This is a genomic window from Bradyrhizobium ottawaense (genome assembly GCF_900099825.1).
Taxonomy (GTDB): Bacteria; Pseudomonadota; Alphaproteobacteria; order Rhizobiales; family Xanthobacteraceae; genus Bradyrhizobium; species Bradyrhizobium ottawaense_A.
Map to the genome: position 1 here is coordinate 1,477,229 of NZ_LT629693.1, position 230,686 is coordinate 1,707,914.

The following is a 230,686-nucleotide window of genomic DNA, read 5'->3' on the forward strand; positions in this document are numbered from 1 at the left end:
GCGACGCCAAGGCGGCGATTGCGGGTGCCGCCAAGAAGGTCGAGGCGGTTTACAACTACCCCTACCAGAACCACGCCGCGATGGAGCCGCTCAACGCCACCGCGCTGTGGACTGCCGATAAGTGCGAGGTTTGGTGCGGCACCCAGAACGGCGAAGCCGCCTTTGCGGCGACGCTGGAGGCCTCCGGGCTTTCGGCCGACAAATGCGACGTACACAAGCAGATGCTTGGCGGCGGCTTCGGCCGTCGCGGCCAGACCGACTATGTCCGGCAGGCGGTCCTGATCGCCAAGCAGATGCCGGGGACGCCGGTCAAGTTGCTGTGGTCGCGCGAGGAAGACATGCAGCACGGCATGTATCATCCGATCACGCAGTGCAAATTGACCGGGGCCTTCGATGCCGACAACAACCTGACGGCGTTGCATGTCAGGCTGTCCGGCCAATCCATCCTGTTTACTTTGCGCCCGGCGGCGCTGGAGAACGGCAAGGATCCGGTGGCCTTCCAGGGCCTCAACGCGTCCGGCGAGGCCGCGATCGGTTACAGCGTGCCGAATTTGCTGGTCGAGCATTCCATGCGCAATCCGCATGTCCCGCCCGGCTTCTGGCGCGGCGTCAACGTCAATCACAACGCGATCTATCTGGAATGCTTCATGGATGAGCTGGCGCTGTCGGTGGGCCAGGATCCGCTCGCGTTCCGCCGCAAGCTGATGGCGACACATCCGAAGCATCTGGCCGTGCTCAACGCGGTGGCCGAGAAAATCGGCTGGGGCACGCCGGCGCCGCAAGGCGTCTATCGCGGCATCGCCCAGCATATGGGCTATGGCAGCTACGTCGCCGGTGCCGCGGAGATCTCCGTGACCGACGGCAGCAAGATCAAGGTGCACCGCATCATCGCCGCCACCGATCCCGGCTATGCCGTCAATCCGGCGCAGATCGAACGGCAGATTGCGGGCTCCTTCGTCTACGGCCTGTCCGGCCTGTTCTACGGCGGCTGTACCGTGAAGAACGGCGCCATCGAGCAGACCAACTTCGACACCTACAACTCGATGCGGATCGCCGAGATGCCGAAGGTGGAATCGATCGTGATGCCGAGCGGCGGCTTCTGGGGCGGTGTCGGCGAACCCACCATCTGCGTGGCCGGACCGGCGGTGCTCAACGCCTACTTCGCGGCGACCGGCAAACGCATTCGTTCGGTGCCATTGCGGGACCAGAATATCAGCTTCGCCTGACAACAGGAGCGGCGGCCCACCCGGCCGCCGCTCGCTCCTTTTCGGATTTAACGCATGGACGTCACGCGCCGGCTGTCGCGCCGAGATGTCGCTCGCGGCATTGCTTCGGTTGCCGCAGCATCGGCGTTGCCGTGTCCTTCGTTTGCGCAAGGCGTGCCGCGTATTGTCGTGATCGGCGGCGGCTTCGGCGGCGCGAGTTGCGCGCGGGCGCTGCGCCAGCTTGATCCAAAACTGCGGGTGACGCTGGTCGAACCAAATCAAGTGTTTACCGCCTGCCCCTTCAGTAACGAAGTGATCGCGGGTTTGCGGGAACTGCCGATGCAGCAGTTCACCTATGACAGGATTGCCGCCGCGGGCGTGACCGTCGTTCCGCAAGCCGCGACAAAGGTCGATCCGCAGGCGCGCAGTGTCACCTTGGCAGACGGCACTTCGCTCGCCTACGACCGGCTGGTGCTGGCGCCCGGCATCGACCTGCGCTTCGACGCCTTGCCCGGCTACGGCGAAGCCGCCGCCGCCAAAATGCCGCATGCCTGGAAGGCCGGCGAACAGACGATACTTCTTCGCAAGCAGATCGAAGCCATGGCGGATGGCGGCACGGTCGTGCTGGCGGTGCCCGCGGCTCCCCTGCGCTGTCCGCCGGCGCCTTACGAGCGCGCCAGCCTGATTGCCCATTACCTGAAGAACCGGAAGCCGCGTTCGAAGGTCCTGATCCTCGACGCCAAGGATGGCTTCTCGCAGCAAAAACTGTTCGAGGCGGCCTGGAAGGAATTGTACCCCGGCATGATCGAACGGATCGCGCTGTCGCAAGGTGGCCGGGTAACGTCGGTCGATGCCGCGACCAACACCATTGTCACCGACTTCGGTAATTACACCGCCGATGTCGCGAGCGTGATCCCGCCGCAGAAGGCCGGGCGTATCGCCGAAATCGCAGGCGCCGCCGACAACACCGGCTGGTGCCCGATCGATCCGGTCAGCTTTGGCTCAAAACTCGTGCCCAACATTCATGTCATCGGCGACGCCTGCATCGCCGGACAACTGCCGAAATCGGCCTCCGCCGCGCACGCACAGGGCAAGGCCTGCGCCGCTGTTATCGTGAATATGATGTCCGGCAAGCCGCCGGAGCCGCCGCGGCTGACCGGGGCCTGCTACAATACGGTCGAACCCGGCTACGCGTTCTCGCTGTCGGGCGTCTATCAGCCGAAGGACGGGCAGTTCGCCGAGGTCGAGGGCGCGACAAGCCCGGTCAATGCGCCGCGCGAAGAGCGCCGGCGCGAAGCGGAGCGTGCGGACAACTGGTTCAAGACGATCACGGTGGACATCTTTGGCTAGGGCAATCCAGATCGCGGGAGCGTGGCTCGGGGCAGCATGGCTGGCGCTGCCGTTGCCGGCCGGTGCGCAGGCCCTGCGTTCCTACGCCATCGTCGGCGACGCCATTCCGGATCGACTCACGACCACGCCGGGCGACGCGGTGCGCGGGCGCGCGCTGGTGGTCGAACGGTCGAGCACGTGCATCCTTTGCCACAACGGCCCGTTTCCGGAAGTGAGGTTCCAGGGCGACCTCGCCCCCAACCTCGCCGGTTCCGGCAGCCGCTGGTCGGAGGGACAGCTTCGGCTCCGGCTGGTCGACGCCGCGCATCTCAATGCCGCGACCATCATGCCGTCCTATTATCGCGTCGACGGGCTCGACCGTGTCGGGCCATCTTGGCGCGGCAAACCGATCCTGTCGGCCGAACAGATCGAGGATATCGTGGCGTATCTGGCAAGCCTGCGCGATTAGGAAATGACGATGCACCGACTGCCCCATTCGACCCGTCGCCAGTTCCTCGGCCTCGCCGGCGGCGCCGCCGTGGCCGGCGCGGTACCCGTCGTCACGCTGCGCCCCGCCGAAGCCACGCCGGCAATGCTGGCTTCCGCGATACGCCAGGTGGCGGGCGATGCCGTGGTGCGCACCGGCAAGGTCAAGCTCGACGTGCCGCCACTGGTCGAGAACGGCAACACCGTGCCGCTGACGGTCAGCGTCGACAACCCGATGACTTCAGAGAACCACGTCAAAAGCATCCACGTCTTCAACGAGAAGAACCCGCAACCCAATGTCGGCAATTTCTATCTTGGCCCGAATGCCGGCCGGGCGCAGGTGTCGACCCGGATCAGGCTCGCCGACAGCCAGAAGATTACAGCGATCGCAAAGCTTTCGGACGGCTCGTTCTGGTCGGCCAGCGTCGACATCATCGTGACGCTGGCGGCCTGCACCGAGGAGGTAATCTGATGGCCGCGGCCTTAATCAACATTCCCAAGAAAGCGAAGCGCGGCGATATCATCGAGATCAAGACGCTGATGTCGCACATCATGGAGACCGGCTATCGCCATATGGCTTCAGGCGAAATCGTGCCTCGCGATATCATCACCAGCTTCACGTGCCGCTATAACGGCAGCGAGATTTTCCGCGCCGACCTGTTTCCCGCGATCGCCGCCAATCCGTTCATGACATTCTTCACCACGGCGACCGAGAGCGGCAAGTTCGAATTCGAATGGATCGGCGACAACGGCTTTTCCGAAACCGCCTCCGCTTCGATCACCGTCGAATGAGACTGGCCGGCGCCATATTCGCCGCGCTGCTGGTGGCGGGTTCCGTCGGCGCCGCCGAAATCCCGCAGGCCGAACGCCGCTCCGGTTACAGCTTCATGACGCCGGACACCAGGGCGATGCAGGACGACGACACTGCCAATCCCGGCATGCTCTGGGGGCTCGACGGCGAAGCGTTGTGGAAGCGCAAAGTTGGTTCCGCGAACAAGGCCTGCGCCGATTGCCACACCGACGCCAGCGCCAGCATGAAGGGCGTCGCCGCGCATTATCCCGCCTTCGACAAGGCGCTCGGCCGTCCCGTCGATCTGGAACAGCGCATCAACCTGTGCCGTACCAACCATCAGCAGGCGTCGCCGCTGGCCTATGAGAGCCGCGACCTGCTGGCACTGACCGCCTTCGTCGCCCGGCAGTCGCAGGGCAAAGCGATCGAAACCGGCAGCGATCCGCAGCTCGAACCATTCATCGCCAAGGGACGCCAGCTGTTCATGCAGCGGCAGGGCCAGCTCAATCTCGGCTGCGCCAATTGCCATGACGACAATTGGGACAAGCGGCTGGCCGGATCGGCGATCACGCAAGCGCACCCGACGGGATATCCGCTCTACCGGCTGGAATGGCAATCGCTGGGGTCGCTGCAGCGACGCCTGCGCGCCTGCATCACCGGCATCCGCGCCCAGGCCTATGACTACGGCGCGCCGGAACTGGTGGAACTCGAGCTGTACCTGATGTCGCGGGCGCGCGGCATGCCGATGGAAGCGCCGGCGGTGCGGCCGTAGGTACGCCGGCCGCCTGGAGGGGCCAAACACAAAAATCGCGAAAACAACCCCATGCAAAGTAGAAATGGCACGCCGCTGGAGGCGCCCGCGGTCAGACCTTGACCTATCCCCTCATGGTGAGGAGCGCGAAGCGCGTCTCCGGACGATGCGCTGCATCGCCGGGCGAACCATGAGAGCCAGACTGTAGCCCATCCTTCGAGACGCCGCGGAGCCTGTCATCGGGCGCGCATTCGCGCGACCCGTTGGCGGCTCCTCAGGATGAGGAAGACTGAGTGTGCTGCTAGCGCTCCGCGAATGCCTTCTCGACCACGAACTGCGCCGGCTCGCCGTGATTGCCTTCGACAAAACCCTTGCCGTTGAGCAAGGTGCGCGTGTCCGCTACCAGCGCCGGGCTGCCGCAGATCATGACGCGGTCGTGCACGGGATCGAGCGTGGCAAGGCCAATATCGCCGAACAGTTTTCCCGAATTGATCAGGTCAGTGATCCGGCCGCGGTTGCGGAAGGGATCGCGGGTCACGGTCGGATAATAGATCAGCTGGTTGCGAATGTAGTCGCCGATCAGCTCGTCGTTCGGCAGTTTCTCGGTGATCATCTCGCCATAAGCGAGTTCGGCGACGCGGCGGCAGCCGTGCAGCAGCACCACCTTCTCGAACCGCTCATAGGTCTCGGGATCCTTGATCACGCTCAGGAACGGCGCCAGGCCGGTGCCGGTGCCGATCAGGTACAGATTGCGGCCGTCTTCGAGGTTGTCGATGACGAGCGTGCCGGTGGCCTTGCGGCTGACGATGATCTCGTCGCCCTGCTTCAGGTGCTGCAGGCGCGAGGTCAGCGGACCATCGGGCACCTTGATCGAGAAGAATTCCAGCCGGTCTTCATAGTTGGCGCTGGCCACGCTGTAGGCGCGCAGCAGCGGCTTCTCGCCGACCTTCAGCCCGATCATGGTGAACTCGCCGTTTCTAAAACGAAACGAGGGATCGCGCGTGGTGGTGAAGGAGAACAGCGTGTCGGTCCAGTGATGGACGCTCAAAACGCTTTCCTGGTTGAAATTGCTCATCTTGCCGATCCCGTCTCTCGAAGGCCGATTGCGATGCTCAAATCATTTGTATACGATCATTCGTACACGAATGAATAATCCTTCTTGATCCCGGCGTCAAGCCGCGGGCAAGATGGCGTCCAGCGCCCCGAAGGCATTGAACAACAAGGACAAAACCATGGCCCATGACGCACCCTCGGCAACCGGCCCGAGCAAGCTGGTGATCCGCAATATCGGGTTGCTGCTGTCAGGGGCGCTGGAGAAGCCGATCCTGGATGCCGACACCATCGTGGCCGAGAACGGCAAGATCACCGCGATCGGCCGGCTGAAGGATGTCGATACCGAGGGTGCCACCACCGTCGTCAATGCCAACGGCACCACCGTCGCGCCCGGCCTGATCGACAGCCACGTCCATCCGGTGGCGGGCGACTGGACGCCGCGGCAGAACCAGACCAACTGGATCGACAGCTACCTCCATGGCGGCGTCACCACCATGATCTCGGCCGGCGAAGTCCACATGCCCGGCCGTCCGCGCGACGTCGTCGGCCTCAAGGCGATGGCGATCTTCGCGCAACGCTCGTTCTGGACGCTGCGCCCCGGCGGCGTGAAGGTGCATGCCGGCGCGCCGGTGATCGAATGCGAGATGGTCGAGGACGATTTCAAGGAATTGGCCGCGGCCGGCGTCAAGCTGCTCGGCGAAGTCGGTCTCGGCGGCGTCAAGGACGGCCCGACCGCGCGCAAGATGGTGGGCTGGGCGCGCAAATACGGCATCCAGAGCACCATCCACACCGGCGGGCCTTCGATCCCCGGCTCCGGCCTGATCGACAAGGACGTGGTGCTCGAAGCCGACACCGACGTGGTCGGCCACATCAATGGCGGCCACACCGCCCTGCCCGACGACCAGATCCGCTGCATCTGCGAGGGCTGCAAGCGCGGGCTGGAACTGGTTCACAACGGCAACGAACGCTCGGCACTGTTCACCCTGCGGATCGCGCGCGAGATGGGCGATCTGCATCGCGTCATTCTTGGCACCGATGCTCCGGCCGGGTCCGGCGTGCAGCCGCTCGGCATCCTGCGCATGGTGTCGCTGTTGTCATCGCTCGGCGAACTGCCGGCGGAAATCGCCTTCTGCCTCGCCACCGGCAACACCGCCCGGATGCGGGAGCTGGATTGCGGGATCATCGAGGTCGGCCGCTCCGCCGATTTCGTCATCATGGACATGGCGCAGCATTCGCCCGGCCGGAATATCCTGCACAGCGTGCAACTCGGCGACCTGCCCGGCATCGGCATGACCATTATCGACGGCATTGTCCGCACCCAGCGCAGCCGCAACACCCCGCCGGCGGGAAGAGTGCCGGAGATCGTTTCAGGGCATTAGGTGGAAGACCTCATCCTGAGGAGCCGCGAAGCGGCGTCTCGAAGGATGAATGGCACGAGCTGGGCCTCATGGTTCGAGACGGCGCGGAGCCTGTCATCGGGCGCGCATTCGCGCGACCCGTTGGCGCCTCCTCACCATGAGGAACAGATCACCTTCCCCTTCGAGACGGTCGCTCCGCGACCTCCTGCGACAACGGCATAGCCGTTACGCGGAGGTGACGGGATCGAGGTCAGCGTTTTCTCGGAAGTTCGCAACGCAGCAGTTCGTCGGGATGCAGCCACGCAGTAACAGCGAGCGCATCGGCCACCGGTGCGTTCCCGAAGCTGCTCTTCACGGCAAACTTAATGGCGACCTTGCCGCTGTTCGAGGCTTGGCGGCGGGCCCGCCGACAAATAGCGATGTCCGCTTGTGGAGGTATCTTGGACGTCAGCCCCAGATCCCGCGGCGTCCGTTAAGTGCCATGTGTGGACGGCTCCGTGTTGGCAAGAGATTTTTCACGTTTTGCAGCATTGGTCGGTGCAGCCATGTGTTCGGCCTTTAGACGCGGTTCACATGACCGCTGGCCATAATGCCCTCCGCGGATCAGGTCCCGACCAACAACTCGCATTCAAGAATGCCTTGGCACATGTGGGTTGTCCTGATCGCCGGATCGACCGGCTCTGCATTACGTGCTGTTCGCCCTCCCAACCTTCACATCACGCCAGTTGCCCGGCGCGATCTCGTTCATCGCGCAAGCGCGACGGGTTCGTTGTATCGCTCGCCCCTGGCCATCATGACCCAGACCATCCGCGCGATCTTGTTGGCGAGCGCGATAGCCGCAACCTTGGTCGGCCGCCTGGCCAGCAAGGCCGTGAGCCAGGGCCGGTGTTTGGCGCCGTGGATCTTGGCGTAACGGATGACAGAAAGCGCGCCGGCCACAAACAGGCCGCGCAAATAGCGGTCACCTTGCTTGCTTATATTGCCGAGCCTGTTCTTGCCTCCACTGGAGTGCTGTTTCGGTACCATACCTATCCAGGCCGAGAAGTTGCGCCCTGATCGGAAGGACTTTGGATCAGCAACGGCAGCGACCAAAGCAGTGGCCAGCACTGGACCGACGCCGGGGGCTTCTTCGAGCCGCATGCTCATTTCGTTGGACCGATGCCATGCCCTGATCAACCGGTCGAACTCCAGGATCTGCTCCTTCATCCTGCGCAGTTGAGCCCCGAGTGCCGCAAGACACGCACGAGCGATCTCCGGAACCCTTCTGTCGTTCGGATCGGCGACGACAGTGAGCAGTTCTACGACACCTTGACGCCCGACCGGCGCAACTATCCCGTACTCGGCAAGATGAGCCCGGATCGCATTGATTACGGAGGTCTGCTGACGGATGAACAGATGACGCGTGCGGTGCAATACCAAGCCGCTTTGCTGCTCGGGAGTCTTGGTCGGCACGAACCGCATGTTGGCCCTGGTGACTGCCTCACAAATAGCCTCTGCGTCAGTCGCGTCATTCTTCTGCCGCTTGACGTAGGGTTTCACGTAGGCCGGCGGCATTAGCCGGACGGTGTGACCAAGTGCCTGGAGTTCGCGTGACCAATGGTGCGCCGAGCCGCAGGCTTCAATACCGACCAGACACGGCGACAGCTTCCGGAAGAACGTCAAGACATAGCGACGCTTCAATTGCTGGCGAACAATTACTTGGCCGCCAGCGTCAACGCCGTGAACCTGGAAAACCGACTTGGCGATGTCTAAACCGATTGTCGTAACCGTCTGCATGGCTCGCTCCTCTGAATCGTGGGAGCCTTAACAGCCCCCACATCCGTGGCACTCTCGTGCCGGTGGAGGAGCCGTCCACAGCATCAACAACGGAAGTAGTCAACATCCATCTTGCCTCGGATACCACGGACAGTTCCGACTATCTTCGAGATCGGGCCGAAGATTTGGCTTGCGGCTATTTCAAAAGTCGCAAAAGAGCTTGACCGGCTTTTGTGTTGAATTCCTTGGCATCCAACGTCCCATCATGATCTGAATCTGCGGCAGTGAAACGCTGCTCGACGACCGCGAGATACTCGTCCTTCGTGAGCGTTCCATCGTGGTCAGGATCGGCAGCGGCGAACTCTTTCGGAGTCAATCTGCGAGCCAATTCACGTTTGTCGAGAGTGCCATCATGGTCGCGGTCTAACTTGTCAAACAACGCTGATGCAGCCTTCTTCGCTTCCGCGAGGTCGACCGTGCCATCGTTATCCGTGTCAAACATTCGAATCCAATTCGAATGGCGGGACTTCGCTAAGACCGGCAATACTCCGGCAAGGAAGGTACCGGCGGTAAATGCGAAAACTATGGTGCGGCGCGGTATCATGGGGAGACCTTTCCCGGTTCCGATTTGCAATACGCAACTCCGCCGGCGAAAGCGAGTTCCCTCCCCCGAGTGGTAGATCCTGAGCGATGTTGAATCTTCGCTGTCGGAGCTCCGCTGGGTTCGACATTGGCTATCAACGTGCTTGCAACGTCCGTGTTGGGTCAAACGCGTCATCTGACGGTGTGCGGACTACTTCCGGTCTACTCTGCTAAGCAGATGTTTTCGGAGCCGGTCGACACTTCGCATTTGGGCCAACAACGGACTCGCGCAGACAACGCAATTCGTTTTCACTTTGGCGACGAAGCAACGACAAACTTCGCAGTGAGCGAGACCTTCGATTTTATGGAATTCGAGATGAAGCACTGTGCTTCAACGGTTTCCATGATTTCACGGGCACGTTCGAGTTCGGCTTTGTCTTTGAGGCTTACGCGCGGTCGAACCATGACTTCCGTGATGCGGTACTTGCCTTCGACATTTTCGAGCAGGCCTTCGGCTTCACTTTCATATCGCACCGGAGTCAGACCTTTCGCTTGGGCGAGCGTCAGGAAGGTCAGCATCATGCATGTATTGACTGAGCCGACGAGTAGCTCTTCAGGCGCCCAGATATCTGGTTCACCCTTAAACTCAGGCGGACTGCCAACGACGATGTTTGGTTTCCCCGACGCAGAAAGCGTGCCCCGTCGCGCGGAACTCCAGGCTGTGTTGGCCTTGTAGCGAAAGGATTTGTAGGCTCTCTTTGTCTCCACGCAAACCTCCTAGACCGCTGTCGCCGAAGGCGCTCTCGAGCTTCCGCTTCCGGCGGTTTCTCTCGAACTATATCGCGAGATGGCTAACGTCTGAAGTGGGTCAAACCCAGAAATACTCGCTGCGAGCAAATGTCTTCCGTTGTTCACCTGACAACGGACATGCAGCGACCACGGCGATACTTCCGATTTGTGCCAATAGGCGACAACGCCCTATGCGGCCCCACGACGTCAGTGACGTGCGTTTGTAAGGAGTAGAGTGATGCTAACCACAACTATCGTGAAAGCAAAAAAACCAAGAAGAGACCTCGTCAGCGTGCGTTCCCAGTTCGTCTGAACACGCGCCAACCAGAAAACCGTAATGAGGGATATGCAAACGGCAACGCCGACAGCAGGAGCATGGGCGTCTCGCGAAAGAGCTAAGGGAATTTTTAGTCCGATATAGGCCACGAATGCGCCCATATAGACAAACCAGGCCACCCAGCAGACCTCAAGCGCTTCCTTCAACGAGAGTTTTCGACCGAAGACTGGTAGCGGGCGCACAACCATGAGGACCGACACACCCACCACAGCGAGAGTGCCTAACCAAACCGGATCGCTGACCATCAATGACCCACCTATTCGGACTTTAGTTTGTAAAAGGAACAAATTAAAGCTCAGTAATTACTTGCCTACAATCTTTGCGCGGGAGCGGTCTTTTAGAGCTCAAGCCTCTTTTTGAGGTCTGCTGTGGGTCATTCGCGTCGTTTCCGGCATGCCCGACGATGTCCGGTTAGGGGGCATCTTCGGACTTGCGCCGAGCCATTCGCAGGCTGTAATCGATCCTCTTGAGAGTATACTTCTCAGAAATCTTCGCGCGGTCTGGCCCGCCACGGACTGTACCGGCGGGGAAACTATCTCTGTTGGTTACGTTGTCGGGAACACCGGCCTCTTTAGCGACCAAGCGCCACTTGCGTCGAAACTCGTGGGTCGACCACGGCAACCCGTTTGTGTCGCAAATAACAACAGGGCCGCTACACGGTAACAAGCCAACTAGTTCATCACCTTCGGCCACTAAAGTCTTGAGCTCTTCAAGAACCATTGGCGCAGTTCGTAGGTCTACCTCGATCCCACGACCACCCGATCCGACCGTGTGACGCAAGATCAAATTCTTGTCGATGTCAGACCACCGTAGGCCACGAAGCCACTTTTTGTTCTCCCGAACCACATCGGATTTGCCCAGCTCGCCGATCGGAACCCACTCTCCGATGACGTCCTTCTGTCCCAGCAGTAGCTCGAACTGCAATGCTTGGTCGAGCGCGATCGAAGGCCACCCAAAGTGCTCACGAGCGACCTTGCAAATCGCCCGCGCGTGTTCCGCAGTCATCGCCACCTTGCGCGGGGGCGAACTCACCAATTTAAGTTTACCGAGATCCTTAAACAATCGATCGCACTCACGATCTTCAAGCATCGAGCGGCCGAAACGAAACAGCTCGCGAAGTCGACTTACAAGCGACCGAGCCGTTGCAATCTTGCCATCGGCAAGCCAGCCGCGATACCAAGCCGTGAGTGTCCGAAATCGAATGTCCGGAAGCTTGGCGCCGCCGTGCTTCTCGATCAGACGATTTAGCTCAGCGTCATGGTTCTTGCGAACATGATACTTGAGCTTCAGGAAATCGGACTCCGGATCGGAGCGATAGCAATCGATCAGTTGCTTTAGCACGCGGCCCTTAGCGGAATTGCCTCCCACCTGTCAGCCTCCGAAGTATGTGATCAATATCAAACCGACTAACAATATCGCACCTGCAATGCCGACGATGCCATCGGCACGTATGAGGGTGCCGAGCAATCTTATTTCGAGTCGCTGGGGTTGTGCCACGAGTTGATCTCCATTGAAGAATGCCAAGGTCGAGTCGGCCGTGGCTGTGTTCAACATTGAGTGGCCACGCGCGCTGCCAGGCACAACGGCTTTTCGCGCGCTCTTGGATTGCCCTGCGCTTTCAAATAGATACGAATTTGGCATGGAGTTGCGCACTCCTGTCGAAAGAGCGCGGAGCCCCCGAAATTGCGTGTTTCTGTTTTTGCTATACCGCTAAGGGCATGGCGCTGCTGTCGAATTTCTGTCCGATGTGCGTTGCGTCAGTCATCCGTGAAAATCAAATGACTGACGGGCTCACTCGGGCCAGTCTTATCAATGAGATAAACCACCTCAGCGCTCTTTTGCCGTGAGCGCTGAGGTGCGTCGTTTGCGCGTTAGGCCGCCCGCTGCACATCAAGCATGAAGGTTCGCTTGGCCGCCTTGTAGTCGCGCTTCGCGCACGCTTGCCGAGCGGAGCCGGAGCATGCGAGCGAACAAACTTGTCGGAGAGATTTCTGCGCATCCTCTGTCCCTATCAGCACGACCACCGGGCATGACAGGGGGCAGCAGTAGGATAGGTGCCGAGTGCTGCACCAAGATGCGTCGTGTATTACCGTGCTGCCAGTCCGCCGACGGGGGAGCAAGGGCAATTGGACCGCTGTCCGTTGGGATGCGCTGCTACACGAGAAACCCTGCCCTTGTGCCGTGCATCCACGCCTTGCTTAGAGCAGGCGAGAAAGACGTGGATGGCCGGGACAAGCCCGGCCATGACGAAAATGCGCAATTACGCGCTTTGAAGGATCAACGGCCGTGGCCCTTCGAGACGGTCGCTCCGCAACCCCCTGTTGATAACGGCATGGCCGTTATGCGGGGGTGACGGGATCGAGATCAGCGTTTTCTCGGAAGCTCGCAACGCACGTAGGTCTGGCGCTTGGCCTGCCCGACCGGGCCGTTATCGATCACCAGCCTGCCGTCGGTCGCGATCGAGACCCGCGGGTTGGACTTGAATTTCTCACCCTCGCCTTCGCACGACAGCCGCATCTTCCAGGCGCGATCTCCGTCAGGCTTGATCTCGCCGGCGCGGCATCGCGTCTCGTACCAATAGAGCCGGTTGCCGCCCTCGATGCTCATGCGGTTGGCGCTGTCCCGGTCGGTGCAATCTTTTCTGGTCGATGCCCAAAACCCTTCATAGAGCTGCGCCCCCGATGCCACGCCACACCCGGCAACCATGACCCATCCAGCCGCAACCAGCGACAACGCTCTCATTTGAAAAATCCTGATGAAGTCAGTCTGCCTGAGTTGGTCGCCCACTCAGCGCAATTTGTTCAACGGCACCATCAGCGCCTCGCGCTCTTTGCCGTCGAACGGCGCCAGCGTTTCCTTGGTGATCGCGAGCGCGTTCGGTGCGGCCTTGTCGGCCTCCGCGGGATTGGAGCCCGCATGGTTTCTTTCATCGGACAGCATGGGGGTGTATGGTCACTACAAGCGAACCCAGCCGGCGGCGCTCGCAAGAGGAATCAACGAGCCGGGTTAGTTCTGCTGCATGCCGCTGAGCCAGGTTGGTACACACCAAGGCAAACAGGGAGGCAGTACGATGACGATCAGGCCAGACCCGACGTTTCACGCATCGCCGAAGCTTGCGATGGAAGCTCCGCCAGAGCGTTTCGCCTACACCTTGCTGCTTAGCCCAGACTTTTCAAAGCCCGACGCGCTCGCCGTGATCGACGTCAAGCCTGGCTCTTCGAGCTTCGGTCAGGTCGTCCACACCGTGACAATGCCCAACAAGGGGGACGAGTTTCACCATTTCGGGTGGAACGCCTGCTCGTCGTCTTTGTCACCGCTCACCGCACACACATTCCTGGAACGCCGTTACCTCATCATCCCCGGTATCCGATCCTCCCGGATTTACGTCATCGATACCAAGCCGGATCCCACCCTGGCCAAGATTCACAAAATTATCGAACCCGAGGAAATCTTCAAGAAGACCGGGTACTCGCGGCCGCACACGATCCACTGCGGGCCGGACGGCATTTACGTCAGCACGCTCGGCGGCGGCGGCAAGGATGGCACCGATGGACCGCCCGGCGTCTTCATCATGGACTGCGAGACATTCGATGTCCTCGGACGGTGGGAGATCGATCGCGGTTCTCAAAACCTGCACTATGACTTCTGGTGGAACCTGCCACGCGATTACATGGTGACCAGCGAGTGGGCGTTGCCACCGCAGTTCGAGAACGGAATTGTGCCCGAGGATCTTCTCTCAAACAAATATGGCCATCGGATCCACTTCTGGGATCTGCGGGCGCGGCGGAATGTTCAGACCATCGACCTCGGCGCCAACCATCAAATGGCGCTGGAGGTGCGTCCGGCGCATGATCCCGTTCGCGAGTACGGATTCCTGGGCGTCGTGGTCGACACCACAAACCTCGAAGGCTCGATCTGGACCTGGTGGCGCGAGGGCGGCAGGTTTCACATCGAGAAGACGGCGACGATCCCGCCCGAGCCTGCGTCGAAGGACCAGTTGCCGCCGCTCCTGCAGGGCTTTGGGGCCGTGCCGCCGCTGGTAACGGATATCGACCTGTCCATGGATGACAAGTTTCTCTACGTGTCCTGCTGGGGCACCGGCGAAATGCGTCAATACGACGTCAGCGATCCCAAAAAGCCCAAGCTTGCCGGATCGGTCCACATCGGCGGCATCGCACGCCGTACGCCTCATCCGAACGGCAAGGCCTTTGCAGGCGGTCCGCAGATGGTGGAGATCAGCCGCGACGGCAAACGCGTATACTGGACCAACTCACTCTACTCGACCTGGGACGACCAGTTCTATCCAAGCGGAATACCCGGCGCCGAGGTAATGGCCAATGCCAGTCCGGGCGGTGGCCTCGAGCTGGCAAAGGACTATTGGGTCAGCTTCCCCGACGGCTACCGGGCGCATCAGATCCGGCTCGACGGCGGTGACTGTTCGACCGATTCGTTCTGCTATCCGTCGGTTTGAATGTGAGCGCAGCCGATTGGACACCTGCCTGGCTCTGGCTGGCTGTCGTCGCGAGCGGCCTCTACCACGGCGCAAATCCGGGAATGGGGTGGCCGCTCGCCGTGTCGGCTGGATTGATGGAAAGGAGTTCGCGGGCCATGCCGGCCGCGCTTGGGGCGCTAGCGGCCGGCCATCTGCTCGCGATGCTGCTGGTGATCCTTCCCTTCGCGCTGCTGGTCGCCCTCGTCGAATGGCAGCGCCAGGTACAGATCGGCGCCAGCCTCCTTGTCATCGGATTCGGTATCTTCCGCCTCGTCTACCGGCGCCATCCACGCGCGTTGGCGCGGATACGACCGACACAACTGGGGCTCTGGTCCTTCGCCGTGGCAATCGCCCATGGCGCGGGGCTTATGCTGGTGCCGATCTATCTCGGCCTCTGCCGGGAAGCCGACCTCGACAGAGGCCACATGGCAGCTGGGACCCTGATCAATGCCAATCTCGGTATGGCCGCGCTGGTCTCCGTCGTCCACGCCGCCGCCATGATCGCGGCCGGCGGATGCCTGGCATGGCTGGTCTACCGCTTTTTTGGTCTCAAATTCATATCGCGGAGCTGGTTCAATCTGGATATGTCCTGGGCCATTAGCCTCATTCTGGTGGGGGCCGTCGCACTGGTGCTCGGCCTCACGGAGTAGCGCGAACGCCGCGCGGCACCGCCGTACCACCGCGATCCAACTCAAATTGGGCAAGCGCGCCGAATCACCGCAGCTTGTTCAACAGCCCCATCAGCGTCTCGCGCTCTTTGGCGTCGAGCGGCGCCAGCGTTTCCTTGGTGATCGCCAGCGCATTCGGCGCGGCCTTTTCGGCCAGTTGCTGGCCGGCGCGGGTGAGACTGACCAGCAGGCGGCGACCATCCTCGGGGTCGGGGCTGGTCTCGGTCAGGCCACGTGCGGTGAGGCGATCGATCACGCCCTTGATGGTGGCGACGTCCATCGCGGTCAGCCGCCCCAGCAGGTTCTGCGAGCACGGCCCGGTCTCGGTCAACTTCGCCAGCGCCGCCCACTGCGCCGACGTCAGGTTGATGCCGATTTCGCGGGCGAAGATCGTGGCATGGCGCTGCCAGACCTGGCGCAGGATGAAACCGATCTGCTCGTCGAGAATGTAGGACGGCCGCGACGGCTTGACGCTCCGTTTCGGCAAAACACTCCTTCCCATCTGCGCTCCCCGCCTCCCTATTTTCCGCCGCTCACAATGACAGATGCGCGTCCCGGATATCCGGCCGCGCGTCGAGTTCGGCCATCGTGCCGCCGAAACAGATCTTGCCGCGTTCGATGATGTAGGCGCGATCCGAGATCAACCGCGCGAAATGCAGGTTCTGTTCGGACACCACGATGCTCACGCCCTCTTTCTTCATCGCCAGGATCGCATCGACCATCTGCTCGACGATTTTTGGCGACAGGCCTTCCGAGGGCTCATCGAGTAGCACCAATGATGGATTGCCCATCAGCGTCCGCGCGATCGTCAGCATCTGCTGCTCGCCGCCGCTCATGCGACCGCCCGGGCGGTTGCGCATTTCGCCGAGATTCGGAAACAGCGTGAACAGCTTTTCGCGGGTCCAGTATGGCGCGTTCGGCCGCTTCGGCTGCTTGCCGACTTCGAGATTTTCCTCGACCGTGAGATCCGTGAAGATCCGCCGCTCCTCCGGCACATAGCCGAGCCCGCCGCGCACGATCGCATAGGTCGGCTCGGTCGACACGTCCTTGCCCTCGAACACGATTTTGCCGGAACGGTTTTGGACCAGTCCAACGATGGAGCGGAACGTGGTCGACTTGCCGGCGCCGTTGCGGCCGAGCAGTGCGACCACCTCGCCCTCACCGACTTCGAGCGCGATATCGAACAGGATATGCGCCGGGCCGTAGAAGCTGTTGAGACCCTCGACAGACAGTTTCATGCGCCGGCCCCCTCGCGGTGGCGCGCATCGTAGACCAAGCCCTCGCCGAGATAGATGGCGCGCACCTGCGGATTGCCGCGGACTTCCTCCGGCGAGCCCTCGGCGATCAGCGTGCCGCGGTTCAAGACGAGAATGCGGTCGGCATGCTCGAACACCACGTCCATGTCGTGCTCGGTAAAGAGCACGCCGATCGACTGTTCGCGGGCGATGCGCGCGGTCAGCCGCATCAGTTCGATGCGTTCGCGCGGCGCCATGCCGGCGGTCGGCTCATCCATCAGCAGCAGCTTCGGCTGGTTGGCGAGCGCGATCGCAAGCTCCAGACGCTTGAGATCGCCATAGGCAAGCTCGCCGCAGGGGCGCCCGGCATAGGCGCCCATGCCGACGAGATCGAGCAGCCGGCCGGCCTCCTCGCGCGCGCAAGCCGCAGTCGACGTCCACAGATTGAACAATTGCCGGCCATACGACACCAGCGCAACCTGGACGTTTTCGCGCACCGTCATGGTCGGGAACGTCGCCGTAATCTGGAAGGTGCGGCCGACGCCGAGCCGCCAGATCGCGCGCGGCTTCCGGCCGGCCGTATTCTCACCGAGCAACCTGATTTTGCCGCTGTCCGGAATGTTCTGGCCATTGAGCATATCGAAGCAGGTGCTTTTTCCCGCGCCGTTCGGTCCGATCAGCGCCAGGATTTCGCCGGCGCGCAATTCGAACGACACGCCCCGCACGGCATGAACGCCGCCATAGGACTTGCTCAGGTTCTCGACCGACAGCAGTGTGGGGACCATGCTCATTCGGCGGTCTCGATCCGGGATGTCAGCAACGCCGACTTCGACGCAGAGGATTGCCGGCGGTTTTTGATCGTCTCCAGCATGCCGACGATGCCTTTGGGGAATACGACCACGATCAGCACGATGAAGCCGCCGAGCACCAGCTTGGACAAATCGGTCTGGCTGACCAGCCAGATGTTGAGCGCCTTGTAGACGATGGCGCCGACCACAGCACCGGACACCGTCTCGACGCCGCCGAGCAGCACCATGACAAGCGCATCGACCGACAGCGAAATGCCGAGGCTGTCCGGGAACACGCTGCCCTTGAGATAGGCGAACAGCGCGCCGGCCACGCCGGCGACGGTGCCGGCGATCACGAAGGCGGTCCACTGCACGCGCTTGCCGTTGATGCCGATGGCCTCGCTGCGCAGCGGCGAGTCCCGCGTCGCGCGCAGCGCAAAGCCGAATGGCGAGAACACGATCACCCTGAGCGCCGCGACCGCCAGTGCTGCGATCCCGAGCGACAGCCAGTAGAAACTCGCAGGGCTCGCCGCCCACTTCTCCGGCCAGACACCCAGAATGCCGTTGTCGCCGCCGGTGACCGCAACCCACTGGAACGCGATCGACCACACGATCTGCGCAAAGGCCAATGTCAGCATCGCAAAGTAGACGCCGGACAATTGCACCGCGAAGAAGCCGAACACGGCCGCGCCCAGCAGGCCCAGCAGCGGACCGAGCAGCAGCGAGACGATCATCGGCAGTCCCGCCAGCTTGGCGAGGAACGCGACGCCGTAGGCGCCGAGCCCGAAATAGGCGGCATGACCGAACGAGGCGAGCCCGCCGACCGACATCAGGAAGTGGAGACTGGCGGCGAAGATCACGAAGATCGCGATTTCGCTTCCGACCGTCAGCGCGTAATTGCCGGCCACAAGCGGCAGCGCCGCCGCCACGATCAGCGCGGCGAGCGAAGCCAGCCGTTCGCCCGAGGTCAGCGGCCGCCACGGATTGACCGTCAGACCTGGCGTACGCCGCGCCGCGGCTTCCGGTTTGCCAAACAGGCCCCAGGGCCGCACGATCAGAACCACCGCCATCACCAGAAACACCAGGATGATGGAGATCTTCGGGAAAATCAGGATGCCGAAGGCGTTCAGTTCGGACACCAGCACCGCCGCGACAAAGGCGCCGATGATGCTGCCGAGCCCGCCGATCACGACCACGACGAAGACGTCGACGATGATCCGCAGGTCCAGTGCGTGATGTACGGCATCGCGCGGAATCTGCAGCGCGCCGCCGAGGCTGGCGAGAAAGACGCCGAGCGCGAACACGCTGGTGAACAACCATTTCTGATTGACGCCAAGCGCCGCCACCATGTCGCGGTCCTGCGTCGCCGCGCGCACCAGCACGCCCCAGCGGGTGCGCTGGAACAATAGCCACAGGATACCGAGCACGACCGGACTGATCACGATCAGGAACAGGTCGTAGCTTGGAATGTTCTGGCCGAAGAAATCGATCGCGCCCTTGAAGCCGGGGGCGCGACGGCCGAGCAGATCGTCCGGACCCCAGATCAGCACCACGAGGTCTTCGACCATCAGGGTCAGGCCGAACGTCGCCAGCAACTGGAACAGTTCCGGCGCATGATAGATCCGCCGCAGCAGCACCATCTCGACGAGGACGCCGAGGGCGGCGACGATCAGCGCCGCGGCGACAACGCCGCCCCAGAAGCCGAACGCGCCGGAAAACCGCTCGGTCAGCGTGAACGCGACATAGGCGCCGAGCATATAGAACGCGCCATGGGCGAAGTTGACGATTCGAGTGACGCCAAAAATGATCGACAGCCCCGACGCAACCAGAAACAGCGACGCCGCGCTGGCAAGACCGGTCAGGAACTGAACGACATAAAAGGCCATGGGTGGTCCGCTAGAGCACATTCCAGTGCAGTGGCTTCATCCTTCGAGACGGCGCTTCGCGCCCCCTCAGGATGAGGATGAGGTCTTTCTGACTAACCTCGCCCCGCTTGCGGGGAGAGGTCGAAATTCGAGCGAAGCCTGAATTTCGGGTGAGGGGGACTCTCCGCGTACCCAACTCTCTCCTGCACCCGCGGATAGAGCCCCTCACCGTAGCCGATGCTTTGCATCGGCGTTCTTCTTAAGGACGGCGACCGTAGGTCGCCTATGCCTCTCCCCGCAAGCGCGGGGCGAGGGAGAAGTTCACGACTGCCTCAATCCTTCGGGCGAAGCTTTTCGACTTCGGCGTCACCAGGGAGATAGTCGCCGCCCTTGCGATAGACCGAATCCACCATCACACCCTTGCCGTCCTTCTGCGCGGTCTTGCCGACATAGGCGCCAAGCGTCGACTGGTGGTCGATCTTGCGGAAGGTGATCTCACCGAACGGCGACGGCATCGACAGGCCTTCGGCCGCCGCGATCAGCTTCTCCGGATCGCTCGAGCCGGCCTTGGCGAGAATCGCCGCCGCCGCCTTGATGGTCTGGTAGCCGACGATCGAACCGAGCCGCGGATAGTCGTTGTACTTGGCCTGATAGGCCTTGAGGAATTTGTCGTGATCCGGCGTCTTGATGTCGTACCAGGGATAGCCGGTGACGATCCAGCCTTCCGGCGTCTCGTCCTTCAGCGGATCGAGATATTCCGGCTCGCCGGTCAGGAACGAAACAACCTTGCGGTCCTTGAAGAGACCGCGGGTATTGCCTTCACGCACCAGCTTGACGAGATCGGCGCCGAAGGTGACGTTGAGGATCGCCTCGGGATTGGCGGCGGCAACCGCCTGCACCACCGGGCCCGCATCGATCTTGCCCTGCGGCGGCCACTGCTCGTCGACCCAGACGATATCGGGGCGCTTCTCCGACATCAGCTTCTTGAACACCGCAACGGCGGACTGGCCGTATTCATAGTTCGGCGCGATCGTCGCCCAGCGCTTGGCGGGCAGTTTTGCCGCCTCCTCCACCAGCATCGCCGCCTGCATGTAGTTTGAGGGACGCAGCCGGAACGTATAGCGGTTGCCCTTCGACCAGGTGACGGCGTCGGTCAGCGGCTCCGCCGCCAGGAAGAACACTTTCTTCTGATTTGCAAAATCGCTGACGGCGAGACCGATGTTGGACAGGAAGGTGCCGGTCAGCATCGCGACGTTCTCGCTCGACACCAGTTCGTTGGCTGCGGTCTGGGCGTCGGCCGGCTTGCCGCCGTCATCCTTGGAGACGACGACGAGCTTCTTGCCGCCAATGCCGCCCGCGGCATTGATTTCCTCGACCGCGAGCTGCCAGCCCTTGCGATAGGGCTCGGTGAAGGCGGGCAACAGCGAATAGCTGTTGATTTCGCCGATCTTGATCTCGGCCTGCGCCATCGCGTTGTTCGCAAAGCCTGCGACCGCGATCGCCAATCCCGCGCCGAGCAAATGTCTACGTTGCATCCTCAACCCTCCAAATGTCCGAGAAACTATCTTAGACCGTCTTCGCCTTTGACTTCAGAAACCGTCAAGCCGCCGACCCGCGGCAATGGCCTGCCGCTGTCGGTAACCGCAACCGCGACCATGATCTCGTTGGCGCGCGGCGCGTCGTTGATCTGCACCTCCATGCCGTCGAAATGGCTGCGCACGAAGGCTGCGTCCTTGTGGCCGAGCGGGATATCGAGCGTCGTGCCCGGTCCGCTGCGCTTCTTGGACGACGGGATCAACGCTGCTCCCTTGCCCAACACCTTGCGCACCGGTGCGCCCATCTTGGGATGCAAGATCGCGGCCGCGTGTTCGAGTTCGCCGTTCTCGCCGACGGCGGCGGCCTTGCCGTAGCTGTGCGCCTTGGCGCCGTCGATCCCGAGCGCCGCCACCGCCTTTTTCGACAGCAACTCGCCGAGTTCCTCACCGATCGCGATCAAGGGCGAGAGGTCCTCGACATAGCGGCCGGCAAACGGGTTTTCGATCACGGCGATCGCCGCCGCCCGCCGGGTCGGTGGCGCGACCTTTTGCCCCATCTCCAGATGGGTCTCCTCGACCACCGTGACGATTTTGCGAATGATCGCGCTCATTTATTCGCCTCGCTCCCGATCAGACATGCACCGTACCCTGTATCGCGCGTCCATGAAGCGCCGGCAACGCGCATGTCCCAATTCCCGTCGTTCCCACTACAACCGTCTCGCCCAACAGACGCAAGGCGGCGCTTTCGATCAATCCGGCCGCGAACAACTGCTGCGCCTGGCCGGCCCCTGCCCGCAGCGCCTGCTCGACTTCGTTCTCCCCGAGCGCGCCGAGGTCGCGGGTGACAAGGCGCGCGCCGAGATCGCTGTCCGGCTGCAACTCGTTCGCGGGGCAACGGACAACAGCGGGGTGGCCGGGCAGATCGACGGCGTTGGCGATGATGGTAGCGGCGGCATCGGCCTGCGACGCCGTTCGCGCCAGCACGGTGACGGCGTCGGCGATCCCGAGCGAAAAGCTGCGGCCATGGCGTCCGCTGGTGGCGACGCCGCGCGCCGGATCGTCGGCGTCGATGGTCATCGCGCGCAGCAGGCCATGCCGGTCCGGCCGGTCCATCAGGCCGATCGTGAATTGTTCGCCGTCAGCCAGATGCAGGGCGATATCGCCGCCATTGTTGACATAGGCACGATCGAGCTGCGCCGCGCCGAGCATGGCGCCGAGAATCTCTTCCGCCACCGAACCCGCTACGGCTGCCATCGGCGTGATGAAGTGATCGGCGACAAACGGCGCCACCGCCATGTGCATGCGGCGCGCGACGACGCCTTGCAGTGTGCAACGAACCGGATCGGCCGCCTGGCGCAATTCAGCCAGTTCCGTGCAGAGTTCATCGAGCAGACCGGTGAAGCGATATGCCGCGGCCTGATAGGCCGCGTGCACGTCCGCGTCGCTGCCTTTCGCCTCGATGACCAGATCGATCGGACCATCCTGCAAATGCAGCCGCTTGCCGTCAGGAAGAAGCGCCATTTGCGGGAGGCGTTTCATGCACGCCGTCCTGGAATGTAGGGCATCGGCCGGGTTTCGGTATTGTCCCTCAGCGACGTCAATGGAACCACGTGATCCATATGGCCGCCAAGCGCGGCATAATCGGACAGTTTGAGCGTGAATTCGATCGGCGCGACCAATGCCGGCGTCGGCACATAGCCGAAGGCGCCCGCCGGCATCTGGGTGACATCGACCATGAAGGTGATGCCGCCGCCGGGCCAGACATAAACCGGCGCGCCGCCGCTGGTGACCCGCGTCAACGCGTCCTTGACCGACCGCGTCAACCGCACCGGATTGTCGGTGACGCCGGCCCGCAACGAGCCGCCGGCGCCGCCCATGAACAGCACCGTGCACAGCGCCGGCTCGCAGTTCTCCTGAATGCGTTCGACCGAGAGTTTCAGATCGAGCGGCATCTGCTTCTCGACCGGACGCAACGCCTCGTCGAGTTCGTAATAGGCCGCGTGCTCGCCAGTGGTCGAGACCATCAGCATGGTGAGCCCCGGCCGCGCCTCCTTGGGATCGAACGGCCCCAGCACCGACAGCGGATCGGAGATTTTGGTGCCGCCCCAGCCGGTGCCGGGTTCGGCGACCTGGAAGTAACGGCCCGGCGTCGAGCGCCGGCCCTTCATCTTGATCCCGGTATCGGGAATATCCAGCAGTTTGCCGGCCTGGTGTTCCGAGAGCACGCCGGTGATGTGGTCATCGACGACCACGACCTCATCGACCTTGCCGTGCCATTGCTTGGCGAACATGCCGATCGTCGCCGAGCCGCAGCCGACCCGCATCCGCTCTTCCGGCACGCCGTTCACGATCGGCGGACAGCCCGCCTGCACCACGACCGTGGCGCCGCCATCGACGGTCAGCTCCACCGGCTTGCAATTGGAGAGATCCATCAACGCATCGCAGGTGACGCGGCCTTCCTTCTTGGAGCCGCCGGTCAGATGATGCACGCCGCCGAGCGACAGCATCTGCGAGCCGTATTCGCTTGTCGTGACATGGCCGATCGCCTCGCCCTGGGCGCGCACCGTCGCCGTCTCGGGGCCGAGATAGCGGTCGGTATCGATCTTCACCTTGAGGCCGCAATAGCTGAAAATGCCTTCGGTCACGACCGTGACCATGTCGACGCCGTCGATCTCGGATGAAACGATGAAGGGCGCCGGCTTGTAGTCGGGATAGGTCGTTCCGGCGCCGATCGCGGTCACGAACACGCTGGGTTCGTGAACCAGTTTGCCATCCCAGTCGCCGCCGGCCTGGAACGGCACCAGCCGTCCGCCATGCGACACCGTTCGCTCCAGCACGATGTGCGGATCGACCCGCACCAGTTCGCCGTCGTGATTGGCATAGCGATCGCACGCGCCCGCCGCACCCGGCTTGATGTAGCACATCACCGGACAGGCATCGCAGCGGATCTTGTCGCCGATGGCGGCGGTCGAAACGTCGGTCATGAACAAGCCTGCAGTTCGGGAGGCCGCGATCGCAGCCCGCGGCGTCGCGGATGCGATCATTTGTTCGTACACGAACGATGTTGCGCGTGGACCGAAATCCTGTCAAGCGGCAACAAAAGCGAAAATGCGGGATTGCCGCATAAAAACTCATTTGCCTCGCCCCTTGTTCATAAAGCGGGCAGCGCGCTGCGGCGCGGGAACGCGCGGCTTGCACGTTTGTACACAAACGGTATCTTTCCCTTCGCTTAGGCGCGGGATTTTGCAGCGCAGCAGCGAGGGGCTGGAGGAGCATGACGCAGAGCAAGATGCGCCTGACCGTGAACGGCAAGACCTGCGACGTCGATGCCGCGCCCGACACCGCCTTGCTTTATGTCCTGCGCAACGACCTCGCCTTGAACGGACCGAAATATGGCTGCGGGCTCGGCGAATGCGGCGCCTGCGCCGTGCTGATCGACGGCGTCGCGGCGCGCTCCTGCGTCATCCCGATCGAAGGCTGTGTCGGCCGCGACATCGTGACGCTCGAAGGGCTCGGCTCGCGCGAACATCCCGATCCCGTGCAGCAGGCCTTCATCAGCGAACAGGCCGCGCAATGCGGCTATTGCCTGAACGGCATGATCATCACCATCAGGGCGCTACTCAATCGGAGCGCCCGGCCTTCCGAAGCCGAGGTGATGGAAGCGCTGCGTCATCATCTCTGCCGCTGCGGCGCGCATATCGAAATCAAGCGCGCGGCGATGCGCGCCGCGGGCCATGTCGTCGAGGCGCAGAGCTGATGGCCGCGCCGGACTCTCCCGAACATGGTGAACGGTTGCAGGGAACGCTGACCGTCGTTCGTCCCGCCTCGCCGGTCGAAGCCGTCAGGTTCGAGACCTTCATCAGGATCACATCAGACGGATCGGTCACCGCCTATAACGGCCATGTCGATCTCGGCACCGGCATCCGTACCGCGCTCGGGCAGATCGTCGCCGAAGAACTCGACGTGTCCTTTGCCCGCGTCGTGGTCGTGCTCGGCGATACCTCGCGCGTGCCGAACCAGGGCGCGACGATCGCGAGTGAAACCATTCAGATCACGGCCGTGCCGCTGCGCAAGGCCGCGGCGCAGGCACGGCAGTATCTCGTGGCACGCGCGGCGGAGCGGCTGGAGCTTGCGGTCGAAGATCTCACCATCGAAGACGGATTGGTGCGCGGCAAGGACAACCGCAGCGTCAGCTATGGCGAACTGATCTCGGGCGAAACCATCCGCCTCGAACTATCGGACGAAGTCCCGGTCAAGGACGTCGGCGCCTATTCCATCGTCGGGCAATCGGTGCCGCGCATCGACCTGCCGGCGAAAGCGACCGGCGAACTGGTCTACGTTCACGATGTCCGCGTGCCCGGCATGCTGCATGGCCGCGTCGTGCGCCCGCCTTATGCCGGCGTCGATGCCGGCGATTTCGTCGGCACCAGCCTGATCGCCGTCGACGAAGCTTCGGTACGCGATATTCCGGGACTGGTCGCTGTGGTCAGGATCGGCGATTTCGTCGGCGTCGTCGCCGAGCGCGAGGAGAACGCGATCAAGGCGGCGGCACAGTTGAAGGTTACGTGGAAGCCCACGCCGACGCTGCCTGATCTCGGCGACATCCCGACGGCGCTGCGCGCCAATCCTTCCGAGCCGCGAACGCTGATCGACAAGGGCGACGTCGATGCGGCGATCGCAGGCGCCGCCAAGGCCATGCCGCGGACCTATGTCTGGCCGTACCAGATGCACGCCTCGATCGGACCGTCCTGCGCGGTTGCCAACCATCAGGACGACCAGACGCGGGTCTGGTCCGGCACGCAGAATCCGCACCATCTGCGCACCGAACTGGCGCGACTGATCCACCGGCGCGAAGCCGAGATCGAGGTGATCCGGCTCGAAGCCGCCGGATGCTATGGCCGCAACTGCGCCGACGACGTTTCCGCGGACGCGGTGCTGCTGTCGCGCGCGGTTGGCCGCCCCGTCCGCGTGCAATTGACGCGTGAACAGGAGCACGCCTGGGAGCCCAAGGGCACGGCGCAGTTGATGGATGTCAATGGCGGGATGAACGCCGATGGCAGCGTCGCCGGTTATGACTTTGCGACGCGCTATCCCTCGAATGGCGCGCCGACGCTGGCGTTGCTGCTGACAGGCGAAGTCCCGAATACGCCCGCCGTGTTCGAGATGGGCGATCGCACCGCGATCCCGCCTTACGATTACGACCATCTGCGCGTGGTGGCGCATGACATGCCGCCGATCGTACGCGCCTCGTGGCTGCGCGGCGTCTCGGCGCTGCCAAATACGTTCGCGCATGAATCCTGGATCGACGAGGTCGCGTCCGAGGCCGGTGTCGATCCGATCGAGTATCGCCTGCGCTATCTGAAGGATTCTCGCGCGGTCGATCTCGTCAATGCGGTCGCGGAGCGCGCCGGCTGGAAGCCGCGGCCGGTGCGGCAGGAGCCGGAAGCCGAGGGCGATATCGTGCGCGGGCGCGGCTTCGCCTACGCGCTTTATGTCCACAGCAAGTTTCCAGGCTACGGCGCGGCGTGGTCGGCATGGATTGCGGACGTCGCCGTCAACAAGGCGACCGGCGACGTCAGCGTCACCCGCGTCGTCGCGGGCCAGGATTCCGGCCTGGTGATCAATCCGGACGGCGTTCGTCACCAGATTCATGGCAACGTCATCCAGTCGACCAGCCGCGCGCTGATGGAGGAGGTCTCGTTCGACCGCTCTTCGGTGACGGCGCGGGAATGGGGCGCCTACCCCATCATCAAGTTTCCCGAGGTACCGAAGATCGACGTGCTGATGCTGCCGCGGCAGGACCAGCCGCCGCTCGGCGTCGGCGAGTCCGCGTCCGTCCCCAGCGCCGCCGCTATCGCCAACGCAATCTACGATGCCACCGGCGTGCGGTTTCGCGAACTGCCGTTCACGCCGGAACGTATCCTGAAGGGATTGCACGGTGAAGAGTCCTCGCCATCAGCAGCGTTGCCCGCACCTGCTTCCGCGCCGCCTTCGCGCCTACGGCAAAATCCGTTCGGTGTCCGGCGTGGCGTGCTGGCAACCGCCGCCGCCCTGTGCGCCGCCGTGGTCGGTATCGGTGCCGCGGTGCTGCCGTGGCGATCAATCGCGCCGATCGCGCGGCCGGATGCCTCGGTCTATTCGGCGGCGACGATCGCCCGCGGCCAGCAACTCGCGGCGCTCGGCGATTGCGCCGTGTGCCACACCTCCGTGAACGGCATTCTCAACGTCGGCGGCCGGCCATTGCAGACGCCGTTCGGCACCATCTATTCGACCAACATCACCCCCGATGTCGAAACCGGCATCGGCGCGTGGTCCTATCCTGCCTTCGAACGCGCGATGCGCGAAGGCATCCATCGTGACGGCCGGCATCTCTATCCGGCCTTTCCCTACACGCATTTCGCCAGGACCAGCGACGCCGATCTGCAGGCGCTCTATGCCTATCTGATGGCGCAGTCGCCGGTGCGCGCCGACGCGCGGACAAACGCGCTGGCGTTCCCGTTTAACCTGCGTCCGCTGCTGGCGGGGTGGAACGCGCTGTTCCACAAGCCCGCGGTATTCCAGGCTGATGCGAGCAAATCCGAGACATGGAATCGCGGCGCTTATCTGGTCGAAGGTCTCGGCCATTGCAGCGCCTGCCATTCGCCGCGCAACGCGCTGGGGGCGGAACGGGCGAACGCCTATCTCGCCGGCGGATTTGCCGAAGGCTGGGAAGCGCCGCCGCTGACGTCGCTGTCGCGGTCGCCGATCCCATGGAGCGAGGACGAGCTGTTCGCCTATTTGCGCTCGGGCGAATCCCGCTTTCACGGCGTCGCGGCCGGGCCGATGGCGCCGGTCGTGAAGGAGTTGGGCGCGTTGCCCGACCAAGACATCCGCGCCATGGCGGTCTATCTCGCGTCCTTCAACGAGACTGCCGTCGATCAGCATGCCCTCGCCGCCAAACTCGAAGCCGCGACCGGCACGAGCGCAGCGGCGGCGGCCAGCGTCGGTGCCCGGCTCTACCAGGGCGCCTGCGCGGTATGCCACGAGGTCGGCGGCGCGCCGCTGTTCGGCAGCCGGCCGTCGCTGGCGCTGAACAGCAATCTGCACAGCGCGCATCCGGACAACCTGGTTCAGGTCATTCTCCACGGCATTGCGGCACCGGCCTCGTCCGACCTCGGCTATATGCCCGCCTTCAAGGACAGTTTTACCGACGGCCAGGTCGCCGAACTGGCCTCCTACCTGCGGCGGCAATTTGCCCCGGACAAGCCCGCCTGGACCGATATTAACGCGACGATTGGCCGTATTCGGCAGGAACTTGCGCGCTGAGCTGCCATGCCGCCGCCAAATCCCACTGGTTGGGCGGCTTCCGGCACGATAGAGTTCCCTCATGGCAGTTACCGATATTGCATCCCGGACCTACAACCATGGCTGGCGGCTCGATCCGATCGTGCGCAGCCTGCTCGACACCGACTTTTACAAGCTGCTGATGCAGCAGATGATCCGGGAGTTCTACCCGGAGCAGCAGGTGACCTTCTCGGTCATCAACCGCAGCAAGCACGTGCGGCTCGCCGAGGTGATCGACGAGAGCGAGTTGCGCGCGCAGCTCGACCACGCCCGCACCATCCGCTTCTCCAAGAAGGAGCTGATCTGGCTCGCCGGTAACACGTTCTACGGCAAGACCCAGATGTTCTCGCCGGATTTCATCAACTGGCTCGCCAATTTCCGCCTGCCCGAATACGAACTGCGCAAGGTGGACGGTCAGTACGAATTGCATTTCCACGGGCCGTGGACCCACACCACGATGTGGGAGATCCCGGCGCTCGCGATCATGAACGAGCTGCGTTCGCGGGCTTCGACCAAGGGGCAAGGCCGCTTCGTGCTCGACGTGCTCTATGCCCGCGCCAAGGCCAAGCTGTGGTCCAAGGTCGAGCGGCTGCGCAAGCTGGACGGCCTGCGGCTGTCCGACTTCGGTACCCGCCGCCGCCACGGATTCCTGTGGCAGCGCTGGTGCGTCGAGGCGGTCAAGGAAGGGCTTGGCTCGTCCTTCACCGGCACTTCCAATGTGCTGCTGGCGATGGACAACGATCTCGAAGCGATCGGCACCAACGCACATGAACTGCCGATGGTCGCCGCAGCCCTTGCCAACGACGATACCGAATTGCGCTGGGCGCCCTATCGCATTCTCGATCAGTGGCGCCATACCTATGGCGGCAACCTGCTGATCGCCCTGCCCGACGCCTTCGGCACCAAGCCGTTCCTGCGCGACGCGCCGGACTGGGTCGCCGACTGGACCGGCTTTCGTCCCGACAGCGCACCGCCGATCACGGCCGGCGAGGAGATCATCAAGTGGTGGAAGCAGAAGGGCCGCGATCCCCGCGAGAAGCTGCTGGTGTTCTCCGACGGCATGGATGTCGGCTCAATCGAGGAGACCTACCGCCATTTTGCCGGCCGTGTTCGCATCTCGTTCGGCTGGGGCACCAACCTCACCAATGATTTCGTCGGCTGCGCGCCGGATGGTTCGGCCGACCTCGATCCGATCTCGCTGGTCTGCAAGGTGACGTCGGTCGATGGCCGGCCCGCCGTCAAGCTGTCGGATAATCCCGAGAAGGCCACCGGGTCGGCGTCCGAGGTCGAGCGATACTTACGCGTGTTCGGCAATGCCGGCCGCGTCCGCACCGCCGTGCACGTCTGAACGGCCGCACATCCATTCAAGATCCAACGACCTGACGAGCTCTCCATGCCCGCACCCAAGCCGCCTGCCTTCGAAACGCTGAGCCTGCACGCCGGCCAGCGCCCGGACCCCACGACCGGCGCCCGCGCAGTTCCTATCTATCAGACCACATCCTATGTGTTTCAGGATTCCGACCACGCCGCGGCGCTGTTCAACCTCGAACGCGCAGGCCACATCTACACGCGCATTTCGAATCCGACGACCGCGGTGCTCGAAGAGCGGCTCGCCGCGCTGGAGGCCGGCGTCGGCGCGGTCTGCACCGCCAGCGGCATGGCGGCGCTGCATCTCGCAATCGCGACGCTGCTTAATGCCGGCGACCATATCGTCGCTTCTTCCTCGCTCTATGGCGGTACCATCAACCTCCTGGCGCACACGCTGCCGCGCTTCGGCATCACGACTACTTTCGTCAAGCCCCGCGGGCTCGACGAATTCCGCGCCGCGATCAAGCCGAACACGCGGCTGGTAATCGGCGAGACCATCGGCAATCCCGGGCTGGAAGTGCTGGATATTCCAGCCGTGGCCCAGATCGCACATGACGCCAAGATACCGCTCCTGATCGACAACACTTTCGCGACGCCGTTCCTCAGCCGGCCGATCGAGCTCGGCGCTGATATCGTGATGAACTCCGCGACCAAATGGATCGGCGGCCACGGCATCGCGATCGGCGGCGTCATCGTCGACGGCGGCCGCTTCGACTGGCACGCCAGCGGCAAATTCCCTGTTCTGACCGAGCCCTATGCCGGCTATCACGGTATCGTCTTCGACGAGCAGTTCGGCCAGGCCGCGTTCATCATGCGCGCCCGCACCGAAGGCCTGCGCGACTTCGGCGCCTGTCTGTCGCCGACCAATGCGTTTCAGCTGCTGCAGGGCGTCGAGACGCTGGGCGTGCGGATGGAGCGGCATATGACCAATACGCTGGCAGTGCTCGAATTCCTCACCGCCAACAAGGCGGTCGAGTGGGTGCTGCATCCCGCGCTTGAGAGCCATCCCGATCATGAGCTGGCGAAGCGGCTGCTGCCGCGCGGCGCTGGATCGATCGTCTCGTTCGGCATCAAGGGCGGCCGGCCCGCGGGCAAGAAGTTCATCGAGACGCTGCGCATGATCAGCCACCTCGCCAATGTCGGCGACGCCAAGACGCTGGTGATTCATCCCGCCAGCACCACGCATCAGCAGATGGACGCCGCCCAGCTCAAGGCCTCCGGGATCGGCGAGGAACTGGTACGGCTGTCGGTCGGCATCGAGACGGTGTCCGACATCATCGACGATCTCGGCCAGGCGCTCCGCGCGTCGCAGAAGGTGTGAGCCATGCAGCTTTCCGTCAATGGAATTGACACCTTCGTCGCCACCGGCGGCCGTCCGTTCGATCCGGCGTTGCCCGCGGTCGTGATGCTGCACGGTGCCGGCTTCGATCATTCGACCTGGGCGTTGCACAGCCGCTGGTTCGCGCATCACGGCTATTCGGTATTGGCGCCGGACTTGCCCGCGCATGGCCGTTCGTCCGGTGCGGCGCTTCCGACCATCGCCGAGATGGCCGACTGGACCGCCGCCCTGCTCGACGCCGCCGGCGCGCCGAGGGCCAGGCTGATCGGCCACTCCATGGGCTCGCTGATCGCGCTCGAGACCTCGGCGCGACATCCGGACAAGGTCTCCGGTCTCGGCCTGATCGGCACCGCCGCGACGATGACGGTGGGTCCCGATCTGCTCAAGGCCGCCGAGGCCAACGATCCCGATGCGTTCGACATGGTGTCGATCTGGGGCCTCGGCTTCAAGGCCGAGCTCGGCGGCAGCCTCGCGCCGGGCCTGTGGATGCATCAGGGCGCACAACGCGTGCTGCGGCAGTCGCGCCCCGGCGTGTTGTTCAGCGATCTCAACGCCTGCAATGCCTACCAGAACGCGCTGGCCGCGGCCGCGCAGGTCAAGGTGCCCACGACGTTCGTTCTCGGCGAGCGCGACATGATGACGCCGCCGAAGGCCGGCAAGACACTGGCCGCCGCGACGCCGAACGCCCGCACCGTGGTGCTGCCGGGCGCCGGCCACATGATGATGGTCGAAGCGCCCGACGAATTGCTGGCGGCATTGCGGTAACGGTCTCTCCTCATCCTGAGGAGCGCGGAACGCGCGTCTCGAAGGATGAGAGCCACCAGCCGGGCCTCATGGTTCGAGACGCCGCGGAGCCTGTCATCGGGCGCGCGTTCGCGCGACCCGTTGGCGGCTCCTCACCATGAGGGTCACATCACTGCCGCGCGGCCTTCTTGCGCTCCACGGGGTGAATATCGATCGCGCGCAGGCGGCCCATCCGAAGCACATCCATCGCCAGCGTGCGGTCGATGCGGTCGCGGTCGAGCACGCGGATCAGGTCGTCGACACCGTTGATCCCGACGCCGTCGAGTTTGATCACGACGTCGCCGGGCAACGCGCCGGCTCGCGCCGCCGGACTATCCGGCTCGATCTGCGCCAGCAGCGCGCCCATCGTGTTGTCGACGCCGGCCACCACCGCATGCCGCCGCGGGATCGGCGCGGTCTGGCCGGAGACGCCGATATAGGCGCGCCGGACATAGCCGTGGCGGATGATCTCCGACAGCACGAACTGCGCGGTGTTGCTGGCGACCGCGAAACATATCCCCTGCGCGCCGTTGATGATCGCGGTGTTGATGCCGATCACCTCCGACGACGACGACACCAGCGGTCCGCCGGAATTGCCGGGGTTGAGCGCGGCATCGGTTTGGATCACGTCCTCGATGGTCCGGCCGCTCACCGAACGGATCGAACGGCCGAGCGCCGAGACCACGCCGGCGGTCACCGTCGATTCGAAGCCCAAGGGGTTGCCGATCGCGACCACGAGCTGGCCGCGGCGCAGGCTTTTGGAATTGCCGAGCGAGGCATAATGCAGATCGCGGGCGCCATCGGCCCGCAACAGCGCAAGGTCGGTGTCGGGATCGACGCCGAGCACGTGGGCATCGGTGACAAAACCCTCGGTGTCGCGCAGCCTGATCTCTTTCGATGTGCCGACCACATGGCTGTTGGTCAGCACCAGCCCGTCCGGCGAAATCACGATTCCAGAGCCAAGCCCGCCGCGCTCCCGGCCGGTACGCACCTTCGGCCCGGTCTCGACACGGACGACCGCGGGGCCAACCCGCTCGGTCACGCCGATCACGGCGTTGGAATAGGCGTCCAGCAAGGCCTGGTCGTTGACGGGGGTGGATTCAGGGGTACCCGACGACTGCAGGTCGTCGGCAATATCTGAGGCAATATCCAGCATGGCGAATTCCTTCGGTCACCTCAGATGGTGGCCGGAATTAGCCGCCGCAAGTGCCTCTGCTGCAGGCGCAAGGCTGCTCTGATCCCTATTGCGCCCGCCGCAAGCTCGACGGCCGGGCCTTGACGGGATCGAGCAGTGACCAGTCGCCCTGCTCCAGCGTATAGCCTTGCGGAAACGGTGCCCGCAGCTCCAGCCCGAGCGAGCGCAATACCCGGTCGTCGCGGTAATAGCATTGCAGCACGACGCGGACGAGCGTTGCGGCAGCAGCGCCGCCGGTGGCGCGGAACTCCCTGGTGACCGCATCGCGCCTGACGGCATCGAGATCGGTGAGCGGCTTGCCGGCGAGACGCGCGAGATGGTCGAGTGCGGCAACGACCGGGACGGTATCGCGGCCGAGCGTCTTGAGGATGTCGGCCTGGACCGCCGCATCGTCGGCGCCGGGCACCTTGTATTCCTCGCTCGCGGGAATGATCATGCCGGCGACGGTGCGGAGATCGTCGCGCTGGCGCTGGGTCAGGGTTGGTTCGGACATTATTTCCTCAATCAAACAGATTGGCGAGGCGCTGCTTCATCTGGTCGGCGATGTAGAGCGCAATGGCCTGGATGGTGGAGGTCGGGTTGACGCCTCCAGAGGTGACGAACACGCTGCCGTCGACGATGAACAGGTTCTTCACGTCGTGCGAGCGGCCCCATTCGTTCACCACCGAACGGGCCGGATCGGTGCCCATGCGCGCGGTGCCGAGCAGATGCCAGCCGCCATAGAGGATCGGCGAGTTGACGCAGATGTCGGTGGCGCCGGCCGCGGTGAGCACTTCCCTGGCCCGCGCGATGCCATGCTCCATCATTTTGCGGCTGTTCTCGCTGATGGTGTAGTCGATGCGTGGCGCCGGGATGCCGTGGCTGTCCTTCAGGACTGGATCGAGCGTGACGCGGTTGTGTTCCTCCGGCAGGTCCTCGCAGATCGCCGACGCCGCCAGCCGGTGGCCGTTGAGTTTGCGGAAGACGCGATGATGATCGGCACCCCACGGGAGGAGGCCTTTGGCCTCGCTGGCGACGGCCTCGAACACCGGGCCGGCGCCGCGGCCGAACTGGATGCCGTAGCCGCGCACGAAGTCGCGCGACGGATCGGTCTCGTAGAATTCCTTGCTCCAGAGGCAGGTCGGCGGCGCGCGGTTGCTGTCGGTCGGTGCTTCCACATAGCCGTAGACCTGCGCATAGGGATGGAACATCAGGTTCTTGCCGACCAGGCCTGAGGAATTGGCGAGCCCGTCCGGAAAGCGTTCCGACTTCGAATTCAACAGCAGCCGCGGCGTGCCGACGCCGTTGCAGGCGACGATGACGACTTCGGCGGGTTGAAACTGTTCGACGCCGTCCTTGTCGTAAAAGATCACGCCCGAGGCCATGCCGTCCTCGTTGGTCGTGATCTCGCGCACCCGGCAGTGCGTGCGTAATTCGACCCCGGCGCGCAGCGCCGCCGGCCAGTAGGTGATGTCGGTCGAGGCCTTCGCGCCCTGCGCGCAGGCCGGCGTGCAATGGCCGAGATTGATGCAGCGGGCGCGACCTTCGTAATCCATGGTCGCAACCGTCGTATCCGACGGCCACCAGTGCCAGCCGAGTTTGTTCATGGCCTTGCCGATCATCGCGCCGGATTTGCCGAGCGGCTGCGGCGGCATCGGCGGATCGGTCAGCGGCGACGCGGGATCGCCCGACAGGCCGGAGGTGCCCATCATGCGGTCGTTCTCGGCAAAGAACGGCACCAGCGTGTCGTAGCCGATCGGCCAGTCGTCGGCGACGCCGTCGAGCGTTTTGACGCGGAAGTCGGACGGATGCAGCCGCGGCCAGTGCGCGGTGTACATCACGGTCGAACCGCCGACGCCATTGAAGTTCACCACCTTGATCGGCGAATTGTCCTCGTTGATCGGATAGTCCTCGGGCCGGGCGCGGATGTTCGGGCTCGGCGAATAATCGCCATAGAACCGCGCCTCCCAGTCGCGCCCCGTGCTCGGATATTCCGACGGCTTCATCCAGTCGCCCTGGTCGAGACAGAGGATGTGCATCCTGGTATCGGCGAGACTCCACGCCACCGCCGCGCCGGATGCGCCGGCACCAATGATCAGGACGTCAACGGGTTTATGCTTCATTCCAGTTCCTTAAGCTTTCTCTTTCGTCATTCCGGGGCGGCTCGCAGAGCCGAACCCGGAATCTCGAGATTCTCAGATGCGCAATTGCGCATCGTAGTTCGATGCTTCGCATCGCCCCGGAATGACGGTGGTCTAGTTTACAATCCTCACCGGCAGCGACCTTATCCCGCGGATGAAATTCGAATACAGCCGCTGCGGCGGACCCATGATCTCAAAGCGCAGGTCGCGTTGCAAAATTTCCTCCCAGAGGATGCGGATTTGCTGTTCGGCGAGGCGATCGCCGACGCAGCGGTGGATGCCGGCGCCGAAGGCGAGATGCTGGCGCGGTTTGGCGCGGTCGATGATGAACTGGTCGGCGCGGTCGATCTTGCTCTCGTCGCGGTTGCCGGAGATGTACCACATCACCACCTTGTCGCCCTTGGCGATCCGGCGGCCGGCGAGCTCGACGTCGGCGCGCGCGGTGCGGCGCATGTGCAGCACCGGCGTGTGATGGCGGATGATCTCGGATACGAGATTCGGGACCAGTTCGCGCCGCCCGCGCAGCAATTCGAACTGCTCGGGGTTTTCCACCAGCGCCATCAACCCGCCGGTCATGGAATTGCGGGTGGTGTCGTTGCCGCCGACGATCAGGAGCGCGATGGTGCCGATGAATTCGCGCGCCTGCAGGTTTCGCGTCGCTTCGGAATGCGACAGCATCGAGATCAGGTCGAAAGTGGGCGGCGCCGCCGCGCGGGCGTCCCAGAGTTTTCGGAAATATTCACCCATCCTGGTCAGCTCGGAGACGCGTTCTTCCGACGAATGCACCACCGCATCTGGCGACTCGACATTGGCGATCGCGACGTCGGACCACCAGGTCAGCTTCATGCGGTCTTCCCAGGGAAAATCGAACAGGGTCGCCAGCATCATGTTGGTCAGGTCGGTCGAGACCCGTTCGACCCAGTCGAACGTCTGGTTCCGCGGCAACGCGTCCAGCACGTCGGACGTCCGCTTGCGGATCAGCGGCTCGAAATTGGCGAGATGGGAGGGTGCGACGATTGGCGCGACGGTGCGCCGATGCGCGGTGTGGCCCGGCGGATCCATCCGAATGAAATTGGCGAACTCCTGCCCCAGCGGCTGGTCGGTGATCTGGATACCGCCGAACTCCGAACTCGACGAATAATTGGCGTGATCGAGTTCGACCGCGAAGATGTCGTCGTAGCGCGTCACCGACCAATACGGGCCGAAAGGCGAGGCCTCGCAATAATGCACGGGATCGTCGCGGCGCAGTTGCGAAAACAGCGGCCGCCAGGTGTCGTCCTGATACAGCCGGGGATCGCTGACGTCGATCGAGCTCAGCTTGCGCTGCTGCGCCTGGGCCATCGCTTCGCTCCCCTTGTTCGGTCGCCGCTTCGCGGGCGATCCGGATCCCGACGATAGGGGCAGATGCGGCCCTGAGTAAAGCCGACTTGAGTAAAGCCGGACTGGGCCGGCCGGCGGCAAACCTGCAACCCTGCCACGCGTGACGGCGGGGTTTGTCGGATAGCGCGAGACCGGATAGTTTTGGCGCCAACCACAGCAAAGGGAGTGACGCCAATTCCGGATTACGACGCCATCATCATCGGCGCGGGCATGTCGGGGCTCTACCAGCTTTACCGGCTGCGCGAACAGGGCCTGCGGGTGCGGGTGTTCGAGGCCGGCACCAATGTCGGCGGCACCTGGTACTGGAACCGTTATCCCGGCGCGCGGTTCGATTCGGAAAGCTATTCCTACGGCTACTCGTTTTCGAAGGAATTGCTCGAGGAATGGGACTGGTCCGAGCATTTCGCCGGCCAGCCGGAAACGCTGCGTTATCTCAACCATGTCGCCGACAAGTTCGATCTGCGCCGCGATATCCAGTTCAGCAGCCGGGTTACTGCTGCGACCTTTAATGAGGATTCGCGGGGCTGGACCGTTACGCTCGAGGACGGCAGCAGCTTCGATACGCGGTTCCTGATCACCGCGATCGGCCCGCTGTCGACGCCGACGCTGCCGCGCATCGAGGGGCGCGACGATTTCAAGGGGCAATCGTTCCACACCGCACGATGGCCGCACGAGCCGGTCGACTTCAAGGGCAAGCGCGTCGCCGTGATCGGCACCGGCGCCACCGGCGTGCAGACCATCCAGACCATTGCCGGGCAAGTCGGGCATCTCACCGTATTCCAGCGTACGCCGAACTGGTGCGCGCCGCTGCACAACGGCAAGATCGATGCCGAGACCCAGAAGCAGATCAAGGCCGGCTACCCCGAAATGTTCGCGCGCTGCCAGGAAACCTTCGCCTGTTTCCTGCATACGCCGGATCCGCGCGGCGCCTTCGAGGTTTCCGACAAGGAGCGCGAGGCGTTTTATGAGAAGCTCTATGGCGAACGCGGCTTCGGCATCTGGCAGGGCAATTTCCGCGACATCCTGACCGACCGCAAGGCGAACGCGACGATCTCCGATTTCGTGGCGCGGAAGATCCGCCAGCGGGTGAAGAATCAGGCCGTGGCCGAGAAACTGATTCCCAGGAATCACGGCTTTGGCACCCGCCGGCTGCCGCTGGAGACGTTCTATTACGAAGTCTACAACCGCGACAATGTCGACCTGGTCGACATCACGGAAACGCCGATCGAGCGCATCACGGCCGCGGGTATCAAGACCAGCGCGAGAGAATACGAGTTCGACATCATCATCTATGCCACCGGTTTCGATGCCCTCACCGGCGCTTTCGACAAGATCGACTTCAAGGGCGCCGGCGGCGCGCGGCTGAAGGACAAGTGGAAGAAAGGCCCCGAGACCTATCTCGGCATCATGGTGCACGAATTCCCCAACATGATGATGCTGATGGGGCCGCACACCGCGCTCGGCAATATTCCGCGCAGCATCGAATACAGCGTCGACTGGGTCACCGGGCTGGTGCGGTTTGCGCAAGCCAACCAACTGACACGGCTGGAAGCGACGCCGGAGGGCGTCGAGTCCTGGACCGATCACGTCAAGGCGCTCGGGGTCGGGCTGTTGTCGAATGAGGTCAACTCCTGGATGACCGGCATCAATTCCAACGTCGAGGGCAAGCAGACCCGCATCATCGCCCGCTACAGCGGCAGCGCGCCGGCCTACCGCGCGCGATGCGACGAGGTCGCGGCGAAGGGGTATGCGGAGTTGCGGCTGGGGTAACTTTTTGTCGTCCCGGCGAAGGCCGGGACCCATAACCACCGATCTTGATCGGGAATAACGCTGCCGCTCCATCCTGCTTCATCACGGGCATCGGTGGTTATGGGTCCCGGATCGCGTTCGCTGCGCTCACTTGTCCGGGACGACGAAAATTATTCCCGCGGCGCGATACGCCCGGAGTTTTGCAAGCTGGTAGCCCGGATGAGCGCAGCGACATCCGGGGCGGTGTTGGAGTGGTCCCGGATATCGCTTCGCTCATCCGGGCTACGAAGTCTTCCCGTCATTGCGAGCGAAGCGAAGCAATCCATCTTGCGGCTTGAAGAAAGAATGAATTGCTTCGTCGCTTCGCTCCTCGCAATGACGCAAACTACCACGCGTCAATGCAGGGCCGCTTGCGGTGACTGCGCGGCTCGGGCTTCGGCACCGAGCGCAGGCCGGACATGATCCAGTGCCTGGTATCGGCGGGATCGATCACCTCGTCGATCTCCAGCACCGAAGCGATCGAGACCGCCTTGCCGTTGGCGTACATCTCGGCGACCTTGGCCTTGTACCAGTTCTCGCGTTCGACCGGATCGGCGATCGCTTCCATCTCCTTGCGGAAGCCGAGCCGGACGTAGCCTTCCAGGCCCATGCCGCCGAACTCGCCGGTCGGCCAGGCCACGGTGAAGAACGAGGCGTGAAAGCCGCCGCCGATCATGGATTGCGCGCCGAGCCCATAGCCCTTGCGCAGTACGATGCCGAACAACGGTACGGTGAGGCTGGCGCCGGTCACGAACATGCGCGCGACATGGCGCACGATCGCGGTCTTTTCCGCCTCGGGGCCGACCATGAAGCCCGGCGTGTCGCACAAGGACACGATCGGGATATCGAAGGCGTCGCAAAGCTGCAGGAAGCGCGCGGCCTTGTCGCCGGCCGCCGCATCGATGGCGCCCCCGAGATGCTTCGGGTTGTTGGCGATCAGGCCGAACGGCTTGCCCTCGATGCGGATGAACGCCGTGATCATGCCGACGCCGAAGTCGCGGCGGATTTCCAGCACCGAGCCCTCGTCGGCGACGAGATCGATCACGGTCCTGATGTCGTAGACCCGCAGGCGGTTTTCCGGAATCGCCCGCCGCAACAGGCGCTGGTCCGGCGCTTTCCAGTCGCTGACCGCACCCTGAAAATAAGACAGATATTTCTGTGCGACCGAAGTTGCCTCTTCCTCGTCCTCCACCAGGATATCGATCACGCCATTGGGCGACTGGAACGATACCGGGCCGACTTCGGCCGGGTGGTAGACGCCGAGGCCGCCGCCCTCGATCATCGCCGGGCCGCCCATGCCGATCGACGCATTTTTCGTCGCGATGATGACGTCGCAGCAGCCGAGCATCGCGGCATTGCCTGCAAAGCAATAGCCCGAAACCACGCCGATGACCGGTACCAGCCCCGACAGTTTGGCGAACTGCACGAACGACGGCCCGTCGAGGCCGGTCAGGCCGAGCCGGTCGGTATCGCCGGGGCGGCCGCCGCCGCCTTCGGCATAGAACACCAGCGGCAGCTTCCACTGCTCGGCAAGGCCCAGCATGCGGTCGATCTTCTTGTGGTTCATGTGGCCCTGGGTGCCGGCCAGCACGGTGTAGTCGTAGGAGATCACCATGCAGCGCGCGCCCTCGGCGCCGAATTTGTCCGCATTCACGGTGGCGACGCCGGAGATCAGGCCGTCGGCCGGCGTGTTCATGATGAGATCGTCGACCTTGCGCCGGCGGCGTTGCGCCGCGATCGCCAGCGAACCGTATTCGACGAACGAGCCGTCGTCGACCAGCTGGGCGACGTTCTCGCGCGCCGTGCGCTGGTTGGTCTTGCGGCGGCGCTCGACCGAGGCCGGGCGGTTCTCATCGAGCGTGATGGCGTGGCGCGCGATCAGTTCGGCAAGATCCGGGCGGATGTGATCGAGGTCGACGGTCTCTTCCTCCGCCACGTCGTGGGCATCGATCTCGGCGGGTTCGAGATACAGGATCGCCTCGTCCTGCATCAGGGTGACACCGACACCGGCAATCACCTTGGTCACCTTGCCGCCATGCGGCGCCGTCACCAGATGCTCCATCTTCATGGATTCGAGCACGGCGATCTGCTGGCCGGGACGCACCAGGTCCCCTTCCCGCACCTCGATCGCGACGATGGTGCCCTGCAGCGGCGCGGGCACGGCAACGGAGCCTGCCGGGCCCGTCGTCGATATGTCGGTCTTGGGCACGCCATTCTCCGCCGCGCTGCCGGCATCGGCAAGCAACGTCTCCGCTGTGGTTTCCCTGGCGGCGCCGACCAACTCGGCGGCATGCGCATCGATGAAACCGGTGCTGACATGGTTGGCGGCGAAATCCGGATGCGCCAGGATCGCAGCCAGGAACGGAATATTGGTGGCGACGCCGCCGATCCGGAACTCGCGCAGTGTCCGCTGCGCCTTTTGCACCACGTCGGTCCATTTCCCGCCCGCCGAATGCACGATCACTTTCGCCAGCAGCGAGTCAAAAGCGGCGCTGGTCTTGTAGCCGGAATAGCCGAAGGTATCGACGCGGACGCCGGGGCCGGACGGCAGGTCGAACATCGACAGCGTGCCACCGGTCGGCTTGGTGGCTCCGGTCTCGTCCATCACCTCCATGTTGATGCGAAGCTGCATGGCATAGCCGCGCGGCTTCGGGATATAGGCCTGCGCGAGGCCGAGTGAGCCCAGCGTGGCGCCGGCCGCGACTGCAAGCTGCGCCTGCACCAGATCGACGCCCAGCACCGCCTCGGTGACGGTATGCTCGACCTGAAGCCGCGGATTGGCCTCGATGAAGGCGAACGCCTTGTCGTCGCCCCCAACTTTTCCCTGGGCCTCGTTATCGACCAGGAATTCGAAGGTGCCGAGATTGCCGTAATTCGCGGCCGCCGCCAGCTCCTTGGCGGCATCGATGATGCGCGAACGCAAGGCCTCGGTCAGCGACGGGCTCGGCGCCACCTCGATCAGTTTCTGGTTGCGGCGCTGGATCGTGCATTCGCGTTCCCAGAGATGGCTGATCGCGCCGTGCTGGTCGCAGATGATCTGCACTTCGATGTGGCGGGCGTTGCGGATGAGGCGCTCGACATAGACGCCGTCGCTGCCGAAGGCCGCTTTGGCTTCGGACTGGCAGCGCGCATAGGCCTCTTCCAGTTTTGATGCGTCATCGACGATGCGCATACCGCGGCCGCCGCCACCGGCGATGGCCTTGATCATCACGGCGGCGCCGTCGCCTAACCCGGCGAAGAAGGCCTTGACGTCGTCGAGGCTGGTCGCCCCCTCGGTGCCCTCGATGACGGGCACGCCGCATTGCTTCGCCAGCGCCTTGGCTTGTCCCTTGTCGCCGAACAAATCGAGCGCCTCGGGCGACGGGCCGATGAAGACAATGCCCTCTTCGGCGCAGCGCCGCGCCAGCGCGGAGTTCTCGCTGAGGAAACCGTAGCCGGGATGCAGCGCATCGCAGCCGGTCGCCTTCGCCGCTGATATCACGGCCTCGATATCGAGATAGGCGCGCGCGCCCCGCCCCGGGATTTCATGGGCGGCATCGGCGCTGCGGACATGCAGCGACAGCGCGTCGTCGGCCGGATAGACCGCGACCGTCGCAAGGCCCGCTTCGCCCGCGGCCCGCGCGATCCGAATGGCGATCTCGCCGCGGTTGGCGATCAGCAGTTTCTGAAAGGACATGAATGCTTCCGTTTGGGCTAATTAGCGTAACAACTGGCGATCATGCGAGGTCTGTTCACCTCGCCCCGCTTGCGGGGAGAGGTGAAGGAAGCGCGGCTGCCGACTCGAAAAATCATCACGATACCCTAGCGATCTCTCATGGTCGGATCGAGCACGATGCGCAGGGATTCGCCGAGGGCATTGAATGCCAACGAGACTACCAGAATGGCAAGCCCCGGCGCGTACATTTGCTCGGGCGCGATCTCCATATACTGGTAGGCGCGGGCCAGCATGGCGCCCCAGCTCGGATTCGGTGGCTGGATACCAAGGCCGAGGAAGCTGAGGCTGGCCTCCGCCAGCAGCGCCGCCGCCAGCAGCAGGGTCACCTGCACGATGACCGGCTGCAACGCGTTCGGCAGCACATGCTTCCACAGGATGTGCCAGGCCGGGGCGCCGAAGCACCTGGAGGCATCGACATAAAGCTCCTGCCGCACGATCAGCGTCCGGGCGCGAACGATCCGTGCCAGCGCCGGGAACATCACGATGCCGACCGCGATCATGCCGTTGGTGAGCCCGATGCCGAGCGCGCCGGTGACGGCGATGGCGAGCACGATGGCCGGAAACGAGAGAAAGGTGTCGATGACCCGGCTGATGATGTCGTCGATCCAGCCGCCGAAGAAACCGGCGGCGAGGCCGACCGGCAGGCCGATCGCGACCGCGACCCCGACCGCGAGCAGGCTGGCATAGACGGTCGCGGGCGCACCGTAGATCAGGCGGCTAAAAATATCGCGGCCGAGGTCGTCGGTGCCGAGCAGATGTTGCGGCCCGGGCGCCGCCAGCATGTTGTTGATGTCCTGCGCGGTCGGCGCATAGGGCGCGATCCAGGGCGCGCCGATCGCGACGATGACCAGCGCCAGCAGCACCAGGATCGCCAGCGCCGCGCGCAGGTCACCGGCCAGCCAGCGAAACAGACGCTGCAGCCGGCCCGGTTCGGCCACAGGTTTCGGCGTCGCGAGCGACAGGTCCGTCATTGCTCGATCCTCGGATCGACGGCGGCGCATAAGAGATCGGCGATCAGGTTGACCGCGATGACCACGATGACCATCGCGAACACCACGCCCTGCACGATCGGAAAATCGCGCGCGATGGCGCCGCGCACGATCAGGCTACCAAGGCCGGGAATCGCAAACACCGCCTCGATCACGACCGTGGCCGCCAGCATGCGGTTGACGAGGAGGCTGATGATGGTGAACAGGTTGACGCTGACATTCTTCAGGCCGTGCTGCCAGAGGATGCGCGACATCGACAAGCCCTTGGCGTGCAGGGTGCGGACATATTGCGACGACAGCACTTCCAGCAGCGAGCCGCGCAACTGCCGCGCCACTTCCGCCATGCCATAGGCCGCAATCGCGATGCCGGGCAGCAGCGCGTGGCGGATCGCCTCGAGCGGCGACGCGCTGAACGACTTGGCGCCGGTCGCCGGCAGCCAGTTCAGCTTCAGCGAAATCTCGGCGACCAGGATCATCGCCAGCCAGAAGCCGGGAATGGCGACGCCGAACGAGGCGATCAGGCTGACCGTCTTGTCGATCCAACCGTTCGGCTTGATCGCGGCGATCACGCCCATCGGAATGCCCGTCACCAGCGCCAGCACCAGCGCGATCGCCACGATCAAGAGCGTGTTGGGAAAGGCGCGGCCGATCGAGGTCGCGACCTTCTCGCCGGTCAAGAGCGATTGCGAGAGATCGCCCTGCACGACATGGCCGAGCCAGGTGCCATACTGCACCAGGAACGGCCGGTCGAGGCCGTACAATTTCCGGATCTCGGTAATACGGCTGTCGGTGGCGTTGTCGCCGGCCAGCGTCACCGCGATGTCGCCCGGCACCAATTTGAGCAGCGCGAACACCATGAAGGTCGCGAGCAGGATGACCGGCAACGCCTGCAGCAGGCGGCCGCCGATCACCCTGGCCGGACTTCGTCGCGCCATGAACTAGCTCTCCAGCCAGACGTCGTCGTATTTCGGCTTGCCCAACAGATTGGGCCTGTAGCCTTGCACCTTCTTGTTCATCGCCACCAGCTCGAACTGGAACGCGAGCGGCAGCACGAAGGCATTTTCCATCACCAGCCGCTGCACCGTCGCAAACGCCTTGGCTCGCGTCTCGATGTCTTCCGATGCCCGCGATTCCTTGATCGCGGCTTCGAGTTCCGGCGGCACCGGCGCGCGGCCGCCATTGTAGTAGGCGTCCTTGGTGAACATCAGCGAGTAAGTGAGGCTCGGATCGGGACGGCCGGTCCAGGCCGCGAGCAGGCCCGAGTTGCGCTTCTCGGGGCCGAAGAACGCGGCGGACGCCTCCGCGATCGGCGAGTTGACGAACTTCACGTTCATCCCTGCCTTGCGGAACATCTCGATCAGGATTTCCTGGCGCTGCACTGAATCCTGATCGTTGTAGCCACCGATCTCGATCACGGTGCCTTCCTTGAAGCCGGCCTCGGCGAGCAGCTTGCGCGCTCTGTCGGGATCATAAGGGTAGAGTGCGGCAACCGACTTGTCGTAGGCCCAATGCGCCTTCGGCAGGTTCATGTAAGCGGGCTCGGCAAGACCGGCGAGCGCGGCCTTGACGAAAGCCTCGCGGTCGACGGCGAAATTGAACGCCTGCCGCACCTTGATGTTGTCGAACGGCGGTTTTGCCCAGTTCAGGAAGATCTGGAACACGTAAAGCGTCGGCCCGTTGAAGACCTTGACCGAGGGAACGCGGTCCATGATCGCCTTCTGGCGCGGCGGCAACTGGTAAATCAGGTCGTTCTGGCCGGCGGTGACCGAGCGCGCGCCGGTGGTCAGTTCCGGAATGATCGAGAACTCGATGCCGTCAGGATAGGGACGGTTCGACTTCCAGTATTTCTCGTTGCGCTTGATGACGATCTTTTCGCCGTCGGCCCAACTCACGAAGGCATAGGCGCCGGCGCCGACCGGCGTGCGGTTGAGGGTCCCGGCGGAAGCTGCCTTCACGGCCGTCGGCGATACCATCATGCCGGCACGGTCGGACAGAATGCCGGGCAACGCCGCGTCGGGCGTGCTCAGCTTCAGCGTCACCTGCATCGGGCCGGTCACCTCGGCCGAGGCCATCGAGGCGAGATCGGCCTTGATGTTGGACTTCGCGTCGCTCTTGTTGCGCTCGAGGTTGAACTTGACGGCTTCAGCGTCGAGCGGCGTGCCATCGTGGAAGGTGACGCCGGCGCGGATGTTGAGCACCAGCGTATTCGGGTCGGTGAACTTCCAGCTCTCGGCGAGGCCGGGCTTGGGCTTCAGCGTCTCAAAATCCCATTCGGTCAGCGTGTCGTACATCGTGAACAGGAAGGCGTGATCCGAGCCGGCGCCGCCGGTGGCGGGATCGAGGCTCGACGGATTGGCCGGTGCCGAGATGCGCAAGATGCCGCCACGCTTCGGCGTGGCTTGCGCGAAGGCGTTGCCGCCGAGGGCCGTTCCAGCGAGCGCGCCAGTCATCAGCGCCATCAGCTCGCGTCGGGTGGTGTGGGTCATGAAAATCCTCCGGCAGTTTCTTGAGTTAGTTCGGCGAAAAATTCGGGAGGCCGGCAAAATGGCAGGCGACCCAGTGATCGGGCAACAGCTCGCGCCAGTCCGGCGTCTTCTCGGCGCAAAGATTTTGCGCGTACTGGCAGCGGGTGCGGAACCGGCACCCCGACGGCGGATCGATCGGACTCGGGATTTCACCCTGCAGCATGATCCTGGCAGCGCCCCGCATGGTCGACGGCAACGGCCGCGGTTCGGCCGACAGCAGCGCCTGGGTATAGGGATGCAGCGGCTTCTCCGAGACCTGCTCCGTGGGCCCGAGTTCGACAAACCGTCCGAGATACATCACCGCGATGCGCTCGCTGATATGCGACACCACGGCGAGATCGTGGGTGATGAAGACGTAGGTCAGCCCGAGGTCGCGCTGCAGCTCGGCGAACAAATTGAGCACGTCGCCGCGGATCGACATATCCAGCGCCGCCACCACCTCGTCGCAGACGATCAGCTTCGGCCGCAACGTCAGCGCCCGCGCGATCACCACGCGCTGCTTCTGGCCGCCGGACAACTGATGCGGATAACGCGCGCCGATATCCGGCGGCAGGCCGACGCGGTCGAGCGCCTCGCGGGCCCGCGTCAATCGTTCGGCTTTGGTGCCGGCGCGCGCCAGTTCCAGCGGCTCCAGCACCGAGGACAGGATCGTCATGCGCGGGTTGAGCGCCGCGTTGGGGTCCTGAAAGATGATCTGGTAGTCGCGGCGGTGGCTTTGAAATTGCCTGCGCGGCATTGCCAGCGGATCGACGCCGTTGTGCAGGATGGCACCCGCACTGGGCTTCAGCAGAAACACCAGCGCGCGGCCGATCGTGGTCTTGCCCGATCCGGATTCGCCGATGATGCCGAAGGTCTCGCCGCGGCGGACGTCGAAATCGACGCCGTCAACCGCCTTCACGGTAGAACGGCGGTCGCCGGTCTGGAACTGGACCTGCAGATCGCGCACCGAAACGATGGCGTCGTTGGCGGCCGGCGCGCTCATGGCCGGGCGACCATGGCCGCGATCGGCGCTGTAGCCGCATGCTGCAGCGCGCCGGGCAGATCGAGTTCGGCAAAGCGCCAGCAGCGCACCTTGCGGCCACCGCCCGCATCGCGCAGTTCCTGCTCGGCTTCGCAGCTCTCGACGGCATGCGGACAGCGCGCCTTGAAACGGCAGCCGTTCGGCATGTCCGCAATCGAAGGTACTCTACCCGGGATCGACGGCAGCTTGCCGTGGCGCGGACTCAAATGTGGCAGCGAGCGGAGGAGTCCGGACGTATAGGGATGCAGCGGCCGCACTAGCGCGGCGTCGACGCTGGCGTCCTCGATCACCTCCCCGGCATACATCGTGATCATGCGGGTGCAGGTCTCGGCAACGACGCCGAGGTCGTGCGTGATCAGCATCAGCGCGGTGTTCGAAGTCTCGCTGAGGTCGCGCAGCAGTTCGAGGATCTGCGCCTGCACGGTGACGTCGAGCGCCGTGGTCGGCTCGTCCGCGATCAGCAGTTGCGGACCGCAGATCAACGCGGCCGCGATCATCACCCGCTGGCGCATGCCGCCGGACAATTGATGCGGGTAATCGTCGATGCGCCGCTCTGGCGAGGCAATGCCGACGCGACGCAGCATGTCGAGGATCTTCGCCCTCGCCTCCTCCTTGCTGACGCCGGTATGGATGCGCAGGGTCTCGGCAATCTGGTGGCCGACGGTGAACACCGGATCGAGCGCGCTCATCGGCTCCTGGAAGATCATGGCGATGCGCCGGCCGCGGATCGCGCGCATGGCGCGGTCAGAGCATGTGGCGAGATCGACCCCGTCGAACCAGATCGAACCGTCGAGGCCGGCCATATTGTTCGGCAATAGCCGCAGGATCGAGAGACCGGTGATGGTCTTGCCGCAACCGCTTTCGCCGACGATCCCGACGCGCTCGCCCGGCGCAATGTCAAAATCGATCTTGCGCGTCGCCTGCCAGACGCCTTGCGAGGTCTTGAAGCGGATACCGAGGCCGCGCACCGACATCAGCGCCTGCGGGCTAACCGCAACCGCTTCCGCCTCGCGCTGTGCCGGCCCCGCCGTTGCCATCAGCCTGCCGCCCGCTTTTTCTCTTTCACGAGCTGCTCTTCCATCAGCATCTCGGTGCCGATGATGCCGTCGCGCGTGAGCTTGATAATCTCGGCCTCCGACAACCCGAGCAGGCCGCCGAGGATTTCGCGGTTATGCTCGCCCAGCGTCGGCGGCGCGCTGCGGATAGCGAACGGCGCGTTAGACTCACGAAATGGCATCGACGGCTGCGGATGTTTGCCGATGAAGGCGCGATCGACCTCTTGGATGAACCCGCGCGCATGCAATTGCGGGTCGTCCAGCAGCTCGATCGGCAGCCGTGCCACACCCGCAGCGATACCCGCTGCCTGCAACGCCGTCATCGCCGCTTCCGGATCCCGCGCGGATGTCCAGGCCGCAATCGCGGCCTCGATCTCGCTCTCGATCGCACGCCGCCCGGCGGCGGTTTTCAGCTTCACGTCGGAGGCCCAGTCGGCTCGGCCGAGCAAGGTCGCCAGCTTTGGCCACATCGCGTCGCGGGAAACCGCGACCATGATCCAGTTGTCGGAACCTGAGCAGGGGAAACAGCCATGCGGCACGAAATCCGGATGACGGTTGCCGTATTTCACCGGCGCCCTGCCGTCGATCGAATGCGCGGTGATCCAGGGTGCAGCAAACGGCATCATGCATTCGATCTGCGCGAGATCGATGAACTGGCCCTTGCCGGTCAGTTTGGCGTGGATCAGCGCGGTGAGAACGGCAGCGCAACCGTTGAGGCCACCGACGGCATCGCCGAACGCAGTATGGCTCATGACCGGCGGACCGAGGGGATCGCCGACCACGCTCGGCAGCCCTGAGCCCTGCTCCAAAGTCGAGCCATAAGCGCGACAATCGCGATGCGCGCTGCCGGCGCCGAAGGCCGACATCGACATCATGACGAGCTTTGGATTGAGCTTGCTCAGCACGTCGTAGCCGAGACCCATTTTCGGCAGCACCTCGACCGAATAATTGTCGACCACGAGATCGGCGTCGGCCAAGAGACGCTTGGCGAGCGCCAGGCCCTGCGGCCGGGTCAGGTCGAGCGTGATGCCGCGCTTGTTGCGGTTCATGATGCAGTAGCGGATGGACTTTTCGTACATCTGCTCCTGGACATAGGCCCGGCGGCGGTCGACGCCGCGCCACCAGTCCGGATATTGCGTGGCCTCGATCTTGATGACGTCGGCACCGAGATCGGCCAGCGTGCGCGTGCAGACCGGACCGGCCCAGCCCATCGAGAAATCAACGACACGAATGCCTTCGAGCGGCAGGCGGTTGTGCCCCTGCGACGCGGGCGTCGTTGCATGGGCGGTCTCGGTGACATGGGCGCTGCCCAGCATCTGCTCGCCGATATCGGGAACCGCACCGCCCCTGCGCGGCGGCGTTCCCGTCAGGCGCTGCATCGAACCGGCCGTGAAACCGCCCTCGTCGCCGATCATGACAGGCACAATGGCGCCACGCGCCTTCTTTTCCTCATCGGCGACGAGGTCGGCGATTTCGGGCACCGGCACGATCGGAATCTTGCGGCGCAGGCCTTCCGCGAACCATTCCTGCGCGGTACGCGTCTTCAGCTTCGGGATGAATAGGCTCTCGATGACCTCAACATGCTGCAGGCGGTCGACACCGAGGAACAGCGACGCGTCGTCGCGCAACTCGGGCAATCCCAGCATCTCGCAGAACGAACGCCATTGCGCCGGGGTCACCGTGGTGACGCCGAGCCGGCCTTGTTTGGTCTCGTAGATGCCGACCGGAAAGGTCGGCCAGAACCGGTTGACGCCGATCCGCCGCATGATGTCGCCGCGCGAGAACGCCTCGAACATGATGTATTCGGTGACGGCAATGGAGGATTCAAAGATGCTCAGGCGGCTACTGCGGCCGCGCCCATCCTGCATCCGCCCCAGCACCGACGAAGCGGCGGCGATGAAACCCCAGAGGCCGGCGAAGATGCCGGTCTGGAAATCCGGCGCATGCATGGGCGTCCCCTCGGAGGGGCCGACCAGTTTGACGAGGCCGACCAGCGCACGGATCGTGGAGTCCGTCGCCTCGAATTTGGCGTAGGGCCCCTCGCCGCCGAACCAGCTCGCCTCGAGATGAGTGAGGCCGGGATGACGCCGCTTGAGTTCGGCGAGATCGATCGCGGGACAATCTGCCGCATCGACGTCGCGGCCGTCGAGCAGAATGTCGCAGCCGCGGATCAGCTCGGTCAGGCGCGAAGATGCGTTCCGGTCATTCGGATCGAGCGCGATACTCGACTTGTTGAAATTCAGAAACGCAAACCACGCGCTGTTGCCCTTCGGCGTCAACGGCGCGGCGCGGCGCAGCGGATCCCCCGCCGGCGGTTCGATTTTCTGGACGGTGGCGCCGAAATCGGCGAACAAGCGGGCGCAATAGCTGGTTGCAGCTGCGCTCCCGATCTCGACAATCCGCAGATGCGACAACGCGCCCATTACGCTTCCTCATGGTCGAACGACCGGCACAAACTGACTACCGGTTCAGTTTCTTGTTGCCGACCATGAAACCTCGCCCGCTTGCTGATGCAAGCGGAATTTTGTTCCGCGTAACGGAATTCGCCGATGACACCAACGTGCCGGTATTAGCTGCAATCCAGTTGCTGCTCGAACCAGTTTTGCAAGCCGGCCGAGAGCTGTGGCCACGCACGCTGGAAGCCAGAGAGTTTTCCGGCACTGGCGCGGAAGATTCCGCGCAGTTCCTGCTCGATCGCAGGGAGATCAACACCCAGGCAGCGGCCTTCGCTGACGATCAACCGACCGTCCACGACCACGTCGCGCACCAGCTGTGCATTGCCCCTGGCGAACAGGAGATCGATCGGGTCGACCGGCATGATGGCGTCGCGGTCGAGCCGGTCGAGATCGAGGGTGACAAAGTCGGCTGGCGCGCCGGATACCAACGCCCCGGTTCCGGGCGCGCCGGTCGCCTTGCGGCCGTTGGCGATGGCAAGGCCAAAGAATTCGGCAGGTGTCCAGGTCCGCTTGAAACCGAGACCGCCGTGCATCATCTGCACCAGCCGCATTTCGCGCAGCACGTCGTCGTCCTCGTCCAGCGCCAGGCCGTCGACGCCGACGGCAATGGCGCAGCCGCATTTGTGGGCTGCCGCGATAGGCGCGAGGCCGGAACGCAGATGCATGTTGGAACTGAAATTGGTGACGATACGCGCGCCGGAGGCCGCGATCATTTCGATCTCGTCCGGCCGGGCGTGAATGCCATGTGCCAAGGTCAGCCGTTCCGACAGGAAACCGATGTCGCGGAGATAGCGCACGATGCCGTCAGGAAAATTCGCATCGGCCCAGGCACGCTGATAGATGGTCTCCAGCAAATGCATGTGAATGCGCCGCCCGGTCAGCGCCGAATTCTCCGCCACCGCTTCGAGCAGCGGTTTGGAGCACCACTGCACGCCGGCGGGGCCGAGCTGCACGTCGACGTTCGGCCCGGCGATCGCGGCGGCAATCGCATCCGTGAGTTCGATATAGGCCATGGGCGACATCGGCGCGCGGACGAACAATTCCTCGATCGTCTTGCGGTCGTCGTTCGCGAGCTCCGACAAGACAGGCTCGCCGTCGCCATACACGACCGGATTCTGGTCGCGCACCGCAATCGCAAAGGCGATGCGGATACCGACATCGGACGCCGCGCGCGCGATCGCCCGGGCTTCCTCGACCAGCGGCATGGTGCCGCTCGGCCGCGTGTAATGCACCATCATCGCGGCGCACCCTGCCCGCGCCGAACGCGCCAGCGCGGAGGCCGCCGTCAGATAGGGATCGACGGGCGTGCCGAGCGCCGAGCGCAGGATCCAGCTTTCCAGGGGCATGCCGATCGCCCCGAACGACGATGCGGTCGCCCGCGCGTGGTCGTGGGCATTGACGAAGGCCGGAAGGACGAGGGAGCGCGGCCCGGGCGCTGATGGAGCTCCCTCGGAGATCGAAGTGATGATGCCGTTGTCGTACCGCAGCACGGCATTTTCGAGCAGGCCAAACTCGGGGCCGGAGAAGAGGCTGCTGGCGGTTACTTCTGTGGACATGACCGTGCGCCTTCTCCATCTGTCATTCCGGGGCGATGCGAAGCATCGAACCCGGAATCTCGAGATTCCGGGTTCGCTTCGCGCCCCGGAATGACGGGCTCACATCCCTCAATTCGCCGTATAGGTCAGCTCGCGCTCCGCGCGCGGCGGCAGGAACTCGCGCGAGAAGATTTCGGACGGCGCCGGGGTGCGGGCAAGCTGGTAGCCTTCGACGACGATACCGATGGCACGGGTCATGCGGTCGTCCTTGACGTCGCCGACGCCGATTTCCTTCATCTCGGGCGAGACGATCAGCTTGTCGAAGGAATATTGCAGGCGGCGTTTTTCGACATCGACGTTGATCTGGTTGTCGAAGTTCAGCGCCGCCTTGATCCCGGCGTTCTGATCCTTGGCGACCGCGATCATGCCCTTGTTGATGGCGCGGACCAGACCTGCCACGGCCTTGGGGTTGGACGCTATCAGCTTGCGCGACACCATCACGCCGTTGGAATAGAGATCCATGCCGTAGTCGCCGAACGAGAACCACTTGTAGTCCTTGTCGGGATCCTGGTTGTTCAGGACCAGGTTGAAATAGCTGGTGATGTTGAACACCAAAGCAGCGTCGATATCGCCCTTGATCAGCATCGGCTCCTGCAGGTTCGGCGCCATGTTGGACAACTTGATCTTCTCGCCTTCCAGCTTGTTCTTCTGCACGAACACCGGCAACAACCGCGTGGTCGGCGTGCCCTGTGCGCCGCCGAGCGTATGGCCTTCGAAATCCTTGATGGTGTTGATGCCGCTGCCGTTCTTGGTCACGATCGCGAATGGCGGCTGGTTCCAGACCATGTAGACCATGACCGGCGCATCTTCCGGCTTGGTCGAGGCATTCTGGATGATCGCGTTGACGTCGCCGAAGCCGGCGTCATAGGCACCCGACATGATATGCGTCACGGTCGCACCGGAGCCGTTGCCCTTGTCGATCACGACGTTGAGGCCCTCTTCCTTGAAGTAGCCGTTGTCCTTGGCGTAGAAGAACGCGGCGTCGCTGCCTTGCGTCGTCCACCCCAGCTTGAACTTGATCGTCGTGTCCTCGGCGCTCGCCGTGCCTACGAACAAAGCTACTCCCAACAGCGCGGCGCTTACTCTGGCTAACATGGTGACCTCCTCGACTGGGTTGGATGACGGTTGACGAAATCGTGGTTCAGGTGGCGATCAGATCGTTCTTGCGGGTGGCCCAACCGGTGACGCGCCCTTCGATCAGCGAGAAGATGACGTAGAGCGCGACGCCAAGCGCCGCGAGGACGAACAACGCGGCGAACACCAGCGGCACGTTGAAATTCGAAGACGCGGTCATCAGCACGTTGCCGATGCCGCTGTTCGAGGCGACGGTCTCCGACAGCACCGCGCCGACAAAGGCGTAGCTGACCGCGACCTTCAATGAGGCAAAAAAGAACGGCATGGTTCTGGGCAGACCGACATTCCAGAGGATGTCGAACTTGCTGGCGCCCAGCGCCTTGAGCACGTCCTCGAGTTCGGGTTCGGTGGTCGCGAGCCCGGTCGCGATGTTGACGACGATCGGGAAGAAGCAGATCGACAGCGCCGTCAGTATCGCCGGCACCGAGCCGGAGCCGAACCACAGCACGAAGATCGGCACCACGGCGACCTTCGGAATCGAGGAGAAGCCGACCAGCAGCGGATAGCAGGTGTCATAGGCGGTCTTGGAAACCCCGATCACGGCGCCGAGCAAGACACCGAGGCCGACGCCGAGCACGAATCCGATCATGGTGGTCGCCAGGGTCTGCAAAATGTGCGGCCACAGGATCGGGAATTTCTGGAACAGCGTCACGAACACCTGAGACGGACGCGGCAGCACCAGATCGGACATGTGGGTCACCACGCAGAACAGTTCCCACCCCACGAAAAACAGCACGATCAGCCCCGCCGAAAAGGCTTTTTGGCGATAATCGAGATCGGGCATCAGGCCGCTCCCTGTTTTGCAGCAGTTCTCGCATCGGTAATGAACGCGCGAAGTTTCTGGTTGAGTGCGACAAAATCCGGCTCGAACGTCCTCTCGACCGTGCGCGGCCGCTCGAAGGTGACCTGGCTGTCGTCGACGATGCGGCCAGGCCGCGCGCTCATCACACAGATGCGGCTGCCGAGGAACGCAGCCTCGCGCAGGTCATGGGTCACCAGCAGCACGGTCGGCTTGTGCGCCATCCAGAGGTCCTGAAGAATTGACCACAGTTCCTCGCGGGTGAACTGGTCGAGCGCGCCGAAGGGTTCGTCGAGCAGCAGCATGCGCGGCTCGTGAATCAGCGCCCGGCACAAATTGGCGCGCTGAAGCATGCCGCCGGAGAGTTGCCAGGGATAGCGGCTGCCGAACCCCTTGAGGCCGACCTGCTCCAGCAGCGCATTGGCCTTGTCGCGGAATTCGGTCTTGCGCAATTTTCTGAACTGGGAACGGAACGGCTCGACGATCTTGAGCGGCAGCATGATGTTCCGCTCGATCGTCATCCAGGGCAGCATGGTCGGATTCTGGAACGCCATGCCGACGCGCAGGGCACGCGCCGCGACTTCACGGCCGCCGACGATGACGACGCCTGATGTCGGTTGCACCAGGCCTGAGACCAGCCGCAGGATGGTCGACTTGCCGCAGCCGGACGGCCCGACCAGGGCGACGAACTCGCCATCGGCGATCCGCAGCGTCGTGCTTGAGAGCGCCGGCACCGCACGGTCGCCGCGGCCGAAGGTGACGGAGGCGTCCGACAGCTCGATCGCGATCGGTATGGCGGCAGACGAAACCGGCTCGCCGGAGAATTCCTGGTGTGGTTGCATGCGCATCATGATGAGAAGTGCATGCAAGCCGGATGCCAGCGAAACTTGCCTTGAAATTCAACGGGATCGCAAAAAGTGGCGCAACGCGCCGGATTCGTTTTGGGCAATCCGTGGCTCAAACTGCATGCAATTGAGGCGCTCAATTGTTGGCCAATTGTGATATCAGAGGCCCATTCGAAGCACTTCCTTTCAGGATTCGCCCGATGGCGCCTCGTCCGAGCAGCAAGACTGCGGAATCGTCCGACAAGGTCAGCGTGATCTGCCGTGCGCTTCGCCGCGCCATTATCGAGCAGGCGCTGGCGCCGGGCGCGAAATTGCCGGAGGATTCGCTGGGCGAACGCTTCGGCGTCAGCCGCACCATTGCCCGCCATGCGCTGGGGCAACTCGCGGCAGAGGGCCTGGTCGAGCTTCGCCGTAACCGGATTGCCGTGGTGGCGACGCCGAGCTGGCAGGAAGCCCGCGACGCCTTCGATATCCGCATCGAACTCGAACGCCTGGTGGTACGCCAGCTCGCCGGCAAGCTGACGAAAGCGCAGGTCGCCGAGCTCAATTCCCATGTCGATGCCGAGGATGGCGCCCGCGACGGCACCGATGCGGTTTCGATCCGGCTCGCAACCGAATTCCACATCCTGCTCGCCCATATGACGAACAGCCCCATTCTCGTGCGTTACGTCAGCGAAGTCGCCTATCGCTGCTGTCTCACTCTATCCTTGTACAGCCGCCCGCATTCCTCGGAATGCGCGATCAACGAGCACCGCGCGATCATCGCGGCGCTGGTCAAGGGCGACGAGAGCAAGGTGATGGGCCTGATGCACAGCCATCTGGATTCGGTGGCAACGAGAGCGCTGGTGGCCCCTACCCCACAGCGCGGCAGGGATTTGCTGGATATCCTGGCGCCTTACGCCGAAGACGGCGACAGCGGGCGGGTCGTGAAAATGCCGAAGGTGGTAAGGGCGCGCTAACCGTCATTGCGAGCGAAGCGAAGCAATCCATCTCACGGCGCAAAGAAAGAATGGATTGCTTCGTCGCTTCGCTCCTCGCAATGACGATGAGAGAGGCCTACGCCTCAATCCCCCGCTGCACCAGAATCCGCTCGGCGCTGTCGTTCCAGACATCCATCTTGACGATCTGGCCGCCTTTCACCACGAAGCGATCGACATAACGATTGCCCTCGAACGGCGTGCCGTCGATCCATTCGCCGTAGAGCGTGCCGATGCTGTAGACCACGGTCTCGTCCGCGCCCGGGCAGACGTCGAAGCGGTCCATCTGCTTCTTGACCCAGCGATAGCGCCGCGCATTGAAGCCGGTCGGCCCGCGCGGATGATCAAATTGCCGCCCGCCGGTAAAGGTGATCACGGTGCCCGGCTTCATATACGCCGCCGCCGCATCCGGATCGGGGATCATCGAGGCTGTCAGATAGGCTTCCACCACCTCGGCATCCGACAGGGTTTTGGTCTCGGCTTTAGCGGCAACGGACATGCTGGTTTCTCCCGGCGGCTTCTTCCAAAAGGTACGAAATACTACAATTGGCCCGCCAAATTGCATGCACATTTTTTGAACAGTTTGGCCTCCAAACTGCACACAATCTGGAGCTGCCTGTTCCCTGCCGTTCCGCTAGGCTCCAGCTTCCTCCAGCCCGCCCGAATCCATGAACGCGAAAACGGCCTTCGACCTGATCTTCCGCAATGCCCGGACGCGGACCTCGCCCACCCCGGTCGATATCGGCGTCTCCGGCGGCCGGATCGCGGCCATCGAACCAAAGCTCGCCTGCGAGGCTGTCGAGATCGAGCTCGGCGGCAAACTGGTGCTGCCTGGTTTCGTCGACACCCATATTCATCTGGACAAGGCTTGCCTGCTCGGCCGCTGCGGGCACGACCACTCGACCGTGGCCGAGGCCATCGCCGCGGTCGCGGCGATGAAGCGCGATTTCACCGTGGAAGACGTCTATGCCCGCGGCGCCCGCGTGATCGAGCGCGCCATCGTGCACGGCACCACGCGGATGCGTACCCATGTGGAGATCGACCCGCGCATCGCGCTGCGCGGCTTCGAGGCAGTGAAGGCCCTGAAGCGCGACTATGCCTGGGCCATTGACCTGTCGATCTGCGTGTTTCCGCAGGAAGGCCTGACCAACGATCCCGGCGCCGAGGAACTCTTGATCGCAGCGTTGCGCGACGGCGGCGACGCGATCGGCGGCTGTCCCTATATGGACACCGATCCGAACGCGCAGATCGAAAAACTGTTCGACCTGGCGCAACAGTTCGACGTCGATGTCGACCTGCACCTCGACTTCGACCTCGATCCGTCGTGGTGGCACATGGAAGAGGTCTGCCGGCAGACCGAGCGCCGCAACTATCACGGCCGCGTCGCGATCGGCCACGCCACCAAACTGTCGGCGCTGCCGCCTGAAAGCCTGAAGGCCGCGACGGCGCGGCTGGCGCAATCGGGCGTCGCCGTCACCGTGCTTCCGGCGACCGATCTCTACCTGATGGGACGCGACGCCACCCACAATGCGCCGCGCGGACTGACGGTGGCGCACAAGCTCGTCGAAAACGGCGTGCTGTGTTCAGTCGCGACCAACAACGTGCTCAATCCCTTCACGCCGTTCGGTGACGCGTCGCTGCTGCGGATGGCGAATTTCTACGCCAATGTCGCGCATGCCGGGATCAGCGAGTTCGACGCCTGTCTCGACCTCGTCACGGAGCTGCCCGCGCGCCTGATGAATTTGCGCGACTACGGCATCGCGCCGGGCAACCCGGCCGATCTCATCGTGCTCGATACCGACACTGGCGCCAACGCGATCGCGGAAATGCCTGACATGCTGATGGGCTTCAAGAACGGCCGCCAGGTTTTTGCGCGGCAACAGCCGACGCTGTTTCCGCCGCGGGCGTGATGAGTATTAGAGAGTCGTCATGCCCGGCCTTGTGCCGGGCATCCACGCCTTTCTTGCTGGAGTAAAGCAAGCACGTGGATGCCCGGGTCAAGCCCGGGCATGACGAGAAAGTGCATTGCCCCCGCCCGATTGACGCGCCCGCCGATCCCTGTTTGTTATCTGCCCAACACAACAACAAAATCGGGCAGGAAATCATGGCGAAGGCATCCCAGATAAGAAGCGTTGAAACGCTCGCTTGCGACGCCGGCTGGCGCAACTACCACTTCGTCAAGATCATGACCGAGGACGGCATCGTCGGCTGGAGCGAATATGACGAGGGCTTTGGCGCGCCCGGCGTGACGGCGGCGATCGAACGGCTCGCGGTGCGCGTGGTCGGCAAGAATGCATTCCAGCACGAGCGGATCTACGCGGAACTGTTTTCCGCGACGCGACCGGCCGCCGGCGGCGTGGTGGCGCTGGCGCTCGGCGCCATCGAGAACGCGCTGCTCGACGTCAAGGCCAAGGCGCTCGGCGTGCCCTGCTACGACCTGCTCGGCGGCAAGATCCGCGACAAAGTTCGCGTCTACTGGTCGCACTGCGCAACCTGGCGCATCAATCACCCCGACTGGTTCAAGCCCGCGATCACCGATCTCGACGGCGTCAAGGCAATCGGCCGCGAAGTACGCGAAAAGCGTTTTACCGCGATGAAGACCAACATCTTCGTCTACACCGATGGCAAGCCGCAGGGCTGGCGCCCCGGTTTCGGCGCGCCGTTCGAGCCCGAGATCAATGTCGACCGCGCGGTGCTGCGCAATCTCTGCATGCATCTGGAGGCAATCCGCGACGGTGCCGGCCCCGATGTCGACCTGCTGCTCGACCTCAACTTCAACGCCAAGACCGAGGGCTATCTCAAGATCCTGCGCGCCATCAAGGACATGGACATGTTCTGGGTCGAGATCGACACGTTTAACCCGCAGGCGCTGGGCTACATCCGGCGCCAGAGCCCGCATCCGATTTCATCCTGCGAGACGCTGCTGGGCTTGCGCGAATTCCTGCCCTACTTCAACGAACAGGCGATGGACGTCGCCATCATCGACACGCCGTGGAACGGGGTGTGGCAATCGATGAAGATCGCCGCCGCCGCCGAGCATTTCGAGGTCAACGTCGCGCCGCATAATTTCTACGGTCATCTCTGTACCATGATGAACGCGCATTTCTCCGCCGCGGTGCCGAACCTGCGCATCATGGAAACCGATATCGACCGGCTGGCGTGGGACCATGAATTGTTCACGCATGTGCCCGAAATCGTCGACGGTCACCTCATCATCCCGGACCGGCCGGGCTGGGGCACCGAACCCAACGAGGAAGGCCTGCGCGCCCATCCGCCGAAGAGCAAGGGCGGTCTGTTGAACTACGGGCAGAAGAAGTGATTCAACCTCGCCCCGCTCTTGCGGGGAGAGGGTCGGGGTGAGGGGTACAGGTCTCTCGATGGTCTCTGCTCGCTGAGAGATGCCCCTCACCCCGACCCTCTCCCCGCAAGAGCGGGGCGAGGGGGAAGAAAGAACACCGCCGATCAATTATCCCCGGGACTCGCCGCGAACGCGCTCTCAATTACGTCGCCGATCGGCTGCCAGGCGGTGCCGTCGAACTGCACCAGCCGCATCTGTTCGATGGGACGGAAGTCCGAAGGCCCGGTGTTGATCGCAATGCCCGGCAACGCGACCGGGCTCTGGTAGTTCTTCAGCGACGCCGCCTGCTTCATGATGTTCTCGCGCGACAGGTCGTCGCCGCACTGGGTCAGCACCTGCAACAGGGTTTCGGCCGCCGCATAGCCGAAAATGGCGTAGCCGTCGTCCTTGTCGCCGTCCGGGTAATATTTGTCCATGAAGGCGAGCCAGGTCTTGATGGCGGGGTCTTCCTTCCAGGTGACGTCGCCGATGTCCTTCAGGAACGAGGTCGAGATCACGCCGATGGCGTTCTCCAGTCCGGCCGGCCGCAGCGCGTTGGCGATCGAAGCCGCGGCATTGACCAGCAGCAGGACCGGATGCCAGCCGAGTTCGGCGGCGCGACGGATGGCACGCGCCGAGATCGGCGGCGCGCAGTTGAGCACCAGCACCTCGGCGCCGGACGCCTTGAGAATGTCGACCTGGGTATCGATCGACATGTCGGCCTCGATGGCAATATCCGCGACGATCTTGTTGGCGGTGACACCGAGGCCCTCCTGCAGTCCGCGGAACAGATCGCGGCCGAACTGGTCGTTCTGCCACAGCACGGCGATCTTGCTGTCCGCGTAGGAAGCCTGGATGTAATTGGCGTAGATCCGCCCCTCGGACCGGAACGTCGGCTGCCAGCCCATCGTCCAGGGAAACTTCTTCGGATGTGCCCACTCCTCGTCGCCGGACGCGACAAAGAGCTGAGGGATATTCTTCTCATTGAGATATTTTCGCGTCGCCAGATTGCCCGGCGTGCCGAACGAACCGAACATCAGCAGCACGTTCTGCTCCTCGACCAGGTTCCGTGTCTCTTCGAGTGCCGTCACCGGATTGGAGCTGTCGTCGCGGGAAATGAACGTGATCTTGCGTCCATTGATGCCGCCGCGCTCGTTGATCATGTTGAAATAGGCAGCCTCCGCCCTTCCGATCGCCGCAAACCCAGCCAGCGGCCCGGTATAGGGCATGATGTTGCCGATGCGGATTTCGGTGTCGGTGACACCGGCGGCCGCGGCCGGCGGCATGGCAAGCGCCAGGATCATGGCGACAACGGCAGACGTTCGTCCGGTTTCTCTTGTTATTTGCATCGACATGGCCTCGAACGCCAAGCTAGCAGGAGCTTGCGACGCCTGACCAGCAGGCGCGACGATAGCGCCGAAAATGCGGATGTTGAAATCAAATGTTGGGACTTAGCTACCATCGTAGGATGGTTGGAGCGAAGCGATACCCATCGCCGCGCGAGCGGTATTGATGGGTATCGCTTCGCTCCACCCATCTACATGTCACCGCAACGCAATATCCAGCCACCCCAGCGCATTCACCGTCACGCGGTCGCCGGTGTCGACCAGCACCGTCGTGGTCTCGGCCTCGATGATCGCGGGACCCACCAGAATATGGCCGGGCTTGAGATCGTCGAGCGCATAGACCGGCACCTCGCGCCAGCCGCCGAAGAAGGCCTGCCGTTGGCCACGCGGCGCGCAGACGCCGGACGACGGTGCGGGCCTGGTATCCTGCCCGCGTTGCGCGACTGCGCCGACGGCGGCGACGCGGGCGTTGACGAACACGACTTCCTGGCCGCGCGATGCGTAGGTGTAGAGCTCCTCATGCTTGACGTGAAAGCGGTCCTCGATTTGGTCGACGAGGTTTTCCGCATTCCAGTCCAGTCCATCCAGCGACACGTCGATCTCAAAAATCTGCTCGCCATAGCGCATCTCGGCGGAGCGCTCGATCGCGATCGGTCCATCGAACCATGACCGAAGGCGGCCGGCGGCCTGCTGCTCCAGCTCGGCAAACAGCGCGCGGACTTCGCCCGCGGTGATGCGCGGGCCGGCACCATAATGCGTGCGGCTGACTTCGTAGCGGAGATCGCTGGTCAGCATGCCCCAGGCCGACAGCACCGACGCCACCGTCGGCACGATGATGCGCTTGATCTCGAGTTCGCGCGCCACTTCGGCGGCGTGCAAACCTGCCGCGCCACCAAAGCTGAGCAGCGCGAATTTCCGGGGGTCGACACCGCGGCGCAAGGTCATCAGGCGGATGCCGTCGGCCATCTTCAGGTTGATCATGCGGTAGATGCCGGCGGCGGCTTCCTGCCGCGACAGTTCCAGCGCCGCGGCGACACGATCGATCGCGGCTTCCGACGCCGCGCGATCCAGCGGACGTTTGCCGCCCATGAAGGCGGCGGCATCGAGATAGCCGAGCACGACATTGGCGTCGGTGACGGTGGCAGCCAATCCACCGTTGCCGTAACAGGCCGGGCCCGGCACCGAGCCCGCGCTTTCAGGACCCACGCGCAAGGTGCGGCCGGCATCGACGCTGGCGATCGAGCCGCCGCCGGCCGCGATGCTGGCGATATCGAGGCTGCGCAGCGCGATGCGCTGGCCGGCGAGCATGCCGTCGGCGGACAGCGACGCCTGCCCGCCCGAGATCAGCGAAATGTCGGTGCTGGTGCCGCCCATGTCGAACGGCACCAGATCGGGAATCCCGACCAGCTCCGCACAGCGCCGGCCGCCGGACATGCCGCCGGCCGGTCCCGACAGCACGGTGCCCGCAGCCAGCCGCGAGGCTTCCTCGACCGGCGCCATGCCGCCATGCGACAGCACCACGAACAGCGAGCCCTTGAAGCCGGCTTCGGTCAGGCGCGCTTCGAGATTGGTGAGATAACGTCGCACGATCGGTTCGACGTAGGCGTTCACGATCGTGGTCGAGACGCGCTCATATTCCTTGATCTGCGGCAGCACGTCGCTGGAGCGCGATACACCGATGCCGGGCAGCGCTTGCGCCAGCCGTTTGACCGCGGCGGATTCGTGCTCAGAATTGATGTAGGCGTGCAGAAAACACACCGCGACCGAGGTCACGCCGGATTTTTTGATGCCGGCAATGGCATTGTCGAGCGAGCGCGAGTCCAGCGGAATCGAAACCTCGCCGTTCGCCCTCAGCCGTTCACGAATGCCGAAGCGCAATTCGCGCGGCACCAGCGGCTCCGGCGGCGGCGAACGCAGATCGTAGCGGTCGGGCTTGAGGCCTTCGCGCATTTCGATGACGTCGCGATGGCCTTCGGTGGTGAGCAGCGCGACCCTGGCGCCCTTGCGCTCCAATAGCGCATTGGTCGCCACCGTCGTTCCGTGAACCAGCCGGTCGGTCGCCGCCAGCATGTCCACGCGCGTGACGTTCAGACGCCGCGCCAGTTCTTCCAGCCCCGCCATCACGCCGATCGATTGATCTGATGGTGTGGATGGTGATTTTGCGAATACGGTCCGTCCGGTTTCATCCGTGGCCACCAGATCGGTGTAGGTGCCGCCGACGTCAACGCCAATCCTGTACATGGTTAGCTACGCTGCTCCGCCGGAACGTCAACAAGGCCCTGTTCGCGATCGCGCTGCCGCGCTTCTGCTGACCGCTTCGACGGCGGCCCCCAGCCGCCACCGCCGGAGGAACGGATTTCGAGACAATCGCCCGGACGCAACTCGATGCCGACTTCCTTGGTGCGCAGCACGCGGGGCTCGCGGCCCTCGGACAACAGGCGATAGTGATGCGGCTTGCCGTCCTCGCCGCCGAGCATGCCGCAGGGACCATGGCGCGCGCCGTCGCCGGCGGTGTTGCCCCTCGCCGGCTTTTCGGTCTCCAGCACCAGATCGAGCGACACGCCGAGACCGCCGCGAAACTGGCCGTCGCCGCCGGAGCCGTCGCGGAATTCATGCTGACGGAAATGCAGCGGAAAGCGCGTTTCCGCGACCTCGATGCTGCCGAATTTCAGGCCGCCGACCGAGTGCCACTCGCCGATCGACGACCAGCCATCGCCGCCCGACGACGCGCCGCCGCCGGGGCGGGCCTGGAACAGATGCCAGATGAAGTTCTTGCCGGTGCGCGGGTCCTCGCCCTGGATTGCGATCCGGAACCGGCGGCTCCAGCCCGCCATCGCCCGTTCCGGACAGGACGCCGACATCGCTTTGACGATCGCCTCGACGATCTCGTTGGAGGGATGGCTGGTACACAGCGTCACCGGCCGGCCGGGATCGGCCCAGACGATGGTGCCCTGTTTGGCGATCACCTTGAGCGGACGCAGCGCGCCGGTGTTCTTCGGGATTTCGGCGTCGATCAGATAGGCAAAGGCCATCGCGACCGCGGCCTGCATGTTGGCATGCGAGGAATTGACGAAGCTGGTCGACTGCGGATCGGACTCCGACAGATCGACCTCGATGTCGCTGCCCTTCTTGGTCACTTTCGCCGCGATACGAATATCGCTGCGACCATGGCCGTCATCGTCGAGAAACGCCTCGCCGTGGAATACGCCGTCTTTCCAGGTCGAGACCACGGCGCGGGTCTGCTGCTCGGTCGCATCCAGAATGGATTCGACCGCGGCTTCGACGACCGGCGCACCGAATTCGTTGAACAATTTTGATACACGCCGCTCGCCCAACTGCGCGGCTCCCAGCATCGCCGCGAGGTCGCCGCGAAATTCGCGGGGGTTACGGACGTTGAGCGCGAGCATGTCGAGCAGGTCGTCGCGCGGCTTGCCCGCCTCGTGGAGTTTGATCGGCGGAATGCGCAGGCCTTCCTGAAAGATTTCGGTGGCCGCGGGATTATAGGCGCCGTGGGTGCCGCCGCCGATATCGCTCTGATGCGCGCGCACGATGGTCCAGAGCAACCGCCGGTCGCCGGAGAATACCGGCACGAAGACGGTGAGGTCAGGCAGATGGCTGCCGCCATGATAGGGATCGTTGAGCAGGATGACGTCGCCGGGCTTGACGTCCTTGAATCGTTCCTCGACCGCGATCGTCGCCCACGGCAGCGCGCCGACGTGAACCGGAAGGTGGTCGGCCTGCGCGATCAGGCGGGCTTCGGTGTCGCAGATCGCCAGCGAGAAATCGCGGCTGGAATTCAGGATCTGCGAATAGGAGGTGCGAAGCATCGCCTCGCCCATCTCTTTGACGATCGAACTGAGCCGATGCTGGACGACGGAGCGCGTGATGGGATCGATCTTGGCAGACATTGTACCCGTTTCTTGTTGTCGCTCAGAGTGCTGCAACTTCCTTCAGCGCGCCCGATGCCGCCTCGATGATCGCATGGATATCGCCGTCCGTCATCGGGGTCGACAATGCCATCAATCCATAGCCGGCCGCCAGCACGCCACGATTGAGCAAGCCGCGGTTGAAAACCGCCTGGCGCTTGCCCTCCTCCTCGGTCAGATACGCCGAGCGGTAGTCGCGGATCGGCCGGTCGGCGAAGTGAATCTTCAGGAGCGAACCGAGCCCGACGGTGCGGCCGGGAACGCCGTGGCGGCGAAACGCCGCATCGATGCCGGAGCGAACCGCCTCACCCATCGCGTCGAGCCGCGCGAACGCCGCGTCGTCCAACAGCTCCATCGCGGCGATACCGGCCCGCATCGTCACCGGGTTGGCGGAGAACGTGCCGCCATGCGGCAATGCCGGCTTGCCCTGCCGCGGGTCGAACACCGCCATGAATTCCTTGTGGCCGCCAATCGCGCCGACCGGAAAACCGCCGCCGATGATCTTGCCGAGCGTGGTCAAATCCGGATCGATATTCCACAACCCCTGCGCGCCGCGAAAGCCTAAGCGAAACGTGATGACCTCGTCGAAGATCAGGAGCGCGCCGACCTCGCGCGTGACTTTGCGCAGCGCGTCCAGATAGGCCTGATCGGCCGGCGCCAGACCGGCGCGGTTCGGCATGGGATCGACCAGCACGCAGGCAAGTTCAGGTCCGTGCTCGCGGATCAGGCTGACGGCCGCTTCCGCGTCGTTGAAGGGAATGGTGATGACGTCGGCGAGCACGTTGTCGGGCGTGCCCTTGGCGTAGGCGACCGACACCGGTGCGTTGCGGCCCCAGGCTTCCGGCGTGGGATCGAGGCTCACTTCGGCATAGTCATAGGAACCGTGATAGGCACCTTCGCATTTGGCGATCTTCGGCCGGCCGGTATGCGCCCGCGCAGCCTTCAGCGCCATCATCACGGCCTCGGTGCCGGAATTCGCAAAGCGCACCTGGTCGACCGACGGCAAGCGCGCCGCCAGCAGTTCGGCGAGATCGACTTCGGATTCGGTCGGCAGGCCGAACGCCGATCCTATCGCAAGCTGGGTCGTCGCGGCCTTGATCAGCGCGGGATGGGCGTGGCCGTGGATCTGCGAGGTGAAATTGTTGATGCAGTCGATATAGACGTTGCCGTCGAGGTCCCAGACCCGGCAGCCCTCGCCGCGCGCGGCATAGATCGGATACGGCTTCATGAACACGGTGGTGCGGGTATTGCCGCCGGGCAGGCTCGCCAGCGCGCGGTCGTACATTTTTTGCGACGAGGAATTTGGATCCGGGTACATGCGGCTTCCTGTGAACTGGGCCCAATCCTTATAGCGGCTGGATTTTTGCCCGCAAATCGCCGCCTCTTCGGAAGCCCTTCCGCGTGCTCCACACGGCAGAGGCCCAATGGCTCACGTTTACGTGTCCGGAACCGCTCAAAAAAATCCAGCGGCCGACGGAATAGAACCCGACGCCACGCGTCACCACCCATGCAAGCGTTCAACGAACCAGTTCAAACCTCAGGATACCGCAACAATGCTGCCATTTTTCAAACCAGGCCTGCGAATGGCGCTGTTCGGCGCGCGTCTCCTCGTCGCCTTCGCCGCACCGTCTCTGGTGTTTTCGGCGTTTGCGCATGAAACCCATCCGGCTGCCCAAAAGGCCGCCAGCCCAGATGAAAGCGCGTTTCTCGCCGAGAACGATGCGGCGATGACGAAAATGATGAACGACATGGCGGCGAAGCCAAGCGGCGACATCGATCGCGATTTCGTCGCCATGATGGCCCCGCACCATCAGGGCGCCATCGACATGGCCGTGATCGAATTGCGCTACGGCAAGAACGAGCAATTGCGGCGCATCGCGCAGGAAATCATCGTCAGCCAGTTGCAGGAGATCGCGGCGATGAAGCTTGCGATCGGCGAGCAAGTCGTGCCTTCCGCTCCCGCGCCAACGCAACCGGACAAGGCCCCGGTTTCGGAGCCGGCGGCGCACGATCACATGAATCACATGAACATGACCCACGGAACGAAGAACTAGGAGCTACACATGCGCTATCCGATTTTGAAAAGCAGCCTGTTGGCCTGCACGATCATCGCGACATCGGCAGCAGCCTGGGCGGGACAGGCGCCCGGCGCCGCGGCCTCCCCCGAAATCCCGATCAGCCATCAAGACCGCGTCTACGCGGCAGAGCAATTTTCGAACACGGTGTCGGTCACCGACCCCGTCGACAACAAGTTGCTCGGCGTGATCCGGCTCGGCGATCCGCAGCCCGGCAATTTCAGCCCGCTCTACAAGGGCCAGGTACTGGTGCACGGCATGGGCTACTCGCCCGATCACAAGACGCTTGCCATCGTCTCGATCGGGTCGAACTCGGTGAGCTTCATCGACACCGCGACCAACACTGTGAAGCACGTCACCTATGTCGGCCGCTCGCCGCACGAGGCGTTCTTCACGCCCGATGGCAAAGAGGTCTGGATCACCGTGCGCGGCGAGAATTACATCTCGGTCATCGATGCCGCGAGCTTTGCCGAGAAGACGCGTATCGAGGTGCCGGCCGGTCCGGGCATGCAGATCTTCTCGCCCGACGGCAAATACGGCTACATCTGCTCTTCCTTCAATCCGGAGACCGTGGTGGTCTCCGTCGCCGACCATGCCATCGTCGCGCGCGTCAAGCAGGAGAGCCCATTCTGTCCGAACATCGCCGCCACACCCGACGGCGAGCAGGTGTGGTTCACGCTGAAGGACGTCGGCAAGACCCAGGTGTTCAACGCCAAGCCGCCGTTCAATCCGATCAAGACCATCGACACCGGGCCGATCACCAACCACGTCAACTTCGCGCGCACGCCGAAGGGAACGTTCGCCTATGTCACGATCGGCGGCACCAACGAGATCAAGGTGTTTCGCACCGATGATTTCTCGTTAATTGCGACCATTCCAGTCGGCAGCCTTCCGCACGGCATCTGGCCGTCCGGTGACGGCACGCGGGTCTATGTCGGCCTCGAAAACGCCGACGCGCTGGCGGCGATCGATACCGCGACCAACAAGGTGATTGCCAACATCCCGATCGGACAGGCGCCGCAGGCGATCGCCTACGTCCCCAACGCAGCGCCCAATCCGGATGACCGCCAGAACCTGCAACCCCTCGGTGTCGCCGGCCAGGTCGCGCACCTCTCCCTCGGGGCAAAGACGGAACCCAAGAACGGTCAGCCGCCGACCAGCGTCTCGCTGTTCGACCAGGGCCTGATTCAGGTGCTGCAGGCCTCGGTGACCGGCCTGCAGCCGAAGCAGCGCTATGTGCTGGCGCTGGCCGATCATGCCGACGGCACTGGGGCATTACAGCCGCTCGCCGCCTTCATGACCAATCCGGCGGGCTCAGCAATCGTCAACGCGGTTGGACCGATCCGGCAGATCGTCCAGAATTCCGCCACAGCCGAGCGGCGATATCTGGTCATCGCCCCCGGCGAGCCCGCTAAATTCGGGGAAGCCGTGCAGGTCCAGACTCCATGAGCGACATGCTGCGCCAGATCGAGCCGGTGATTCCAGCGTTGCGCCGCTACGCGCGTGCGCTGGCGCGCAACCACGCCGCCGCGGACGATCTGGTGCAGGATTGCCTGGAGCGGGCAGTCGGCCACTGGAACCAGCGGCGCGAAGGCGATCCGCGTCCATGGCTGTTCACGATCCTGCACAATCTGGCGGTCAACCAATTCCGCCGGACAAAGACACGCGGCAAGCACATTGCCATCGACGAGGCCAACGAGGATGATTTCGGACAGGATGCCGTGCAGGAGCAGAAACTGATGTATCAGGATGTCTTGGAGAGGCTGGCGCGGCTGCCGGAAGACCAGCGCGCGGTGCTGCTCCTGGTCGCGGTGGAAGACCTGTCCTATGCCGACGCCGCCAAGGTACTCGATATTCCCGTCGGCACCGTGATGTCGCGCCTGTCGCGGGCGCGCGAAAGATTGCAGCATGAAATCGAAGGGACCGCGGACGGCGCGCCGAAAAACGTGGTGCAGTTGCGGAGCATGAAATGACCAATCGGCCCATCACGGAAGACGATCTCCACGCCTATGTGGACGGCGTTCTGGAATCAGAGCGGCAGGCGGAAATCGCCACCTATCTCGAAGGCCATCCCGATGTCGCCAAGCGCATCGCCGGCTTCGCCGATCAGCGCGAGTTGTTGCGCAAGGCACTGGCGCCGATCGCCGACGAGCCTTTGCCGCCGCAACTCAATCTGTCGCGGATCATCGAAGGCCGGCAGCGACGGCGTTTGCCGTTCGGCTGGGCGGTCGCTGCCATGCTGATGTTGAGCATCGGCGGTCTCAGCGGCTGGGTGATGCGTGGCGCGGTACAGGATTCGTCCGGCGGCCTTGCCGCCCTCGCACAGGAAGCGGCCTACTCCTATCAGGTCTATGCGCCGGATCACGTCCGGCCGGTCGAGATGCGGGCGACCGATAGCGCCCAACTGGTGCAGTGGGTTTCCAATCGCCTGCATCAGCCGGTGAAACTGCCGGACCTGACCACGTCGGGCTATCGCCTGATGGGAGGCCGTCTGATCGCGACCTCGCATGGTCCGGCAGCCATGTTCATGTACGATGACGATCACGGCGACCGGCTGGTGATGTTGACGCGTCCGATGCAATCGGATCAGAGCGCGCCGATGGCCTCGCATTCGCAAGATGATGTCGCGGGCTTTGCCTGGGCGGATGGCGGGATGGGCTACAGCCTGGTGGGACAGGTCGCCGCCGAATCCCTCAAGCCGATCGCCAACGAGGTGCGCCGGCAGGCGCGTACGATCTAGGACGAACGCGTGTAGATCAGGAAGATCACGGTGCCGATGAACAGCGTCGCCGCCATGTACAACAGCACGGCGGGCAAGCCATAGACCGCGGCGACCACGCCGGTGCTCGATTGCATCAGCGCGGCGCCGAGGAAGAACGCCAGGTTGATCGCGGACAGCGCCTTGCCGGTGTTCTGCGCGTCCACCATCTGCCGCGTCATGCCGTACAATAGCGGCTGTGCCGATACCGCGATGCCGATCAGCACGAACAGCACGGCGTCATATTGCGCCGGCATCACCGCCACCCCGAACAGGTCCGAGACCGGAAAATGCGGCGCGCCGGCCGCCATCAGCACCAGCGTCAGCACGGCGACCAGATGCGCCACCGCCAGTACCTCGCGGCGATGGCCGACATTGCGGTCGAGAATGCCGATCAGCAGGGGTCCGACGATCAGCGCCAGCGTGAACAGGCCGAGCTCGTTGCCGGCTTCGATCCGGCTCAGCCCCTTGATCTCCATCAGCCACGGCCCGCCCCACAATCCCCGCAGCACCAGCGAGGCGGCCAGCGAGACCAGCGCCACCGCGATCAGGCCGCGCAACTGGCGCGACAGGCCGAGCCGGATTACTTCGGTCATTTGCGTAAGCGGCGAAGACCGGTCGGCATGGGCGGCCTGCTGTCGCGGCACCAGCGCGAACACGGCGAGCGCCACCACGACGCCGAAACCGGCCGAGATCCAGAACCCCGCCCGCCATCCCCAATGGTCGACCACGAAAGCCAGCGGGCTCGACGACAGCAGCATGCCGATATTGCCGATCGACAGGATCACGCCGGACCACAGGCCGAAGCGCGTCGCCGACATGTTCTTCGCCGCCAGCGTCATCGGGCACATCAGCATGCCCGACGTGGCGACCCCGAGCAGGAATTGTCCGAACAGAAAGCTCTCCGGCCCGGTTGCGAGTCCGGAGGCCAGCGCACCGACGACGGTTCCCATCAGCAGGCTCAGCGACACCGGACGGACGCCGAGGCGATCCATCGCGGCGCCGACCGGAATCTGCGAGGCGGCAAAGGCGAAATGATAGATCGAGGTCAGGCTGGCGAGCTTCTGCGGCGAGGTGCCGAAATCGGCGGCCATCACGTCGAGGCTGATCGCCGGAATCGTCCGCAGCAGGGTCGACAGCATGTGCCCGCAGGCCAGCGCCAGCAGCGCAAAAACCAGCGCGCGAAAATTACCGCTCGTGTCGTCGGCTTTGGCGCCGTCCATGATCCGTGTCGTCCCGTTTCCGGGGCGGCGTATCATCAAAGCGAGGGGAATGCGAATCGCGGTGTCATCTCGCCCCGCGCGCGGGGGCGAGATGGATCACATCAATCGCGCTCAGTTCCTGTGGAACACCAGCGTCCGCAGCTCGATGCTTTCGCGCGGCGGCGCATCGGCAGGCGTCGTCGGATCGACGAAGGCCGTGTGCGGCCCGAACCGGGTGCGGCCATCGGCTGCGGAATCGTAACACTTGAGCAGCAGCGCCTCGTCAGTCGTCATCTCGGGAATGTAGAACCAGCGATGACCGGGATTGTATTTCACCGAATAGGTCTCGCCGCGCCGGTTCGGATAGATCAGGTCGGAAGCGACGAGATCGCCTGGGGCTAAGGTTTGACCGTCCAGCATCGCAAGCGGTGCATCGCGCAGCGGTCCGCGGATCGGCCGCCACAGATTGATGACCTGCACCCGCCCCTTCAAAAGCTCCTCGGCCTCGTCAGGCAGATGTTCGCGAACGCGATTCGGCCCCGACGCGTCGGTCTGATCGACATGGACCCTTGTCGCCGGCTGCCGCGGCCCTGCGCCACGAACGTCGGCACTGCCCTCCACCCGCTTGCGGACGGTATGGTCGAAGATCAAGACCCTGTCAGCCTTCAGCGTCGCCTTGAGGAAGGCTTCGACGGCGGGATAGTAGACGCCGGTAACCTCCTTATCGTCATAGAAATTCCTGACGGCGGTCGGGTGCCGCACCAGGGCGAAGCCCTCGCGGTCGAGCGTAATGCCATCAGCGATCGGGCGCGCATCGAAAATCGGAAGCCGGTGGGATTCGGGCAACGCCGTGGACTTCGGTTCGCCCGGCGGCGGATCGAAGGCGTAGGTTCTTGGCTTATCCGGAGTTGGCACGAGATAGTTGAGTTCGGCGGTAACGAACGGCAGCGACTCGATTTTTGCTTGTTGAAGGCCCATGGCAATCTCCTGGACTCTATTGTTGGTTGATCTCATTTTGGCCGTCCCGCTCCGCCCGGCAAGCCTGCTGCAAAAATAGCAACGTTGCCGCTTCGCCGAGCCGGAAACAGGAAATATCCTTGTCGGCGGGATGGCCTGTCCCGGATGGATATTCCGGCTTCACGGATTCGTCAGACCGCCAAAGCCCGGCGGGTGGGTTGAGCCCCTCTGCCATCACCAACAAACGCGATGGGTATCGCTTGCGCTCCGCCCATCGTACGATTGGCGTACAGGGAGAGAAAAACATGCAAATAACAATGAAAGATCGCGTTGCTGTCATCACCGGCGGCAGCAAGGGCCTCGGGCTCGCAATGGCGCGGCGGTTTGCCGAGTCCGGTGCCAAGGTCGCGATCCTGGCGCGCGGCGCGCAGGACCTGAAGGCGGCGCGGGACGAACTCGCCAAGGACGGTCTTAATGTCCGCGACTATGTCTGCGACGTCTCGACGGCGGCGGACATAGCGAAGGCCCACGACAGGATCACAGCCGATCTCGGCGGCATCGACATTCTCGTCAACAATGCCGGAACCGCGCGGACGGTGGCGTTCGAGAACATCACCGACGAGGCCTGGCAGGACGATCTGGACCTCAAGCTGTTTGCCGCCATCCGCTTCAGCCGGCTGGTCTGGCCGGGCATGAAGGCCCGCAAATGGGGCCGCATCATCAACGTGCTGAACACGTTTGCGAAGGCCCCTGCGGCGTCCTCGGCGCCCACCTCGGTGTCCCGGGCGGCCGGCATGGCGCTCACCAAGGTGATGGCGAACGAGGGCGGCGAGCACAACATTCTGGTCAATGCGATGCTGGTCGGCCTGATCATGAGCGATCAGTGGGTACAGCGGCACGCCAAGCAGGCACCCGACATGGATTTCGAGGTGTTCGCCAAAGGCCTCGCCAAGGGCACGCCGTTGGGCCGGATCGGAACATCGGAGGAATTCGCCAATCTGGCGTGCTTCCTCGCTTCCGATCAGGGCTCGTACATCACCGGCACCGCCATCAATGTCGACGGTGGCCGCTCGCCGGTGGTGTGAATAAGGAAGCCTGAAGCCGCTCGCTTCACCTCGCCCCGCTTGCGGGAGAGGTCGGATTGCATCGCAGATGCAATCCGGGTGAGGGGGTACAGGTCTAACCGCTCACACCGGACTCGCGGAGAGAGCCCCTCACCCCAACCCTCTAAGAGCGAGCTGCGCTCGTCTCGACCCCGCAAGAGCGGGGCGAGGGAGAGGAGCAGCGGCATCCGCGCCCCCACAAACAAAAAGGCCTCCGTTTCCGGAGGCCTTTTCGCTTTTCTTAGACCGCGTCCTTGGCGGCCTTGACCGGCCTGGCACGGACGATCTTGCGTGCCGGCTTGGCCTTGAACATCATTTCCTCGCCCGTGAAGGGGTTGGTACCCTTGCGGGCCTTGGTCGCGGGCTTCTTGACCACGACGAACTTCGCGAAGCCGGGGACGAGGAACACGCCGTTCTTCTTGAGTTCCTTGTGACCGACGTCAACCAGCGCTTCCATCACGCCTTTGACTTCCTTCTTCGAAACTTCGGTGGTGGTCGCGATCTTTTCGATCAGCTGCGACTTAGACATTTGGGTAGCCATGTTTGCTCCATTGATTCTGGAAGTGCGACGTTATGGCGGAAATTGCCTAAAAAAACAGGCCTTTTGGCATTCTTCACAACTATATCGCCAGTTGACTTAGACTGATTCGCGCGATCTAGCGCGGTTTTTCGCATCCTGAGGGCTCCAAACCCCTGTTTTTTAGGGGTGATGGGACACATTGTCCCCTTCCAGCCCCGCGATTCCCGGTCATTTCCCGGCCTCAAGATCCATTGCGGCGGGCTTCTGACTCCGATTCCGCGGCAAAAAGCGGCGATGACGCCGCGCGCAATGGCCTGCTTTCACTGCATGTTTTGGCAACGATTTTCCTCATGCGCGCCTGCATTAGAAAATGACTCGCGTTCCCCTTCCATCGTAACATCGCCTTTAAAGGCCGCCGTCCGAACGGCGCGCCACCTGATGTCCCCCTTCGGAGAGTTCGCATGGATTTGACGCGCCTTGAGATCAATCGCCGCACCGCACTGCTGACGTCGGCCGCGATCGCCGCCAACGTGATCAATCCGATGCGTGCCTTTGCGCAGGAAACGCCGAAGAAGGGCGGCGTGTTCAACGTTCACTACGGCGCCGAACAGCGCCAGCTCAATCCGAGCATCCAGGCTTCCACCGGCGTCTACATCATCGGCGGCAAGATTCAGGAAAACCTGGTCGATCTCGATGCCAACGGCCAGCCGGTCGGCGTGCTCGCGGAGAGCTGGGAAGCAACCCCCGACGGCAAGACCGTGACCTTCCATTTGCGCAAGGGCGTCACCTGGCACGACGGCAAGCCGTTCACCTCTGCCGATGTCGAGTTCACCGCCATGAACATGTGGAAGAAGATCCTCAATTACGGCTCGACGCTGCAACTGTTCCTGACCGCGGTCGAAACGCCGGATCCGCAGACCGCGATCTTCAAATACGAGCGGCCGATGCCGCTGAACCTGTTGCTGCGCGCGCTACCCGACCTCGGCTACATCTCGGCCAAGCACCTCTATGAAAGCGGCGACATCCGGCAGAACCCGACCAACCTCGCGCCTGTCGGCACCGGGCCGTTCAAGTTCGTCAAATACGAGCGCGGCCAATACATCATCGCCGACCGCAACGTCGACTACTGGCGGCCCAACGCGCCCTATCTCGACCGCATCGTCTGGCGCGTCATCACCGATCGCGCCGCCGCTGCCGCCCAGATGGAAGCCGGCGAACTGCACTACAGCCCGTTCTCGGGCCTCACCATCTCGGACATGGCCCGCCTCGGCAAGGACAAGCGCTTCATCGTCTCGACCAAGGGCAATGAAGGCAACGCGCGCACCAACACCATCGAGTTCAACTTCCGCCGCAAGGAATTGTCCGACATCAAGGTGCGCCGCGCCATCGCGCACGCGATCAACGTGCCGTTCTTCATCGACAACTTCCTCGGCGATTTCGCCAAGCTCGGCACCGGGCCGATCCCCTCGACCTCGACCGATTTCTATCCAGGCAGCAGCACGCCGCAATACCCTTACGACAAGGCCAAGGCGGCGGCGCTGCTCGACGAGGCCGGCTTCAAGGCCGGCACCGGCGGCACGCGGTTTTCGCTAAAGCTGCTTCCGGCGCCGTGGGGCGAGGACATCTCGCTGTGGTCGACCTTCATCCAGCAGTCGCTGGGCGAGATCGGCATCCCCGTCGAGATCGTGCGCAACGACGGCGGCGGCTTCCTCAAGCAGGTCTATGACGACCACGCCTTCGACCTCGCCACCGGCTGGCACCAGTACCGCAACGATCCCGCGGTCTCGACCACGGTCTGGTACCGCTCGGGCCAGCCCAAGGGCGCGCCCTGGACCAACCAGTGGGGCTGGGAGGACAAGACCGTCGACAAGACCATCGATGACGCCGCCACCGAGGTCGATCCGGCCAAGCGCAAGGCGCTGTATGCCGAGTTCGTCAAGGAGGTGAATACGGAGCTGCCGGTCTGGATGCCGATCGAGCAGATTTTCGTCACCGTGATCTCGGCCAAGGCCCGCAACCATTCCAACACCCCGCGCTGGGGCTCGGCGAGCTGGCACGATCTTTGGCTTTCCGCCTGAGGCGGCGCGGTCCCCTCTCCCTCGCCCCGCGCTTGCGGGGTCGAGACGAGCGCAGCTCGCTCTTAGAGGGTTGGGGTGAGGGGCTCTTTCTGCAAATGAGGTGACTGCGGTTAGACCGATACCCCCTCACCCGGATTGCATCTGCGATGCAATCCGACCTCTCCCCGCAAGCGGGGCGAGGTGACAGCGCACCAGTGTCTAATTACTTCGAAGACGTTATAGATAAGACATGCGTATCCTTGGCCTCGCGGGGCGGCGTCTGGCCGCCTCGATCCCGACCTTGTTCCTGATCCTGATCGGCGTGTTCCTGCTGCTGCAGTTCGCGCCGGGCGACACCGTCGACGCGATGATGGCGCAAATGGGTGGCGGCGATGCCGCGACCGCGCGCGAGTTGCGCAAGTTCTACGGGCTCGACCTTTCGATACCCGTCCAGCTCGGCAATTACCTCTGGCGCCTGGTGCGCCTCGATCTCGGATTCTCCTCGATCTATGGCAAGCCGGTGGCGTCGGTCATCCTGGAGCGGCTGCCGCCGACCATCCTGCTGATGACCGCGTCGCTGTCGTTTGCGTTCTTCTTCGGCCTGCTGTTCGGCGTGATCGCCGCCCGCGGCGTCAACCGCTGGCCGGATACGCTGATCTCCACGCTCGGCCTGATCTTCTACGCGACGCCCTCGTTCTGGTTCGGGCTGATGGCGATCGTGGTGTTCTCGATCTATCTGCAGTGGCTGCCGGCCGGCGGCTTTCAGGACATCGGCACCGTGCAGACCGGCATCTGGGGCGTCATCGATATCGCCCGCCATCTGGTGCTGCCGACGCTGACGCTCGGCCTGATCTTTCTGGCGATCTATCTGCGCATCATGCGGGCCTCGATGCTGGAGGTTCTCAACCTGGATTATGTCCGGACCGCGCGCGCAAAAGGCCTCGACGAGACCCGCGTGGTGACGCGGCATGTGCTGCGCAACGCCCTGCTGCCGATGGTGACGCTGATCGGGCTGCAGGCCGGGACCATGCTCGGCGGATCGGTCGTGGTCGAAAGTGTGTTCTCGCTGCCCGGCCTCGGCCGGCTCGCCTATGAATCGGTGGTGCAGCGCGACCTCAACACCCTGCTCGGCATCGTGTTCGTTTCCGCGTTGCTCGTCATCGTCGTCAACTTCGCGGTCGACCTGGTCTATGCGCGGCTCGACCCGCGCATCGCGGCCGAGGGGTAAGGTCATGGACGCGATCAAGCGCTATTTCCGAAGTCCGGCCGCGGTCGCAGGCCTGTTCCTGCTGCTGGTCGTGATCGCGATGGCTGTCAGCGCCGGCTTTCTCTACCCGCGCGACCCGCTGGCGCTGGCCGGGCGCCCGCTGATCTGGCCGTTCTCCAATCCACGCTTCCTGCTCGGCACCGACAATTCCGGGCGGGATATCGCGGCGCAAATCTTCTACGGCGCGCGGATCTCGCTCTTGATCGGCGGCGTCGCCACCGCGATCGCGATCCTGATCGGCATCCTGGTCGGTGCTTTCGCCGGCTATTATGGCGGCTGGGTCGACAACGTGCTGATGCGCATCACCGAAGCGTTCCAGACGCTGCCGAATTTCGTGCTGCTCTTGGTGCTGGTCGCGGTGTTCGGCTCGACACTCACCACCGTCACCATCGCGGTCGGCGTGGTGTCGTGGCCTGCGCCCGCACGGCTCACCCGCGCCGAATTCCTGTCGCTGCGCAACCGCGAATTCGTCCAGGCCGGACGGACGCTCGGCATGAAGGACGTCCAGCTGATCCTCGGTGAAATCCTGCCCAACGCGCTGCCGCCGGTCATCGTCTATGCCAGCGTGGTGATGGCGGTGGCAATCCTGCTGGAAAGCGCGCTGGCCTTCCTGCGGCTGTCCGATCCCAATGTCGCTTCCTGGGGCAATCTGATCGGGCTCGGCCGCGACGTGCTGCGGGTGCAGTGGTACGTCTCGGCGATCCCCGGCATCGCGATCCTGGTCACGGTGCTGGCGGTGTCGCTGGTCGGCCAGGGCCTCAACGACGCGCTCAATCCGAGGCTGAAGAGCCGATGAGCGACAGCATTCTCTCGATCGAACATCTCGGCGTCTGCCTGCCCAAAGGCGCGGACCGGAGCCACGCGCTGTCGGATGTGTCACTGGCGATCAAGCCCGACGAAATCCTCTGCGTGGTCGGCGAGTCCGGGTCCGGCAAGTCGATGATGGCAAACGCCATCATGCGGCTGCTCCCCAATGAAGTGACGATCGATGGCGGCCGGGTGATGTTCGAGGGCAAGGACCTCGCTGCGGCGACCGTGGCCGAGATGCGCCAGGTGCGCGGCGCCGGCATCGCCATGATCTTCCAGGAGCCGATGACCGCGCTCAATCCGCTCCGCACCATCGGCGACCAGATCGCCGAGATGTTTTCGATTCACACCGAGCTGTCGAAGGCCGAGATCTCGGAGAAGGTGCAGGCCCTGCTCGCCGACGTCCACATTCCCGATCCGATCGTAGCGGCAAAAGCCTATCCGCACGAACTGTCGGGCGGCCAGCGTCAGCGCGCCATGATCGCGATGGCGCTGGCACTCGACCCAAGGCTCTTGATCGCCGACGAGCCGACCACGGCGCTCGACGTCACGACGCAGGCACAGATATTGAAACTGATCCGCGAGCTGCAGCAGCGCCGCAAGGCCGCGGTCCTGTTCATCACCCACGATTTCGGCGTCGTCGCCGAGATCGCCGACCGCGTCGTGGTGATGCAGCACGGCGTCATCGTCGAACAGGGCGCCGCCACCGACGTGCTCAACAACCCGCAGCACGCCTACACCAGGCAGCTCATCGCCGCCGTGCCGCCGCTCAAGGCGCCGCCGCCGCGCGCGATTTCGGGCGACAATATCCTCACCATCTCAGGCGTGTCGAAGACCTATCGCACCGGCGGCTTTCTCGGGCGCGGCGCGCGCGTAACGCCGGCGGTGAAGGACGTGACGCTCCATCTACCCAGGGGCGCGACGCTCGGAATTGTCGGTGAATCCGGCTCGGGCAAGTCGACCCTGGCGCGCTGCCTGGTGCGGCTGATCGATCCGGACGCAGGCTCAATCCTGCTCGAGGGCAAGGACTGGGCGAAACTGTCGCGCGAGGAAGTACGTCGCGAGACGCGGCACATCCAGATGGTGTTTCAGGATCCGTTCGCCTCGCTCAATCCGCGCCGCAAGGCCGCCGAACTGGTGGCGCAGGGTCCGATCGTGCACGGCACGCCGCGCGCCAAGGCCATCGCCGACGCCCGGGAATTGTTCGCGCTGGTCGGGCTCGATCCTTCCGCCGGCGACCGATTCCCGCACGAATTCTCCGGCGGCCAACGCCAGCGCATTGGGCTGGCGCGCGCACTCGCGCTGAAGCCCGACGTGCTGGTCGCCGACGAGCCGGTCTCCGCGCTGGATGTTTCCGTGCAGGCGCAGGTGCTGAAACTACTCGCGGACCTGCGTCAGCGGCTCGGGCTATCGATCGTCTTCATCACCCATGATCTGCGCGTGGCCGCGCAAATCTGCGACCTCGTCGCGGTCATGAAGGACGGCGCCGTGGTCGAGCAAGGGCTGGCCGGCGAGGTGTTCGGCAACCCGCAACATCCGTATACGCAGGCGTTGCTGGCTTCGATTCCCGGCGGCGACTTTACCCGCAAGCGCGATGCGGCCATTGTGTAACAGGCGATTTCGCGCGAAACAGAGTCCCGTGGATTCCGATAATCGCCAAGACGGCGCGTCGATGAAACGGATGCTCAGGATCGCCAAAGTCAGCTTGCTTGCAGTTGCCGTGCTGGCGGTTCTTGCGATTGGGTGCGGACTGGGCTTTCGCGCTTATCGCCAGCAACTCGGCGCGCGTGCCCTCGCGATTCAATCCCCGAACGGCGTCGAGGAGGGAATGTACGTCAAAATCGGCGGCATCGATCAATGGATTCAGATTCGCGGCGAAGATCGCAGCAATCCGGTCATCCTCTTTGTCCACGGCGGCCCCGGTGGTTCGACGCTTCCGATGTCGTCGGGCTGGCAGCCATGGGCGAAGTATTTCACCGTCGTTCAATGGGACCAGCGGGGCGCCGGGCGTACGTTTCGCATGACCGGCGAATCCGTTGCGGCGACCATGACCTTGGCGCAGATGACGCAGGACGGCGTCGAAGTGGCCGAATTTCTTCGAGCCTATCTTCATAAGGACAGGATTGTCCTGATCGGACATTCGTGGGGCTCGTTTCTCGGCATTCATATCGTCAAACAGCGCCCGGACCTGTTTCATGCCTATGTCGGCACCGGACAAGTCGTTGGCAGGCAAACCTTCGAAAAGCAGTTCGACCTCGTCGTCGCCCGTCTGAAGGGATTGGCGCAAGCTGCAGACAACAAACAGGCGTTGACCGAACTCGCGGCGATTTCCGTCGCCCCCGGGGTCAGCATGACCAAGCCTGACATCGTGGAGAAATGGGCGAAAGCGCTGTCACTACCGCCGATCGAGGCGTTCCAGCCCGTCGGCCCGATCCCGCCGGCGTTCATGCCGGATTTTTCACTGCTCGATTGGTACTATTGGCAAAGAGGCCTCTCATTTTCGGCGACCCATCTACGCGGAAGGAACGGACCCATGGTTCACAGCGATCTGTGGTCTCTAGGCACTGACTTTTCCATTCCGGTGTTCTTTTTCGAGGGCACCGAGGACATCGTTACGCCGATCGAACCGGCTTACGCATATTTCGAACAGATCAAGGCGCCCCGGAAGGAATTCGTGAAGTTCGAGGGCGGCGAGCATTTTATTCCGTTCGATCGTCCCGATGAATTTCTTGCACAATTGATAGCGCACGTTCGATCCGCATTTTGAATCAATCGAGCTGCGGGTTCGTCAGCGGCGCGAGGCCAGGAAATGCTCCGCCCATTTTAGCAATTCGAAGTTATCGCCCTTGAGCAATTCCTGCGCGTCGCGGCGCCGGTAGAGCAGCAGCATCCACGGTGCGATCTTGCGCAATAATCCGTGCGCCATGTACGTCACCGGCTCCGTGAACGGGAGTGCCAGTTCGCTTTCCGGCACGCCCTGGACCGCCCTCGACAATGCGCGGCCGAGCGGGATCGTCAGCGCAACGGCGCGGCCGTTGCAGCCGGTCCAGCCATAGGCGTTCGGCCCCAGCCGGTGGATGCGCGGCAAAAAATCCGCCGTCATGCCGACATAGCCATTCCAGACATAGTCGAAAGAAACGTCACCGATTTGCGGCCACAGCCGCTGCAACCGCTCCGTCACCCGCGCCTTCATCCGCTCCACCTTGTTGCCGGGACCGAGCACGGCGCCGCCGGTGATCAGCCGGTTACGCGCATCGTAGCGTGCAAAATAGAGTTCGCCATGGGTGTCCGACATCGCCTGCCGGCCGGGAATGATGGTCTTGCGGACGTTATCCGACAGCGGCTGCGTCGACATCTGCCAGGACAGCACCGGCATTACTTCGGTGGCGATTTCAGGCACCAGCGATTTGGAGAACTCGCCGCTATAGGCATTGGTTGCCATGACCAGCGCACGGCCTGAAATCTCGCCCTTCTCCGTCTTCACGATCCATTTGTCGTTGCGGCGTTCGAAGCTGATCGCGGGCGAGCGCGCGTAAATGCGCGCGCCGAGGCCAAGCGCGGCGTGCGCCAGCCCACGGGCCAGCGCCAGCGGATTGACGTGGCCGCCGGTCTTGTTCCAGAAGCCGCCGTACCACGCATTCGAACCGGTCATATCGCTGACCTGGTCGCGCGACAGCAGTTCGACCGGCGCACCGAACTTCGACCACTGTTTTACGCGACGTTCGGCGATCTTGATGCGGCCGGGCGAATGCACCGGCTGCACCCAGCCGGCCTGCTCCTGCTCGGCTTCGATCTTGTACTTTTGCACGACGTCGAACAGCGCCGAGGCGCTGTCGCGCAGCATTGCGACGAAGCGTTCGCCGGCCGCGCCGTGTTTTGCGATGATATCCTCAGGATCGGGCCGCGACAGTGTCGGAATCACCTGGCCGTTGTTGCGCCCCGAGGCGCCCCATCCCGGCTCCGCCGCTTCGACGACAGCGACATCGACACCCGCCTCGCGCAAATGCAGCGCGGTGGAGAGGCCGGTAAAGCCGGCGCCAATCACGATAACGTCGGCCCGTTCGGTGCCGATCAATTCCGGAAGATCGGGCCCCGGCGGCGTCACGGCGGCCCACAGCGAACTGGGCCAGCGGACGTTGGTCGTAACCATCGTGATCCTTTCTTGCAGACGACTGATCGTTCTGCTTAGTTTAATCAGCTAATTCATCCTGAGGAAATAACAGAGTGGCACTCAAGAACGTCATCGGTATCGATCACGCCGTCATCATGGTGAAAGACCTCGACCAGGCTGCCGCCAACTACAAGCGGCTCGGCTTTACCGTGTCGCCGCGCGGCACCCACAGCGCGCATATGGGATCGGGCAATTACACCATCATGTTCGACCCTGACTATATGGAATTGCTCGGCGTGCTCACCCCGACAGAACATAATGCTCCGGCGCGCGCCTATCTCGACACGCGCGGCGAAGGCATCGAGCGCGTCGCCTTCACCGCCGTGGATTCGGCTGAAGGCGCCGAGGAAATCCGCGCGCGCGGCTATCCGCCGGTTGGACCGACCGATTTCGAGCGGCCGGTGACGATGCCCAACGGCACCATATCGGCGGCCAAGTTCCGGACTTTTGAATGGCCGAGGGCGGAAACGCCGGGCGGCATTCGCATCTTCGCCTGCCAGCACAAGACCCGCGAGACGGTGTGGATTCCCGAACTGATGCAGCATGCCAATGGCGCGAAGCGCCTGAAGCAGGTGGTCATCGTGTCGCCGGAGCCGGCCAAGGACGCCGCGCATCTGTCAAAGATGACCGATCGCGACGTGCGCAACGAGGCGGATGGTGCGGTCGCGGTGCCCTCGGGCGGTGATCGCGCCGACTTCGTGTTCCTGACCCGGGATCAACTCGGCAAGCGCTATCCCGGCGTGTCACTGGCCGGCCTGCCCGAACGCGGCGGCGCGGGTCTCGTGATCGCGGCCGATGTTGCCGCGGCCGAGAAGGCGCTGGGTACGACCGGCGTACACAGCGCAGGCGGCATTGTCGTGCCGCCGGCCGCCGGCAACGGCACCCTGCTCGCCTTCGTCAAGGCGTAGGCGTTCCACTTTTATTGCAGCATCCGTTGCCGCTGGACATCGGCGACCGCGCGATGCGCGGCCGCCGGAAAAATTGTGCTTGCACCAATATACCGCACAATAGGGCTATGCAGACCGTTCGCGGACGCTAGAATTCGCGCAAAACAAGCCGACCCCAGGGAGAGAACAACAATGAACAACCACTTTATCTCGCGCCGCAAACTTCTGGCCGGCACGGCTGCCGCGGGCGCCCTCGGCCTCAGCGGCTTTCCGGCACGCGCGGACGTGCAATGGAAGAAGTACGCCGGCACCAAACTCGAGGTGATCCTCGCCAAGGGTCCGCGCGGCGACAATCTGCAGAAGAACATCAAGGAATTCACCGACCTCACCGGCATTCAGGTTGAGTCGGAGCAGATCCCCGAGCAGCAGCAGCGCCAGAAAGCCGTGATCGAGCTCGCCTCCGGCAAGCCGAGCTTCGACGTCGTCCACCTCAGCTATCACGTGCAGAAGCGGCAGTTCGAGAAGGCCGGCTGGCTCGCCGACATCTCCGGCTACATGAAGGATCCGAACCTCACCGCGCCCGACCTGGTCGAAAGCGATTTTTCGGCCGCCGGCCTGCAGTACGCCAAGAACGACAAGGGGCAGATGCTGTCGCTGCCATGGTCGGTCGACTACTTCATTCTCTATTACAACAAGGAGCTGTTCCAGAAGAAGGGCGTCGCGGTGCCGAAGACACTGGACGAGATGGTCACGGCCGCCGAAAAGCTCACCGACGCCAAGGACGGCACCTTCGGCTTCGTCGGGCGCGGCCTGCGCAACGCCAACATGACGCTGTGGACTAACTTCTTCCTCAACTATGGCGGCGAGTTCCTCGACGCCAAGGGCGGCATCCTGACCGACGGCCCCGAGGCGATCGCGGCCACAAAACTCTATCAGACGCTACTGACCAAGGTCGCGCCTCCCGGTGTTGCCGGCTTCAACTGGATGGAGTCGATGGCCTCGTTCACGCAAGGACGTTCGGCGATGTGGATCGACGGCGTCGGCTGGGCGCCGCCGCTGGAAGACCCGGCCGCCTCGCGCATCGTCGGCAAGGTCGGCTACACCGTGGTGCCGGCGGGGCCGAAAGGGCAATATTCCGCGACCTATGGCGACGGCCTCGGCATCGCGGCGGCGAGCAAGAACAAGGAAGCCGCCTATCTGCTGTGCCAATGGGCGGTCTCCAAGACGCAAGGCGCGCGGCTATTGCAGAGCGGCGGTGGCGTGCCGTTCCGCAACTCGATCCTCAATGACGCGGAAGTGCAGAAGGGCGTCAAGAATCGGGAATGGCTGCAGTCGGTGATCGATTCCGCCAAGATCTCCAAGCTCGGCCTTCCCGTCGTGATCCCGGTCGCGGAATTCCGCGACCTCGTCGGTGCGGCGCTGACGTCGACGCTGTCAGGCGCCGATCCGGCCACCGAACTGAAGAAGGCGCACGAGCAATTCCGTCCGATCCTGGAGCGCAGCGAGAAAGCGTGAAGGCCATCACAGAAGTCGCTCCGGGCGCGGCAGAGGTCGCCGCGCCGGAGCAGGAATTGCGGAAGCCGTCATACTGGCCGTTCGTGGTGCCGGCGCTCGTCGTCGTGCTCGCGATCATCATCTTTCCGTGGGTGTTCACGATCTGGATGAGCCTGAACGAATGGAAGGTCGGCTCGCCGATCGCCTTCGTCGGCCTCGCCAATTACATGCGGCTGCCGAACGACCCCCGCTTCGTCGAGGCGGTGGGCCACACCATTCTTTACACCGCTCTGTCCGTGGCTCTGCCGCTGATCTTCGGCACCCTCGCCGCCGTGGTGTTCCACCAGAAATTTCCCGGGCGCGGTTTCCTGCGCGGCGTCTTCATCATGCCGATGATGGCGACCCCCGTGGCGATCGCGCTGGTCTGGACCATGATGTTTCACCCGCAGCTCGGCGTGCTCAATTATCTGCTCTCGCTGGTCGGCCTGCCGCCGCAGCTCTGGGTATTTCATCCCGGCACCGTGATCCCCTCGCTGGTGCTGGTCGAAACCTGGCAGTGGACGCCGCTGGTGATGCTGATCGTGCTCGGCGGTCTCGCGGCGATCCCGATCGAGCCCTACGAGAGCGCCGAGATCGATGGCGCCAATTTCTGGCAGATGTTCCGTTACATCACGCTGCCGCTGATCGCGCCGTTTTTGTTCATCGCCGGCATGATCCGCATGATCGATGCCGTCAAAAGCTTCGATATCATCTTTGCGATCACGCAAGGCGGGCCCGGCTCGGCGTCGGAGACCATCAACCTTTATCTCTACAGCGTCGCCTTCATCTACTACGACCTCGGCTATGGATCGGCGATCGCGGTCATCTTCTTCGTCCTGATCATCGTCCTGGCGGCGCTGCTGCTGTATCTGCGCCAGCGCACGGTGTGGGCCGAGATCGGCGGTGACGCATGAGCGCACGGCAGATCCTCGGCAAGATCGCGCTATGGCTTTCGGTGCTCGTCATCGTCTCGCCCGCCATCCTGTTTTTTCTCTGGATGCTCTCGCTCTCGCTCAAGTTCGAGGTCGACAACGCCGCCTATCCGCCGGTCTTCATCCCCGAGCACTTCGCCTGGAAAAATTATGCCGACGTGCTCGCCTCCAACCGGTTCCTGACCTATTTCGTCAACAGCCTGGTGGTGACCGGCAGCGCGACCTTGCTGGCGATGCTGATCGGCGTGCCGGCCGGTTACGGGATCGCGCGCATGGCCGCGCACAAATCGGCGGTCGTGATCCTGATCGCGCGCATCACGCCGGGTCTGTCCTACCTCATTCCCCTGTTCCTGTTGTTCCAGTGGCTCGGCCTGCTCGGCACGCTGGTGCCGCAGATCATCATCCACCTGGTCGTGACCGTGCCGATCGTGATCTGGATCATGATCGGCTATTTCGAGACCACACCGCTGGAGCTCGAGGAAGCCGCATTGATCGACGGCGCCACGCGCTGGCAGGTGTTCCGGCATGTCGCGCTGCCGATCGCGAGGCCTGGCATGGCGGTCGCCTTCATCCTCGCGGTGATTTTCTCCTGGAACAACTTTGTGTTCGGCATCGTGCTGGCGGGACGCGAAACGCGCACGTTGCCGGTCGCGGTCTACAACATGATTTCGTTCGATCAATTGAGCTGGGGACCGCTGGCGGCCGCAGCCCTGATCGTGACGTTGCCGGTGCTGCTGCTGACGGTATTAGCCCAGCGACAGATCGTCGCCGGGCTAACCGCAGGTGCCGTCAAGGGCGGTTGATCGAACTCCTTATTCCGCAGGTACCCCGTGCGGCATGTCCCTGTGCGCGGTGTAGGGCACGCTGACGCTGGTCCGGCCCAGCGCATAGAAGCCACCGGCCATCACGAGGTAGGCGAGTGCGACGCCCGGTGTAACACCAAGACCGCCGCCGATGCCGACCGCTTCGCCGTGCATGAAGCCGAAATAGGTCATGACGGCGCCGGCCAGCGCGAAGGCCGAGGCCTTGAGGAAGTCACGCTCGATCACGAACACGCCGATCGCGCCGAGAATGAGCCCGGCGAGGATCGATCCGCCGCCCATCACGTCGAGACCGTGATACAGCACGCCCTGCTGTGGCAATGACGCGATCGCAGCCGACTTGACCGCACCGACCTTGTCGGCGGCGAGACCGCCGACGCTCTGCGCGGCATTCATCGTGGCACCGAGCATGGTGTCGATCTGCAGCTTGGCCCAGGCCGCCAGATGCGGCGTCAGCGCCAGCACGACCGCGGGCGCGTGCTTGACCGGGGTGGTCTGGAACGCCTGCGCACCGATCAGCATGCCGATATAGAGCAGGATCGGCGAGATCGCGACGACCGGCACCAGCGCCAGCAGCACCGAGATGATGCCGAACCAGGACAGGATCACCACCATCAGGCCGGTCGCGGCGGAATAGCCGATCCGGCCGCCCATCGCTTTCCAGCCGGGATGTCCGATATAGACCGCGTTGATGAAGGGGTTGCCCATCAGGCAGCCGATCAGGCTGACGACGCCGTCGGCGGTCAGCACCCGCGTGGTCGGATATTCGTCGCCGGCGGCTTCCGCGCTCTCGACGTTATCCATGGCCTCGACGAGGTCGTAGATACCGAACGGAATCGCGGTGACGAGGATGACGCCGAGGAACTCGAAGCCGGAGAATACCTGGCCGACGGCCGGCAGCGGCACCGAGAAGCCGAACGAGGCAAAGGCGTCGCCGAGGCCCTTGACGCTGAGCCCGCCGAGCCCGAGACCGAACAGGTTCGAGCCCCAGGCGATGACCATGCCGACCGCGATGGCGACGAGACCGGCCGGAATGTTCTTCCAGTATTTCACCCCGCCGAACCAGCTCACCAGGATGATGGCGAAGCAGACCAGCCCGATCTGCGGCGTCATGTACATTTCCAGCGCCGGCCGCATCGAGATGAAGGTGACGGAGACGCCGGCGAGCGTGCCGAGCAGCGCCGCGCGCGGCGTGATTTTTCGAATATATGGCGCGATGAAGCCGCCGATCATCAGAATAAAACTCTGGAAGAACACCCAGACCAGGCCGGCGGACCAGCCCTTCATGGGGTCGCCGGTCTTAATCGTGATCGGCAGCATGATCACGAAGGTGACGATGAACATGTGCGGCACGCTGACGCCCGACGGCAGCGCGCAGACGTCGGTGCGGCCGGTCTTCTGCGCCAGCTTGTAGGCGAGGAAGGCGTAATAGAAGGTCGAGAGGCACATCATCAGGCCGAGCGCCGGCAGGATGCGGCCGAACACCAGGGAGTCCGGCATCTTCAGCACGAACCGCAACAGGCCGGTCAATACCAGCATGTTGACGAGGATGTTGGTGCCGAAACCAAAGAACGCGTTCCAGTCACCCGGTGTCCACAGCACCGGTTTGAAATCGAGTTTGCCTGCCGTCCCCGTCGTGCTCGTGCTCATCGTGATGCCCCCGCTGCTGCTGTTTTTGAAGTCTCCGGTGAAAGTGCCTCCAGTACCGCGACTGAATCGGAGACCCAGCCGAAGATTCCGCCCTGGGCCTTGATCATCTTCAGGCCCATCTCGTGAAATTCGGGAAAATAGGATGCGCAGCCGTCGGCCAGCACCACGCAGCGATAGCCGCGGTCGTTGGCCTCGCGCACTGTGGTGTTGACGCAGACCTCGGTGGTGACGCCGCACACCAGCAGATTCTCGATGCCGTATTGCTGCAGCACGTCGCCAAGTTCGGTGGCGTAGAACGCGCCCTTGCCCGGCTTGTCGATCACCACCTCATTGTCGAGCGGATAGAGCTCGGGAATGATGTCGTGGCCGGCCTCGCCGCGAATGAGAATGCGCCCCATCGGACCGGGATCGCCGATACGCAACGACGGCGCGCCGCGTTCGATCTTGGCCGGCGGTGCATCCGACAGATCGGGCAGATGGCCCTCGCGGGTGTGCACGACCAGCATGCCGATGTCGCGGGCCGCCTCCAGCACCGCCGCGATCGGCTTCACCGCACGCGCGAGCTGGGAGACATCGTTGCCGAGCGTTTCGCCGAAGCCGCCGGGCTCCATGAAATCGCGCTGCATGTCGATGATGAGAAGTGCCGTGGCGGCAAAGTCGAGCGCAATCGGCTCCGGCTCTGCGGCGACCGTGCCTGACAGTGGACCTCGAGAGTTCGCCATGATGCACACGCCCCGAACGAGAGTACCCAAAGCTAGCTAAGCAAGGCGCGTGCCATTGTGTACAATGCCGCCGCGCCGTCGCCTGAAACTGAATCCATCGTATTTTCAATCCATTGGCTGAAGCGCCGGCGGCTGCTCATTCTCTGTGCGCAGCTTTCGCGACGGGCATTTGCTCAAGAGCTAAGCGAATTTTTCGCTGCACTGGATTTGCGCAACGCGGCTTTTCGCTGGCATGGTTGTTGCTGAATACCGCCGCATCGGAACGGCAAAACGTCTGCGTACGACCATCCCGCGCAAGACAACCGCATGGAGGAACCAATGAACGGACTTGGCGGCCTGAACAAATCCCCCGATGGCGTCGTCATCGGGCTGGTTCAATTGCAACTGCCCGTGGTCGTGACCCGGGCCGACCTGGCGCGGCAGACCGAGCGCATCGTCTATATGGTGGGCAAGGCACGACGGAATCTCGGCACCATGGACCTGGTGGTGTTTCCGGAATATTCGCTGCACGGCCTGTCGATGGACACCAACCCGGAAATCATGTGCCGGCTCGACGGCCCGGAGGTCGCGGCTTTCAAGCGCGCCTGCATCGACAACAAGATCTGGGGCTGCTTCTCCATCATGGAGTTCAACCCGGACGGAAATCCCTACAATTCCGGGCTCATTATCGACGATCACGGCGAGATCAAGCTCTATTACCGCAAATTCCATCCCTGGATTCCGGTCGAACCGTGGGAGCCCGGTGATATCGGCATTCCCATGATCGAGGGCCCGAAAGGCGCAAAACTCGCGCTGATCATCTGCCATGACGGCATGTTCCCGGAAATGGCGCGAGAGTGCGCCTACAAGGGCGCCGAGATCATGATCCGCACCGCCGGCTACACCGCGCCGATCCGCGAAAGCTGGCGCTTCACCAACCAGGCCAATGCGTTCCAGAACCTGATGGTGACTGCCAATGTCTGCATGTGCGGCTCCGACGGTTCGTTCGATTCCATGGGCGAAGGCATGATCGTGAATTTCGACGGCTCGATCATCGCCCACGGCACCACCGGCCGTGTCGACGAGATCATTACCGCCGAGGTCCGCCCCGATCTGGTGCGCGAGGCACGGATCCACTGGGGCGTCGAGAACAACATCTATCAACTCTGGCATCGCGGCTACGTCGCGGTGAAAGGCGGCGCGATGGATTGTCCCTACACCTTCATGCAGGACATGGTCGCCGGCACCTTCCGCCTGCCGTGGGAAGACCAGGTCAAGGTCACCGACGGCACCTCGTGCGGCTTCCCGGCGCCGACGCGGATGTTCGGCAAGACCGCGAAGGCGGCGGAGTGAATTGGGCCCCCTCCATCAACGCGTCGTCCCGGCCTTGCATAGCCACAAATGTCAGTTGCTGAAGGAAAGTCGTCGACCATCTTGCTAAATAATCTCTGCCGCGGCGTATGGGTCCCCGCGTACGCGGGGACGACGGGTTGATGGATACGACTTCTCGATCTCGCGGCGCGATGCGCCCGAAGTTTTGCAAGAAAACCTCACCCTCCAAATCAGAGGGCGCAGGGAAGACCGGGTGCGCGCTGCACCCGCGGTCTCGCGTGCAATAGATGCAACAAGATGCGCACACGAGCATACAGGTTCAGCGGAGAACACCCGGCCTTCCCTGCGCAATGGCTTTACGGCTTATACGTGATCGTCCTGGTGACCGGCTTTCTTGCCACCATCATCGGCGTAGGCTTTCGCTTCCGCCAACTTGACGCCAGCACCGGGGCGTCGGACCCAAACGATTTCGCCGTACGCGTCTGCCACGCTCGTCAGTCGCAGCCTTCGCGTCCACCGCTCCCTGCCCCTCGTTTGCGACGATGGCCAACGCCCCTCTGGTGGGACAGGATGGCGGGAGTTAGACTTTTGATTTGCCCGACGGGGCAACAGAAATATTTTTGCGCGAAGGGCTGGACAGACTTTTGGTGATTTGCCCGTCGGGTTGTTTTGTCGCAGGGCGACAAGTAAATTCGCCATTGCGTGCGCAAGCGAAGCACTCCATGGCGCCGCGTCCGCGGGTTGCCACGCCGACCGGCAGCGCAATTCCGGTTAACTCGTGGGTGCGAGGAAGCACAATCTGAGTTTGAGACCGGGCGAGTTATCAAGCATTTCTATCCGCACGCCGTGAAGGCGGGCGACGGCCGCGACCAAGCTGAGGCCGAGACCGTTCCCCGGGGTGTAACGGTTCTGTTCGAGCCGGTAAAAGCGCTTGAACACATGCTCATATTCGTCGGCTGGAATTCCCGGCCCGTCATCGGCAATCGAGATCACCGGTTGACCGTCAATGTTTTCGTTGGTGACGACCACCTGCCCTCCCGCGCGGCCATGCTTGATCGCATTGTCCACGACGTTGGCGATGGCATCAAAGATCAGATCACGATCGCCGGTCACCAGTACCTCACGGTCGCCGACAACCATGAGACGGGTTCCGTCCTGTTCGGCTGCGGCATCGTACAGTTCAACGACTTCACCGGCGACTTCGGCGAGGTTCACGGTGCGGAACGCTCCCTTGCGCGCCTGGGTCTCGATCTGTGCGATTCGCGTGAGTGACGAGAATATCCGCAACACGGCATCGAGGTCGGCGATCGTATCGCCGATCAGTGCCTGGTCGTCCTCACTGACGCGCCGACTGTGAAAGGCCTTCTCCAGCCGTCCGCGCATTCGCGTCAACGGCGTCCGCAGGTCGTGCGCGACGTTGTCGCTCACCTGCTTGACCTCCCCCATCAAGGTTTCGATGCGTTCCAGCATCAGATTGAGGTTTTCCGCCACGCGGTCCCATTCGTCATGGGTACCACGCAACGGGATACGCTTGTCGAGACCGCTGAGCATGATGGCCCGGCTGGTCGCGTTGATCGATTCAATCCGCCCGACGGTCCGCCGCGTCACCAGGATGCTCGCGACCGCCGCTATCAGGAACATCAATGCAACGCTCAGGATCACGGCTGTCTCAATCCTGTCGGTGAAGTTGTCGAGGTCGCTGACATCCTTGCCCACCAGCAGGCGATCGCCGCTTGCGAATGTTTCGAGCATTGCCCGCACGAGCGGAGGGTTGCTCGCGCCGGGCAGCGGCTCCGATCCGCGAAACTCGATCCATCCGCTGGCGGCCGCGACCGTCGATGGCCATGCCTTGAGGTTGCCGCTCACCGGGGTCAAAGAACGATCGACCAGCAGATAGGCATTGTCCGCAAAGCCCGTGTCGGCGATGCGTTGCTCAATCAGGGCGATCAGCCCGCCGCGGCCCGATCGCAGATAAGCACCCTGCAGGGTCGAATATTCGGCCAGGATCGCGCGATCCGACCGGCTGCGCACATAGGAGGAAGTCGACAAATAGACATAGCCGAATACGGCCATCACGATCACGCCGAACATCCCGATAGCGATCAGCGCCTGCTTGAACGTCGATGACGTCAGGGTCTTAGCCAGGAGCACGGAGACAATACCCGATGCCGCGAACGGTATGAATCAGCGGATAGGCCTGCTGGCCATCGACCTTGCGACGTACACGCCCGACATAGACGTCGATGATGTTCGTCGAAGGATCGAAATGAAGATCCCAGACGTGCTGCAGCAGCATCGCCCGGGATACGGCGCGGCCTTCGTTGCGCACTAGGTACTCAAGAAGCTGGAATTCCCGATGCAGCAGGGCAATTTCCTTGCCGCGGCGGCTCACGGTCCGCGATACCAAATCGATCGCGAGGTCGCCGACACGCAAGATCGTCTCCCTGGCAAAGGTGTCGCTGCGTCGTCCCAGCGCCTCGACACGTGCCAGCAATTCGACAAAGGAAAACGGTTTAACCAGATAGTCGTCGCCGCCGGCGCGCAGGCCGCGTACGCGATCGTCGACCTCCCCGAGCGCACTGATGATCAGGACGGGAGCGGCAATGCCGTCGTCGCGCAATTGACGCATGACCGCGATGCCGTCGATGTCCGGAAGCATGCGGTCGATCGTAATGATCGCATAGTCGCCGGTGGTGCCGCGGTTCAGCGCCTCCTTGCCGTTGGTCGCCAGGTCCACCTGGTAACCATTCGTCGTGAACGAATCCACGAGTTGGCCGGCGGTTTCCGGGTCGTCCTCGACGACCAGAATGCGGCGATGGCCTCCCGTCATGGCCTGTAGCCTCCGAACGGCGGATCAGCAGCCAAACTGGCTCGAAAAATCAACGCAATTGTGATCAAAAAGTTGCATCCGGGTTGTTTTCCCGCGAACCGCGCCGACGCGTCGGGCCCGCCACCGACGCGTCGCGTGTCGCTTCAGCGCCCGGTCAGATCGGCCGGACGATGCCGCATCGATCGCATATGTATCTGCAGCCTCAGTAATAGCCGTAGTCGCCGCAGACATTGATCAATCGCACGCCATATGGCGTCCACACCCGGCGCCAGCAGCTGTCGTAGGCGGCATAGGCAAAGGGTGCGCCGACGAACGCAAAGCGATGGAACCGGTGATGGCGGAAGAAGCGATGGTCCCGGAAGGCGAACCGCGAAAACCGGGGCGTGAAGGCGGCGTGCGCAAAGTGCGCAGTGGCGAAACGGGGGCCGCTGAACCGCGCACCGCCAGTCATGGCTCCGAAGTGCGGGCCTCCGCCCATGCCGCCGAAGTGCATGCCTCCGCCCATGCCGCCGGCATGCATTCCGCCTCCCATGCCGCCGCCATGCATTCCGCCTCCCATACCGCCGCCATGCATGCCGCCTCCCATTCCGCCACCGCCGCCGCCGCGCGCGAATGCCGGCGGCGCGAGAGCAAGTGTCGCACTCAGCGCACCTGCGATGAGGCAACTAAGGACTTTGTTGGTCATCCCAATCCTCCTCCGTGGTTGAATTGCCACGACGAAAGAGAGGCAAATGATCCAATGATTTCAACTGAATAATGTGACAGATTCTGACACGGAAGTTAGTTTCTCAACCTGCGGCAAGCAATGCCGAGCTGGAAGACACCACATTCACCGATGCCGAAAAGCTCGGCCGACGAGGTGATAGAATGACGGCGCGGAGATCGTCACTTCCGTTTGTCGCGTGAAGCGATGCGGGAACAGCTTCAATAGGCAGCTAGCTCCCATTCAGCAGCGACGTTCCGAACGCCCGCTTCCACACCGACAGGAAGCGCGGAAACCAGGAATGCGCGACGGCGCTCTGATACGCCCAGGTCTGATATTTCTGGCCCTTTTCCGACAGCAGTTCCTGATAGCCACCGTGGGTTTCGGTCGCGGTACGAATGTCGCGCAAGATGTCGCGCGCGCAAGACCGATAGGTATCGATGCCCCCGCATTCGTCGTAGTCCAGCATGCGGTCGGCGAATTCGACATTGAATGTCGGCCAGGACGAACGCCCCTGATAGGCCGGCGCCGCCAATCTGTGGATCATCTTGTTCAGCGGGTTATCCGCGGAAACCAGGAAGTGCGACGTATCCGGGATTCGAAACCGCGGTTCGGCGAGGATGAGATCCGTCGTGGCCGCGAACAAAGCGCGCTCGTTCGCGTCACTCAGATCCCAAAATCCCTGGTGCACGTTGACGAAATCCAGCGCCACGGAAGAGACCGGCGGCTGGTGATCGAAGTCCAGCGCGTGGCTGATATAGCCGTTCCGGCCGAACAACTGCAGGAGCTCGTTCTTATGTTGCGAAAGCGCGCGGCCGAGCAGCCGTTCCAGCTCGGTCCGTTCGATCACCCCGAGTTTGATGCCGCGCAGAAACGTGGCGTAGACGCTGGCATTGGTGACGAAGCGCCGGCGTTCGGCGCGGGTATCGGTGGCGGCAGATCGCGGCGCCATAGCATCACACAGCAAGGCCGAGAGGCCGTTGTGATCGAATCGTTGCAACGATCCGGCGAGGTCAAGGATCGCCCGCTTCAGGTCGTTGCGATACTCGGCCAGCAGCAGGCGTCCGGCATGCGCGCCTTGTGACATCGCCACATAGGATGACGGCCTCTGCTCCGCGGTCAGCAATTGCTCCAGACCCGCGAGGATGCCGAGCAGCGTATCCGAAGGCAGCGAGAAATAATTGATGCCGATGTAGCGGTTGCGTCCGGCGGGAACGATCGTGGTCGTGACGACACCGGCGCGAACCGCCTCCAGCATCAACCGCACGCTTTTTTCCAGCAGGCGAACCCTGCGCACCGCATCCGCGGCATCCATCACGGTTTCGGGATCGAGCACGTCGGGATAGAACCAGGCGAAGTCGCGCGGATAATAGGCGGATGCGTGCGGCGCACCGGTAACGAGAAAGGCTTCGGTCTCGGAAAACGCAGACTTCATCGAGTGCCGGTACAGCTCGTCGATCGCCGCCGAGAGATGATATTTTCGCAAGAACCGATCGCCGAGAAAATTGACAGCCTGAATACCGTTGGCGACAAAGGATGCGAACAGGCCCTGGTAAAATCTGACTTGGCGATGCGAGCGAAATGTAATCTGGCTATTCATAGGCCTAAAATGAGCGATGTCCGATGCGGCGGGTGTTACCTCGTTCGTACTGCAAACGCCATTGATTCGTCTCTGCGCCAGAGCGCGATGAATGTCATCGAACTGTCATATTGCTCGATGCGGATCAGGCTTACGACGTGTCAGCTTCGATTGATCGACGATCACGGAGATCCGCGCGACGACTCCGGCTGGATTTCGCACGCGGCTCTATCAGGAAGGTCTCCGAGCAGGTTCGATAGCTTGACGGCGAGCTTTCGAAGCCGGGCATTCTCCTCGAGCAGCTGCAGCAAATCATTGGCTTCCGCTGGTTGCGATTCAAGTGTCTCGGCCTCTTCAAGCAGAGGCGACAAGGCTGCAAGAAATTCGTCGCGTCGATCCTGCCGGTTGTGCGGCGGATGTCCGATACTCATGGCAAATCCCCGATCTGGACGCGCGCCGGCGGCGCGTTCAGGGGATAACGTCGATTGAGTCGGCGGCAAATTTGCGTCGGAAAAGGGATACGAGGCGGCGCGTTAGCGATCTGTCCGCACTACTATCCCGCCGCGTCCCGCGACTGAAAGTTCTCGATCAGGTATGTAGGGCGGGTTAGCGAAGCGTAACCCGCCGCCTTTTCGTCGAGCAAACGGCGGATTACGCTGCGCTAATCCGCCCTACCGCATCTGCTTCCCCCGGCCGAAAGTTCTCGATCAGCCGCACAGCGCCCGCGCTCCGGTATCGGCATCTGATACCTCGACATGCTCGTCGGGATGATGGCTGATGCCGCCGCGGCAGCGGACGAACAGCATCGCGACATCGGCAATGTCGATCATCGCCATGCCGTCATGCCCTGCCCCGCTCGGCAGTTCGAACACCGGAAAGCCTTCGCCGGCGACGGCTTCCGTCACCTGGGCCCTCAGGCTAACTGCGCGGGCCCATGATCATCGCAATGATCGCCGTGTGGATGGTGCAGTCGGCCATCGACGAGATAGTCGACATGGTCGCCATGCGGCACCTGTTCATGTCCGCAGTTTGGACCGTGTTCGTGTGAGCAGTGGACTTGGGGCGTGCATTTCACAGGATTTGTTGCATTGACTGGGAGGACATGCTCGTCCACGTGATCCCCATGCATATGATGGAGATGTCCGTCGTGAAGATAATCCACGTGACCCTCATGGCGAATGGCGGTGTGTCCACAATTCGGGCCATGCTGATGGGTGTGGTTGGCATGGTGTTTCTCGGTGCATGTGGTCATTGTCGACGCTCCTTGCGAACGGCTCGGGTGTCTCATCTAGCACTATCATTCAATGAGGTAGGGAGCCCGCCAGCGATGCCCAAGGACGATCGAACAATATGATTTGATCTATCAGATGTTATAACGTTACATCTTTATCTCGCTCCTTCAGGTCCGATGTCGGAGATGGCCGTTCTTTCAAACCCAAGTCCGGACCGGACATCGGCCAGACCAACGCCTGGTCCTGACGACTATCCTGCCCCGCCCATTTTGCCCGGCCGGAAATTCTCGATCAGCCGCAACAGCACCCGCGCGCCGGCGTCGGCGTCGGCGAGTTCGACGTGCTCGTCGGGATGGTGGCTGATGCCGCCGCGGCAGCGGACGAACAGCATCGCGACATCGGCAATGTCGATCATCGCCATGCCGTCATGCCCTGCCCCGCTCGGCAGTTCGAACACCGGATATCCCTCAGCGGCGACGGCTTCAGCGACCTGGGCTTTCAGCCACGGCGCGCAGGGCACGGTGCGGTTTTCGTGGGTGACGTCGACCTGAAGGCCAAGCGATCTGGATTTGGCAATGCTTTCGATGCGGCGAACGATATCGGCAACCGCCTTGCGGCGATGCGTATCGGTCGGCGCGCGGATGTCCATCGTGAACGACACTTTCCCGGGAATGACATTGGTCGCACCCGGCATCGCATTGATGTAACCGACGGTGCCGACCAGGCCGTCCGGATCGGTCCGGCACAGTTCCTCGATCGCGACGATGCATTCGGCAGCGCCCGTCAGCGCATCCCGGCGCAGCGCCATCGGCACGGTGCCGGCGTGGCCGGCCATGCCGGTGAGACTGGCCGCCAGCCGCGTCGCGCCCGCGATTGCGGTGACGACGCCGACCGGAAGCTGCTGCTTTTCCAGCACCGGCCCCTGCTCGATGTGCAATTCGACATAGCCAAGCAACTCGCCGCGGGCGCGCGCCGCCGCGCCGATGTGGTCGGGGTCGAGCCCGAACGCGATCATCGCCTCGCGCATGGTGATGCCGGCGCGGTCCTTGCCGGCGAGCACGCTCTCCACGAACGTGCCCGCCACCGCGCGGCTGCCGAGCAGCGTCGACGCAAAGCGCACGCCTTCCTCGTCGGCGAAGCCAACGACCTCGATCGCGAACGGCAAGCGCTTGCCTCTTCTGTGCAGATCGGCGACGCAGGAAATCGCGGTGATGACGCCGAGCGGCCCGTCCCATTTGCCGGCGTCACGCACCGTATCATAGTGAGAGCCCAGCATCAGGCACGGCAGGCCCGGACGCTCGCCCTCATAGCGGCCGCAGACATTGCCGATGGCGTCGAGCCGCGCGTTCATGCCGGCCTCAACCATCCAGGACAGGATCAGATCGGCGGCGATGCGGTGTTCGGGAGAAAGGAAAACCCGCGCCAGATGCTCCGGCGTTTCCGAGATCGTCCCGAGTTGGTTGATCCGGCGGGCGATTTCATCGCCGAGCTGGGGTTGGCTCGCCACCTTTGTATTGCTCATGCTGTTCCAGTGTCGCGGCGCATACCGCACGCTCCATCGATACAAGTTCAATGCCAGCGGATGAAACGCGGGACTTGGCGCGCTGCTGACTTTCTCACAGGTAGCAACCCCAGTCCGGCTGACCAGCCGCCATCAGGCGGAATCCGTGCATAAGCCAGCCTTCGGAAGGCGTCTTGCGGGCTAAGAATTGCTTAACCGTCTTGCATACAATTATAAAATGACGCCTAAATAATAATCTACTCAGCATCTGCTCAAACTTTGAACGACCGAACATCCTCCTAATTACTATAATAATTTCAATATCTTATTAAGTCATGCTCATAAGATGTGCTCTGGCACGAAGATTGCGACATGCCCTCTGAGCCCGCCGTGTCGGCGCGGCTGCGAGATAAGGGGCGGTTCGTCCGCCAGAGGGAGCAGGCATATGGATTTCAGCAGGATTTCACGACGACATCTGTTGCAGGGCGGCGCCGCGATGGCGCTCGGCGGCACGCTTGGTGGTCCCCTTGGCGCCGGCCGCGCCTTTGCGGCCGATACCACCATCGGCTTCATCTATGTCGGGTCGCGCGACGACTACGGCTACAACCAGGCGCATGCGGTGGGTGCGGCCGCGCTGAAGAAGATGCCCGGCCTGAAAGTGGTCGAGGAAGAAAAGGTCCCCGAGACCGACGCGGTCGAGAAGACCATGGAGTCGATGATCAATCTCGACGGCGCCTCGCTGCTGTTTCCGACCTCGTTCGGTTACTACAACCCGCACATGATCAAGATGGCGAACAAGTTTCCAAAGCTTCGCTTCGAACATTGCGGCGGCCAGTGGGCCGACAAGGATCCCAAGAATGCCGGCAGCTATTTCGGTTATATCGACGAGGCCCAGTATATTTCCGGGATCGTTGCCGGCTACTCCTCCAAGACCGGCAAGCTCGGTTTCGTCGCGGCGAAACCGATCCCCCAGGTGCTGCGCAACATCAACGCCTTCACGCTCGGCGCCAAACTCGCCAACCCGAAGGCGACCTGCCAGGTGATCTTCACCGGTGACTGGTCGATGCCGGTCAAGGAAGCCGAAGCCACCAACAGCCTGATCGACCAGGGCGTCGACGTCCTCACCTGTCACGTCGACGGTCCGAAGACCATGGTCGAGAACGCCGCGCGCCGCGGCGCCATGGTCTGCGGCTATCACGTCAACCAGTCGCCGCTGGCGCCAAAAGCCTATCTCACCGGGGCCGAATGGAACTGGGAGGCATTGTATCCGAAATTCGTCAAGATGATCGCGGCCGGCGAGACCATCCCGAACTTCTATCGCGGCGGCCTCAAGGAAGAGATCGTAAAATGCTCGCCCTACGGCGAAGCAGTCTCGGCCGAAGCGCGCAAGCACGCCGACGACATCAAGGCCAAGTTCCTGTCCGCCGACGGTTACACCATCTTCAAGGGCCCGATCATGGACAACAAGGGCAAGACCGTGATCACGGCCGGCACTGATCGCGGCCAGAAGGATCCTGAACTCGAGAAGATGGATTATCTGGTCGAGGGCGTGATCGGAGCCACTTCGTGACCACTGACGCGGCGGATCCGGCGGAGGCGATCGGCATTGCGCCGGCCGCCGATGCCGGATTCCTGCAACGCTACGGCGCCAGCATCGAATACATCCTGATCCCGGGCGCGGCGCTGGTCGGCGCGCTCGCGGTGTTCGGCGTGTTCGTGGCGCTGTTCGGCAAGAGCCCGCTCGACCTGTATTTCTACATGTACCAGGGCGCGTTCGGCACCTGGTTCTCCTGGCAGAACACGCTGACGCGCGCCGCCCCCCTGATCCTGACCGCGCTATGCACGGCGCTGCCGGCGCAGCTTGGTATGGTGATTATCGGCGGCGAAGGCGCGCTTCTGATCGGCGCGCTGTCGGCGACCTCGATCGCGCTGGCAATGCCGTGGGCGCCGCCCCTTGTCGTGCAGGTCGCGATGGTCTGCGCCGGCGTCGCCGGCGGCGGGCTCTGGATCATGCTGGCGGGCGCGATGCGGCAATACCGCGGCGTCAACGAAACCATTTCGAGTCTGCTGCTGGTCTATATCGGGCTAGCGATCCTCAACCATCTGGTCGAGGGACCGATGCGCGATCCGGGCAGCCTCAACAAGCCGTCGACCCGCGAGATCGGCGCCGCCAACATGATCGGCAGCATTCCCGGCACCGACATCCACTGGGGACTGGTGTTCGGCGTGATTGCCGCGATCGCGTCCTATATCCTGATCTATCACACCGTGTTCGGCTTCGCCGCGCGCGTCGCCGGCGGCAACATCCGCGCGGCGAAAATCGTCGGCCTCGGTGTCAGCAAGCTGATTCTCACGATCTGCTTTCTCGCCGGTGGCGCCGCGGGGTTGGCCGGCATGATCGAGGTCGCGGCGGTGCAGGGCCGCACCAACGCCAATCTCGCCGCGGGCTACGGCTTTACGGGCATCCTGGTCGCCTTCCTGGCACGGCAAAATCCGCTGGCGATCATTCCGGTCGCGATATTGCTTGGCGGCATCAGCGCCAGCGGCGGGCTGTTGCAGCGGCGGCTCGGCCTGCCCGACGCCTCGGTGCAGGTGCTGCAGGGGATCATCTTCGTGTTCGTGCTCGCCAGCGACGCGCTGTACGGACGCATCGGCTTCCTGAAAGGAAAATCCTGACATGGCGGATGGAACGATCGGACTCTGGACCGTCCCGCTCGCGGTGTTCGGCGGCGCCATCCGCGTCTCGACGCCGTTCCTGTTCGTCAGCTTAGGGGAATGCATCACCGAGCGTTCGGGCCGCATCAATCTCGGCCTCGAGGGCACGCTGGTGATGGGCGCGATGAGCGCCTACGGCATCTCCTATCTCACCGGCTCGCCCTGGCTCGGCGTGCTCGCCGCAGGCTTCACCGGCGCGCTGCTGGGCGCGCTGCATGCCGGGATCTGTTCGCTGCCGCGGGTCAACGACGTCGCGGTCGGCATCGCACTGATGCTGTTCGGCACGGGGCTCGCATTCTATCTCGGCAAACCGCTGATCGAGCCGACGGCGGCTCGCTTGCCGGCGATCGATTTCGGCTGGTGGAGCGATGTCTCCCAGGTCCGCGCGGCGCTGCGCATCAACGTGCTGTTTCTAATTGGCGTCGCGATTGCGCCGATTCTGTACTGGGCGTTCCGGACCACGCGCTGGGGTCTTCTGATCCGCACCGCCGGCGAAAGCTCGGATGCGGCGCGCGCGATGGGTTATTCGGTGCTGTGGATCCGGCTGCGCGCCACCATGGTCGGCGGTTTCCTCGCCGGGATCGGCGGCTCGTTCCTGTCGCTGTTCTATCCCGGCAGCTGGAATGAAGGCCTCTCCAGCGGCCAGGGCATCACCGCGGTGGCGCTGGTGATCTTCGCGCGCTGGGATCCGATGCTGTGCCTGTGGGCCTCGCTGGCGTTCGGCGGCGCCGCGGCGCTGGGACCTGCGCTGCAATCGGTCGGGGTCACCTCCGGCTATCACCTGTTCAACGCCGCGCCCTACATCCTGACGCTGGCGATCATGATCATCACCTGTTCGCCGAAGCGCACGCTGACCGGCGCGCCGGCGGAGTTGTCCATCACCCGATAGGCGAGAACGTGACATGCCCGAGCGCTACCTGAAATCCGAACCCTATGCGTGGCCCTATAACGGCGACCTGCGCCCGCAAAACACCGCACTCATCATCATCGACATGCAGACCGACTTCTGCGGCGTCGGCGGCTATGTCGACAAGATGGGCTACGACCTGTCGCTGACCCGCGCGCCGATCGAGCCGATCAAGAAACTGCTGGCGACCATGCGCGCGCAGGGCTTTCATATCATCCACACCCGCGAGGGCCACCGCCCTGACCTCACGGACCTGCCCGCCAACAAGCAGTGGCGCTCGCGCCAGATCGGCGCCGGGATCGGCGATCCCGGTCCTTGCGGCCGGGTGCTGGTGCGCGGCGAGCCCGGCTGGGAGATCATTCCGGACCTGGCGCCGCTGCCGGGCGAGCCCATCATCGACAAGCCCGGCAAGGGCTCGTTCTGCGCCACCGACCTCGAACTGATGCTGCGGCTGCGCGGCATCGAAAACATCGTGCTGACCGGCATCACCACCGACGTCTGCGTCCATACCACCATGCGCGAAGCCAACGACCGCGGCTTCGAATGCGTGCTGATCGAGGACTGCTGTGCGGCGACCGACAAGAGCAACCACGAGCACGCGCTGAAGATGATCAAGATGCAGGGCGGCGTGTTCGGCGCGGTCGCGACCTCCACCGCACTGATCGGGGCGCTGTCATGATCATCGGCGAAACGCCGCTTCCCAGTGGCGCGCTCGGCGTCGATGCCGTCGCCATGACCATGCGGTTCGGCGACTTCAAGGCGCTGGACAATGTCGCATTGAAAGTGCGCCCCGGCTCGTTCCACGCACTGCTCGGCGAAAACGGCGCCGGCAAAAGCACGCTGGTGAAATGCATCATGGGCTATTACCGCGCCACCGAGGGCGACGTGCTGGTCGGCGGCCGCGAGCAGGCGATCGCGAACCCTAAGGAAGCCCACGCGCTCGGGCTTGGCATGGTCTACCAGCATTTCACGCTGGTGCCGGCGATGACGGTCGCGGAAAACCTGGTGCTGGCGCGCGACGACGTGCCCGCCGTGGTCGACTGGGCCAGGGAGAAGAAGGAGCTCGAGGCGTTTCTGGCGCGGATGCCGTTCAAGGTGCCGCTCAACGCCAAGGTCTCGGATATCTCCGCCGGCGAGCGGCAGAAATGCGAGATCCTCAAGCAGCTCTATCTGAAGCGGCGTTTCCTGATTCTCGACGAGCCGACCTCGGTGCTGACGCCCGGCGAAGCCGACGAGGTGCTGGGCATGCTGCGCGCCATGGTGGTGGCCGGCGACCTCACCATCCTAATGATCACCCACAAGTTCCGCGAAGTGATGGCGTTTGCCGACGAGGTGACGATCCTGCGCCGCGGCAAGCTCGCCGGTGCCGGCAAGGTTTCCGAACTGACGCCGGACGACATGGCCCGCACCATGATCGGCGCCGAGCAGTTGACGGTGCAGCCGCCGCGGGTTGGCGAGGTCGGTGAGGTCCGGCTGGAACTGACAAAACTCAACGCGCTCGACGATGCCGGCGCGGTCGCGGTTCATGACGTGTCGCTGTCGGTGCGTGGCGGCGAAATCGTAGGGATCGCCGGCGTCTCCGGCAACGGCCAGCGCCAACTGGTCGAGGTGCTGGCCGGCCAGCGCGAGGCCGAGAGCGGCGAAGTCCGCGTCCGCGGCGATCTCTATTCGGCGAGCCGCGAGGAAATGCGCCGGCACAAGATGTCGCTATTGCCCGAGGAGCCCTTGAAGAACGCCTGCGTCGGCGGCATGAGCGTCGCCGACAACATCGCCTTCCGCGAATTCGACCGCGCGCCCTTTGCCAGCGGCGGCTGGTGGCTGAACAAGGCGGCGTTCCGCAAGAGCGCGATGCGCAAGATCGGGCTTTACAAGATCAAGACCCGCACGCCGGATACGCCGATCTCGGCGCTGTCGGGCGGCAACGTGCAGCGCGCGGTGCTGGCGCGCGAGCTCGGCGGCGAGGTCGAGGTGCTGATCGCTGCCAATCCCTGCTTCGGGCTGGACTTTGCCGCCGTAGCCCAAATCCACGCCGAGATCATGGCCGCGCGCAACCGCGGCGCCGCGGTGCTTCTGGTCAGCGAGGACCTCGACGAACTGCTCGAGTTGTCCGACCGGCTGGTCGTGATGTTCCACGGCGAATTCGTCCACGAGGCCCGCGCCAGCGAGGCCGACCTGACTGAAATCGGGCGGCATATGGCGGGGCACTAATGTTAGGAAACTGACGACAGTAACGGTCATGCACTGATGGTCGATATATCCACGTTGAGCCCGGCGGAGCGCGACGCGCACTTTCTGCGCCGGTCGTTCGAGATCGCCCGCCGCGCCATGAGCCACGGCAACCATCCCTTTGGCGCGCTGCTGGTCGATGCCGATGGCAACGTGCTGATCGAGGCCGAGAACGGCTACATGCCCGCGCATGACGGCACCGCGCATGCCGAGCGCCTGCTGGCGACGCAGGCCTGCACCACGATCCCGGCGGACGTGCTCCGCGCCGCCACACTCTACTCGTCGGCCGAGCCCTGCGCGATGTGCGCGGGCGCGATGTACTGGGCCGGGATCGGCCGGCTGGTCTACGGCCTGAGCGAACACCGGCTGCGCGACATCACCGGCAACCATCCGGAAAACCCGACGCTCAACCTGCCGTGCCGCGACGTCTTCGGCAGCGGCCAGCGCTCAACCGAGGTGGTCGGCCCGCTGCTGGAAGACGAGGCCGCCGCGCTGCACGACGGCGTGTGGGGCAAGTAGGGTTTTAGCCTCGGCCGCTCCCAACTTACCGCCGTCCGTGCGGTATCTGTACCGTGCTGCGTTCCCCGGATGCTGCGCAGCGCGCCGCATTTGCGGCGTGGTGCGCTGCTAATCCGGGGTCCACACGCCGCAGCGATGGGTCCCGGCTCTGCGGCGCAGCGTTACACGCTGCACCGCGTCCGGGACACGAAGGTTTCGACCTTCTTCAAACAGAAAAATGGCGCCGCGGGGAACATCGCGGCGCCATCGCTTTGTCACCTGTGGAGATGATCAGGTGGTTAGAACTTCACAGTGATGCCCGAATAGAGCGAGGACTCGGTGCAGGCACCGGTCGGACGGTTGACGCCGCCAATGGTCGCGGAGCAGGCAACCGAGGGGGCGTTGTGGTCTTCGCCGAACTTGTTCTGCCAGTAGCGGTAAGCAACCCAGACGTCGACGAAGTGCGAGTACTTCGGACCCCAGAACGCCTTGGAAGCGTCGAAGGTCAGACGGATCGGCTCGGAGTTAAATTCGACCTTGGTCGGGAACACGTTGTTCGCAGGATTGTTCGGCAGCGGTGCGGTATCCGATCCCTTCGGGCCGTACCATGCCAGGCGTCCGCTGACCGAGAAGAACTGCATGTTCTCGGGCAGGAAGCCGAGGTCCATGTAGTAGTTGGTCTCGATCGCCCAGGTCGGCTTGAACCTCATGTTGCCGTCGGGGTTACAGCCCACACCCGGAATGTTGTTGATCGTCCAGCCGGCGCCGCACTGGCTGTAGCTGTCATGATTGGCGTACTCCCAGTAGACCAAGGGAGCGAGGTTGAAGTAACCCTTGTAGGGCAGGTCGAAGGCGAACTGCAGACCGGCAACGACGTCACGCTTGGCGGCGCCGAAATAGCGGTTCTCGGTGTTGGCATCCATGCCCACTTCGAACGACACGTTGTGCAGCGGCCCCATCGAGAAGGCCTTGGTGTTGAAGATCTCGTTGAAGCCGAAGGTCGAGCGGAACAGGCCATAAACCTCGCTGGCGCCGGCGCAGCTCGCCGCAACGGTCGCGAAGCCGTTCAGGGGATCGGTGATCGCTCCCGTGCTCGTGCAGGGATTGGCCGAGTCGTTCTTGCCCGACTTGTAGAGCGAGACGGTAAAGAAGTTGGTGCCGTAGGCCCAGGCGTCGAAGTGGGTGAACGAGTAGACCTGCTTGGCCTCCTTGGCGTTGATCGTGCCGTTCGGGTTGAGCGACCACGCGCCGGGCTGAGCCGCGGTGAAGATGTAGGAGAATGTCACCCGATCGTCGATGACGAGGAAGAACGGAAGATCCTTCGGCGGGGGCGGCGCTTTGACCTTGTAGGGAAGATCGGCCGCCGCGGCGTAGCCAGCCGGTACGAGCGTAGCAAGTGACAGCGCCGCTGCTGCCAATGTTCTGCGAAGACTAGACATCCCAATTTACCCCCAAGTTGAACGACCGAATGATCGAGGCCCTTGGAGGCGACCCTTGCGCCGTTCACATGAAGTGAGAAGCCTCAAGATTCCCCATGGCTTGCTGCAAGTTTCATCAAGAAGAAGGGAGGGTTGCGCTGCTTGTGCGGCGGACGGCCGGTCGACTGCCGGGACAAAGCAATCTCCGGTAGAACCGGATTTTTCACTTGTGCCCGGAAGAATTGGGGTTTTCTGCGACGATCGGGCGCAGGAGTTCCGCGCAAAATGCGCGAACAGGGCATTCAAGGCGACGCGTACACAGATGCGACAAAATTGCTCAAGTTCTCAGCAGTGCTGCCTAGGACATTTCGAATTGTCTGGACCGTCACAAATTTACAACAACGTGACAGGCGTTTTGCCGGTCACCGGCGCCACGCGGCGCACCGACGCGGGCTCAACGAGAGCCCCGGATCGAAAGCGCCACGAATCCGGCCGGGAATCGCGCCGCTTCCGTTTTGCCAAAGAGTTGAGCAAAGGCTGGCGCTTTTTCCCCACTTACGCATGCGTCCAAACTGGCACAGTATTGAGGCATCCTTTCCTCAGACGCGTGACAACGAATGTTGGATTCGACGCCTGCCGCGCTGCACACAGGTAGCACGCCGCTGCTCCAGACAGTCGGGTTGACCAAGCGGTACGGCACCTTCCTCGCCAACGATGCGATCGACATCGAGATCCGGCCGCAGGAAATCCATGCCCTGCTCGGCGAGAACGGCGCGGGAAAGTCGACGCTGGTCAAAACCATCTACGGACTGGTGCAGCCGAGCGAGGGCGAGATGCTCTGGCAGGGCGAGAAAATGGTTCTGTCAGGTCCGTCGGAAGCCCGCCGCCGCGGTATCGGCATGGTGTTCCAGCACTTCTCGCTGTTCGACAATCTCACCGTCGCCGAGAACGTGGCGCTTGGGCTCGACGGCAAGGAATCCTTCAAGGACATGTCGGCACGTCTTGAAGAAGTATCCCGTGTTTACGGGCTTCCGCTCGATCCCAGGCGCCAGGTCTGGCAGTTGTCGGTCGGCGAGCGTCAGCGCATCGAGATCGTCCGTGCGCTGATGCAGAATCCGAAATTCCTGATCCTCGACGAACCGACCGCGGTGCTGACGCCGCAGGAAGCCGACCAGCTCTTCGTCGTGCTCAACCGCCTGAAGTCCGAGGGGCGTGCGATCCTCTATATCAGCCACAAGCTGGACGAGGTGAAACGGCTCTGCGACACCGCCACCATCCTGCGCGGCGGCAAGAAGATATCGACCTGCAATCCCAAGGCGGAGACCGCGGCATCGCTGGCGCGCATGATGGTCGGCGGCGAGATCAAGGAAGTGAAGGCCGCGGCGAACCGCCAGACCACGGTGCCGCGGCTCGTGGTCAACGACCTCAGTCTCGAGCCGGACGATCCGCACGGCGTACGGCTCCAGCACATCTCCTTCGAACTCAAGGGTGGTGAAATCTTGGGCATTGCCGGCGTTGCCGGTAACGGCCAGGACGAATTGTTCGCAGCCCTTTCGGGCGAGCGGCTGGCGCAGGACCCGGGCACGGTCGTGATCGACGGACATGCCGCGGGACACCTTTCGATCACCAAGCGACGCAAGCTCGGCGCGGCCTTCGTTCCCGAGGAGCGGCTCGGTCACGGCACCGCGCCGCGGATGCGGCTTTCCGAGAACGCACTGCTGACCGGTCATGCCGCCAGCGGCATGGTCCAGCACGGCTTCGTCAACACCGCAGCGACCCTCAACACGGTCGACAAGGCCACCGCGGCCTTTGATGTCCGCAAGGCCAAGCGCGATCCCGAGGCTGCCAGCCTGTCCGGCGGCAATTTGCAGAAATTCATCGTCGGCCGCGAAATCCTGCGTAACCCGGGGGTGCTGGTCGTGAGCCAGCCGACCTGGGGCGTCGATGCCGGTGCGGCCGCCGTGATCCGGCAGGCGCTGCTCGATCTTGCCGCCGCCGGTGCTGCGGTGCTGGTCACCAGCCAGGACCTCGACGAGCTCGCCGAAATCACCGACCGCATTGCCGTGATGTTCCACGGCCATTTGTCGGCACCGATGGCCACCAGCGAAGCCAGCCGGGAAAAACTCGGACTGTTGATGGGCGGAGCCAGTCTGGAACAGAAGGAAGCGGCGCATGCAGTTGGTGCTTGAAAAGCGCGCCGAGCGATCGAACACGATCGCGCTGATTTCGCCCTTGATCGCGATCGGGCTCACGATCGTGACCATGAGCATTCTGTTCGTCATCCTCGGCAAAAATCCGATCTCGGCGCTTGGTGTCTACTTCATCGACCCGCTCACCGACAGCTATTCGCTGCAGGAGATCGCCGTGAAGGCATCGCCTTTGGTGATGATCGCGATCGGCCTGTCGCTGTGCTATCTCGCCAACGCCTGGAATATCGGCGCCGAAGGCCAGTTCCTGGTCGGCGCGGTGGCCGGTAGCTGGCTCGCGGTGAAGACCAACGGCACCGATGCGGGCTATTGGGTGATGCCGGCAATGCTGCTGCTGGGCGCTGCGGCCGGCGCGCTCTATGCCCTGATCCCGGCGATCTGCAGGGTCCGGTTCGGCGCCAGCGAAATCCTGACCAGCCTGATGCTGGTCTATGTCGCCGATCTCTTTCTCGACTATCTCGTGCGCGGTCCGTGGCGCGATCCCAAGGGCTTCAACTTTCCGACTACCGCCGAGTTCGATCCGGTCGCGACCGTGCCGGTGTTGATCGACGGCGGCCGCCTGCACCTCGGCGCCGTGATTGCGCTGGTCGTGGTGGCGGCTGGCGCGGTGCTGCTCGGGAGGACCATCAAGGGGTTTGAAATCCGCGTGGTCGGCGCCGCCCCGCGCGCCGCCCGCTTCGGCGGCTTCAACTCCAACCAGCTGATCCTCCTGACCTTCGCGATCTCGGGCGCGCTGGCGGGGCTGGCCGGGATCATCGAGGTCGCCGGTCCCGTCGGTCATCTGCAGCCCGGCATCTCGCCCGGCTACGGCTTCACCGCGATCATCGTCGCCTTCCTGGGGCGGCTGAACCCGGTTGGAATATTAATTGCAGGACTTTTTCTCGCACTCACCTTTATCGGCGGCGAGCAGGCCCAGATCGCAATGAAGATCCCGTTGGACGTCACCAAGGTTTTCCAGGGCATCCTGCTGTTCTATGTGCTCGCCTGCGATTCCCTCATTCTCTACCGGTTCAAGCTTATTTTCGCGTCAGCAAAGGTGGCCTGATGGAGCTCGTCGAAGCCATCATCCTTGCGGTGCTCGCGGCCTCCACGCCGCTGCTGCTGGCTGCGACCGGCGAACTCGTCACCGAGCGCGCCGGCGTGCTGAACCTCGGCGTCGAAGGCATGATGATCGTGGGCGCGGCCTGCGGCTTCGGCGGCGCCTGGATGTCCGGCTCGATCATCGTCGGTGCGCTATGCGGGATTATCGCCGGCACCCTGCTGTCGCTGATCTTCGCGCTGATGACGCTGGGGCTCGCGGTCAACCAGGTCGCGACCGGTCTGGCGCTGACCATCCTCGGCATCGGACTGTCGGGCCTGATCGGCGCCCGCTTCGTCGGCGAGAAGATCACGCCGGCGCCGCATCTCCATATTCCCGCTCTCACCGATATCCCGCTGGCCGGCCGGATCCTGTTCGGCGAGGACGGCTTCGTCTACCTGTCGCTGGCGCTGGTCGTCGCGGTCTGGCTCTTCCTCTACAAGACGCGGGCCGGGCTGATCCTGCGCGCCGCCGGCGACAACCACGTCTCGGCGCATGCACTCGGCTATCCCGTGCTGCGGATCCGGATGTATGCGGTGATGTTCGGCGGCGCCTGCGCAGGCCTTGCCGGCGCCTACCTGCCGCTCGCCTATACGCCGTTCTTCATTCCCGGCATGACCGCCGGCCGCGGCTGGATCGCGCTGGCGCTGGTGGTGTTCGCATCCTGGCGGCCGGGGCGGCTGGTGATCGGCGCCTATCTGTTCGGCGCGGTGACGATCCTGCAATTGCACGCTCAAGGCTGGGGCGTCGGCATCCCCTCGCAATTCATGTCGGCATTGCCTTACCTCGCCACCGTCATCGTCCTCGTTCTCATTTCACGCGCACGCAGCGGCGGCTCGACCGCGCCGGCGGCACTCGGGACGGTGTTCGTGCCCGATCGATAGAGATACCCGAAGCGGGCGCGATGGGGCGCGTGCGCATCGGGAGTGACAGTCCACCCCTTCAGTAACCGGAGAAATTACATGAGAAAGATTCTCATCGCGACGACGGCAGCGGTGATTGCCGTCGGAGCAAGTCTGGCCGGCGCTTCCGCCGCGGACAAACTGAAAGTCGGCTTCATCTATCTCGGCCCGGTCGGCGACCTCGGCTGGACCTATCAGCACGACGTCGCCCGCCAGGCGATGGTGAAGGAGTTCGGCGACAAGGTCGAAACCACCTTCCTCGAAAACGTCAGCGAAGGCCCGGACTCCGAGCGTTCGATCGAACAGCTCGCCCGCGCCGGCAACAAGCTGATCTTCACCACTTCGTTCGGCTACATGGAGCCGACGCTGAAGGTCGCCAAGAAATATCCCAAGATTCATTTCGAACACGCCACCGGCTACAAGCGCGCCGAAAACGTTTCGACCTATTCCGGCCGGTTCTATGAAGGCCGCTACATCCAGGGCATCATCGCCGCCAAGATGTCGAAGAGCGGCGTGCTCGGCTACATCGGCTCGTTCCCGATTCCGGAAGTCATCTCCGGCATCAACGCCACGATCCTGGGCGCGCAGACCATCAATCCCAACATCAAAGTCAAGATCATCTGGGCGAACTCGTGGTTCGATCCAGGCAAGGAAGCCGACGCCGCCAAGGCGCTGCTCGACCAGGGCGCCGACGTGATCATGCAGCACACGGATTCGCCGGCCGCGATGCAGATCGCTTCCGAGCGCGGCAAGCTGGCGTTCGGCCAGGACTCCGAAATGATCAAGTTCGGTCCGAAGTCGCAGCTCACCTCGATCATGGACAATTGGGGCCCCTACTACATCGAGCGCGTCAAGGCCGAGCTCGACGGCACCTGGAAGTCGGAAGATTTCTGGGGCGGCCTGAAGACCAAGATCGTGATGATGGCGCCCTACACCAACATGCCCGACGACGTGAAGAAGCTGGCGGAAGAAACCGAAGCCGCCATCACCGACGGCAAGCTGCAGCCGTTCAAGTGTCCGGTCATCGGCCAGGACGGCAAGGAAGTCGAATGCAAGGGCGGCAGCCATCTCGACGATGGCCAGGTGCTCGGCATGAACTTCTACGTCAAGGGCATCGACGACAAGATCCCCGGCAAGTAGGGGCTGAGGGGGACCAGCGCGACGACCAAGGTCCGGGCGGAAACGCCCGGACTTTTTTTGCGCTTGGAGATGCGTTCCCCGGATGCTGCGCAGCAGGCCGCACTTGCGGCGTGGTGCGCTGCTGATCCGGGGTCCATCGGCCGGATGCGGTGGGTCCCGGCTCTGCGGTGCATCGTAAGAACGCTGCACCGCGTCCGGGACACGAGACCATCACCCCGCATGCATCGCACGCGCGGCGGCGCTGTGGCGGCGGATCAGGTCTGGCACGTCGAGGCCGGGGATCGCGCCATCGATCACGGCCCAGTTGCCGCCGACCATGACGCGGTCGGCGCGGTGCGCGCCGCAGAGCACTAGCGCCGCGAGCGGGTCGCCGTGGCCTGAGAAGCGCAACTCGTCGAGCTTGAACAGCGCGAGATCGGCGGCCTTGCCGACGGCGATTTCGCCCAACTCAGGACGGCCGACGCAGGCGGCGGAGCCTTTGGTGGCCCAGCGCAGCGCGTCCTTGTGGCTGACGCGGCTAACGCCATAACGTGCGCGCTGTAAGAGAAACGCGGCGCGCACTTCCTGCATCAGGTTGGACCCATCGTTCGACGCCGAACCGTCGACGCCGAGACCGATCGAGACCCCGGCCTCCTCCATCTCGCAGACCGGGCAGCAGCCCGACGCCAAAATTTGATTGCTGCAGGCGCAATGGCTGATCGACGTTTTCGCCTTGCCGAGCCGCTTCATTTCGTCCGGCTTGAAGAAGATGCCGTGCGCCAGCCAGGTCCTGGCGTTGAGCCAGCCGCATTGTTCGAGATAGTCCAGCGGACGGCAGCCGTACATCTGCTCGCAGAATTTGTTCTCGTCCTCGGTTTCGGCCAGATGGGTATGCAGGCGGACGTCGAGCTTTTCGGCAAGCGCAGCGGTGGCGCTCATCAACTGTGTCGTCACCGAAAATGGCGAGCACGGCGCCAGCGCGATCTGCACCATCGCATCCTCGCCGCGCTGGTGGTGTTTTGCGACGACGCGCGCACAGTCGGCCAAAATCGTGTCTTCGTCCTGCACGACGCTGTCAGGCGGCAGGCCGCCGTCCTTCTGCGACAGGTTCATCGAGCCGCGCGTCAGCAACACCCGCAGGCCGAGGCGTTTTGCGGCGGCGACTTCGATATCGACGGCGTCCTCCAGCCCGCCCGGAAACACGTAGTGGTGATCGGTCGTGGTGGTACAGCCCGACAGCAGCAGCTCCGACATCGCGACGGTGACGCCGAGGTGGAGCGCCTCCGGGGTCAGGCGCGCCCACACCGGATAAAGCGCCTGCAGCCACGGGAACAGTTCGCGGTCCATCGCCGCCGGCAGCGCCCGGGTCAGGGTCTGGTAGAAATGGTGATGGGTGTTGATCAGCCCGGGCAGCACGACATGGGCGGAGGCATCATAGACCGCAGTATGGGCGGTCGCAGGCTCGCGGCCTTTGGCCACCAGCTCGATGATCTTGCCGCCGCGGACCACGATGCCGCGTTCGGCGCCGTCGGCCAGAATGGAAAGGGGATCCTTGATCCAGATCGCCTGCGTTTGGTCCATGATCCCACCGTCTTTCGTAGCAAGCGCCATCACGGGCGCCCGTTCCCTGCAATGCAAAGACCATCCCAACGGGATTGGCAATTGGCGCTGGTCTTGCAAGACTTCTAAAGCACAGAGGCATCCTGTTGAAAGCACTAGCCGATCCATGGACCTGAACACGATAGAAGCGGTGGCGCGTCCCAGGGCGCGGGATCAGTTGCCCGTTTGGACGGCAGGCGATGCGTGGCTTGCGGGCGGGACGTGGCTGTTCTCCGAACCGCAGGCCCACCTGCGCCGGCTGATCGACCTTACCGACCTGAAATGGCCGGCGCTGACGATCAATGAGACCGGGCTGTCGATCGCGGCAACCTGCACGGTCGCGCAACTCGACGCACTGGCCTGCCCGCCGGAATGGATCGCCTCCCCCCTGATTAACCAGTGCTGCCGGGCCTTTCTCGCCTCCTTCAAGATCTGGAAGACCGCAACCGTCGGCGGCAACATCTGCATGTCGCTGCCGGCCGGGCCGATGATCTCGCTGACCTCGGCACTCGACGGCATCGCCACCATCTGGCAGGCCGCCGGCGGCGAACGAAGGGTCGCGGTCGCCGATTTCGTCACCGGCGACAACCGCAATGTGCTCGTCCACGGCGACCTGCTGCGGCAGATCGATATCCCGCTCGCGGCGCTGAAGCGGCGCTCGGCGTTTCGGCAGATTTCGCTGACGCCGCTCGGCCGCTCGGCGGCGCTCTTGATCGGCAGCCTGACCGGCGAAGACGCCCTGGCGCTGACGGTGACCGCATCGACCAAGCGGCCGGTGCAATTGTCCTTTGCCGGAATTCCAACGGCGAAGGAGCTGCGCGAGACGATCTTGCAGCGTATTCCCGACGAGCTCTATCACACCGACGTCCATGGCAAGCCGGCATGGCGCAAACACATGACATTGCGGCTTAGCGAAGAAATCCGCAGCGAATTGCGGGCGTTGCTATGAGTTTTGAAATCAACGGCAAGGAATTTTCGCAAGCCCCGCGGGCCGGGCAATGCCTGCGGACATTTCTGCACCAGCTCGGGCATTTCGGCGTCAAGAAAGGCTGCGACGCCGGCGACTGCGGCGCCTGCACGGTGCTGCTCGACGGCGAACCCGTTCATAGCTGCCTGATCCCGGCGTTTCGCGCCGACGGCCACTCGGTGACCACCATCGAGGGATTAGCGCCCGACGGCGGCATCCATCCGATGCAGCAGGCGTTTCTCGATGCGCAGGGATTTCAGTGCGGGTTCTGCACCGCCGGCATGATCCTGACCTGCGCCTCGCTGAACCAGGCGCAGCGCCAGGACCTCGGCGCATCGCTGAAGGGAAACATCTGCCGCTGTACCGGATACCGTTCGATCGAAGACGCGCTCAACGGCAAGACCAATGTCGAGGATGCCGCCGCCGGCACCGCGTTCGGCCGCAGCCTGCCCGCGCCCGCCGGACCGAACGTGGTGCGCGGCGCCGAACGTTACACCTTCGATATCGCCCCGGAAGGCCTGCTGCATATCAAGATGCTGCGCTCGCCGCATCCGCACGCCAAAATCATCTCGATCGACAAGCGCGCTGCGCTCGGCGTCGCCGGCGTTCATGCGGTGCTGACGTACAAAGACGCGCCGGACCGGCTGTTCTCGACTGCGCGGCACGAAAAAGACTGGATGGACCCGGAAGATACCAAGGTGCTCGATAGTGTCGTGCGCTTTATCGGGCAGAAGGTTGCGGCCGTGGTCGCCGAGACCGAAGCCGCCGCTGAAGACGCCTGCCGCCGGCTGGCAGTCGAATATGAAGTTCTCCCTGCCGTAATCGATCCGGCGCAGGCGATCGCACCGGGCGCGCCTGTGATCCATGGCGACAAGACGCCGGCGCGTCGCATCAGCAATTCGGCGCGCAATATCGTCGCCGAAATCCATGGCGAATTCGGCGATGTTGCGGCAGCGCTCACGCGGTCGGCCGTGACCTATCAAGGCACCTTCACGACCCAGCGGGTGCAGCACGCGGCGCTCGAGACCCATGGCGGCATCGCCTGGGTCGATGCCGATGGCGTGCTGACGGTTCGCACCTCGACGCAGGTGCCGTTTTTGACGCGGCGGGCGCTGGCGGATCTTTTCAATTTGCCGTTCGACAAGGTGCGGGTGTTGTGCGAACGGGTCGGCGGCGGCTTTGGCGGCAAGCAGGAAATGTTCGTCGAGGACATTCTGACGCTGGCGGCGCTGAAGACCGGGCGACCGGTGAAATTCGAACTGACCCGCGAGGAGCAATTCATCGCGACCTCGACGCGGCATCCGATGCGCGTCACCGTCACCGCCGGCGCCGACAAAGACGGCAAACTGACCGCGCTGCAACTCGACGTGCTCTCCAACACCGGGGCTTACGGCAATCATGCCGGTCCGGTGTTGTTTCATTCCGTCGGCGAAACCATCGCGGTCTATAACTGCCCGAACAAGAAGGTCGATGCGACAGCCGTCTATACCAACACCGTGCCATCGGGCGCGTTTCGCGGCTACGGCCTGCCGCAAGCGCTGCTGGCGGTGGAAGCCGCGATCGACGAACTGGCAGAACAGCTCGGCATCAGCCCGTTCGAGATGCGCCGCCGCAATATCGTCAAGCCCGGCGATCCGATGCTGTCGCCGCCGGAGTCCGAATATCACGACGTGTTCTATGGCTCCTACGGCCTCGACCAGTGCCTCGACCTGGTTGAGCGGGCGATGACGGCCGACGCGCCCAAGCCAAACCTTTCCGGGGACTGGCTGACCGGCGACGGCATCGCGCTGACCATGATCGATACCGTGCCGCCGGCCGGACATTTCGCCGATTGCAGCATCTCGCTGCGCGAGGATGGCGGTTTCGAGCTGACGGTCGGCACCGCCGAATTCGGTAACGGCACCACGACGGTGCATCGCCAGATCGCAGCAAGCGCGCTCGCGACCACGGTCGACCGGATCACGCTGAAGCAATCCGACACCGCGCATGGCGGCCACGACACCGGCGCCTACGGCAGCGCCGGCACTTTTGTGGCCGGCCGCGCCACACAGGCCGCGGCCGAGGCGCTCGCCGCCGAAATGAAGACCTTCGCCGCGTCGCTGATTGGCGAAAATCCGGACGCCTGCGTGCTGGAAAATCACACCACGGTATGCGCCGGACGCCGCACGCCGTTCGCCCTGCTCGCAGCGTCAGCGAAGGCGCTCGGCAAACCGCTTGCCGCCAGCGGCACCTCGGCGGGCTCGCCACGCTCGGTCGCCTTCAACGTCCAGGGCTTTCGTGTCGCCGTCAACAAGTTCACCGGCGAGATCAGGATTCTGAAAAGCGTGCATGCGGCGGATGCCGGCAGGGTCGCCAATCCCATGCAGTGCCGCGGCCAGGTCGAGGGCGGCGTCGCGCAATCACTCGGCGCCACGCTCTATGAGGAAATGGTGATCGACGAGACCGGCCGCGTCATCAATCCGAAATTCCGCGACTACCACCTGCCGCAGTTTGCCGACATCCCGCGCACCGAGGTGTTCTTTGCCGATACGTCAGACACGATCGGGCCGATGGGCGCGAAATCGATGAGCGAAAGCCCGTATAATCCGGTGGCCGCAGCAATCGGCAACGCCATTGCCAATGCCACCGGCATCCGCTTTACAGCCACCCCGTTCAAGCCCGACCGGCTGTTTCCGGCGCTGCATGAGAAGTTTGGCAAGTAAGCATGCGCTACTGCCGGCTGGCCCAATCCAGGATCGCGGCCGCCTCCGGAGAAACCCTAGCCTGCCACGCAGCGATCGGAGCGCTTCCCGCTTTCTTGAGGGCGGCGATAATGGCCGGTGGCGCCGGCTCGTCGATGCTGACGCCGTTGGCGCGCATCCGCGCGTAGTTCTCGGCGGTACGATTGACGAGGAGTTCGATCTGGCTGTTTTCGGTCTCCACCGCGGCGGCATCGACGGCGGCTTGCTGGTCGGCAGGCAAGGCGTCAAATGCATCCTTGCGGACGAACGCGATCGAGACCGGGATCGCGTAGTTGATCGGCGTGAAATGATGCAGGTCGTCCCAAAGCTTTCGGCCCGCGCCGCCATCGCCAGAGGTCAGGATCGCATTGAGTTTATGCTCCTTGACCCTGGCGATCGCCTCGTTGAATGGGAGGAATTCCGCCGCAGCGCCCGCGGCACGCAAGACGTCCGCCGAACTCTTGTCATAGGCTCTCACCGCCAACGCATGCAGATCTTCCTCACCTTTGAGTTGCTGGTCCGACCAGATCCCCGTCGCCGGCCAGATCGTGATGTAGAGCAACTTCATGCCCCGCGCCGCCAGCGCGCGTTCATATAGCGGCCGTGCTCTGGCGTTGACGGCCTTTGCGGTCTCGACCGACTGGACCACAAAGGGCAGCGCCGACAGACCGAATATCGGGTCCGACGATTCCAGCGGCGCCGCAAACGCGTCGCCGCCGTCGACACGATGGTCCTGCGCCGCCTGCGGCATGTCGCGGGAACTGATTTTCAGTTCATTGTCGAACGCAGTGGCGGTTGTCAACGAACCCTGAGTCTTCGACGACAACAATTTCCCGAAAGTGACCAACCCGATGCCGGAGATGTTGCTCTCCGGATATTCCGTCGTCATCTTCCACTGGACTTGCGCAAAAGCGGCGGCGGGGAGCACGACGAAAATCAGTGCAGCCGCACAGAGGCCCCTGCAAAGCCATCGATGCAAGCCGAACCCGGAAATAACGCTCACATGGAACTCCTCGACCGGCCCGCAGCCGCAAAGACAGATTTTCTTAACCAAAACGTCTCAGAATTTGATGTCACCGGTAGGACCGTCGAAGATATCTAGCAGGCATTCCCATGCGACGCATCATCGAACACCTCTTCGAACTCATTGAGGCCAATACCCCCTGTGCGATTTGCGCCGTGGCTGCGTCGTTCGCGATCACGGGTTGCCTGCGCTTCATCTGGGAATAAAGCACAGGGGAGCCAGCTTTGAGCTAGCCCCTGCCCACCGTGCACTCGATCTGGCCGTGCGGCTCGTCGGTCGGCAGGAATACGTCGTTGTTGTTATCAAGCCCGAACGCCGACAGGTTCATCAGGATGAAATGCATGTTCGGGCAGGCCATGCTGATCTCGGAAATTTCGGGAGCTGCCGCAAGCGCCGCCTCGCCCATCCGATACAGGCTGTCCTGCACGCTCATGCTGTAGGTGGTCGCAAACACTTCCAGCAACGTGTCGAGAATCTTCTTGTTGGTCGCCGGATAGCTTGCGGGTTTGCCCGACCATTTCCATGACGCCACCATGGACGTCGCACACATCCGGTCGCCGGTCGGCGGGATCGTCGTGTAGGCATCCTTGACGTAGTTCTCCCAGCCCGACTGGGTCGACTTCATGAAGGTGAAGCCGTCAATGCCGGACGACATGACAGCAGCGCCACCGCGAATCTGCGAGACGTCCACCGTGGGCTTGCCGTTGCTGTCGAGCACGAAACTGTGCGGATGCGGCTTGCCGCCGAAACTGAGCCGGCTCCATTTGGTCTCGTGCGCGGTGATGGCGACCGAGGCAATCTGCGGATAGGTGTCGAGATATTTCTTCGCCAGCACCTGGCAGAATTCTTCGGTGCAGAGACCAGTATTCTGGCGGGCAACGATGTTGACGACGTTCTTGATGGTGTCGGTCGAGACCGAGGTGGAATTGTCGGCGTTTGTATAGGCGCGCGCGAAGTCGCCCTCGATCATCGCCTTGACGTCGAGCTGGCTGACCTCGTGACGGTCGCCCTCGCGATGGATGCGCATCACGCGGACGCGGCCCTTGCCGTATCGGTTCTTGATCAGCGGCATGGCATGGCCTCCAGTTCAGCCGGCAACTCTGCGGGACTTCGAACGCCCGGTGTGTTCCAATAATGAGCAACGTTCGTGCCATCAGGCAAGGGCTTGGGACCGGGTTCTGGCACGGGGCTTGTATCGATCTGATCGGGTAACGGTCTGATCGGGCCGCGGGCCCAGTCCTTTAGAAGGCAAGTTTTGGGGACCAGTCCATGACCGCGACCGAAGTCCATCCCGTCGACCAGATCCTGCCGACGCCACGGCTGCTCGCGCTGGGCCTGCAGCATGTGCTGGTGATGTATGCCGGCGCCGTCGCGGTGCCCCTGATCATCGGCCGGGCGCTCAAGCTGCCGCCGGAAGACGTCGCCTTCCTGATCAGCGCGGACCTGTTCGCCTGCGGGCTGGCCACGCTGGTGCAATGCATCGGCTTTCCCGGGGTCGGGATTCGCCTGCCCGTAATGATGGGCGTCACCTTTGCTTCCGTCGGCCCGATGCTGTCGATGGCGGCGGCGCCCGACATCGGCCTGCTCGGCATCTACGGTTCGGTGATTGCTGCCGGAATCTTCGGCATCCTTGCCGCGCCTTTCATCAGCCGGCTGCTGCCGCTGTTTCCCCCGGTCGTGACCGGAACCATCATCATGGTGATCGGCATCTCCTTGATGCGGGTCGGGATCAACTGGGCCGGTGGCGGCCTGCCGACGCTGACCAAGGTGGTGGACGGTGTCCCCGGCGCGTTTCCCAATCCCGGCTATGGCCAGTTGCAGGGGCTCGGCATCGCGCTGTTCGTGCTGCTGGTGATCCTCGGCCTGATCAAATGGGGGACCGGCTTCATCGCCAATGTCTCGGTGCTGCTCGGCATCATCGCCGGCGCGATCCTCGCCAGCCTGCTCGGCGTCATGCATTTCGAGAAAGTCGCGGCGGCGTCATGGGGCGCGATCGTGATACCCTTGCATTTCGGCATGCCGCAATTCCACCTCGTGCCAGTTGTCACCATGTGCATTGTGATGATCGTGGTCATGATCGAGTCGCTCGGAATGTTTCTCGCGCTCGGCGAAATCACCGGCAAGACCGTCGATCGCGACGCGCTGACCCGTGGCCTGCGCGCCGACGGCGTCGGCACGCTGCTCGGCGGCCTCTTCAATACTTTCCCCTATACGTCGTTCTCGCAGAACGTCGGCCTGGTCAGCGTCACCGGCGTGCGCTCGCGCTGGGTGACGGTCGCCGGCGGCGGCATCATGCTGCTGCTCGGCTTGCTGCCGAAGATGGCGGCACTGGTCGAAGCGGTGCCGCTGGTGGTGCTTGGCGGCGCCGGCCTCGTGATGTTCGGCATGGTGGCCGCGACCGGCGCCCGCATCCTCACCGCGGTCGATTTCAGGAACAACCGTTTCAACCTGTTCGTGGTCGCGATCTCCGTCGGCTTCGGCATGATTCCGCTCGCCGCGCCGAACTTCTTCAGGAACCTGCCGCACGACCTGCAGCCACTGCTGGAAAGCGGCATCCTGCTCTGCGCGCTGGTGGCTGTGATCCTGAACGCGTTCTTCAACGGCGTCGGCAGCAAGGAAGAAGCGGAAGCGGGCGCCGCTGCGGCGGCAGCGACGGCGCAGCATTAGTCCACCGGTCTCATCCTGAGGAGCGCGCCCAGGCGCGCGTCTCGAAGGGACGGTGGCACCCGGGCCTCATGGTTCGAGACGCCCGCTGCGCGGGCTCCTCACCATGAGGAATCAACTCCCCCGATAGGTCCCGTAGCTCCAGGGCGTAACCAATAGCGGCACATGGAGATGGCCCTCGGGATCGCTGACGGAAAAGCGCAGCGGGATCTGGTCGAGGAACGGCGGGTCCGACATCGGCACGCCGCGGCCGGCAAAATACTCGCCGACACTGAACATCAGCTCGTAGCGTCCGATCGGCACCGGGCGGCCGCCGATCAAGGGTTGATCGGTGCGGCCGTCGCTGTTGGTCACCGCGCGTGCGATCACGCGGGCCTCGCCCAAGTCAGACAGCTCGGTCAGCACCACTGAAATTCCCACCGCGGGCTTTCCGCTGTGGGTGTCGAGCACATGGGTCGACAGCCGTCCGTGCACCGCGAGTCTGTCATCGGAGACCACGAACTGGTCGAGCCGTAGCGCCGCGATGCGACAAATTTCATTGATGGATGTCTGCGTCTCCGTCGCCACGTCGTTCGGCAGGCGGCGCTCGAAATCGCGCAGCACGGAATCCTTGGTGTGGCGGCGAACGCAGACAATGTAGGGAAAACCGAATTTGGCGCGATAGGCATTGTTGACGCGCTCGAACGCCTCGAATTCGGCATCGGACAGCCGGTCGAGACCGAGGCTGTTCTGCTCGGAGGTGGATTCGGCGGTCAGGCCCGCGGCACGCTGGGTCTTGTTGGCGAGATCGGGATGCGCCTTGATCAGCGTCATCCTTTGTTCGGCCGGCGCGCGATCGACCGTATCCTTCATCGCCGCGAGCAGCGGCTTCACACCGGCAAATGGCCGCGCGGCAGCCGCCTGTTCGGCAATCCAGGGCGAGCATTCGAAGATATTGGCAAGGCTGGCTACGAAATCGTCCCTGCTGCAGCCGTTGAGTTCAGAAAGGCTTCTTTGCATTGACCTACCCGATGTTGAACGCGTGCCCGGCCAGATGCTTCAGATTGGCGTGCCAATGCTGCGCGATCTGCAGCCGCGTCGGCACCCAGACGCGTTCATGCTTGCCGACGTAATCGAGAAACCGCATCAGCGACGCGGCGCGGCCGGGGTGGCCGACGACGCGGCAATGCAGGCCGATCGACATCATCTTCGGCGAGGTCGCGCCTTCGGCATAGAGCACGTCAAAGCTGTCCTTGAGATAGGTGAAGAATTCCTCGCCGCCGCCGAACCCCTGCGCGTTGACGAAGCGCATGTCATTGGCGTCGAGCGTGTAGGGAATAACCAGATGCGGCTCCAGGGCCTGCGTCCTGATCCAGTACGGCAGGTCGTCGGCATAGGAGTCGCACAGATAGAGCAGACCGCCGGCTTCCATCAAAAGCCGGAGCGTGTTGATCGAGGAGCGTCCGGTGTACCAGCCGAGCGGACGCGAACCGGTCGCCTCGGTGTGGACGCGGATCGCCTCCGCGATCTCCCACCGCTCCTCCGCCTCCGACATGTCCTTGTGCTCGATCCATTTCAGGCTGTGGCTGGCGATATCCCAGCCCGCCTCCTTCATGGCGGCGACCACGTCGGGGTTTCGCTGCAGGGCGGTCGCGACGCCAAACACCGTTGCCGGCATCTTGCGTTCGGTGAACATCCGCCACAGCCGCCAGAAGCCGGCCCGCGAGCCATACTCGAACATCGATTCGATATTGGCGTGGCGCTGGCTCGGCCAGGGCTGCGCGCCCAGCACATCCGACAGGAACGCTTCCGAGGCGCGGTCGCCATGCAGGATGTTGTTCTCGCCGCCTTCCTCGAAATTCACCACGAACTGCACGGCGATCCGCGCATTGCCCGGCCACTTCGGATCGGGCGGATGGCGGCCATAGCCGCGGAGGTCGCGCGGGTAGTTCGGCTCCGTCACCTAGACTTCCTCGAACCGGATTTTTTGCGCGCCTTTCCACAGCACGGTTTTGCCGAACGCGGTCAGGTTCTCCAGCCCCGAGGTCAGGGTGATGAAGTGGTTGCCGGCGAGCTGGCCCATCTTGCTGGCGAAATGCACGCCGCCATAGGCGAGCAGGATTTCGGTTTCGCTGATGCCGCCGGGATAGAGGATGATCTGGCCAGGCGCGGGATAGCTGGTGTGGTTCTCATAGGAGACGCCGAAGTCGAGATCGCCGAGCGGCATCCAGACCCCCTCGCCGCTCCAGCGCACATGGATCGCCTGGCTTTCGAACGGCATCGCCTTTCGAAACGCCGCGACCGTTTTGGGCGCCAGCTGCTCTTCGAAACGGGCGTTGAAGGTGAACTCACCGGCGCGGACGATCAATTGGCTCATCGGTCTCTTCTCTCGGATGGCTGTAGAAAAATGGCTTCGCCATATCCATTGCAGCCGGAATTGACGGAAGCAAGGAACATTCCAGCCCGTGGGGATCGGTTTCGAGCCTGGCCGCTTTATTGCCGCCGGTCGTAGGACCAGCCGAAAATCCCGCCCCGCTGGGCTTCCGGTTCCGGGGCCGCCGCGGGCGCGGCCTCTCTGGCTTCGGCCTGCGGAGACGGCGGCGGCGCCGGCAGGTTGTCGCACTTCATGGAATAGACCAGTTCGCCCTTCGCGGTGCGGCCGATCGGAGCGCAGTTGTCGACGACCCGTGCGGCTGCCTTCGGGGCGGCCGTGGGCGTCAACGGGGTCTGGGCCCACGCGGGCGATACGGCCAGTAACGTGACCAGCAGGATCTTCTTCATTGGCTCTACTCGCGACAACTGCATTCTCATGACGCTCTCTCTTGGCGCCTGGTCGGCTGGGACCCATTCTATCGCAACCCGACGACAGCGGTTGCTGAATATTTAGCCGATCGAAGTCCCTGACCAGAAAATTTGCTCGCCGCTTCGTGATGGCAGCGCGCGTAATAATCCGCTGCCGTCATCGTTATCTCCGAAGCAGCGCTGCAACGGCGAGGCGCGTCTGTCTCGCTAGCGAAAAGCGTCAAAGGGAGAACCACTATGCGAAAGACAATCCTCACCATCCTCGGCTCGGCCTTGATCGTTGCAACCTCCGTGCAATTCGCGGCTGCGGCCCAGCGTCATCACCGCAACGCCGACCAGGTCGTGACGAGCCAGCAGCAGACCCGCAATGCCTATGCGGCCTGGCCGGCACCGGCCGTACAGCCCGACTGGTCGCGCTATTCGGGCGGCTATTCGGCGCCTGCCGGACGCTAACGGAAAATCAGCGTCTGGATTGGAAAGCCGGTCGCTTGCAGCGGGCGGCTTTTTCCACGAGATCAGCCGATGCGTATCCGATAGCTGAGGCTTCGGGTTGCTGACGGCGCGATGTGCATCAGCCCGGGCTTGTCGGTGAATTCGCCATCGAATTCCACCGGGCTGGCAAAACCGTGCCACGGCTCGATGCAGAGGAACGGCACACCGCCGGGCTTCGACCAGATCCCGAGTTCGCGAAATCCATCCCACGACATTTCGATCGATGGCCCACGATCGGCTGCAAAGCGAACGGACGTGCTCGCCGGATGGTCCAGAATGACGGCGTCGTCATCAAACAATTTTTCCGAGAGCGGCAGGATTTTGCCGCCAATAGGCGTTGGCTCCGGCTGTGCCAGCATCAGCCCGCCTTTGAGACGGCGGATCGACGCGGGCTCATCATGGGAGAAGGTGAGCGCGTAGTCCTGCTTGTGCAGCCCCGGCAGCAACGGCCAGTTAAACGCCGGATGCGCGCCAATCGAAGCCGGCAGCACCTCATTTCCGGTGTTGGTGACAGCTAGCCTGATATCGAGATCGGCGTCCTTTACCGTGCAGGTGACTTCCAGCCGAAACGCGAACGGGTAACGGGAACGGGTTGCGGCATTGTCGGTCAGAACCAGCGTGCAGGAATCCGACTGACGGTTGAGCCATTCAAAGCGATGATCGCGCGCAACACCATGCTGTGTCATCGGATAGGTCTTGCCGCGAACGAGCAGTTCGTCGTTCTTCAGGCGGCCGACGATCGGAAACAGCAAGGGAGAATGCCGCGGCCACGCTTCGCCGGCCTGCCAGAGCAATTCCAGCCCTTCGGCGTTCCGCAGCGAGCACAGTTCGGCGCCGTCGGCCTTGATGGTCGCGGCGATCCGGTTGCTGCGAAGCGAATGGCGGTCGTCGGTCATGCTGCCCCGTTCCTATCCCTCATAATTCATGAAGTTGACCACCGCAACGGGCGCGATGCGATGACGGTAGCCGATGCCGGTTGTGACGGTGACGCATAACCGGTCCCGCGCTAAAGACTTGCATTCCCCTGATGTTGCGCGCTTCATCGGTCCAAACAATCCGAACCGGGGAAGCACCCATGCCAGCCAGAATCATCGGTATGATCGGCACCCAGCAGGAAGGCGTCGCGGTCCATCTGATCCAGGGCAAGATATCGCGCGAGTGGGTACGCGATTTCACCCGCCTGCACGAGCAGTGGAATTACGACTCCGTCCTCGTCGGCTATTACGCATCGGCGGCCGAAGGTTTTGCCATCGCGCTTTACGCTGCCGACCACACCGAGCGGATCAAGTTCCTGATCGCGCACCGGCCGGGCTCGGTCGCGCCCGCGCTCGCAGCGCGGCAGGTCGCGACCTTCGACCAGCTCACGCAGGGCCGGATGTCACTGCACATCATCGCAGGCACCAGCGACAAGGATCAGGCCAGCGAAGGCGACTTCCTGCCGAAGGACGACCGCTACCGCAGAGCCGGCGAATATCTCGACGTGATGCGCAAGATCTGGACCAGCGACTCACCGCTCAACCACCACGGCGAGTTCTACCGGGTCGAGGGTGCGTTCTCCGACATCAAGCCATATCAGCAGCCCTATCCATCGCTGTTCTTCGGCGGTTCGTCGGAAGGCGCGCTGGAGATGGGTGCCCGGCATTGCGATGTGTTTGCGATCTTCGGCGAACCGCTCGCCGAGACACGTGAAAGGATGCAGGATTTCCGGCGGCGCGCGGCCGTGTTCGGCCGCAGGGTCGGCTTCAACATGTCGTTGCGCCCGATCATCGCGGACACCGAGGGTGCGGCGTGGGACAAGGCCAACAAGCTGCTGGCCGATGTCGAGGGCAAGACCGGGGCTGCGCCGCAACCGACCAATACGTCTGCCGAACGCCTTCTCGGCTACGCCGCGCGCGGCGATGTGCATGACGAACGGCTGTGGATGGGGATTGCCCGCGCGACCGGCGCACCCGGCAATACCTCGTGCCTGATCGGAACGCCGGAACAGGTCTCGGCCGCCGTGCTGGAATATTACCGGCTCGGAATCCATTCGTTCCTGCTGCGCGGTTTTGAAAACCCGCACGACACGGTCGCGATCGGCCGCGAATTGATTCCGCGGATCAAGGCCGGCGCGCTGGAGATCGACCGGCTGGCCGAAGCCGCCGAGTAAACCACGACAACCCGAAAGCGAGATACTATGGATCAAGTTGCATGAGAGCGGTGGTTGTCGAGCATTACGATTCGATTGATGGAATTTCGATTAGGGAGAAAGACCTGCCGGAGGTTGCGGCCGGCGAAGTCCGCGTCAGGATCGGCGCCGCGGCAGTCGGTTTCGTCGACGGGTTGAAGGTACAGGGCCTCTACCAGACCAAGGATCCGCTGCCCTTCGTGCCGGGAACGGAGTTCGCAGGCACGGTCGATTCCGTGGCCGACGATGTCGCTGGATTCAAGCCGGGCATGCCCGTGCTCGGCATGACCCGTTCTGGCGCGCTCGCCGAATATATTTCGGTGCCGTCGGCGGCGCTGAAGCATCTGCCGGCGCAGGTTCCCTTTGAGGCCGGCGCCTCGTTCCAGGCCAATTATCTGACCGGGCTTTACGCGCTCGAGGCGCGCGCTTTGCTCCGCGCCGGAGAAACACTGCTGGTACTGGGCGCCGCGGGCGGCGTCGGCATCGCGGCGGTTCAGATCGGAAAGCTGATGGGCGCGCGCGTGATCGCGGCGGCATCGACGCCGGAGAAACGCGCCTTCGCGGTGCGACACGGCGCGGATGAAACCGTCGACTACACCGAGGCCAACTGGCGCGACACGCTCAAGACGCTGACCGGCGGCCACGGGCCTGACGTGATCTACGATCCGGTCGGCGGCGAAGTGTCGCTGCAGGCGTTCCGCTCGATCGCCTGGCTCGGCCGCCACCTGGTGGTCGGGTTCGCCTCCGGTACCATTCCGGCGCTGGCGTTCAACCTTCCGCTGCTCAAGGGCGGCGCCCTGCTCGGGGTCGATCTCGCGCAAATCCAGAAGCGCGAGCCGGAGACGCATGCGCGCCTGATCGCACAACTGTTCGACTGGCTCGCGTCCGGAAAATTGCAGCCCGTGGTCGGCAAGGTCGTGCCGTTCGAGAATTTTCGCGAAGCGTTCAAGACCATGCAGTCGCGATCGGCACTGGGCAAGATGATCATCAAGTTCCCCTGAGCCCACCTTTGTACAAGCCATCATGACAGCCGCCGCGACAACGTTTCCGGCGTCGAAACAGGACAAGGACGAATGCCCAAGGAAGAAACCGGCAACCCGGCGCGGCGCCGCCACATGCATACGCGCACGATCGAATGCAACGGCTACCTGCGCGACGACGGGCTGTGGGAAGTCGAGGCACGTATGAGGGACACAAAACCGTTTTCCCAGAGCGCCAGCCGGTACCGCGAGGAACTCAAACCGGGCGATCCCGTGCACGATATCGCCCTGCGCCTCGCGATCGATGACAGCATGACGGTTCGAGAGGCGCAGGCGACCATGCGCGCCACGCCCTATCCGACCTGCATCGAGGTCGAGCCGATACTCCAACGCTTGGTCGGCGAGCGCATCGGCAACGGATGGCGCAAGGTGGTTCAGAACAAACTCGGCCGGCTCGAGAGCTGCACGCATCTGTCGGAATTGCTCGGTCCTGCCGTGACCACGCTGTTTCAGACCATGTCACAAGGCAAAAATCCGGAAGGCCGCGATTCGCTGGAGAACCAGCGTGTCCGCACCGAGCGGCCGTTCTTCGTCGGCGGCTGTCATTCCTGGCGCACCGACGGCCCCATCGTCGCCGACATGTTCCCGCAATTCGCCACGAAGGCGGCCGCACGGGATTAGCTATTGCCCTCATGATAGAACGGGCGTTGCCACATCGTTCGCGCTCCCTGTTATCTCGGGAATTGTAACGCCGATCCGGTCCGACAGCCAGCCGCGTTCCGGTCAGGCTCCCGTGCGTCGCGACCGCATGACGCGGTCAGCCAGCGCAAACGCAGCCGCCAGCACGCAGCCTGCGATGATGCCAAAGGTGAGGTCCTCGATCAGCGTGAGCCCGAAGGTCGCCAGCAGCACGCTGGCGCTGCGCCAGCCGTACAGCAGGCGAACGAAGTCTTCCTTCTCCGCCATGTTCCAGCACACCACGACCAGCACGCCGGCGAGTGTCGCGAGCGGGATGAAGCTTGCCAGTGGCGAGGCGACCAGCATGAACACCAGCACGAACACGGCGTGTGCCATGCCGGACACGGGGCTGACTGCGCCCGCGCGGATATTGGTCGCGGTGCGCGCAATCGTTCCGGTCACGCTGATGCCGCCGAACAAGGCGGAGGCGACGTTGGCGACGCCCTGCGCGACGACCTCCATGTTGTAGCGGTGCTTGCGCCCGGTCATGCCGTCCGCCACCTTGGCCGACAGCAGGCTTTCGACGGCGCCCAGAAGCGTGAAGGACAGTGCCGTCGGCAACACCGCGAGAACGGCTGCCGTCGAAAATGCCGGCAGCCTGAGCGTCGGCACGCCGCTCGGCAGTTGGCCGAAATGGCTGCCGATGGTTTCCACCGGCAAGTGGAACAGCCAGGCGGCAAGCGTGGCAAGCGTGACCGCGATCAGCATTCCCGGCCAGGTTGGCGCGAGGCGCCGCACCAGGAAGATCAGCGCGGCCGTGCCCACGCCGACGGCGAGCGTGATCGGGCTGATGGTCGGCAGCGCCTGGCCGAGCACGACGAGCTTCGGCAGCAATTGTCCGGGTTCGGCGCCGGACAGTTTCAGGCCGGCGAGATCCCTGAGCTGGCTCGCAAAGATCGTGACCGCGATTCCGCAGGTGAAGCCGACAGTCACGGCATGCGGAATGTAACGGATCAGCGTGCCAAGCCGCAGCAGGCCGATCAAGGTCAACATGAAGCCGGAGATGAACACCGTCAGTAACAGCCCGTCGAGGCCGAATTTGGAGACGGTTGCGGCCACCAGAACGATGAACGCGCCGGCCGGTCCGCCGATCTGGTAGCGGCTGCCGCCCAGCACCGACACTAAAAAGCCGCCGATTACAGCGGCATATAATCCCCGCTCGGGCGATACGCCCGAGGCGACGGCAATCGCCATCGATAACGGAAGCGCCACGATCGCAACGGTCAAAGCCGCGAGCAGGTCGCGGCGCAGCCAGTCGAGATTGTACCCTTCGGCCAGGATGGTCGCGAGTTTCGGACGATAGACGTGGGCAGTGGCGGAGCCATCGGGCATGGTGGGCAAACCGATCTGGATTCGGGGGGACTATAGCTGACGGAGCCGAGACGTGGGCCGAAAATGCGGTGGTGCGACGTTTTTCACTTGATCCAGATCAAATCCCCGGGTCATCTCCGCGCACATGATGGAGTGGAGATGCCCTCGTTCGTCCGGTTGCTCGCGTTCCCGATCCTGCTTGCGTTCGCGCCCTCGGCATCCGCCAACCCGGCGTTCGAGACCAAGGCGGTTTGCCGAACGGCAATCGCGGTCATCATGGACCGTGACCCCAAACTGGTCCGGGCAACCGACGCGCCCGACGGCGTCGTGGTCCTGACCTATGCCCGCCCGTTCGACAATTTCGTCTTTACCTATCGATGCCGGCTCGAGGGCGATCGGGTGGTCTGGGCGGACGAGCCCGGACGCTGGCGGGACGGCGCCAAGGACGCCAAGGTCTCGTTCGAGGTCGCCGGCACCGGCGACCGCCTTCGCATCATCGTCAGCCGGGCCAATCGCCCGACCGTGCAGCAACTATTCGATCGCGACCTGAACGAAGTGCCTTAGCATGTCGCGACGGTCGCGCGATCAGCCCGTATGCTCGATGGCGCGGATCGCGCCGCGCAGTTCGGCCAGGCCCCGCAATCTGCCGATCGCGGTATAGCCGGGATTGGTCCGCTTGGTCTCGGCGAGATCGTCGAGCATACGGTGGCCGTGATCCGGCCGGAATATGATTTGATGATCGGAAGAACGCTTACGATTTTCGGTCAGCAGCGCCTTGAGCACCGCGATCATGTCGACATCGCCGTCGAGATGATCGGACTCGAAGAACGACAGGCCGCCCTCCTCGCGCTTGGTCGCCCGCAGATGGGCAAAGCCGATCCGCGGCGCAAAGCGCTTCGCCATCGCCGGCAGGTCGTTTTCCTGGCGCACGCCGAGCGAGCCGGTACAGAAACAGATGCCGTTGGCCTTGGACGGAACGGCGTCGAACAGCGCCTGATAGTCTTCCGCCGACGAGGCGATGCGCGGCAGGCCGAACAGCGGGCGCGGCGGATCGTCGGGATGCAGCGTCAGCGTTACGCCGAGCTGCTCCGCCACCGGCGTCACGCGCGCGAGGAATTCGCTCAGATGCCGGCGCAGCACCGCAGAATTGATGCCGCGGTATTGCTGCAGGCGGTCGCGAAACTGCGGAATGGTCAGCGGATCGGTGGTCGATCCCGGCAGCGCGCTGGCGATATTGGTCACGAGGCGGTCGATGTCGACTTGCGTCATGCCGGCAAAGACCTGCCTGGCACGCAGCTGTGCGGCCTCGGAATATTCCGCCGGAGCTTCGGGCCGCTGCAGGATATGGAGATCGAACGCCGCAAAACGATCCTGGTCGAAGCGCATGGCGCGGGCACCGTTGGGTAACTCCCATTCGAGATCGGTGCGGCACCAGTCGACCACGGGCATGAAATTATAGCAGATGATCCTGATGCCGGCGGCGGCCACCGCCTCGAGGCTCGCAATCCAGGCCTCGATCGAACGCACCGCTTTGCCGCCGAGCCGCTTGACGTCGTCGGGCACCGGGATCGATTCCACCACCGACCAAGTCAGCGGCGAGCGGCCGGGCTGGCCGTTCTCGATAAAATTCTTGCGTTCTTCGACCGCCGATCGCGTCCAGGCTTCGCCGATCGGCACCTGATGCAGCGCCGTCACCACATCGGTGGCGCCGGCCTGGCGGATATCGTCCAGCGACACTGGGTCATCGGGCCCATACCACCGCCATCCCTGCAGCATCATGCGGAGTCTCCTGAATGTGTGTCGCCGATCAATGCGCTGTCAGTACGACCTTGACGCTTTGCGAACGATCGAGCGCAAGGCGAACCGCGTCGGGCGCCCCCGACAACGGACGTTCGGCCGTCACCAGCGCCAGCACGTCGATGCTGCCATCGGCGATCAGTTCGACCGCGGTGAAGAATTCAGCCCCGAAGCGGAACGAGCCGCGAAGATCGATCTCCTTGGCCATCACCGCGTTCGCCGGCACCGGAATCTGCCCGCCCGGGAGATTGCCGACCTGAACCACGATGCCGCCGCGCCTGACAACGCCGATCGCGCTCGCAAGGCCCGCCGCCGTTCCCGACACTTCGAACGCCACATCGAAAGGCTGCGCCGCGGCCTGCGCCTTCAGCGCCTCGTCACCGCCGGAGATGTCGACAACATGGCTGGCGCCGAGCCTGGTCGCGAACGCCAACGGCGCCGCCGCAATATCGACGACGGTGACGTCGGCGACCCCTGCCCGGCGCGCCGCCAGCATGGTCAGCAGTCCGATCGGACCGGCGCCGAACAGCACCGCACGCTTGCCGTTGACGTCACCGGCACGCGCGACCGCGTGCAGGCATACCGCCAGCGGTTCGGCCAGGGCTGCCGCCTGATACGTCACGTGGTCCGGAATCTTCACGCACTGCGCCGGGACGGCATCGAACACAGAGGCAAAACCGCCCTGCATGTGCGGCGTCTTCGAGGCCGATCCCATGAAGAAGATGTTTTCGCAGAGGTTTGCCCGGTTCTCGCGGCAGGGCTTGCAATGGCCGCACCAGCGCGACGGATTGACGGCAACCCTGTCGCCAATTTTCAGGCCCGGTGCGGGGCCGGCGATCTCGACGACTTCGCCCGCGATCTCGTGGCCGAGCACGAGCGGCGAAGTCACGACGAAATCTCCGGTGCGGGCATGGCGATAGTAGTGCATGTCCGAACCGCAAATGCCGCCGGCGCCGAACCGGATGCGCACCATGCCGGACGCCAGCGGATCGAGCGCCCGCTCGACCATGCGCAGATCTTCCGGGCCGAACAGGGTTGCGGCCAATGCCATCGATGTCATTTTGCTAGTCCCATATATTTCGGTAACCAGAGCGTCAGCTCCGGGATGTAAGTGATCGCAATCAGCGCCAGCAACAACGGCACCAGCCACGGCAGGATCGCCATCGTCGTACGCTCGACCGACAGTTTTGCCACGCGCGCGAGCACGAACAGCACCATACCGAGCGGCGGATGCAGCAACCCGATCATCAGGTTGAGCGTCATGATCAGGCCGAAATGGATCGGATCGATCCCGAGCTTGAGAACGATCGGCAGCAGGATCGGCACCAGGATGGTGATCGCGGCGATGGTATCGATGAAACAGCCGACGAACAGGATCAGGATATTCGCGAGCAGCAGGAACACCCATTTGTTGTGGGTGATCCCGAGTATCGTGTCGGTCAGGATCTGCGCCGCTTGCGAGACCGTCAGCAGCCACGCAAAAATCGAGGCCGCGGTGACGATGAACAGCACGGAGGCCGTGGTCTCGATGGTATCGAACGTCGCCTTGGCCACCGTCTTCATCGTCATCGAGCGATAGCGCACCAGACCCAGAAACAGCGACCAGATCACGGCGGCGACCGCGGCTTCGGTCGGCGTGAACCAGCCGAGCGTCATGCCGCCGATCAGGATGACCGGCGCCATCAACGCCATCACGGCCGAGAAATCAAAGTACCAATCGAGCGCCAGCAGGACGGCGAGCCCGATCCCGACCGCCATATTGGTCGAGAGGCCGGCGACGACCATCAGCCAGACCGCAAGTGGGAAGCCCAGCACGATGACGATCTCAAGGCCGGCCGATCCGATCTGCGCCCATGAGAACGGGGAATCGCTGCCCCAGCCGTTCTTGTGCGCGAAATAGGCCACCGTCGCCATCATCAGCAAGGTCATGACCGCGCCGGGAATCACGCCGCCGAGAAACAGCGCGCCGATCGAGACGTTCGCCATCATGCCGTAGATCACGAACGGCAGCGACGGCGGGATGATCGGGCCGAGCGTTGCGGAGGCCGCCGTCACGCCGACGGAAAATTCCGTCGAGTAGCCGTGGTCCTGCATCGCCTTGATCTCGATGGTGCCGAGGCCGGCGGCGTCCGCGATCGCGGTGCCGGACATGCCGGAGAAGATCACCGAGCCGATGATGTTGACGTGGCCGAGGCCGCCGCGCATCCAGCCGACGAGGGCGACCGCAAACTTGTAGATGCGGCCGGTGACGCCGGCGATGTTCATGAGATTGCCGGCAAGAATGAAGAACGGCACCGCCAGCAGGGGAAAACTCTCGACGCCGGCGATCATGCGCTGCGCCAACGTCACATCGGGCGTGATGCCGGTAACGAGAATATACAAGAGCGAGGATGCGGCCATCGCCAGCGCGACGGGAAGGCCGAGCAGCATCAGGATCAGAAATCCGCCGAGGAGCAGCAGCATCGCCTTACCCTTCCGTTCCGTCGAATGCGCCAGGGCGCTCCAGGATCGAGTAACCCCGCCGCCAGTTCTCGACCGCAATCTGGATCGAGCGGCCGAACATCAGCACGAAGCCGAGTAGCACGGCGTAATAGACGAAGCCCTTCTGGAACTTGATCGTCGTCATCCGCTCGTCGCCGATGATCTGGATGAACTGCCAGACCAGCATGGCGGCGTAGCCGAAGAACACGATCCGGATCAGGTCGATCACGGTCGACAGCGCGCGCGCGGGCAGATGCGGCAGATAGCGGAAAATCAGATCCACCTGGATGTGCCGCGACAGCCGCACGCACATCGAAGAACCGATGAACACCACCCCGATCAGGCAGTAGGTCGCGATCTCCTCGGTCCAGGCGTAGCTGTCGTTGAGGACATAGCGGGTGAAGAACTGCAGGAAGACGCACAGCGCCATGATCCAGAAGATCGCGAGCGCCAGCCAGTCTTCCGGCGCGTATTGCCCGAGGTCGGCGCTGACGGGCGCTTCCTCCTCGAACGTGTGGGCGATCTCGTCCCCCGATATCTGCTTGTGCACTTCAACCGTCGACATCTGCCCTCTTTCCATTCTGGCGTCGGGAGAACCTGGACCGGGCTGTCGCCGTGCCGTCGCGGGGACGCGGCCGGCACGGACGAAAGCCCAGCCGTCTACTTGATGGCCTGGATGCGATCCCAGTCGGCCTTGCGATAATCGAAGCTCTCGAAGCTCGTCGTCTTGAGCACGGTATCGCGGAACTCGTCCTTGTTGATCTCGGTCACAGTCAGGCCCTTCTCCTTGAAGAAGGCAATCAGCTTGGCTTCGTTGACCTTGATCTCCGCGGTGGCCTTTGCTGCCGCCTCCTGCGCCACGTCGGTGAAGATCTTGCGATCCTCGTCGCTGAGCTTCTTCCAGAGGCTGGCGGAAATGATGGTGTTGAGGTGGTCGACGATGTGACCGGTCAGCACGATATGCTTCTGCACCTCGTAGAACTTCTTGGCCTCGATCGTCGTCAGCGGATTTTCCTGGGCTTCGACCGTGCCGTTCTGCAGCGCGAGATAAACCTCCGCGAAGGCGATCGGCGCGGTGTTGGCGCCGCAGGCACGCGGCATCGCCAGATAGGCCGGCACGTCAGGTACCCGCATCTTCAGGCCCTTCATGTCGGCACAGGTTTTGATCGGCTTGTTCGACGAGGTGTGCCGCACGCCATAATAGCTCACCGCCACGATGTGATGGCCGGTCTTGTCCTCGTAGCCCTTGGCGAGCTCCTTGAAGACGTCGCTCTTGGTGTAGGCCAGGAGATGATCGGCATCACGGAAGGTGTAGGGATAATAGGTCACGCCGATCGGCGGGTAGCTCTTGGCAGCAAAACTCGATCCGGAAATGATGATGTCGACCGAACCGAGCGACAGGCCCTGGTTGATGTCGGCTTCCTTGCCGAGTTGGGAGGCCGGATAGACGTCGATCGCGTAGCGGTTGTTGGTTCGCTTGTTGATTTCCTGCGCGGCCCAGACCGAGGCGGTGTGGAACGGCTCGGAGGTTTCATAGACGTGGGCCCATTTGAGCTTGCTCTGGGCCATGCCGGCGGTGGTCGCGGCCATCAGCGCTGCGGCGGACGCCGCCAATACCATCGTCAATTTCTTCAACACGTGCATTCCCTCCGTTGTTATCGTTTGCTCTTGTCTTGATCGTCTCAGCCGTTCCCTGCCGAGACACGGGACATCGGCGCCGCCTCCGTCCCAAAACTCTGGGCAAAGCGCGCCTGTGAACGCGCCAGATGCTCGCGCATCGCCGCCCGGGCGGCGTCGGGATCGTGGGCCACAATGGCATCGCGAATCGCCTGATGCTCGGCCAGCGCAGCCCCCCAGGATTCCGGATTCTCGAAATAATGCGCGAGTTTTGCGAAGTAGGGATTGAGCCGCTGATCGAACAGCTCGCCGACGACACGGACCAGCACGGCATTGTCGAGGCATCCGGCGACCGCGACGTGAAACGCACGATCATGGATCATCGAGGCTTCGCCGGGATGCTGCACGGTCGCCATCGCCTCGAGCGAGGCGTCGATGCGCGCGATATCGTCCGCTGTCGCGACCCTCGCCGCCTGCTCGGCGATGGCGGCCCCGATGAATTCGCGGGCGCGCAGCAGTTCGAACGGTCCTTCGATCATCCCGGCGAGGTGCGAAGGCAACGCGTGCGCCGCCGGTTCGCTGACATAGATGCCGGAGCCGACGCGAATGCGAACGAGGCCTTCGACCTCGAGCGCGATCAGCGCTTCGCGCACGGTCGGCCGTGAGACCTTCAACTGTTCGGCCAGATCGCGCTCGGTCGGAAGCCGGCTGCCGACGGTGTATTCGCCACGCTCGATCAAGCCGCGAAGCTGATCGGCAATCTGGCGATATAGGCGTCGCGCTTCCACAGCCTCGAGCGGCACGCTCGTCTCTCCCTGAAGCGATCCCCGGTGGATGGCCATCGAAAATTGGCCTTACCAATTGACCAATGATTGACGGAACCGGTTCCACATGTCAAGCGAGGGGACCAAATTCGTCCATCCTAACCCGATAGAGGGCCGTTTGCGCCTCTCCAACGCCAGCCTCGACCGGCTCCCGGGCCAGATCCGTCGCCCGGCCTACAACCGCTCGGACATCAGGCCGGGCATCGTTCATCTCGGGATCGGCGCCTTTCACCGGGCGCACCAGGCGGTCGTGATCGACGATCTTCTCGCTCAGGGCGCATCGGGGTGGGGAATCGTCGGCGCCAGCCTGCGAAGTCCGGACACGCGCGACGCCCTGATCCCGCAGGATTGCCTCTATACCCTTGCCGTTCGTTCCGGCGCCGGCACCGAACACCGGATTATCGGCTCCGTCCTTGAGACCATCGTCGCGCCCGCTAACCCCGCGGTACTGATCGCGCGAATGGCCGATCCCGCAACGCGCATCGTCTCGCTGACCGTCACCGAGAAGGGCTATTGCCACACGCCGCAAGCCGGCGAGCTCGACGAACAGCATCCCGATATCGTTCACGACCTGCAGCATCCGGACGCGCCGCGATCGGCGCCGGGATTCATCGTGGCCGCGCTTGCGCGCCGGCAGGCTGCGGGCACCGTCCCCTTCACCATCCTGTCCTGCGACAATCTCGCCGCCAACGGCCACACCGCCAAGCGCATCGTCACGCAGTTCGCCGCCTTGCGATCGCGCGAACTCGCCCGATGGATCGAGGACGAGGTCGCCTTCCCGTCGACGATGGTCGACCGGATCGTGCCGGAGACCACCGAAGCCGACCGCGCTTCGGTCGCAGCCGCGCTCGGCATGACCGACGCCTGGCCCGTGGTCACCGAGCCGTTCACGCAATGGATCGTCGAGGATCGGTTCCCGGCCGGACGGCCGGATTTCGTCGCCGCCGGCGTGCAGCTCGTCTCCGACGTGACGCCGTTCGAACACATGAAGCTGCGGCTGCTCAACGCCAGCCACTCGGCGCTCGCCTATCTCGGCTATCTCGCAGGCTTTGAGACCATCGCCGCCGCCATGACCGACGCGCGCTTTGCAGCCTATGCGCGGCAAGTGATGGAAGACGCGGCGCCGACACTGGAGATGCCCGCGGGTACCGATCTCGCGGCCTACAGCGTATCGCTGCTGCAACGCTTTTCGAATCCGGCTTTGCACCACCGCACCTGGCAGATTGCGATGGACGGATCGCAGAAACTGCCGCAACGGCTGCTCGCCGCCATGCAGGACCGGCTGCGGATGGGCTTGCCGATCGACACCCACGCGCTCGCCGTCGCAGGCTGGATGCGCTACGTCACCGCCAGGGACGAAGCCGGAGGTGCGATCGACGTGCGCGATCCAATCGCAGCAAAGTTGAAGGCCATCGCCGACAGCGCGGGTCCGGTTGCAGATCGGCTGGCTCCGGCCCTGCTGGAGGTCAGCTCTATCTTCGGAACGCTCGGCGGCGACACCCGCATGCGCAGCGCCGTCACGCAGGCGCTGGCAAAACTCTATGAGGTCGGCGCGCGGCAGGCCGTGCAGGAATTTCGTCCCGTATGATTTGAGGTCAGCGCGGCACCACCGCTGTCGCTTCGATCTCGACGCGCGCGGCCTTCTCGACCAGGCGCACCACCTGGACCAGCGCCATCGCCGGATAATGCGCACCAAGGATCTCGCGATAGACCCGGCCGAGCGTTTTGAGGCTGGCGAGATATTCCTCGATATCGACGACGTACCAGGTCAGCCGCACCAGATGCTCAGGTCTCGCGCCACCCTCGCTGAGGATGGCAGCAATGTTGCTCAGCGCCTGACGCACCTGGGCGACAAAGTCCGGAGCCAAATGGCCCTGCGTATCCCAACCAATCACGCCGCCGGTGACGACGAGACGGCCATCGGCCGCCATGCCGTTGGCGTAGCCTTTCGGCATCGGCCAGCCGCTCGGCTGCAGCACTTGCGGGCCGGTGGACGGGGCGTCGGTCTTGGGATGCGGCACCACCGTCAAGGTGGGGCCTTTGGGCGCGTTCACGTTCTATTTTCCTTCTTCATTCAGCGGCAGCACTCGACGACACCGCGCTGGCCGCGGCCATCTGCCGTAACGCAAACCGCCGCAGCTTGCCGGTCTCGGTCTTCGGCAGCGCCTCGACATATTCGATGGCGCGCGGATATTTATAGGGCGCGATCTCGCGCTTGACGTGTTCCTGCAACGCCGCCGTCAGCGCGGCATCGCCCTCGGCGCCGCCCGCAAGCACCACATAGGCCTTGACGATCATGCCGCGCGCTTCGTCGGGCGCGCCGACCACGCCGCACTCGGCCACGGCGGGATGCGACAGCAACGCCGCTTCGATCTCGGGGCCTGCGATGTTGTAGCCGGAAGAGACGATCATGTCGTCCGAGCGCGCCACAAAGGACAGCCGGCCGTTGGCGTCGCTGACGAAGGAATCGCCGGTCAGGTTCCAGCCGTCGCGCACATAGTTCGACTGCCTGGCGTCGGCGAGATAGCGGCATCCGGTGGGACCGCGGACCGCGAGCTTGCCGACCGTGCCCGCCGGCAATTCCTTCATGTCGTCGTCGACGATCTTGGCTTCGTAGCCGGTGACCGGATAGCCGGTGGTTCCGGCGGCGGCGTCGCCAAGCCGGTTGGTGATGAAGATGTGCAGCAGCTCGGTCGAGCCGATGCCGTCGAGAATCGTCTTGCCGGTCCGGCGGGTCCAGGCGTCGAACACCGGCGCCGGCAGGGTCTCACCGGCCGAGACCGCGAGCCGCAGCGACGACAGGTCAGCGCCCTTGTCCATCGCCGCCATCATCGCGCGATAGGCGGTGGGCGAGGTAAAGCAGATCGTGGCCTTGTAGGTCTCGATGATCTTGACCATTTCGGGCGGCGAGGCATTTTCCAGCAGCGTCGCGGTGGCGCCATATCGTAACGGAAAGATCGCAAGACCGCCGAGCCCGAACGTAAAGGCCAGCGGCGGCGAGCCGACGAAGACGTCGTCCGGGGTGACGTTGAGGACTTCACGCGCATAGCCGTCGGCGACGATCATGAGGTCGCGGTGGAAGTGCATCGTCGCCTTCGGTTCGCCCGTGGTGCCCGAGGTAAATCCGAGCAAGGCGACATCGTCGCGGCCGGTCTTCACGGCCTCGAATCGCACCGGCTTGTTCAGCGCCACCCGATCGAGTTCCGCGTCGTGGTTCGAAGTGCCGTCGAAATTCACCACCTGCTTGAGAAACCGGCTGGTCTTCGCGCACGCCACCAGCTCATCGGCAATGCGGCTGTCGGTCAGCGCCAGCGCGATCTCGGCCTTGTCGACAATCTTTGTCAGTTCGCCGGCGCGCAGCATCGGCATGGTGTTGACGACGACGGCGCCGGCCTTGGTTGCCGCAAGCCACGCCGCGACCAGCGCCGGATTGTTGCCGGAGCGGATCAACACCCGGTTGCCGGGCTTGACCCCGTAATTCTCCACCAGCGCATGCGCCAGGCGGTTCGACCAGTCGGCCAGTTCCTTGTAGGTGCGCTGGCGGCCATTGCCGATCAGCGCAACGCGATCGCCCATGCCCTGCTCGACGATGCGATCGGTCAGTTCGACGGCGGCGTTGAGATATTCCGGGTATTGAAATTCCGGCCGGTCGAGCGGCAACTCCGGCCATTGCGTGAACGGCGGCAGATTTCGCCGCGAAAAATCGTCGACATGGCCGGATGGGCCAAGCACAGGTTCTCTACCTGACATTTCCATCCCCTCGCTTTCATCCATGAAGGCTCGAGATCGACAAAACGGACGCCCGGCAGCGTGATCGTCAAATCATTTTAGGCTTAAAGTAATTTGGCGCAAGTCCGTATTTTGACCATCCCGGGGATTTTGCGAGGATTTCAGCGCCCGGCCAGTTGCTTCAGCCGCAGCGTCATCGGCGAGCCGGCGTCGGCCAGCGGCGCGATCGCGGTAAAATGGTTGGCATCGGGGACGCTGCCAAACCGCGTCGGAAGGCCTGCCTTGCCCCAGGCATCGACGATGGTCCGGCTCTGCCGAAAGTATTCGGCGCTCTCGTTGCCGCCGACCACCGCATCAAGGCTGCCGCGCTCCGGTGGCTTCCAGAACAACGGACTGACCGCCTTCGCCGACGCATCGTCAAGCTTCAGCGCGTTGTTGATCGAGGTCGGAACCAGCGGCCGCAGGTCGAACAGGCCTGAAATGGTATATGCCGCCGTCACCAGTCCCTCCGGCAACACGCCATCGAGCGCGCGCCAGTCGGTTACCAGCAGGCAGGCGGCGAGATGGCCGCCCGCGGAATGGCCGCTCATCACCAGCGGCCGTCCGAGTTTTGCGAGTTCGCGCGTTGCGGTGCGCATCTGCTCAATGATGTCGCCGACGGAAACGTTGGGGCAAAGATCGTAGCTCGGCACCGCGACGTCGATGCCATGCGCATTCAGCCCGCCGGCAAGATGGCTGAAGAAGGAGCCATCGAGCGCCTGCCAATAGCCGCCATGAATGAAGACGACGATGGCGCCGGCGCCATCGCCGGACAGCAGATCGATCCGGTGGCGTTCGCCCGGACCATAAGCCAGCATTTTGAGCCGGCCCTGATGCGCCTCGCGATAGGCCCGCGCATCGCGCGCCCAGCCGGCCATGATCGCCGGATTTTCCGGCACCCGTGCGCGATTATTGTATTCGACTTCGTAGTCCACATCCGCGTTCAACGGAGTTACCTCTCGAACCGCTACGTCGTCCGCGCCTTGGCGGATTTCTGCGCCGAGCCCTTGGTCTTGGCCAACAACCGCATCAATTCTCGGACATCCTTCGGCGTTAGATCGCCGAAGATGTCGGCGATCCATAACTCGTGCTCCGCCGCCATCTTGCGAAACTCGGTGCGGCCGGCCTTGGTCAGGCGGATCACCTGGACACGGCGGTCGGAATCCGAGGTGCGGCGGTCGATGTGACCGGATTCGACGAGGCGCTCGACGAGACCGGTGACGTTGCCGTTCGAGACCATCATCCGCTTCGAGACGTCAGACAGCGTCATGCCCTCCGGGACCTTGTCGAGCTGGGCCATCAGGTCGAAGCGCGGCAGCGTGACGTCGAAACGCTCGCGCAAGCGGCTGCGCACCTCACCTTCGATCAGGGTGGTGCAGGTCAGCAATCGCAGCCAAAGTCTGATTTCATCCCGGTGATCCTCCGGGAGTTCGTTGGCCTTGGTCTCTGAATCAAGAATCATGGTGCAATCTTGGCTGCCTTGGACGTGCGGGGAATACGAGCAGACCGCAGCTTCGGATCATTGTCCAGATTTCTTTAGGGTTCAAGCAATTGGCGCACAGCTTGCATGACCGAGCCTTGCATAGCGGTGCAGCTTGCAGGTGCGGTCGTCATCAGAATAAGCTGCATCTTGAGGATTTATGCGTTGTCAGGTTTTGGCCGCGTCACGGCCGAACAAAGGGAGTTGTCATGAAGCAGTCGTTGAAACTGGCGTCGTTGAAGCTGGCCGGACTTGCCGTCCTGCTGGGTGCCGCCGCCGGTCCCGCCGCGGCGCAAGAGAAGGTCAAGATCGGCGTGATCGTGACTTTGTCCGGTCCCGCCGCCGGCCTCGGCCAGCAATCGCGCGACGGCTTCCAGCTCGCGATCAAGGATCTCGGCGGCAAGATGGCCGGCAAGGACGTCGAGGTCGTTGTCGTCGACGACGAACTGAAGCCGGACGGCGCGGTGACCAAGGTCAAGGGCCTGCTTGAACGCGACAAGGTCGACTTCGTCGTCGGCCCGATCTTCTCCAACATCCTGCAGGCCATTCACCGGCCGGTCACCGAGAACAAGACTTTTCTGATCAGCCCGAATGCCGGACCGTCGAGCTACGCCGGCAAGGAATGCAGCCCGTTCTTCTACGTCACCTCCTACCAGAACGACCAGGTGCACGAGATCCTCGGCAAGGTGGCGCAGGATCGCGGCTACAAGCGCGTCTACGTGCTGGTGCCGAACTACCAGGCCGGCAAGGATTCCGCCGCCGGCTTCAAGCTGGACTATAAGGGCGAAATCGTCGAGGAAAGCTACATGCCGCTCGGTACGCTCGACTTCCAGGTCGAGCTTACCAAGATCGCTTCCGCCAAGCCCGACGCGCTGTTCACCTTCATGCCGGGCGGCATGGGCGTCGGCCTTGTCAAGCAGTACCGGCAGGCCGGTCTCGCCGACAAGATTCCGGTGCTCTCCGCGTTCACCGTCGATGAATCGACGCTGCCGGCGCAGCAGGACGCCGCGGTCGGCATGTTCGGCGGCGCCAACTGGGCGCCCGATCTCGACAATCCACAAAGCAAGAAATTCGTCGCCGCCTACGAGGCCGCCTATAACGGCGTGCCCGGCACCTATGCGATGCAGGGCTATGATGCAGCGCTGCTGATCGACAGCGCGGTCAAGGCGGTAAAGGGCGATCTCACCAACAAGGACGCGGTAGCGGCGGCGCTGAAGAAGGCCGATTTCACCTCGCTGCGCGGCGACTTCAAGTTCAACAACAACGGCTACCCGATCCAGAATTTCTACCTGACCAAAGTGGCAAAACGCGCGGACGGCAAATTCCAGACCGAGATTGTCGAGAAGGTGTTTTCGAATTACGGCGACCGTTACGCCAAGGACTGCGCCGCGAAATAGAGCATGATCCGGAAAAGTGGAAGCCGGTTTTCCGAAAAGATCATGCTCAAATATTAACTTTGTAAGGAAACAGCACCATGAAAACCGAAATCGCCGGGATTACCCGGGCCAACGAAGGCATGCAGGGCATCTCCTGGAACATCCTCGGCCAGACCTATGTGCCGAAACACGTCACCGAGCATTCCTTCTCATGGCATGCGACCTTCCCGCCCGAGACCTTCGTGCCGCCGCATATTCATCCGGATCAGGACGAGTACCTCTACATCCTCGAGGGCAAGCTCGACTTCTTCCTCGATGGCGCCGAAACGCAGGGGTCGCCGGGCGATCTGGTGCGGCTGCCAATGGGCAAGCCGCATGGCATCTTCAACAAGTCCGGCCGGACCGCGAAGACGCTGTTCTGGGTGTCGCCAACGCGCCGGCTCTACGATCTGTTCTGGGGCATTCACAACATGAAGGAACAGACCCCGGATGCCGTGGTGGCGCTGGCGGCCGAGCACAACATCCACTTCCTGCCGCGGCCTCCGGGGGCGTGAAGTAAAATTCAATACTCGTCATGCCCGGGCATAGCCGTCCGAAGGACGGCGTCGCTTCCGCTCGCCTATGACCCGGGCATCCACGACTTGCGGTCTCGCAGCAAGAAAGACGTGGATGGCCGGGTCAAGCCCGGCCATGACGACAGGGTACTACGCCCTAACCGCCGCCAGCCCCAGCATCGGCGCGGCAAAGCCGGCCTTGGAGGCATAGCCGCGCACGATCGCCTCGCGCTGGGCGTGGCTCAGCACCTTCTCGATATCGGTAAAGCCGTCGGGCGCCAGTTGTTCGACGGCGTCGATCACGCCCTCGGGTCCGCCGCGGCGGTTGGAGCGCACGATGTCGGCGGTCATCGGCAGGCGCTTCTGCTCATAGGCCAGCAGCGCCTGGCGCGGATGCTCGGCATGCGCCAGCGAATCCGCCAGCGCGCGGGCATCGAGGATGGCCTGCGAGGCGCCATTCGAGCCGACCGGATACATCGGATGCGCGGCGTCGCCGAGCAGCGTGACGCGGCCCCAGGTCCAGTACGGCAGGGGATCGCGATCGCAGCACGGGTATTCGTAAAATTCCGGCGTCGCCGCGATCAGGCCGCGCACGTCGACATACGGCACCTTGAACCGGTCGACATGCGGCATCAGTTCCTCGCGCTTGCCGAGACGCGACCAGTCCTCGCGGCGCGGCGGCGTCGCGTTGTTTTCGCCGACCTTGACCAGCACCGCCCAGTTGGTCAGCCGGCTCGCCGGGCTCGATCCTTCGGCGATCGGATAGACTACGACCTTGGCATGCAGGCCCCCGGCGACGATCATCGAGTTGCCGGTCAGGAAGGCCGGCCAGTCGCGCGCGCCGCGCCACAGCATCAAGCCGTTCCAGCACGGCGGCCCCTCATCCGGAAACAGCATCTCGCGCACGCGCGAATGGATGCCGTCGGCGCCAACAAGCACATCACCCTGCGCGGTCTTGACGTGCGCGCCGGTGCGGTCGAAGAAATGCGCGATCACAGCGCCTTCATGCTGCGCAAAGGCGCCGAGCCGGCAACCGGTGTGGATCGCCTCCGCGCCCAGCCGCTCCTCGACGGCGCGATGAATCACACCTTGCAGGCGGCCGCGGTGAACAGAGAATTGCGGCACGTCGTGGCCGGCGCCGAGGCCGCGCGGCTCGCGCCAGACCTCCTGGCCGTGGCGATTGAGGTAATACAGTTCGTCGGTGCGGATCGCAGCCGCATCCAGCCGGTCCAACAGCCCGAGGCCGGCGAGTTCGCGGATCGCATGCGGCAGCGTGTTGATGCCGACGCCGAGTTCGCGGATGGTATCGGACTGCTCGAACAATTCGCAGTCGATGCCGCGCGCGCGCAACATCAGCGCCGTGGTAAGGCCTCCGATGCCGCCTCCGACGATGATCGCTTTCATCCGCCCAACTCCACTCAACGCAGTACGCGTATCTGCAGGGCTCTAGCGTCGCACGGGCCCTTATTCGGCTGCAAGCGGCTTTGTTGCCTCGGTTTTCAGCTCGGCGCGCGTTTTCGGCTTACCCTTAATTTTGAGGTCGTCGAAATCCTGCCGGTCGCGCACGCTATTGCGGAAGATCTGCTCCTTGCCGGGCAGATATTGCGGCGGACAGGCCACCTCGGCGCCATACCACGCCGCCGCCCGCAACGTGAACGACGGATCGACCAGATGCGGCCGGCCCAGCGCCACCAGGTCGGCGCGCCCGGCGGCGAGGATGGTGTTGACCTGGTCTGAGGTCGTGATGTTGCCGACGCACATGGTGGCGACCCGGGCCTCGTTGCGGACCTGTTCGGAGAACGGCGTCTGGAACATCCGCCCGTAGACCGGCTGGGCGTCGCGCACGGTCTGGCCGGTGGAAACATCGATCAGGTCGACGCCGGCCTCGCCGAACGCGCGCGCGATCGCGACCGCATCATCGCCGGTGATGCCGCCTTCGGCCCAGTCGGTCGCGGAGATGCGCACCGACATCGGCTTGTGCGCCGGCCAGGCCGCGCGCATCGCTGCGAACACCTCCAGCGGATAGCGCAGCCGGTTGGCGAGCGTGCCGCCATAGCCGTCGGTGCGCGTGTTCGTCAGCGGTGAAATGAAACTCGCCAGCAGATAGCCGTGGGCGCAGTGCAGCTCCAGCATGTCGAAGCCGCAGGCGGTGCCGCGTTCGGTCGCGGCGACGAACTCGGCCTTGACGCGGTCCATTGCGGCACGATCCATCTCGCGCGGCACCTGGCTGTCAGGAAAGTAAGGGATCGGCGACGCCGACACCGTGTCCCAGCCGCCCTGCTCCAGCGGCCGGTCCATGCCCTCCCACATCAGTCTGGTCGCGCCCTTGCGGCCGGCATGTCCCAACTGCAGGCAGATTTTCGCGGCGGAATTGGCGTGAACGAAATCGACGATCCGCGTCCACGCCGCCTGCTGCTCGTCGTTCCACAACCCGGCGCAGCCGGGCGTGATGCGGGCGTCGCGGCCGACGCAGGTCATCTCGGTGAACATCAAGCCTGCTCCGCCGATCGCGCGCGAGCCGTAATGCACCAGGTGAAAATCACCGGGCACGCCCTCCTTTGCCGAATACATGCACATCGGCGACACCACCGTGCGGTTCGCCACCTCCATCTCACGCAGTTTCAACGGCTGGAACATCGGCGCGACGGGCTTTGCGGTATCGACGTCGAATCCCTTGGCGCGGACCTGCTTTGCAAAGGCCTTGTCGACTTCACGGACGAACTCCGGCGCCCGCAGTGTCAGGTTATCGTAGGTGATGGCCTTGGCGCGTGTCATGACGCCAAAGGCGAATTGCACTGGATCGAAATCCCAGAACCGGTCGACATGCTCGAACCAGACCAGCGACACGTCGGCGGCATGCTGGGTCTTTTCGACCTCCTCGCGCCGGCCATGCTCGTACGTTTGCAAGGCCGCATCCACGGTCGGCGCCTGCGCCATCGCCTCGCTAAGCGCGATCGCGTCTTCCATCGCAAGCTTGGTGCCGGAGCCGATCGAGAAATGCGCGGTCGCCTTGGCATCGCCGAGCAGGACCATGTTGCCCCGAACCCAGCGCCGGCTGCGGATCATCGGGAAGTTGCGCCACATCGAGCGGTTGGTCAGCAGCGGATGGCCGTCGAGGAACCAACCAAAGATCTCCGCCATGCGATCGGCGGATTGCCGTTCGCTCAACCCTTCGAGCCCGGCCCGCGCAAAGGTCTCAGCATCGGTCTCGAAAATCCAGGTCGAGCGGCCGGCCTCGTATTGATAGGCGTGGGCAATGAACGGCCCCCACTCGGTCTCCTGGAAGATGAAGGTGAAGGCATCGAGCGGCCGCGTCGAGCCCATCCAGGCAAACTTGTTGGAGCGCAGGTCGACTTCGGGCTGGAAATGATCGATGTATTTGTCGCGAAAGCGGCTGTTGATGCCGTCGGCCAGCACCACGAGATCGGCATCGGCAAACCGGCTTTCGTCGTCGATATCGGTTTCGAACTGGAGCGTCACGCCGAGCTCGCGGGCGCGTTCCTGCAGGATCAGCAGCAGCATGCGCCGCGAGCAGCCGCAAAAGCCGTTGCCGCCGACCCGGTGCACCGTGCCACGGAAATGCACGGCGATATCATCCCAATAGGCGAATTCCTGGGTGATGCGGCGGTAGCTCGGGGGATCGTATTTTTCGAAGTTATCGAGCGTAGCATCCGAGAACACCACGCCGAAGCCGAAGGTGTCGTCGGCGCGGTTGCGCTCATGGACCGTGATCTCGGCCTGCGGCCGCTGCTTCTTCAAGAGAATCGCGGCATAAAGACCGGCCGGTCCGCCGCCGATTATCGCGATCTTCATCAGCGCCTCCGAAGCAGGCTATCGGGCTATTTCCAAATTACTTTAAGCCTAAAGCAATTTTTCGGCAAGCTCTGAGATGCGTTCCCCGGATGCTGCGCAGCGCGAAGCGGTGCGCTGCTGGTCCGGGGTCCATCTCGTGGGTCCCGGCTCTGCGGAGCAGCGTAAGAACGCTGCACCGCGTCCGGGGACACGAGTTTATCTCAATTCCCCTGAAACGCCGGCGTCCGCTTGTTGGAAAACGCCTCGAAAGCCCGGGCAAAGTCTTCCGTGGTCATGCAGAGCGCCTGCGCCACCGCTTCGGCCTCGATCGCCTCTTCCACCGACATCGCCCATTCCATCGCCAGCATACGCTTGGTCATGGTGTTGGCGAAGGTCGGACCGTCGGAAATCTGCTTCGCCAGCAGTTGCGCCTGCGCCAGCACGGCGTCCGGCGTCACGATCCTGGAGAAGAAGCCCCAGCGCTCGCCTTCCTCGGCGGTCATGAAGCGGCCGGTATAGAGCAGTTCGGAGGCGCGCGACTGTCCGATGATGCGTGGCAGGATCGCGCAGGCGCCCATATCGCAACCGGCAAGCCCGACCTTGTTGAACAGGAACGCGACCTTGGCGCCAGTGGCGGCGATCCGCAGATCGGAGGCCATGGCGATGATCGCACCGGCGCCGGCGCAGATGCCTTCGACGGCGGCGACGATCGGCTGCGGACAGGCCCGCATCGCCTTGACCAGGTCGCCGGTCATGCGGGTAAACGCGGTCAGACCCTTGGTGTCCATCTGCACCAGCGGGCCGATGATCTCGAACACGTCGCCGCCGGACGAGAAATTGCCGCCGGCGCCCGACACGACGATGGTCTTCACCTCGTCGTCCATCGCGCAGGCGCGGAAGAAATCGGTGAGCTCGCGGTAGCTCTCGAAGGTCAGCGGGTTCTTTCGCTCGGGACGGTTGAGCGTCACCGTGGCAACGCCGCCGACCACGGCGAGCAGAAAATGTTTTGGCGAATAATCCGCCAGCGGCAGGGTCACGGGGTTCGCGGGTCTGCTCATGGTTTCTCCCTGGATAGCATGATTGTTGTTGCCGCTTCAGACCTCGCCGCCGGCCACCGCGATGGCCTGCCCGGTGATCGCGGCAGCGCCATCGCCGCACAGCCACAGCACGGCGTCGGCGACTTCCTGCGGTGTGACGAGCTGGCCTTGCGGATTGTGTTTCGACAGTTCCGCGATCGCCTGCTCGCGGCTGCGGCCGGTCTTCTTCATGATGTTGTCGATCGAGCCTTCGAGCAGGTCGGTTTCGGTGAAGCCGGGGCAGACGGCGTTGACCGTGACGCCGCATTTCGCCGTTTCCAGTGCCAGCGAGCGCACCAGGCCGATCACCGCGTGCTTGGCCGCACTATAGGCGCTGACATAGGCATAGCCCTTGAGACCCGCCGTCGATGCGATCGCGACCACCCGGCCTTGGCGGCGCTCGACCATCGCAGGCAGTACCGCCTGCATGGCATGCACCACGCCCATGAAATTGACGTCCATCATCCGCTGGAACAACGCCGCGTCGGAGCGGCCGAACGGTGCGGATTCCGCAGCCCCCGCATTGGCGACAAGGATGTCGATCGGCTGACGGCGAGCTGCCGCCGCAATCGCCGATTTCACCGAAGCCTGATCGGCGACATCAGCCACTTCGGCGAATTGCGCCGCGCCTGCCGCGACGGCTTCATCGAGCGTCGCCCGATTGCGGCCGAGAATGGTCACCACCGCCCCCGCCTCTGTCAGCGCCGCCGCGACCGCGCGGCCGATGCCGCGGCCGCCACCGGTGACGAGCGCATGGGAGGAACGCGACAGTTTGGACATCCGTTGGCCCTCGAAAGAACACTTGAGCATATATTTTAAACTTCAAGCATTTGCAAGGAAGGGTCGCTTTCCCGCCCACGCTTGACAGCGGGCGGGCCGGGTTTAGCGTCGTCACCTCAACAGGTAAGGGATCGAAAACATGGCGGCGCTCGAAAAAGGCATCACGCGGAACGGCACCGGCTATTCCGGCAAGACCTGGAACATCCTGGGCCAGGTCTATTTTCCGAAAGCCGTCACCGACTCGACCTTTGCGTTCGAGACCAACAGCGATCCCGGCCAGTTCGTGCCGGTCCACATCCATCCGACCCAGGACGAATTCATCCTGGTGCAGGAGGGCATACTCGACCTGAAACTCGACGGCGTCTGGGTGCAGGCCAAGGCCGGAGATCTCGCGCGATTGCCGCGCGGCATTCCGCACGGCTACTTCAACAAATCCGACAAGCCGGCGCGGGCATTGTTCTGGGTTTCGCCGACGCAGAAGCTGGAAGCGCTGTTCAACCAATTGCACAATCTGACCGTCGTCGCCGAAATCGTCCGTATCTCGGCCGAGCATGAGGTGAATTTCCTGCCGCCGGAAGCGAACGATTAGCGAAGTCCTGTAGCCCGGATGAGCGTAGCGACATCCGGGGGCGACGTTAGAATAGTCCCGGATATCGCTGCGCTCATCCGGGCTACAGGCTAGCTAGTCGCTCAGATCCGATACAACCGCGCCGCGGTGTCGTGCAGGATGGCGACCTGCTCGGCCTCGCCGAGATGCGTGATGGCGTTGCGGAAGGTCCGGTACAGGGTGCCGTAATCCGTCCACAGCTTCTCGATCGGGAAGTTGCTGCCGAAGAAACAACGATCCGCGCCGAACAGGGCGACGGTCTCCTTCACAATCGGCCCGATCACATCGTCGCGGCAGGCATGAAAGAAGGTGCCGAGCCCGGAAAGCTTGACGTTGACGTTGCGGCATTGCGCCAGTGCGGCCATGCCGTCGCGCCAGACCTGCCAGCCCGCAGGCGACATGTCTTCAAGCATGCCGGCATGTTCGAGCACGAACATCGTATCCGGGAACGCGCGCGCGAGCTCGGCGCCGTCGGTCATCTGGCTCGCAAAGATCTGCAGTTCGAACAGCAGGCCGTGATCGGAAAGCCGCGCCAGTCCGCGGCGCCAATCGGCGTCCTTCATGACATCGGGCCGCGGCGCGAAGCGATATTGCGGATTTTCGTGCCAATGCAGTTGCTGGCGAATGCCGCGCGTCGCCGGCAAGTCGGCAAGGCGCTTCAATAACGAACCGGCGTCGGGATCGGCGAGGTCGGCATGCGCAACGTTGGCGTGCGGCCAGCCGGCCTCGTCGGCTACCGACTGCACCCACCGCGCCTCGTCAAAACTCTGGCCTGCGGGCCAGTTGGTCTGGATGTAGATCGATTTGACGATATCGCAGCCGGTAGTATCGCTGCGGTATTCGGAGATCGGATAGTCGCGGCAGATCGGCTGGTACGGCCCGAAGATGCGCGGCACTTGCGGTCCGGAGAGCCAGGGCAGATCGGCGAGCCGCCAGATGTGATGGTGGGCGTCGATGGTCGGTACAGGCTTCATGTGCATTCGCTGAACTTTATTCGCATGCGCCAGGCTTAGGCCGCAGGGTCGGAAGCCGACGCTTCGCCAAAAATCTCCGCCGCGATCCGATTGGTCTCGATCGCCGCCGGCACGCCGCAATACATCGCCACCAGCAGCAGCACATCCTGCACCTGCTCTTTGGTGCATCCGTTCGCCAGCGCGCCCTTGGCATGGACGCGAAATTCGGCGGGCTTGCCGCTGGCCGCGGTGATGCCCAGCATCACGAGGCTGCGAATGTCGCCGGAAAGGCCGGAGCGTTCCCAGACGTCGCCATAGACATAGGCGTTGATGATGTTCTGCAGCGGCGCGCCGAATTCGCCGGCCGCCGCCATCCGTTGCTCGACGTCGGCCTCGCCGAACATCGCCTTGCGCCGGCGCAAACCGCGCGCGTACATTTCGCTGGTGTCCACGTTCCAACTCCCGGTGAACGATTTATACGGTCAAATATACAGGTTCGGTCGAACAGGGATAGCTCATTTCGCCGCATTGTTCTTGCGGCAGCTCCATTTGTCCGTATAAAGTTTTGGACGGGTCCGAGAGAGATCCCGCTGATAATATCGGGAGCACGCGATGAAACCGTCCTTGGGCATTATTGCCGCCGCCGTCCTGCTTGGCCTGGTGGCACCGCAGGCCAACGCCGCTGACGATTATCCGTCGCGCCAGATCAAGATCATCGTGCCGTTCCCGGCCGGCGCCGGCCCCGACCAGGTCGCGCGGATGCTCGGGCAGCAGTTGCAGGATGCGCTGGGCCAGACCGTCGTGATCGAGAACCGCAGTGGCGCGCTCGGCAGCATCGGCGCCCAGGAAGTCGCGCGCGCCCAGCCCGACGGCTACACGCTGCTGATGGGAACCAACACCACCCAGGCCAGCAATGTCGCGATGCTGAAGAACCTTCCCTACGATCCGGCCAAGGATTTTACGCCCGTCATCCGGACGGTCACGACAGCGATGGTGCTGCTGGTCAATCCCAATTTCCCGGCCAAGGACCTGCCGCAGTTCATGGCCTACGCCAAAACCCATCCGAACATGACGGCCGGCTATGGCTCCGGCGCGTCGCAGATATCAAACGCGCAACTGCAGAGCCGTGGCGGGATATCGATCGTCTCCGCGGCCTATCGCGGCGTGCCGCTCGCCGTCACCGACGTGATCGCCGGCGTGATCGATCTCGCCTTTGCCGATTTTTCGGTGGCGATCCCGCAGATGCAGGGCGGCACGCTGCGCGGCATCGGGGTGACGTCGCCGACGCGAAACGAGCTGACGCCGGACCTGCCTCCGCTCGCCGACGTCATGCCGGGCTTCGAGGCCACGATCTGGTACGGGCTGCTGGCGCCCGCCAATACGCCGGCGCCCATCGTCAACAAGCTCTATGCCGCGAGCGAAAAGATCCTGTCGGCGCCGGCGACCCGCGAGAGGCTGGCAAGCCTCGGCATGATCGTGTCGACGATGCCGCCCGCCGAGTTCGGCGCCTTCGTCAACAGCGAAATCACGCGTTGGACCGAAGCAGCCAAAGCCGCCGGCATTGAAGCGAAATAGATGTCAGGGGATACGCCGGTCGGAATCATCGGGCTGGGCTTGATGGGCGCTGCGCTGGCCGAGCGCCTCGTCGGCGCAGGATTGGCGGTGATCGGTTTCGACATCGACCCGAACAGATGCGATATGTTCACGGAAAATCGCGGAGAGTTGGCAGCTTCGGCCAGCGATCTCGCCGACAAGTCGCGCTCGATCGTCATCGCGGTCTATGACGGCGCCCAGGTCGAGGCATTGCTTGGCGAGTTCGAGAACAGCCCTGCCCGCCCGCCCCTGATCTGCACGACGACGTGCGCGCCCGGCGAGATCGAGCGGATCGCCGCACGCGCGGCCAACGCCGGCTTTACTTTCATCGAGGCGCCGATCTCAGGCACCAGCACCGAGGTCAGGGACGGCACCGCCACCGCACTGGTCGCCGGCGACGCTGATGCGATCGCGGCGCTCGACGCGCTGTTGGTGGTGCTCTGTCCGCGGCGCACGCGCGTCGGCAACATCGGCGACGCCAGCCGGACCAAGCTTGCGATCAATCTGATCCTCCAGAATAACCGGGCGGCGCTCGCCGAAGGCATTGTGTTTGCGGAACGGCTGGGGCTGGATGGGCAGGCGTTCCTGGCCGCCGCGCAGCAATCCGCGGCCTATTCGCGCGTGATGGACACCAAGGGTGAGAAAATGCTGAGCCGGGATTTTCGGCCGCAATCGCATATCGCGCAAACCCTGAAGGACGCCGAATTGATCCTGCACGAAGCCCGGCAAAGCGGTTTGCGTCTCACGATCACCGAGGCCCAGGCCGATCTGCTGCGCGCGGCCATCGCGCTCGAAGGACCGGACAGCGACAGCGCCGCCGTCATCGAGGCGATCCGGCGGCAAGCGCCGCCTTCGCCGGAGGTTTCCCGATGATATCCGCCGCCATCGTCGGTCTCGGCCGCTGGGGCCGCAATATCGTGGAAGCCGCCAGCGGCCACGACCGGCTGAAGATCATCCGCGCCGTCGAACCCGATGTCGATACGGCGCGGGAGTTCTGCAACCGCCATCATCTGGATTTTGGCCCCACCCTCGACGCCGTTCTTGCCGATCCCGCGATCAAGGCGGTGCTGCTGGCGACGCCGCATTCGCTGCATCCGGCGCAGGTGATCGCCTGCGCCGCTGCGGGCAAGCAGGTGTTCTGCGAAAAGCCGCTGGCGCTGCATCGCGCCGACGCCGCGCGGATGTTCGACGCCTGCCGCAAGGCGGGCGTCCTTCTGGCGGTCGGACACAACCGGCGCTTCTGGCCCTCGTTGCGCACGTTGCGCGATATCGTCGCTAGCGGCGAGCTGGGCACCCTGCTCCATATCGAAGGCCACAACAGCAACGAGAATTCACAAAGCATCACCGCGGGCTGGCGATTGTCGGAAGCTGAATCGCCGGGCGGCGGGCTGACCGGCGCCGGCCTTCATGTGCTGGATGCTTTCGTCAGCATGCTCGGGCCGGTCCGGCAGATCTCGGCGCAACTGCATTCTCGCAAGGCGGGCCCTCCGCCGCTGGACACGGCCATGCTGATGATGGATTTTGTCAATGGCGTCACCGGGACACTGTCGACGATCCGGGCAACGCCGTTCTACTGGCGGGTGCATGTGTTCGGAACCAAGGGGTCTGCCGAGGTGCTGGATGAAGCGACTTTGATCAGGCGCGTGTCCGGCAGCAAGCCGATGCGACACACCTTTCCGGCCATCAACGTGCTGCGCGCCGAACTCGACGCGTTTGCGGACGCGGTCGAAGGCAGCCGACCGTATCCAGTCCCGGAAGCGGACGTGCTGGCGACGCTCGCCGCGTTCGAGGCCGCCCTCGCCTCGATGAAATCGGGCCAACCGGTGCGGTGCGATGGCCAATAAGAAGGAAGTCCGCAAGACCACACGCTACCGCGAAATCGCGGCCGAGTTGCAGAAGGCAATCCGGCTCGGCAAATATCCGGTCGGCGACCTGTTGCCGACCGAGACCGAATTGATGGCGCGCTATGCGGCGAGCCGGCAGACCGTGCGCGAGGCGCTGCGCATCATCACCGAACAGGGCCTGATCGTGCGCCGCGCCGGCCTAGGCTCCGTCGTCATCGCCGCCGAGCCGCCGGTGCTGTTCACCCACAGCGTCAAGTCGCTGACGGAATGGCTGCGATATTCCAACGAGACCTATCGTCAGGTGGTGCGCTCGAGCGAGATCGTTGCCGACCGCAAGCTCGCGGCGATGCTGAAATGCGAACCCGGCAAGCACTGGTTCCTGATCGAGGCGGTCCGCCGTTCCGACGAATTTGCAGCACCGCTCGGCTGGACCGAAATCTACGTGCTGCGAAAATTTGCCGGCGTCGTCGACCGCAAGGACCACGGCCGGACGCCGGTGCATGAGCAGATCGCGAAGATGTACGGCGAGACCATCGAATATGCCCAGCTCGAAGTGTTCGCGCGCGGCCTGCCGGCCAAGCTCGCCAAGCCGCTCAAGGTCAAGCCCGGGTCGCCGGCGCTGACCATGGTACGCCGTTATTACGGCAAGCGCGAGGAACTGTTCGAGGTAACCGTCACCACCCACCCCGAAGGCCGCTACACCTACACGATGGACATGCAACGCTCGCTGCGGCCGCGGGTATAGAGAAATCAGCGAGAGTTGAACGGAGCGGCATGGCTGATGTCGTCGCAAGCGCTAGGCGCGCTCCGGCGAAGCTGATATCAATTGCAATCCTCATATCGAGTTCAAGATCGGGATCTGACGATGGATAACCGCAGTGACATCTGGCGTGGCGTCGACACCATCAAGCCGCGTTTCGTCGCCCTCGCCGACAGGGTCTGGGCGATGCCGGAGGTGTGTTACACCGAAGCGCGCTCGTCGGCCGAACATTTGGCCGAGCTGCGCCATCAGGGTTTTCGCATCACCGAGAACGTCGCCGGCATTCCCACCGCTTTGATGGGCGAAGCCGGCGAAGGCGGCCCCGTCATCGCTTTCCTCGGCGAATATGACGCGCTGCCGGGCCTCAGCCAGGAAGCTGGCGTGGCGGAACATCGCCCGATCGAAGCCGGCGGCCATGGCCATGGCTGCGGTCATAACCTGCTCGGCTCCGCCGCCTTGCTTGCCGCCACCGCGGTGAAGGACTGGCTCGCTGCCAACAAGATGCCGGGCCGCGTGCGCTATTATGGCTGCCCGGCGGAAGAAGGCGGCGCCGCAAAAGCCTTCATGGTGCGCTCCGGAGCTTTCGAGGACGCCGACATTGCCATCACCTGGCACCCGTCGAGCTTCTGGGAAGTCGTGGTGACGCCGTCGCTCGCCAACACCCGCGCCGATTTCATTTTCACCGGCCGCACCTCGCATGCCGCGGCGTCGCCGCATCTCGGTCGCAGCGCGCTCGATGCCGTGGAACTGATGAGTGTCGGCGTCAACTACATGCGCGAGCACATGCCGAGCGACGCCCGCATCCATTATGCTGTGCTCGACACCGGCGGCATTGCCCCCAACGTGGTGCAGGCCCACGCCCGCGTGCGCTATTCGATCCGCGCCCGCGACCTGCCCGGCATGAACGAACTGGTGGCGCGCGTCCACAAGGTCGCCCAGGGCGCGGCGCTGATGACCGAAACCAAGGTCGAAATGCGGATCATCTCCGCCGTCTCCAACATCCTGTTCAACACCCCGCTCGAGGAGGCCCTGCACGGCATCATGCAGGAGCTCGGTCCGCCGCATTTCGACGAGGCCGACAAGGAGTTCGCCGCAAAGATCCAGTCGACGCTATCCGACAAGGACATCGCCAGCGTCTATTACACGATCGGCATGGATCCCACCGACCGGCCGCTGGCCGATTTCCTGGTTCCGATGGATGCCAAGCGCAATCCGCAAATCGGCTCGACCGATGTGGGCGACGTCAGCTGGGTGGTACCGACCGTTCAGGTCCATGCCCCGACGATTGCGATCGGCACTCCCTTGCACACCTGGCAGGTGGTGGCGCAGGGCAAGACCCCGGCCGCCCACAAGGCGATGGTGCAGGCCGCAAAGGCGATGGCCGGCCTTGGCATCAAGGCGTTGACCGAGCCGGACCTGATCGCCGCCGCCAAGGCCGACCTCAAAAAACGCACCGCGCGCACGCCCTATGTCTGCCCGATGCCGGACAGTGTCGCGCCGCCGCTGGACATGTCGCTGGGCTGATTTCGTCTGAGGGCCCGGCGAACAAATTTTTTGCAGTCTGGACCGCGTTTGGCCCCGGGATACCGGAGGATTGCCGAAGCGGTGTGCGCCGCAGCGTGCGTTTGCCCAAGCGATCACCAGAATCCACGCGCCCTGATCTGGATTGTCACGCGCCAGACGTTGACCTCCGAGGCATTTGGTGTGCCATCTATTGCCATCTGCCAAAACCAAACCCGGCGCACCCCCGCGGCGCGCCGTGTCGAGGCGCGAACCGGACGAGGGGAACCATGCTGGATAACGAACTGCGTACCATGATCGACGAGGTGAAGGACGGCCGCATGGATCGCCGCGGCTTCATTCAGCGCATGATCGCCCTCGGCCTCACCGCCCCCATGGCCACCCAAATTCTCGCCATCGGCGGCGTCGCCATGGCCCAGAGCCCGACACCGTACATGCCGACCAAGCGTGGCGGAGGCGGCCCGCTGAAGCTGCTGTGGTGGCAGGGGCCGACCCTGCTCAATCCGCATTTTGCCACCGGCACCAAGGACCAGGACGCGTCGCGCATCTTCTATGAACCGCTCGCAAGCTGGGATGTCGACGGCCATCTCAACCCGATCCTCGCCGCCGAAATTCCCTCGATCCAGAACGGTGGTCTCGCTGCCGACGCCAAGTCGGTCACCTGGAAACTCAAACCCGGCGTCAAATGGCACGACGGCAAGCCGTTCACCGCCGACGACGTGGTGTTCAACTGGGAATACGCCACCGATCCCGCGACTGCAGCGGTGAGCGGCGGCACTTACGCCGATGCCACCGTCGAAAAAATCGATGACCTCACCGTTCGCATCCTGTTCAAGGTGCCGACGCCGTTCTGGGCCAACGCCTTTGTCGGCGCCTATGGCTGCATTATCCCAAAACACCTGTTCGCGGAGTACAAGGGCGGCAAATCCCGCGAAGCCCCGAACAATCTCAAGCCGGTCGGCACCGGTCCTTACAAGTTCGTCGAGTTCAAGCCGGGCGACCTGATCCGCGGCGAGATCAACCCCGACTATCACATGCCCAGCCGTCCCCACTTCGACACGATCGAACTGAAGGGCGGCGGCGATGCCGTCTCGGCGGCGCGCGCGATCATCCAGACCGGCGAATATGACTATGCCTGGAACATGCAGGTCGAGGACGAGGTCCTGCTGCGGCTCGAAAAGGGCGGCAAGGGCAAGACCGTCTATGCGGTCGGTGGTGACATCGAGTTCATCGCCGTCAACTCCACCGACCCCAATACCGAGGTGGACGGCGAACGTTCCTCGATGAAGACGAAGCATCCGATCTTGTCCGATCTGGCTGTGCGCAAGGCCCTGGCGCTCCTCATCGACCGCAACGCCATTCAGAAGGTCATTTACGGCCGCGCCGGACGCACCACCGCCAACTACCTCAACGGCCCCGCGCCCTTCGTTTCCAAGAACACGGCGTGGGAATTCAGCGTCGAGAAGGCGAGCAAGCTGCTGGACGATGCCGGGTGGAAGCCAGGCGCGGACGGCATCCGCGAAAAGGACGGCAAGAAGCTGAAGCTGCTCTACCAGACCTCGATCAACGGGCCGCGCCAGAAGACCCAGGCGATCGTCAAGCAGGCCTGCCAGAAAGCCGGGATCGACGTCGAGCTGAAATCGGTCGTGGCCTCGGTGTTCTTCTCCTCCGACGTCGCCAATCCCGACACCTATGCGCATTTCTACGCCGACCTCGAGATGTTCCAGATACCGATGACCCAGCCCGATCCGGTGCTGCTGATGCGGCGCTATCATTCGCGCTACGTCGCCACCAAGGAGAACAAGTGGCAGGGCTCGAATTTTCCGCGCTGGGTCAACAAGGAATATGACGCGGCGATCGACGCGGCGGAAACCGAAGTCGACCCGGTCAAGCGCGCGGAACTCTACATCAAGTGCAACGACCTGATGTGGCAGGAAGGCGTCATGATTCCCGTGATGCACCGCGTCAAGGTCGGCGCGACCGCCAACGCGCTGCGCCCGGTCATGAGCGGTTGGGCCAACGATCTGGATAACCTGCAGGACTGGTATCGGGAGGCGACGGGATAATCGGCGAAGGGATTTTCCCTCATGGGTCAGTATGTCCTGCGTCGCCTGTTGATCGCAGTGCCGAGCCTGCTCGGCATTTCGCTCGTTCTGTTCACCGTACTGGCGCTGGCGCCCGGCGATCCCTTTAGCGATCTGGCGACCAATCCGAACGTACCGCCCGAAGTAGCGCAGGCACTTCGGGCCAAGTTCGGCCTCGACGATCCGATCTATCTTCGCTACCTGCACTGGCTGGTGGCGATGGCACAGGGCGACTGGGGCTTCTCCTTTGCCAGCCGGGCGAATGTCGACACCCTCATCCTGCAGCGCCTGCCCACCACGCTCTATGTGATCGGTTCGGCGCAGCTGCTGGCGCTTGTGATTGCAATCCCGGTCGGCGTCTATGCCGCCACACGTCCGTATTCGATCTTCGACCAGATCGCCAATACCTTCGCCTTCATCGGCTTTTCGCTGCCGACCTTCTTCACCGGCCTGCTGTTCATCCTGGTTTTTTCGGTCAAGCTGGACTGGCTGCCCTTCGTCTATTCGACCGACATCAAGGGAACAGGCATCCACTGGGTGCTCGAACAGATCAAGCAAGCCATCATGCCGGTGATGGTGCTCGGCCTGTTCCAGGCGGCCTCCATGACCCGCTTCGTGCGCTCGGCCATGCTGGACGTGATCCGGCTCGACTACGTCACCACCGCCCGCGCCAAGGGGCTCGGCCAGGCCAACGTGATCGTCAAGCATGTGATGCGCAACGCCATGATCCCGGTCGTCACCCTGATCGCGTTGCAGATACCGGCGGTGTTCGGCGGCGCCATCGTCACCGAGCAGATTTTTCGCATTCCCGGCATCGGCTCTCTGCTGATTTCCTCCATTCTCTCCAATGACACGCCGGTGGTGATGGCCGTGACCTTCGTCTTCGCCTGCCTTGTGGTGTTCTTCAATCTGATCGCGGATGTGCTGTATGGCTGGCTTGACCCTCGCATCTCGCTCCGCTGAGCGGGGCGGCTACTCGCCCTGGCGCGAGACCTGGCGGCGCTATCGCCGCCACAAGCTCGCCGTGGTCAGCGCGGTGCTGCTGCTGGTGCTGGCCGCGGCGGTGATCTTCGGCCCCTTCGTCTGGCGTGTCGCCATCAATGAAATCGATTTCACCGCGCGGCTCGAGGGCCCCTCGTTCGCCCACCCCTTCGGCACCGACGATCTGGGTCAGGATATTCTCGCCCGCATGATCTACGGCGGCCGCATCTCGCTCGCGGTCGGGCTTGCCGCGATGGCGGTGTCCGTCATCGTCGGCACGCTGATCGGCGCGCTCGCCGGCATGTCGCGCGGCGCGCTCGGCCACGCGCTGATGTGGCTCACCGATCTCTTTCTCTCGCTGCCGCAATTGCCGCTGCTGCTGCTCCTGATCTACCTGTTCCGCGACGGGCTCAAGGCCGCTTTCGGTCCGGAGGGCGGCATCTTCATTCTGATCGTTCTGGTCATCGGCGGCCTGCGCTGGATGCCGGTCGCGCGACTGGTGCGCGCCCAGTTCCTCTCGCTGCGCGAGAAGGAGTTCGTCGAGGCCGCCCGCGCGCTCGGCGCCAGTCCGTTGCGGCAGATCGTCCGCCATATCCTGCCCAACGCGCTCGGGCCGGTCATCATTGCGGGCACCATCGATGTCGCCGCCGCCATCATCGCGGAATCGACGCTGTCGTTTCTCGGCCTCGGCTTTCCGCCGGATACCCCGACCTGGGGCCGACTGCTCTACGACGCCAAGGATTATCTCGACATCGCCGCGCACTGGGCCTTGTTCCCGGGCGGGGCGATCTTCATCGCCGTCGTCGCCATCAACTTCATCGGCGACGGGTTGCGCGACGCGCTCGACGCGCGGCGGGTGATCTGATGGCGCCGCTGCTCGAAATCAAGGGCCTGAAGACCCACTTCGCCACCGACGACGGCATCCTGCAGGCCGTCGACGGTGTCGATCTCTCGATCAACAAGGGCGAGACCCTGTGCGTGGTCGGTGAATCCGGTTGCGGCAAGACCGTCACCGCGATGTCGATCCTCAAGCTGATCGCGATGCCGCCGGGCCGCATCGTCGCAGGCCAGATCATCTTCGAGGGCCGCGACCTGGTGCCGCTGACCAGCGATCAACTGGATGAAGTCCGGGCCAAGGAAATCGGTTTCATCTTCCAGGAGCCGATGACCTCGCTCAACCCGGTGCTGTCGATCGGCGAGCAGATCGCCGAGAGCCTGCGCCGCCACGAGGCCGTGACGCGCAAGCAGGCGCTCGCCCGCACCATCGAGATGCTGCAACTGGTCCAGCTCCCGAATGCCGCCGGCCGCGTCCATGACTACCCGCACCAGTTCTCGGGCGGCATGCGCCAGCGCGTCATGATCGCGATGGCGCTGGCCTGCAAGCCCAAGCTCGTCATCGCCGACGAACCGACCACCGCGCTCGACGTCACCATCCAGGCCCAAATCCTCGATCTGCTGCAGGACATGAAGGAACGCTTCGGCATGGCGGTCATGCTGATCACCCATGCGATGGGCGTGGTGGCCGAGACCGCGCAGCGCGTGGTGGTGATGTACGCCGGCAAGATCGTCGAGGAGGCCGACGTCGACAGCCTGTTCGAAAGCCCGGGCCATCCCTACACGCAGGGCCTGATCCGCTCGATCCCACGCATCGACCTCGCCGCCACGCACAAGACCCGGCTGGAGGCGATTGGCGGTTCGGTGCCGAGCCTGATCAATCCCGCCCCCGGCTGCCGCTTCGCCGCGCGCTGCCGCCACGTCATGAGCATCTGCACCGAAGTGGAACCGCTGCTGCGCGAGATCGCGCCCGGTCACCGCATGGCCTGCCATCTCGGAGCTGTGCCATGAGCGAGCTTCCGATGAGCGAATCTTTGACGCGTGCGCCCGAAACCAGCGAGCCGCTGCTGCGCGTCACCAATCTCAAGAAGCATTTTGCCGTCAAGGGCGGACTGCTTTCGCGCGAGGTCGGGCGCGTTCATGCGGTGGACGGCGTCTCCTTTGCGGTGAAGCGCGGCGAGACGCTCGGACTGGTCGGCGAGTCCGGCTGCGGCAAATCCACCACCGCCCGCTGCGTGCTACGCCTGATCGAACCCAGCGAAGGCGAGATCATCTTCGACGGGCAGAACGTGCTGAGCCTCGACGGCGACGATCTGCGCGCGATGCGGCGCAACATCCAGATCGTATTCCAGGACCCGTTCGCCTCGCTCAATCCGCGCATGACCGTCGGCGCAATCCTCGGCGAAGCCTTCATCATCCACAAGCTCGCCTCCTCGGCCAGCGAGCGCGAGGAGCGGGTCGCGAACCTGCTTCTCAAGGTCGGGCTTAAGCCCGAGCACATGCGGCGCTACCCGCACGAATTTTCCGGCGGCCAGCGCCAGCGCATCGTGATCGCGCGTGCGCTCGCGGTCGAGCCCAAGTTCATCGTCTGCGACGAGCCGGTTTCGGCGCTCGACGTTTCGATCCAGGCGCAGGTGATCAATCTCCTGGAAGACCTGCAGGCCGAGCTGAACCTCACTTATCTGTTCGTGGCGCACGACCTGTCCGTCGTCGAGCATATTTCCGACCGCGTCGCGGTGATGTATCTCGGCCGCATCGTCGAGCTTGCCAGCGCCAGCGACCTCTACCGCAACCCGCAGCATCCCTACACGCAGGCGCTACTGTCAGCCGTGCCGGTGCCGGACCCCAAGGTGAAGCGCAAGCGGATCCGCCTGCAGGGCGACGTGCCAAGCCCGATGAACCCGCCCAAGGGCTGCCATTTCCACACCCGCTGCCCGATCGCCGAACCCCGCTGCCGCGAAGTTGCGCCCGAACTGAAGCAGGGCAGCGACGGACATTTCGTGGCGTGCCACCTCGCATAAGGCTTTGCGTAGCCCGGATGCGCGTAGCGAAATCCGGGACCCGTCTAACACCTCCCTGGATTTCGCTACGCTCATCCGGGCTACGAATCCGGCTCGTTCCTTTTAGTCTACACGATCCTGTTTTCCCGCAGTGCTGCGATGGCGGCCGCATCATAGCCGAGCTCGGCCAGCACCAGATCGGTGTGCTCGCCCAGCGTCGGCGCCCGCGTCACGATCTCGCCGGGCGTTTCCGACAGCCGGACTGCGGCGCGCGCCAGCGGCGCGGGTTTTGGCAAGCCGGGATAATCGACCTCCTGCAGGAAGCCGGCGGCGCGGATGTGCGGATGATCCAGCGCCTGCTGCGGGCTCAGCACCGGGCCGGCCGGGATCATCGCCTTGCCGAGGGTATCGAGCGCCTCCTGCGAGGTGCGCTCGGCGCACCAGCGCGCCATCCGCTCGCTGATCACGGGACCGTTCTCGCCGCGCTTGAGATCGTCGGCGAAGCGCGGATCCTGCAGCCAGTGATCCTCGCCCATCAAGTTGGCCCAGCGGATGAACAGCGGGTGGCCCGTGACCTGGCACAACACCCAGCCGTCCTTCGTGCGATAGATGTCGATGGGCGCCGCGGTCTGGCCGAGATTGCCGGTCGGAACGCGATTGGCCGCGATCACGGCCTGTTCGATCAGCGTCGCATTGGTGAAGGAGAGCGCGGTCGCCAGCAACGCGCCCTCGACGATCTGGCCGCGCCCGGACTTCGCTTTCTCCATCAGCGCCGCGAGCGTGCCGAACGCACAATGCAGCGCCGTTCCGAAGTCCACCCAGCTGACCGCGGCCCGGTACGGCGGATCGCCTTTGCCGGTCATGTAGACCGCGCCCGACATCACCTGCCCGACGCCGTCGAAGCCGACCCGATCGGACCACGGGCCGGGCCCGCCAAACGCGGTCGCCGTGGTCAGGATGATATCCGGCTTGATCGCCTTCAGCGACTCGTAATCGAGCTTCATTGCCTGGAGCGTCTGCGGCGGCAGATTGGCGACGACGACATCGGCGGTGGCGATCAGCCGGCGCATCACCTCCTGGCCCTCGGGCTTCATCGGATTGAGCGTGATGCACTTCTTGTTGCGGTTGATCTGCAGGAACAGCGCGCCCTCGCCGCCTTCGCCGACGGGCGCGACGAAGCGATCCTCGCTGCCGTCACGCTTTTCGACGCGGATGACCTCAGCGCCGAATTCGGCCAGCAAGGTCGCGCAATATGGCCCCGCGATATAGCGCCCGAAATCCAGGACGCGCACGCCCTCCAGAACTCCCCCCATCAGTCCATCCCTTTTGTTTTACTTGACGGAAGCGTTCTCCAATTGAGGACATCGAGTCAACCATTCTGGCGTCTCCCACGGTCTCGCAGGCGTTTCCGTGATGGCCGGCTCGGCACAACCAATTTCGACACAGTTCTGTCGTCGTTATCAGGCTAATTCCGTTTGCCGGATGGGGGCTGCCTTGATGCTTTGGAAGTGGTGGGCTTACGCTGTCATACTCTGTTGCCTGGGCTCTCCCGCGCGTGCCGCCGGTATCCAGCTTCTCGAGTCCGGCCCTGGTTTGGCGGGCGCCATCTGGTATCCCTGCGCGGCGGCGCCGCAGAACGTTCCACTCGGCAGTCTTGCGGTGGATTGGACCGATTCGCTTCAAGGCGTGAAGGATTGTCCCATCGTGGGGACAAAGCTGCCGCTGGTGGTTCTCTCGCACGGCCGTGGCGGCTGGTTCGGGGTCCACCATGACACGGCAGAAGCGCTGGCCGACGCCGGCTTTGTCGTGGCCGCGATCAACCATCCCGGCGATACCTTCAGCGACTCATCGAAGCGCGACACGCTTTCCCCCTGGGCGTCACGCCCGGAAGATATCGTTCGCCTGCTCGATTTCATGCTGAACGACTGGAAGGACAAGGCGTCGATCGATCCCGCCCGAATAGGCTTTTTCGGCTTTTCATTCGGCGGCTACACCGGGCTGGTGCTGGCCGGAGCCAAGCCGGACTTTGGCAGGGTCGCACGATTTTGCACGGATACGACCGGAACGTGCGCGCAACTTCACAACGGCGAAACACCGCCAGACCCGCCGCATGATGCGCGTATCCGGGCCGCGGTGATTGCGGATTCGGCGAGCATCGCTTTCACGAAACAGAATCTGGCTGCTATCAAAATTCCGCTCCAGTTCTGGCGGTCCGAACGGGGAGGTGGCGGCGTGGGTCCGGATGGCACGGCGCGCGTCGCCGATGAATTGCCGGGCAAGCCGGACATTCACACCGTGCCGGCCGGTCACTTTGCGTTTCTTTCGCCATGCTCACCGCAACTCGCGGCCAACCTGCCGCGCTTCTGTACCGATCCGCCCGGTTTCGACCGGACGGCCTTTCACCGTGAATTCGACGCCAGCATTGTCGGCTTCTTTCGCAATCATCTTGCCGCTGGCGGCGAGAACCGTTGAACAGACCGGATTATCGCAAGCGCGCCGCCTCGATCGCGTGCCAGATGCGCGACGGCGTCGCCGGCATGTCGAGATGCGTTACCCCCAGCGGCGTCAGTGCATTCATCACGGCATTCATGATGGTGGCGGGCGCGGCAATGGCGCCGGCCTGACCGCTTCCCTTCACGCCCAGCCGGTTGGCTTTACTTGGAAAGTCAGGTGTCAGACTGCCCTCGAACGAGGGAATATCGTCGGCACGCGGCAGCGCATAGTCCATCAGCGATCCCGAAAGGATCTGGCCGGTCTCGACGTCGTACAGCGCGTGCTCGAATAGTGCCTGTCCGATGCCCTGCACCACGCCGCCATGCACCTGCCCCAGCGTCAGGCGCGGATCGAGCAGGCGGCCGTAGTCATCGAAGATCACGTAACGCGCTAGTTTCACCTCGCCGGTCGCCGGATCAATCTCGACTTCGGCGACATGGCATCCATTGGGAAAGGTGTAGCGGTCGCAGAGATGGGTTGCCCTGTGCGCCAGGCCGGGTGCGACGTCGTCGCTCGCCAGCTGGTACGAGACGCGCGCCACCTCGTCGACGCTGATCTCCTGCCCGGTCGCGGCCACCCGCAACAGGCCTGCTTCGTAATTGACGGCATCGACGCCGGTCTGCAGCAGCCGCGCCGCCAGCCGCCGCGCATTCTCGATCAGGCCTTCGGCCGCCATCAGCAGTGCGGTGCCGCCCTGGTGCATGGAGCGCGCGCCGCCATGCCCGCCGCCGCTGTCGAGATCGTCGGTATCGCCCTGCCGAAATCGAAAACGCTCCAGCGGCAAGCCAAGCGCATGGGCCGCGATCTGGGCGTAGGTGGTTTCATGGCCCTGGCCATTGGAATGCGTGCCGACCTTCAGATCGATCAGGCCGTCCTCGCCGAAACCAAGCTCGGCGACTTCGTTGGGCTGGCCCCGCGCGGTTTCGAGAAAGCAGGCATAACCGAGACCACGCAATCGGCCCTTCGCGCGCGAGCTCTTTTGGCGCGCCTTGAATCCTTCCGCCGCAGCGACCGCGTGATCGATCGCGTGTGCAAAGCTGCCCTGCTCGACCGTCAGCCCCATCGCGCTCGCGTAGGGAAACCGGCTGACGATGTTCTTGCGCCGCAGCGCCAGCGCCTCCATGCCGAGCTGCGCTGCTGCAATGTCGATCAGGCGCTCGATCAGATAGTTCGACTCGGGCTTGCCGGCGCCGCGATAGGCGTCGACCGGCGTGGTGTTGGTGAAGACGCCCTGCGCCTGAAATGCGATCAGCGGAATGTCGTAAACGCCGCCCATCGCGCTTGCCATCGCCATGGTCGGCACCACAGGCGCTACCGTCGAGACATAGGCGCCGAGATTGGCGAGCACTTGTGTGTCGAGCGCCAGGAAGCGGCCGTTGCGATCGAGCGCCAGGCGCGCCCGGATGATGCTATCGCGGCCATGCACGGAGGCCACGAAATCCTCGCCGCGATCCCCGATCCATTTGACCGCGCGGCCGAGGCGGCGCGCCGCCCACAATACCAGCACCCATTCCGGATAGAGCACGTTCTTCATCCCGAAGCCGCCGCCGACGTCGGGAATGCTGACGCGCAACGCTTCACGGGGAATGCGAAACACGGAGTCGGCGAGCAGATCGCGGATCGCATGCGCACCGGCGGCGGAGGCTGTCAGGTGCAGACGGCCGCTCGACGCGTCGAACTCCCCGAGCGCGCCGCGGGTTTCCAGTGGTGCCGCGACCACGCGGTTGTTGACCAGTTCGCATTCCACGACATGCGCGGCACGGCCGATCGCGGCTTCCACCGGCCCGATCTCGCCGCGGTTGAACCGGAACGCGATGTTGTCGCTGGCTTCCGGCCAGATTAACGGGGCTCCCGACGTGACCGCGGCCGTGATCGCGACGACCGGCGCCAGCGGCTCGTAGTCGACGACGACAGCTTCGGCGGCATCGCGTGCGCTCTCAGCGCTGTCGGCGACCACGAAGGCGACGGGTTCGCCGACATGGCGCACCACGTCGCGCGCCAGCGCGTGACAGGGCGGCACCACCAGCGGCGTTGTCATCGGGATCTGGGTCACCGCGCAGGGCAGCGGGCCAATATGGTCGGCAGCCAGATCGGATCCGGTGAGCACGGCGGCGACACCGGGCATCCGGCGTGCCGCATCGGCTTGAATCTGGCGAATGCGCGCATGCGCATGCGGCGAGCGAACGACAACGCCGTGAAGCGCGTTCGGCGTCGCCAGATCGGCGATGTAACGTCCGCGCCCCCGCACGAAGCGCGCGTCTTCAAGACGATTGATGCTGCGCCCCAACAATGGCTCGGTCATGCCGGTTGTATGGAACTGGGTAGCCGTGAAGGCAATAGCAGCCATGTTTCAAATGGTACCCTTGAATGGTTGGAATAGTCCGTCGCCCTATCCTAGTATGGATTGCCTGCATCCATACCCCGAGCCGCGTCCGATCGTGCCGCCGAAGACCTCGGCAACGCCATCCATCTCGAACATGTCAACGTCCAGGTCCCCGATCAGCGGCTGGCGATGTTGTTTTACGTCACGGGGCTTGGGCTGACCCGCGATCCCTATCTGATGGTGTCCGACACCAACATGTGGATCAATGTGGGCAAGAGCCAGTTTCATCTGCCTGAAGGCAGAGCGCAGGTTCTGCGCGGCCATACCGGACTGGTCATTGAAGGCCGCGCGGCGCTGCTCGACCGGCTCGCTTCCGTCGCCAAAAAGCTCGAAAGCACGGCGTTCGCATTCACCGAGCATAACGACTACGTCGAGGCGATCTGTCCGTGGGGCAATCGCGTGCGCTGTTACGAGCCGGACGCAGATCGTTTCGGGCGCATCACGCTCGGCATTCCCCATGTCGAATTCGAGGTGCCGGTCGGAACGGCACCGGCGATCTGTGCCTTCTATCCCGAGATCATGGGAATGCCGGCGGAACTGCGAAACGGCGACCGCCCCGTCGCGGTCGTGAAGACCGGTCACGGCCAGCATCTGCGGTTCCGCGAGAGCGACCGGTCGCAGGGCGAATACGACGGCCACCATGTGCAGATCTACATCACGAATTTTTCCGGACCGCACCGGCGGCTCGCGGAACGCAACCTGATCTTCAGCGAGGACAACCCGTACCAGTACCGGTTTCGCGACCTCGTCGATCTCGCAAGCGGCAAGCACCTGTTCACGGTCGAGCACGAGGTGCGCAGCGCCACCCATCCGATGTTCATGCGGCCGATGGTCAACCGCAATCCGGCACAGAACAACCGCAACTACGCCCTCGGCCACGACCAGTGGCTGTGGGCGATGGGACCGGACGAATACGACCGCCGTTAGCTCCCAGGTGCACCGGTCCGGCGTCCCGTTAACGGGGTCTTGACTGTTATCCGGGCCTATTTGATGCTGCAGCGCACGATAACGTCGGGGTGAGCCGAATTGCGAGACAGCAAATGGGATGAGCGGTTCATGCTTCTGGCCCACCATCTGGCGGAATGGAGCATCGAAAAAGGACGGCGCGTCGGCGCCGTCATCGTCGGGCCCGACAATGAAGTTCGCTCCACCGGGTTCAACGGCCTGCCGCGCGGCGTGAACGATGCGGTGGAGGAACGTCACTCCCGCATCACCGGCGCAAAATACATCTGGAGCTGCCACGCCGAACAGAACGCCATCTTCAACGCGGCCCGCATCGGCATCGCGCTGAAGGGCTGCGCGATCTACGTGCCCTGGTTTCCCTGCGTCGAATGCACCAAGGCGATCATTCAGTCGGGGATCACGGAGGTCATAGGCTACGAACTCGACCGTCCGAACTCCAATTGGGCCCAGGATTTCGCCATCGCCAGCACGATGCTGAAGGAAGCCAACGTGGTCGTCCGGTTCATTCCGAGGCTCGCAGAGCTGCCGGATGTATCCGACGATAACAGCTGAGCCGTTGCTTCCCGTCACCTGGTGCCGTAGGCGCGGTCCCCCGCGTCGCCAAGGCCCGGCACGATAAAGGCGTCCTTGTCGAGCCCCTCGTCGATGGCGGCGAGCCAGACCGGAACGTCCGGGTGAATGCCGCGCATGCGCTCGATCCCTTCCGGCGAAGCGATCAGGCTGACCAGGCGGATGTCATTGGCGCCCCGCTCCTTGAGCCGGTCGACCGCAGCGACCGACAGGTTCGCCGTCGCCAGCACGGGAGAAACCACGATCACGAGCCGCTCGTGCAGATCGCTCGGGGCCTTGAAGAAATATTCCACCGCCGTGAACGTCTCTGGCTCGCGATAGAGCCCGATATGGGCGACACGCGCGGTCGGCACCAGGTCGAGCATGCCGTCCGCGAAGGTGACGCCGGCGCGCAGCACCGGCGCGAACACCAGTTTCTTGCCTGAAATCTCCGGCGATTTCATCTTCGCCAGCGGCGTCTCGATCTCGACATCGGCGAGCGGCAGATCGCGGGTCACCTCGTAGCACAGCAGCATCCCGATCTCCTTGAGGAGTTCGCGAAACGACTTGGTCGAGGTGTCCTTGCTGCGCAACAGTGTCAGCTTGTGCTGCACCAGCGGGTGGCTAACGATCGTGACGCCTTCCATGACCTAGGATCCCTGCTTTTTAAATTTGAGCATGATCTCCGCGCAAACGCGTTCCGCGTTTGTCGCGAGGGAAAACCGGTGCCCACTTTTTCGGATCATGCTCTAAAACACCGTGCCGTCGCTGACGATCTTTACTGGCGGCGACGCATCGGCGCGGCGATCGCGTGCCAGCCGCCGGCCCGCCGCCCAGGTGCCGCCTTCGAGAATTTTCGCCAGCGGCAGTGCGTCGGCGTCGAGCCCGAGACGGCGCCGCACGCCGTCGGCAACGCGATCGAGCAATGCCACCGTCAACGCCCGCCATTCCACGACAAGGGATGAAGCCACATCGTGCTCGCGCGATGCATCACCTTCGTCGCGGAACGTCAGCACGCCGTGATCGACGAACAGTCCGCCGTTGCGATATTCGGCGAGGCCCGTCAGCCCGTCGATATCGGTCACATCGATGCCGGCGCGCTGCAGCGGCTCGATCAGAGAATAGGTCAGCCACTGCGAGAGCTTGTGCAGCGGCATCAGATGGCTGGTCGCGTCCCCGGTCGTCAGCATCGGATGCTTCCAGCAATCGCCGAGCGCAATCCCGCCGAGCGTCAGCCGCGACGGCCAGATCGGCCCGAGCTCCTTCAGAAGCTCCGACAATATTGTCGGCGCCGGAAGCCTGCGATCAGCGGCAAGCTTTGCCAGCCGATCGAACAGCCCGCCGGGCCGCGGCGTATCGTTGAGTCCGAACACACCTGGCTTTGCGGCCGACAACCTGCCGAGGCTGCGCAATAAATTCACGCGGCCATCGAGGCCGACCAGCGGATTGTCCGCCGAGACCTGCATGCCGCGTTCGAGGTCGGCCACGGTGAAATTCGTAAGCCGCTCGGCATCGGCCCGAAGCGGATCTTTGGGATCGGACGAGAAGGCGCCGCTCGTGAACATCGCAAGGCTCGCCAGTCCCAATCCTTCCGAGCGGCCGATCGCCGATCCGCTGACGGGATCGCGGTAACGCCACGACGGGCCGGCGCCGGCGTCGAGGAAGACGCTGACCATGGCGAGATCGAATTCGGCACGGGCCCGCGCCGCCGGATCGGGCCATGCGATCCGGTCGGCTAACTCAATCCAGCGATCGACACCGTCAATCGCAAAATGCCGCCAGCGCGAATGAAACGGTATCGCCAGCGTGGGATAGGCCTTGCGCGTGGTCTCCGCGACCAGTTCAGCGGTCGCGTCCATGCGATCGAGGTGGATGCGAAAGTTCGCAAGCCCGTCCTCGAGGCCGATCGCCAGCAGCCGATGGGCGCGCTGGCGAACCGCTCCGGCGTTCAGCAACGACAACGCTGCCGCCGTCTCGGGATTTTCGACAGACACCGCCGCGCTCAATATTTGTCGAGCGAGCGGCCGACGAAGTCCCGCTGGGTCGGTTCATCCGGCGAATAATAGCCGGCGGCTTTCTTCGCAACGATTTCGACCTGGGCATCCGCCGGCACCAGATCGTCGGGGATCGGCACGCGTTCGACGATGTCGATGCCCTGGCTTACCAGCGCGTCGTACTTCATGTCGCTCATGGAAACGAAGCGGTCGATCCGCTTCAGGCCGAGCCAGTGCACGACGTCAGGCATCAACTGCTGGAATCGTGCATCCTGCACGCCCGCGACGCATTCTGTGCGCTCGAAATACTGGGCCGCGGCGTCGCCGCCTTCCTGCCGCTTGCGCGCGTTGTAGACCAGGAATTTGGTGACCTCGCCGAGCGCGCGGCCTTCCTTGCGGTTGTAGATGATGATGCCGAGCCCGCCTGTTTGCCCGGCCCGCACGCACTCCTCGATGCCGTGCAGCAGATACGGCCGGCAGGTGCAGATATCCGAACCGAACACATCGGAGCCGTTGCATTCGTCATGCACGCGGCAGGTGATGCGGGTGCGATGATCAGGCAGCTTGGTGACATCGCCGAACAGATAGGCGGTGGTGCCGCCGATCGGCGGAAGGAACACATGAAGGTCGGGCCGCGTCACCAGTTCGGGAAACATGCCCGCGGTCTGCTCGAACAACTGCCGGCGCAGGTTATTTTCGGTGGTGGCGAAGCGCGCCGCAATTCCCGGCAGATACCACACCGGGTCGATCGCGATCTTGACGACGGAGACACTTCCGCTCTCGTGAACGACATCGCCGTCGCGCTTGAGCCGGCCCGCCGTGATCGCTGCCTGCAACTCCGGCAGATCGAGCCGCGCGCGGGTGACGGCGATACTCGGGCGGATGTCGATGCCCTCGGCGATTTGCTTCGAAAATTCTACCGCGGCGAGATGCCCCCACGGGTCGAGCGAGACGATCTTGTTTGGATCGGTCCATTGCGGGAACGGCCCGATCACCGCCGCCGGCTGGGTATTGGTCAGGTCAGGACGCCGGATCGGATCGAGCTCGCCTGAGGAGACCGCCAGCGCGCGATAGATCGAATAGGAGCCGCTATGGGTGCCGATCACGTTACGGTCCTGCGGACGTGAAACCGTGCCGATGACCGGCCCGCGTTCGCGCGCCGTCGCTGCGCCCCAGTGGATCGGGAATTCAACCTTCGCGCCCGGCGCCGGGTGGGAAGTGATCCGGATATGGTCAGTCCGATTGGAGCGAGTCATCGTCACACACCAATAGATGCCGATTGTCCGCCGAGCGGAGGGTCCGGCCGTAACAATCGAAGGATTCTCCAATATGGAGGAATAGCCGCAGAATACAACGGGCGTTTGGCGGTGGCGCCGGCCGGCGACGGGTGGATCGCGCCCGTCTCCGCTGGAATCGAAATCTTGTAGGGAATCTCGCTATTTATGGGGTCTGGAAGCAGCATTTGCCCCGGGAAACGGGGAATTTCGAGGCGGTATCAGGGAATAGTGATACGCCGGCGCGCGGGGTCGAACGCGCGGACAGCAAGAAGCCGCTCGGGCTCGCGATCCATCGCCATCCACCGGGCGCTGCGCCGGATCACTTCAGCACATTCTTCTGGGGTTCGATCGGCGGGGGCAGGTCCTGACTTCCCAGCAGCGCGAGCATCTCGCGTTCGATCATTCGCTTCATCGCGTCCAGCGGAAGCGCATTGGGCTCCAGCCCGAATGGATCCTCGAGTTGATGGCCGAGCGCATCGAGTCCGAAGAAGGTGTAGGCAACGAGCAGGACGGGCAGAAGCGTCCACCAGTCCAGCGATCCGGCAAGCGCGAACGGCAGCGTCAGACAGAAAATGAGGGCCGTCCGGTGCAGCAGCAGGGAATAGGCGAACGGCACGGGGGTCGATACGATGCGTTCGCATCCGCCCTGTACGTTGGAGAGTACGGTGATCTGACCTTCGAGGACTGAATAGTGGATTTGTCCGATCCGATCCTGGCGCACCAGCGTCAGGCAATATCTTCCGATCTGATAGAGCACGGCATCCGTTCGGTTGGGGCTGCCTGAAGCAGCGCCAATATCGCACCAATGCTTGATCGCCACCAGTTCGTCTTCGCCCCGCAGGCGGGCCGCCAGTCCGGCGGTGAAGCCGCACAAGCCGCGGAGAAGAAAGCGCCGATCGTCGTCCTCCAACGTGGAGACCTGACGCGCAAACGACCGGCAGGCGATGATCAATTCGCCCCAAAGCTCCCGGCCCTCCCACCAGCGGGCGTAGCAGGCGTTGTTTCGGAAACTCATGAAGACGGACAGTGCAATCCCGATCAAGGTAAAGGGAATGGCGCTGATCCGCGCGAAGATGCCAGGATGCTCTCGTGCGGCGAAGATGGCGATCACGCTGACGAGTGCAATCGTCATGAGTTGAGGCGTGATCCGCGGCAGGATCGAGCCGTTGACCGCAAATACGATATCCTTGAAGCTGGGCTTGGAACGAACGATCATGTCGGCTTCCGCGAAAGCCTCGCTCTTTCGGCGCTGTCATCTCGTTTCTGCATGATCGTTACCTGGATTGTCCCTTTCGGTCGCCGCGCTTGATCGCGAACCCTATCGCGCGCGCAAAGCAACAGCCGCGCCACTCCGGCAGACGATCGGAATCTCAAAGACTTAAAGATTCAAACTCACGTGGTCCATGGACATTTTGTCCAGTGACAGAGGACAAATTGTCCATGGAAATCAATATGATAGCGTGATTTACTGGGAGCCGCCAGCAGCTTCAGGAGCGCTTGACCATGACGGACAGCAAGCCTCGTTATAAGACCTACCATCACCCCGCCGGTGGGTGGGGTGCTGCAGCCGCCACCGCAAAAGTGCTGCTCGAGCAGAGCGTCGTCACCAAGGGCTCTCGCGCCTTGCTCGCGATGAACCAGCCGGGCGGCTTCAAATGTCCGAGCTGCGCCTTTCCCGACGCGGATTGCAAAAAGACACTCGATTTCTGCGAGAACGGCGCCAAGGCGCTGGCCTTCGAGGCGACGAAGCGAAGGGTCACCCGGGAATTCTTTGAGCAATACACCGTGTCCGAACTGATGGAGAAGTCGGACTACTGGCTCGAAATGCAGGGGCGCCTGACCGAGCCGATGCGCTACGACGCTGCTTCCGACCGATATGTGCCGTGCGATTGGGACGCGGCATTTGCCATGATCGGAAGTCATTTGCGGGCGCTTGAGAGTCCCCACCACGCCGAATTCTACACGTCCGGTCGCACACCCAACGAAGCTGCATTCCTGTACGCAATTTTCATTCGCCAGTTCGGCACCAACAACTTCCCCGACTGCTCGAATATGTGTCACGAACCCACGAGCCGCGGCCTGCCCCCCTCTATCGGGGTTGGAAAAGGAACCGTGGTACTGGAGGACTTCGAGCACGCTGAAGCCATATTCGTCATTGGACAGAATACCGGCACCAATTCGCCGCGCATGATGACCAATCTGGTTGAAGCGCGAAAGCGCGGCGTCCCGATTGTCGCCGTCAATCCCATGCCGGAGCGGGCTCTTATACGCTTCGCCGAGCCGCAGGACATCCTGCAGATGGCGACGTTCGGATCGAGTCCGATAGCAAGCGAATTCGTTCACATCCGCATTGGCGGTGACCTCGCCCTTCTCAAGGGCATGATGAGGGTGATGTTCGAGCGCGACGCCAAAGGCGAGAAGGTCCTCGACCACGAATTCATCCGTGCGCATACGGTCGGTTTGGAAGCCATCCGCGAGGAAGTGCTGGCCCAGGAGTGGAAAGACATCGTCGAGGTCTCCGGCGTCGACGAGGCACAGATTCGCCGCGTTGCCGACATCTACATCCGCTCGCGCGCGACAATGATCTGCTATGGAATGGGCCTGACCCAGCATCAGGATGGCTCGCGGCTGCTCCAGCAGGTGGTGAATCTGCTCCTGCTGCGCGGCAATTTCGGCAAGCCCGGTGGCGGCATTTCACCTATTCGCGGCCATTCGAACGTCCAGGGCGACCGGACGGTCGGCATCGATGAAAAGCCGTCCGAGGAGTACCTGGATCGCGTGCGCGACGTCTTCGGCTTTGAGCCACCCCGCGCGCACGGCCACCACACCATCGAATCCATCGAAGCGATGCATGACGGCGTCGCCAAGGTCTTCATCGGGATGGGCGGCAACTTCGTTCGCGCCGTTCCCGACACCGAAAGATCATATGCCGCCATGCGAAAGCTGGCATTGACGGTCGGCATCGCGATCAAATTGAACCGGGGCCACCTGGTTCATGGGCGCGACGCGCTGATCCTGCCGGTGATCTCCCGTTCCGAGATGATACACACGTCGGCAGGAGAGCAGTTCGTCACGATCGAAGATTCGATGTCCAATGTCACGGCGTCACGTGGCGTATTGAAGCCTGCCAGCCCTGATTTGCTGCCGGAAGTCGAAATTGTCTGCCGGATGGCGCGCGCTACGCTTCCGGACAGCAAGATCCCGTGGGAAAGCTATATTCACGACTACGATCTCATTCGCGACAAGATCGCCGCCGTTTATCCGGAGATCTACAGCGATTTCTCCGAGAAGATAAAAAACCCAAAGGGCCTTCACCTCGACGTGCCGCCGCGCCGGCTGGTTTGGCCCACGCCCAACGGCAAAGCGAATTTCCTGCTGTTGCCGGGCCTCGAGGTAAACGTTCCCGTTGCCGACCCGACGATGTTGCGGTTGGCGACAGTCCGCTCGCACGACCAGTTCAACACGACCATCTACAGCTATAACGACCGTTATCGCGGCGTCTACAACGATCGCATGGTGCTCTTCATGAATGCGGAGGACCGAAGCGCGCGGGGGCTGGAGTCGGGATCGCGCGTCACGCTCGAAACCATCTGTGACGACGGTGTCCAGCGTCGCGTGGATGGATTGACGGTGCTGGATTATCCGATGCCGCGCGGGGCTGTCGCGGGATATTACCCCGAACTGAATCCCCTTTTGCCTCTCGGTTATTACGACAAGATCAGCGGTACGCCTGCCGCCAAGTCGATCCCGGTTCGTGTCGTTACCTAGTTGTCGAAACCGCTTGTTGCGGAGAGCTTCGGCATTTCAAGAAGGAGGCGGTGTTGCTTGGGCATCTCGATCCGGTGATCTTGGCGCGCGCGCAGTTCGCGTTCACCGTCTCCTTCCACTTCGTCTTCCCGGCCTTTTCCATAGGGCTCGCAAGCTACCTGATGGTGCTTGAGGGCCTCTGGTTGAAGACGGGAGATGGCGTCTACGCCAACCTCTACCGCTACTGGCTCAAGATCTTCGCGGTCGTGTTTGGCATGGGTGTCGTCTCGGGCGTTGTCATGTCCTACCAGTTCGGTACGAACTGGTCGGTGTTTTCGACCAAGGCAGGACCGATCGTCGGTCCATTGATGGCCTATGAGGTGCTTACCGCCTTCTTCCTGGAGGCCGGATTCCTCGGAGTCATGCTGTTCGGCATCAGCAAAGTGGGCAAGCGCCTGCATTTCTTCGCCACCTGCATGGTCGCGCTCGGCACGCTCATCTCCGCCACCTGGATCATCGCCGTGAACAGCTGGATGCAGACGCCGGCGGGCTTTGCGATCAACGCCAAGGGGCAATTCGTACCGGCAGGCTCCTGGCTTCCGATCATCTTCACGGCCAGCTTTCCCTATCGCCTCGTCCACACCGTGATCGCGGCCTATCTCACCACCGCGCTCGTCGTTGGTGGCGTCGGCGCCTGGCACCTCCTCAAGGACCGCACCAATCCAGGCGCTCGCAAGATGTTCTCGATGGCAATGTGGATGGCGGCGATCGTGGCACCCATCCAGATCCTGGTCGGAGACGCGCACGGACTGAACACGCTGGAACATCAGCCGGCCAAGGTGCTGGCAATGGAGGGCGACTATCAGCCGAGCCCCAATGGGGCCCCGCTGATCCTGTTCGGCCTGCCGAGCAACGACGAGGCCCGTGTCCGTTACGAAGTGGCCGTGCCCCATATCGGATCGCTGATCCTGAAGCATGATCCGTACGCACCGCTTCCCGGCCTTACCGACTTCCCGCGCGACCAATGGCCCCCGGCCCCAATCATATTCTGGTCGTTCCGGATCATGGTGGCGTTGGGATTCGCCATGCTCGGTGTCGGCCTTTGGAGCCTGCTCGCCCGCGCCCGCAGGAAGCTCTACGACTGGCCAGCGCTGCATGGCGTCGCCGTCGCCATGGGGCCAGCCGGCTTCGTCGCGGTGATCGCGGGCTGGGTCACGACCGAGGTCGGCCGTCAGCCCTTCACGATCTATGGCCTGCTCCGCACCGCGGAATCGCACTCCCCGCTTGCCGCCCCGGCCGTGGCGGCGTCGCTGCTTGCCTTCGTGATCGTCTACTTCAGCGCCTTCGGAGCGGGAACCTATTATCTGCTGCGCCTGATGGCGAAAGCGCCCGAGCGCAACGAAACGGAACCGCCGAACCTGCCGCAGCGCGCGGCCGGCATCACGCCAGCGTCAGGCGTCGGCGTGCCTCTGCCGGCGGGGGAGTGAGCGCCATGGGTAGCATCGACCTCACGATCGTCTGGGCGGTGATCATCGGCTTTGCGGTGATTGCCTATGTCGTCATGGACGGCTTCGACCTAGGCATCGGCATCCTGTTCCCGACCCTGGCGGTCGGCAGCGAGCGCGATCAGGCGATGAACTCGATCGCGCCGGTGTGGGACGGCAATGAGACCTGGCTGGTCATGGGCGGCGGCGGATTGTTCGCTGCCTTTCCGCTCGCCTATGCCATCATTCTTCCGGCGACCTATCCGCTGATGATCGCGATGCTGCTGGGCCTCGTCTTCCGCGGTGTCGCCTTCGAGTTCCGCTGGCGCGACGCGCGTCACCGGCCGCTATGGGACTTTGCATTTTCGCTGGGCTCGGTGGTCGCGGCGCTATCGCAAGGCATCACGCTCGGCGCAGTCCTGCAGGGCATTCATGTCGAGAACGACGCCTATGCAGGCGGATGGCTCGACTGGTTGAGCCCGTTCAGCCTATTGACCGGCGCGGCGGTGGTGATCGGGTATGCGCTGCTGGGTGCGACCTGGCTCGTCTGGAAAACGGAAGGGACGAGCCAGCAACATGCGCGCGGCGCCGCGTTCTGGCTCGGTGCCGGAACGCTCGTCGCGCTCGCCGCGGTGAGCGCGGCGACACCGTTCCTTGGCTATGATTACTGGCGGCGCTGGTTCGCCATGCCCGGCGTTTTGCTGACGGCCCAGGTGCCGCTGCTCGTAGCGATTTGCGCGGCCACTTTCTTCTGGAGCCTCGGCCGCAATTTCGAGCGGCTTCCTTTCCTGATGGCGCTTGCGCTATTCCTGCTTGGCTTCCTTGGGCTTGGCATCAGCATGTATCCCTATGTCGTGCCTCGCGCGGTGACGATCTGGGACGCCGCCGCGCCGCCCGAGAGCCAGTCGTTCATGCTGGTGGGCGCGCTCGTCATCATCCCCTTGATCCTTGCCTATACAGGCTGGGCCTATTGGGTCTTCCGGGGCAAGGCGGGCGTTCACGGATACCATTGATGGAACGCAAACTGCCACTTTGGAAAAGGCTCGCCTGGATGGCTGCGATCTGGTCCGCCAGTGTCATCGCGCTCGGAGGCGTCGCCGGCCTGATCCGTCTATGTCTGAAGGATTGAGGACGCAGGTTCAGCCAATGCCGAAGTCCGCAGCGCTGGACGACAAAGACCGCCGTTCGGAGAACACGATGCGGTCCGGATGGGTGAAGATCTCGTATCCATCGTCGCGCGCGACGGCGATCAGGGTAATTCCGGCCTGCTCAGCGGTCTCTATCGCAAGCGTCGTGGGCGCGGAAACAGCGACAAGAACCGGAACACCGATCATTGCCGTCTTCTGCACCATCTCGACCGAGACTCTGCTGGTGAGCAGGACGGCGCCATTCGATCGAACCCTGTTGCAGCCGATCAGCGCGCCGGCAAGCTTATCGAGCGCATTGTGGCGACCGACATCCTCTCGCACCAAACCGATGCCTTCGGAGACGTCCCAGAAAGCGGCAGCGTGCATCGCGCGGGTTTTCTGGTTGAGGCACTGCAAGGGCGCCAGCGCAGACATCGCGCCGAGCAGGTCAGCGGCGCGAAACTTCGAACGGCTTGCCACCCGCCGCGGGACCAAACGTGCCTGTTCAAGACTTTCGATCCCGCAGAGCCCGCAACCTGCCGGCCCCACGATCGCACGTCGGCGAGCGACGAACGATCTGGAGCGGTCCGCAACAAGCCACATGCGAACTTCGACGCCGAGTTCGCTCTCGACCAGCTCAACGCTGCTGATCTCCTCGGCCCGTTCCACGACCCCTTCCGTGATGCTAAAGCCGACGGCAAAGTCATGAAGATGGGCAGGCGTTGCCATCATCACGGCGTAGGTCGTCCCATCGTAGGTCAACGCAACGCCCTTCTCTTCCGCCACGGTGCGCGACGACGGGGTTGGGCGGCCTGCGCGCCAGATGAGCATTTTCCTTTCGGCGAGAGCGTCATTCGCTGTCATCGCGACACCTCCCGGGGCGCTGATGGTAGATTGACATCGCGGGCGATCCTTGCGCGGACAATCTCGCAAGTCCGAGGCTCGACAGCGTGGCTACAGATGGCGGCTGGACTCGTCGCCGCCAAATTTGCCGTTGTGGCGCCAACAGGCGGCAGAGCACTGGCATTCAGCTGACCGCAAGATGATTTTCGATGGTGCTCACACCTGGCGCCGCCCAAGCCGCCTGTTCGGCTTCATCGCGCTCGGCCAAACACCGAACCGCGCCTTCGAGGACCACGGTACGACCGTTGACCTTCACAGTGATCCGATCCGTATCGAGACGGGCATTTCGAGAGAGCGCGTCGGCGATAATCTCCTGGCTCAGGCCTTGCGGCCCATCGGGATTATCGATCACGACTGAATCGGTTATCCCTTTGACTCCGCGCAACGGGCGCACGGCATTTTCCGCGTCCAGCTTCTCGTAGTAGTACAGTACTTTGCCGCTGAGCGTGACCCAGCCGTCGTGAACGACGGGCTTGATCGTCTTCGACGGTACAAAAACGTTAGCCTCAAGGGCCTGCAATACGCTCTGTGTCAAATCGGCATCGTTTGGTTGCGTTCCCTCTGGCGTCACTTCCAGATCATTGGCGAGTCCCGCGACGCCGGCAATGTGCTTCACCACGCTCCCGGCCTCGCATTTGGTGGCGTAACTTTGTACGCGGCCGGCAAGTGTGACCACCCTGTTGCGGGCGGTTACGGTGATGTGGCCCGCATCGACCCTTGAATTCCAGGCGAGTCCCTTCTCGACGTCTTGACGAAGCTCCGTGTCGGTTTTCATGACGGGCACCTCAGTCCTGATCAGGGAGTCGACCCGGGTGGCAAATTGCGGAGCCTTCAACGTTACGGTCAGGTTCGTCGCAAGCGCAGACGGGTTTCTCCCGTACCCGCTGTTGAGCGACGACGGCAACGCCATCACCGTGATGGCACCGTCTCAGGCGGCTTCAGGCAACAGGTGCCTGGTTGTTTACTTTACCCGACGACCCTTGAAAAACCCGGCGTTTGTCGTGTTCTGCTTGATGTTGGCGGTCTCGCCCTGCTCTGCCGTGTTGTCCACCTTCTTCGTGAATGACGTATCCTTCTTGACCTCCGACTCTCCACCCGGTCCCTTGGGGCTGCGATTAGCGGGCGGAATGGGCGGCATTTCGTTGTGGCGTGACATGGTGTGCGCCTCTATTCGTTGACGTGTTTGTGGCTCGGATTCCGAGTCCTCTGGCCACCTTGATCCAACTGTTTCCATCAAGGTGAACAGGATAACGCTAGTCGCTCCTGATGTCAGGCTCCCTTCACGTCTTATGCGCGATACGACAGAGCTATTTACCTGATTTTTCGTGATCGCGTTCCACCCCGTTTGACCGCCTCGTGGCCTACTCCAGGCAATGCGTCCAAGCGGCAGGCGCGCCAGAACAGGCACGCCAACTTCAGAGCAATGGACGTGCCAATTCGGGCAACAGCAATATCAATGGCTTGGAAGTCCGCATGATCCGACGGCGGGCAAATTGACGAAGTGGCAACAGACAAATTGTCCATGACAACGACAGGCAGCCTCAGGGAGCTTCGGGCAGCCAGACAGTGAACGTTGTTCCGATCCCAAGCTCGCTCTCGACCGAGATCCTGCCGCCTTGCCGCGTCACGAGCATCTGACTGATCGAAAGACCAAGCCCGGTCCCTTCGCGCCTTTTGGTCGTGAAGAACGGATCAAAAACCCGCTGCATCACATCGGCGGTCATACCGGCCCCCGTATCCGCAACCTCGATCACCATACCCGGACGTCCGTCCATATCGAGGTCGAACGTCCGCAAGGCGAGCCGACCGCCATCCGGCATGGCGTGAATGCCGTTCACGATCAGATTGACGAGGACCTGCTGCAGTTCGGTTCGATTCATCCGAACGAGGCGAGACGCATGGTCTTCTCTCTCGACGGAAATTGTCGTCTTCTTCAGCAGATGCTGAACAAGCGGCAGCGAGTCCGAGACAATGTCCGCTACGTCATGCTGCTCCAGGTAGCCTGCGTACTCCTGCGGCTTGGCGAACTGCAGCAGCTTGGTGACAATTTCGCTCATCCGATGCATCTGCTCGTCGATGAGCCGAAACTCCGTCTTCGCTTCTGCGGCCTTATCGCCCATCAGGTCGCGGATCACCTCAAGATTTCCCTGCATCACCGCGATCGGATTATTGATCTCGTGCGCCACGCCGGCGGTGATTTCACCGATCGCGGCAAGCTTCTCCGACATGATGAGCTGTTTGGTCGTCGTCTCCAATTGCCGATTGGCCTGCTGCAACTTGAGCGCGCGCTCCTCGACACGCCGGTTGAGCTCCTCATTCCATAAGCGCAACTGTGCGTCGCGCTCCTGGATTTGATCGAGGAGATGATCGAGATGAAGCGCCACCTGACCAATCTCGTCCTTGTCCTGGACATAGCCGGTTCGTGCGGCAAGATCGCCGCTTTCGACCCGAGCGATTGTTCCGGTCATGCTCTCCAGGGGCCTGAAAATGCTGCTGGCCCATTTCAGGAACAAGGGAACGGTCGCGGCGGTGACCACCAGGAAAGCGATCGCTATTCCCAGCAGGGTCTCGCGCTTTGCTTCCGTAAACGGCTTCTCGAGGAACCCGACATAGAGCATGCCGACCCGCCGGCCATAACCGTCGTTGATCGGCTCATATGCAGAAATATACCAGTCGTTCACGACAAAGGCGCTACCGAGCCATGTCCGTCCCTGGTCAAGCACGGCAGCACGCACGACCGACGAGACGCGCGTGCCGAGGGCCCGGCGACCCTCGAACAATCGTACATTGGTACTGATGCGGACATCATCGAGAAACAGCGTCGCCGTTCCTCGGCTGCCTTCGGGCAGGCTGGCGTCGTGATAGACCAGGTCGTTGATCGTGTCGATGAAAGCGAGGTTCTGATTCAGCAGGATGCCGCCCACCAGAGCCGCGCGTCGGCCGCCGGGCAGCGTCAGGGCGCTGGCTGAATGAATTATCATGCCACGCGTCTCCAGTGTGCGGCCGGCGTCCATGCGTTCAGGAGTTGGCAGCACCTCAAGACGCGCATGCTGAGCAAGCTCAGGCGACAATGCCGCAAGATCCTTGCTCTCGAATACGTCAATGTCCGTCTTCGGACGGCCGCTCAACGCCGAGCTGACGACCGGCCAATCCCATCGGATGGACGGTGAAGCAACAGGTTGTTCGCTGGCGAGGATGCGCCCGTCGCCGTCAACCACATAAAGAAAATCGAACTTGAGGACACTGGCTTTCTCCTTGAGCAGCGCCACAAGATCGCTGCTCGGAGTGTCGCCGGCCACGAGAAGGTCGCGAAACCGCGCCGATTCGCTGAAGGACACCAACTGCTGTTCGGTGTTCTCGAGAATTCGCGCCATATACTGCTGAGCGATGATCAAGTCGCCATCGACTTTGGAGATCAGCGTGGCGTCGAACCTTGCAGCCCAGCGATAGATGGAAATGCCAAGTAGCAGCGGCAGAATGACCAGCATCGGCAGCAGCGCAATCGCCAGCAGACGGTACCGGACCGAGCGTCTCCCGCCCGCCGTTACGGCCGGGGTCTTACGCATGCCAGTTTGCGCATTTGCGGTCGACGGTCTTGCGCGAGATACCAAGCCGGCGCGCGGCCTCTTCCCGGTCGCCGCCGGCCTCGCGGAGCACGGATAGAATGTGCCGTCGCTCGACCTCCGCCAGACTCTGCCCGTCGCGGTCGCTTGGCTCGACGGCCATTTCGAACTCTCCCGGAAATCCACCAAGAATAACCGTTCGCTCGATGAGGTTACGCAGCTCCCGGATATTGCCGGGCCAGTCATAGCGCGAAAGGGACGCCCGCACCCTCTCGTCGATCGGAACCGGCGGCATACCGAGCTGCTGCGCAAACTCGCGCATGAACAGTGCGGCAAGATTCTGCAAATCCTCGCCGCGATCCTTCAATGGAGGCAAATGAATTTGCATGACATTAATCCGAAAGTAGAGATCGGGCCGAAACGTCCCCGACTCCACACGGCTCTGCAGATCGGCATTGGTGGCAAAGACGAAACGGGCGTCGAACGGGACCTCGCGCTCAGAACCAACAGGCCGAACACGGCGATCTTCGAGAACCCGCAGCAGCTTGCTCTGCAGTGCATAAGGCAGTTCGCCGATTTCATCGAGGAACAGGGTGCCGCCCTGGGCATGCATGAACAGCCCCTCACGCGCCCTGCCGGCACCGGTGAAAGCACCCTTCAAATGTCCAAACAGCTCGCTCTCGATCATGTCCGCGGGTATTGCCGCGCAGTTGATTGGCACGAAAAGCTTGTCCGCCCGGTTGGAGAGCGAATGGAGCGAGCGGGCGGCGACCTCCTTGCCTGTCCCCGACTGACCGGTGAATAGTATCGATGTCGGCAAGGGAGCGACCCGCGCAATGATCTCGCGCACCTTTCGCATCGCCGTGGAGTCGCCAAGCATCTTGTTGCGCAAAATGACTTGTTGTGGTGTCGACTTCAATTCATGGCGAAGCACGTCATTTTCGCGCTGCAGCCGCGTCCGGTCGAGACATCGTGCAACGGCGTTAAGCAGCTGGTTGGAGCGAAACGGCTTCAGGACAAAATCGACCACACCGGCGCGCAGAGCCTCGATCGCGGTGTCGAGATCGGCGTAGGCCGTCATCAGGATCACGTCGGCAAAGAACCCGGTCGCCCGCTGTTCGGCAAGCCAGTCGAGCCCGTTCTTTCCAGGCATGATGTTGTCGAGGACAACGACGTCAAAATGCTGCTCGTCGAGCTTGAGCGATGCTTGCTTGACGTCCGACGCCTCTTCGATCCGCTTGCAACGCGGACCGAGCACCCGAACCAGGAAATTGCGCATGCCCGGCTCATCGTCGACGACCAGAATGGAGGCCTGCGCCAGCCACGGGCCGAACTCCGGATCCGCTACGGTTTCATCGGTCTTGCCGTTTGTCTCCAAAGGCATTTGGCCTCCTTCCGGCGCAGGCTCCGGCATTGCACGCGATAGTAGGACGAACTCGCCCAAAACGTAAAGCATCGACGGAGACAAGAGCCGATCGGCGATGCCGATGCAGCGGTTGATACACTGCTCCGCGGGCGGCACCAAAGGCGGCCTTCGCAATCGCATGTGGCCGGGATTTGTGGCCTCAATCGGGAACGTTCACCCTTGGGTTCGATGCCTCAACCGTGGCGCTCGGCTCAAAAGCACGCACGCGTTCTCGATTGAATTCGGCAGCCGCAAGACACCGCGTCACCCGTGTTCGTCGCGCTCGTCCGCTGGCCTGCTCCTCCTGTTGCTCGACCGTTCGCTACGCAACACGCGTGCCAGTCTTAACAGATCACAATATCAATGACTTTGGAGTCGTCCTTGCCGGTTTTGGACAATCTGTCCACGCTCGCCAGGACAACTTGTCCATTTCCGTTCGTGAACCGCGATCGCCACATCCGACGACGATCTTTTGATCTTGCGTTGGCAGTTAAGAAAATGGTCAGCTTCGACGGCAGATGCGTCGCTCGATCGCTGAGACCGCAACGTCTGCAGCGGACCAGGAAACCCGCGAGACGTGCCCATCGACAACACGATTGCCGCTCCCGAGTTGATGAAGCAAGACGTTTCATCGTGATCAACAAGGTGACAGGAGGCGAGAAATGCCTGAGATTCCAGTGGGAGCCAACGGAGCCTTCACGCTCGTCGTCGCGCCGGAATATCTGGCGAATCGGTTCAAGGATTCAATCCTGCCGCCCGTCCTGGCAACACCGCTGATGATCCTTGCGATGGAGAATGCCGCGCTGAACGCCATTCGCAACTATCTCGAACCGGGCCAGAGCGCGCTGGGCACCGCGGTCGACATCCGCCACATCGCAGCGACGCCAGTCGGCCAACGCGTCACGGCGAAAGCGGAAGTCACCCTGGTCGAGGGCCGGCGGATCGTGTTCGCGGTGACCGCCCACTAAAGTCGAGGAGATCGGCATGGGCACCCATGAGCGGATGGTGGTCGATCTCCGTCGCCTGACCCGGCGCCTCGAAGGTAAAAGCAGTCCGCTATAGCAGGCCTGGAGCGATGCCGCGGACTCCGCAGCAGGTGTCGCTCTGGACGCCGCTGCGATCGTCAATGACCGATGCCTCGACGACCAGACCTAATCGGCTTCATCGAGCAGCGGACGCGATGTGACCATTCCGTGCTGATCCGAAAAACGAAGCGCATCGATGATCATCGTCTTGACCTGCATTGGTCCGTCATCGTGGTTGAGCTCGTACTCCAGCAGCATTGAGGCAAAGGCCTCTTCATCGACTTTTTCGAGCGCGTCGGCAAGTTCCTTCAAAGTCATCACGCTTCTCCTCGTTCGTTGCTGAATGACGCTTTGCGCTTTGCGCGCCGTCTGGCCGGCGTTATCGTGCGGATGACGCTGCTCGGGTGATCATTGCCGCCCGCAATTGCGACGGCTGGTCAACTCCCAAGGAACGCAGGCGCCAGGTCCTCCTCGACGATGACGTGGGCGGCTTCCGGCGTCAGATCGCTGCCGACCAGGTCCAGACGTGTTGCGGCATCGAACAGCATGGCTCGCACGTCGTCTGGCGAGAGCACGCCCTTTGCGACAAGCTTGCGCACCAGGGCCTGGAGAATGAGAACATCGATTTCGCCGTGTGCGAGCGGCGCTGCCCTTTCGATCATGGTGGTCTCCCGTGTCATTTCGGCGCGCAATTGATGGGGTCGAAGCCCTGCGGCTAAGTTGCCTGGATATCGTTGTGCAACTGTTCGAGCATCCGGCGCAAGCCGTGCATCTGATCCACCAGATGAAGGATGACGTCGACGCCCTCGTCGTTGACGCCGAAGTCGGTTTTCAGGTCCCGGATGAAATGTGCCCGCGCGACGTCCATGTCGGAGAAGTTCGCGCCGGCGGAGGTCTGCTCTGGAATGAGCCACCGCTGCTCGAGCCAGAGATCCAGCGTCTGCACCTGGAGGCCCGCACTGCTCAGGAACTCCTGCTTGGTCATGATCATGATCCGCTATCCTCGCGCGGGTTGAATGCCTTGCCCTTATCCCAATTCGAAACGAATGCCTCAAGTTCAGGGTCCGGAGGTTTGGGCAGAACTACCTTGAGCCTGACGAACTGATCTCCGTGGCCTCCGCTGCGGCGGGGCGCGCCCTTGCCCTTCAAGCGCAGGGTCGTACCGGTGTTCGATCCCTTCGGCACGGCCATGGTCACGTCGCCGGTGGGTGTCGGAACGCGAATCCGCCCGCCCAGCACGGCCTCGGAGAGCGAGACCGGCAGTTCCAGCGAGATGTCGTCGCCCTCACGCGTGAAGCGATGGTCGGGCAGGACCTCCACCTCAATCAAGGCATCCCCGGCACCGCCTTTGCCGGAGCCGGGTGCTCCCTTGCCCCGCAGACGGAGGATTTGCCCGTCGACCAGGCCGGGCGGAATGGTCACGTCGAGGGTGCCGCCATCCGGCAGTGTCAGACGCTTGTTCGCCCCGGTAATCGACTCCGCAAAATCGATTGCCAGCTGGTAGTGCAAATCCCGCCCGCGCCGGTTCGCGCGCGCCCTATCACCACGTCTCAATAACTCCGCGAAAGCGTCGTCCGAATCCATGAAATCGGCGTAGCCGGAACTGTCGGTATAAGGATGGCCGTGATCCGACGTGGCAAAATCCCGATAGAAATGCTGTTGCGGTCGCTCGGCACCGGTCGCGTCGATCTCGCCATCGTCGAAACGTTTGCGCTTCTCAGCATCCCCCAGCAGATCGTAGGCGCCGGCGACCTCCTTGAATTTCTCCTCGGCCGCCTTGTCACCGGGATTGAGATCCGGATGCAGCTTTTTTGCCAGTTTTCGGTATGCCTTCTGGATATCGGCCGAAGAAGCCGTCGTGGCAACGCCGAGCACCTCGTACGGATTTCTCACGACCTACCCCGCAAGAACGTTGGTTCGCCCGGAATCATGAGGGCTCAAAACAGAATTTTTTGCAACACCCTTCACCATGCACCAATCCATTCATCGTTGACCGCCATGACGCAACATCGACGAATTCGGCGTCCGTCGATGCAGCTTCGCTTCAGTCGGGACGGTCGTACCGGCCTTCGGCAAGGGGATCCTCGGCGCATGGAATGCCATGAACCAGAGCGTTGGCTTGCGCCGGCGTGACGGCCGCTCGGTTCGAGTGGCTCCGAACGATTCCTCGCAACGAATGCTCACGCCTGGTTCGCGCTAGGACGTATGCCCCGGGTCCAGATATTTCGACATGTTCTTTTCCTGCTGGGGCGTCATCCTGGCGGTATCCGGCTTGCCCGGAACACCCCTGGGACCAAGCAGAGCTCGCGCGATATCGTCCTCGGTCAAACGAGGTTTTCCATCGTCGAGCTGACCGTTGCCGCCGTGACTTGGTTCCATGTCTGGTCTCCCGGGTATGCTCGCCTTAAAGGCCGAAACGCCAAATTTCTGATGTCAGCGACGGGTCGCTGTCCCGCTCCTCAACTTTGTGGGCGCTTGTCAGCGTACCGACAAGCGCCCTCGAGAAGTCGACTACCGCCCAAGCCGGAGTTCCAAACTCTCCAGGCCCGCAGCGACGCTGATGCCGGTCTCGCCCTCCACACTTAGCGGCTGCAGCGCGATGGAATTGTTTGAACCGCCGAGCAGCACGTTGCCGCCAACGCCGACTATGGCTGCGGCACTGGCGTCGACACCCACATAATTACCGGCGATGTCGCCTCGCCCTGGCTGTGCAACCGGCGAAAAGACGGTCCAGGCCAGCGCGGTATTCTCGGTGAAGCCGAGGTCGATACCCACTTTCTGGATGACGGCGGTGTAGTAATCTTCCGGGATACCATTGATGCGCAACGCGCATCCGAGATTGGTCACCGATCCCACGATGAAGCCAATGCTGGCGCCCCCGCGGCACTCGAGCACACCAACCTGCACCCGTTGTGCAGGCTGCTGCGCGTCGGCAGCGCCGACGCACGCGGTGAGCATGGTGGCGGCAATAGCGGAAAGGACAGTCGAACGGCGCATTAGGAAAACTCCCGATTGAGAAAAGGATGGCATGTCGTGGGTGGGAAGGATCGGAATCAGCGCTGCGAAGCCCACATTTTTCGACGCGCTCGATCAGACGAATTCGAATCGTCTGCGGCAGGAATGGCTATATCTTCGGTTCACCCCCTCGATGTTCTTTCGGCCGCAATGAGGTCGAACGACGCCTGAGCGCGCGTGTCGCGGCCGCAGTTCGATCCGACGACTTCCACGCGAACGCTATTTTGCGCGAAATTTGATGGCGGCATGCGTACCGTCGCAGAACGGTTTGTTCTTGGACCCACCACAACGGCACAGTGTCACGCGATCGCGGACCTCATATTCTTCGCCGTCCGCCGCAATAAGCGCAATTCCGCCGCGCAACCAGATTGGGCCGCTGCAAGCTTCCGCCGGATCCTCGATCAGTCCGATCGAAGCCCGCTGTTCGGGCTCGAGCGCAGCCCCGGCCTCCTTGTCCCACACCACCAGGCGTCCCGACGGGCAATTTTGGACCTGTCGAATGAACGTCGCCCGCACTTCCGGATCGTCAGTACGCGTAACCTGGCTCCACACCTGGCCGTTCGGGTCGCAGAACCGCGCGAACCCGCACAAGCCCTCGACGTCGAGGAGAGCGAGAGAAGGACCGTCGAATACTTTCGCCCGGTCGCGGTATGACGCGCGTTCCGCAACCTCGGTACCGTCAAAGCCGATCCTTGTGTGGGAGCCGTCGCAGAACGGCTTCTTGTCTGAATGCCCGCACCGGCACAGCGCAAACTTCGGCGCGGCTGGCGGCAACTCCCTCTCGATCCAGTCCTCCGACGATCCATCGGAGCCGGTCGCGATGATTTGCTCGGAAAGCTTCACGCCGCCCGTTACCACGTAGGGACCGTCCTGCGTGACTGTCACACGCACCTTGCTGTCCGATTTTCTCAATGACCTACCTCTCCTGATCTCAGCGGCAGGATATCGCGCCACATCCATCGTTCACGTCGCGACGCCTGCTCGGCATTCGCGCAGGGAAACCTGGACGTGGCGCAACATCAGGTCGTCGAGACGTCACGCCGACTTCTTCTTGTCCTCGTCGTCGATCTCGGTGAACTCGGCATCGACGACATTCTCGTTGCCTGACGGCGGCGCGGTGCCGGGCGAATGCTGCGACTGCGCGTAGACGGCCTCTCCGAGTTTAACCGACGCCTGCTGCAGAGCGTTCGCCTTCGCCGTGATCAGCGCCGCATCATTGCCTTTCAAGGCCTCCCGAAGGTCGGCCATGGCATTCTCAACTGCACGACGGTCGCCATCCGCCAGCTTGGAGCCGTGCTCTCCAACCGTCCTCTCGGTCGCGTGCAAAAGCGCCTCGGCGTGATTCTTTGCCTCGACAGCTTCCTTGCGCTTTTTGTCTTCGACCGCGTGCGCCTCCGCGTCCTTGACCATCCTTTCAATGTCGGCCTCCGAGAGCCCGCCGGATGCCTGAATCTGGATGCGCTGTTCCTTGCCGGTACCCTTGTCCTTTGCCGAGACGTTAACGATGCCGTTGGCATCAATATCGAACGTCACCTCGATCTGCGGTGTACCCCGCGGCGCCGGCGGAATGCCCATCAGGTCGAACTGGCCGAGCAGCTTGTTGTCGGCGGCCATTTCGCGTTCGCCCTGAAATACGCGGATGGTGACCGCATTCTGGTTATCCTCCGCCGTCGAGAAAACCTGGCTCTTCTTCGCCGGCACCGTGGTGTTTCGTTCAATAAGGCGAGTGAACACGCCGCCGAGCGTTTCGAGTCCGAGCGACAACGGCGTGACGTCGAGCAGCAGTACGTCCTTGACGTCGCCCTGAAGCACGCCGGCCTGGATGGCCGCGCCGATCGCAACTACCTCGTCGGGATTGACGCCTTTGTGCGGCTCCTTGCCGAAGATCTTCTGCACGACCTCCTGGATCTTCGGCATCCTGGTCATGCCGCCGACGAGCACCACTTCGTTGATGTCCTTGGCCGTGAGTCCCGCGTCCTTGAGTGCGTTAAGACACGGCTCGATGGTCTTCTGCACGAGATCCTCGACCAGCGATTCGAATTTCGCGCGCGTAAGCTTGACCACGAAATGTTTCGGACCGGACGCATCCGCCGTAATGAACGGCAGATTGATCTCGGTCTGGGTGGTTGTCGACAGCTCGATCTTGGCTTTCTCCGCAGCCTCCTTCAGGCGTTGCAGGGCCAGGTTATCGTTTCGCAGATTGATGCCCTGCTCCCTCTGGAATTCGTCGGCCAGATAGTTCACGAGACGCATATCGAAGTCTTCGCCGCCGAGGAACGTGTCGCCGTTGGTGGATTTGACCTCGAACACGCCGTCGCCGATATCCAGGATGGATATATCGAACGTACCGCCGCCGAGATCGTAGACCGCGATCTTGCTCTGCTTCTTCTTCTCGAGCCCATAGGCGAGCGCGGCAGCAGTCGGCTCATTGATGATGCGCAGGACCTCCAGACCGGCGATCTTGCCGGCGTCCTTGGTCGCCTGACGTTGCGCGTCGTTGAAATAGGCGGGAACGGTAATGACCGCCTGGGTCACCTTCTCGCCAAGATTTGCTTCGGCCGTTTCCTTCATCTTCTGTAGGATGAACGCCGAGATCTGAGACGGCGAATAGGTCTTTCCATCGGCCTCGACCCAGGCGTCGCCATTCGAGGCCTTGACGATCTTGTAAGGGACAAGGCTTTTGTCCTTTTCAACCATCGGGTCGTCATAGCGACGGCCAATCAGTCGCTTCACTGCGAAGATCGTGTTGGTGGGATTGGTCACGGCCTGCCGTCTGGCCGGCTGTCCGACCAGTCGCTCACCATCGCTCGTGAATGCAACGACCGAAGGCGTGGTACGCATGCCCTCGGCATTCTCGATGATCCGAGCGTTCTTGCCATCCATGACAGCAACGCATGAGTTCGTCGTTCCTAAATCAATTCCGATGACTTTACCCATTACGGTACTCCCTCGTTCTGATTTATCGCTCGGTATTCTGCCAACACTTCACGCGCTGCGCCAGATTTGGTTCCCAGCTGCAAGCCGCCCCTGAGCGATTTTGCACACAATGACAGTAAGACTCTCCCATTATGTTCGATAAGCATTCCGGCCGTCGCGCTACTCGTCTGGATCGCTGCCCGCAGGACGTTCGCTTTGTCGCTGCATCGCTTGTTCGGAAGGCAGCGGCGAGCCAGATGGCTGGCCGCAGTGAACCGGAATTTTCCGGCTTGTTTCCTTGTCCTTGCATTTCGGCAGCGTCACCGTGAGCACACCATTGGCGAAGTCGGCTCGGATCTTGTCGGTCTCGACCGAGTACGGCAACCGCAACGAACGCAGGAAGCTGCCGCGCGAGCGCTCTATAATGTGGTAAGTCGCCTTCTCGTCGAGCTTCTTCTCGCCGCGAATGGTGAGTATGTCGTCGACGAGGGAGACGCTGATGTCGTCCTCACTCACGCCCGGCAGATCAGCGCTAATCCGCATCTCCTGATCTGTCTCGCTCACGCCGATGCTGGGCATCATGTGGCCCTGCATGTGGCCCTGCGGCAGACCGGCCGGCATCAAGCCGCCAAGCCTGTCGTGAAACACATCGAACAACCGGTTCATCTCTCGGTGAAGCGAGAGGAACGGATGAGAATCTCGCGCTATCATTTTCTACCTGTTCACCGCCGACGCCGGAGAATGATTAGCAACAGACGTGCCATCTCGGGCGTGAAGCGAAATCAACAGCTTACGATTCGAATTTTCTGCGTCATGGACAGTTTGTCCGGACCGATCGGACAAACTGTCTGTTGCAGAGGCGCCGCGCGACCGCGTACCATCTCCACGACGCGTGTCGTCTCCAAAGAAAGTCCGCGTCAAGATCGCCCACACGCTTGGGTCGACATCAGCTTCTTCAATTAACAGAGCGAGCGGCAGCGCATATCGCAAGAGCATGCCGACGCATCGGCAAACAAACTTCTGTCATTGACTATCCGGTGAAACGATCACACGATGAGGAGCATCTGCAAAAGTACCGTTCGCCTTTTTTCGGCTAGCGCTACGGCGGGCGAATATCGAATGATGGATGTCATCGTTCCGTCATCGGTCGACGACGCGAATGCGTGACATGTAGCAAACTTGATCGACCGCATTGTTGCCGTGAGGTGCCACGATGAACATAGAAAAATATACCGATCGTACGCGGGGCTTCATCCAGTCGGCGCAATCGCTCGCCACACGCGAGGGCCACCAGCAGTTTTCCACGCTCCATATCCTGAAGGTGCTGCTGGACGACAGCGAAGGACTCGCCGGAGGTCTGATCGACCGCGCCGGCGGTAATTCCCGCGCCATCCTTAAAGCCACCGAGGATGCCCTGGCCAAGCTGCCGAAAGTGACCGGTGCTGGATCGGGACAGATTTATCTCGCGCCCGAGACCGCGCGCGCTTTCGCCGCGGCGGAGCAGGCCGCCGACAAGGCCGGCGACAGCTTCGTCGCTGTCGAGCGCCTGTTGCTGGCGCTCACGACCGACAAGGACAGCGAAGCCGGCAAGCTGCTCGCCAAGGGCGGCGTCACCCCGCAGAACCTCAACGCGGCCATCAACGCGCTGCGCAAGGGCCGCACAGCCGACAGCGCCTCGGCCGAGAACGCCTATGACGCGCTGAAGAAATATTCGCGCGATCTCACGCAGGCAGCGCGCGAAGGCAAGCTCGATCCCGTGATCGGACGCGACGAGGAAATCCGCCGCACCATCCAGGTGCTCTCCCGCCGTACCAAGAACAACCCCGTACTGATTGGCGAGCCCGGCGTCGGCAAGACCGCGATCGTTGAGGGCCTGGCGTTGCGGATCCTCAACGGCGACGTGCCGGAAAGCCTGAAAGACAAGAAGCTGTTGTCGCTCGATCTCGGCGCGTTGATTGCGGGCGCCAAATATCGCGGCGAGTTCGAGGAGCGGCTGAAAGCGGTGCTGCAGGAGGTCACAAGCGCCGAGGGCGGCATCATCCTGTTCATCGACGAGATGCACACGCTGATTGGTGCCGGCAAGGCCGACGGCGCGATGGATGCCTCCAACCTGCTCAAGCCGGCGCTGGCGCGCGGTGAACTGCATTGCATCGGCGCGACCACGCTCGATGAATATCGCAAGCATGTCGAAAAGGACGCAGCCCTGGCCCGGCGTTTCCAGCCGGTGTTCGTGTCCGAACCTACCGTCGAGGACACGATTTCGATCCTGCGCGGTCTGAAGGAGAAGTATGAGCTCCATCACGGAGTCCGCATTGCGGACTCAGCGCTGGTTGCTGCGGCGACGTTGTCGAACCGCTACATCACCGACCGCTTCCTGCCCGACAAGGCCATCGATCTCGTCGACGAGGCGGCGGCACGCCTGAAGATGCAGGTCGATTCGAAGCCGGAAGAGCTGGATTCGCTCGACCGTGAGATCATCCGCCTCAAGATCGAAAAGGAAGCACTCAAGAAGGAAACCGACCGCGGTTCCAAGACCCGCCTGCAGACCCTCGAGAAGGACCTGGTCGACCTGGAAAAGAAGTCGGCTGACCTGACGTCGAAATGGCAGGCGGAAAAGAGCAAGCTCTCCGATGCGCAGAAGATGAAGAGCGAACTCGAGCAGCTTCGCACCGAACTCGCCAACGCGCAGCGCCGCGGCGAATTCCAGCGAGCGGGCGAGCTTGCCTACGGCCGCATTCCGGATCTCGAGAAGAAGCTCGCTACAGTCGAGGCCAGCGAGAATTCCTCGATCAGCGAAGCAGTGACCGCTGACAATATCGCGCAAGTAGTGTCGCGCTGGACCGGTGTTCCCGTCGACAGGATGCTCGAAGGCGAGAAGGACAAGCTGCTCCGGATGGAAGACATGCTCGGCAGGCGCGTCGTCGGCCAGGCCGAGGCCGTGCGTGCGGTGGCGACCGCCGTGCGTCGTGCGCGCGCCGGATTGCAAGACCCGAACCGCCCGATGGGCTCGTTCATGTTCTTAGGTCCCACCGGCGTCGGCAAGACCGAGCTTGCCAAGGCCCTCGCCGAGTATCTGTTCAACGACGAGACCGCGATGGTCCGCCTCGACATGTCCGAATACATGGAGAAGCATTCGGTATCGCGGCTGATCGGCGCGCCTCCCGGCTATGTCGGTTATGACGAGGGCGGCGCCCTTACCGAGGCGGTGCGCCGGCGGCCCTATCAGGTGGTGTTGTTTGACGAAATCGAAAAAGCGCATCCGGACGTGTTTAACGTTCTGTTGCAGGTCCTGGATGACGGACGTCTCACCGACGGCCAGGGCCGCACCGTCGACTTCCGCAACACGCTGATCATCATGACGTCCAATATCGGGGCGGAGTATCTTGTCAATCAGCCGGAAGGTGAAGATACCAGCGCGGTGCGCGAGCAGGTCATGGCGCTGGTGCGTGCGCACTTCCGTCCGGAATTCTTGAACCGCGTCGATGAGATAATCCTCTTTCACCGTTTGCAGAAGAGCGAGATGGGTCGGATCGTCGAGATCCAGTTCGCGCGTCTGCAAAAGCTGTTGGAGGATCGCAAGATCGAGCTGTCGCTCGATTCGAAGGCGCGGGACTGGCTCGCGAGCAAGGGCTGGGATCCGGCCTACGGCGCGCGCCCGCTCAAGCGTGTGATCCAGCGCAATGTGCAGGACCCGCTCGCCGAGATGATCCTGGCTGGCGACGTGCGCGACGGTTCGCCAGTGAAAATCTCCGCGACCAAGGGAGGCCTCACTTTCAATGGCAAGAGGCCACAGACGACGGATGTCGATGAGTTCGAATCGGCGTGAGAATGCCCAGGGCGTCGCAGTCGTATGCGATGAGTTCAACGAAGGAGGAAGCCATGATGAAGCACAAGATCGAAGCAGGAATGGAGGTCATCGGGGCCGATGGTGTCCATGTCGGCACAGTTGATCGCGTCGTCGGCGATCGCATCGAACTCAAAAGGCGCGACAGCGGCGATGGGACGCACAAGGGGCATCATCACTACATCGAACTCGGCTTCGTGGCCGGCGTTGAGGGCCCAAAGGTCCGTCTTTCCGCCAATGCAGAGATTGCCGTGACGCTGGAAGAGGAGAGGTCCGGCCGACCTGTCGATCTGGGATAAATGGTTGCATGGTGGTGGGTCGGGCATTTCCCTCCCGCCCCCCCCCGATGAGGAGCGAAGTGTGTCGTCCACGAATCCGCAACCAGTTGTTGCACAGCTCACGCGTGCCGCCGTCTTCCTGGTAGTCACAATCAAGCCTGAGCCGGAATGCGATGACATCGTGCGGGCCTTGTGCAGCGATCTGGCCGCACTTTTACGTGCGGTCGGTTTCCGTGACCTCGAGGGCAGGCTGTCATGTGTCATGGGATTCGGCTCCGACGCATGGGACCGGCTCTTCGGAGAGCCGCGGCCGAAGGACCTGCATCCGTTCCGCGAGATCCGCGGCAGTCATCACGCCGTCGCGACGCCGGGCGATATCCTCTTTCATATTCGTTCCACGCGAATGGACCTGTGCTTCGAACTGGCTACACAGATCATGGCGCGGCTCGGCAGCGCCGCCTCCGCCACGGATGAAGTTCACGGCTTCAACTATTTCGATGATCGCGATCTGATCGGCTTCGTCGACGGAACGGAGAATCCGGTGGAAGCGGCTGCGGTCAAGGCCACCATCATCGGCGAGGAAGATGCCGCATTTTCCGGTGGCAGCTATGTGATCGTGCAAAAGTACCTTCACGACCTGAAGAGATGGAACGAGCTGCCCGTCGAGATGCAGGAGAAAATTATCGGCCGTACCAAGTTGTCCGACATCGAGCTGGATGATGCCATAAAGCCAACCTCGGCGCACAACGCCTTGACGACGATCGTCGAAAACGGAGAGCAACTGGAGATCGTGCGCGACAACATGCCGTTCGGCGACGCCGGCAAGGGAGAGTTTGGCACCTATTTCATCGGCTATGCCAGGTCCCCGCACCGGATCGAGCAGATGCTCGTCAACATGTTCGTTGGCCGTCCGCCGGGCAACTATGACCGCCTTCTCGACTTCAGCCGCGCCGTGACCGGCACGCTGTTCTTTGTGCCGTCGGCGACGTTCCTGGACAATGTCGCGATCGGGGAAGCGCCGCCGTCGGCCGCGGAACCGTCCTCGGACGGGCGCAAGATTGATGACGCACCCAAGCCGCAAATGCCGCCGTCCGATGGCTCGCTCGGTATCGGCTCACTGAAGGGAGAGACTGGACATGAATAATCTTCATCGGGGACTCGCCCCCATCTCCGCCGCGGCATGGGCCCAGATCGAAGAGGAGGCCTCCCGAACCATCAAGCGTCACCTGGCGGCGCGGCGCGTCGTGGATGTGGAAGGCCCGAAGGGCGCGGATTTCGCGGCCGTAGCTACCGGTCATCAGCGACCGATCCAGACACCGGGCGACGGAATCGAAGCGGCGCAACGCGAGACAAAGGCGCTGGTCGAATTCCGCATTCCGTTCGAGCTCACGCGCGAGGCGATCGACGACGTGGAACGCGGCGCAAACGATTCGAACTGGTCGCCGCTGAAGGAAGCGGCGCGCAAGATCGCATTCGCCGAGGATCGCGCGGTCTTCGACGGGTACGCCGCCGCTGGGATTCAGGGTATCCGCCAGGGCACCAGCAATCCGGCGTTGACGCTTCCCGCCAACGTGAAGGGTTATCCAGGCGTGGTCGCGCAGGCGGTGAGTCAATTGCGGCTGGCGGGTGTCAATGGACCCTATACGCTCGTGTTGGGCACGGAGCCGTACACCGCGATCGGCGGAGCAACCGACGACGGGTATCCGGTCCTGCAACATATCCAGCGTCTCGTCGACGGAAAGATCATCTGGGCGCCGGCGATCGAGGGAGGCGTCGTGCTCACCACCCGTGGCGGCGATTTTGACCTCACCCTCGGCCAGGACATCTCCATCGGCTATCTGAGCCATTCCGAGACGACCGTCCGCCTCTACTTTCAGGAAACAATCGCCTTTCTCATGCTGACAACCGAGGCGTCTGTGGTGCTGGCTCCGGGAACGAAGAAGTCCGATTAGAGCAGCTCGGAACGCTTCGTCCGTACGATGCAGGCACTGCCACCTCGTCAATTGCGAATCGGAAGAGGAGACATCTTGATGCAAGAGTTCGATCTTTACCTGAATCCGGAAAAGCCGTCAGTTGGCCTCTACGTGCACAAGGGAGCCGGTCTTCCCGATCTGGCCGATTCCAAGGAATGGGTGTTCGATGGCACCGCGGCGCAAGCGGAATTGCCACCGGACCTTGTGAAGAAAATCAAAGCCAACGGTCACGCCTTTCGCGACATGGATTGAGCACGGATCGCCTGAACGCGCCACGCCCTCGGGCCGCGGATCAGTTCGCTTGGCAGCGCCATACTGAACGCGCGGGCAGCCGTGAACGTTGTCCGGAACCGGTTTACGGCCGGCAGCAACATCGGTAACCTCGCGTCCGGATCGATGTGACTTGGAGAGATACCATGCCGCCCAAGGATCCCATCAACTGGATGCTTTCCGATGCCATCGAGACGCTCGCCCGGGCTGAGCGCCTGCACCAGCGATTCCTGAATCTGCAGCCGCTCACGGGCAAGCGCGAGCCGTGCTGGGAACCGCCCATCGACGTGATCGAGACAGACGACGAGATCCTCATCCTGATTGCGCTGCCGGGGGTCGACCCCGATGACGTCGAGGCGCTGCTCGACAAGGGAGCGCTTGTGATCAGTGGACGCCGCACCTTGCCCGCGGAACTCCGCAATGCCCGCATTCTGCGCCTCGAACTGCCGCAAGGCCGGTTCGAGCGCCGCATCCCGCTACCAACGGGCCGCTACACCATTACCCGCTTCGCCGCTCACGGCTGCGTCGGGTTGCGGCTAGGAAAATCCAGCTGAGGAGTTCGGCATGTCCTCTTCCGATGTATCAAGCTCAGCGCCAGTGTCGTCGTCCGATCATTCCGCTCCGATTCCGGGAGATGCTCTCATCATTGTCCCGGTGCGCAATACCGTGCTGTTTCCCGACGTCATTATGCCGATTACCATAGCGCGGCCGAAATCCATTGCCGCCGCACAGCAAGCGGTGCGCGAACAGCGCCAGATCGGCATCCTGCTTCAGCGCGATGCGGAGGTGAGCGAACCCGGCCCCGACGATTTGTACCGCGTCGGCACCGTCGCCAATATCGTTCGCTACCTCACCGGACCCGACGAAAGCCATCACCTCGTTTGCCAGGGCGTGCAACGCATGCGCGTGCTTGACTACCTCCCGGGTACGCCGTTTCTCACGGCCCGTGTTCTTCAGATACCGGAGCCCACGACCAGCTCCCCGGAGATCGAGGCGCGCTTCCTGAATTTGCAACGGCAGGCCCTTGAGGCCGCGCAGCTGCTGCCGCAGGTGCCGCCGGAATTGATCGCGGCGCTGCAGGGCACGACCTCGCCCGCAACCCTGGCCGATCTTGCGACCTCCTACATGGACATCAAGCCGCAGGAAAAGCAGGAAATCCTCGAGACGGTCGATCTTGCGCTGCGGATGGACAAGGTTTCGCGCCATCTGGGCGAACGCATCGAGGTGCTGCGGCTCAGCCAGGAGATAGGGCTGCAGACCAAGGCCACCTTCGACGAGCGTCAACGCGAGGCGATCCTTCGCGAGCAGATGGCAACCATCCAGCGCCAGCTTGGCGAAGGCGACGGGAAGGCGCAGGAGGTGGCGGAGTTGAACGAAGCGATCGTCAGGGCCAAAATGCCGCCAGAGGCCGAGGGCCAGGCGCGAAAGGAGCTCCGCCGCTATGAACGGATGCCGGAGGCCGCCGCGGAGGCCGGCATGGTCCGAAGCTACATCGACTGGCTGATCGAGCTGCCCTGGAGCCTGCCGGAAGAAAAGCCGATCGACATTGCCGAGGCGCGACGAATTCTCGACGAAGACCACTACGGCCTGGAAAAGATCAAGAGCCGGATTATCGAATATCTGGCTGTGAGGAAGCTGTCACCGGGCGGCAAGGCGCCTATCCTCTGCTTCGTCGGACCGCCTGGCGTCGGCAAGACCTCCCTGGGGCAGTCCATCGCACGCGCGATGGCGCGACCGTTCGTCCGGGTCAGCCTCGGCGGCGTGCATGACGAGGCCGAGATCCGCGGTCATCGCCGCACCTATATCGGCGCACTCCCGGGCAACATCATTCAGGCGATCAAGAAAGCCGGCGCGCGCAATTGCGTGATGATGCTAGACGAGATCGACAAGATGGGACGCGGAATTCAGGGCGATCCCTCCGCCGCAATGCTCGAAGTGCTCGACCCCGAGCAGAATGCGACGTTCCGCGACAACTATCTCGGCGTGCCGTTCGACCTCTCGCGCGTGGTATTCGTCGCTACCGCAAACATGCTCGACAGTGTTCCGGGGCCGTTGCTGGATCGGATGGAGATCATAAGTCTCGCGGGATACACCGAAGACGAGAAGCTCGAGATCGCGCGGCGCTATCTGGTTCGCCGCCAGCTCGAGGCCAACGGGCTGAAGGCCGAACAGGTCGAGATCGATCCGGATGCCCTCAGACTGATCATCAAGAGCTATACCCGCGAGGCGGGTGTTCGCAATCTCGAGCGCGAGATCGGCAAGGTATTCCGCAACGTCGCGGTCCAGGTCGCGGAAGGCAGTGCGAGCCGTGTGATTGTCACCGCAAAGGACATCGCGCCCCTGCTCGGTCAGCCGCGGTTCGAGAATGAGATCGCCATGCGCACCAGCATTCCCGGGGTGGCAACCGGGCTGGCCTGGACGCCGGTCGGCGGCGACATTCTCTTTATCGAGGCTTCGCGCATACCCGGGAAAGGCGTGCTGATCCTCACCGGCCAGCTTGGCGAGGTGATGCGCGAGAGCGTGCAGGCCGCCCTGACCCTGGTGAAGAGCCGGGCATCGCAGCTCGGCATCGATGCCGCCATCTTCGAGAAGAGCGATATCCACGTCCACGTACCCGCCGGTGCGACGCCGAAGGATGGCCCGAGCGCAGGTGTCGCGATGTTTACCGCCCTCACCTCGTTGCTCACGGATCGCACGGTCCGCAGCGACACCGCCATGACCGGCGAGATATCACTGCGGGGCCTGGTGCTTCCGGTTGGTGGCATCAAGGAGAAGGTGGTCGCCGCCGCCGCCGCAGGCTTGACCCGCGTCATGCTGCCCGCAAGGAACCGGCGCGATTTCGACGAAATCCCGGCGGGCGCGCGCAGCAAACTGGAATTCATCTGGCTCGAACGGGTTGACGACGCGATTGCCGCAGCTCTGGAGGGTGGCGCCAGGATAGCCCCCGCCGCCGCGGAATAGTTGACAGTCGTTCCTCACATTTTCTGATTGCGGCCGCTGGCCAAACTACGCCCTTTGGTTGGAGCAATAAGCAAGCGGCGACCGCATGCTTGGCCCTCGCGAACCAGCGCAGAGAACGCCGGAAAGCGCGGCTGGCGACGCAGTGGTGATCGCACCGGTCTCCAGCCAATTTCCCTGCAAACAGGGACTTTTTCAGGGAAAATTGCAATTTTCAGGCTGGATTGCGACCTCTAAGCTGAGAAAACCGCTGCGCCGCAGCCACGTTCAGACGATTTCCCTAAGCGGCTTAACAGGGAAATTATCAGGACGAACAGGGATCTGCGGGGAGTTAACAGGCAATTGGATCGCCGCTGGCCTTCCAGGACGCGCCAGCCTATTGGGGCTCCCATTCCACCAGCAGCCGGCTCGGTAGAATCCAGCGGGTACCGATCTAGGCCGCCAGTTTGGGTTCTTGCGCATCCAGTGGTCGGCCTCCGAAGTGGCGGCCAGAAACTTCTCGGTGGTTTCGCGACCTTATCCCGCGACCTTCGAAAAATCAGGCTTGCGGCGCTCGGCAAACGCCGCGAAGGCCTCGCGCGCTTCGCCGGTCTGCAGGCGCTGGCGAAACAATGCGCCTTCCCGGCTGATCTGGGCGGCGATCTTGTCAATATCCCGCATCAATGCCTTGGTGTGGTTCAGCGAGCCAGCCGGCCGTTTGGTGAGGGCTTCGGCCGCTGCCCGCGCCTTGGCGCGCAACTCTGCGACCGGCACCACAGCGTTGGCGAGGCCGCAGGCCAATGCGGTAGCGGCATCGAGCGGTTCTCCCAGCGCAAACATGGCGTAGGCGCGGACATGTCCGATCCGCGCCGGCAGCAGCCAGCTGGAGGCGGCCTCCGGAACCAGCGCCAGGTTGACGAACGGCGTCATCAGCTTGGCGGTGTCGGCCAGGAACACCAGGTCGCAATGAAGCAGCATCGTGGTGCCGACGCCGACCGCGTTGCCTTGCACGGCGGCAATGAGCGGACGGGTGGCCTTGCCGAGATTGCTGATGAACCGATGCGCCTGCGGCTCGCCGGTGTCCTTGCCGTTGGCCTGGGCGCTGAAATCGGCCAGGTCATTTCCTGCCGTAAAGCTGTCGCCGTCGCCCTGGAACAGAACGACGCGGACAGCCGGATCCCTCTCCGCGCGCTCCAACCCATCCGACATCGCGCTATACATGGCGTTGCTCAGGGCGTTCTTCTTGTCGGCGCGGGCCAGCGTCAATGTCATGATGCCGGCGTCGATTTCGGTTTTTACATGTTCAGTCATGATCGTTCGTCTCCTTGCAGTTTTTGTTCGGTCGCCGGACTCCGGATGCTGTCAGCGGTTTTCGCCTGGCGGATTGACCGCTTAGAGCCTGCCGGCCGGCTCCAAGAATTTCATCGGACAGCTTGTTATCGCCGACCGCTCGTGCGAGCGCGATCGAGCCCATCAAGGTTGCGAGCGCGCCTGTTGCGATCTGGCGCGCCTGCTTTTGCGATTTCCCCGGCAACAACCCGGCGATCACGCCGATCATTTCGTCAAGCTTCCTCGCAAACACGCCGCGCGCCTTCCGGCTCGAACGGGCGATATCGGTACCGAGCGCCGGCAGCACGCAACCGTGTGCCCGATCATCACGATGGCCCGATCTCAGATATGCTTCAATGAACGCGTCGAACTGCTCGTCGGCCGGCATCCCCTTCGTGTGGCTCCGCCACTGAACCATGGTTCGATCCATCGCCGAGGCGAACGCCTCGATAACCAGAGCTTCGCGCGATTCAAAATGAGAGTAGAAGCCACCGTGCGTGAGACCGACGAGCTTCATCAAATCGGCCACGCTCACGCCGTCGACGCCGGCCTGACGCAGAACACAAGAGGCTTCCTCGACGATCCGGCCCCGGGTCTGCAGCCCATGGCCCTTTACATAGCGCATCGCCGGCTCTCAAGCATGCTCATGCTCACCATTTTTCCCCGAAGGGCCGAAGCTCGCTGAGGAAGGACCATGCCGAGCGATCCTGCTTGTAGAGGTGCCACAGTTCATCGGCGATGGCGGATGGCTTGATAAAGAAATCGTCCGGTGCGTCCGGCAGACGTTCGCGCATGCGCGGTACATCGATCACGGCGTCGATCAGGACGTATGCGACGTGGATACCGCGCGGTCCGAGATCGCGCGCTATCGATTCCGATAGAATGCGCTGGGCCGCCTTGGTCGGGGCAAAGCCCGCAAAATTCGCCTTGCCGCGAATGGCGGAGGTGTTGCCGGTGACGAGGATGGCGCCGTTACCTGCCTTGATCATGTCCGGCGCGACTTCGCGCGCCAGATACAACAGGCCCATCACGTTCACTTGAAAATTCCGATCGAGCATTTTTGGCTCGATCTCGAGAAATGTCCCCCACCCGCCCCCGACCGCGTTGTGTATGAGGACATTCGGGGAGCCGTATGACTTGCGTATGTTGGCAACGGTGTCTGCGATCTGGCTCTCGCTGGAGACATCGCAAATCATCGCGTGGGTATCGGGGAGTTCCTGTTCCAGCGCGCGGATGCGGTCCGGCGAGCGCGCCAGGGCGATGACACGAAATCCCTCTGCGGCGAAGCGCCGGACAATCGCGGAGCCCGTGCCCGGACCGACACCCGTCACTATGGCAATCGGTTTGTCAGCCACTGACGCCTCGTAGGGACTTGCATCGCCGTGACAGGATTCTGAACAGCATTGGACACCAAACGCTCGGTTTTGATTTTATCATGTTAGATGATATCCATAATATAACGCAATCAAATTCGGTGTGAGCTGGCGGGACGGACGGGTCTAACGCCCCGCGAATGCGGGCTTGCGCTTGCCGATGAAGGCGCCCACAGCCTCCTTGTGATCGGCCGTCCGCGACGACCGCACCATGTTTTCCGCTTCCTGATCCATTGAATCCAGAAAGTCTGATTTCAAGGCATGGTCAAGGTTATCCTTGATGTAGGCGAGCGCGATCGACGGTCCCTCGGCCAGCGACTTCGCGAGCGCAAACGCTGCCTCGCGAAGCTCCGTGTCGGGCACCACACGATTGACGAGACCAAGTGTCTCGCAACGCCGGGCGTCGATCCTCTCCGACAGGAACATCAGTTCCCGCGCGCGCGAGGTTCCGACCAACCGGGTCAGCAACCACGCGACACCGTAATCGCCCGTCAACCCGATGCGAGCGTATCCGGTGGACATGATCGCGGATTCACCGGCAATGCGGATATCGCAGGCGAGCGCGAGCGCCATCCCGGCGCCGGCCGCGGGACCTGGAAGTGCTGCGACCGTCGGCTTCCTCACCGCCACCAGCGCGCCAGTCAAAGTGCGCTGCCTTGTTCGCAGGTCGGCGACGCGTTCTTCAAACGGCGTTTCAGCCTTGCTGGAATTGCTGCCCATGCCCTTGACGTCGCCGCCGGCGCAAAAGGCCGCGCCCGCGCCCGTGATCAGCAACGCCCCGACGGCAGGGTCATCGCCGCATTGCTTGATCATCCGCCGCAGGGCCGGCGTCAGATGGTCAGAGAGCGCGTTGCGCGCTTCGGGGCGATTGAGCGTGATGAGCGCGACGCGATCGCGGATTTCACACAATAGCTCGCTGGTCCCGGTGTCGATCTCGATCTGATCACTTGCCATTTCGACCGCTCCTGTTTCGTTACTGCCGAAGTCGGGATCTCTCCCTGTCTCCTAAATGACCACCACCTGGCCACACGGTTCGGACGAATAGACAAGTTCCATCTGCGCCGCCCGATTGATCAGGACGGCGCGTTGATTGACGTAGGCCTTGTCCGTGATCTCGCCGGCCGCCAGCGAAGGCGGCTCCTCGAGCAGCGTGAGGGCGCAGATGCGCTCGCTGCTTCCAACACCGGCATTGTAAAGCCGTAAACTTTGCTGGAGAACGGCGATCACGCCCGGGTCGCAGTTGAGGTTGCTGTCGGCATTGGCAGCGTGCTTCCTGGCCACGACCGGATTTAGCCAACCCAGCACGGCGCATGAGTGGCGATTTTCGCCGGCAATGACGACGTCCTGCAAGACACCGTGCGTAGCCGCCAGCAGTGCGGCTCTCAGATTGCCGACAGCCACCCATGTCCCGTTGGCGAGCTTGAAATTTTCGGAAACCCGGCCGGTGAAGCACAGTCCGCGGCCTGGGTTGGCAGGATCGATGAAGGATATGGTGTCGCCGACCCGATAGAAACCCTCATCGTCAAACGCCGCCGACGTCAAATCCGGCCGGCCCAGATAGCCTGGTGTCACATTCGGGCCGCGCACGCGAGCCTCATAGGTGTCGCCGGCGGGGATGAGTTTCAACTCCACCCCCGGAGCCGGAAGGCCCAACTCGCCCGGCGTGTCGGTTGCCCAGTGCGTGGTGCTGATCGTGGGAGCCGTTTCGGTCGCACCGTAACCGGACATCACCGGAATCGGCCTGCCTGTCGCGGCCTTTGCCAGCTGATACAGCTTGTCCAGCGTGGTCCGCGATATCGCAGCTCCTGCGTAACTCATCCGATCGAGTTGCCGGAAGAAGTTGGTACGCAAATCCTGGTCGGTTTCCAGGGCTTCGCACAACAGCGTGTATCCCGCCGGCACGTTGAACATGGCGGTCGGCGATACGTCCTTTAGATTGGCAATCGTCTTGTGAAACAATTGCGGGACCGGACGCCCCTCGTCAATATAGAGCGTACCGCCATGCTTCAGAATGCCGTTCAGGATGACGTTGCTTCCCATCGTGTGATGCCACGGAAGCCATTCGACCTGTACCGGTGCCTCGCGAGGCGACACCAGCAATGCCCCCATCTGCAGCGAGCTTGCCATCATCTTGTGCGTGTTGATCACGCCCTTCGGCAGCCCTGTCGAACCCGAGGTGAACAGGATTTTTGCGGCAGCCTCCTTGTCGATCGAACGAAAGGCCTGCTCGAATTCCGCGCCGGGACGCGTCAGGTAAAGTGGCTGAAGCGAGACAATTCCAGGCCGTTGATCTGCTGCGATCCATGTCGCGGACGCAAGCTCCGGGATCTTGCGTGCGCCCGAATAGACCTCGCTGTCCTGCACGAAGACGAAAGAGGGCTGCAGCAGCGTTGCGATGTCCTGCAGGCGAGCCAGTCCGCCCGGCATCAGCGAATAGTTCGGCGATATCGAAGCGGCGACGACCCCGACCGACATCGCCGCGAACATCACGATCGCATGCTCGATCGAATTGCTGGAGAGGATGGCCAATTTGTCGCCGCGCCTGGCGCCCAGATCGATCATGGCCTGCCCGATCGACTGCACCCGTTGCCATAGTTCGGCGTAGGAGAGCTTCTGCCACTCGCCGTCGCCGCCGCGCTGGGCAAGAAATACGCGTTGTGGCGCCTTCTCCGCCCATTCCGGAATGAAATCCAGGATCGACCATTGCGGGTTCTCGAACGCGATCGGGGACCGCAGGACGAGCGTCCCGTCGGTGCGTTTCTCGATCCGGATTTCCCGTGGCGCGAATTGGGGGCCTTCAGAGAGAACAGCTGGAGATTGGTGAAGGGTCATGCGGCCGTTGCTCCTGTCCGACGATCTATGCTTCGCGTTGAATGCAAAAGGGATCCTGCGTCGTCCGGCCCGCTCGGGCCGCACCGCCTCTATGCAGCAAGCCTGAGAATGTCGACGATATCCTCAGGCCCTTCGATGGTCCTTGGGTTCGCTCGGGTGAACACCGACAGCATCGCGTTACGACCGATCAGTTCAAACTTGTCCTGGGTCACGCCGACCTCCGAAAGATGGCCGGGTAATTCCAATCGGCCGATGAATTGGGCGAAGGTATCGCTGGCCCTGGCGTCCGGCGCTCGCCAGGCCTCGGCTATTCGCTTTTGCGCCTCGTCCGTCACGGGTTGATTGTATTTCAGCACGCTCGGCATCATGACCGCTGTACAAAGGTAGTGCGGAACATCGCAGGTACCGCCGAGCACATGTCCGATCGCATGGCTTGCTCCCATCGGAACGCGGCATTGCAAGCCGAAGGCGGACATCCAGGAGCCAAGCTGGCAGAATTGCCGGGCTTCCAGATCGTCCGGATTTTCCTTCGTGGCCAGCAGGCCGTCGTACAGGTACCGCAGACCGCGCAGGCACACACTTTCCACCAGAGGATTGCCTCTCGGCGAGCAAACCGCTTCGATCCCGTGGTCCATCGCACGCGTGCCTGAGCCGAGCCACAGCGTCTGCGGGGTGTGCCGCGTGATTTCCGGATCCAGGATGATCGACAGCGGCATCATCATCGGATGACTGAATATCTGCTTCAGCTTCCTGCGCGAGTCCGTCACGAGAGTTCCGGAGTTATACTCGCCACCCGAGAGCGTGCTGGGGATCGCGATCATCCTGACCTTCGGAGCGCGAAATGGACCGGGCCGCGGCCCCTCCGGCGTCGAGACTAGCTCGAATCCATCGAGGCCGGATTCCTCGGTGATATTGTGCTCAAGGCACATCAGGACGATCTTAGCCGCATCAACCACGGAGCCGCCGCCCACGGCGACGATCAAATCCGCTTTCGCCGCTGCGGCCGCAGCCGTCGCCGTAACGGCCGACGCACGCGTCGTATGCTGCGGAACGCCGTCAAAGGTACCGGCATATCTGTCGCCTAGCGCGTTGCGGATCTTCTCGATCTCGTCGGTTTGCGTGTTCAGCGTTTTGCTGACGATGAGGAACACGCGTTTGGCACCGCGTTTCTCGGCTTCCTCGCGCAAGGCCTGGCCGGCCGGCTTTCCGAAGATCACCTGATCCATCGGCGGATATTGATGAAACCCGGCTTTAGTCATGCTGGTCCTCCATTTGTGGCAGTAATCGCGAAATGGGGCCTCGGGCGTGTTTCACGGCTCCCCATCCTCTCATGCATCACTCGGAGCTTGCGTCTAAAATCCCGCCGAACGGTTCCCAGCTGCTGCCGCTCCAGCGCTGCAACTGCATCTGGCTCCAGATCATGTTGCTGGTTTCGCTGGTGTTCACTTCGATTCCCGGAAAGGCGGTGGGAAGCACGACGTGACTGAGCGATTTGGCCTGCTTGACGATGTTCTGTCGGGAGAGGTCATCGCCGCACTGCCGGAGTACCGCTTCAAGGATCATGCCCTGCATGTAGCCGGTGAGATAACTGGTGTTCTCGAAATCCGCGCCCGGCAGGTACTTGGCAAAGAATGCCTTGTAAGCCTGGATGCCTTCGTCGCCACTCCACTTCGCATCGGTGGGGTCCTTGTTGATGGTTCCGACGATGACGCCGGTGGAATTCTCAAGGCCGGCCGGCTTCAAAGTGCCGCCGATCGAACCCGACGGAAAGTTGATGATGACCTTGGCCTTCCAGCCGATCTCCGCAACCTTGCGGATCGCCTGCGCGGCGAATTTCGGTGTCCCGGCAATGAACAGCGCCTCGGCGCCCGAGCTCTTGAGATTGACGACCTGGGAGTCCACGGTCGGCTCGGTCACCTCATAGGCCGCCGTGACGACACGCTTGTCGAACTCTCCCTTCAGGAACGATTTGAAGGCGCTGACGTAGTCCTTGCCGAGATCGTCGTTCTGGAAAAGAATCGCATATTTTGCGCCGGGCAACGCCTTGTCGAGGAATTTGGCGTAAATTCTTCCCTCGGTCTGGTAACTGACGAGACCGGTCGTGGTCAGCGGGTAATCAGCGATCTCGGTGAATTTGCTGGAGCCACTGACGATCGCGATCGAGGGAACGCCCTTACCCCTCAGATATTTCGCCGTCGCCGAATTTCCGGGCGTGCCGAGTTGCCCGAAGATGAACGATACCTCGTCGCTTTCGACCAGCTTGCGGGCGTGCTCTACCGCTTTCGGCGGACTGTAGGCATCGTCCATCGCGATGTAATTGATCTTGCGGCCGTTGATGCCGCCCCGATCGTTGATCAACTGCACATAGGCCACCACGCCCTTGCCGACCAGGCCGATCGAAGACGCCGGACCGCTGAACGGAAATATCCCGCCGATCTTGATTTCCGTCGCGGTGACGCCGAGCTCGTCGGCGGCCAGAGCTGATGACGCGAGCAGCGAAGCGGTCACGCATGCGGCCGCGAAACCTAGTCTGATACTCATGTCTCTCTCCCTTTGCACCGGTTCGCGCCGTGCGCGTTGTTTCTCAGGCCGTCAGGTTCGGTCGCGGCTCACGTCATGCGACCTTCATCGCCTTTGCCGGTTCGACGCCGTCGAGGAACCCGACCAGACGTTGGCGGATGATCTGCTCAGCCTCGGCCATGATGCGATCGATCAAATCCTTCACCGTCGGGATGTCGTGGATCAACCCGACCACCATGCCGCAGCTCCAGGCGCCGGCATCCATTTCGCCATCGAGCATCACCTTCGGATAAACGCCCGCGACCTGTTCGTGGATGTCAGCGATCTTCAGGCTCGCGCCCTTCTCGCGCTCGATCTCGAGGAGGTGGTCGACCCCTTTGTTCTTCAACACGCGCTCAGTGTTGCGTAGCGCACGCATGACCAGCACAGTGTCGAGTTCGCTGGCCTCGACCAGCGCCTTCTTCACATTGGGATGGACCGGCGCTTCCTTTGTGGCGATGAAGCGCGTGCCCATGTTCATGCCGGCAGCACCCATCGACAGCGCGGCGACCAGGCTGCGTGCATCCGCCATGCCGCCCGAGGCCACGAACGGAATCTTCAGTTCATCCGCGGCGCGCGGCAGCAGGATCATGTTCGGGATGTCATCCTCGCCGGGATGGCCGCCGCACTCAAAGCCATCGACGCTAACGGCGTCGCAGCCAATCTTCTCGGCCTTCAGCGAATGCCGCACCGAGGTGCATTTATGGATCACCTTGATGCCGGCGGCCTTCAGCGCTGGCATGTATTGTTCGGGGCTGCGGCCGGCGGTTTCCACGGCCTTCACGCCCCCCTCCTTGATCGCGGCGATGTATTCCGGATAGGGCGGCGCGGTAAAGCTCGGTAGGAAGGTCAGGTTCACGCCCAACGGCTTGTCGGTCATGTCGCGGCAGCGGGCGATTTCCTTGGCGAGCAGTTCGGGTGTCTTCTGGGTCAGACCGGTGATGATGCCAAGGCCGCCGGCATTCGATACGGCTGCGGCCATCTCGGCGAAGCCGACATAATGCATGCCGCCCTGGATGATCGGGTGCTGGATGCCGAACAGTTCAGTGATTGCTGTCTTCACGTGAAAACTCCATTTTCCGATCAGTGGACGATTTCGAACAGACCCGCCGCGCCCATGCCGCCGCCGATGCACATGGTCACTACGCCGTACTTTGCCTTGCGCCGCCGGCCCTCGATCAGGAGGTGGCCGGTCAGCCGCGCACCCGTCATGCCATAGGGGTGGCCGATTGCGATCGAGCCGCCATTGACGTTGAGCTTTTCCGGGTCGATGCCGAGCTTGTCGCGGCAGTAGATCACCTGCACCGCATAGGCCTCGTTCAGCTCCCAGAGATCGATGTCGTCGATCTTCAAGCCGTGCCGTTTCAGAAGCCGCGGGATCGCGACGACCGGGCCGACGCCCATCTCGTCCGGCTCAACGCCGGCGGCGACAAAGCCGCGGAAGATGCCGAGCGGCTTCAGGCCCTTCTGCGCGGCGATCTTGTCGCTCATGATCACGCAGGCCGAGGCGCCGTCAGAGAGCTGGCTGGCGTTGCCGGCGCTGATGGTCTTGCCCTCGAACACCGGTTTGATTTTTGCAAGTCCTTCCGCCGTCGTATCAGGCCGCGGGCCTTCATCCTTTGCCAGGGTCACCTGCTGAAAGGTGATCTCCTTGGTATCCTTGTTGACGACCGCCATCTTGGTCGTGATCGGCACGATCTCGTCGTTAAAGCGGCCGCCTTGCAGCGCGGCGCCGACGCGGCGCTGGCATTCGAGCGAATATTCGTCCTGCTGATCGCGGCCGATGTTGTAGCGCGACGCGACGACCTCGGCGGTCTCCAGCATCGACATGTACATTTCCGGCTTCATCGCCATCAGCTCGTCATCGACCGCGTGGAAGCGGTTCATGTGCTCGTTCTGCACCAGGCTGATCGACTCGATCCCACCGCCGATCGCGACCTCGACGCCATCATGCATCACCGAGCGCGCAGCGACCGCGATCGCCTGCAGGCCGGAGGCGCATTGGCGATCGATCGTAGTGCCGGCGACCGTCACCGGCAGGCCTGCGCGGATCGCCCCCTTGCGAGCGACGTTCATCACCATGGTGCCCTGCTGCATGGCGCAGCCCATCACCACGTCCTCGACCTCGCCGGGCGCAATGCCAGCGCGCTTGACTGCCTCGGCGATCACGTGGCCGGCCAGGGTCGGGCCCTCGGTGTTGTTGAGCGCGCCGCGATAAGCCTTGCCGACGCCGGTGCGGGCGGTGGAAACGATAACTGCTTCTGTGGTCATGCTTGCCTCTCTGCCTAGGCGGCCGCGTCGAGCTGCGCGTAGCGCAACACGTGGAACGCGGGATCGCCGAACTGGATGTTGATGGAAGAAATTCGCTTGAAGTAATGGCCGACATTCAACTCGTCGGTCATGCCCATGCCACCGTGAAGCTGCACCGCCTGGTCGGCAACGAACCTGCCGGCATAACCGATCTTCGACTTGGCGCCGGAAGCGAGCCGCGAGACACCGGCTTTGCCGGCGCTGAGGCTGAGACTGAGATGCTGCATCAACGAAAACGCTTCCTGATGCGCGATGAACATATCGACCATCCGGTGTTGCAACACCTGGAAGGAGCCAATCGTCGCGCCGAACTGTTTTCGGGTCTTGGAGTATTCCAGCGTCGCGGCGTTCAACTCGGCGATCGCGCCGACCGCTTCCGCACAGAGCGCGCCGATGGCGCGGTCGCGGCAGGCTTCCAGCGCGCCCACGCCCTCGCCTTCGCTGCCGAGCAACTCTCCCCTGACGTCGCGCAGGCTGATTTCGGCGGCGCGGCGGCCGTCGATGGTCTTGAAGCTCTGCAGGTCGAGATTGGCGGCACGGCGATCGACCACGAACAGACTGACGCCGCCACGATCATGGCGATGGCCGGAGGTGCGGGCAGAGACGATCAGATAATCCGCCCAAGGCGCGGCGATCACGGCCGTCTTTTCGCCGCTCAGCAGATACTCCGTGCCGTCGCGGCGCGCCGTGGTCGAGACGCTGGCGAGGTCGAAGCGCGAACCCTTTTCAGTCCAGGCCAGCGCCCAGGTCGTCTGTCCCGCAATGATGTCGGAGATAAAGCGCTGCTTCTGTTCCTTGGAGCCGAGCTGTTCGATCAGGCCACCCGCAAGCACGACCGTTTCGACAAACGGCTCGATCACGAGGTGACGGCCGAACTCCTGCATGATGATCATGGTCGATAGCGGCCCGCCGCCGAGACCGCCGACGTCTTCGGAGAACGATGCAGCGAACAGGCCGAGTTCGGCAAATGCCTGCCATTGCTTGCGGCTAAAGCCCTCTTCGCTCGCGACGATCTTGCGGCGCGCGTCGAAATCATACTGGTCGCGCAACAGCCGCTGGACGCTGGATCGCAGCAGTTCCTGTTCTTCCGTGAACTGGATATCCATCCGATTCCCCTGTTTGCCGATCCCTAGAGACCGAGCACTGCTTTGGCGATGATGTTGCGTTGAATCTCGTTGGATCCGCCGTAGATGCTGAGCTTGCGTGAGTTCAGGTATTTCTCGGACGCGGTATGTCCGAAGTCCGGGCCGGGCATAAAATGATTGGCGCTGACCGGATGCTCACGGATCGCCAAGCCGTAGTTGCCGATCGCCCGATGGGTCAATTCGGTGATGTTCTGGAATATCTCGGTGCCGCGGATCTTGAACAGCGACGCCGCCGGTCCCGGATCGATGCCACGAGCCATCTGCGCCACGACGCGCAGTTCGGTCGCCTCCAGCGCCAGTACGTCGAGCTCGACATGTGCGATTTCCTTGAGGAATTCGAGGTGCGCCGGATCATCGGCCGGAATTTCGGCCTTCACGATCTTCTTCAACTTCTCGATGTACCGTGTCGAGCGGCCAATGCCGGCCATGCTGGTGCGCTCGTTGCCGAGCAGGAATTTGGCGTAGGTCCAGCCCTTGTTCTCCTCGCCGATCAGGTTCTCGACGGGGACCCGGACGTTTTCGAGGAATACGTCGTTGACCTCGTGCGAACCGTCGATGGTGATGATCGGACGCACGGTAACGCCGGGCGACTTCATGTCGATCAGGATGAACGAAATGCCGGATTGCGGCTTTGCGGTCGGATCGGTCCGGACCAGGCAGAAAATCCAGTCCGCGTGCTGGGCCAAGGTCGTCCAGGTCTTGTGGCCGTTGACGACATAGTTGTCGCCGTCACGCACCGCCTTGGTACGGACGGTGGCGAGATCAGAGCCCGATCCAGGTTCGGAATAGCCCTGGCACCACCAGTCCTCGCCCGACAGAATGCGGGGCAGAAACTTCTTTTTCTGCGCCTCATTGCCAAAGGTGTAGATGACGGGTCCGACCATGGTGACGCTAAAGGCCAGCGGCGGCATGGTGCCGGCACGGGTCGTCTCCTGTTCGAAGATGAAACGCCTGGTAATCGACCAGCCAGGTCCGCCGAACTCCTTGGGCCACAGCGGTGCGATCCAGCCTTTCCTGTGCAGGATGCGATGCCACAACAACATCTGCTCCTTGCTCAAATCGGTCTCGGGATTGGCAACGCGCATCTCCGCCGGATAATTATCCGCGATGAAGGCGCGCACCTCATCGCGGAACGCGGCATCCTCGGGTGAAAGCGCGAGCTCCATGGCAGATGCTCCCTACCACTTTTCGCCGAAGGGGCGGATTTCCAGCTCGAACGTCCAGGCACTCTTCGGCTGTTGATAGAGCTGCCAGTAGGACGCTGCGACCGACGACGGCGGCATCAGCAGGTCCGGATTGTCCAGCGCATCCGGCCCCAGCGCCTCGATCCGCCGCTGGCGTACCCATTCGGTGTCGACGCCGGAATCGATGATGAGATGGGCGACATGGATATTTTTCGGTCCCAACTCCCGCGCCATCGCCTGGGCCACGGCACGCAGGCCGAACTTGGCGCTGGCAAACGCGGCATAACCGGAGCCGCCGCGGAGCGACGCGGTAGCGCCGGTGAAGAAGATGTTGCCCTCCCCGCGCGGCAGCATCAGCCGCGTCGCCTCGCGTCCCGCGAGGAAGCCGGAATAGCACGCCATCTCCCAGACCTTCCGGAACACCCGCTCGGTGGTGTCGAGAATCGGATAGTTGACGTTGGCGCCGATGTTGAAGATGCAGACCTCCAGCGGCGCGTGCTTGTCGGCGTCGTTGAGGAAGGAGACGATTTCCTCTTCCTTGCGCGCGTCGAGCGAACGGGCATGGATCTCGCCGCCCGCGGCCTCGATCTCCTTGACCAGCGGCGCGAGCTTGTCGCCGTTACGGCGGCCGGCAAAGATGGTGAAGCCTTCGGAGGCGAACTTCTTGGCAATCTCGCCACCGATAAAATCGCCAGCGCCGATTACCGCGACTGTTCTGTTTCTCTTCTGCAAGGGTCTTCTCCGAATTTGCTAGGGGTGAAGCGATCTCGCCCGCTTCATTTGCGCAGCGACTCCGCCAATTTGTGTTTCAGGAGCTTTCCCGTCGAAGTGGCGGGCAGCGCGTCCATCAGGATGATCTCGGATGGCCGCTTGTAGGAAGTGAGCTGCGGCGCGACATGAGCCATCAGGTCCTGCACGGTAGCCCCGGTTCCCTTCAGCAGCTGAACGAAGGCCACGATCTCTTCATTGCCCTCGACCGGCCGCCCGACCACGGCGCATTGCACCACGTCGGAATGAGTGCTCAGCACCGCCTCGATCTCGGCCGGATAGACGTTGAAGCCGGAACGGATGATCATCTCCTTGGTGCGGCCGACGATGAACAATGCATCGCCTTCGAAGCGCGCGAGGTCACCGGTGTTGAACCAGCCGTCCGGATCGATCGCTTTCGCCGTGAGATCGGGCGCGCGGTAATAGCCGCGCATCACGTTGGGCCCGCGGACATGCAATTCGCCGATCGCGCCGTTCGCCACGACGGCGCCGTCGTGCGCGACGACCCTGGCCTCGATGCCCGAAATCAGGGTACCGACCGAATTGTCGCTGCGCGGCGCCTCCGGCCGAACGCTGGAAATCCCGGGCGAGCATTCGGTGATACCGAACGCGTTAAACAGGGGAAGTCCAAGTTCCTTCTCCACCCGCGCCTTGAGTTCGAGATCGAGCGGCGCCCCCGCGACGCCCATCAGCCGCAACGCGCCACGCTCCAGTTTGGGCAAGCCCGCCGTCTGTTTGTGTTCCAGCAGGCGCTGATAGGTGGCGGGCACGCCGTTGAGGATCGTGATGCCTTCCTCGGCCAGCGCCTTGGCGAGCCCGGCCGGACTATACTTGCTGACCAGCCGGGTCACCGCGCCAACCATCAGCGTCATCGTCAGCAGCGAGATACCGACGATATGCGAGATCGGCAGCACGCAATACTGCACGTCCTCGGCCGTCATGCTGCGTAAGGTCGCGGTACTCCTGGCCGAGAACAGCAGGTTCCGATGCGTGAGCATGACGCCCTTGGGCGTTCCGGTCGTGCCGGAGGTGTAGATCAGGACCGCGACCTGGCGGGCGCCATCGGCTTCGACCGGCTCGGGCTGCGTTACCTGGTTCAGCGCGGAAACGCCAATGCCGCGGAGCGCCCCGGTATCCTGCACCGGCGCGTTGCAGCGCGCCGCGTGCGCGGCCGCTTCTTCCGAAATGTCAGCCGTGAAGAGCATGCGCCTGGCGCCGCTGTGATCCCTGATCTGGTCGAGTTCGCGCGGCGACAGCCGCGGATTGGCGACAATCGCCCAGACATCGAGGCGGCTTGCGGCGAACAGCAGACAGGCGAGCGGAATCGAGTTCTCGCTGACAAGCATCAGGCGATCGCCAGCGCGGATGCCGAGCGCCCGCAACGCATCCACCGTGCTCCCGACCATCCGATCGAGTTCGCGATAGGTCAGGCTGGCCTTGTCGTCGATCAGCGCCGTCCGGTCAGGTGAAGCAACGACATGGGAGTCCATCACCTCGTGGATACGGTGCGGCAGGGTATTCACGATCTCGGCTGCGGCCTGCTGCCAACTCACCAATAACACCTCCCGTTGCCAAGGCCCTTTCCGGGCCCGATTCGCTCAGGACCCTGAGGTATGTTCACGCGGTCTTGCGCTGCGTCGTGCCCAACTGTGCCAGGATTTGTTCCTCGACCTCGCGCAGACTGTCCTTGCCGAAATAGATCTCGTCACCGACGAAGAAGGTCGGCGAGCCGAACGTGCCCCGCGCCACCGCGCTGTTGGTATTCTCGATCAGCTTCTTTTTGACGTCGTCCTGCTGGGCACGGGCAATGATGCGATCGATGTCGAGCCCGGAAGCCAGGAATGCATCGCGGAATACCTGCGGGTCGTCCATCTTCTTGGGCTCCACCCACATGTGGTGATAGGCCGCGCGGAAATAGGGCTCAAACAGCCCCTCGAGATCGGCTGCGACGACGCCGCGCATCAGCGTCAGGGTGTTCACGGGAAAGAACGGGTTCAGCTGGAATTTCGTGATGCTGTGGCGGCGCAGGAAGCGCTGGGTCTCGATCGCGTTGTATTCAGGCTTGTTCTTGATCCCGCGCAGCGACTCGGCGGGCGACATGTTGCCGGTCGCCTTGTAGACGCCGCCGAGCAATACCGGAACGTAGTCGAACTTGACGCCCGTACGCTGCTCGATCGCCGGCAGCGCCAATTCGGCAAGAAAGGCGTTGGGACTGCCGAAATCGAAGTGAAACTCGACTTTGAGCGGAGCAGCCATGGAACGCCCTTTCCTTCGACCAGCGGCGGTTGTTTGCCGCCCGATTGATTGTCCTGCAATCGATAGAGTTCTCTTTTAGAACTGTCAACATGATGTTCATCATGCAATTCGCTCAGCTACGGCATCCTATTGAAATGTCATGAGTTCTGATTTAGAATTTATTTGTATTGTCGTCGGAGATCGCTGGAGACGCTGATGAAATGGGATGCCCTCGAAGAGGAGCCGTGCTCGCTGGCCCGCACCGTGGCGGTTATCGGTGACCGCTGGAGCCTGCTGATCCTGCGCGAATGCTTTCTTCGTATCCGCAGGTTCGACGAATTCCAGTCGTCGCTTGGGATTACCCGGCACCTGCTGGCCGACCGGCTGAAGAAACTCGTACGCTTCGGCGTGCTGCGCAAGATTCCCTATCAGGAAGCGCCCAAGCGCTACGAGTATATCCTGACGCAGAAGGGCCTCGACCTCTATCCGATCATCATGTCAATCGTGCACTGGGGCAACATCCACATGGTCGACTCGCGCGGACGGCCGCTGCTGCACGAGCACAAGAACTGCAAGAAGATGTTCGATCCCGTCATGGTCTGCTCGGAATGCGGTGAACCGCTGACCGCCAAGGCCGTTCATGTGCATCCGGGTCCCGGTGTGCGACGATCCTCGCCGGAGCGTGCCAAGGTCTCGAGCCGCGATAGGACGTCAGGTTGAGCATGAATTTAGTCAAGGTCGCGCTTTCGCGGACGTCCACCTGCTTCCAAGCTAAGGCTAGAAAGAGGTCGTCTAGCGCAACAATGTCCATGGCCTAGATTCGCTGGTCGCAGTATTGCACTGAACCATCTGCGCTACCTTTCGGGGCGAGACAAACCGCCGGACCTGAAGAGTGCGATCTTCGCAGCATTGATGCTAGCCGAGTTAGCTATCGCACCGTTCGCGATTTTTCCGGCGCGCAAGGTTCGGCTTGGCGCCGCCAAACCCCGGTGTACAAGACGACTGGTCCCAGCCGAAATTGGCTCTAACACGAAGGTAACCTCACTACTGTCGATCGATGCTATCAGTATATCCAGCAACTGAAACCGATCGAGTCCCGAGCGTAGGCGCAACGCTTACTCGGCAACCGGCATGTTGCCAGCATCGGTTGCCAGCGGCAAAGCATCCCGTGACGCGTACGAACAATTCACTCCTTTATTTCGCTGCAATCGCGGCGTCGACCGGGCGTAGAGCAACCTTGCTGTCTCGCTTGCGGCTGAAGCGGTGCAGCGTGAGGTAGACCACCGGCGTCGTGTAGAGTGTGAGGAATTGCGATACCAGCAGGCCGCCGACGATTGCATATCCGAGCGGCTGGCGGATCTCCGCGCCGGTCCCGTGCCCGAGCGCAAGCGGCAGGGCACCGAGCAACGCCGCGAACGTCGTCATCATGATCGGGCGAAAACGTTTTAGCGCCGCCTGGAAGATCGCATCCTTCGGGTCCATGGCCTCAGTCTGCTCGGCATGGATCGCAAAATCGATCATCATGATGGCGTTCTTCTTGACAATGCCGATCAACAGGATGATGCCGATAAGCGCGATGACACTGAGCTCGAGGTTGAATGCCATCAGGATCAGCAGGGCGCCGACGCCGGCCGAGGGGATGGTCGACAGGATCGTGATTGGATGGATCAGGCTCTCATAGAGCGCTCCCAGGATGATATAAACCGCAATCAGTGCCGCGAGAATCAGGAGAGGCTGGGTTTTAAGCGAATCCTGAAAGGCCTGGGCGTTCCCCTCGAACGTGGTGATCAGGGTGGCCGGGACGTTGAGATCCCGCTTTGCCTTCTCGATCGCCTCAACGGCCTGGCCGAGCGCGGCACCTGCTGTCAGGTTGAATGACAGTGTGATCGCGGGGAACTGGCCCTGATGGCTGACCGATAGCGACCGCACGGTGCGCTTTTGTTCGACCAATGCGCTCAGCGGCACCTGGCGTCCGCTGCTGGAGGGTACGTAGATCAGGTCGAGTGCGTTTGGATCGAGCTGGAACTGCGGATCGACCTCGAGGATCACCCAATAGCTGTTTTGCTGCGTAAAGAATTGCGCGACCTTGCGCTGTCCGAACGCATCGTAGAGCGTGTCGTCGATCGCCTGCGTGGCGACGCCGAGCCGCGATGCCGTATCTCGATTGATTTCGAGCCGCAGCGTCGGACCTGCGATCTGCTGGTCGGTCGCAACATCCCGTAGCAACGGAATTCCCTGCAAGGTCCGAAGCAGGATCGGTGCCCAGTGATCGAGCTCATCGAGGTCGCTGTCCTGAAGCGTGAATTGATACTGCGTGCGACTCGCACGTCCGCCGACATTGATGTCCTGCGATGCCTGCATGAACAGCGCAATGCCCTGCACGGCGGCAAGCTTCGGCCGCAGCCGATCGATGATCTGGCTCGCGCTCGCATCGCGCTGGTTGCGCGGCTTGAGATTGATGAACATACGGGCGTTATTCATGGTCTGGTTGACGCCTCCGACGCCCACCGCGGACATCACGCCGTCGATACCGGGATCCGCCATCAGGATACGTACCAATTGCGACTGCCGCTCCAGCATGGCCGGATAGGAAACGTCCTGCGAGGATTCCGATACGGCGACGATGAATCCAGTGTCCTGCTGCGGAAAGAAGCCCTTCGGGATCAGCACATAGAGATAGCCGGTCAGGATGATGGTCGCGATGGTCGCCATCAGCGTGAGCCGCTGGTGACGCAGCACCCAATGCAGACCGGATTCGTAAACCGCCAGTATGCCATCGAAGAACTTCTCGCTGAGAACATAGAGCCGGCCGTGCTGCCTGTGCCTTTCGTCCTGCAACAGTTGCGCGCACATCATCGGCGTCAACGTCAGCGAGATGACGGTCGATACCAGGATCGCCACGCTCACGGTGACGGCAAATTCACGGAACAGCCGGCCGATGATGCCGCCCATCAGCAATACCGGAATGAACACCGCGATCAGCGACAGGCTCATCGAGATGATCGTGAAGCCGATTTCGCGCGAGCCCTTCAGCGCTGCCGCCAGCGGCGAGTATCCCTGCTCCAGGTAACGCGCCACATTCTCGACCATCACGATCGCGTCGTCGACGACGAAGCCCGTCGCGATCGTCAATGCCATCAGTGAAAGGTTGTCGAGACTGTAGCCGAGCACATACATCACCGCGAATGTGCCGACCAGCGATAATGGAACCGTGATGCCGGGAATCACCGTCGCCCACCCGTTGCGCAGGAATAGGAAGATCACCATCACCACCAGCGCGATGGTGAGCATCAGCGTGAACTGAACCTCTTCGACCGAGGCGCGGATCGTCTGGGTACGATCGGTGACGATGTGGACGTCGATAGCGGAGGGGATCGAGGCTTTCAGCCGCGGCAACGCGGCCTTGATGTGCTCGGCGGTGTGGATGACGTTGGCACCGGGTTGTCGCTGAATGATGAGGATGGCCGACGGCTGTCCATTATAAGTGCCGGACCCGCGAATGTTTTCGGCGCCATCCACCACAGTGCTGACGTCGCCGAGCCGGACCGGCGAGCCGTTGCGCCAGGCAACGATGACCGGGCGATAGCCCGCTGCGTTGAACAGCTGATCGTTGTTCTCAAGTGTAATACCCTGGCGCTGCCCGTTCAGCGTGCCCTTGGGAGCGTTGAGCGTGGCTGTCGCGATCGCCGACCGCAGGTCTTCAAGACTTAGGCCACGGCCCGCGAGTTCGATCGGATTGGCTTCGACGCGCACCGCGGGCTTTTGCGCACCGGCGATCAGCACGGCAGCGACCCCGTCGACCTGGGAGAGTTGCTGCGCGTAGATGTTGTCGGCAAAGTCGCTTACCGTCGTCATCGGCAGCGTGTCCGAAGTCATTGCCAGCACCATCACAGGCGCGTCCGACGGATTGGTTTTCCGATAGGTCGGCGGTGACGGCAAATTCTTCGGCAATTGTCCGCCAGCGGCGTTGATCGCGGCTTGCACGTCCTGACCTGCGGCGTCGATATTGCGGGCAAGGTCGAACTGTATCGAGATCACCGATATTCCGATGCCGCTCACGGAGGTGAGCTGGGCTACGCCCGGCATCTGCGCCAACTGCCGCTCCAACGGGCTGGCGACCGAGGAAGCCATCGTCTCGGGGCTCGTACCTGGCAGCTGGGCCGTCACCTGGATAGTCGGAAAGTCGACCTGCGGCAGCGGCGCGACCGGTAAAAGCAAATACGCGACGAGGCCGACCATCGCGAGACCGGACATCGCCAGTGCGGTTGCGATCGGCCGTCGGATAAAGGGTTCGGAAATATTCATCACGCACCTCTTTATTTTGGACCCTGCGCCGTGGAGGCAGTGCGTCCGCTCGCTGGAAGGGCCGCAGCCACGATGCGCGTACCGGGCCGGAGCTTGTAGTGGCCGTCGATGACGATGGTTTCACCCGCAGCGAGGCCGCTCTCGATCAGCGCCTCGCCGTTGCGGCTGGCAGCGATCCGCACGGGGCGGATTTCAACCGTGGAGTCCCGCCGGGCAACGTAAGCGTAGCTGCCGTTGGGTCCTGATTGCAGCGCGGCATCCGGCACTATCGGTCCGCGGCGGACGCCGAGCAGCAAATGGGCGCTGACGAATTGGCCGGGCCAAAGCTGCCCGTCACGATTTTGAAAGATCGCCTTGAGCCGGATCGAGCCTGTGCCCTGATCGATCTGGTTGTCGATCAGTTCGAGACGGCCTTCGCCAAGCTTGACGCGGTCGTCCTGATCATATGCCGACACGACGAGCGTTCCGCCCCGCATCGCATCGATGATCTCGGGAAGATACTTCTGCGGCAAAGCGAAAATCACGCTGATCGGCGCCATTTGCGTGACAACGACGAGTCCTCCGGAATCGGAGGCGTGAACAATGTTGCCTTGATCGATCAGGCGTATGCCGGTGCGGCCAGCGAGCGGCGAGACGATCGTTGTATAGCCTAGCTGCACGCGCGCGTTGTCGATCACCGCCAGATCATGGGCGATCGCAGCTTGATACTGCGCGACCAGCGCTTCTTGGGTATCGACGCTCTGGCGGGTGGCGAACTCCTTGACCGCGAGTTTGCTGTAACGGTCAAGATCGAGCTTGGCATTGGCGAGTAGCGCTTCGTCGCGCGCCTTGTCGGCCTCGGCCTGATGCAGTTGCGCCTCGTAAGGGCGCGGATCGATCTGCGCTATCAAGTCACCGGCCTGTACATCCTGGCCCTCGCGAAAGGCGATCTTTTTTACCTCGCCATCGACGCGCACTTTTAAGGTCACGGTGTTGTAAGCCTGGACCGTGCCGAGCCCCACCCGCGAAATCGCGAATTCATGTTCCTTCACCACGTCAGCCGAGACGGACACTGGCCGCGCAGGCACGGCGCTCGAAGTCGGTTTGACGATGCTGAAAGGAATGCCTTCGTACCACAGAAAGATCCCGGCTGCCGCAAGCCAGGAGGCAAACAGGCCCGCAATCAATAATTTACGATGGTTCATCCCAGTGATCCTGTCGTGAGAGAGGCTGACGTGCTCGATAACGTTTAGTTGTTATCCGTTCGCTTGCGCTTCTCTGAGAACGGAATTATTACTTACACGATGTAAAACTTATACATCGTAAAAGCAAGGGGCCCGATGCCGCGAACCAACGTTCTGGAGATCCTCACGGGATCTTGAAGACCGACGCCAAGGGGGCCAAGCAGCAAGGAGATTGTGACGATCCACGACGTGGCCGCGGAAGCACCGCGGCGCCGATCGCCTACCGCTATTTTGCCAACCGGGAGACGTTGCGCGCTTGCCGTTCAGCGCTCTCAGCCCACCTCAAAAATCAGCGGCATCCGCGTTAGGCGGCGCGTGGTCGGTCGGTCCTTTTGAACGTAACCCTGGTTTGAACTTAACCGAAGGAGAACGACATGAACACGAAACCTAAACACGACAACCCGATTCTCGTAACCGGAGCGGCCGGCGCCGTGGGCGGCATCGGCCGCAACCTCACTGAATTCCTGCTCGCAAAGGGGCACAAGGTGCGCGCCCTCGTTCGGCGTGAGGACGAGCGCGCCGAAGCTTTACGATCGCTCGGTGCGGAGGTCGTGCAGGGCGACCTCACAGACCTTGCGTCGATGCATCGCGCCATCGAGGGCTGTGCGCGCATCTATTTCGGAATGTCTGTCTCTGCGGCCTACTTGGAAGCCACGATCAACACCGCCGCGGTGGCGCGCCATCACGGCGTCGAAGCCTTTGTGAACATGTCGCAGATGACGGTCTCGCAGATGAGCATCAGCGAGACCACCAACAGCCCGCAGCACAAGCTGCACTGGCTGGCGGAGCAGGCTCTGTCCTGGTCAGGACTGCCGGTCGTCACGGTGCGGCCGACCGTCTTCCTTGAGGGCTTCTTTCTTACGCTCGCCGCCGCCGGCGTGCGGGCCTCCGACGCATTGGCGCTGCCGATGGGTAGCGGCAAGACCTCGCCGATCTCGGCGGTCGACGTGGCGCGTGCGGTAGCTGCTATCCTCGACGACCCCGCACCCCATATCGGACAAGTCTACGATCTGACGGGGCCGGAATCAGCCGATCTGGACCACTATGCGCGTGTCATCTCCGAGGCGCTCGGCAGGCCCATCCGGTATCGTGACGTCCCACTCCCGGCATGGAGCGAAGGCCTTCGGCAGGCGCGGTTTCCCGAGCACGTCGTCAGCCATCTCTCGGCCATGACGGAATTGAACAAGCAGGGGCGTTACGACCGCATGACGGACACGATGTACAAGCTCACCGGTAAGGAACCGACGAGCATGCGCGATTTCGTGAAACTTCATGCCGCTGCGTTCACGCGGCGTGGGCCGGCGCAATCCTGAGACGCTCAGCACCTCCAAGGGGCAGATTCGGAACGTCGAGGTGCTCGGATGGTACGCTGCGGCAGGTCGGTCCGGCACGCGGATCCACGTGGGCGCCACGCTTTGGAAGCGGTAGTGAACGGGAAGAAAACGCTCGATGAGCCGAAGGCGGCGGGCGCGCAGGCTCTGCAGCGCCACCATGTGGCGATGACGTAAGCTCCGCTTCTGCGCTCGCTGCGGCAGGTGTTTTTAAGAGTGCAGCAGACGGCCAAGCAAACCGAAGAGTCCGGGTTTTTTAGAACGGTTGTACCTTGAAACGAAAAGGGTTGACCGAAACGAGTGGCGTGCTGTCGGCCGTTTGCTTCACTCTGAATTCTATTTCTTTTTCCGCCCTCGTATCCAAAACGGTAACGGACAATACTCCAATGCAAGTCACCTCTCGCGCTGCTTTGTCCATTGACTTCAGGAGTATCGTGCCACCCAGGCTGTAAACCGCGCTTTTTCTTGCACGGGCCAAAATTTCCAATTTTTCACTCTCCGAGTTCTCAGCACGCATCGTTGCGTCAAGCGAACTCGAGTTTTTGAGAGCAAACGTCACCAGCGCGTTATATTCATCGTCGGAAAGTATCTTAAGTACCGAACTGCGGGCATCCAAAGAACGACATTGGTGTTCCGCTGCCTGGTCGGCTTCTCCACAGCCGCTCAATGAAAGCACCAGAGCGAAGCACGCTAGCAATACCCGTCCTTCCCTAATACGTCTCATCGGACTGACCGTCGATCCTGACGTCTCGGGTCCTCGTCAGCTGCATCGCTTCTCGCAACCAGTCAAAAACGTATTCGTGAACCAAAGCCGGGTTATCAACGTGGTCCGGAAACGAGCCCGTTTCCTCCGGTGCAAACACCTTCAAATGAGCGGCTAGTCCTGCGCTACGCGCAGCATCGAGGAGAGCCGAAGCATCCTGGACGCCTGATCTGTCTTGAGCTCCCATTGTAACGAGGTAAGGACAGTCTATGGTCTGTAGCGGCCCAGCGAGCATAAGTCGCGCGGTTAGCCGAGAATCGATAAGCGTATCATCGAGTTTCCTCAGCCGTCTCTCCACGAACATGCGCTCGCGGTAGTCCCATAAGCCACCATCGCACACTGCAGCAGCAATACGGCGGTCGCGCGAGGCACATCGGGTTGCATAGGCTCCGCCTAATCCAATTCCGTATACGGCCAATCTCGAACCGTCCACGTCGGATCGGTCCCAAAGATGATCGATCCAATGGCCGATCACATCCTCGACCTCGACGACCGGTTCAATTCCGTTCGCATCCCTAATACCTGTTCCCGAACCGATGACATCGACGAGCAGAACAGAATAGCCGCTCTCGGATGCAATTCGTGGAACCGAGCATAGCAGGTCTTCCTTGAAATCATCCGCGCCACCTACGCAAACTACAACCGGCTGCGGCGCTATTCCGTTCGCGCGCAGATAGTACGCTTCCATCGTGCGTTTTCCGAAAGGCATCTGCAATATCTCACCTTTGGGAAACGAATTCCCCAGATATGACTGCGCACATTTGCGCATATCGAGGATTGCAGCTCTCCTCTTTCCGTCTTCCGCCGATAGAAAGAGTTCGGAAGTTCTATGGTAGTTCGATGCCCTTAACCAATTTGAGGCGGCGGCCTGAAGGCTTCCGCGTTCGAACGCCTGGTCAGCGCGGGCTCGGTTGGTCTCAGCTAGTCGGTTCCATGCACGAAACCAGCTCGCGCCGTCCCCGGGCACGATATTTTTTGAAGCTGAGATACATTCAGAGATAGAGGCCGCGCCACCTTGTGCGGTCGCCAGCACGCGCATGAAGAAGTAGGAATACTCCTCGCTGTCAGGCCAGGGGCGCCACCCCCATTCCAGCATCTCAGGAAAGGACGCATCCATCCGGTTCACACAACGGCTCGGTGGGCAAGTATTAATCCGGGGTACGACCCGGGGCGATCGCGAATCGGCCCCAGCTTGCGCCGGGGTTTCTTTTTTATGCTGCGACCTGACCTTAGCGCGCAGGCAACCCGGCCTGCCGCATGACGAAGCGCTGGATCCGCGGCACGACGATCACTAACATCGGCACGACCACGACATAGCTCGTTATTGCGGCCCTCAACCAGCGCATGGCGAAATCCGGCTGGAAGCCATAGTTCATGGCGAGACCGACGAACGACATGCTCGTCGAGGTGATCAGGCCGGTGATCAAGGCGATAGCGGGTCCGATCAGTTTCGGGGAAAGGGCCATTTGCTTGCTCCTGAGAACGGGGTTATTATTTACACAACGTAAAACTTATACAGCGTAAAAGCAAGAGGACCGATGCCGCGAATTGCCGATCCGGAGCTACCTCACAGGATCTTGAAGGCCGCCGACGCCCTGTGGCAGTCGGGCGGCGAGGACGCCGTGACGATCCGCGGCGTGGCGGCGGAAGCGGCCACCACGACGCCGACGGTCTATAGCTACTACGCCGACCGGGAGGCGCTGCTGACGGCGTTGCGCGCGCTCGCCTTTCAGCGCTTCTCGGCCCACCTCGCAAAGTCGCGCGACTTCCAGGATACCTGCGCACGACATCTCGAGTTCGGCACCAACCACCCCCGCGATTATGAATTGCTCTACGGGCGCGGCTGGATGGAGCGTGTCAAAGGAGATGCGCAGAGAGGTGAGATCGAACGATACACCACACATATCGTGCGCGCCGGTGTCGATGAAAGCCGGGCCGCGCACATCGCGTATCCGGTCATGATGATGCTGCACGGCGTGGTGATGCATAGGCTGCTGAACAAGAAGCCGAGTCCCCTTGGCCGGGCGATCGCCGCAGCCTGTCTCGAGGCTTGCATGACGCTGCTCGAAAGCGCGCGTCGGGAGAAATAGTCGCTGCCATCGACGAACGCAGCGTGTCGCAGCAAAATGCGAATTGCGGGATTGCGAGCGGGGTCGAACTTGCGAGCGGTGCCCACGTTCGGCCGGGCGAATGCGTCGGCGGCAAGATGGTCGCAGCTTTCCTGAATGAAAAACCTCCGGCAGGGCATTGCCGGAGGTTTTGGAGGTAGAAAATGAAGATAGGTCCTAGATGATCTCCCCTGTTCGTATAACGCGGGCCCCAACCGTTTGGGCCAAGCCACGCGACGTCATTTTACACAACAGTCAATTTATTGCAACAATTGATTTAGTCAAATAAATACCCCCGGCTTTGCGGCCGGGGGTGACAAGCGCTATGGTTTTGGATCAAAAATTGCGCTGAACGCGAAGATTGAGCGATGCAGTCCCGTTACTTCCGAACACGTAGGTTGCGGTCGGAAGTGGCAAAGCTGACGACGGAGTACCTGTAATGTTACCCTCCATATTGGTCTTCAGGTAGGCGTACATCGCTTCAGCACTGAACGTCAGATTCTTAACTGGCGTCCAGCGAGTGACCAGACCGATTTGCGAAACAGTAAAGCCAGGATCGCAAACTGAACCAACGCCAAAGGCACCGCCGGTGCCCCCGCCGCTGGTCACGCCGCCGCCGCGAATCGCGACACCGGCGTTAGCTACATATGTGTTGCAGTAGAGCTGCTTTGCCGTTTGATTGTAGCTGACTCCGGCGATGCCCCCGAACAAGCTCGATGACCAGTTAGCATCCCAGTTGTGAGTGAATGCCCCGCGGAAGCCCCAACCCCGCGTCAATTGCAGTTGCGTGATCCCGTTGCCGTTTGCCGCGCTTGCGCCGGAATAAATGGAATCCGTCGTCACGCCCATCGCGAACCTGTTGCCATCGTAGATGTCGAAGGAAGCAGGAGTCGGCGCACTGGTTGCGAGTACGTACTTTGTCGCACCCAAGGACCAGGTCGCGTCGACCTTGAGGTCGTCTCCCGCTCCGGTCGGGAGGTTCTTGATGTTCAACGCAGCCGAAACAGCACCACCGAACTTGTCGTCCGGATGGCCGCTCGTAATCGCGCCTGCTTGTGAAACAGCGCCGTTGAAGGTGGTTCCGACAATGTTGGCGTTCGCGAAATATCCGGCATGGTTGTCATGGATCGCGCCGGACAGTTGGAACAGGCCCCATGCTTGGTCTACCCTGACATTGCCTACGAAGTCCGGCACACTCGTGCCGCCGTAAGCGGTGCCAACACCTGTCTGGAAGGAGCTTGCGCCGCCATTGAACCCAATATTGCCTCCAGGCGCCCCGCCGATCGCGTTGATGATTTGGGTCCGGTTGAGTTGGTTCGCGCTGCTATCGTCGATACCGAGGGTAGCGGATACACCGTTGCCAAACTGCCAAGTGTACTGAACGTTGTTGATACCAGTCACGGAATCGTACCCACCGATCAGGTACGACGTGTTATTGCCTGGATATCCATTCCAGGGCGACGCGAATGCCGACACGGATTTGCCGAACGTAAACCCTGCAAACTGGATGAAAAGAAACTCGACGGCGGTGTACCCAGCGCCGGCTTGATCATTGTTCACCAAGCCCGCGGTACCTCCCGGGTTGACACTCGCCGCAATACCGAGGGAGCTGGTCGAACCATAGGTGCTGAACTGGAAATCGGCCTGCCCAAAAGTGCGAAGGACGCCGTATTCGGTGGCGGTCCGCGTGTCGACGGTCAGAGCCATACGCGAGCGATCGTTGTAGAAGTTCGCATAACGGTCGCGAATTGCGCCCTCGCCGTTCCAGAACGGACCGTCGTAAATTCCGCCGTTGACGGTTACGTCGGCGCGTAGATATCCGCCGAACTTGATGCAGGTGTCAGTGCCCGGCATGTAGTAGAAGCCCGCACCGTATAGCGAGCAAACCCTCACGTATTCGACCGCTTTGGCCTTTACGGGAAGATCGGCTGCCTGAGTTCCGCTCACGACGATCAGACACGCCGCTGAGCCGAGAATAAGGCTCTTGATAGAGTTCATTCAAACCTCCAGTTGGAAACAGGGCCCAAGATCCGCCGAATGTCTCCGCGGTTCGCTCCCCCTAACCGCTGCTCGCCGCTAAGCCTGTGTGGGCCGAACTGCTCGCTTGTGCGGGGCGCTGGAGTAACCAACGCCACGCACACAATGCAGAAGTAGCTCACATAATCAACACCATTGAGTTACTCAATTAAATATTGGACGCCAATTGTTGTTCGGAAGCCACACCCGCGACAACGGCGCTCTATGCGCACGCAATCAATTGATATAATTAATGAACCAAGAACATGGAGAGACTTGAAATGGGCAAGGGTACGAGGTTGGCTCGCCGGACGGCTGTCGTATCCGACGGAAAGCCGGAAAACCGACGACAGGAGGACATAGTCCGCCGATTCCTGTTGGATCTAGCCTCCATCAATGTGCACTTGGACGAGATCCGCCAATTTTGGGCCAAGAGCCTGGGTGTCAGCGGCCCGCAGTGGATGATTATGATGGCGCTCTCCGAACTCGACCGGGGCCAAGGCGTATCTGGAAAGGACGTGTCGAAGCTGCTTCATATTGATCCTTCCTTCATTACGACCCAGACCAAGCTATTAGAACGGGCAGGACTGATCCGAAGGCTGGAATCGAGCGAAGATGCCCGCGTCATCCTGCTGTCTCTGTCGGACAAGGCGCTGCGGCAGATCGGGTCGCTTACATCGAAGCAAGAGTTGTTGAACAAGTTCATATTCGCGGAGATGGACGGCCGCGCGCTTGCGGATATGGTGGAGAAAATTGCTTCTCTGAAGGAGAAGTTGCAGAGGGCGACGTCCAAAATCGCAGCCGAATTCTGAGTTTCAGATTGCGCCGTTTCAGGGAAGCCGACGCGAACGACCTTACCTTTCGGTCATCCGCTGCGCCAAAAGCGCAGGGCCTTGCGCGGTCGGGTGGTTTCTACCATCGCTTCCTGGCCGCCTCGAATAAGCTTTCCGAGCGTCATCGTTAGCTTACGAAGCTCTTCCCTCGTGACGCCATCGAGGAACCGATCGGCACAAGATTGCATCTTACCGGAGATGCCACGTAATTTATTCTCACCTTCAGCGCTTGGCCTCAAAAGCACACTTCGCCCGTCATCTGGATTGGGAGTCTTTATGACCATTTTCTTTAGTTCAAGCTTGTTGCACTCGTGAGTGACAAATGGTCCCGTTACATGAAGATAGTCCGCAATGTCTATTACGGATATCCCTCCCGCTCCAGCGTGTTCGGCAATGACCAGCAGAACATTGAATTGAGGCGCGGTAAGATCCAGCTCCGAGGCCAGTTGGCGGTGAACCGCATCGCTAAGCTCTCGAACGTAAGTGAGATCATATATCAGTTGGGAAAACCTCCGATCAGGGCTCAAGGGGTTCTTCTTGGTCCGAGCCCTGCCATTCAGGTTTTCCGCCATCGCCGTATTCCCGCAACCGCCAAGTCGACGTCAGTCAAGTATATGCCTTAATTAATTGACTAACTCAATCGCCTTTAATCATTAAATTACGAAAGGATTGAGAAGCGACCGGCAGGAGCAGATGCAGACGAATTTGAAGCAGTCAGCCAGCCTATCGACCGCGCGATCAGCTCTCGCCGCGGCATACCGCAGTCTTAATGCCTGACCGATCTCATCGGATGAGGTTGCTCCACCTTCATCTTATGGCGCAGCCAATCGAAGACGAATTCATGGACGAGCGCCAGATTATCAGCCAGGTTGGGGAGCGAGACCGCCTGCGTTCGCCTTCGCCGGTCAAGTGGGACCCTAGCACACTGACGATCATTGGGGCCGAGACTGCGAGTTCGACCGAGCGTCCATCCTTCTCCAATTGCGACCAAACCTTATCAGTGAGCTAACTGATTCCATTGGAGTGAGCCCTCTTCAGCGCCAACTGCTGACGTTGCCTGCGACTCCATCCAGCCCTCCAAGGTCATTTCTCAGGAAGGGTTCCAAATGACACGAGCCCCAGCACGGTCAAGGCGCGCGGGACGAGTCCGCGCCGAAGCCGCCTTCAGGTAACGAGCAGAACGCTCCGTGGTGTTCACACTACGGCGTTGCGTAGTCCCAAACATCAGGCGGCAGCTTATCCTTGAGCGATGCATACATGGCGTCGCGGAACAGTTTCACCGCCGGATACGGTCGAAGGGCAATCGTGCGCTCCACTATCAGCCCCTGCTCGTTGTCCACGATGACCTCCAAGCTCTCGATCTTGTGGCCGTCCATGGTCCCCTCCCATCGCAAGAAGGTGGTACGCCCATCGAGCTTGAACTCGGCCGTATAGGCACCGGAACCACGCGTCGAGCTCGACTGGGCGAATATCGCCGCGATGACGTCACGCCCCTCGATCGAGCCGTACCAGGATCGGGCTCTTGAATACGATGTTTTCGGCAAGGAGCGCGCTCACCTGAGCGGGTGTAGCGTTACCAGATTCCCGTAGTTTGCGTAAGGGATGCATTGTGATTCCTCCTATTGTGTGAAGGCGAGAAGGGCTCGAATTGCTGTCACTTCGTCATCATTTGCTGTGAGTGTCGGCGCGGGCGTTCGGTTGATGTAGCCTGCGGCTCTCGGAGCATATGCCCCGTAAGGCGATCGGCGAACGAGCCGATCACGATGGACGCAAGGCCGAAGAACGCCATAACGGCTTCAAAGTAGGCAAAGTCCATTGGTGCTATCCTTTCTCTGTTTCCACAAAAACGTGGTCGAACAAATCCCAGCTATCCTCCAGCGCTCACGTGCTTCACGCCTGTTGCAATGAAATTATCGAAGCGTTGGGCGAAGGGCTTTTTCTTCGGGGGCGGCCTCCTTGTCATCTATTTTCAAAAAACCTGTTGTGGGATCATCCAAACTGAGACCGTCTGCCAGACGCCTTCGCCTGAGTTGCGTTGATAAGCGACAAAGTCAGCGCCGGCGTCGTGCACCAGTTTGTGGCGATAAGAGTTGGTCCTTTTCGTCATTGAACTTCTCCTGATGGGTTGGCGTACTAACTTCGTAGGACGCCCTTATGAGATGGAGAAGAGAGTCCGCCTTGCCACCCTATGGATTTTGGAAGCAATCCTTCCGAAGTCTGAAAGGCCCCGACGTTTTGGATACAGATGGACGCATCCGGGTATCCGAAGTCCCGCTCACTCAAGCGAGATAGCCTGAAACGCCGTCCCACAGTAACTTCAATGCCGTCACGACCAGCAGTCCATAGCAGACACGATAAACCTGACGCTGGTCCAGCGAGCCGTGAAGTCGCCAACCCAGCCCTACGCCGCCGGGAATGGCGAACAGGCAAATCGCCATCAATGTCCAGGCGCCGGCGGTCGGTTTGACCAGCAGCAGCCATGGCACCGCCTTGGTCGCGTTGCCGACTGTGAAGAACAGGCTCGTCGTTCCGGCGTAGATTTCCTTGCTGAGGCCGAGGGCAGCAGATACATCGCAAGGGGCGGTCCGCCCGAATGCGCCACCATGCTGGTTATTCCCGAGGCAAGACCGGCCGTGATCGCCTTCGGCGTCGACCGCGGACCAGTAGCAACCTCCGCGCCTGCAACCAGCCATAGGCCGACAAAGATCAAAGTGACCGCCGCCGTCACAATGGCGATCGCGCGGTGGTCGAGGAAGCGGAACACCAGGTAGCCAGACCCGATGCCGATCACGAGTCCCGGCAACAGCACACAAGGTCAGGCTTCGACCAGGTCGAAGGCTTCCAGTAACGCAGCGCGAAGAGATCCATCGCGATGAACAAGGGCGCGAGCAGACCGCCGGCGGTGACCGGGTCCATCACCAACGACAATAGCGGAATGCCGACGATGAAAAATCCGCCACCGCCGGCCGCATTACCATGTCCACTTCACGCCGACTTCCGCATCATGGATCAATCAAATTGAACGCTGGCTCGCTGAACTCACCAGAAGGCAGATCCAGCGAGGTGTTCATACCTCCGTCAGGTAGCTCGAGGCCCGCGTGACAGCGGGCGATTCACCGGCTGGTACGCGGCGTGGAAATCGGGCCGCGCCAGCCTAGAACGCTTGCGCTGTTTCAGCCTGACCGAAACTTCGGCCTGGGCTTTCCACAATTTGGAAGGGCTCTTTCCGATTTGCGCGCCTGTTGACGCATGGTCCTCGCCCCATCTCCTGGCCGAGACGCCGCCAGAGCGCGGCAATTGGCAGTAGGAGGCGAAGATGGGTGAGGTAATCCGATTCATTTCAAAGGCCGAGCGCGAACGACTCCGCCTGATCCGAGAAGCTCGTGCGATTTACGACGGCGTTTTCCCGCCGTCTGAATCGATCAGCGAGGAGCCCGACGAGACACGAATAACTCATCTGGTACCTGGAGCCGGTGCTGGTCGCGACGAGGTTCGTCCGTAATCAAGAGCATCGCCGCACGTCTCAAACGTCTGCGCTTTCTGTCGCATCTCAGAGGAGATCATCATGTCAATCCGCAACATTCTTTTCGCTACTGCATTCGCCTTGGCCTCCCTGGGGGCTACCCGCGCCGATGGTCTGCGTCCGGTCGAGGCCAAGAGCATCGACCTTGGGGAGGTCTCGGGCGTCGCTTACTACACGGTCGAGCGGGATGGGTTTCACGTCGTCACAACCCTCGCGCAAGGTGAGGCCGGAACGCCGATCCGCGTCGTGTCTGTTCTTGCGCCGGGCCAGCGTGTGGTTCTCTCGACGGCCAATCATGCGAGCAGGCTGGAAATCAGCCGGCAGGGCGACAGCGTCCTTGTCCGGAAGGATAACGAGGCCTTGGACTGAATCTTGGTCAACCAGTGTAGCTATGGAATAGGGAAGCCACGCATGTCGACGATCCGCCTCCATCGAACGACCACTTTAACGCGCGAACAGTACATCGCCGGACTCATCGACTTCGGGCCCGGCCGTTCGAAGCTCTTCGGTAACAGCGCCGATGAGTACCTCAAGGTGCATCACAGCGGCCCTTCGCACGCCGACGTCACTGAAGGTTCAACCGGCATTTGGGAACGCCTGCACTACGATTGGTCCGATCCCAACCACGTTGTACTCACGACGACCGACTCCAATGTCTGGGGAGGCGCTTCAGGTCATACGTACACTTTCACGCGCCGTCCCGACGGCACTACCGACATTGACGTCGCCGTGGTGCGCGATGGCAAGAATTTCAAAGGGCGGCTACTCGGCTTCGTACTAGGCACCATCGGCCGGCGCGTGTTGGAGAGCGCGTTT

General features: G+C 62.9%; 204 protein-coding genes and 4 pseudogenes (2 of these 208 cut by a window edge). 88 read left to right on the forward strand and 120 right to left on the reverse strand.

The features are described from left to right. The 6 genes in view from BLR13_RS06940 to soxA are tightly spaced (at most 54 nt apart) and all read left to right on the forward strand, a layout consistent with a single transcriptional unit that may run on beyond the window. Positions 1-1,226: the 3' portion of a xanthine dehydrogenase family protein molybdopterin-binding subunit gene (locus BLR13_RS06940; RefSeq protein ID WP_074826061.1), read on the forward strand. 967 nt of this gene lie to the left of the window's left edge; the window shows 1,226 of its 2,193 coding nt (coding positions 968-2,193); its start codon lies beyond the left edge, outside the window; it ends in the stop codon at positions 1,224-1,226. A 54-nt stretch (positions 1,227-1,280) separates the two neighbouring features. Beyond that, on the forward strand, positions 1,281-2,555 hold the full coding sequence (locus BLR13_RS06945; RefSeq protein ID WP_074826059.1) for an FCSD flavin-binding domain-containing protein: 1,275 nt from the start codon (positions 1,281-1,283) through the stop codon (positions 2,553-2,555). Continuing rightward, positions 2,548-3,003 carry a sulfur oxidation c-type cytochrome SoxX gene (soxX, locus tag BLR13_RS06950; RefSeq protein WP_433994259.1) on the forward strand — a complete coding sequence of 152 codons (456 nt, stop codon included), beginning with the start codon at positions 2,548-2,550 and terminating at the stop codon, positions 3,001-3,003. The genes BLR13_RS06945 and soxX overlap by 8 nt, the downstream gene beginning before the upstream one ends. A gap of 9 nt (positions 3,004-3,012) precedes the next feature. Further along, positions 3,013-3,492, forward strand: coding sequence for a SoxY-related AACIE arm protein (locus tag BLR13_RS06955; protein ID WP_091977437.1), 480 nt, complete (start codon positions 3,013-3,015; stop codon positions 3,490-3,492). After that, entirely contained in the window at positions 3,492-3,812 is a 321-nt protein-coding gene (gene soxZ / locus BLR13_RS06960) for a thiosulfate oxidation carrier complex protein SoxZ (RefSeq protein WP_074826058.1), read from the forward strand. Before BLR13_RS06955 ends, soxZ begins: the two co-directional genes overlap by 1 nt. Continuing rightward, the gene (soxA, locus tag BLR13_RS06965; RefSeq protein WP_074826056.1) at positions 3,809-4,582 is read left to right on the forward strand and encodes a sulfur oxidation c-type cytochrome SoxA; all 774 of its coding nucleotides are present in this window, start codon (positions 3,809-3,811) and stop codon (positions 4,580-4,582) included. The genes soxZ and soxA overlap by 4 nt, the downstream gene beginning before the upstream one ends. Positions 4,583-4,862: 280 nt before the next feature. Here soxA and BLR13_RS06970 read toward each other — a convergent pair whose 3' ends face one another. Next, entirely contained in the window at positions 4,863-5,636 is a 774-nt protein-coding gene (locus BLR13_RS06970) for a ferredoxin--NADP reductase (protein ID WP_074826053.1), read from the reverse strand. Between the two features lie 157 nt (positions 5,637-5,793). Between BLR13_RS06970 and BLR13_RS06975 the strand changes: the two genes are divergently transcribed. Then, on the forward strand, positions 5,794-6,993 hold the full coding sequence (locus tag BLR13_RS06975; RefSeq protein WP_074831819.1) for an amidohydrolase family protein: 1,200 nt from the start codon (positions 5,794-5,796) through the stop codon (positions 6,991-6,993). Positions 6,994-7,716: 723 nt separating this feature from the next. Here BLR13_RS06975 and BLR13_RS06980 read toward each other — a convergent pair. The 7 genes and pseudogenes from BLR13_RS06980 to BLR13_RS07020 all read right to left on the reverse strand — a co-directional run. Next, a complete protein-coding gene (locus BLR13_RS06980; protein ID WP_074817367.1) occupies positions 7,717-8,748 on the reverse strand; it encodes an IS110 family transposase in 1,032 nt (343 codons plus the stop codon). Positions 8,749-8,923: 175 nt separating this feature from the next. Further along, a complete protein-coding gene (locus BLR13_RS06985; protein ID WP_074826049.1) occupies positions 8,924-9,331 on the reverse strand; it encodes an EF-hand domain-containing protein in 408 nt (135 codons plus the stop codon). Positions 9,332-9,618: 287 nt separating this feature from the next. Further along, complete coding sequence (locus tag BLR13_RS06990; protein ID WP_074826047.1) at positions 9,619-10,077, reverse strand: OsmC family protein; 459 nt, start codon at positions 10,075-10,077, stop codon at positions 9,619-9,621. 228 nt (positions 10,078-10,305) lie between these two features. Continuing rightward, positions 10,306-10,680: a hypothetical protein gene (locus tag BLR13_RS06995; protein ID WP_074826043.1), complete on the reverse strand. Its 375-nt coding sequence runs from the start codon at positions 10,678-10,680 to the stop codon at positions 10,306-10,308. A gap of 166 nt (positions 10,681-10,846) precedes the next feature. Then, on the reverse strand, positions 10,847-11,803 hold the full coding sequence (locus BLR13_RS07000) for a hypothetical protein (protein WP_197679526.1): 957 nt from the start codon (positions 11,801-11,803) through the stop codon (positions 10,847-10,849). Positions 11,804-12,799: 996 nt separating this feature from the next. Further along, positions 12,800-13,177 (reverse strand): hypothetical protein, encoded by a 378-nt coding sequence (locus tag BLR13_RS07015; RefSeq protein ID WP_074826025.1) that lies wholly within the window; start codon positions 13,175-13,177, stop codon positions 12,800-12,802. A gap of 45 nt (positions 13,178-13,222) precedes the next feature. Continuing rightward, positions 13,223-13,330, reverse strand: a pseudogene (locus BLR13_RS07020) (MarR family transcriptional regulator); the annotation flags it as partial. A 175-nt stretch (positions 13,331-13,505) separates the two neighbouring features. Here BLR13_RS07020 and BLR13_RS07025 point away from each other — a divergent pair. Next, complete coding sequence (locus BLR13_RS07025; RefSeq protein WP_074826022.1) at positions 13,506-14,906, forward strand: selenium-binding protein SBP56-related protein; 1,401 nt, start codon at positions 13,506-13,508, stop codon at positions 14,904-14,906. Between the two features lie 2 nt (positions 14,907-14,908). Beyond that, positions 14,909-15,577: a hypothetical protein gene (locus BLR13_RS07030; protein WP_074831817.1), complete on the forward strand. Its 669-nt coding sequence runs from the start codon at positions 14,909-14,911 to the stop codon at positions 15,575-15,577. Between the two features lie 64 nt (positions 15,578-15,641). Here the strand turns inward: BLR13_RS07030 and BLR13_RS07035 are convergent, their stop codons facing one another. The 8 genes from BLR13_RS07035 to BLR13_RS07070 all read right to left on the reverse strand — a co-directional run bounded on the left by BLR13_RS07035 (position 15,642) and on the right by BLR13_RS07070 (position 24,002). Then, positions 15,642-16,097 carry a MarR family winged helix-turn-helix transcriptional regulator gene (locus BLR13_RS07035; RefSeq protein WP_074826019.1) on the reverse strand — a complete coding sequence of 152 codons (456 nt, stop codon included), beginning with the start codon at positions 16,095-16,097 and terminating at the stop codon, positions 15,642-15,644. Positions 16,098-16,128: 31 nt separating this feature from the next. Next, complete coding sequence (locus BLR13_RS07040) at positions 16,129-16,833, reverse strand: ABC transporter ATP-binding protein (RefSeq protein WP_074826015.1); 705 nt, start codon at positions 16,831-16,833, stop codon at positions 16,129-16,131. Then, positions 16,830-17,621: an ABC transporter ATP-binding protein gene (locus BLR13_RS07045; RefSeq protein WP_074826012.1), complete on the reverse strand. Its 792-nt coding sequence runs from the start codon at positions 17,619-17,621 to the stop codon at positions 16,830-16,832. The genes BLR13_RS07040 and BLR13_RS07045 overlap by 4 nt, the downstream gene beginning before the upstream one ends. Continuing rightward, a complete protein-coding gene (locus tag BLR13_RS07050) occupies positions 17,618-19,504 on the reverse strand; it encodes an ABC transporter permease (RefSeq protein ID WP_074826009.1) in 1,887 nt (628 codons plus the stop codon). Before BLR13_RS07050 ends, BLR13_RS07045 begins: the two co-directional genes overlap by 4 nt. Before the next feature lie 311 nt (positions 19,505-19,815). Continuing rightward, positions 19,816-21,018 (reverse strand): ABC transporter substrate-binding protein, encoded by a 1,203-nt coding sequence (locus BLR13_RS07055; protein ID WP_074826007.1) that lies wholly within the window; start codon positions 21,016-21,018, stop codon positions 19,816-19,818. Between the two features lie 26 nt (positions 21,019-21,044). Then, positions 21,045-21,629 (reverse strand): amino acid synthesis family protein, encoded by a 585-nt coding sequence (locus tag BLR13_RS07060; RefSeq protein WP_074826004.1) that lies wholly within the window; start codon positions 21,627-21,629, stop codon positions 21,045-21,047. Positions 21,630-21,648: 19 nt separating this feature from the next. Then, a complete protein-coding gene (locus BLR13_RS07065; protein ID WP_074825999.1) occupies positions 21,649-22,557 on the reverse strand; it encodes a UPF0280 family protein in 909 nt (302 codons plus the stop codon). Beyond that, entirely contained in the window at positions 22,554-24,002 is a 1,449-nt protein-coding gene (locus BLR13_RS07070) for a 6-hydroxynicotinate reductase (protein ID WP_074831816.1), read from the reverse strand. The genes BLR13_RS07065 and BLR13_RS07070 overlap by 4 nt, the downstream gene beginning before the upstream one ends. 290 nt (positions 24,003-24,292) lie before the next feature. Between BLR13_RS07070 and BLR13_RS07075 the strand changes: the two genes are divergently transcribed. From BLR13_RS07075 to BLR13_RS07095, 5 genes are all read left to right on the forward strand, one after another. Further along, a complete protein-coding gene (locus tag BLR13_RS07075; RefSeq protein ID WP_074825995.1) occupies positions 24,293-24,775 on the forward strand; it encodes a (2Fe-2S)-binding protein in 483 nt (160 codons plus the stop codon). After that, complete coding sequence (locus tag BLR13_RS07080; protein ID WP_074825993.1) at positions 24,775-28,323, forward strand: molybdopterin cofactor-binding domain-containing protein; 3,549 nt, start codon at positions 24,775-24,777, stop codon at positions 28,321-28,323. Before BLR13_RS07075 ends, BLR13_RS07080 begins: the two co-directional genes overlap by 1 nt. Before the next feature lie 61 nt (positions 28,324-28,384). Next, entirely contained in the window at positions 28,385-29,689 is a 1,305-nt protein-coding gene (gene pncB, locus BLR13_RS07085) for a nicotinate phosphoribosyltransferase (RefSeq protein WP_074825990.1), read from the forward strand. A 45-nt stretch (positions 29,690-29,734) separates the two neighbouring features. Continuing rightward, positions 29,735-31,030 (forward strand): O-acetylhomoserine aminocarboxypropyltransferase, encoded by a 1,296-nt coding sequence (locus tag BLR13_RS07090; RefSeq protein ID WP_074825986.1) that lies wholly within the window; start codon positions 29,735-29,737, stop codon positions 31,028-31,030. A 3-nt stretch (positions 31,031-31,033) separates the two neighbouring features. Continuing rightward, complete coding sequence (locus BLR13_RS07095) at positions 31,034-31,813, forward strand: alpha/beta fold hydrolase (protein ID WP_074825983.1); 780 nt, start codon at positions 31,034-31,036, stop codon at positions 31,811-31,813. A gap of 148 nt (positions 31,814-31,961) precedes the next feature. On the opposite strand, the gene BLR13_RS07100 is transcribed toward BLR13_RS07095, so the two are convergent. The 4 genes from BLR13_RS07100 to BLR13_RS07115 form a co-directional block, all read right to left on the reverse strand. Continuing rightward, entirely contained in the window at positions 31,962-32,987 is a 1,026-nt protein-coding gene (locus BLR13_RS07100; RefSeq protein ID WP_074825981.1) for a S1C family serine protease, read from the reverse strand. Positions 32,988-33,072: 85 nt separating this feature from the next. Next, a complete protein-coding gene (locus BLR13_RS07105; RefSeq protein ID WP_433994260.1) occupies positions 33,073-33,519 on the reverse strand; it encodes a hypothetical protein in 447 nt (148 codons plus the stop codon). Positions 33,520-33,526: 7 nt separating this feature from the next. Next, entirely contained in the window at positions 33,527-35,128 is a 1,602-nt protein-coding gene (locus BLR13_RS07110) for a GMC family oxidoreductase (protein ID WP_074825978.1), read from the reverse strand. A 132-nt stretch (positions 35,129-35,260) separates the two neighbouring features. Beyond that, positions 35,261-36,487 carry a cytochrome P450 gene (locus tag BLR13_RS07115; protein WP_074825975.1) on the reverse strand — a complete coding sequence of 409 codons (1,227 nt, stop codon included), beginning with the start codon at positions 36,485-36,487 and terminating at the stop codon, positions 35,261-35,263. A 204-nt stretch (positions 36,488-36,691) separates the two neighbouring features. Between BLR13_RS07115 and BLR13_RS07120 the strand changes: the two genes are divergently transcribed. Next, positions 36,692-38,296 (forward strand): flavin-containing monooxygenase, encoded by a 1,605-nt coding sequence (locus BLR13_RS07120; RefSeq protein ID WP_244525113.1) that lies wholly within the window; start codon positions 36,692-36,694, stop codon positions 38,294-38,296. Between the two features lie 364 nt (positions 38,297-38,660). On the opposite strand, the gene BLR13_RS07125 is transcribed toward BLR13_RS07120, so the two are convergent. From BLR13_RS07125 to BLR13_RS07175, 11 genes are all read right to left on the reverse strand, one after another. Beyond that, on the reverse strand, positions 38,661-41,990 hold the full coding sequence (locus tag BLR13_RS07125; RefSeq protein ID WP_074825969.1) for a carboxyl transferase domain-containing protein: 3,330 nt from the start codon (positions 41,988-41,990) through the stop codon (positions 38,661-38,663). 125 nt (positions 41,991-42,115) lie between these two features. Continuing rightward, on the reverse strand, positions 42,116-43,000 hold the full coding sequence (locus BLR13_RS07130; RefSeq protein WP_074825967.1) for an ABC transporter permease: 885 nt from the start codon (positions 42,998-43,000) through the stop codon (positions 42,116-42,118). Beyond that, positions 42,997-43,953 carry an ABC transporter permease gene (locus BLR13_RS07135; protein WP_074825963.1) on the reverse strand — a complete coding sequence of 319 codons (957 nt, stop codon included), beginning with the start codon at positions 43,951-43,953 and terminating at the stop codon, positions 42,997-42,999. Before BLR13_RS07135 ends, BLR13_RS07130 begins: the two co-directional genes overlap by 4 nt. 3 nt (positions 43,954-43,956) lie before the next feature. Beyond that, entirely contained in the window at positions 43,957-45,504 is a 1,548-nt protein-coding gene (locus BLR13_RS07140; protein WP_074825960.1) for an ABC transporter substrate-binding protein, read from the reverse strand. Positions 45,505-45,529: 25 nt separating this feature from the next. Further along, positions 45,530-46,525, reverse strand: a complete 996-nt coding sequence (locus BLR13_RS07145) for an ABC transporter ATP-binding protein (protein WP_074825957.1) — start codon at positions 46,523-46,525, stop codon at positions 45,530-45,532. After that, positions 46,522-47,601, reverse strand: a complete 1,080-nt coding sequence (locus BLR13_RS07150) for an ABC transporter ATP-binding protein (protein ID WP_074825954.1) — start codon at positions 47,599-47,601, stop codon at positions 46,522-46,524. The genes BLR13_RS07145 and BLR13_RS07150 overlap by 4 nt, the downstream gene beginning before the upstream one ends. Next, on the reverse strand, positions 47,601-50,042 hold the full coding sequence (locus tag BLR13_RS07155) for a CaiB/BaiF CoA transferase family protein (RefSeq protein ID WP_074825951.1): 2,442 nt from the start codon (positions 50,040-50,042) through the stop codon (positions 47,601-47,603). Before BLR13_RS07155 ends, BLR13_RS07150 begins: the two co-directional genes overlap by 1 nt. A gap of 146 nt (positions 50,043-50,188) precedes the next feature. Next, a complete protein-coding gene (locus BLR13_RS07160) occupies positions 50,189-51,631 on the reverse strand; it encodes an amidohydrolase family protein (RefSeq protein WP_074825948.1) in 1,443 nt (480 codons plus the stop codon). A 108-nt stretch (positions 51,632-51,739) separates the two neighbouring features. Beyond that, positions 51,740-52,765, reverse strand: coding sequence for an ABC transporter substrate-binding protein (locus BLR13_RS07165; RefSeq protein WP_074825945.1), 1,026 nt, complete (start codon positions 52,763-52,765; stop codon positions 51,740-51,742). A gap of 46 nt (positions 52,766-52,811) precedes the next feature. Further along, positions 52,812-53,588 (reverse strand): ABC transporter permease, encoded by a 777-nt coding sequence (locus tag BLR13_RS07170; protein WP_074825941.1) that lies wholly within the window; start codon positions 53,586-53,588, stop codon positions 52,812-52,814. Beyond that, positions 53,588-54,451: an ABC transporter ATP-binding protein gene (locus BLR13_RS07175; protein ID WP_074831813.1), complete on the reverse strand. Its 864-nt coding sequence runs from the start codon at positions 54,449-54,451 to the stop codon at positions 53,588-53,590. The genes BLR13_RS07170 and BLR13_RS07175 overlap by 1 nt, the downstream gene beginning before the upstream one ends. 197 nt (positions 54,452-54,648) lie before the next feature. Between BLR13_RS07175 and BLR13_RS07180 the strand changes: the two genes are divergently transcribed. Further along, the gene (locus BLR13_RS07180) at positions 54,649-55,407 is read left to right on the forward strand and encodes a GntR family transcriptional regulator (RefSeq protein ID WP_074825938.1); all 759 of its coding nucleotides are present in this window, start codon (positions 54,649-54,651) and stop codon (positions 55,405-55,407) included. 97 nt (positions 55,408-55,504) lie between these two features. On the opposite strand, the gene BLR13_RS07185 is transcribed toward BLR13_RS07180, so the two are convergent. After that, complete coding sequence (locus BLR13_RS07185; RefSeq protein ID WP_074825935.1) at positions 55,505-55,924, reverse strand: hypothetical protein; 420 nt, start codon at positions 55,922-55,924, stop codon at positions 55,505-55,507. Positions 55,925-56,093: 169 nt separating this feature from the next. Between BLR13_RS07185 and BLR13_RS07190 the strand changes: the two genes are divergently transcribed. After that, on the forward strand, positions 56,094-57,335 hold the full coding sequence (locus tag BLR13_RS07190; protein ID WP_074825932.1) for an amidohydrolase family protein: 1,242 nt from the start codon (positions 56,094-56,096) through the stop codon (positions 57,333-57,335). Positions 57,336-57,529: 194 nt separating this feature from the next. Beyond that, positions 57,530-58,744, forward strand: coding sequence for a mandelate racemase/muconate lactonizing enzyme family protein (locus BLR13_RS07195; RefSeq protein WP_074825930.1), 1,215 nt, complete (start codon positions 57,530-57,532; stop codon positions 58,742-58,744). A 143-nt stretch (positions 58,745-58,887) separates the two neighbouring features. Here BLR13_RS07195 and BLR13_RS07200 read toward each other — a convergent pair whose 3' ends face one another. From BLR13_RS07200 to BLR13_RS07215, 4 genes are all read right to left on the reverse strand, one after another. Next, positions 58,888-60,111, reverse strand: a complete 1,224-nt coding sequence (locus BLR13_RS07200) for an ABC transporter substrate-binding protein (RefSeq protein ID WP_091977439.1) — start codon at positions 60,109-60,111, stop codon at positions 58,888-58,890. A 195-nt stretch (positions 60,112-60,306) separates the two neighbouring features. Then, complete coding sequence (locus BLR13_RS07205) at positions 60,307-62,349, reverse strand: hydantoinase/oxoprolinase family protein (protein WP_074825929.1); 2,043 nt, start codon at positions 62,347-62,349, stop codon at positions 60,307-60,309. 2 nt (positions 62,350-62,351) lie between these two features. Continuing rightward, complete coding sequence (locus tag BLR13_RS07210) at positions 62,352-64,016, reverse strand: hydantoinase B/oxoprolinase family protein (protein ID WP_074825928.1); 1,665 nt, start codon at positions 64,014-64,016, stop codon at positions 62,352-62,354. A 22-nt stretch (positions 64,017-64,038) separates the two neighbouring features. Then, positions 64,039-65,352: an aspartate aminotransferase family protein gene (locus BLR13_RS07215; protein WP_074825926.1), complete on the reverse strand. Its 1,314-nt coding sequence runs from the start codon at positions 65,350-65,352 to the stop codon at positions 64,039-64,041. Positions 65,353-65,587: 235 nt separating this feature from the next. Between BLR13_RS07215 and BLR13_RS07220 the strand changes: the two genes are divergently transcribed. The 4 genes from BLR13_RS07220 to BLR13_RS07235 are packed head-to-tail and all read left to right on the forward strand — an operon-like array spanning position 65,588 to position 68,849. Further along, entirely contained in the window at positions 65,588-66,088 is a 501-nt protein-coding gene (locus BLR13_RS07220; protein WP_074825924.1) for a DUF305 domain-containing protein, read from the forward strand. A 9-nt stretch (positions 66,089-66,097) separates the two neighbouring features. Next, a complete protein-coding gene (locus BLR13_RS07225; RefSeq protein WP_074825922.1) occupies positions 66,098-67,558 on the forward strand; it encodes a YncE family protein in 1,461 nt (486 codons plus the stop codon). Then, entirely contained in the window at positions 67,555-68,082 is a 528-nt protein-coding gene (locus BLR13_RS07230; protein ID WP_074825920.1) for an RNA polymerase sigma factor, read from the forward strand. Before BLR13_RS07225 ends, BLR13_RS07230 begins: the two co-directional genes overlap by 4 nt. Further along, positions 68,079-68,849: an anti-sigma factor family protein gene (locus BLR13_RS07235; RefSeq protein ID WP_074825919.1), complete on the forward strand. Its 771-nt coding sequence runs from the start codon at positions 68,079-68,081 to the stop codon at positions 68,847-68,849. The genes BLR13_RS07230 and BLR13_RS07235 overlap by 4 nt, the downstream gene beginning before the upstream one ends. Here the strand turns inward: BLR13_RS07235 and BLR13_RS07240 are convergent. Both BLR13_RS07240 and BLR13_RS07245 read right to left on the reverse strand, forming a co-directional pair. Beyond that, positions 68,846-70,090, reverse strand: a complete 1,245-nt coding sequence (locus BLR13_RS07240; protein WP_074825917.1) for an MFS transporter — start codon at positions 70,088-70,090, stop codon at positions 68,846-68,848. The two genes, BLR13_RS07235 and BLR13_RS07240, sit on opposite strands and share 4 nt — an antisense overlap. 111 nt (positions 70,091-70,201) lie before the next feature. Continuing rightward, a complete protein-coding gene (locus tag BLR13_RS07245) occupies positions 70,202-71,047 on the reverse strand; it encodes a CmcJ/NvfI family oxidoreductase (RefSeq protein ID WP_074825915.1) in 846 nt (281 codons plus the stop codon). A 296-nt stretch (positions 71,048-71,343) separates the two neighbouring features. Here BLR13_RS07245 and BLR13_RS07250 point away from each other — a divergent pair, with 296 nt between their 5' ends. Next, complete coding sequence (locus BLR13_RS07250) at positions 71,344-72,111, forward strand: SDR family oxidoreductase (protein WP_283806847.1); 768 nt, start codon at positions 71,344-71,346, stop codon at positions 72,109-72,111. Between the two features lie 259 nt (positions 72,112-72,370). On the opposite strand, the gene BLR13_RS07255 is transcribed toward BLR13_RS07250, so the two are convergent. Then, positions 72,371-72,670, reverse strand: coding sequence for an HU family DNA-binding protein (locus tag BLR13_RS07255; protein WP_027536409.1), 300 nt, complete (start codon positions 72,668-72,670; stop codon positions 72,371-72,373). A 440-nt stretch (positions 72,671-73,110) separates the two neighbouring features. Between BLR13_RS07255 and BLR13_RS07260 the strand changes: the two genes are divergently transcribed. The 5 genes from BLR13_RS07260 to BLR13_RS07280 all read left to right on the forward strand — a co-directional run bounded on the left by BLR13_RS07260 (position 73,111) and on the right by BLR13_RS07280 (position 79,547). Next, positions 73,111-74,727: an ABC transporter substrate-binding protein gene (locus BLR13_RS07260; RefSeq protein ID WP_074825911.1), complete on the forward strand. Its 1,617-nt coding sequence runs from the start codon at positions 73,111-73,113 to the stop codon at positions 74,725-74,727. Positions 74,728-74,956: 229 nt separating this feature from the next. Then, positions 74,957-75,934 (forward strand): ABC transporter permease, encoded by a 978-nt coding sequence (locus BLR13_RS07265; protein WP_074825910.1) that lies wholly within the window; start codon positions 74,957-74,959, stop codon positions 75,932-75,934. A 4-nt stretch (positions 75,935-75,938) separates the two neighbouring features. Further along, complete coding sequence (locus BLR13_RS07270) at positions 75,939-76,769, forward strand: ABC transporter permease (protein WP_074825908.1); 831 nt, start codon at positions 75,939-75,941, stop codon at positions 76,767-76,769. After that, complete coding sequence (locus BLR13_RS07275; protein WP_074825906.1) at positions 76,766-78,391, forward strand: ABC transporter ATP-binding protein; 1,626 nt, start codon at positions 76,766-76,768, stop codon at positions 78,389-78,391. Before BLR13_RS07270 ends, BLR13_RS07275 begins: the two co-directional genes overlap by 4 nt. Positions 78,392-78,452: 61 nt before the next feature. Then, a complete protein-coding gene (locus BLR13_RS07280) occupies positions 78,453-79,547 on the forward strand; it encodes an alpha/beta fold hydrolase (protein ID WP_079587952.1) in 1,095 nt (364 codons plus the stop codon). A 21-nt stretch (positions 79,548-79,568) separates the two neighbouring features. On the opposite strand, the gene BLR13_RS07285 is transcribed toward BLR13_RS07280, so the two are convergent. After that, the gene (locus BLR13_RS07285; protein WP_074825905.1) at positions 79,569-80,930 is read right to left on the reverse strand and encodes an NAD(P)/FAD-dependent oxidoreductase; all 1,362 of its coding nucleotides are present in this window, start codon (positions 80,928-80,930) and stop codon (positions 79,569-79,571) included. 74 nt (positions 80,931-81,004) lie between these two features. Here BLR13_RS07285 and BLR13_RS07290 point away from each other — a divergent pair, with 74 nt between their 5' ends. The 4 genes from BLR13_RS07290 to BLR13_RS07305 all read left to right on the forward strand — a co-directional run bounded on the left by BLR13_RS07290 (position 81,005) and on the right by BLR13_RS07305 (position 85,106). Further along, the gene (locus BLR13_RS07290) at positions 81,005-81,859 is read left to right on the forward strand and encodes a VOC family protein (protein ID WP_074825903.1); all 855 of its coding nucleotides are present in this window, start codon (positions 81,005-81,007) and stop codon (positions 81,857-81,859) included. Between the two features lie 171 nt (positions 81,860-82,030). Beyond that, entirely contained in the window at positions 82,031-83,353 is a 1,323-nt protein-coding gene (locus tag BLR13_RS07295; protein WP_074825901.1) for an ABC transporter substrate-binding protein, read from the forward strand. After that, the gene (locus tag BLR13_RS07300) at positions 83,350-84,285 is read left to right on the forward strand and encodes a carbohydrate ABC transporter permease (protein ID WP_074825899.1); all 936 of its coding nucleotides are present in this window, start codon (positions 83,350-83,352) and stop codon (positions 84,283-84,285) included. The genes BLR13_RS07295 and BLR13_RS07300 overlap by 4 nt, the downstream gene beginning before the upstream one ends. Then, the gene (locus BLR13_RS07305; protein ID WP_074825897.1) at positions 84,282-85,106 is read left to right on the forward strand and encodes a carbohydrate ABC transporter permease; all 825 of its coding nucleotides are present in this window, start codon (positions 84,282-84,284) and stop codon (positions 85,104-85,106) included. The genes BLR13_RS07300 and BLR13_RS07305 overlap by 4 nt, the downstream gene beginning before the upstream one ends. Positions 85,107-85,115: 9 nt before the next feature. On the opposite strand, the gene BLR13_RS07310 is transcribed toward BLR13_RS07305, so the two are convergent. Beyond that, positions 85,116-86,774 carry a regulator gene (locus tag BLR13_RS07310; protein ID WP_074825896.1) on the reverse strand — a complete coding sequence of 553 codons (1,659 nt, stop codon included), beginning with the start codon at positions 86,772-86,774 and terminating at the stop codon, positions 85,116-85,118. Beyond that, complete coding sequence (locus BLR13_RS07315; RefSeq protein ID WP_074825894.1) at positions 86,771-87,496, reverse strand: cysteine hydrolase family protein; 726 nt, start codon at positions 87,494-87,496, stop codon at positions 86,771-86,773. Before BLR13_RS07315 ends, BLR13_RS07310 begins: the two co-directional genes overlap by 4 nt. Positions 87,497-87,814: 318 nt before the next feature. Here BLR13_RS07315 and BLR13_RS07320 point away from each other — a divergent pair, with 318 nt between their 5' ends. Beyond that, on the forward strand, positions 87,815-88,828 hold the full coding sequence (locus tag BLR13_RS07320) for a formamidase (protein WP_074825892.1): 1,014 nt from the start codon (positions 87,815-87,817) through the stop codon (positions 88,826-88,828). A 750-nt stretch (positions 88,829-89,578) separates the two neighbouring features. Here BLR13_RS07320 and BLR13_RS07325 read toward each other — a convergent pair. The 7 genes and pseudogenes from BLR13_RS07325 to BLR13_RS07360 all read right to left on the reverse strand — a co-directional run bounded on the left by BLR13_RS07325 (position 89,579) and on the right by BLR13_RS07360 (position 96,673). Then, positions 89,579-90,898, reverse strand: coding sequence for a sensor histidine kinase (locus BLR13_RS07325; RefSeq protein WP_244525114.1), 1,320 nt, complete (start codon positions 90,896-90,898; stop codon positions 89,579-89,581). A gap of 46 nt (positions 90,899-90,944) precedes the next feature. Continuing rightward, entirely contained in the window at positions 90,945-91,637 is a 693-nt protein-coding gene (locus BLR13_RS07330; RefSeq protein WP_074825888.1) for a response regulator transcription factor, read from the reverse strand. 202 nt (positions 91,638-91,839) lie between these two features. Beyond that, positions 91,840-92,322 (reverse strand): hypothetical protein, encoded by a 483-nt coding sequence (locus BLR13_RS07335; RefSeq protein ID WP_074825887.1) that lies wholly within the window; start codon positions 92,320-92,322, stop codon positions 91,840-91,842. A 250-nt stretch (positions 92,323-92,572) separates the two neighbouring features. Next, on the reverse strand, positions 92,573-93,940 hold the full coding sequence (locus BLR13_RS07340; RefSeq protein WP_074825885.1) for a hypothetical protein: 1,368 nt from the start codon (positions 93,938-93,940) through the stop codon (positions 92,573-92,575). A gap of 161 nt (positions 93,941-94,101) precedes the next feature. Continuing rightward, on the reverse strand, positions 94,102-94,419 hold the full coding sequence (locus tag BLR13_RS07345) for a hypothetical protein (RefSeq protein ID WP_143039784.1): 318 nt from the start codon (positions 94,417-94,419) through the stop codon (positions 94,102-94,104). A gap of 151 nt (positions 94,420-94,570) precedes the next feature. Beyond that, positions 94,571-94,815: pseudogene (locus tag BLR13_RS07350) on the reverse strand (M20/M25/M40 family metallo-hydrolase); the annotation flags it as partial. Positions 94,816-95,401: 586 nt separating this feature from the next. Next, the gene (locus BLR13_RS07360) at positions 95,402-96,673 is read right to left on the reverse strand and encodes an allantoate amidohydrolase (protein ID WP_074825879.1); all 1,272 of its coding nucleotides are present in this window, start codon (positions 96,671-96,673) and stop codon (positions 95,402-95,404) included. Positions 96,674-97,097: 424 nt separating this feature from the next. Between BLR13_RS07360 and BLR13_RS07370 the strand changes: the two genes are divergently transcribed. From BLR13_RS07370 to BLR13_RS07395, 6 genes are read left to right on the forward strand one after another with little or no spacing between them, the layout of a single operon-like run. Beyond that, positions 97,098-98,222 (forward strand): BMP family ABC transporter substrate-binding protein, encoded by a 1,125-nt coding sequence (locus BLR13_RS07370; protein WP_074825877.1) that lies wholly within the window; start codon positions 97,098-97,100, stop codon positions 98,220-98,222. After that, positions 98,219-99,328, forward strand: coding sequence for an ABC transporter permease (locus BLR13_RS07375; protein ID WP_074825876.1), 1,110 nt, complete (start codon positions 98,219-98,221; stop codon positions 99,326-99,328). The genes BLR13_RS07370 and BLR13_RS07375 overlap by 4 nt, the downstream gene beginning before the upstream one ends. A gap of 1 nt (position 99,329) precedes the next feature. Next, positions 99,330-100,256 (forward strand): ABC transporter permease, encoded by a 927-nt coding sequence (locus tag BLR13_RS07380; protein ID WP_074825875.1) that lies wholly within the window; start codon positions 99,330-99,332, stop codon positions 100,254-100,256. A gap of 13 nt (positions 100,257-100,269) precedes the next feature. Next, entirely contained in the window at positions 100,270-100,953 is a 684-nt protein-coding gene (gene biuH / locus BLR13_RS07385) for a biuret amidohydrolase (RefSeq protein WP_074825873.1), read from the forward strand. Next, a complete protein-coding gene (locus BLR13_RS07390) occupies positions 100,950-102,482 on the forward strand; it encodes an ABC transporter ATP-binding protein (protein WP_074825871.1) in 1,533 nt (510 codons plus the stop codon). Before biuH ends, BLR13_RS07390 begins: the two co-directional genes overlap by 4 nt. Before the next feature lie 36 nt (positions 102,483-102,518). Then, positions 102,519-103,019 carry a nucleoside deaminase gene (locus BLR13_RS07395; RefSeq protein ID WP_074825868.1) on the forward strand — a complete coding sequence of 167 codons (501 nt, stop codon included), beginning with the start codon at positions 102,519-102,521 and terminating at the stop codon, positions 103,017-103,019. A 278-nt stretch (positions 103,020-103,297) separates the two neighbouring features. On the opposite strand, the gene BLR13_RS07400 is transcribed toward BLR13_RS07395, so the two are convergent. After that, a complete protein-coding gene (locus BLR13_RS07400; protein ID WP_074825866.1) occupies positions 103,298-104,437 on the reverse strand; it encodes a hypothetical protein in 1,140 nt (379 codons plus the stop codon). Between the two features lie 596 nt (positions 104,438-105,033). Here BLR13_RS07400 and BLR13_RS07405 point away from each other — a divergent pair. The 4 genes from BLR13_RS07405 to BLR13_RS07420 all read left to right on the forward strand — a co-directional run bounded on the left by BLR13_RS07405 (position 105,034) and on the right by BLR13_RS07420 (position 109,743). Then, a complete protein-coding gene (locus BLR13_RS07405) occupies positions 105,034-106,605 on the forward strand; it encodes an ABC transporter ATP-binding protein (RefSeq protein ID WP_074825864.1) in 1,572 nt (523 codons plus the stop codon). Further along, on the forward strand, positions 106,589-107,668 hold the full coding sequence (locus BLR13_RS07410; protein ID WP_074825862.1) for an ABC transporter permease: 1,080 nt from the start codon (positions 106,589-106,591) through the stop codon (positions 107,666-107,668). Before BLR13_RS07405 ends, BLR13_RS07410 begins: the two co-directional genes overlap by 17 nt. Further along, positions 107,668-108,585 carry an ABC transporter permease gene (locus BLR13_RS07415; protein ID WP_074825861.1) on the forward strand — a complete coding sequence of 306 codons (918 nt, stop codon included), beginning with the start codon at positions 107,668-107,670 and terminating at the stop codon, positions 108,583-108,585. The genes BLR13_RS07410 and BLR13_RS07415 overlap by 1 nt, the downstream gene beginning before the upstream one ends. Before the next feature lie 78 nt (positions 108,586-108,663). Further along, positions 108,664-109,743 carry a BMP family ABC transporter substrate-binding protein gene (locus BLR13_RS07420; RefSeq protein ID WP_074825859.1) on the forward strand — a complete coding sequence of 360 codons (1,080 nt, stop codon included), beginning with the start codon at positions 108,664-108,666 and terminating at the stop codon, positions 109,741-109,743. Positions 109,744-109,953: 210 nt separating this feature from the next. Here the strand turns inward: BLR13_RS07420 and BLR13_RS07425 are convergent, their stop codons facing one another. After that, positions 109,954-111,303, reverse strand: a complete 1,350-nt coding sequence (locus BLR13_RS07425) for an 8-oxoguanine deaminase (RefSeq protein WP_074825858.1) — start codon at positions 111,301-111,303, stop codon at positions 109,954-109,956. Positions 111,304-111,448: 145 nt separating this feature from the next. Between BLR13_RS07425 and BLR13_RS07430 the strand changes: the two genes are divergently transcribed. Both BLR13_RS07430 and BLR13_RS07435 read left to right on the forward strand, forming a co-directional pair. Next, positions 111,449-112,270, forward strand: a complete 822-nt coding sequence (locus tag BLR13_RS07430; RefSeq protein WP_074825857.1) for an FAD binding domain-containing protein — start codon at positions 111,449-111,451, stop codon at positions 112,268-112,270. After that, on the forward strand, positions 112,267-114,990 hold the full coding sequence (locus BLR13_RS07435) for a molybdopterin-dependent oxidoreductase (protein ID WP_074825855.1): 2,724 nt from the start codon (positions 112,267-112,269) through the stop codon (positions 114,988-114,990). Before BLR13_RS07430 ends, BLR13_RS07435 begins: the two co-directional genes overlap by 4 nt. Positions 114,991-114,997: 7 nt before the next feature. On the opposite strand, the gene BLR13_RS07440 is transcribed toward BLR13_RS07435, so the two are convergent. Then, the gene (locus tag BLR13_RS07440) at positions 114,998-116,011 is read right to left on the reverse strand and encodes a TRAP transporter substrate-binding protein (RefSeq protein WP_349517052.1); all 1,014 of its coding nucleotides are present in this window, start codon (positions 116,009-116,011) and stop codon (positions 114,998-115,000) included. Positions 116,012-116,261: 250 nt separating this feature from the next. Next, positions 116,262-117,104 carry a factor-independent urate hydroxylase gene (pucL, locus tag BLR13_RS07445; protein WP_074825853.1) on the reverse strand — a complete coding sequence of 281 codons (843 nt, stop codon included), beginning with the start codon at positions 117,102-117,104 and terminating at the stop codon, positions 116,262-116,264. Positions 117,105-117,301: 197 nt separating this feature from the next. Here pucL and BLR13_RS07450 point away from each other — a divergent pair, with 197 nt between their 5' ends. Continuing rightward, positions 117,302-118,699: a nucleobase:cation symporter-2 family protein gene (locus tag BLR13_RS07450; protein ID WP_074825851.1), complete on the forward strand. Its 1,398-nt coding sequence runs from the start codon at positions 117,302-117,304 to the stop codon at positions 118,697-118,699. Positions 118,700-118,810: 111 nt separating this feature from the next. Here the strand turns inward: BLR13_RS07450 and uraD are convergent, their stop codons facing one another. The 4 genes from uraD to BLR13_RS07470 all read right to left on the reverse strand — a co-directional run bounded on the left by uraD (position 118,811) and on the right by BLR13_RS07470 (position 121,456). Next, positions 118,811-119,695: a 2-oxo-4-hydroxy-4-carboxy-5-ureidoimidazoline decarboxylase gene (gene uraD, locus BLR13_RS07455; protein WP_074825849.1), complete on the reverse strand. Its 885-nt coding sequence runs from the start codon at positions 119,693-119,695 to the stop codon at positions 118,811-118,813. 4 nt (positions 119,696-119,699) lie between these two features. Continuing rightward, on the reverse strand, positions 119,700-120,638 hold the full coding sequence (gene puuE, locus BLR13_RS07460) for an allantoinase PuuE (RefSeq protein WP_074825848.1): 939 nt from the start codon (positions 120,636-120,638) through the stop codon (positions 119,700-119,702). Beyond that, positions 120,639-121,052: a DUF3830 family protein gene (locus BLR13_RS07465; protein WP_074825847.1), complete on the reverse strand. Its 414-nt coding sequence runs from the start codon at positions 121,050-121,052 to the stop codon at positions 120,639-120,641. A gap of 116 nt (positions 121,053-121,168) precedes the next feature. Continuing rightward, the gene (locus BLR13_RS07470; protein ID WP_074825846.1) at positions 121,169-121,456 is read right to left on the reverse strand and encodes a hypothetical protein; all 288 of its coding nucleotides are present in this window, start codon (positions 121,454-121,456) and stop codon (positions 121,169-121,171) included. 258 nt (positions 121,457-121,714) lie between these two features. Between BLR13_RS07470 and BLR13_RS07475 the strand changes: the two genes are divergently transcribed. Continuing rightward, positions 121,715-121,930, forward strand: a complete 216-nt coding sequence (locus BLR13_RS07475) for a hypothetical protein (protein ID WP_074825844.1) — start codon at positions 121,715-121,717, stop codon at positions 121,928-121,930. A 62-nt stretch (positions 121,931-121,992) separates the two neighbouring features. Here the strand turns inward: BLR13_RS07475 and BLR13_RS07480 are convergent, their stop codons facing one another. Beyond that, positions 121,993-122,865, reverse strand: a complete 873-nt coding sequence (locus tag BLR13_RS07480) for an aldose 1-epimerase family protein (RefSeq protein ID WP_074825843.1) — start codon at positions 122,863-122,865, stop codon at positions 121,993-121,995. Positions 122,866-123,044: 179 nt separating this feature from the next. Here BLR13_RS07480 and BLR13_RS07485 point away from each other — a divergent pair, with 179 nt between their 5' ends. The 3 genes from BLR13_RS07485 to BLR13_RS07495 all read left to right on the forward strand — a co-directional run bounded on the left by BLR13_RS07485 (position 123,045) and on the right by BLR13_RS07495 (position 125,797). Further along, the gene (locus BLR13_RS07485; RefSeq protein ID WP_074825842.1) at positions 123,045-124,118 is read left to right on the forward strand and encodes an LLM class flavin-dependent oxidoreductase; all 1,074 of its coding nucleotides are present in this window, start codon (positions 123,045-123,047) and stop codon (positions 124,116-124,118) included. A 41-nt stretch (positions 124,119-124,159) separates the two neighbouring features. Continuing rightward, entirely contained in the window at positions 124,160-125,137 is a 978-nt protein-coding gene (locus tag BLR13_RS07490) for an NADPH:quinone oxidoreductase family protein (RefSeq protein ID WP_074825841.1), read from the forward strand. A 72-nt stretch (positions 125,138-125,209) separates the two neighbouring features. After that, positions 125,210-125,797 (forward strand): DUF2889 domain-containing protein, encoded by a 588-nt coding sequence (locus BLR13_RS07495; RefSeq protein ID WP_074825838.1) that lies wholly within the window; start codon positions 125,210-125,212, stop codon positions 125,795-125,797. A gap of 102 nt (positions 125,798-125,899) precedes the next feature. On the opposite strand, the gene BLR13_RS07500 is transcribed toward BLR13_RS07495, so the two are convergent. After that, the gene (locus BLR13_RS07500) at positions 125,900-127,186 is read right to left on the reverse strand and encodes a SulP family inorganic anion transporter (protein WP_074825836.1); all 1,287 of its coding nucleotides are present in this window, start codon (positions 127,184-127,186) and stop codon (positions 125,900-125,902) included. A 138-nt stretch (positions 127,187-127,324) separates the two neighbouring features. Here BLR13_RS07500 and BLR13_RS07505 point away from each other — a divergent pair, with 138 nt between their 5' ends. Further along, positions 127,325-127,729 carry a hypothetical protein gene (locus BLR13_RS07505; protein ID WP_074825834.1) on the forward strand — a complete coding sequence of 135 codons (405 nt, stop codon included), beginning with the start codon at positions 127,325-127,327 and terminating at the stop codon, positions 127,727-127,729. A gap of 21 nt (positions 127,730-127,750) precedes the next feature. Here the strand turns inward: BLR13_RS07505 and uxuA are convergent, their stop codons facing one another. From uxuA to BLR13_RS07535, 6 genes are all read right to left on the reverse strand, one after another. Then, positions 127,751-128,941: a mannonate dehydratase gene (uxuA, locus tag BLR13_RS07510; RefSeq protein WP_074831807.1), complete on the reverse strand. Its 1,191-nt coding sequence runs from the start codon at positions 128,939-128,941 to the stop codon at positions 127,751-127,753. A gap of 31 nt (positions 128,942-128,972) precedes the next feature. Next, positions 128,973-130,022, reverse strand: a complete 1,050-nt coding sequence (locus BLR13_RS07515; protein ID WP_074825832.1) for an L-idonate 5-dehydrogenase — start codon at positions 130,020-130,022, stop codon at positions 128,973-128,975. Next, positions 130,019-131,425: a TRAP transporter large permease gene (locus tag BLR13_RS07520; RefSeq protein WP_074825830.1), complete on the reverse strand. Its 1,407-nt coding sequence runs from the start codon at positions 131,423-131,425 to the stop codon at positions 130,019-130,021. Before BLR13_RS07520 ends, BLR13_RS07515 begins: the two co-directional genes overlap by 4 nt. Before the next feature lie 4 nt (positions 131,426-131,429). Next, on the reverse strand, positions 131,430-132,008 hold the full coding sequence (locus BLR13_RS07525) for a TRAP transporter small permease (RefSeq protein ID WP_074825829.1): 579 nt from the start codon (positions 132,006-132,008) through the stop codon (positions 131,430-131,432). A gap of 95 nt (positions 132,009-132,103) precedes the next feature. Next, a complete protein-coding gene (locus tag BLR13_RS07530) occupies positions 132,104-133,063 on the reverse strand; it encodes a sialic acid TRAP transporter substrate-binding protein SiaP (protein WP_074831805.1) in 960 nt (319 codons plus the stop codon). A gap of 62 nt (positions 133,064-133,125) precedes the next feature. Next, complete coding sequence (locus BLR13_RS07535; protein ID WP_074831804.1) at positions 133,126-133,863, reverse strand: FadR/GntR family transcriptional regulator; 738 nt, start codon at positions 133,861-133,863, stop codon at positions 133,126-133,128. 88 nt (positions 133,864-133,951) lie between these two features. Between BLR13_RS07535 and BLR13_RS07540 the strand changes: the two genes are divergently transcribed. Further along, on the forward strand, positions 133,952-135,472 hold the full coding sequence (locus BLR13_RS07540) for a mannitol dehydrogenase family protein (protein WP_091976371.1): 1,521 nt from the start codon (positions 133,952-133,954) through the stop codon (positions 135,470-135,472). A gap of 7 nt (positions 135,473-135,479) precedes the next feature. On the opposite strand, the gene BLR13_RS07545 is transcribed toward BLR13_RS07540, so the two are convergent. The 4 genes from BLR13_RS07545 to BLR13_RS07560 all read right to left on the reverse strand — a co-directional run bounded on the left by BLR13_RS07545 (position 135,480) and on the right by BLR13_RS07560 (position 139,114). After that, entirely contained in the window at positions 135,480-135,938 is a 459-nt protein-coding gene (locus BLR13_RS07545; protein ID WP_074825825.1) for a RidA family protein, read from the reverse strand. A gap of 16 nt (positions 135,939-135,954) precedes the next feature. Beyond that, positions 135,955-137,634, reverse strand: coding sequence for a benzoate-CoA ligase family protein (locus BLR13_RS07550; RefSeq protein WP_074825823.1), 1,680 nt, complete (start codon positions 137,632-137,634; stop codon positions 135,955-135,957). A 140-nt stretch (positions 137,635-137,774) separates the two neighbouring features. Next, on the reverse strand, positions 137,775-138,599 hold the full coding sequence (locus BLR13_RS07555; RefSeq protein ID WP_074825822.1) for an alpha/beta hydrolase: 825 nt from the start codon (positions 138,597-138,599) through the stop codon (positions 137,775-137,777). A 20-nt stretch (positions 138,600-138,619) separates the two neighbouring features. After that, positions 138,620-139,114 carry a MarR family winged helix-turn-helix transcriptional regulator gene (locus BLR13_RS07560; protein WP_074825821.1) on the reverse strand — a complete coding sequence of 165 codons (495 nt, stop codon included), beginning with the start codon at positions 139,112-139,114 and terminating at the stop codon, positions 138,620-138,622. Between the two features lie 227 nt (positions 139,115-139,341). Between BLR13_RS07560 and BLR13_RS07565 the strand changes: the two genes are divergently transcribed. Continuing rightward, positions 139,342-140,529, forward strand: coding sequence for an ABC transporter substrate-binding protein (locus BLR13_RS07565; RefSeq protein WP_074825820.1), 1,188 nt, complete (start codon positions 139,342-139,344; stop codon positions 140,527-140,529). A gap of 77 nt (positions 140,530-140,606) precedes the next feature. After that, positions 140,607-141,062: a cupin domain-containing protein gene (locus BLR13_RS07570; RefSeq protein ID WP_074825818.1), complete on the forward strand. Its 456-nt coding sequence runs from the start codon at positions 140,607-140,609 to the stop codon at positions 141,060-141,062. Between the two features lie 150 nt (positions 141,063-141,212). Here BLR13_RS07570 and BLR13_RS07575 read toward each other — a convergent pair whose 3' ends face one another. From BLR13_RS07575 to BLR13_RS07590, 4 genes are all read right to left on the reverse strand, one after another. Continuing rightward, positions 141,213-142,466, reverse strand: coding sequence for a flavin-dependent oxidoreductase (locus tag BLR13_RS07575; protein ID WP_074825817.1), 1,254 nt, complete (start codon positions 142,464-142,466; stop codon positions 141,213-141,215). A 60-nt stretch (positions 142,467-142,526) separates the two neighbouring features. Next, the gene (locus BLR13_RS07580; RefSeq protein WP_074825815.1) at positions 142,527-144,875 is read right to left on the reverse strand and encodes a bifunctional salicylyl-CoA 5-hydroxylase/oxidoreductase; all 2,349 of its coding nucleotides are present in this window, start codon (positions 144,873-144,875) and stop codon (positions 142,527-142,529) included. A gap of 200 nt (positions 144,876-145,075) precedes the next feature. Continuing rightward, positions 145,076-145,912 (reverse strand): enoyl-CoA hydratase family protein, encoded by an 837-nt coding sequence (locus tag BLR13_RS07585; protein ID WP_074825814.1) that lies wholly within the window; start codon positions 145,910-145,912, stop codon positions 145,076-145,078. A 36-nt stretch (positions 145,913-145,948) separates the two neighbouring features. Then, on the reverse strand, positions 145,949-146,710 hold the full coding sequence (locus tag BLR13_RS07590; RefSeq protein WP_074831802.1) for an SDR family NAD(P)-dependent oxidoreductase: 762 nt from the start codon (positions 146,708-146,710) through the stop codon (positions 145,949-145,951). A 139-nt stretch (positions 146,711-146,849) separates the two neighbouring features. On the opposite strand from BLR13_RS07590, the gene BLR13_RS07595 reads away from it, so the two are divergent. Continuing rightward, the gene (locus tag BLR13_RS07595) at positions 146,850-147,299 is read left to right on the forward strand and encodes a cupin domain-containing protein (RefSeq protein ID WP_074825813.1); all 450 of its coding nucleotides are present in this window, start codon (positions 146,850-146,852) and stop codon (positions 147,297-147,299) included. A gap of 101 nt (positions 147,300-147,400) precedes the next feature. Here the strand turns inward: BLR13_RS07595 and BLR13_RS07600 are convergent, their stop codons facing one another. Both BLR13_RS07600 and BLR13_RS07605 read right to left on the reverse strand, forming a co-directional pair. Beyond that, entirely contained in the window at positions 147,401-148,291 is an 891-nt protein-coding gene (locus BLR13_RS07600) for an amidohydrolase family protein (protein ID WP_074825812.1), read from the reverse strand. A gap of 35 nt (positions 148,292-148,326) precedes the next feature. Beyond that, positions 148,327-148,722, reverse strand: coding sequence for a carboxymuconolactone decarboxylase family protein (locus BLR13_RS07605; protein ID WP_143039782.1), 396 nt, complete (start codon positions 148,720-148,722; stop codon positions 148,327-148,329). Positions 148,723-148,882: 160 nt separating this feature from the next. Here BLR13_RS07605 and BLR13_RS07610 point away from each other — a divergent pair, with 160 nt between their 5' ends. The 10 genes from BLR13_RS07610 (at position 148,883) to BLR13_RS07655 (ending at position 159,908) form a co-directional block, all read left to right on the forward strand. Further along, positions 148,883-149,845, forward strand: coding sequence for a Bug family tripartite tricarboxylate transporter substrate binding protein (locus BLR13_RS07610; protein WP_074825808.1), 963 nt, complete (start codon positions 148,883-148,885; stop codon positions 149,843-149,845). Next, positions 149,846-150,736: an NAD(P)-dependent oxidoreductase gene (locus tag BLR13_RS07615; RefSeq protein WP_074825806.1), complete on the forward strand. Its 891-nt coding sequence runs from the start codon at positions 149,846-149,848 to the stop codon at positions 150,734-150,736. It begins immediately after the preceding gene. Further along, positions 150,733-151,707, forward strand: a complete 975-nt coding sequence (locus BLR13_RS07620) for a Gfo/Idh/MocA family protein (RefSeq protein WP_074825804.1) — start codon at positions 150,733-150,735, stop codon at positions 151,705-151,707. Before BLR13_RS07615 ends, BLR13_RS07620 begins: the two co-directional genes overlap by 4 nt. After that, on the forward strand, positions 151,697-152,452 hold the full coding sequence (locus BLR13_RS07625) for a GntR family transcriptional regulator (RefSeq protein WP_074825802.1): 756 nt from the start codon (positions 151,697-151,699) through the stop codon (positions 152,450-152,452). Before BLR13_RS07620 ends, BLR13_RS07625 begins: the two co-directional genes overlap by 11 nt. A 120-nt stretch (positions 152,453-152,572) precedes the next feature. Next, on the forward strand, positions 152,573-153,991 hold the full coding sequence (locus BLR13_RS07630) for a M20 family metallopeptidase (protein ID WP_074825801.1): 1,419 nt from the start codon (positions 152,573-152,575) through the stop codon (positions 153,989-153,991). Positions 153,992-154,257: 266 nt separating this feature from the next. Then, complete coding sequence (locus BLR13_RS07635) at positions 154,258-156,054, forward strand: peptide ABC transporter substrate-binding protein (protein WP_074825799.1); 1,797 nt, start codon at positions 154,258-154,260, stop codon at positions 156,052-156,054. Between the two features lie 21 nt (positions 156,055-156,075). Next, positions 156,076-157,035: an ABC transporter permease gene (locus BLR13_RS07640; protein WP_074825797.1), complete on the forward strand. Its 960-nt coding sequence runs from the start codon at positions 156,076-156,078 to the stop codon at positions 157,033-157,035. Next, on the forward strand, positions 157,001-157,918 hold the full coding sequence (locus BLR13_RS07645; RefSeq protein WP_074825794.1) for an ABC transporter permease: 918 nt from the start codon (positions 157,001-157,003) through the stop codon (positions 157,916-157,918). Before BLR13_RS07640 ends, BLR13_RS07645 begins: the two co-directional genes overlap by 35 nt. Beyond that, positions 157,918-158,898 carry an ABC transporter ATP-binding protein gene (locus BLR13_RS07650; RefSeq protein ID WP_074825793.1) on the forward strand — a complete coding sequence of 327 codons (981 nt, stop codon included), beginning with the start codon at positions 157,918-157,920 and terminating at the stop codon, positions 158,896-158,898. Before BLR13_RS07645 ends, BLR13_RS07650 begins: the two co-directional genes overlap by 1 nt. An 11-nt stretch (positions 158,899-158,909) precedes the next feature. Continuing rightward, complete coding sequence (locus tag BLR13_RS07655; protein WP_074831801.1) at positions 158,910-159,908, forward strand: ABC transporter ATP-binding protein; 999 nt, start codon at positions 158,910-158,912, stop codon at positions 159,906-159,908. Between the two features lie 107 nt (positions 159,909-160,015). Here BLR13_RS07655 and BLR13_RS07660 read toward each other — a convergent pair whose 3' ends face one another. Further along, positions 160,016-161,200: a CaiB/BaiF CoA transferase family protein gene (locus tag BLR13_RS07660; protein WP_074825792.1), complete on the reverse strand. Its 1,185-nt coding sequence runs from the start codon at positions 161,198-161,200 to the stop codon at positions 160,016-160,018. 100 nt (positions 161,201-161,300) lie between these two features. Between BLR13_RS07660 and BLR13_RS07665 the strand changes: the two genes are divergently transcribed. Further along, positions 161,301-162,359, forward strand: a complete 1,059-nt coding sequence (locus tag BLR13_RS07665; protein WP_349532613.1) for an alpha/beta hydrolase family protein — start codon at positions 161,301-161,303, stop codon at positions 162,357-162,359. A gap of 10 nt (positions 162,360-162,369) precedes the next feature. Here BLR13_RS07665 and BLR13_RS07670 read toward each other — a convergent pair whose 3' ends face one another. Further along, positions 162,370-164,727, reverse strand: coding sequence for a xanthine dehydrogenase family protein molybdopterin-binding subunit (locus BLR13_RS07670; RefSeq protein WP_083387629.1), 2,358 nt, complete (start codon positions 164,725-164,727; stop codon positions 162,370-162,372). A 57-nt stretch (positions 164,728-164,784) separates the two neighbouring features. Between BLR13_RS07670 and BLR13_RS07675 the strand changes: the two genes are divergently transcribed. Both BLR13_RS07675 and BLR13_RS07680 read left to right on the forward strand, forming a co-directional pair. Continuing rightward, entirely contained in the window at positions 164,785-165,690 is a 906-nt protein-coding gene (locus BLR13_RS07675; RefSeq protein WP_244525115.1) for a hypothetical protein, read from the forward strand. A gap of 99 nt (positions 165,691-165,789) precedes the next feature. Beyond that, positions 165,790-166,278: a deoxycytidylate deaminase gene (locus BLR13_RS07680; protein WP_283806846.1), complete on the forward strand. Its 489-nt coding sequence runs from the start codon at positions 165,790-165,792 to the stop codon at positions 166,276-166,278. A 14-nt stretch (positions 166,279-166,292) separates the two neighbouring features. Here BLR13_RS07680 and upp read toward each other — a convergent pair whose 3' ends face one another. The 4 genes from upp to BLR13_RS07700 form a co-directional block, all read right to left on the reverse strand. Next, positions 166,293-166,922, reverse strand: a complete 630-nt coding sequence (gene upp, locus BLR13_RS07685; RefSeq protein ID WP_074825787.1) for a uracil phosphoribosyltransferase — start codon at positions 166,920-166,922, stop codon at positions 166,293-166,295. Positions 166,923-167,024: 102 nt separating this feature from the next. Continuing rightward, positions 167,025-168,269 (reverse strand): URC4/urg3 family protein, encoded by a 1,245-nt coding sequence (locus BLR13_RS07690; protein ID WP_074831798.1) that lies wholly within the window; start codon positions 168,267-168,269, stop codon positions 167,025-167,027. 8 nt (positions 168,270-168,277) lie between these two features. Beyond that, a complete protein-coding gene (locus BLR13_RS07695; RefSeq protein WP_074825786.1) occupies positions 168,278-169,525 on the reverse strand; it encodes a GTP cyclohydrolase II in 1,248 nt (415 codons plus the stop codon). A 340-nt stretch (positions 169,526-169,865) separates the two neighbouring features. Continuing rightward, on the reverse strand, positions 169,866-170,762 hold the full coding sequence (locus BLR13_RS07700; protein WP_074825784.1) for a bestrophin family protein: 897 nt from the start codon (positions 170,760-170,762) through the stop codon (positions 169,866-169,868). 287 nt (positions 170,763-171,049) lie between these two features. Between BLR13_RS07700 and BLR13_RS07705 the strand changes: the two genes are divergently transcribed. The 4 genes from BLR13_RS07705 to BLR13_RS07720 are packed head-to-tail and all read left to right on the forward strand — an operon-like array spanning position 171,050 to position 175,906. Beyond that, a complete protein-coding gene (locus BLR13_RS07705) occupies positions 171,050-173,314 on the forward strand; it encodes an FdhF/YdeP family oxidoreductase (protein ID WP_074825783.1) in 2,265 nt (754 codons plus the stop codon). Between the two features lie 53 nt (positions 173,315-173,367). Next, positions 173,368-174,780, forward strand: coding sequence for a cytochrome ubiquinol oxidase subunit I (locus BLR13_RS07710; RefSeq protein ID WP_074831796.1), 1,413 nt, complete (start codon positions 173,368-173,370; stop codon positions 174,778-174,780). 5 nt (positions 174,781-174,785) lie between these two features. After that, the gene (gene cydB / locus BLR13_RS07715) at positions 174,786-175,790 is read left to right on the forward strand and encodes a cytochrome d ubiquinol oxidase subunit II (protein WP_074825781.1); all 1,005 of its coding nucleotides are present in this window, start codon (positions 174,786-174,788) and stop codon (positions 175,788-175,790) included. Further along, positions 175,790-175,906, forward strand: a complete 117-nt coding sequence (locus BLR13_RS07720; protein WP_074825780.1) for a DUF2474 domain-containing protein — start codon at positions 175,790-175,792, stop codon at positions 175,904-175,906. The genes cydB and BLR13_RS07720 overlap by 1 nt, the downstream gene beginning before the upstream one ends. A gap of 10 nt (positions 175,907-175,916) precedes the next feature. Here the strand turns inward: BLR13_RS07720 and fdhD are convergent, their stop codons facing one another. The 5 genes from fdhD to BLR13_RS07745 form a co-directional block, all read right to left on the reverse strand. Continuing rightward, positions 175,917-176,768, reverse strand: a complete 852-nt coding sequence (fdhD, locus tag BLR13_RS07725) for a formate dehydrogenase accessory sulfurtransferase FdhD (protein ID WP_074825778.1) — start codon at positions 176,766-176,768, stop codon at positions 175,917-175,919. 163 nt (positions 176,769-176,931) lie between these two features. Then, positions 176,932-177,582, reverse strand: a complete 651-nt coding sequence (locus BLR13_RS07730; RefSeq protein ID WP_074831795.1) for a BON domain-containing protein — start codon at positions 177,580-177,582, stop codon at positions 176,932-176,934. Between the two features lie 186 nt (positions 177,583-177,768). Next, positions 177,769-177,963 carry a hypothetical protein gene (locus tag BLR13_RS07735; RefSeq protein ID WP_074825775.1) on the reverse strand — a complete coding sequence of 65 codons (195 nt, stop codon included), beginning with the start codon at positions 177,961-177,963 and terminating at the stop codon, positions 177,769-177,771. Positions 177,964-178,348: 385 nt separating this feature from the next. Further along, the gene (locus tag BLR13_RS07740; protein WP_074825774.1) at positions 178,349-180,373 is read right to left on the reverse strand and encodes a sensor histidine kinase; all 2,025 of its coding nucleotides are present in this window, start codon (positions 180,371-180,373) and stop codon (positions 178,349-178,351) included. Continuing rightward, the gene (locus BLR13_RS07745) at positions 180,366-181,754 is read right to left on the reverse strand and encodes a sigma-54-dependent transcriptional regulator (RefSeq protein WP_074831793.1); all 1,389 of its coding nucleotides are present in this window, start codon (positions 181,752-181,754) and stop codon (positions 180,366-180,368) included. The genes BLR13_RS07740 and BLR13_RS07745 overlap by 8 nt, the downstream gene beginning before the upstream one ends. Before the next feature lie 683 nt (positions 181,755-182,437). On the opposite strand from BLR13_RS07745, the gene BLR13_RS07750 reads away from it, so the two are divergent. Beyond that, positions 182,438-182,743 carry a thioesterase family protein gene (locus BLR13_RS07750; protein WP_244525116.1) on the forward strand — a complete coding sequence of 102 codons (306 nt, stop codon included), beginning with the start codon at positions 182,438-182,440 and terminating at the stop codon, positions 182,741-182,743. 183 nt (positions 182,744-182,926) lie between these two features. Here the strand turns inward: BLR13_RS07750 and BLR13_RS07755 are convergent, their stop codons facing one another. From BLR13_RS07755 to BLR13_RS07795, 9 genes are all read right to left on the reverse strand, one after another. Further along, a complete protein-coding gene (locus BLR13_RS07755; RefSeq protein WP_074825773.1) occupies positions 182,927-183,118 on the reverse strand; it encodes a hypothetical protein in 192 nt (63 codons plus the stop codon). A 119-nt stretch (positions 183,119-183,237) separates the two neighbouring features. Next, positions 183,238-183,462, reverse strand: a complete 225-nt coding sequence (locus tag BLR13_RS07760) for a hypothetical protein (RefSeq protein WP_074825771.1) — start codon at positions 183,460-183,462, stop codon at positions 183,238-183,240. Between the two features lie 53 nt (positions 183,463-183,515). Further along, on the reverse strand, positions 183,516-183,785 hold the full coding sequence (locus BLR13_RS07765) for a chaperone modulator CbpM (RefSeq protein ID WP_074831792.1): 270 nt from the start codon (positions 183,783-183,785) through the stop codon (positions 183,516-183,518). Between the two features lie 2 nt (positions 183,786-183,787). Then, complete coding sequence (locus tag BLR13_RS07770) at positions 183,788-184,693, reverse strand: DnaJ C-terminal domain-containing protein (protein ID WP_074825769.1); 906 nt, start codon at positions 184,691-184,693, stop codon at positions 183,788-183,790. A 303-nt stretch (positions 184,694-184,996) separates the two neighbouring features. After that, complete coding sequence (locus BLR13_RS07775; protein ID WP_074825768.1) at positions 184,997-185,179, reverse strand: hypothetical protein; 183 nt, start codon at positions 185,177-185,179, stop codon at positions 184,997-184,999. A 132-nt stretch (positions 185,180-185,311) separates the two neighbouring features. Further along, complete coding sequence (locus BLR13_RS07780) at positions 185,312-185,797, reverse strand: DUF992 domain-containing protein (RefSeq protein WP_074825767.1); 486 nt, start codon at positions 185,795-185,797, stop codon at positions 185,312-185,314. A gap of 237 nt (positions 185,798-186,034) precedes the next feature. Beyond that, entirely contained in the window at positions 186,035-186,706 is a 672-nt protein-coding gene (locus BLR13_RS07785; RefSeq protein WP_244525117.1) for a CDGSH iron-sulfur domain-containing protein, read from the reverse strand. A gap of 144 nt (positions 186,707-186,850) precedes the next feature. Then, positions 186,851-188,752, reverse strand: coding sequence for a molecular chaperone DnaK (gene dnaK / locus BLR13_RS07790; protein WP_074825765.1), 1,902 nt, complete (start codon positions 188,750-188,752; stop codon positions 186,851-186,853). A gap of 159 nt (positions 188,753-188,911) precedes the next feature. Beyond that, positions 188,912-189,397: an Hsp20/alpha crystallin family protein gene (locus tag BLR13_RS07795; RefSeq protein ID WP_074825763.1), complete on the reverse strand. Its 486-nt coding sequence runs from the start codon at positions 189,395-189,397 to the stop codon at positions 188,912-188,914. A gap of 547 nt (positions 189,398-189,944) precedes the next feature. On the opposite strand from BLR13_RS07795, the gene clpB reads away from it, so the two are divergent. From clpB to lon, 7 genes are all read left to right on the forward strand, one after another. Further along, positions 189,945-192,557, forward strand: a complete 2,613-nt coding sequence (gene clpB, locus BLR13_RS07800) for an ATP-dependent chaperone ClpB (RefSeq protein WP_074825761.1) — start codon at positions 189,945-189,947, stop codon at positions 192,555-192,557. A gap of 56 nt (positions 192,558-192,613) precedes the next feature. Continuing rightward, on the forward strand, positions 192,614-192,874 hold the full coding sequence (locus tag BLR13_RS07805; protein WP_074831790.1) for a DUF2171 domain-containing protein: 261 nt from the start codon (positions 192,614-192,616) through the stop codon (positions 192,872-192,874). Positions 192,875-192,935: 61 nt separating this feature from the next. Next, complete coding sequence (locus BLR13_RS07810) at positions 192,936-193,997, forward strand: Dyp-type peroxidase (protein WP_074825759.1); 1,062 nt, start codon at positions 192,936-192,938, stop codon at positions 193,995-193,997. Next, a complete protein-coding gene (locus BLR13_RS07815) occupies positions 193,990-194,805 on the forward strand; it encodes a family 1 encapsulin nanocompartment shell protein (protein ID WP_074825757.1) in 816 nt (271 codons plus the stop codon). The genes BLR13_RS07810 and BLR13_RS07815 overlap by 8 nt, the downstream gene beginning before the upstream one ends. Positions 194,806-194,883: 78 nt before the next feature. Beyond that, positions 194,884-195,078, forward strand: a complete 195-nt coding sequence (locus BLR13_RS07820; protein WP_074825755.1) for a hypothetical protein — start codon at positions 194,884-194,886, stop codon at positions 195,076-195,078. A gap of 164 nt (positions 195,079-195,242) precedes the next feature. Next, positions 195,243-195,650, forward strand: coding sequence for an Hsp20/alpha crystallin family protein (locus BLR13_RS07825; RefSeq protein ID WP_074825753.1), 408 nt, complete (start codon positions 195,243-195,245; stop codon positions 195,648-195,650). A gap of 10 nt (positions 195,651-195,660) precedes the next feature. After that, positions 195,661-198,057 (forward strand): endopeptidase La, encoded by a 2,397-nt coding sequence (lon, locus tag BLR13_RS07830; RefSeq protein WP_074825750.1) that lies wholly within the window; start codon positions 195,661-195,663, stop codon positions 198,055-198,057. Between the two features lie 513 nt (positions 198,058-198,570). Here the strand turns inward: lon and BLR13_RS07835 are convergent. From BLR13_RS07835 to BLR13_RS07900, 14 genes are all read right to left on the reverse strand, one after another. Then, a complete protein-coding gene (locus tag BLR13_RS07835; protein WP_074825748.1) occupies positions 198,571-199,344 on the reverse strand; it encodes an enoyl-CoA hydratase-related protein in 774 nt (257 codons plus the stop codon). Next, on the reverse strand, positions 199,337-199,987 hold the full coding sequence (locus tag BLR13_RS07840) for a TetR/AcrR family transcriptional regulator (protein WP_074825746.1): 651 nt from the start codon (positions 199,985-199,987) through the stop codon (positions 199,337-199,339). The genes BLR13_RS07835 and BLR13_RS07840 overlap by 8 nt, the downstream gene beginning before the upstream one ends. Before the next feature lie 25 nt (positions 199,988-200,012). Beyond that, positions 200,013-200,717 (reverse strand): SDR family NAD(P)-dependent oxidoreductase, encoded by a 705-nt coding sequence (locus BLR13_RS07845; protein WP_074825744.1) that lies wholly within the window; start codon positions 200,715-200,717, stop codon positions 200,013-200,015. Between the two features lie 144 nt (positions 200,718-200,861). After that, on the reverse strand, positions 200,862-201,689 hold the full coding sequence (locus tag BLR13_RS07850; RefSeq protein WP_074825741.1) for an enoyl-CoA hydratase-related protein: 828 nt from the start codon (positions 201,687-201,689) through the stop codon (positions 200,862-200,864). A 51-nt stretch (positions 201,690-201,740) separates the two neighbouring features. Beyond that, positions 201,741-203,567 (reverse strand): AMP-binding protein, encoded by a 1,827-nt coding sequence (locus tag BLR13_RS07855; RefSeq protein WP_074825740.1) that lies wholly within the window; start codon positions 203,565-203,567, stop codon positions 201,741-201,743. 89 nt (positions 203,568-203,656) lie between these two features. After that, the gene (locus tag BLR13_RS07860) at positions 203,657-204,826 is read right to left on the reverse strand and encodes an iron-containing alcohol dehydrogenase (protein ID WP_074825738.1); all 1,170 of its coding nucleotides are present in this window, start codon (positions 204,824-204,826) and stop codon (positions 203,657-203,659) included. Positions 204,827-204,902: 76 nt separating this feature from the next. Next, positions 204,903-206,108: an ABC transporter substrate-binding protein gene (locus BLR13_RS07865; RefSeq protein ID WP_074825735.1), complete on the reverse strand. Its 1,206-nt coding sequence runs from the start codon at positions 206,106-206,108 to the stop codon at positions 204,903-204,905. 73 nt (positions 206,109-206,181) lie between these two features. Then, entirely contained in the window at positions 206,182-207,189 is a 1,008-nt protein-coding gene (locus tag BLR13_RS07870; protein ID WP_074825734.1) for an NAD(P)H-dependent flavin oxidoreductase, read from the reverse strand. Positions 207,190-207,209: 20 nt separating this feature from the next. Further along, complete coding sequence (locus BLR13_RS07875; RefSeq protein WP_074825732.1) at positions 207,210-208,397, reverse strand: acetyl-CoA C-acyltransferase; 1,188 nt, start codon at positions 208,395-208,397, stop codon at positions 207,210-207,212. A gap of 14 nt (positions 208,398-208,411) precedes the next feature. Further along, positions 208,412-209,542 carry an acyl-CoA dehydrogenase family protein gene (locus BLR13_RS07880; RefSeq protein WP_074825731.1) on the reverse strand — a complete coding sequence of 377 codons (1,131 nt, stop codon included), beginning with the start codon at positions 209,540-209,542 and terminating at the stop codon, positions 208,412-208,414. Between the two features lie 23 nt (positions 209,543-209,565). Further along, entirely contained in the window at positions 209,566-210,747 is a 1,182-nt protein-coding gene (locus BLR13_RS07885; RefSeq protein WP_074825729.1) for an acyl-CoA dehydrogenase family protein, read from the reverse strand. A 12-nt stretch (positions 210,748-210,759) separates the two neighbouring features. Continuing rightward, the gene (locus BLR13_RS07890; protein ID WP_074825727.1) at positions 210,760-211,497 is read right to left on the reverse strand and encodes an SDR family oxidoreductase; all 738 of its coding nucleotides are present in this window, start codon (positions 211,495-211,497) and stop codon (positions 210,760-210,762) included. A gap of 44 nt (positions 211,498-211,541) precedes the next feature. Further along, positions 211,542-213,086 carry a class I adenylate-forming enzyme family protein gene (locus BLR13_RS07895; protein WP_349517046.1) on the reverse strand — a complete coding sequence of 515 codons (1,545 nt, stop codon included), beginning with the start codon at positions 213,084-213,086 and terminating at the stop codon, positions 211,542-211,544. A gap of 64 nt (positions 213,087-213,150) precedes the next feature. Then, positions 213,151-213,789 carry a 2-hydroxychromene-2-carboxylate isomerase gene (locus tag BLR13_RS07900; protein ID WP_074825721.1) on the reverse strand — a complete coding sequence of 213 codons (639 nt, stop codon included), beginning with the start codon at positions 213,787-213,789 and terminating at the stop codon, positions 213,151-213,153. 195 nt (positions 213,790-213,984) lie between these two features. On the opposite strand from BLR13_RS07900, the gene BLR13_RS07905 reads away from it, so the two are divergent. Then, positions 213,985-214,488, forward strand: a complete 504-nt coding sequence (locus BLR13_RS07905; RefSeq protein WP_074825719.1) for a winged helix-turn-helix transcriptional regulator — start codon at positions 213,985-213,987, stop codon at positions 214,486-214,488. Positions 214,489-214,962: 474 nt separating this feature from the next. Here BLR13_RS07905 and BLR13_RS07910 read toward each other — a convergent pair whose 3' ends face one another. Together BLR13_RS07910 and BLR13_RS07915 are read right to left on the reverse strand one after the other, a co-directional pair. Then, a complete protein-coding gene (locus tag BLR13_RS07910) occupies positions 214,963-218,073 on the reverse strand; it encodes a multidrug efflux RND transporter permease subunit (RefSeq protein WP_074825717.1) in 3,111 nt (1,036 codons plus the stop codon). 11 nt (positions 218,074-218,084) lie between these two features. Next, positions 218,085-219,257 (reverse strand): efflux RND transporter periplasmic adaptor subunit, encoded by a 1,173-nt coding sequence (locus BLR13_RS07915; RefSeq protein ID WP_074825716.1) that lies wholly within the window; start codon positions 219,255-219,257, stop codon positions 218,085-218,087. 413 nt (positions 219,258-219,670) lie between these two features. Between BLR13_RS07915 and BLR13_RS07920 the strand changes: the two genes are divergently transcribed. Beyond that, positions 219,671-220,609, forward strand: a complete 939-nt coding sequence (locus BLR13_RS07920) for an SDR family NAD(P)-dependent oxidoreductase (RefSeq protein WP_074825714.1) — start codon at positions 219,671-219,673, stop codon at positions 220,607-220,609. A 274-nt stretch (positions 220,610-220,883) separates the two neighbouring features. On the opposite strand, the gene BLR13_RS07925 is transcribed toward BLR13_RS07920, so the two are convergent. The 3 genes from BLR13_RS07925 to BLR13_RS07935 form a co-directional block, all read right to left on the reverse strand. Beyond that, positions 220,884-221,351, reverse strand: coding sequence for a hypothetical protein (locus BLR13_RS07925; protein ID WP_143039780.1), 468 nt, complete (start codon positions 221,349-221,351; stop codon positions 220,884-220,886). Then, positions 221,338-222,507 carry an alpha/beta hydrolase family protein gene (locus tag BLR13_RS07930; protein WP_074825710.1) on the reverse strand — a complete coding sequence of 390 codons (1,170 nt, stop codon included), beginning with the start codon at positions 222,505-222,507 and terminating at the stop codon, positions 221,338-221,340. Before BLR13_RS07930 ends, BLR13_RS07925 begins: the two co-directional genes overlap by 14 nt. A 112-nt stretch (positions 222,508-222,619) precedes the next feature. Further along, positions 222,620-222,856, reverse strand: a complete 237-nt coding sequence (locus tag BLR13_RS07935; protein WP_074825708.1) for a DUF2798 domain-containing protein — start codon at positions 222,854-222,856, stop codon at positions 222,620-222,622. A 72-nt stretch (positions 222,857-222,928) separates the two neighbouring features. On the opposite strand from BLR13_RS07935, the gene BLR13_RS07940 reads away from it, so the two are divergent. Further along, positions 222,929-223,480: a TetR family transcriptional regulator gene (locus BLR13_RS07940; protein ID WP_074825706.1), complete on the forward strand. Its 552-nt coding sequence runs from the start codon at positions 222,929-222,931 to the stop codon at positions 223,478-223,480. 354 nt (positions 223,481-223,834) lie between these two features. On the opposite strand, the gene BLR13_RS07945 is transcribed toward BLR13_RS07940, so the two are convergent. After that, positions 223,835-225,496 (reverse strand): porin, encoded by a 1,662-nt coding sequence (locus BLR13_RS07945; protein ID WP_074825700.1) that lies wholly within the window; start codon positions 225,494-225,496, stop codon positions 223,835-223,837. A 299-nt stretch (positions 225,497-225,795) separates the two neighbouring features. Here BLR13_RS07945 and BLR13_RS07950 point away from each other — a divergent pair, with 299 nt between their 5' ends. Next, positions 225,796-226,326, forward strand: coding sequence for a MarR family winged helix-turn-helix transcriptional regulator (locus BLR13_RS07950; RefSeq protein ID WP_079587942.1), 531 nt, complete (start codon positions 225,796-225,798; stop codon positions 226,324-226,326). A 53-nt stretch (positions 226,327-226,379) separates the two neighbouring features. Here BLR13_RS07950 and BLR13_RS07955 read toward each other — a convergent pair whose 3' ends face one another. The 5 genes and pseudogenes from BLR13_RS07955 to BLR13_RS07970 form a co-directional block, all read right to left on the reverse strand. Next, positions 226,380-226,919: a MarR family winged helix-turn-helix transcriptional regulator gene (locus tag BLR13_RS07955; protein WP_074825698.1), complete on the reverse strand. Its 540-nt coding sequence runs from the start codon at positions 226,917-226,919 to the stop codon at positions 226,380-226,382. Positions 226,920-227,546: 627 nt separating this feature from the next. Then, positions 227,547-227,723, reverse strand: coding sequence for a hypothetical protein (locus tag BLR13_RS41325; RefSeq protein ID WP_197679527.1), 177 nt, complete (start codon positions 227,721-227,723; stop codon positions 227,547-227,549). A 278-nt stretch (positions 227,724-228,001) separates the two neighbouring features. Then, complete coding sequence (locus BLR13_RS39975; RefSeq protein WP_154070857.1) at positions 228,002-228,163, reverse strand: hypothetical protein; 162 nt, start codon at positions 228,161-228,163, stop codon at positions 228,002-228,004. Between the two features lie 153 nt (positions 228,164-228,316). Further along, a complete protein-coding gene (locus BLR13_RS41045; protein ID WP_171944987.1) occupies positions 228,317-228,454 on the reverse strand; it encodes a hypothetical protein in 138 nt (45 codons plus the stop codon). A 172-nt stretch (positions 228,455-228,626) separates the two neighbouring features. Further along, positions 228,627-229,314 (reverse strand): annotated as a pseudogene (locus BLR13_RS07970) (sulfite exporter TauE/SafE family protein); the annotation flags it as partial. On the opposite strand from BLR13_RS07970, the pseudogene BLR13_RS39980 reads away from it, so the two are divergent. The 4 genes and pseudogenes from BLR13_RS39980 to BLR13_RS07985 form a co-directional block, all read left to right on the forward strand. Further along, positions 229,308-229,430: pseudogene (locus BLR13_RS39980) on the forward strand (IS630 family transposase); the annotation flags it as partial. The pseudogenes BLR13_RS07970 and BLR13_RS39980 sit on opposite strands and share 7 nt — an antisense overlap. Before the next feature lie 233 nt (positions 229,431-229,663). Next, the gene (locus tag BLR13_RS41615; protein ID WP_074825695.1) at positions 229,664-229,849 is read left to right on the forward strand and encodes a hypothetical protein; all 186 of its coding nucleotides are present in this window, start codon (positions 229,664-229,666) and stop codon (positions 229,847-229,849) included. 63 nt (positions 229,850-229,912) lie between these two features. Next, entirely contained in the window at positions 229,913-230,239 is a 327-nt protein-coding gene (locus BLR13_RS07980; protein WP_074825694.1) for a hypothetical protein, read from the forward strand. 42 nt (positions 230,240-230,281) lie between these two features. Further along, positions 230,282-230,686, forward strand: the 5' portion of a protein-coding gene (locus tag BLR13_RS07985) for a hypothetical protein (protein ID WP_074825693.1). 138 nt of this gene lie beyond the right edge of the window; the window shows 405 of its 543 coding nt (coding positions 1-405); the start codon lies at positions 230,282-230,284; its stop codon lies beyond the right edge, outside the window.

Excerpts from the sequence above, each read along its gene's own strand:
- BLR13_RS07140 (WP_074825960.1), bottom strand. The coding sequence starts at position 45,504 with ATGACCCACACCACCCGACGCGAGCTGATGGCGCTGATGACTGGCGCG.
- BLR13_RS07265 (WP_074825910.1), top strand. The coding sequence starts at position 74,957 with ATGCGTATCCTTGGCCTCGCGGGGCGGCGTCTGGCCGCCTCGATCCCG.
- BLR13_RS07480 (WP_074825843.1), bottom strand. The coding sequence starts at position 122,865 with ATGACCGACGACCGCCATTCGCTTCGCAGCAACCGGATCGCCGCGACC.
- BLR13_RS07705 (WP_074825783.1), top strand. The coding sequence starts at position 171,050 with ATGACGGACAGCAAGCCTCGTTATAAGACCTACCATCACCCCGCCGGT.
- BLR13_RS07720 (WP_074825780.1), top strand. The coding sequence starts at position 175,790 with ATGGAACGCAAACTGCCACTTTGGAAAAGGCTCGCCTGGATGGCTGCG.
- BLR13_RS07025 (WP_074826022.1), top strand. The coding sequence starts at position 13,506 with ATGACGATCAGGCCAGACCCGACGTTTCACGCATCGCCGAAGCTTGCG.
- BLR13_RS07160 (WP_074825948.1), bottom strand. The coding sequence starts at position 51,631 with ATGTCCACAGAAGTAACCGCCAGCAGCCTCTTCTCCGGCCCCGAGTTT.
- BLR13_RS07540 (WP_091976371.1), top strand. The coding sequence starts at position 133,952 with ATGTCAAGCGAGGGGACCAAATTCGTCCATCCTAACCCGATAGAGGGC.
- BLR13_RS07015 (WP_074826025.1), bottom strand. The coding sequence starts at position 13,177 with ATGAGAGCGTTGTCGCTGGTTGCGGCTGGATGGGTCATGGTTGCCGGG.
- BLR13_RS07320 (WP_074825892.1), top strand. The coding sequence starts at position 87,815 with ATGAACGGACTTGGCGGCCTGAACAAATCCCCCGATGGCGTCGTCATC.
- BLR13_RS07905 (WP_074825719.1), top strand. The coding sequence starts at position 213,985 with ATGAAATGGGATGCCCTCGAAGAGGAGCCGTGCTCGCTGGCCCGCACC.
- BLR13_RS07100 (WP_074825981.1), bottom strand. The coding sequence starts at position 32,987 with ATGCTGGATATTGCCTCAGATATTGCCGACGACCTGCAGTCGTCGGGT.
- BLR13_RS07875 (WP_074825732.1), bottom strand. The coding sequence starts at position 208,397 with ATGACCACAGAAGCAGTTATCGTTTCCACCGCCCGCACCGGCGTCGGC.
- BLR13_RS07465 (WP_074825847.1), bottom strand. The coding sequence starts at position 121,052 with ATGAGCCAATTGATCGTCCGCGCCGGTGAGTTCACCTTCAACGCCCGT.
- BLR13_RS07735 (WP_074825775.1), bottom strand. The coding sequence starts at position 177,963 with ATGTCACGCCACAACGAAATGCCGCCCATTCCGCCCGCTAATCGCAGC.
- BLR13_RS07150 (WP_074825954.1), bottom strand. The coding sequence starts at position 47,601 with ATGGCAACGGCGGGGCCGGCACAGCGCGAGGCGGAAGCGGTTGCGGTT.
- BLR13_RS07945 (WP_074825700.1), bottom strand. The coding sequence starts at position 225,496 with ATGAACTCTATCAAGAGCCTTATTCTCGGCTCAGCGGCGTGTCTGATC.
- BLR13_RS07040 (WP_074826015.1), bottom strand. The coding sequence starts at position 16,833 with ATGAAACTGTCTGTCGAGGGTCTCAACAGCTTCTACGGCCCGGCGCAT.
- BLR13_RS07230 (WP_074825920.1), top strand. The coding sequence starts at position 67,555 with ATGAGCGACATGCTGCGCCAGATCGAGCCGGTGATTCCAGCGTTGCGC.
- BLR13_RS07950 (WP_079587942.1), top strand. The coding sequence starts at position 225,796 with ATGGGCAAGGGTACGAGGTTGGCTCGCCGGACGGCTGTCGTATCCGAC.
- BLR13_RS07205 (WP_074825929.1), bottom strand. The coding sequence starts at position 62,349 with ATGTACAGGATTGGCGTTGACGTCGGCGGCACCTACACCGATCTGGTG.
- pucL (WP_074825853.1), bottom strand. The coding sequence starts at position 117,104 with ATGCCGCTGATCAAGAACCGATACGGCAAGGGCCGCGTCCGCGTGATG.
- BLR13_RS07075 (WP_074825995.1), top strand. The coding sequence starts at position 24,293 with ATGACGCAGAGCAAGATGCGCCTGACCGTGAACGGCAAGACCTGCGAC.
- BLR13_RS07360 (WP_074825879.1), bottom strand. The coding sequence starts at position 96,673 with ATGAGCAATACAAAGGTGGCGAGCCAACCCCAGCTCGGCGATGAAATC.
- BLR13_RS07610 (WP_074825808.1), top strand. The coding sequence starts at position 148,883 with ATGAAACCGTCCTTGGGCATTATTGCCGCCGCCGTCCTGCTTGGCCTG.
- BLR13_RS07310 (WP_074825896.1), bottom strand. The coding sequence starts at position 86,774 with ATGAGCACGAGCACGACGGGGACGGCAGGCAAACTCGATTTCAAACCG.
- BLR13_RS07625 (WP_074825802.1), top strand. The coding sequence starts at position 151,697 with ATGGCCAATAAGAAGGAAGTCCGCAAGACCACACGCTACCGCGAAATC.
- BLR13_RS07135 (WP_074825963.1), bottom strand. The coding sequence starts at position 43,953 with ATGGCGCGACGAAGTCCGGCCAGGGTGATCGGCGGCCGCCTGCTGCAG.
- BLR13_RS07425 (WP_074825858.1), bottom strand. The coding sequence starts at position 111,303 with ATGGACCAAACGCAGGCGATCTGGATCAAGGATCCCCTTTCCATTCTG.
- BLR13_RS07630 (WP_074825801.1), top strand. The coding sequence starts at position 152,573 with ATGGATAACCGCAGTGACATCTGGCGTGGCGTCGACACCATCAAGCCG.
- BLR13_RS07280 (WP_079587952.1), top strand. The coding sequence starts at position 78,453 with ATGAAACGGATGCTCAGGATCGCCAAAGTCAGCTTGCTTGCAGTTGCC.
- BLR13_RS07955 (WP_074825698.1), bottom strand. The coding sequence starts at position 226,919 with ATGGCGGAAAACCTGAATGGCAGGGCTCGGACCAAGAAGAACCCCTTG.
- BLR13_RS07475 (WP_074825844.1), top strand. The coding sequence starts at position 121,715 with ATGCGAAAGACAATCCTCACCATCCTCGGCTCGGCCTTGATCGTTGCA.
- BLR13_RS07615 (WP_074825806.1), top strand. The coding sequence starts at position 149,846 with ATGTCAGGGGATACGCCGGTCGGAATCATCGGGCTGGGCTTGATGGGC.
- BLR13_RS07695 (WP_074825786.1), bottom strand. The coding sequence starts at position 169,525 with ATGACTCGCTCCAATCGGACTGACCATATCCGGATCACTTCCCACCCG.
- BLR13_RS41045 (WP_171944987.1), bottom strand. The coding sequence starts at position 228,454 with ATGACGAAAAGGACCAACTCTTATCGCCACAAACTGGTGCACGACGCC.
- BLR13_RS07190 (WP_074825932.1), top strand. The coding sequence starts at position 56,094 with ATGAACGCGAAAACGGCCTTCGACCTGATCTTCCGCAATGCCCGGACG.
- BLR13_RS07980 (WP_074825694.1), top strand. The coding sequence starts at position 229,913 with ATGTCAATCCGCAACATTCTTTTCGCTACTGCATTCGCCTTGGCCTCC.
- BLR13_RS07700 (WP_074825784.1), bottom strand. The coding sequence starts at position 170,762 with ATGATCGTTCGTTCCAAGCCCAGCTTCAAGGATATCGTATTTGCGGTC.
- BLR13_RS07295 (WP_074825901.1), top strand. The coding sequence starts at position 82,031 with ATGAACAACCACTTTATCTCGCGCCGCAAACTTCTGGCCGGCACGGCT.
- BLR13_RS06955 (WP_091977437.1), top strand. The coding sequence starts at position 3,013 with ATGCACCGACTGCCCCATTCGACCCGTCGCCAGTTCCTCGGCCTCGCC.
- BLR13_RS07525 (WP_074825829.1), bottom strand. The coding sequence starts at position 132,008 with ATGTCGACGGTTGAAGTGCACAAGCAGATATCGGGGGACGAGATCGCC.
- BLR13_RS07220 (WP_074825924.1), top strand. The coding sequence starts at position 65,588 with ATGCTGCCATTTTTCAAACCAGGCCTGCGAATGGCGCTGTTCGGCGCG.
- BLR13_RS07825 (WP_074825753.1), top strand. The coding sequence starts at position 195,243 with ATGCCGCCCAAGGATCCCATCAACTGGATGCTTTCCGATGCCATCGAG.
- BLR13_RS06975 (WP_074831819.1), top strand. The coding sequence starts at position 5,794 with ATGGCCCATGACGCACCCTCGGCAACCGGCCCGAGCAAGCTGGTGATC.
- BLR13_RS07380 (WP_074825875.1), top strand. The coding sequence starts at position 99,330 with ATGGCGGATGGAACGATCGGACTCTGGACCGTCCCGCTCGCGGTGTTC.
- BLR13_RS07235 (WP_074825919.1), top strand. The coding sequence starts at position 68,079 with ATGACCAATCGGCCCATCACGGAAGACGATCTCCACGCCTATGTGGAC.
- BLR13_RS06985 (WP_074826049.1), bottom strand. The coding sequence starts at position 9,331 with ATGATACCGCGCCGCACCATAGTTTTCGCATTTACCGCCGGTACCTTC.
- pncB (WP_074825990.1), top strand. The coding sequence starts at position 28,385 with ATGGCAGTTACCGATATTGCATCCCGGACCTACAACCATGGCTGGCGG.
- BLR13_RS07390 (WP_074825871.1), top strand. The coding sequence starts at position 100,950 with ATGATCATCGGCGAAACGCCGCTTCCCAGTGGCGCGCTCGGCGTCGAT.
- BLR13_RS07565 (WP_074825820.1), top strand. The coding sequence starts at position 139,342 with ATGAAGCAGTCGTTGAAACTGGCGTCGTTGAAGCTGGCCGGACTTGCC.
- BLR13_RS07450 (WP_074825851.1), top strand. The coding sequence starts at position 117,302 with ATGACCGCGACCGAAGTCCATCCCGTCGACCAGATCCTGCCGACGCCA.
- BLR13_RS07065 (WP_074825999.1), bottom strand. The coding sequence starts at position 22,557 with ATGAAACGCCTCCCGCAAATGGCGCTTCTTCCTGACGGCAAGCGGCTG.
- BLR13_RS07155 (WP_074825951.1), bottom strand. The coding sequence starts at position 50,042 with ATGGGCGCGTTGTCGCATCTGCGGATTGTCGAGATCGGGAGCGCAGCT.
- BLR13_RS07050 (WP_074826009.1), bottom strand. The coding sequence starts at position 19,504 with ATGGCCTTTTATGTCGTTCAGTTCCTGACCGGTCTTGCCAGCGCGGCG.
- BLR13_RS07580 (WP_074825815.1), bottom strand. The coding sequence starts at position 144,875 with ATGAAGATCGCGATAATCGGCGGCGGACCGGCCGGTCTTTATGCCGCG.
- BLR13_RS07330 (WP_074825888.1), bottom strand. The coding sequence starts at position 91,637 with ATGACGGGAGGCCATCGCCGCATTCTGGTCGTCGAGGACGACCCGGAA.
- BLR13_RS07500 (WP_074825836.1), bottom strand. The coding sequence starts at position 127,186 with ATGCCCGATGGCTCCGCCACTGCCCACGTCTATCGTCCGAAACTCGCG.
- BLR13_RS06945 (WP_074826059.1), top strand. The coding sequence starts at position 1,281 with ATGGACGTCACGCGCCGGCTGTCGCGCCGAGATGTCGCTCGCGGCATT.
- BLR13_RS07035 (WP_074826019.1), bottom strand. The coding sequence starts at position 16,097 with ATGGGAAGGAGTGTTTTGCCGAAACGGAGCGTCAAGCCGTCGCGGCCG.
- BLR13_RS07530 (WP_074831805.1), bottom strand. The coding sequence starts at position 133,063 with ATGGTATTGGCGGCGTCCGCCGCAGCGCTGATGGCCGCGACCACCGCC.
- BLR13_RS07200 (WP_091977439.1), bottom strand. The coding sequence starts at position 60,111 with ATGCAAATAACAAGAGAAACCGGACGAACGTCTGCCGTTGTCGCCATG.
- BLR13_RS06970 (WP_074826053.1), bottom strand. The coding sequence starts at position 5,636 with ATGAGCAATTTCAACCAGGAAAGCGTTTTGAGCGTCCATCACTGGACC.
- BLR13_RS07175 (WP_074831813.1), bottom strand. The coding sequence starts at position 54,451 with ATGCGCATGCAACCACACCAGGAATTCTCCGGCGAGCCGGTTTCGTCT.
- BLR13_RS07245 (WP_074825915.1), bottom strand. The coding sequence starts at position 71,047 with ATGGGCCTTCAACAAGCAAAAATCGAGTCGCTGCCGTTCGTTACCGCC.
- BLR13_RS07225 (WP_074825922.1), top strand. The coding sequence starts at position 66,098 with ATGCGCTATCCGATTTTGAAAAGCAGCCTGTTGGCCTGCACGATCATC.
- BLR13_RS07130 (WP_074825967.1), bottom strand. The coding sequence starts at position 43,000 with ATGACGGACCTGTCGCTCGCGACGCCGAAACCTGTGGCCGAACCGGGC.
- BLR13_RS07765 (WP_074831792.1), bottom strand. The coding sequence starts at position 183,785 with ATGACCAAGCAGGAGTTCCTGAGCAGTGCGGGCCTCCAGGTGCAGACG.
- BLR13_RS07650 (WP_074825793.1), top strand. The coding sequence starts at position 157,918 with ATGGCGCCGCTGCTCGAAATCAAGGGCCTGAAGACCCACTTCGCCACC.
- BLR13_RS07550 (WP_074825823.1), bottom strand. The coding sequence starts at position 137,634 with ATGTCAGGTAGAGAACCTGTGCTTGGCCCATCCGGCCATGTCGACGAT.
- fdhD (WP_074825778.1), bottom strand. The coding sequence starts at position 176,768 with ATGACAGCGAATGACGCTCTCGCCGAAAGGAAAATGCTCATCTGGCGC.
- BLR13_RS07865 (WP_074825735.1), bottom strand. The coding sequence starts at position 206,108 with ATGAGTATCAGACTAGGTTTCGCGGCCGCATGCGTGACCGCTTCGCTG.
- BLR13_RS39975 (WP_154070857.1), bottom strand. The coding sequence starts at position 228,163 with ATGGACTTTGCCTACTTTGAAGCCGTTATGGCGTTCTTCGGCCTTGCG.
- BLR13_RS07410 (WP_074825862.1), top strand. The coding sequence starts at position 106,589 with ATGCAGTTGGTGCTTGAAAAGCGCGCCGAGCGATCGAACACGATCGCG.
- BLR13_RS07520 (WP_074825830.1), bottom strand. The coding sequence starts at position 131,425 with ATGCTGCTGCTCCTCGGCGGATTTCTGATCCTGATGCTGCTCGGCCTT.
- BLR13_RS07170 (WP_074825941.1), bottom strand. The coding sequence starts at position 53,588 with ATGCCCGATCTCGATTATCGCCAAAAAGCCTTTTCGGCGGGGCTGATC.
- BLR13_RS07080 (WP_074825993.1), top strand. The coding sequence starts at position 24,775 with ATGGCCGCGCCGGACTCTCCCGAACATGGTGAACGGTTGCAGGGAACG.
- BLR13_RS07515 (WP_074825832.1), bottom strand. The coding sequence starts at position 130,022 with ATGACATCGATGGCATTGGCCGCAACCCTGTTCGGCCCGGAAGATCTG.
- BLR13_RS07820 (WP_074825755.1), top strand. The coding sequence starts at position 194,884 with ATGCAAGAGTTCGATCTTTACCTGAATCCGGAAAAGCCGTCAGTTGGC.
- BLR13_RS07370 (WP_074825877.1), top strand. The coding sequence starts at position 97,098 with ATGGATTTCAGCAGGATTTCACGACGACATCTGTTGCAGGGCGGCGCC.
- BLR13_RS07210 (WP_074825928.1), bottom strand. The coding sequence starts at position 64,016 with ATGTCTGCCAAGATCGATCCCATCACGCGCTCCGTCGTCCAGCATCGG.
- BLR13_RS07490 (WP_074825841.1), top strand. The coding sequence starts at position 124,160 with ATGAGAGCGGTGGTTGTCGAGCATTACGATTCGATTGATGGAATTTCG.
- BLR13_RS07635 (WP_074825799.1), top strand. The coding sequence starts at position 154,258 with ATGCTGGATAACGAACTGCGTACCATGATCGACGAGGTGAAGGACGGC.
- BLR13_RS07340 (WP_074825885.1), bottom strand. The coding sequence starts at position 93,940 with ATGAATAGCCAGATTACATTTCGCTCGCATCGCCAAGTCAGATTTTAC.
- BLR13_RS07145 (WP_074825957.1), bottom strand. The coding sequence starts at position 46,525 with ATGAGCGCGCCGGCCGCCAACGACGCCATCGTTTCGGTGCGCGATCTG.
- BLR13_RS07430 (WP_074825857.1), top strand. The coding sequence starts at position 111,449 with ATGGACCTGAACACGATAGAAGCGGTGGCGCGTCCCAGGGCGCGGGAT.
- BLR13_RS07730 (WP_074831795.1), bottom strand. The coding sequence starts at position 177,582 with ATGAAAACCGACACGGAGCTTCGTCAAGACGTCGAGAAGGGACTCGCC.
- BLR13_RS07935 (WP_074825708.1), bottom strand. The coding sequence starts at position 222,856 with ATGGCCCTTTCCCCGAAACTGATCGGACCCGCTATCGCCTTGATCACC.
- BLR13_RS06980 (WP_074817367.1), bottom strand. The coding sequence starts at position 8,748 with ATGCAGACGGTTACGACAATCGGTTTAGACATCGCCAAGTCGGTTTTC.
- uraD (WP_074825849.1), bottom strand. The coding sequence starts at position 119,695 with ATGCAAAGAAGCCTTTCTGAACTCAACGGCTGCAGCAGGGACGATTTC.
- BLR13_RS07185 (WP_074825935.1), bottom strand. The coding sequence starts at position 55,924 with ATGTCCGTTGCCGCTAAAGCCGAGACCAAAACCCTGTCGGATGCCGAG.
- BLR13_RS41325 (WP_197679527.1), bottom strand. The coding sequence starts at position 227,723 with ATGGACGGCCACAAGATCGAGAGCTTGGAGGTCATCGTGGACAACGAG.
- BLR13_RS07055 (WP_074826007.1), bottom strand. The coding sequence starts at position 21,018 with ATGCAACGTAGACATTTGCTCGGCGCGGGATTGGCGATCGCGGTCGCA.
- BLR13_RS41615 (WP_074825695.1), top strand. The coding sequence starts at position 229,664 with ATGGGTGAGGTAATCCGATTCATTTCAAAGGCCGAGCGCGAACGACTC.
- BLR13_RS07585 (WP_074825814.1), bottom strand. The coding sequence starts at position 145,912 with ATGAGCAGACCCGCGAACCCCGTGACCCTGCCGCTGGCGGATTATTCG.
- BLR13_RS07860 (WP_074825738.1), bottom strand. The coding sequence starts at position 204,826 with ATGACTAAAGCCGGGTTTCATCAATATCCGCCGATGGATCAGGTGATC.
- soxA (WP_074826056.1), top strand. The coding sequence starts at position 3,809 with ATGAGACTGGCCGGCGCCATATTCGCCGCGCTGCTGGTGGCGGGTTCC.
- BLR13_RS07435 (WP_074825855.1), top strand. The coding sequence starts at position 112,267 with ATGAGTTTTGAAATCAACGGCAAGGAATTTTCGCAAGCCCCGCGGGCC.
- BLR13_RS07620 (WP_074825804.1), top strand. The coding sequence starts at position 150,733 with ATGATATCCGCCGCCATCGTCGGTCTCGGCCGCTGGGGCCGCAATATC.
- BLR13_RS07600 (WP_074825812.1), bottom strand. The coding sequence starts at position 148,291 with ATGAAGCCTGTACCGACCATCGACGCCCACCATCACATCTGGCGGCTC.
- BLR13_RS07655 (WP_074831801.1), top strand. The coding sequence starts at position 158,910 with ATGAGCGAATCTTTGACGCGTGCGCCCGAAACCAGCGAGCCGCTGCTG.
- BLR13_RS07855 (WP_074825740.1), bottom strand. The coding sequence starts at position 203,567 with ATGACCCTTCACCAATCTCCAGCTGTTCTCTCTGAAGGCCCCCAATTC.
- BLR13_RS07285 (WP_074825905.1), bottom strand. The coding sequence starts at position 80,930 with ATGGTTACGACCAACGTCCGCTGGCCCAGTTCGCTGTGGGCCGCCGTG.
- BLR13_RS07105 (WP_433994260.1), bottom strand. The coding sequence starts at position 33,519 with ATGTCCGAACCAACCCTGACCCAGCGCCAGCGCGACGATCTCCGCACC.
- BLR13_RS07215 (WP_074825926.1), bottom strand. The coding sequence starts at position 65,352 with ATGTACCCGGATCCAAATTCCTCGTCGCAAAAAATGTACGACCGCGCG.
- BLR13_RS07885 (WP_074825729.1), bottom strand. The coding sequence starts at position 210,747 with ATGGAGCTCGCGCTTTCACCCGAGGATGCCGCGTTCCGCGATGAGGTG.
- BLR13_RS07740 (WP_074825774.1), bottom strand. The coding sequence starts at position 180,373 with ATGCGTAAGACCCCGGCCGTAACGGCGGGCGGGAGACGCTCGGTCCGG.
- BLR13_RS07780 (WP_074825767.1), bottom strand. The coding sequence starts at position 185,797 with ATGCGCCGTTCGACTGTCCTTTCCGCTATTGCCGCCACCATGCTCACC.
- BLR13_RS06995 (WP_074826043.1), bottom strand. The coding sequence starts at position 10,680 with ATGGTCAGCGATCCGGTTTGGTTAGGCACTCTCGCTGTGGTGGGTGTG.
- BLR13_RS07805 (WP_074831790.1), top strand. The coding sequence starts at position 192,614 with ATGAAGCACAAGATCGAAGCAGGAATGGAGGTCATCGGGGCCGATGGT.
- BLR13_RS07305 (WP_074825897.1), top strand. The coding sequence starts at position 84,282 with ATGAGCGCACGGCAGATCCTCGGCAAGATCGCGCTATGGCTTTCGGTG.
- BLR13_RS07325 (WP_244525114.1), bottom strand. The coding sequence starts at position 90,898 with ATGTTCGGCGTGATCGTGATGGCCGTATTCGGCTATGTCTATTTGTCG.
- BLR13_RS07815 (WP_074825757.1), top strand. The coding sequence starts at position 193,990 with ATGAATAATCTTCATCGGGGACTCGCCCCCATCTCCGCCGCGGCATGG.
- BLR13_RS07840 (WP_074825746.1), bottom strand. The coding sequence starts at position 199,987 with ATGCGCTATGTAAAGGGCCATGGGCTGCAGACCCGGGGCCGGATCGTC.
- BLR13_RS07880 (WP_074825731.1), bottom strand. The coding sequence starts at position 209,542 with ATGGATATCCAGTTCACGGAAGAACAGGAACTGCTGCGATCCAGCGTC.
- BLR13_RS07090 (WP_074825986.1), top strand. The coding sequence starts at position 29,735 with ATGCCCGCACCCAAGCCGCCTGCCTTCGAAACGCTGAGCCTGCACGCC.
- BLR13_RS07240 (WP_074825917.1), bottom strand. The coding sequence starts at position 70,090 with ATGGACGGCGCCAAAGCCGACGACACGAGCGGTAATTTTCGCGCGCTG.
- BLR13_RS07275 (WP_074825906.1), top strand. The coding sequence starts at position 76,766 with ATGAGCGACAGCATTCTCTCGATCGAACATCTCGGCGTCTGCCTGCCC.
- BLR13_RS07260 (WP_074825911.1), top strand. The coding sequence starts at position 73,111 with ATGGATTTGACGCGCCTTGAGATCAATCGCCGCACCGCACTGCTGACG.
- cydB (WP_074825781.1), top strand. The coding sequence starts at position 174,786 with ATGGGTAGCATCGACCTCACGATCGTCTGGGCGGTGATCATCGGCTTT.
- BLR13_RS07920 (WP_074825714.1), top strand. The coding sequence starts at position 219,671 with ATGAACACGAAACCTAAACACGACAACCCGATTCTCGTAACCGGAGCG.
- BLR13_RS07110 (WP_074825978.1), bottom strand. The coding sequence starts at position 35,128 with ATGAAGCATAAACCCGTTGACGTCCTGATCATTGGTGCCGGCGCATCC.
- soxZ (WP_074826058.1), top strand. The coding sequence starts at position 3,492 with ATGGCCGCGGCCTTAATCAACATTCCCAAGAAAGCGAAGCGCGGCGAT.
- BLR13_RS07095 (WP_074825983.1), top strand. The coding sequence starts at position 31,034 with ATGCAGCTTTCCGTCAATGGAATTGACACCTTCGTCGCCACCGGCGGC.
- BLR13_RS07180 (WP_074825938.1), top strand. The coding sequence starts at position 54,649 with ATGGCGCCTCGTCCGAGCAGCAAGACTGCGGAATCGTCCGACAAGGTC.
- BLR13_RS07495 (WP_074825838.1), top strand. The coding sequence starts at position 125,210 with ATGCCCAAGGAAGAAACCGGCAACCCGGCGCGGCGCCGCCACATGCAT.
- BLR13_RS07250 (WP_283806847.1), top strand. The coding sequence starts at position 71,344 with ATGAAAGATCGCGTTGCTGTCATCACCGGCGGCAGCAAGGGCCTCGGG.
- BLR13_RS07660 (WP_074825792.1), bottom strand. The coding sequence starts at position 161,200 with ATGGGGGGAGTTCTGGAGGGCGTGCGCGTCCTGGATTTCGGGCGCTAT.
- BLR13_RS07915 (WP_074825716.1), bottom strand. The coding sequence starts at position 219,257 with ATGAACCATCGTAAATTATTGATTGCGGGCCTGTTTGCCTCCTGGCTT.
- clpB (WP_074825761.1), top strand. The coding sequence starts at position 189,945 with ATGAACATAGAAAAATATACCGATCGTACGCGGGGCTTCATCCAGTCG.
- BLR13_RS07910 (WP_074825717.1), bottom strand. The coding sequence starts at position 218,073 with ATGAATATTTCCGAACCCTTTATCCGACGGCCGATCGCAACCGCACTG.
- BLR13_RS07165 (WP_074825945.1), bottom strand. The coding sequence starts at position 52,765 with ATGTTAGCCAGAGTAAGCGCCGCGCTGTTGGGAGTAGCTTTGTTCGTA.
- BLR13_RS07670 (WP_083387629.1), bottom strand. The coding sequence starts at position 164,727 with ATGGCTGCTATTGCCTTCACGGCTACCCAGTTCCATACAACCGGCATG.
- BLR13_RS07485 (WP_074825842.1), top strand. The coding sequence starts at position 123,045 with ATGCCAGCCAGAATCATCGGTATGATCGGCACCCAGCAGGAAGGCGTC.
- BLR13_RS07270 (WP_074825908.1), top strand. The coding sequence starts at position 75,939 with ATGGACGCGATCAAGCGCTATTTCCGAAGTCCGGCCGCGGTCGCAGGC.
- BLR13_RS07665 (WP_349532613.1), top strand. The coding sequence starts at position 161,301 with ATGGCCGGCTCGGCACAACCAATTTCGACACAGTTCTGTCGTCGTTAT.
- BLR13_RS07505 (WP_074825834.1), top strand. The coding sequence starts at position 127,325 with ATGCCCTCGTTCGTCCGGTTGCTCGCGTTCCCGATCCTGCTTGCGTTC.
- BLR13_RS07835 (WP_074825748.1), bottom strand. The coding sequence starts at position 199,344 with ATGACTGAACATGTAAAAACCGAAATCGACGCCGGCATCATGACATTG.
- BLR13_RS07560 (WP_074825821.1), bottom strand. The coding sequence starts at position 139,114 with ATGATTCTTGATTCAGAGACCAAGGCCAACGAACTCCCGGAGGATCAC.
- BLR13_RS07335 (WP_074825887.1), bottom strand. The coding sequence starts at position 92,322 with ATGACCAACAAAGTCCTTAGTTGCCTCATCGCAGGTGCGCTGAGTGCG.
- BLR13_RS07750 (WP_244525116.1), top strand. The coding sequence starts at position 182,438 with ATGCCTGAGATTCCAGTGGGAGCCAACGGAGCCTTCACGCTCGTCGTC.
- BLR13_RS07590 (WP_074831802.1), bottom strand. The coding sequence starts at position 146,710 with ATGTCCAAACTGTCGCGTTCCTCCCATGCGCTCGTCACCGGTGGCGGC.
- BLR13_RS07940 (WP_074825706.1), top strand. The coding sequence starts at position 222,929 with ATGCCGCGAATTGCCGATCCGGAGCTACCTCACAGGATCTTGAAGGCC.
- BLR13_RS07570 (WP_074825818.1), top strand. The coding sequence starts at position 140,607 with ATGAAAACCGAAATCGCCGGGATTACCCGGGCCAACGAAGGCATGCAG.
- BLR13_RS07315 (WP_074825894.1), bottom strand. The coding sequence starts at position 87,496 with ATGGCGAACTCTCGAGGTCCACTGTCAGGCACGGTCGCCGCAGAGCCG.
- BLR13_RS07400 (WP_074825866.1), bottom strand. The coding sequence starts at position 104,437 with ATGTCTAGTCTTCGCAGAACATTGGCAGCAGCGGCGCTGTCACTTGCT.
- BLR13_RS07415 (WP_074825861.1), top strand. The coding sequence starts at position 107,668 with ATGGAGCTCGTCGAAGCCATCATCCTTGCGGTGCTCGCGGCCTCCACG.
- BLR13_RS07395 (WP_074825868.1), top strand. The coding sequence starts at position 102,519 with ATGGTCGATATATCCACGTTGAGCCCGGCGGAGCGCGACGCGCACTTT.
- BLR13_RS07070 (WP_074831816.1), bottom strand. The coding sequence starts at position 24,002 with ATGACCGACGTTTCGACCGCCGCCATCGGCGACAAGATCCGCTGCGAT.
- BLR13_RS07795 (WP_074825763.1), bottom strand. The coding sequence starts at position 189,397 with ATGAACCGGTTGTTCGATGTGTTTCACGACAGGCTTGGCGGCTTGATG.
- uxuA (WP_074831807.1), bottom strand. The coding sequence starts at position 128,941 with ATGCTGCAGGGATGGCGGTGGTATGGGCCCGATGACCCAGTGTCGCTG.
- biuH (WP_074825873.1), top strand. The coding sequence starts at position 100,270 with ATGCCCGAGCGCTACCTGAAATCCGAACCCTATGCGTGGCCCTATAAC.
- BLR13_RS07640 (WP_074825797.1), top strand. The coding sequence starts at position 156,076 with ATGGGTCAGTATGTCCTGCGTCGCCTGTTGATCGCAGTGCCGAGCCTG.
- dnaK (WP_074825765.1), bottom strand. The coding sequence starts at position 188,752 with ATGGGTAAAGTCATCGGAATTGATTTAGGAACGACGAACTCATGCGTT.
- BLR13_RS07595 (WP_074825813.1), top strand. The coding sequence starts at position 146,850 with ATGGCGGCGCTCGAAAAAGGCATCACGCGGAACGGCACCGGCTATTCC.
- BLR13_RS07760 (WP_074825771.1), bottom strand. The coding sequence starts at position 183,462 with ATGATCGAAAGGGCAGCGCCGCTCGCACACGGCGAAATCGATGTTCTC.
- BLR13_RS07045 (WP_074826012.1), bottom strand. The coding sequence starts at position 17,621 with ATGAGCATGGTCCCCACACTGCTGTCGGTCGAGAACCTGAGCAAGTCC.
- BLR13_RS07420 (WP_074825859.1), top strand. The coding sequence starts at position 108,664 with ATGAGAAAGATTCTCATCGCGACGACGGCAGCGGTGATTGCCGTCGGA.
- BLR13_RS07255 (WP_027536409.1), bottom strand. The coding sequence starts at position 72,670 with ATGGCTACCCAAATGTCTAAGTCGCAGCTGATCGAAAAGATCGCGACC.
- BLR13_RS07850 (WP_074825741.1), bottom strand. The coding sequence starts at position 201,689 with ATGGCAAGTGATCAGATCGAGATCGACACCGGGACCAGCGAGCTATTG.
- BLR13_RS07115 (WP_074825975.1), bottom strand. The coding sequence starts at position 36,487 with ATGGCCCAGGCGCAGCAGCGCAAGCTGAGCTCGATCGACGTCAGCGAT.
- BLR13_RS07775 (WP_074825768.1), bottom strand. The coding sequence starts at position 185,179 with ATGGAACCAAGTCACGGCGGCAACGGTCAGCTCGACGATGGAAAACCT.
- BLR13_RS07470 (WP_074825846.1), bottom strand. The coding sequence starts at position 121,456 with ATGAAGAAGATCCTGCTGGTCACGTTACTGGCCGTATCGCCCGCGTGG.
- BLR13_RS07925 (WP_143039780.1), bottom strand. The coding sequence starts at position 221,351 with ATGAGACGTATTAGGGAAGGACGGGTATTGCTAGCGTGCTTCGCTCTG.
- BLR13_RS07645 (WP_074825794.1), top strand. The coding sequence starts at position 157,001 with ATGGCTGGCTTGACCCTCGCATCTCGCTCCGCTGAGCGGGGCGGCTAC.
- BLR13_RS07900 (WP_074825721.1), bottom strand. The coding sequence starts at position 213,789 with ATGGCTGCTCCGCTCAAAGTCGAGTTTCACTTCGATTTCGGCAGTCCC.
- BLR13_RS07405 (WP_074825864.1), top strand. The coding sequence starts at position 105,034 with ATGTTGGATTCGACGCCTGCCGCGCTGCACACAGGTAGCACGCCGCTG.
- BLR13_RS07755 (WP_074825773.1), bottom strand. The coding sequence starts at position 183,118 with ATGACTTTGAAGGAACTTGCCGACGCGCTCGAAAAAGTCGATGAAGAG.
- upp (WP_074825787.1), bottom strand. The coding sequence starts at position 166,922 with ATGGAAGGCGTCACGATCGTTAGCCACCCGCTGGTGCAGCACAAGCTG.
- BLR13_RS07575 (WP_074825817.1), bottom strand. The coding sequence starts at position 142,466 with ATGAAAGCGATCATCGTCGGAGGCGGCATCGGAGGCCTTACCACGGCG.
- BLR13_RS07195 (WP_074825930.1), top strand. The coding sequence starts at position 57,530 with ATGGCGAAGGCATCCCAGATAAGAAGCGTTGAAACGCTCGCTTGCGAC.
- BLR13_RS07930 (WP_074825710.1), bottom strand. The coding sequence starts at position 222,507 with ATGGATGCGTCCTTTCCTGAGATGCTGGAATGGGGGTGGCGCCCCTGG.
- BLR13_RS07125 (WP_074825969.1), bottom strand. The coding sequence starts at position 41,990 with ATGTCCTTTCAGAAACTGCTGATCGCCAACCGCGGCGAGATCGCCATT.
- BLR13_RS07745 (WP_074831793.1), bottom strand. The coding sequence starts at position 181,754 with ATGCCTTTGGAGACAAACGGCAAGACCGATGAAACCGTAGCGGATCCG.
- BLR13_RS07060 (WP_074826004.1), bottom strand. The coding sequence starts at position 21,629 with ATGAGCGCGATCATTCGCAAAATCGTCACGGTGGTCGAGGAGACCCAT.
- lon (WP_074825750.1), top strand. The coding sequence starts at position 195,661 with ATGTCCTCTTCCGATGTATCAAGCTCAGCGCCAGTGTCGTCGTCCGAT.